Origin of the sequence: Pseudomonas sp. NPDC089422 (genome assembly GCF_044749405.1) — a bacterium.
Lineage (GTDB): Bacteria > Pseudomonadota > Gammaproteobacteria > Pseudomonadales > Pseudomonadaceae > Aquipseudomonas.
Window position 1 is genome coordinate 1 of record NZ_JBIVHW010000005.1, and the last position, 230686, is coordinate 230686.

Below are 230686 nucleotides of genomic sequence, written 5' to 3' on the forward strand. Positions count from 1 at the left end.
CTTCAAACACTTGACTCGCTGCGATCACTCGCTAGCGGGAGGCGAATAATACAGCGTTTAAAACCGCTGTCAACCTTCATCTCAACCGCTATCGACCTTTCGATCGAAGCGCCTCCAACCTCACCCTAACTACCTAACTCATTGAATTTCAAGGAGTTTGTCGTTCCGATGTCGCTGGAAGTGGGGCGCATTATAAGGGGATTCGAAAGCGCGTCAACCTTTAATTTCAAGAAACTGAAACATTCGGTGAAAAGCCCATTGCTATAAAAGGAACCTTGCACCTCGCACCGCCAATTGCGCACTATATTGCACAACCCCGCACACCTCCCAAGGATAGCCGCGCAGAAATGAACACCCAGCCCCGCAGCCTGGCCGCCACTCTCTTCCCGATCGGCCTGCTGCTCATTGCCATGGCTTCGATCCAGTCCGGCGCCTCATTGGCCAAAAGCATGTTCCCCATCATCGGCGCTCAGGGCACCACCACCCTGCGCCTGATCTTCGCCAGCATCATCATGCTACTGATCCTGCGACCGTGGCGGGTGCGCATGACCGCCAGCACCCTGCGCAACGTCGTCATCTACGGCATGTCTCTGGGCGGCATGAATTTCCTCTTCTATATGTCCCTGCAGACCACACCGCTGGGCATCGCCGTCGCCCTGGAGTTCACCGGCCCGCTGGCCGTGGCGCTGTTCGCTTCACGCCGTGCACTGGACTTCGTGTGGATTGCTCTGGCAGTCGCCGGCCTGTTGCTGCTGTTACCGGTCGGGCACGGTGGCCAGCCGCTTGATCTGCTGGGCGCAGCCTATGCGCTTGGCGCAGGTGTGTGCTGGGCACTGTACATTCTCTTCGGCCAGCGCGCCGGTGCCGAGCACGGCATCCAGAGCGCCGCTCTCGGAGTGGTGGTCGCAGCCTTGTTCGTCGCGCCCATCGGCATCGTGCATGCCGGCAGTGCATTGCTCACCCCCGCCGTCATCCCGCTGGCACTGGGCGTCGCCGTGCTTTCGACCGCCCTGCCCTATAGCCTGGAAATGGTCGCCCTGACCCGCATGCCAGCCCGCACTTTCGGCACGCTGATGAGCATCGAACCGGCAATTGGCGCACTGTCAGGCCTGCTGTTCCTCGGCGAAGTACTGAGCACTACCCAGTGGCTGGCAATTCTTGCCATCATCGCAGCCTCGGTCGGCGCCACATTGTCCATGCGCCGCGAGGCCAATCCTGCACTCGCCGCAGACTGATTTGAGAAATATTGTCATTTGAGACGAGATTAATCATTGTCCCCAATCGCCTCGCTGATTAAGCTGTCACAAAATCATAATCTTTACGCTATCTACTTGTGCGGACACGGAAGCCGAGGAACATTCAGGACGAACCGATGCGATAACGACGGGGCCAGACAGCTGATCAGCCCTGCATTTAAGGACAGGAATGAAACGTATTTTGCTCATCCTGGCCGTCTTGGCCATTGCCGGATGCGCCGCAACGGCCAAGACTGAGGTCAAAAAGGGGAAAAAGGGCCTGCATATCAATTGCTCAGGGCTGTCCTCCTCGTGGGACAAGTGCTACAGCAAGGCAGCCAGTTCCTGCAGCTCGCGCGGTTACAAGGTAATCGCCCGCTCCGGAGACACCGACGAGGAGCCCGGGGATTACCTGTTCGGCATCAACCCCGCCGGCTACACCAGCCGGAGCATGATCGTCATCTGCAAATAGGAAAGGGCAGCCCACGGGCTGCCCTTCTTTCATCTACGCAACGCCAACGCGATCACAGCAGCGCTGTACGCGCCTCCAGCCAAGCCAGTGCGGCCCCTTGCAGCAATGGCGCTAGTCGTTCACGCACCGTTGCGTGATAGCGATTGAGCCATTCCTTCTCATCCCTGGTCAGTCGATCCGCAAGCAAGCAGCGCGTATCGATAGGGCACAGCGTCAAGGTCTCGAAACACAGGAACTCACCGAACGCACTCTTGCCCGCTTCGCGGTTCGCCACCAGGTTCTCGATACGTACGCCCCAGGCGCCTGGCCGGTAGGTACCTGGCTCGATCGAGCTGATCATGCCCACCTGCATTGCCGTCTGTGGCGTGGTTGCCGCCTGATAGGCAATCACCTGCGGCCCCTCGTGCACGTTCATGAAGTAGCCAACGCCATGCCCGGTACCATGGCCGTAGTCGACCTGGTCTGCCCAGATCGGCGCCCGTGCGATGGCATCGAGCAACGGTGACAGGATGCCGCGCGGGAAGCTGGCACGCGACAAGGCGATCATGCCCTTGAGAACGCGCGTACAGTCCTGCTTCTGCTCCAGGCTCGGCGTGCCCACCGGAACCATCCGCGTGATATCGGTGGTGCCGCCCAGATACTGCCCTCCGGAATCGATCAACAGCAGGCCATCACCTTCGATGACTGCATGGGACGCTTCGGTAGCGCGGTAATGCGGCATTGCGCCGTTGCCATTGAACGCCGCAATGGTCGAAAAGCTCAGCGAGACGAAGCCCGGCCTGCGGGCACGCGCAGCACTCAACTGCTCATCGACCGTCAATTCGGTGATGGTCTCCCGGCCCTGGTTCTCCTCAAACCAGGCGAAGAATTCGCACAAGGCCGCGCCATCCTGCTCCATCGCCTGACGTATGTGCACCAGCTCCTCTTCACCCTTGCGGGATTTGCTCAGCGTGGTCGGGTTCAGCCCTTCGACCAGTTGAACCTTGGCATCGAGGTGCTTCAGCAAACCACAGGTCACACGAGCCGGGTCGACCAGCAGCCGGCTATCCGCCGCCAGCTCCGCCAAAGCCTGCTGAACTGCGGTGTAATCGCGCACTTCGATGCCGTCGGCCGCCAGTACATGGCACAAGTGCTGATCAAGCTTTCCGGCACCGACAAACAGGATCGCCTGGTCCTTGCCGATCAGTGCAAAGGCAACGAAAACCGGGTTATAGGACACATCGCTACCGCGCAGGTTGAACAGCCAGGCAATGTCGTCCAGGGTCGCGATGAAGTGCCAATCGGCCCCCTTGTCCTCCAACGTGGCCCGCAGCTGGCCAAGCTTTTCGGCCCGGCTGACCGTGGCGTGGGGCGGCAGGTGCTGATAGATCGGGTTGCCAGGCAACGCCGGGCGGCCCTCCCATACCTCGGCGAGCACGTCGCGATCGGTTACCAGACGCGCCTCGCGGGCCTGGAGCCGCTCTTCGAGCTGGCGCGCCGAGGCCAGCGCCATGACCGCCCCATCCACGGCCACGGTGCCTTTCAGCGGAACATTGTCACCCAGCCATTCCAGCGCTCCCGGCTTGCCTGGCAACAGCTTCATCAAGCCGATACCGCTACCGGCCAGCTCCTTCTCGGCCTGCTCCCAGTAGCGGCTGTCGACCCACACACCGGCAAAGTTCGCGGTGACCACCAGCGTGCCTACCGAACCATCGAAACCCGACAGCCACCGACGCCCCTGCCAGTAGCCCGGCAGGTACTCGGAAAGGTGCGGGTCGGCCGACGGCACCAGCAAGGCATCGAGCCCCTCACGGGCCATGACTGCGCGCACGCGCGCCAGGCGCTCCGGCACACTTTGCTGAATCGTGGTCTGAACGTTCATGCGCACTCCTGCGGACACATCGTGGTTATTCCAGGTTGAGAATAATGGAACAGCTGCCACGGTGCCGCAATCGTGGCGACCGACTCACGGCATGCTATGCCCATCCCGCCACCTGCAAACAAGACGTTTCCTACAACCGGGCCGGGACCATCAGTCACTTCCAGCTGAACTTACCGCTGTCATGGGCTTCACAAACTGTACATTCATTGCACAGAGGCAGATGCCCATGCCCAGTGCCAGCGATCGGAAGACTGCCGTGGTATTGCTCGACACCCGCGAGCACACCCCGGAACATGAACATGCCGTGCACTTGAAACTGGCTGACCGCCTGGCCCGGCTGCTGGGTTGTCAGGCGGTACTGCCCGAAGCGCCAGCCAAGGAGGACCCACACTACTATTACTTGCCGACCGAAACCCTGGTCGGCCTTGAGCGTTATGCCGCCATGGGCATTCGCAGCGAGCAGGACCTGTTCGGTGGGCTGGTCAGCTACCCCTACATGGCCACCAAGGCCATTTCCCACCCACTGCCGGCCGAGGCCGAATTCCCACCAGGCTGGACCGATGCCTTCGTCCGCCAGGCCAGTGACGCCCTGCTCTGCGGTTACACCGTATTCAGCAAGGTCGATGCCCGGCGCGCCGCCCTGCTGCTGCTGCGTGATGGCCCCTTGCGGATCAAGCCGGTGCTGGCCTGCGCCGGCCGCGGCCAGCAAGTCATCGCCCATGCCGATGAACTGGAACCGCTGCTGGCCAACATCGATGACGGGGACCTGGCCCTGTGGGGCCTGGTGCTGGAAGAAGACCTGGGCAATGTCGAGACCTTCAGCGTCGGCCAAGTCCGCGTCGCTGGCATGACCTGTAGCTATCACGGCACCCAGCAGCTGACGCGAGACCACCAGGGCAGCGAAGTCTATGGCGGCTCCGAGCTCGTCATCGTCCGTGGCGACTACCAGGCCCTGCTGCAACTTCCCCTGGAAGATCACCAACGCCTTTCGATCAACCAGGCCATGGCCTACGAACAAGCCGCCGAGCAGCACTTCCCGGGCTTCATCGCATCGCGGCGCAACTACGACATCGCCCGCGGCACCACGGCCCAAGGCCATCTGCGCAGCGGAGTACTCGAACAATCCTGGCGTCTCGGGGGAGCCAGCAGCGCAGAGCTCCTGGCACTGCAAGCATTCGCCGACGACCCGGCACTGCAGCAAGTATGCGCCTCCACCCATGAAGTTTTCGGCACCCCCGACTTGCCCACTGACGCCACGCTCTTCTATCAAGGAAACGACAGTGAACTCGGACAACTCAGCAAATACGCGCGGATTCGCCAGCATGAGCATTCAGAGTGAAACCGTGCAACTGCAGGTCGAGGATGACAACATCGTCGGCACCCTGGTCAGCCCTGGCAGCAAGATGCCCGGCATTCTTTTCGTTCACGGCTGGGGCGGTAGCCAGCAGCGTGACCTGGCGCGCGCCCGGCACATCACCGGGCTGGGCTGCGTGTGCATGACCTTCGACCTGCGCGGCCACGAGAAAACCGAAAGCCAGCGCCTGACCGTCACCCGTGAGCAGAACCTCAATGACCTGCTGGCGGCCTACGACCGGCTGATCAGCCACCCGGCGGTGGACAGCAACGCCATCGCCATCATCGGCAGCAGCTACGGGGGCTACCTGGCTACCCTGCTGACCTTGCAACGGCCGGTGAAGTGGCTGGCCTTGCGCGTGCCAGCGATGTATTGGGACGACGAATGGAACATGCCCAAGCAAGCCCTTGACCGTCAGCGCCTGAACGATTACCGGTTGCGCCTGCTCGGCCCTTCCGACAACCGCGCACTGGCCGCCTGTGCCGAGTTTGCCGGCGATGTGTTGCTGGTCGAATCGGAGCAGGATGACTATGTGCCACACGCCACACTGATGAGCTACCGCTCGGCATTCTTCAGCGCTCATTCGCTGACCCATCGAATGGTCGATGGCGCCGATCACGCGCTATCCAGCGAGGAAAGCCAGAAGGCCTACAGCGCTATCCTGGCCGCCTGGATCAGCGAAATGGTGGTCGGCGCACGCCTGGACCGCTACCCACACTACGCCCCCTGGTATGCCTGAGGGTCACCGACCTGGCAGTGCAGTCCACCCTCAGCCCCACGTACCAGGCTGCGCAGCGTCTGGTACGCGGCAAAGTTGACACCACGTGCCTGATGGCGGCTGAGCAGGTCGAAGAATGGCTCTTCGGCAAAACATTCCGCAGCTTCCACCCAAGCCAGGCGCGACTGCCATTGCAGGTACTGCAAGACCCGGCTGCCATCGTCGCTGGCCTGGATGCTGACACTCTGCAAACCTTGGCAACGCACAGCCAACTCCTCACTGCGCGTGACCAAGGCCTCTGCCAGCGCAGCCTGGCGCGAAGCGGGTACTTCATATTCAATCATCTGGGTAAACCACAGGGAATGCGGGCTGGCCGTCATGGCGAGTCTCCTTGCTGCGAACGCTTGCTTCGGAATGGACAGCAGGGTAAAACCTCCAGTTAACTTAAGGTCAAGCGTTTTTTCCCATGCCCAATAAAGCACCTGCAGCCACGGAAAAGCTGCTCAGTGTCGGTCAGCTGGCTGCTCGCAGCGGCGTGGCAGTGACCGCGCTGCATTTCTATGAAACCAAGGGCCTGATCCAGAGCACCCGCAATGCGGGTAATCAGAGGCGTTATCCGAGGGCAATGCTGCGCCGGGTCGCGGTGATCAAGATGGCCCAGCGCCTGGGCATTCCGCTGGCCGAGATTGCCTGCGCCCTGGCCGCCCTGCCCAACGACCACACCCCGACCGCCGAAGACTGGCAGCGTCTCTCCGCGCGCTGGCGCGAGGACCTGAACCACCGAATCGACGAGATGGTCAGGCTGCGCGACCAACTCGACGGCTGCATCGGTTGCGGCTGCATGTCGCTGAAGGAATGCCCGCTGCGCAACCGCCAGGATCACCTGGCCGATGAGGGGCCAGGGCCGCACCTACCCTGAGCAGGGCAAGGTGAAGCGCTGCCGGTACTCGCTGGGTGTCAGGCCGGTGATGCGTTGAAACACCTTGCGAAACGCCCCCGGGTCCTGATACCCGACTCCCCAGGCAATCTGCTCGACCGTGCGCCGGGTGAACTCCAGCATCCGGCAGGCGCGCCCCACCCTTACCTGCTGGCAATACTCGGTGGGCTTCAGGCCGGTGGCCGCACGAAAGCGCCTGAGGAATGTACGCGCCTCCAGCCCGGCGCAGGTTGCCATGCCGGCGAGGTCGGCATCTTGCGCACCGGCGGCCTGCAACCAGTGCTGAACCCTCAGCACCGCCTCGTCACCGTGATCCAGGCGCGGATTGAACAGCGCCCCCGGCAAAGGCCTGGTAACCGGCTCGACGGACATGTAGCGCGCCGTCTCCCAGGCCACCGAGGCGCCAAGATAGCGCTCCAGCAGGCGCAGCCCCAGTTCGGTCCAGGCCATCAACCCGGCAGAGGTCATGATGTCACCGTCATCCAGCAGCGGCTGGTTGGCCTCCACATGGACCTTGGGGTAACGCTCGGCAAGAGATTGCGCGTAATTCCAGTGGGTACTGGCTGCGCGGCCATCGAGCAGGCCACTGGCGGCGATGAAGAACACGCCGATGCACACCGACGCCAGCACCGTGCCCTGGCCATGCCACTGGCACAAGGGCTGCCGGTGCCGTTCGAGCAGGTCTGGTGGCGGGGTCGACTCCAGGCTCGGTGGAATGATCAACACGCGCAGCGGCTGGCTCGGTGCGCCCAGGCTATCCTCGATGAACTGCAACTGACCCGCCTCATCGACCTGCCAGTGGCTGACCCGGATCTGCGGCAACCCGGCAGCGCCCAGCTCGGCAGCCACGCGATTGGCCACGCTGAACAGATCGCTCAGACCATGCAACGCCGCGCGCTGCGCGCCCGGATAGTGCAGCAGACCGATTTCCAGGCTGCCGGGGCTGTCAGTTTTTGCCGTCATTGTGTCGATCGCGCCAATCCTCAAGTCGATGCCCACAGCCTATAACTATCGTCATCCAACGACTACTGCCACAGGAGGCAGCATGAGCAAGCAGGCGCTGATCATCATCGACATCCAGAACGACTACTTCCCCGGCGGCAAATGGACCCTCGACGGTGCCGACAAGGCGGCGGACAACGCCGCACGCCTGCTCGCTGCGGCACGCAACAAGGGAGACCTGGTGGTTCACGTCAGGCATGAGTTCGAGAGCGCCGATGCCCCCTTCTTCGCGCCCGGCTCACCGGGCGCAGCCATCCACGCCAAGGTGGCCCCTGCGGCGGGCGAACCCGTAGTGCTCAAGCACAAGGTCAACGCGTTCCTCGGTACCAACCTGAAGCAGACGCTGGACCAGCATCAGATCAAGGCCGTGACCATCGTCGGCAGCATGAGCCACATGTGCATCGATGCCGCTTCTCGCGCCGCCGCCGACTTCGGCTTCGACGTCACCGTGGCACACGATGCCTGCGCCACCTTGCCGCTGGAGTTCGATGGCAAGCAGGTACCGGCCGCCCATGTGCACGACTCGGCCATGGCCGCACTGGCGTTTGCCTATGCCAAGGTGGTGAAGACCGACGCGTTGCTCAAGGGCTGACCGGCAAGCTGGTCAGATCACCACGTTACGCACGAAGCGCACGGGCACTGCTCCGTCATTGCGGTAGGCATAGCGGCAGTTGCTGGGGAACACATGGAACTGCCCGACCTGCAGGCAGTGCTCGGCGCCTTCGATGATCAGCGTCAATTGGCCTTCGGCCACGTAGATCTGCTCACTCCAGCCCTCGGCATCGGCTTCACTGGTGTAGCACTCGCCAGGGGCGAGCGTCCATTCCCAGATTTCCACTTCGCGCCGGGCCGTGCTGCTGGCCAACAGCACGGCCTTGCTTTGCGGGTGCTCGCCGGTCCAGGCAAGCTCGTCGATACGGCTGGGGTCGCGCTGATCCGGGGCCTGGATAAGGGTGCTGAACGCCACCCCGAGGGCTTCGGCAATCAGGTCGAGGGTGGTCAGGCTGACATTCTTCTCGCCCGCCTCGATCGCCACCAGCATCCGCCGGCTGACCCCGGAACGTTCGGCCAGGGCGCTCTGGCTCATCCCGGCCGCGTTGCGCAGGCTGCGGACATTAAGGCTGACATGCTGCAGCACCGATGCACGGTGCGCGGAATCTTTGTGCACTATATTGCTCACTTGTAAGAATTGCGCAGTATACTGCCCACTTTGCGGCGATTGTGCGCCGCCCCCTCCGAGTGCGCAAGACCATGAGCCAACCGACCAGCAGCCCACAGACCGCGGTATCTTTTCGCCTGAGCAAGGCGGAAATGGTGCTGGTGTTCATCACCATGCTGTGGGGCGGTACCTTCCTGCTGGTACACAACGTCATGACCGTGAGCGGCCCGATGTTCTTCGTCGGCCTGCGCTTCGCCGCAGCGGCGCTGTTCGTCGGCCTGGCCTCGGCGCGTGCATTGTCCGGCCTGACCTTCACCGAACTGAAGGCCGGCGTGCTGATTGGCGTGTCCATCATGCTGGGCTACGGCCTGCAGACCATGGGCCTGCAAACCATCAGCAGCAGTCAGTCGGCATTCATCACCGCACTCTATGTCCCGTTCGTGCCATTGCTGCAGTGGCTGGTGCTGGGCCGCCGCCCAGGGCTGATGCCGAGCATCGGCATCTGCCTGGCGTTCGTCGGGCTCATGCTGCTGGCCGGCCCCGAAGGCGGTGCGTTGCATTTCAGCGAGGGTGAAGTGGTGACCCTGGTGAGCGCCGTGGCCATCGCCGCCGAGATTATCCTGATCAGTCGCTTCGCCGGCCAGGTCGATGTGCGCCGGGTTACCGTGGTGCAGTTGGCGACCGCTTCGCTGCTGGCGTTCCTGATGATCGTGCCGACCCAGGAGCGCCTCCCCGACTTTTCCTGGTTGCTGTTACTCAGCGCGCTGGGCCTGGGTGCCATGAGCGCGGTGATCCAGGTAGCGATGAACTGGGCACAGAAGTCGGTTCCACCCACCCGCGCCACGCTGATCTACGCGGGCGAGCCGGTATGGGCCGGCATCGTCGGGCGCATTGCCGGCGAACGCCTGCCAAGCATCGCGTTGATCGGCGGGTTGCTGATCGTCATCGCCGTGGTGGTCAGCGAGCTGAAGATCCGGCGCAACCGTGAAGCCAGCGAAACCCTCGAAGTACCCTCCCCCCGCGAAACTGAAGTCGGGCTGTAAAGCGCCCGGCAGCGTCTATGCTCTGTAAAAAACTGTTATAAAAAAACAGCTTGTCACAGCGCTTTTGTAGGATTCTGCGACAGCTTGCGTGTTGGTGATCAACGTCCCGGCACGTATGATCCTTGCAAACCTTTCCAGAATAGAACGCTATGTCATTGATAGTGCTACTGCTTCTGCCGTTCGTGGGCAGTTGCCTGGCAGCTGCGCTGCCACACAACGCACGTAACGCCGAGTCCGTCCTTGCCGGGCTCGTGGCCCTGGTCGGCACCGTCCAGGTAGCACTGCTGTATCCTCAGATTGCCGATGGCGGCGTGATCCGCGAAGAACTGCTGTGGCTGCCCAGCCTGGGCCTGAACCTGGTCCTGCGCATGGACGGTTTCGCCTGGCTGTTCTCGTTGCTGGTACTGGGCATCGGCACCCTGGTCTCGCTGTATGCCCGCTACTACATGTCGCCGCAGGACCCGGTGCCACGCTTCTTTGCCTTCTTCCTGGCATTCATGGGCGCCATGCTCGGCCTGGTGATCTCCGGCAACCTGATCCAGCTGGTGTTCTTCTGGGAACTGACCAGCCTGTTCTCGTTCCTGCTGATCGGTTACTGGCATCACCGTGCCGACGCCCGCCGCGGTGCCTACATGGCCTTGATGGTCACGGGGGCCGGTGGCCTATGCCTGCTGGTTGGGGCCCTGCTGCTCGGCCATGTGGTCGGCAGCTACGACCTGGACAAGGTCCTGGCTGCCGGCGAAACCATCCGCCAGCACGCACTGTATCCGGTGCTGCTGCCACTTATCCTGATCGGCGCACTGAGCAAGAGTGCGCAATTCCCCTTCCAGTTCTGGCTGCCCCATGCCATGGCAGCACCCACTCCAGTTTCCGCCTACCTGCACTCGGCGACCATGGTCAAGGCCGGTGTGTTCCTGCTGGCGCGCCTGTGGCCAGTGCTGTCGGGCAGTGAAGAGTGGTTCTGGATCGTGAGTGGCGCGGGTGCCATCACCCTGTTGCTGGGCGCCTTCGCCGCGATGTTCCAGAACGACCTCAAGGGCCTGCTGGCCTATTCGACCATCAGCCACCTGGGCCTGATCACCCTGCTGCTGGGCCTCAACAGCCCGCTGGCAGCGGTCGCCGCGGTATTCCACATTCTCAACCACGCCACCTTCAAGGCTTCGCTGTTCATGGCCGCCGGCATCATCGACCATGAAAGCGGCACCCGAGACATCCGCCGCCTGAGCGGTCTGATCCGCCTGGTGCCCTACACCGCGACCCTGGCCATGGTGGCCAGTGCTTCGATGGCCGGCGTGCCGTTGATGAACGGTTTCCTTTCGAAGGAAATGTTCTTTGCCGAAACCGTGTTCATCAGTTCAACCGCCTGGGTCGAAGCGACCCTGCCGGTGATCGCCACCCTCGCCGGTACCTTCAGCGTCGCCTACGCCCTGCGCTTCACCGTCGACGTGTTCTTCGGGCCGACGGCAGAAGACCTGCCGCACACACCACACGAACCGCCCCGCTGGATGCGTGCACCAGTGGAACTGCTGGTACTCACCTGCCTGGTAGTCGGTATCTTCCCGGCCCAGTCGGTCGGCCCGCTGCTCGCCGCCGCCGCCCTGCCGGTAGTGGGTGGCACGCTGCCGGAATACAGCCTGGCCATCTGGCACGGCTGGAACGCCCCGCTGATCATGAGCCTGGTGGCCATGAGCGGCGGTATCGTCCTCTACCTGCTGTTGCGCAACCAGCTTCGCCTTGGGCGCTTTCCTTATCCGCCGCTGATCGAGCGTTTCAATGGCAAGCGCCTGTTCGAACACGGTCAGGTCCGGCTGATGCTGCTGGCGCGACGCATCGAGCGATTGCTGACCAGCCGCCGCCTGCAATCGCAATTGTTCATGCTGGTGCTGGCAGCCTTTCTCGCCGGCCTCACGCCGATGCTGTACAGCGGCCTGAGCTGGGGCGACCGGCCGAAGATCCCGGGCTCCGGCGTGTTCGTCGCGTTGTGGCTGATCGCTATCGCCTGCGCCATCGGTGCGGCCTACCAGGCCAAGTACCACCGCCTGGCGGCGCTGATCATGGTCGGCGTGTGCGGCCTGATGACCTGCATCACCTTCGTCTGGTTCTCTGCCCCGGACCTGGCCCTCACCCAACTGGTGGTCGAGGTGGTCACCACAGTACTGATCCTGCTCGGCCTGCGCTGGCTGCCACGGCGTATCGAAGGTGTGTCGCCGCTGCCCGGCAGCCTCGAGCGTGCCCGTGCCCGACGCCTGCGCGACCTGCTGCTGGCGGTACTGGTCGGCGGCGGCATGGCGGCGCTGTCGTACGCCATGCTGACCCGGCCAACGCCCAACGATATCTCGTCGTTCTACCTCAGCCGCGCCCTGCCGCAAGGCGGCGGCACCAACGTGGTCAACGTGATGCTGGTGGACTTCCGCGGTTTCGATACCCTCGGCGAAATCACCGTGCTGGTGGCCGTGGCGCTCACCGTGTTCGCCCTGCTGCGGCGCTTCCGCCCGCCGAAGGAGAGCATGCAGTTGCCGGCCCAGCAGCGCCAACTGGCACCCGACGTGGTCACCGACCTGATCAACCCGCGGCATGCCACCGACACCGCACTTGGCTTCATGATGGTGCCGGCAGTACTGGTGCGCCTGCTGCTGCCAATCGCCCTGCTGGTGTCGATGTACCTGTTCATGCGCGGCCATAACCAGCCAGGCGGCGGTTTCGTTGCCGGCCTGGTGATGTCGGTGGCATTCATCCTCCAGTACATGGTGGCCGGCACCCAGTGGGTCGAGGCACAGATGAGCCTGCGACCGCTGCGCTGGATGGGCACCGGGCTGCTCTGCGCGACCTTGACCGGGGTCGGCGCCATGCTGCTCGGCTACCCGTTCCTCACCACCCATACCGCCCACCTGCACCTGCCGCTGCTCGGCGACGTGCACGTGGCCAGCGCGCTGTTCTTCGACATCGGCGTGTTCACCGTGGTGGTCGGCTCGACGCTGCTGATCCTCACCGCCCTGGCGCACCAGTCGGTGCGCGCCTACCGCCCAGGCAGCCCGTCGAAATCCAGCCAAGCAGGAGCCGCCTGATGGAAGAAGTCATTGCAGTCGCCATCGGTGTGCTGGCCGCCTCGGGGGTGTGGTTGATCCTGCGCCCGCGCACCTACCAGGTGATCATGGGCCTGTGCCTGCTGTCGTATGGGGTCAACCTGTTCATCTTCAGCATGGGCAGCCTGTTCATCGGCAAGGAGCCGATCATCAAGGACGGCGTGACCCAGGACCTGCTGCACTACACCGACCCGCTGCCACAGGCGCTGGTGCTCACCGCCATTGTCATCAGCTTTGCCATGACCGCGCTGTTCCTGGTGGTGCTGCTGGCATCGCGTGGCCTGACCGGTACCGACCATGTGGACGGCCGGGAGCGTGACGAATGAGTGGCATGAGTCAACTGATCGTCGCCCCCATCCTGCTGCCGTTGCTGACGGCGGCAGTGATGCTGTTGCTGGGCGAGAAGCATCGCCAGATCAAGGCGCGCCTGAATCTGCTGTCAACCTTTGCCGGGCTGGCCATTGCAGTCAGCCTGCTGCTGTGGGTGCGTACCCAAGGGCAGGCAGAATCGATCGGCGTCTACCTGCCCGGCAACTGGCCCGCGCCGTTTGGCATCGTGCTGGTGCTGGATCATCTTGCAGCCCTGCTGCTGACCCTGACCGGCGTGATCGGCATCAGCGCCCTGCTGTTCGCTCGCGCCCGCTGGGATGGTGCCGGCGCCAGCTTCCATGCGTTGTTCCAGATCCAGCTGATGGGCCTGTATGGCGCTTTCCTCACCGCTGACCTGTTCAACCTGTTCGTGTTCTTCGAGGTATTGCTGGCCGCCTCCTACGGCTTGCTGCTGCATGGCTCGGGCCGTGCGCGGGTGCGTGCCGGGCTGCATTACATCGCCATCAACCTGTTTGCCTCATCGCTGTTCCTGGTTGGCGCGGCGATGCTGTATGGCGTGACCGGCACCCTCAACATGGCCGACCTGGCCCTGAAGGTGCCACTGGTGCCGGAAGCCGATCGTGGCCTGCTGCATGCGGGCGCGGCGATCCTGGCCATCGCTTTCCTGGCCAAGGCCGGCATCTGGCCGCTGAATTTCTGGCTGGTGCCCGCCTACGCCTCGGCCAGTGCGCCCGTCGCCGCGCTGTTCGCCATCATGACCAAGGTCGGCCTGTATGCCGTACTGCGCCTGTGGACCTTGCTGTTCTCCGGGCAGGCCGGTGCTTCGGCGCATTTCGGCGGGCAATGGCTGATCTACGGAGGCCTGGTCACCCTGGCCGTGGCGGCAGTGTCGATACTGGCCGCGCAGCGCCTGGAGCGCATGGCCGCACTGAGCATCCTGGTTTCTGCCGGCACCTTGCTTGGCGCGGTCGGTTTCGCCCAACCGGCGCTCACTGGCGCAGCGCTGTTCTACCTGGTCAACTCGACCCTGGCACTGTGCGCGCTGTTCCTGCTGGCCGAACTGATCGAGCGCTCGCGCTCGGCCAACGAAGCGCCGCTGGATGACGAGGAAGACGCCATGCCTTCACCGCTCGAGTCGCTGCACCCTCCCAAGGGCATCAACCTCGACGACGAGCAGAAGGTGGTCATCGGCCAGATCATTCCCTGGACCATGGCGTTCCTCGGCCTGAGCTTCATCGCCTGCGCCCTGCTGATCATCGGCATGCCACCGCTATCCGGGTTCGTCAGCAAGCTCAACCTGATCAGCGCGCTGTTCAATCCACAGGGGCTGGGCATGCCAGCCGAACACCCCCTGTCGGCGGCGGGCTGGGTGCTGGTGGCCTTGCTCATTCTCTCCGGCATGGCCTCGCTGATTGCCTTTGGCCGGGTCGGCATCCAGCGTTTCTGGAAGCCCGAAGAGCGCCCCTCGCCGCTGCTGCGACGCTACGAGTGCCTGCCGATCGTGATTCTGCTTGGCCTGTGCATCATTCTCAGCTTCAGGGCAGAACCGCTGCTGCGCTACACCCAGGACACCGCTGCCAGCCTGCAGGCACCAGACACCTATATCGAAGCCGTGATGGCTGCCCGCCCTGTCCCCGGCCCGACCACACTCGACGTACAGGTGCAGCCATGAGCCGACTGTTCCCCGCGCCGCTGCTGTCCGCTGCACTGTTCGTGCTCTGGCTGCTGTTGAACCTGTCGGTCAGCCCCGGCAACCTGTTGCTGGCCGCAGCACTTGGCGTGCTGGCCCCGCTGCTGATGGCACCGTTGCGCCCGCAACACGCGCATGTACGTAAACCCTGGGTGGTGGCAAGACTGATTGGCCAGGTCGGCATTGATGTCATCCGTTCCAATCTGTCGGTAGCCATCGGCGTACTGCGTGCCGGGCAACACCCGCCACGCTCGGCCTTCGTGCACATCCCGCTGGACCTGCGCGACGCCCACGGCCTCGCGGCACTGTCGATGATCACCACGGTGGTGCCCGGCACCGTGTGGTCGGAGCTGGCCCTGGACCGCAGCGTACTCCTGCTGCATGTGTTCGAACTGGATGACGAAGCGGCCTTCATCGAGCACTTCAAGCTCACCTACGAACGCCCGTTGATGGAGATCTTCGAATGACAGGCCTGCTCGCCAATTCAGTCCTCGCCAGCCTGTTCATCTTCGCCCTGGCCATGGGCCTGGCGTTGATCCGACTGTTTCGTGGCCCTTCCGCCCAGGACCGGGTGCTGGCGCTGGACTACCTGTACATCCTGGGCATGCTGACGATGCTGGTGCTGGGGATCCGCTATGCCAGTGACACCTACTTCGAGGGTGCCCTGCTGATTGCCTTGTTCGGCTTTGTCGGCTCGTTCGCCCTGGCCAAGTTCCTGTTGCGTGGTGAGGTGATCGAATGACCGAAACCCTTGAACTGCCGTTCTGGCTGGAGCTGGTCACTGCCACCCTGCTGCTGATCGGCAGCCTCTTCGCGCTGATCGGCGCCATTGGTCTGCTGAGGCTGAAAGACTACTTCCAGCGCATGCACCCGCCAGCACTGGCATCGACCATCGGCGCCTGGTGCGTGGCGCTGGCATCGATCATCTACTTTTCCTGGCTCAAGGATGGCCCGGTGCTGCACGCCTGGCTGATTCCGATCCTGCTGTCGATCACGGTGCCGGTCACCACCCTGCTGCTGGCCAGGGCGGCGCTGTTCCGCAAGCGCATGTCGAAAGAAGCCGTACCTGAAGAAGTGAGCAGCGGCCGCGATCGCGGCAACTGAAACGGCTGGGCTCAGCCTTGGTCAAGGCGCTGCAGTTCACGCCGCACCATGGCGGCATAGGGAGGCGGGCTCAGCTGATAGAGCTGGGCTGCCACCCAATTCAACCAGCTCGAACCCATTGCCTCACGTTGCGCCAGCAGGCGCTGGGCCGCGGCCATGGCTTGCGCCTGGTGCTGCCGATGAAACGCGGCACGCGTACCGGGCGCTTCGTCATGCTCGCTCATTCACTGGCCTTGAAGGTGGTCAGCTCACCCTTGCGCCACTTGGCGACCTTGCCAGTCACCGCCTTGAGCAATTTGCCCAGGCCTTCCTGAACCTGCTGCTGGGCGGCGAACACCAGCATCACACCCTGCCCTTCGCGGAACACGATGCCCTCGCCTTCAGGAACGGAAACAAATGCGTAGTCGCCCACACCGTAGACATTCAGCTTGATTTCGCGAAAGCGCATTTCCAGCTTGCCGCCTTCTCGGCTGGGCAAGACGGCGGCGCGAAAATGATCGCCGACCTTCAGTTCCAGGCGCTGTTTGTCATCGACCACCAGGGCGCTTTCGGTGTCGATCTCGGCCATGTACAGGCCTTCGGGGCTCTGCTCGGTGACATAGATGAAGCGACCCTGAAACAGCTTGGCCAACTTGCCGCGCAAATCGCCCAGGGCAAACAAGGCGTGGGTATCCAGTGTACTGACTGCCAATGAAGTAATCCTCAAACCGGTGACATCCGCCCTCACTCGGAGTCGGTGAGACGCGGCCATTTCAATTCGATAGGCGAAAAGAATAATAAATTGATGCACGAAACGTCTGTGCCTGCTGACGATACAGCACGCAGGAAACTTTACTCTGGCTTGCCAGATCTGGCCTCAAAACAGGCTTTCGGCATATTCCCTATCAGGGAAGCGTAATGTCTGACAACAAACCCGCCAGAAAAGATGCGATAGATAACTGCAGGCCCCTCGGCAGAACGGGCTCAGGCATCCATCAGCGCATTACCTGGGAATGAATATGCACGAAAACACTGAAATCCGTCGAGAGGTAAAGAACATTTCTTACCTCGCATGCGTCAGCAACAAACCTCGTTACATCGTCATACCCGCAGGTATCGACTTCTTTCACGTGACCGAAAGCGCCACTGGCAGGGTCAAGGGCTTTCGCCGACGGCACCACGACGCCTGCGCACTGGCCCGCAGCCTGGAAGCCTGAAACTGATCAGGCGGCGTGGCCATCTTGCATAAGCTGCAACCAGGCAGCCTGGCATTCCATGGCCTCACCACGAGTGGCGAACGCAGTGCCACGGCGCTCGCCGTTGACCAGAACCACCCAACAAACCCTTTTGCCCAATGCCTGCAGGCTCGCTGGCACACCTGAACCGATCATCACCGCTACATCGACCCGGCAGTTCATCATTCCCTCCGGCACTTAGATAGCACCCTAACGATAAGGTCATGATACGCCCAGTGACTGCCGTGTAACAGCGCATCCTGGTACAGCAGTGTTACGCCTTGAGCAACAAATAGCGCGAGGCCTTTCCCGCAAGAAACGCAAAAAGCCCCAGGGATCGCTCCATGGGGCTTGGCGCACTACGTCCGGTCAGACCTGACGCTGGTGGCGGTCGAGCTGCTCGTGGCGCTCCTGGGCTTCGATGCAGTACTTGGTGGTCGGGCTGATCAGCAAACGCTTCAGGCCAATCGGCTCACCACTGTCATCGCACCAGCCGAAGCTCTCGTCGGAGATACGGTCCAGGGCCATTTCCAGCTGCGGCAGCAAGCGCTGGTCGCGGTCGATGGCATTCACCAGCCAGCTGCGCTCTTCCTCGACCGAGGCCACGTCGGCAGGGTCCGACGGGGTGTCCAGGCCTTCGATGGTGGCGCGGCTCAGCTCGATGCGTTCATGGGTTTCGACTTTCATCGCCTGCAGCAGGCCAGCAAAGAAAGCCAGCTGGTCAGCGTTCATGTAGTCATCGGCCGACATGGCCAGCAACTGTTCCTTGGTCATCGATTTCTCTATGAAAAAATGTGCATTTGGGCGATTCAGGTGCCGCCGACGCCTTGGCATCGACAGCGGAATTCTTCAAGCGCCAACCGGCACTCTTTTACAGGGGGCGGCAGTCTAAGGCGCCACGCCGCCTTGAGCAACAGCAATCGGGTGCGAATTTGCTTCTGCTACATAGAATCCGCTGGTCGGTGCCTGGGAGGTCGGGTTAGGGCTGCCAGGTGTTCGCCACAATAATTGCAGCGTCTATCAGATCGAGCGCCGCCCGCGCGGCGCATCGCAGGCAAGCCTGCTCCTACATCTGTTTCGGGCCAGTGAGTTCTGAGCCATTGGCGCGCGGCCCCTTGGCGCATGACTCGATATCGTGTCGTACAAACAAGGGGCCGCGCGCAAATGGCACAGGCATGACTGGCCCGAAACAGATGTAGGAGCAGGCTTGCCTGCGATGCGCCGCGCGGGCGGCGCTCGATCTCAATGGCGGCGAACCCCTCAAGGCATGCACCCGGGCCCGGCGCCAGGATCAACGATCCTTGAATTGGGCTTCGCGCTTGGCAATGAAAGCCGCCATGCCCTCTTTCTGGTCTTCGGTGGCGAACGCGGCGTGGAACACCCGGCGCTCGAAGCGCACACCTTCGCTGAGGGTCACCTCGAACGCACGGTTGACGCTTTCCTTGACCATCATGCTCACCGGGATCGACTTGCTGGCGATGGTGGTGGCGACCTTCAGCGCTTCTTCCAGCAGTTCTGCCTGCGGCACGATGCGCGCCACCAGGCCGGCACGTTCGGCTTCCTCGGCCCCCATCAAGCGGCCGGTCAGGCACAGTTCCATGGCCTTGGCCTTGCCCACCGCACGGGTCAGGCGCTGGGTGCCACCCATGCCCGGCAGCACGCCGAGGTTGATTTCCGGCTGGCCGAACTTGGCATTGTCGGCAGCGAGGATGAAGTCGCACATCATCGCCAGTTCACAGCCACCGCCCAGGGCGAAACCGGAGACTGCGGCGATGATCGGCTTGCGTCGGTTGGCAATACGATCGGAATCGCTGAACAAGTCTTCAACGTAGATCTGTGGGTATTGCAGCTCGGCCATTTCCTTGATGTCGGCACCGGCGGCAAACGCCTTGGCAGAGCCGGTGAGCACCACGCAGCCGATGTTCGGGTCACGCTCGAGCTGGTCCAGGGCCTGGTTGATCTCGCCGACGATCTGCGCATTCAGCGCGTTCAGCGCCTGCGGGCGATTGAGGGTGATCAGGCCGACCTTGCCGTGGATGTCCAACAGGATGGTTTCGAATGCCATGCAGTCTGCTCCTTCAAAGATTGCGCGCAATGACCATGCGCTGAATGTCGCTGGTGCCTTCGTAGATCTGGCAGACCCGAACGTCGCGGTAGATCCGCTCCAGCGGGAAGTCGCTCAGATAGCCATAACCGCCCAAGGTCTGCAAGGCATCCGAGCAGACCTTTTCAGCCATTTCCGAGGCAAACAGCTTGGCCATCGAAGCTTCCACCAGTGCCGGACGCCCGGCATCACGCAGCGCGGCCGCATGCAGCACCATCTGCCGGGCAACGGCAATCTTCGTGGCCATGTCAGCCAGGCGGAAGGCCACGGCCTGGTGTTCGATCAGTGGCTTGCCGAAGCTCTGCCGCTCGTTGGCGTAGTCGCGGGCCACTTCGAAGGCCGCGCGGGCCATGCCCACCGCCTGCGAGGCAATGCCGATGCGGCCACCTTCGAGGTTGGCCAGGGCGATCTTGTAGCCCTCGCCTTCCGCGCCCAGGCGGTTGGCCACCGGCACACGCACATTGTCGAAGACAATCTGGCAGGTATCCGAGGCATGCTGGCCCAGCTTGTCCTCGACCCTCGCCACCTGGTAGCCCGGGGAGTCGGTGGGCACGATGAACGCGCTGATGCCACGCTTGCCTGCATCCGGATCGGTCACGGCAAAGACGATCACCACGCCGGCATTCTGCCCGGACGTGATGAACTGCTTGCTGCCGTTGAGTACATAGTGGTCACCCTCCAGCCTTGCACGGGCCTTGAGGCTGCTGGCGTCGGAACCGGCCTGCGGCTCGGTCAGGGCGAAGGCACCCAGCATCGAACCCATGGCCAACGGGGTCAGGAACTGCGCCTTCTGCTGCTCGTTGCCGAACCGCAGGATTGGTACGCAACCCACCGAGTTGTGCACGCTCATGATGGTCGAACAGGCACCGTCACCGGCAGCGATCTCCTCCAGCGCCATGGCGTAGGCCACGTAGCCGGTGTCACTACCGCCCCACTGCTCCGGCACCAGCATGCCGAACAGGCCAAGCTCGGCCATTTCCTCGATGGCCTCCTTCGGGAAGCGATGCGCCTTGTCCCATTGCTCGGCAAACGGCTTGAGGCGCTCCTGGGCAAAGGCGCGTACCGCGTCGGCGATCTGTTGTTGCTCGTCAGTTACCAGCATGGTTCACCTCAATACAGGCATTCGACCGCCATAGCCGTGGCCTCGCCACCGCCGATGCAGATGGCAGCCACGCCGCGACGCAGGTTGTTCTGGCGCAGGGCCGACAGCAGGGTCACCAGGATACGTGCGCCCGAGGCGCCGATCGGGTGGCCCAGGGCGCAGGCGCCACCGTGGATATTGACCTTGTCGTGCGGCAGGTCGAGGTGCTTCATCGCCGCCAGGGTGACCACGGCAAACGCTTCGTTGATCTCGAACAGGTCGACTTCGCCCAGGCTCCAGCCGGTTCGTTTCAGCAGTTTGTCGATGGCACCGATCGGCGCAGTGGGGAACAGCGCCGGGGTGTCGGCGAACGCGGCGTGGCCGTGGATCACCGCCAGCGGCTTGAGGCTACGCTTGTCGGCTTCGGAGCGGCGCATCAGCACCAGCGCCGCAGCACCGTCGGAGATCGAACTGGAGTTGGCGGCGGTCACCGTGCCCCCGTCGCGGAAGGCCGGCTTGAGCAGCGGGATCTTGTCCAGGCGCGCCTTGGGCGGTTGCTCGTCGTCCTTGACGACGCGCTTCTCCTTGCCCTCGGCGACCTCTACCGGCACGATCTCGGCGGCAAAGCGGCCGCTCTTGATAGCGTCCTGGGCGCGGGTCAGCGAGGCGATGGCGAACTGGTCCTGGGCTTCGCGGCTGAAGGCATTGGCCTGGGCGCAGTCTTCGGCAAAGGTGCCCATCAGGCGGCCTTTGTCGTAGGCATCTTCCAGGCCGTCCATGAACATGTGGTCGATGATCCTGCCGTGGCCCATGCGGTAGCCGCCACGGGCCTTGTCCAGCAGGTACGGTGCGTTGGTCATGCTTTCCATGCCGCCGGCCACCACCACATCGGCGGTACCGGCCAGCAGCAGGTCATGGGCCATGATCGCCGCCTGCATGCCCGAGCCACACATCTTGTTCAGGGTGGTGCAGGTGGTGTGCTTGTCCAGCCCGGCACCGAGCGCCGCCTGACGGGCGGGGGCCTGGCCCTGGCCGGCAGGCAGCACGCAGCCGAACAGCACCTGTTCGACGCTGGCGGCATCGATGCCGGCGCGCTCCACGGCACCGCGGATGGCGGCGCTGCCCAACTGTGGCGCGGTCAGGCTCTTGAGGTCGCCCTGCAGGCCGCCCATGGGCGTGCGCACGGCACTGACGATAACGATCGGGTCATTGGCGAGGGTCATGTGCGTTCTCCTTACTTGGCAGCCATGCGCAGCGCGCCGTCGAGGCGGATCACCTCGCCGTTTAGCATGCTGTTCTCGATGATGTGGCGGGCCAGCGCGGCATATTCCTGAGGGCGGCCCAGGCGCGGCGGGAACGGCACGCCAGCCGCCAGCGAGGAACGTACCTCGTCGCTCATGCCGGCCATCATCGGTGTTTCGAAGATGCCCGGAGCGATGGTCATCACGCGGATGCCGAAGCGCGCCAGCTCGCGGGCAGTCGGCAGGGTCAGGCTGGCGATGGCGCCTTTGGAGGCAGCATAGGCGGCCTGGCCGATCTGGCCATCATAGGCGGCGATTGAGGCAGTGTTGATGATCACCCCGCGCTCGCCGTTGTCATCTGCCTGGCCTTCGGCCATGGCCGCTGCGGCCAGGCGCAGCATGTTGAAGCTGCCGATCAGGTTGACGTTGATGACCTTGGTGAAGCTGGCCAGACCGTGTGGGCCTTGCTTGCCCAACACCTTTTCGGCACCGACGATGCCGGCGCAGTTGATCAGCCCGTGAAGGCTGCCGAAGGCGCTCACAGCCGCATCGACCGCCGCCTGGGCGGCCTGCTCGTCGCTGATGTCGGCCACCGCAAAGCGGGCATTGTCACCCAGCTCGCGGGCCTTGGCCTCGACGGCCTGGGCATTGAGGTCGACCAGCATGACCTTTGCGCCAGCCTCTGCCAGCATCTGCGCGGTGGCTGCGCCCAGCCCGGACGCGGCGCCGCTGACGATGAAGTGTTTGTTGGCTATCTGCATGATCTCGTTCCTTTTCAGGCGCTGGCAGGGGTGGCCTGTTGCGCTTGTTGTTTGGCGACTTCCTGGTTACGCAGGATGAAGCGTTGCAGCTTGCCGCTCGGGGTCTTGGGCAGCTCGCTGACGAATTCGATTTCCCTGGGGTATGCGTGAGCGTAAAGCCGCTGACGCACGTGCTGGCGCAGGGCGTCTTCCAGCTCGGTACTGGCCTGGTAACCGCTGGCCAGCACCACGAACGCCTTGATCAGCTCGGTACGCTCGGGGTCCGGCTTGCCGATCACCGCCGCCTCGATCACCGAAGGGTGCTCGATCAGCGCACTTTCCACGTCGAACGGGCCGACGCGGTAGCCGGAGGTGGTGATGACGTCGTCACTGCGGCCGACGAAGCTGATGCTGCCGTCCTGGTTAAGCTCGACGGTGTCACCGCTGAGGTAGTAGTGGCCGACAAAGGCCTTGGTTGGCAGGCCGTGATAGCCACCGAACCAGCACAGTGGTGACTGCTCGCGGTCCACGGCAAGAATGCCTGGCTGACCGGCCGGCAGTTCGTTGCCCTGCTCGTCCAGCACCACGATGCGGTGCCCCGGGATGGCAAAGCCGGCCGAACCCAGATGCACCGGGTGCGCCAGGCCATGGTGGTTGCACAAGACCATGCCCAGCTCGGTCTGGCCATAGTGGTCGTGGATGGTCACGCCCAGCTCGTCGGCGAACCAGCGGATCACTTCCGGGTTCAGTGGCTCGCCAGCGCTGCTGACCACCCGCAGACGGCCGTTGATCGGGGCCGAGAAGTCATTGCCGGCAGCAATCAGCAACCGATACGCCGTAGGCGAACCGGCCAGGTTGGTAATGCCCAGCTTGGCGATCACCCGGGCGCAGCTGTCGACACTGAACGGGCCATCGTAGAAGGTGGTGGCATGGCCAAGCGACAGCGGGCCGGTAACGGCGTAATACAAGCCATAGGCCCAGCCTGGGTCGGCCAGGTTCCAGAAGTTGTCTTCGGGGCGCAGGTCGATGGCATCGCGCATGTAGCCCTGGAAGGCGACGATGGCGCGCAGCGGCACTTCGAGCGGTTTGGCCGGGCCAGTGGTACCCGAGGTGAACATGAGCAGGAACGGGTCGTTGCCCGAACGCATCACCGGCTCGCAAACGTCTGCTGCACTGTCCAGGCATTGCTGGAAGTCCAGTTCGCCGTCGCGGGCATTGACCGTAATGATCGCCGGGCAAGCGTGCACATCATCCAGCTTGGCGCGGTTGTGGCTATCGGTGACCACGACACGGGCGTGCGACTGTTCCAGTCGATGCTCGATCGCCTTGGGGCCGAACGCGGTGAACAGTGGCTGGTACACCGCCCCGAGGCGCCAGGTGGCAAGGATGGTGATCAGCAGTTCAGGCGTACGCGGCATCAGGCCGGCAACCCGGTCTCCGGGCTCTACGCCCTGCGCCTTGAGGACATTGGCAAAACGGGCGGCTTGCGCCTGAAGGTGATCGAAGCTGTACCGCACGCCATTGCCATCGCGGTCCTCGTAGATCAGCGCCAGCTTGCCGTCGCCAGCATGGCGGTCACAGCATTCGACACAGGCATTGAGGGCAGTGAGGTCGCCATGCAACGCCGCAGCAGCGGCCTGGGCATGGTCGAACGCACGAGCTGCCTCGGCGTAATCGCGCATCGTCGGACTCCTGGTTTCTTGTTTTTGGAGTTGAACCATCGGTCCGACGATGTTCGCGCCGCTTGGCTAACGCGGCAATGGCCAAAGCTGTCAATCTGGATGACCGGTTTGGCCGCCGCTACTCAACCTTCGCCGCGCTCGCCAGCGCGCAAGTAGGACTGGGTGAGGCCGCTGACCAGACGCTCGACATCGTCGACCTCCTGCTGTCGCAGGTGGCTGAGCCGCTCATCGTACTGTTCTGCAGACAAGCCGGGCCGCTCGGCCTGCAACTGGATCGAGCGCTGGTTGTAGTGCGTGCTGATCGCTTCGAACATCAGAACGTGTTGTTGACGCAAGTAGCGGCGCCAGAACTCTCGCTGGCTCAGGCTATCGGTGAGGGCTTCCAGCGTTTGCGCTTGCTCAACCCGCCGGAATGCCTCCTCGGCCTGCGTCGCTGTCAGCTCGGCGGCGTCGGGATAGCGCATGGCATAAGGCTGGAAGGGCAAATTCAAGCGACTGCGAAGCTGCACCTTGTAGGCCAACCCGAGTGCCAACTGATCGAAATGCTCACCGGCGACCTGGCGCTGCCGACAATCCCGATAGGCGACCCCTTCGAGCTGCTCCAGGCGGAAAAGCTGGCGGCCGAGTTCCAGCAGCACGCTTCTGTTTTCAGGGTTCAAGGCTTCGCTTTCGGCCCGGGCCTGCCTTACCAGAACCTGAAGTGCGCTGAAGCGGCTGGCCACGGCATCCAGGCAAGACAGCGGCTGGCTGGCTCGCTCCAGAACCCGCCCGCAGAGCACCGGATCTGCATCGAGCGCCTCCAGCAACGTCCACACACCTTCGGTCAGCGCAGTTCGCCCTTCCCCCGCCTGCTCGTAGTCCGCAGTGAACGTCAGGCGGGCCACAAGCCTGAACAGTCCCGCACTCCCGGCTTGATCCAGCAGACGCTGCCACAATGCCTCGCGCCCTGCCTGTACTGCGGAATCCGCATGCGCCACCCAGAGCGTGCGGGCCCGTGTCAAATCCACCGGCCCGGAAACCTCAGGCAGGTGCCCATGCTCTTCAATGACATCAAGCGCGTACAACCTCTGCAGTTGCATGACCGACAGCGGATTGCGTTGCACCAGCATTGCACGGCGGAATGCATAGGGCATTTGCTGGATCTCGAACGGCACTGTGCGGATATTGTTGTCACGTAGATCAGCACGCTCGAGCAGGCCGCAAAGCTCCAGGCGCTCAGGCCACCCCCCCAGCCGACAATGGCGCAGGTTGAGAATAGTCAGCTGGGAAAGGTGGTGGAATCGCAGGTCCAGTCCTTCCAGCCGGTTGTAACTCAAGTCAAGATGGACCAGGTTGGGCAGGCTTTGAAGTATTTCGACTGCCTGTGCGTCGAGCCGGATCTGATTGTGTGCCAGGCGCAGCACCCGGACTTGCGGGAGATGTGCGATGCCCGTTGGCATGCGCAGCAATTGGTTGCTGCTGAAGTTCAGGTCCGTCACGGCGGTGAACGGACGCAGGAAGTCAGTCGGAACATCGCTGACCTGCGAATCGCTCACGCTCAGCATGGTGATGCGATGAAAGTCGATCTGCGGCGGTAGCTGCGGTAGCGTGCGCAGATGACTACCCCTGAGCGACAAGCGTTGCCCCTGTGCTTGCCCCGTACTTGCCGGAACGATTTCACCCTGCAGCCGCCATGCCCGCAGGATGCTGTCTGCCGTCAACCGGCGCGCGCTCTGGCGACCTTCCTGCAGCTCGGCGCCGACCCAGCGGTTCAGGTGTTGCACGAGCTGATCATGATCGTCCTGTAACTCCACCAGGCGCTCAAGTACCGGGCGCCCGCCTTGCTGCAGGCGTGCCAGTTCATCCTCGATCGCTTGCTCATTCAGACCGGGATAAAGGGCGCGCAGCTGATCGCGAATGATCGCCTGTTCATCCTTGGGGCCAACGGAAGGATGACCACTGAGCGGGTAGCCTACGCGTCCATCATCCAGGCGACGCCCCGGGTTGAACCAGGGGCGTTGCTCCGGCCTGCGCAGCATGCGATTGATGCCCCAATGCGAAGCGGGTAATAGCGCCAGCAGCTGCTCGCGCAACTGCCCAGTTGAGACGATGGCGGCCTGCTGCTCGGGTGAAAGCGCTGCATAGATTGCCTCGAAGATGCAACCAGGGTCAGCTGGCTTGAACACTTGCTGCTCGCCTAGCCCGCTGTAAATTTGAAAGCGGCCGTTACCGCGCACCAGCACCCTGTCCTCCTCACCTTGCCCGCCATTGCCGACAAGCTTGATCGAGCGCCCATCCACCGTGCCTTCGCGCAAATCGATGCTGACCCCTTCAAGCTCCAGGCCATCCAGCAAGGCAAGCACCAGCTCCCCCGTATCATCGCAGTAGCCAGTACTCAGGTAGAGGCCGGCCAGCGCCCGGTTCAGCCGTGCCAGGCGCAACAGCGAATGCGCATTGTCAGCACACGAAACTGGCAAGCGGCCCTCGACCTTAACCATGTCGCGCTCAAGTTCAGTGGCCTGGCTTAGCACTTCGCTTACGTACGACGAAGGCAGGCCCGGAAAGTCCCGTGCGACCAACACGCTGAGTGGGTCTTGTGGAAACGGTTGTTGCGTCAGGTAAGCGAACAACTGCGGTCGCAATTCAACCTCATGCGCCAAAACCCGTTCCAAGCCATTACCGACCCCCGCGCGGCTCTCACTCCAGTCCAGCAGTTCGCTGTCGGTTGGCATCAACGCCCGCAGGCGAATTCGCCTGAAGAACGTTTCAATTCGCGCATGTGCCTGGAAAGCACGCAGGGCGTACCGGAGGTTGACCGGGGCTGGCCGGTTCTCCACCAGAACGCCGCGTAATTCGTCCTCATCGACGCCTGCCACCTGCAGGATGCGCTTCACCTGTAACCGGTCGACTGGCGGATGCTGCGGCCAAAGCGCATCGAGCATGCGTGCTGGCTCCTCCCATGCCAGCGGTTGCTCGCGCATCAGACGCCATCCGCGCTCGCCGTTATGCTGCACAACCGGTCCATAGCTGCCATCACCCGCAACGTGCCGTAAGCGATAAGGGCCGCCGGGGACGGGCTGATGCACTTCCTGGTAACGCCCGTCGACATGGATCCAGCGACGTTCACCGGTGCCATAACGCCCGTCTTCGAGCAAATCGATATCGCCTGGGGATGACCGATAGTGCTCGGTGTCAAAGCACCACAACCGACCGCGGCCCTTCCCCAGGCTTATCGGTTCAAGGCTAGCGACAAAGGCGCTATGCAGGTAACTGACACCCGCCGCAGTGGCCGCAGTGGCGGCCAAGGTTTCGGCAACCCCGAGCAGATGCCCCAGCGCTTCGTGCTGACGGCCCCTCGACCAATCTCTTACCCCCTCGAATACTTCCGAGCACGTCTGAGCGACCAACTGACCCAGCAACAGCCCCCCCACCACTGGAATGAAGAACCCTGCCAAGTTCACCAGGTCCAGGCCTGCAGCTGCCCATTTCGCGTGCCTGGTTCGCACTGCCGCGCTATCGGCATCGGCGCTGGTTACCAGCAACACCCGCGCGTCATCCTTGACCCGCTGAATTTGCAGGGCAGCCAGTTGCGAGAAGATATTATCGGGCTGTTTGCGAGCTTCGAACTCCACGTCAGGCCGAGCATCCTTGAGGCGTGTGTCCAGCAGCGTGACAAAATCTGCACGGTGCTCGAGGCTGATCAACTGCGTGAAGTACTGACGGTAATCGGCCTTTTGCAGCAGGTTCGCCAAGGCACTGTCAAGGGACACTCGATTGTCGAAATGTCGCAGCGCTTGCTGTGGGTCACTGGGAAGGTAGAGCACGATGCCCCTGTCAGCACCCGCACTGTCGCGCAATGGAATCAGCAAGCCATCGGCCACCGGCTGCCCCAGTGCTGCCAGGAGACTGGGGTCACCTGTCAGTCCCTCCTGCCGATGGGCCTGTCCATCATCTGCGATCTCACGCAAGGCAATTTGCACATCGGCACTGATCTGCCCTTTCAACGCGGCCAACTCGATCGCAAGCTTGAGCCCTGAACGTTTATCCTCGACCAGTATTGCCTGCGTTCTGGGATTAAAGATCTGCTCCAGTTTCTCCTGATAACGCGTGCCGATATCCAGCTCGCGGCATTTCTTGATAAATGCATCGAGCGGCCCATTCAAGGGTTGATCGCGCCCCGGCAACACCAGCCCGGTACCGTCGTAGTAAGTGGTACCTGCAGCGAAGTTGCGCATGAGCCGCAACAACCCGTTCTCACGTTTCTGGCTATATTCGTAAGTCTGCTGCAAGGAGCCTGGCAAGTGGCCGAAGCGTGGCGCCACCAGTAGCCATTCAAGCTGGTCGAACGACTGGCCGTCGGGCAAAGGCTTATCGAGCAGTGCCGCCAGGTGCTGCTCGGCGAACTGAGGAATTGGCAGTAGCTCAAGCGTGAGGCCACGCAACCGCGCTTGGCTGGCGTGATGTGCGTCGAGGCTGGTCCGCAGGGTGTTGATCTGCCCTCTTGAGGCGCGCTTGAGCCAGTCAGGCAATTTGCCCTCGATGAATTGATCGATCTTGGTCACAGGGTTCGACATGATTGGCTCCTTCGCACTCGGATGAAGCCAATCATGTTGTCCAATGCTCAGATCAGGATGCAGGAGGAAGCGGTTCGTTGCTACCCGACGCCCGGGAACTGCCTGGCAAGGGCATGTTCAGTTCATCCTGGGTGAGCTTCAAGGCAAGTGCATCCAAAGCTTGCTCTCGTTCATCCCGAAGCTTTTCGCAACGTTGCGCATAGGTGCCACTGCCGAGCGCTTCCTTCTCATCGTCCAGCGCATCCATCTTGCTGTCGAAGCGTTCGGCGATCTGCGCAAAGGCCTCGGGATATCTGGTGCGAAGGTAGGATGTCCAGAAGTCGCGCTGGCTGATGTAGCGGATCCGCTCAGTGCCCGTTTCGGCCGCCAGAACTGCTCGGTATGCCCGTTCAAGATGATCTGGCGTGACATCGGCAATACGTTGGAACTCCATGGTCCGCGGTTGCCCCAAAAGGTTCAGGCGCTCCGCCAGGCCCATCCTGTAAGCCAGGCTGACCTCGATCTCATCCACGCGACGCCCCTCGGCAAGTCGGCCCTGAAAATCACTGCGGGCGAACGACTCCACCTGATCAAGACGGAACATGCGTTGAGCCAACAGCAAGCGGGCATCCCTCGTCGCCAGCGGTTCGCCCCCGAACGTCACCTGTAGCACCCGCATGCGCACTTCCAGCTGGCTGAAGCAGTGCGCCACACTGTCGACGCAGGTACGCGGGTCAGCCGCTCGTTCGAACAACTCCGTCCTTATGCGCGTATCTTCATGTGCGAGCTGGATCATGGCCCAGGCCCTTCGTGAAAGGTCGTCGCGTGCCAGACGAAAATCAGACGTGCCAGTCAACTCTGCCAACAACTCGATGAATTGAGCGCTGCCTGTTTCCCCCTGCAGGGCATCCCACTGCTCAGCCCTGGACACCTGCTCGGATGCGGCCAATGTTTCAAGCCAGGCGCTCCTGGCGCCGAGGATGAAAGCCGCTTCCGCCTGCGAGCTGTCCCCGATCGGTAGCAGATCCGCAGGTGCCGGCGTGGGTGCATACAACCGCTCACGGTCCTCCACCGACAGCGGGTTACGCTCCAAACGGACCACTTGCCGCAGGGCCAACGGGGCATCGATCAATGCCTGAGGCAAGCTGGAAATCTGGTTATCGCGCAAATCGGCATACTCCAGCAGACCACACCACTCAAGGCCGCTCGGCACACCCACCAACCCAGCTCGATGCAAATGGAGTTCGCGTAAGCGGGACAATTGGTTGAAGCGCAGGCTGACCGGGCCCAACCTGTTCAGATTGAGGTTCAGCGTACGCAGGCGGCCCAGAGCGGCCAGCGCATTCACCTGCCCCTCGCTCATGCGAATCTGATTGCCGGCCAGGCGCAGATGGCGCAGCGCAGTCAACCAATGAAGATCATCCGGGATCGCACTCAAGGCATTGTTGCTCAGATCAAGACGTCGTAGTTCCGGAAAGTGCCTCAGGAACGCGGCTGGCAGAGCCTCCAGTCGCATCCCCACGAGGGCCATGTCGGTGATGTGACCGAAGTCCGTACCGACAGGAATCGGAGGCAGGCTGCGTGCCGGTATGCCCAGCACGCTGATCCGTAAGCCAGCAGGCTCGCCGTTACGGTAGATAGCCTCTTCACCCTCCAGCCGCCAGGCCCGCAGGAATACATCGGCAACTGCGCTCCTGTGTCCCCGTTCAGGGGCGCTGACTGCGTTTCTCCAGTGCTGCAGGCTTTCATCAAGCTCGCGATACTCCTGCTCCTGGCGCAGCAGAATGGCATAGGCCGACCCTGACTGCTCGAGCAGCAATTGCAGGAATCGTTCGACTGCTGCCTCATCGAACGACGGGTACAAACCGCGAATCCGTTGCCGCAGAATCCGCCCCTCAGTCTCCGTCGAGGCACCTCGGCCGCTGAGCGGATAACCCACGCGGCCATCGCGCAGTCGGTGCAAGGAAGATCCGACAGGCCTGGCTTCGCGCCAGCCAAGCAGGCTGATCAACGCCTGGCGATCCCGTGGCAACGCTCGCTGCATGGCCGAACGGATGCGCTCTGCAGCGTCTTCGCCGGCCCACCCTCGACGTTGCATGAATGCAGGTGGCAGACAGGCAGCCAGCACTTCGAACACCCCCTGTGGCTCCGCGACTTCGATCTCGCTGGCACGCCCCGCCTCATCGAAGAGTGCGAAGCCGCCGCTGGTCCTGACCATGACCGTGGGCGGCTGCGCACCGCCCGTTTCGGGGAACAGCCGCTCCAACACCGGTCCGCTACTGGAGCGCTCCCGCAACACCAGGTTCATCTCGCCGGGCAGCAAGCCCTGACGCCGCAGCAAGGAGAACACCAGGGTGACGACATCGGCATGGTAACTGCTGCGCAGGTAGAGTGCTTCGCGCGCCCGGGTCAAGCGGGCCTCCTGGAGCATCCCGCGCACCTGTTCCGCCAGCGCCAGTGGCACGCGGGTTTCGCTGGCCAGTCGTTGCCGTACCTCGACACTGGCGCTCTTCAGCAAATCCAGGGCGTAGGCATCCGCGAGCCCCGGGAAGGCCGCTTTCAAAGTAGCCAGCAGCGGCTCATCGGTCAGGTAAGCCCTGGCGAAATGCTCCAGCATCGGACTGCGTAGCACTTCGGTGGATGCCTGGATCGCCTCAATCTGCCCTGCCAGGCTTTGGTCTTGCAAACCCAGCCTGTCGATACACCATTGCAAGGCCTCGGCATCGTTGCTTCCAGCCCCGACTTGAGCGAAAAAAACATGGATTCTTGCGTCGACGGCAAAGCGCTCCAGGGTATCGCGGAGCCTGGCCGGCAGAGGCCGCCCCTCCACCAACAGACCACGCAGATGGGCTTCATCGACATCCGCGACGGTCAAGATCTGGCTGATCCGTTCGGTGCTCAGTTTGGTTGCATCCGGCCACAGGCGCTGGAGCAGCAGGTCCGTCCCTTGCCACTCCAATGGCCGCTCGTAGACCGTCCGCCAGGCGCGCTCGCCATTATTTTCCAAGACAGGGCCAAACACGCCCGCTCCTTCACGGTGCAACAATCGCCAGACACCTGCGCCACTGCGCCTTACCCGGTAAAGCACACCACTACAGCGCCACCAATGGGCCTCGCCATCACTGAGCAGCCCGTTATCCAGCTCCATCAAAGGGGGCAATGACGCCCGCTCCTCGTAGGGCTGCAGATCGTGCTGCCACAGGCGTTGCTCGCCCGCCTCGGTCACTACAGGCTCCAGTCGTTCGACGAAGGCGCTGCGCACCACCTGCGCGCCACCTGCAATGGCTGCCCCTGCGGCCACCGTCGAGGCAACCTGGAGCAGGTGCTCCAGTGCTTCGTGCTGGTGATCCTGCGCCCAGTCGCTGACGCCCTCGTACACTTGGCTCAGCACCTGGCGGGCCAGATCAGCCAGCAGCAATACAGCAACACCCGGCACGAACAAACCCGCCAAATTCATCAGCACCAGCCCCGCCGCCTCCAGCTGGCGCAGGCGCTCGGCAGCGGCGCTGGCATCCGCCTGCGCCGTCGGTACGGCCAGGAATGCAGCGTCGGCCTTGATACGCTGTACATGCCCTGCCGCCAGAGCTGCGAAAACCTCACCGTGCTCGGCAATACGCCTGGGCTGCAGATCCGGCTTGGGGTCCTGCAGACGCTTGTCGAGGATCATCCTAAAGCCAGGCTGCCCGGCAAGTGGGATGCGACGGGCAATGCCCTCAAGGAACCGGCGCTCGCGCATCGCCGCAACCAAGGCAAGGTTTGCCGAGGCCCAGTCATCGAAACGGCGCAATGGCTGCTGTGAGTCGTTCGGCAGGTACAGCAGCACCCCCACCAGCTGCCGGGTGTTGAAGATCAACCCTGGCAGACCGGTGAGTGTCCCAGTCAGTTCGAATGCGATTGCCCCATCCACACGTTGTCCCAGCAACTGCAGGCCGCCCATGGACAGTTCAAAGTCCAGAGGCAACTCTGCAGGTTTTCCCTGGGCAACCCGGCGCAGACTCTGCTGGTCGCTGTACGTCAACTGCCCCTTGATGGCTGCGATTTCGACCGCCACGGCCAGTTCCTGACGCTTGTCTGTGGCCAGCTGACGTTTGAAGGCGCTCGACAACACCTGATTCAAATGTTCCTGATAAGCCTTGCCGACATCAACGCGCCGACAAAGCCTGACGATATCGTCGATACGCCGCGAGACCACACGCTCCGGCTCACCGGGCGCAGCCGTTGCATCGGTCAGCGCTGTCTGCGCATAGAACGTTTCACCCTCATGGAAGTTCTGCAGCAGCTTCTGCAACGCAGGCACCGTCACAAAGTAGGTGTCGTCCTCAGGCAAGTAGCCCGGCGCCACCGAGAAGTGTCGGCGCTGCTCATGCCAGTTGACCGTGAACAGGTCAATGTCCAGCGCCAACTGTTGTTTGATGGCCAGCTCAAGCTTTTGCGCAGCAAACCGGTCAAGCGGCAGCAGTTGCTGCGAGGCCGCAGCCATGTGCTTCTGGCTTTGCGAGTGCGCGTTCATGCAGATGCGCAATGATCGGAGTTGTTCTGGCGTGGCGTCTTTCAGCCAGCCGGGCAACTGCTCAGCGATAAAGTCCTGCGCCGGCCGTTGCAGTTTCGGGTGTACCTTCGTTTTGGACATGGTCGAATCCTCAGGGCTATTCGACCTGCCACCCTGCGTCCATATGCTGGAGCCAGGCATACGGAACTATTCGCCCATCACCCTCCCGGACCGCGTGCCTGGATCAGCGCGCGGTAGTGCCCTGGATTGCAGCCGAACCATTTGCGGAACGCCTTGTAGAACGAGCTGCTGTCGGCAAAACCCAGGCGCGCAGCGATATCGCCCAGCGCCGCGTCTTGCTGGCTCAGCCAGGCAATTGCCAGCTCACGCCGCACACTGTCCTTCAACCCTTGGTAGTTCTGCCCCTCTTCAGCCAGGCGCCGGCGCAGGGTGGAGGGCGACAGGCACAACTGCCGCGCCAGGCTGTCGCCGTCGGGCCAGTGGCCTGGGTCCTGGCGCAGCAGATCGGTGCGAATGCGCCGCCCGAGGCTGGCCGGGTCTCGGTACTTGACCAGGATGTTGCCCGGCGCCTCGGCCAGGAAGCGCTGCAGTTCCTCCTCGCTGCGGCGCAGCGGCAGCTCGAGGCATTCGGCGGCGATGATCATGCGAGTCCGCGGGCGCTCGAACTGCAGGTTTTCCGAAAACATCACCCGGTAGTCATCACAGAACGGCGGCTCGTCACAGCGCAGATCAATGGCCAGGATCGGGATGCGCCGCCCGGCCAGCCAGCAGGCTACACCGTGCACGATCATCCAGAAGGTGAAATAGGTGAAGGCGCGACGCGGCAGGTCACGTGGTTCGTTGATGACGATTTCGGCCAGGCTCGCCTGGCGCACCAGGCTTGGCTGCAAGTCTTCGAGCATCAGCGAGAGAAACGCCAGCACGGTTTCCAGGCCGGCGCCCAAGGTCGGCTGGCCCATGCCCGCACGGCACATGAACGCCAGACTGCCGCTGCGCAGACCGCGCGGGTCCATGGCGAAGAACTCATCGTTGCAGCGCCGCGCAAGCAAGCGCCAGAGCCGGGCATAGGATTCGGCACTGACCCGCGCCTCGGGCAGATGCAGGTGTTCGACAGCGATGCCTGCGCGCGCCAGCAAGCCGGTATCTGGCTCGCCGGCGGGGCAGGTCTGCAGCAGCGCCTCACGCACCAGCTGCATGGAAATGGTGTCTTTTTCGCTCATCGACGATCCTGTCGGCTCAATGCCCGCCATCTTAGGCCTCGCAGACGGAAACAGCCATTACAAGCCGGAAGCCAGGCCGAGGAAGGCCTGAATCAGGCGCAGTTCGCGCCGCCTTTCCAGGCAACCGACCATGTGCTGGTTCAGCAGGCCCTGGCCAGCCAGGGGGCGTGCCACCACCCGTGGATCGTTGGCCACTTCGGTCGACGACACCACGCCGATACCCAACTGCGCGGCCACCGCCTCGGTCACCGCCTCGCGGCTGTCCAGCTCCAGCAGCACCCGGGGCTGCACCCCGGCGGTGCTGCACGCCTTGTCGAACGTACGCCGGGTGGTCGAACTCGGCTCGCGCAGCACCATGATCTGCTGGTGCAATTCGGCCAGCGGCAGGTCATCTCCGGCCCGCGCCCAGGCATGCGCGGCCGGCAGCAAGGCACACAGGCGAGATTCGCAGAGACTCTGCAAGTACAAGCCCTTGCGCGGTTCGATCTCGGTCAGCACTGCGACGTCAGCGTGCTCGCTGAGCAGCGCTGCCAGGGTTTCCTGAGCATTGCCCAGGCGCAGATTGACGGTGATGCCTGGAAAGCGCTCGCGCAGCAGCGCCAGCATCGGCATGACCCGGTGCGGGCCGTCAGCGGCCACCTCCAGGCGCCCGGTCAGCAACTGACGATTGGCTTCCAGCATCGCCTGCGCCTCCTCGGCGAGGCCGAACATGGCGCGGGTGATCGCCGCCAGGCGAGTGCCTTCTTCGGTCAACTCCACCCGTCGCGCGGTCCGCCGCAGCAAGGTGATCTGATAGTGCTCCTCCAACGCCTTCACATGCCCGGTCACCGCCGGCTGGCTGATAAACAGCCGCGAGGCGGCGCGGGTGAAGCTGCCCTCTCGGGCGACAGCATCGAAGGCACGCAGCTGGAACAGATTCATATCTATCGGCCTGACTTATAGCTCGGATAACGACAAACAATTTGATTGATGATGCCCGCAATTGCAACCTAGGTTCCGTAGTTTCAGCCCACCGCTTGTGAGGAATAACGGAATGAGCAACGCCCCGATCCTGCTGACCCCTGGCCCACTGACCACCTCGTCCCGCACCCGCCAAGCCATGCTGGTGGACTGGGGCTCCTGGGACCGCGACTTCAACCAACTGACCGCCAGCGTCTGCGAACAGCTGCTGGCGATCATCGACGGCAGCGCCAGCCACCACTGCGTGCCCCTGCAAGGCAGCGGCACGTTCGCCGTTGAAGCCGCCATCGGCACCCTGGTGCCGCGTGACGGCAAAGTCCTGGTGCTGATCAACGGTGCCTACGGCCAGCGCCTGGCGAAGATCTGCAAAGTGCTGGGCCGCAGCTACAGCACCTTCGAAACCGCCGAAGACCAACCGACCACCGCCGCTGACGTCGACCGCCTGCTCGCCGCCGATGCCGCCATCACCCATGTGGCGCTGATCCACTGCGAAACCAGCACCGGCATCCTCAACCCGCTGCCGGAGATCGCCCAGGTGATCAAGCACCACGGCAAGCGCCTGATCATCGACGCCATGAGTTCGTTCGGCGCGCTGCCGATCGATGCCCGCGAAATCCCCTTCGAGGCGTTGATCGCCGCTTCCGGCAAGTGCCTGGAAGGTGTGCCGGGAATGGGCTTCGTGTTCGCCGAGAAAACCGCCCTGGCCGCCGCCGAAGGCAATGCCCACTCGCTGGCCATGGACCTGCACGACCAGCACGCCTACATGGCCAAGACCGGCCAGTGGCGCTTCACCCCGCCGACTCACGTGGTCGCCGCCCTGCACGAAGCCCTGCAACAGTACAACGAGGAAGGTGGCCTGCCTGCGCGCCATCAGCGTTACGCCGACAACTGCAAGACCCTGCTCGACGGCATGGCCGCCATCGGCCTGCGCAGCTTCCTGCCGGCCGCGATCCAGGCGCCGATCATCGTCACCTTCCACGCGCCGAATGACGCCCGCTACCAGTTCAAGGACTTCTACGAGCGGGTCAAGGCCAAGGGTTTCATCCTCTATCCGGGCAAGCTGACCCAGGTCGAGACCTTCCGCGTCGGCTGCATCGGCGTGGTCGGAGCCGATGGCATGCAAGCTGCCGTGAATGCCGTGGCCGAAGTGCTGCGGGAAATGGAAGTGCTGGATATCTAACCCCTTTGCCCACCCGATTTCAGGAAAAAGCGCACATGAACTACAGCAATCCTACCCAGCTGCAAGCCGCCATCCTCGACTGGGCCGGCACCGTGGTCGACTTCGGCTCCTTCGCCCCGACCCAGATCTTCGTCGAAGCCTTCGCCGAGTTCGACGTGCGAGTCTCCATCGAGGAGGCCCGGGGTCCCATGGGCATGGGCAAGTGGGACCACATCCGCACCCTGTGCGACGTGCCGGAGATTGCCGAGCGCTACCGCAAAGTGTTCGGCCGCACCCCGAGCGACGATGACGTCACGGCCATCTACAACCGCTTCATGCCGCTGCAGATCGAGAAGATCGCCGTACACTCGGCGCTGATCCCGGGCGCCCTGGACACCCTCACCGGGCTGCGTCAGGACGGCCTGAAGATCGGCTCGTGCTCAGGCTACCCGAAAGTGGTGATGGACAAGGTGGTGGAGCTGGCGGCGCAGAACGGCTACGTCGCCGACCATGTGGTGGCCACCGACGAAACCCCGAATGGCCGCCCATGGCCGGCCCAGGCGCTGGCCAACGTGATCGCCCTGGGGATCGACGATGTCGCGGCGTGCGTGAAGGTCGACGACACCGTGCCGGGCATCCTCGAAGGCCGCCGCGCCGGGATGTGGACCGTGGCCCTGGTGTGCTCGGGCAATGCCCTGGGGCTTACCTGGGAAGGTTACCAGGCGCTGAGCGCGGAGAAGCTGGAGAGCGAGCGCAAGCGCATTCACCAGCTGTTTGCCGGGTCGCGGCCGCATTACCTGATCGACACCATCAATGACTTGCCAGAGGTGATTGCCGACATCAACCGCCGCCTGGCCAAGGGTGAAATGCCCCAGGCCTTCTGACAGATCGGGGTCGTGTTCACTTGCAGGAGCGGCCTTGTGTCGCGAAAGGGGTGCGAAGCGCCCCCGCGGTTTCAGCTTCGCCGCATGAATTGCCGGGGCCGCTCTGCGGCCCTCTCGCGACACAAGGCCGCTCCTACATAGACAACATCAGCACAGGGTGCAGCAACTCATACAGCCCGGTTCAACTTCACCCAGGAAGCAAACTTGTCGATAAAGCTCTGCAGGAACGGCCGGGTCTTGTCACTGAGCTTGCCGCCTTCATCGAACAGGCTGGCCGCCCCACCGATGTACGCCTCGGGCATCTGCATGCATGGCATGTCGAGAAACACCAGCGACTGGCGCAGCGCATGATTGGCACCAAAGCCACCGATTGCACCCGGCGACACACTCGCCACCGCCGCCGGTTTGCCGCTCCAGGCACTCTGCCCGTAAGGTCGCGAACCCACGTCGATAGCGTTCTTCAGGCCACCGGGTACCGAACGGTTGTACTCCGGGGTGACGAACAGCACCGCATCGCTGCGGCGGATCTCATCGCGAAAACGCTTCCACGCCTCAGGCACACCTTCGGCCTCGACATCCTCGTTGTACAGCGGCAGGTCGCCGATCTCGACAATTTTCAAGGCAAGGCTGGACGGCGCCAGCTCCGAAAGTGCGCGGGCCAACTTGCGGTTGTAGGAGTCCTTGCGCAAGCTGCCGACGACAACCGCTACCGAATACACCTGGCTCATGGCGTGATCCATCCTTTGCTGGGAAAAGGGTCGTCTGTAGTTATAGATGACCGTTCCTCGGCGGCCTGGATTTTTTTCCACCGCCCGAAAACTTCCAGGTATCTTTCACGGTCTATGTCTGCAGACATTTCCTACGTAATTCAGAGGTTTCTCCCCAAATGGCAGCAGTAATGGTCGGCCAATTCCACGCCCGTGACGCCGAAGGCCGTATCTACCCCGTCCACGAGTTCCAGGAGTCCACCCTGCAGGCGGACGGCAGCGCACTGGGTGCCCCGATCACCACCTACCGCCTGGCCATCGGTGACCGCGTCAACCACCTGGGTGAAAACCGCTTCGAGCTGGCACAGACCGGCGTCGAGATCATTCGCATTCCTTGATGCAGTCGACCGTGTACTGGCCGCTTTCATTCTGCAGGCCATGCACATCGGCGACAAAGCCCGGGAAGCCACTGTTGAAGGCCCGGGCGAACGCCAGGTAATCGAGGATCGAGCGGGTCGCTTCGGTGAACCGCTCGCCCGGCATGATCAGCGGAATCCCCGGCGGGTACGGCACCAGCATCACCGCCGCGACCCGGCCCAGCAATGCTTCGATCGGCACCGCTTCCACTTCCCCCCGCACCATCTGGTCATAGGCCCGCGCCGGGCTCACGGCCACTTCCGGTAGACGCGTGAACAAGCGCTTGAGCTGCTTGGCCGTGGCATTGGCACGGTAGCAGTCATGCAACTGATCGCACAGGTCGCGCAGCCCAAGGCCCTGGTAACGCACGGCATCGACCGCGACGACACTCGGCAGGCAGGCACTCAGCGCCGTGTTGCCGTCGTAGTGGCGCTTGAACTCCAGCAATTCGGTGAGCAACGTGCTCCACTTGCCCTTGGTGATGCCCATCGAGAACAACACCAGGAAGCTGTAAAGACCGGTCTTTTCCACCACCAGCCCACGCTCCCAGAGAAACTTGCTGACCACCGCCGCCGGAATGCCGCGCTCGCCCAGTACGCCACCGGCACTGAGCCCAGGCATCACCAAGGTCACCTTGAGCGGGTCGAGCAGCACATAGTCGTCGGCCACTTCGCCAAAGCCATGCCACTCAGCCCCCGGCTGCAGCAGCCAGTCCTGCGCGGCCAGGCGATGGATGCCCTCCGCCGCTGGCGGCTGCCAGATGCTGAACCACCAGTCATCAGCGGCGATGTGCTCGCGCAGGTTTGCCAGGGCGCGGCGGAAACTCAGGGCTTCGTCGAACATCTCCTGCAGCAGCGAGCGCCCGGCCGGGCCTTCCATCATGGCCGAGGCCACGTCCAGCGAGGCGAGGATGCTGTATTGCGGCGAGGTGGAAATATGCATCATGAACGCTTCGTTGAAGCGGTCGCGGTCCAGCTGGCGCTGGGCGCCGTCCTGCACGTGGATCATCGAGGCCTGGCTGAAGGCAGCCAGCAGCTTGTGGGTGGAGTGGGTACTGAACACCAGCGGGCTGCTCTCGCTGCACGCGGTGCCCATGGCGTAGCGGCCCTCGAAAAACTCATGGAACGCCGCATAGGCGAACCAGGCCTCGTCGAAGTGCAGCACCTCGACGCTGCTGCCCAGCGCCTGCTTGATCAGCCCGGCGTTGTAGCACAGCCCGTCGTAGGTGGAATTGGTCACCACCGCCAGCTTGATCCGCGGCTCCCGCCCCGCTGCCAGAGGGTTGGCCTGAACCTTGGCCTGGATCGATTCAGGGCTGAATTCGCTGAGCGGAATCGGCCCGATGATGCCTAGCTCGTTGCGCTCCGGGCACAGGTAGATGGGGATCGCGCCAGTCATGATGATGGCGTGGACCACCGACTTGTGGCAGTTGCGGTCGACCAGCACCAGGTCATCGCGGCCCACCATGGCATGCCAGACGATCTTGTTGGCGGTGGAGGTGCCATTGATGACGAAAAAGGTGTGATCGGCGCCGAAGTTGCGTGCTGCACGGGCCTCGGCTTCGGCCAGGGGGCCGGTGTGATCGAGCAGCGAGCCCAGCTCCGGCACCGAAACTGACAAGTCCGAACGCAGCGTATTCTCGCCGAAGAACTGGTGGAATGCCTGGCCCACCGGGCTCTTGCGGTAGGCCACGCCACCGCCGTGGCCGGGTGTGTGCCACGAGTAGTTGGACTGAGCGGTGTGCTGCACCAGGGCCTTGAAGAACGGCGGCAGCAGCCCGTCGAGGTAGTTGTGTGCGGCGCGCGCCACCTGGCGGGCGAGAAATGGCACGGTGTCTTCGAACAGGTAGAGGATGCCACGCAGCTGGTTGAGCTCGCTCATGGCCTCGGCCGGGGCGTTTTCCAGGGTGACCTGTTCGCCCAGGGCGAAAATCGGCAGGTCAGGTGCACGCAAGCGGGCCAGGCGGATCAGCTCGGCCATATTCTGCAGCAGGTGGGTGTTGTCGCCGACGCCTTCGGCGGCGATCAGCATGCAGGCCAGGCCGTGGTGGGTGGTGGCGACCAGGCGCGCCTCGGTGTGATCGGCAGCCTTGATGATGGCAAAGCCGTCCTGGCTCAGTTCCTCGGCGATGCCGCGGATGCGCTCGCCGGCAACGCTGTCGGCCTTGATCGCACGGTGGACGATGAGGATGGGGAACTTGAGGTCCTTGTACATCCGGCTGCTACCCTCGCAGGACTTGTTGTCCTGTTAAGGGTAGTTGGCCTTGTGCTGCCTGTACCGGCCTCTTCGCGGGCAAGCCCACAGAAGTTATGCGATCCCTGTAGGAGCGGGCTTGCCCGCGAAGAGGCCGGTACAGGCTTACGGATCAGCCAGCCGGTGTCTCGGTCAGGGCCTGCCACATCGATGGCCCGCCCGCCGACTTGGCCACCGCTGCCAGCCGCTCGGCATGTGCCTCCAGCTCCTCGGCAGAGGCCATGATCACCCGCCCTGGCGCGCGCCCGACGATGCGACGGATCTCGCTGCCCGTCGCCCCCTGCCCGTCACCGTCAGCGTCGGCCCCGTGCCCAGCCAGCGACAGGCTGGTCTGGCCACCGGTCATCGCCAGGTAGACGTCCGCCAGCAACTCGGAGTCGAGCAACGCGCCGTGCAGCTCACGGCCAGAGTTGTCGATGTCGTAGCGTTTGCACAGCGCATCGAGGCTGTTGCGCTGCCCCGGGTGGCGGGCACGGGCCAGCAGCAGGGTATCGAGGATGGTGCAGTGGTTGGCGATGTCGGCGCGGTCGCTCTGCCCCAGCAAAGCGAACTCGTTGTTGATGAAGCCGACGTCGAACGCCGCGTTGTGGATGACCAGGGTGGCGCCCTGGATGAATTCGAAGAATTCTTCGGCCACATCGGCGAAGCGCGGCTTGCCGACCAGGAACGCATCGGTAATGCCGTGGACGTTGATCGCGCCTTCGTCACTTTCGCGGTCGGGTTGCAGGTAGACGTGGAAGTGCCGCCCGGTCAGGCGCCGCCCCATGACCTCGACACAGCCGATCTCGATGATCCGGTGGCCTTCGCTGACCGGCATACCGGTGGTTTCGGTATCGAGAATGACCAGGCGTTTATCTTGCTGCTGCTCCACGCGGGGCGCTCCAACTTGCATCAGTTACAAAGGCGGCGATTGTACCGCAGCTCAACGCTTGGCGCGCACTTCCTCGACGCCGCGGTTGGCCAGCTGGTCGGCGCGTTCGTTGCCGGGGTGGCCGATGTGCCCGCGCACCCACTTCCAGGTGACCTTGTGGCGGTTGACCTGCTCGTCGAGCAATTGCCACAGGTCGGCGTTCTTCACCGGTTCCTTGGCCGCGGTCTTCCAGCCGCGCTTCTTCCAGTTGGCCATCCACTCGTTGATGCCCTTCATCACGTACTGCGAGTCGGTGGTCAGCACCACCTCGCACTCACGCTTGAGCGCCATCAGCCCCTGGATCGCCGCCATCAGTTCCATGCGGTTGTTGGTGGTTTCGCGCTCGCCGCCCCACAGTTCCTTCTCGACGCCCTTGAAGACCAGCAGGACGCCCCAGCCGCCCGGGCCGGGGTTGCCCTTGCAGGCGCCATCGGTATACATCTCGACGCTATCGCTCATGTACCACTCATGTTCAGTGCTTTTCGGTATCCGGGTTGGCGGCGCTGCGGTTGACCTTGGCCAACGGCAGCGGCAGCAGCTTGCCCATCGGCTCGCGGCGCACCTGGCGCAACGGCCGCAGGCCGACCACCATCTTGCGCGCCACCAGCAGGTAGACCCCGCCGCCGGCACTCTGCCAGCCGCCCGCCATCCGTTCCCAGCCTGCCAGGCGTTGCTGCCAGGCCGGCGAAGTGAGCGGCGGACGATAGCACCCGAAGCGGCGTTTCTCCAGCGCGAAGCCCAGCAGATTGAGCCAGTCGCCAACCCGCGATGGCGAGATGCAGCGCGCCTTGCGCAAGGCGCCATGGCTGAAGAAGTGGCGCATGCCCCAAGCGCTCCATGGATTGATGCCGACGATCAGCAGGTGCCCACCGGGGCGCACCGCACTGGCGGCTTCGCGCAGCAGGCCATGGGGCGACAGGCTGAAGTCCAGTCCGTGCTGCAGCACCACCACGTCGGCGGCGTGCTCGCTCAGTGGCCAGGCCTGTTCCTCGCAGACGATTTCCACCCCCGGCAGCGGTGCGCCAAGGCGCACGTTGCGCTGCACCTGGGGCGCGCTGGGCGGCGCCTCGGCGCAGGGGCCATAGTGCACGAGGTAGCCACCGAAGAAGCGCCCGAGCTCCTCTTCCAGCAGTTTTTCTTCTTCCTTCAACATCAGCTGGCCGAGTGGGCCGTTGAACCACTCACGGGCCAGGCTGATCAGTTCGACCCATTCCGGGTCGGCCTGAGCAAAGGCTTGGTCGGTCATTGCGCTCTCCCTCGAAGGTTCTCGCACCGCGCCATCGCGGCTAAGATGCCCTCATGTGCCACGCCAGGCGATACGGATCCGCACCATGATACAGATCGACGCTCTTCCCGCTTTCTCCGACAACTACATCTGGTTGTTACAGGATACTGCCAAACGCCGTTGCGCGGTGGTCGACCCCGGCGATGCCGGCCCGGTGGAGGCCTGGCTGGCCACCAACCCCGGCTGGGCGCTGGACACCATCATGGTGACCCACCACCACCATGACCATGTCGGCGGTGTCGAACGCCTCAAGCAAAAGACCGGTGCCCGCGTCTGCGGCCCCGCCCGCGAGCAGATCCCGGGTCGCGACCTGGCGCTGGATGAGGGCGACCAGATCAGCGTGCTGGGCATGAACTTCCAGGTGCTGGCCGTGCCGGGCCACACCCTCGGGCATATCGCCTACTTCAGCGACCAGCCGGCAACACCGCTGCTGTTCTGCGGCGACACCTTGTTCGCCGCCGGCTGCGGGCGCATGTTCGAAGGCACGCCGGAGCAGATGCAGCCTGCCCTCGCCCGCCTGGCAGCGCTGCCGGCGCAGACCGAAGTCTACTGCACCCACGAATACACCTTGAGCAACCTGCGCTTCGCCAAGGCCGTGGAGCCCACCAACCCGCACGTTCTGCAGCGGTTCGAAGACGTTACCCGGTTGCGCGCCGAAAATCGCATCACCTTGCCATCAACGATCGGTCTTGAGCGCCTGACCAACCCCTTCCTGCGTACCGCTGAAACATTAGTTAAACAAAAAGCAGACGAATGGAAGGGACATTCAAACGACTCGCAGGTCACTGTTTTTGCTGCTTTGAGGTCTTGGAAGGACACCTTCTGATAACCTCAAGATATATCGCAGAGGGTTCACAACGGTTGACCCAGGCGGGAGCGGTTTCTAGAATCGCCGAAATTTTTCGCCCGGAAACCTGTGTCAGCCGATGTCTTCCCGTAGCCGCAGAACCGCTCATTCAGTCGCCCTGACGCGCCTGGCCCAAATCAGTGCGCTGGCGCTGGCCGCCACCCTGGTGGGCTGCCAGAGCACCCGTCAGCTCGACGAAGCCGACAGCGTTCGCGCGCACAACTACCAGGCACGGATCAAGCACAAGCCCTCGCCGCTGGCGGTCAAGCCTGCCGAACCGCCGCAGGATGTGTGGGAGCGCATGCGCCAGGGCTTCGCCCTGCAGGACAACATCGATGTCAACCCGCGCATCGAGCAACAGCGCCTGTGGTTCGCCAGCAACCCGACGTTCCTCGAGAGCGCCGGCGAGCGCGGCAGCCTCTACCTGCACTACATCGTCGAGCGCCTTGAAGAACGCGACATGCCACTGGAGCTCGCGCTGCTGCCGGCGATCGAAAGTGCCTACAACCCAATGGCCTACTCGCGCGCCAGCGCAGCGGGCATGTGGCAGTTCATGCCGGCCACCGGTCGCCATTTCAACCTGCGCCAGACCAACTTCTACGATGGCCGTCGCGACATCACCGCGTCGACCAACGCCGCGCTGGACTACCTGACCCGCCTGCACGACATGTTCAACGGCGACTGGTTGCTGGCCCTGGCGGCCTACAACGCGGGCGAAGGCACCGTCAGCCGTGCCATCGAGCGCAACGAGAAGCTCGGCCTGCCCACCGATTACTGGAACCTGCCGCTGCCGCAGGAAACCCGTGACTACGTGCCCAAACTGCTGGCACTGTCGCAGGTGGTCTCCACGCCCGAAGCCTATGGTGTGAACCTTACGCCGATCGCCAACGAGCCCTACTTCGAAGCGGTGGCCATCAACGACCGCCTCGACCTGTCGCGGGTTGCCGCCTTCGCCAACATCGACGAAGACGAACTGATCCAGCTCAACCCGGCCTTCAAGAAACGCATGACCGTGGATGGCCCCAAGCAGCTGCTGGTGCCGACCGCCAAGGCGCAACTGCTCAGCGACAGCCTGTCCAACCTCAAGCCCGAGCAACTGGTCAGCCTGCAGCCGAACAAGGCCGTGTTCGCCGCTGCCGTGGCCGAAGCCAAAGGGCCTGCGGCGCGCAGCTACCGGGTCAAGCGTGGCGACAGCCTGAACAGCATCGCCAAGGCCAACCGCGTTGCAGTCAAGGACATCCAGCGCTGGAACAAACTGCCGGGCAATCGCGTCAAGGCTGGCCAGGTCCTGGCCCTGCGCGGCGGCAGCGCGCCGAGCGCCGCAGGCAACCGCGTGGCCGCCTCCGGGCAGCGTTCCACCCAGTACAAGGTGCGCAAGGGTGATTCGCTTTATCTTGTAGCCAAACGTTTCAATGTCGAGATGCAGCACCTCAAGCGCTGGAACCCGCGCAGCGGGCATGCACTCAAGCCGGGCCAGACCCTGACCGTCTACCTGTCGCACTGATTGTAGGGGCGGCCTTTCGCGACGCGAGGCCGCTCCTGCAAGCGCGAGCATCCGATAGCCTGCGGCCTCTCTCTTTTTCCATACCCGGCAAGCTGTTACTGTACCCCGACCAAAGCCCAACGCCTCTGGATCGGATGCCGACTTGATACGTCCCCTCCTGCTGTCACTCAGCCTGGCCTTGAGCTTCCCCGCCGTCGCGATGGTGAGCGAAAGCCACGGATACGCGCAGTTCGGCACGCTCAAGTACCCAGCCACATTCACCCACTTCGACTGGGTCAACCCGCAAGCGCCCAAGGGCGGTACCTTGCGGGCCATGGCATTCGGCACCTTCGATACGCTAAACCCTTACACCTTCAAGGGCACCAGCCCGGTCACCACGCCGAACTTCCTGCAGTATGGCGTCAGCGAGCTCAACGAAACGCTGATGATCGGCACCGGCCAGTACGACCCGTCCGGTGACGAGCCCACCTCCAGCTATGGCCTGATCGCCCGCTCGGTGGAGTACAGCGAGGACCGCAGCTGGGTAGTGTTCAACCTGCGCCCGGAAGCGCGCTGGCATGACGGCACGCCGATCACCGCCGCCGACGTGGCGTTCTCGTACCGTACCCTGCTCAAGCAAGGGCACCCGATCTACCGCACCAACCTGCAGGAAGTGCAGCGCGTCGACATCCTCGGCCCGCTGCGCATCCGCTTCGTCTTCAAGCGCGCCGGCAACCCGCTGCTGATCCTGCGCCTGGGCGAAATGCCGGTATTACCCAAGCACTACTGGCAAAAGCGCGACTTCGAGGCCACCACCTTCGAACCGCCGCTGGGCAGCGGGCCGTACCGCATCACTCAGGTGGAACCTGGCAGGCGCCTGGTGTTCGAGCGAGTGAAGAACTACTGGGGCAAGGACCTGGCGGTAAACCGCGGCAAGTACAACTTCAACCGCGTCGAGTACGAGTTCTACCGCGATGCCACCGTGGCCTTCGAAGCGTTCAAGGCCGGTGAGTTCGACATCTATATCGAGCACCAGGCGAAAAACTGGGCCAACGGATACAACTTCCCGGCCGTGCGCCGTGGCGAAGTGATCAAGGCGCAGATCCCGCACCGCATCCCCACCCAGACCCAGGGCCTGTTCATGAACAGCCGCCGGGCTACCTTCAGCGACCCCAGGGTGCGCCAGGCACTGGGCCTGATGCTCGATTTCGAGTGGACCAACCGTGCGCTGTTCAGCAGCGCCTACCGGCGTGCCAGCAGCTACTACCCCAACAGCGAGTTCGCCGCCAGCGGCGTACCCACTGGCAAGGAATGGCTGCTGCTGGCGCCGTTCCGCGACCAGCTGCCCGACAAGCTGTTCACCCAGCCCTACCAGGTGAGCCACACCGACGGGCGCGGCATCGGCCGCCAGACCCTGCGCCAGGCCCTGGGCCTGCTCAACCAGGCCGGCTGGAAGCTCGACGGCCAGCGCCTGGTCAACGCCAAGGGCCAACCGTTCAGCCTGGAGCTGCTGCTGGTGAACCCGAGCCTCGAACGCATCCTGCAACCCTATGTCGAAAACCTGGCCAGCATCGGTATCGATGCGCGCTTGCGCACCGTGGACCGAGCCCAGTACAAACAACGCCTGGACCTGTTCGACTTCGACATGATCCTGATGACCCTGAACCAGACCTTGAGCCCGGGCCTCGAACAGTGGCTGTACTTCCATTCCAGCCAGGCCTCGACCAAGGGCAGCAAGAACTATGCTGGGATCAAGGACCCGGTGGTCGACCACCTGCTCGACACCCTGCTGGCCGCGCGCACCCGCGACGACCAGGTCGCCGCCGCCCGCGCCCTGGACCGCGTGCTCTCATGGCAGTACTACATGATCCCCAACTGGTACCTCGACAATCACCGCCTGGCCTACCGCAACCGGTTCGCCTTCGTCACCACGCCGCCCTACACCCTCGGGCTGAATACCTGGTGGATAAAGCCTTCGGAGAAAGCCCAATGAAGCCGACGCATCGCCTGGCCTGCAGCCTGCTGTTCGCCTGCCTGAGCCTGCCCGCGCTGGCCGCGCCGCAACACGCGCTGACCTTGTACGACGAGCCGCCGAAATACCCGGCCGACTTCAAGCACTTCGACTACGTCAACCCCGATGCGCCCAAGGGCGGCACCTTCCGCCAGTCCAGCTTCGGTGGCTTCGACAGCCTCAACCCGTTCATCAGCAAGGGCGTGTCGGCCGATAACGTCAGCATCATCTACGACACCCTGATGCGCCAGAGCCAGGATGAGCCGTTCACCGAGTACGGCCTGGTGGCTGGCAAGATCGAGAAGGCCCCGGACAACAGCTGGGTGCGCTTCTACCTGCGCCCCGAGGCACGCTTCCACGATGGCCATCCGATGCGCGCCGAGGACGTGGTGTTCACCTTCAACACCCTGATCAAGGACGGCGCACCGCTGTACCGCCAGTACTACGGCGACGTCGCCGAGGTGCTCGCCGAAGACCCGCTGCGGGTGCTGTTCAAGTTCAAGCACAATAACAACCGCGAGCTGCCATTGATCCTCGGCCAACTGCCGGTGCTGCCCAAGCACTGGTACGAAAACCGCGAGTTCAACCGCGGCAACCTGGAAATCCCCCTGGGCAGCGGCCCGTACAAGGTTGCCGAGGTCAAGGCCGGCCGGACCATCCGCTACGAGCGGGTCAAGGACTACTGGGCCAAGGACCTGCCGATCAACCGCGGCTTCTACAACTTCGACGCCATGACCTTCGATTCCTACCGCGACACTGCCGTCGCCCTGGAAGCCCTGAAGGCCGGTGCCTTCGACTACGCGCTGGAAATCAGCGCGAAGAACTGGGCCACCGCCTACAACGTGCCGGCCGTTCGCGAAGGCCGCCTGATCAAGGAAGAACTGCCCAACGGCAACCCGACCGGGATGCAGGGCTTCGTCTTCAACATCCGTCGCCCGCTGTTCCAGGACGTGCGCGTGCGCGAGGCGCTGAGCCAGTTGCTGGACTACGAATGGACCAACAAGCAGCTGTTCAACGGCGCCTACACCCGCACCGGCAGCTACTTCGAGAACTCGGAAATGGCCGCCCGCGGCCTGCCCAGCGCCACTGAGCTGAAGATCCTCGAGCCGCTGCGCGGCAAGGTGCCCGACCAGGCGTTCACCGAGGCCTTCCACAACCCGGTCAGCGATGGCAGCGGCATGATCCGCGAGCAACAGCGCAAGGCCTACAAGCTGCTGCAGGAAGCCGGCTGGAAGATCGTCGACGACAAGATGGTCGACGCCCAGGGCAAGCCGGTGGTGATCGAGTTCCTGCTCGCACAGACCGAGTTCGAGCGCATCCTGCTGCCATTCAAGCGCAACCTCGCCGACCTGGGCATCGACCTGAACATCCGCCGCGTCGATGTCTCGCAGTACATCACCCGCCTGCGCTCGCGCGACTACGACATGATCGTCGGCGGCTTCTCCCAGTCCAACTCGCCCGGCAACGAGCAGCGCGAATACTGGAGCAGCGTCTCGGCCGACAACCCCGGCAGCCGCAACTTCATCGGCCTGCGCGACCCGGCCATCGACCAGTTGGTGGAAGCGCTGATCAACGCCGACTCGCGCCAGAGCCTGATCGACCATTGCCGTGCGCTGGACCGCGTGCTGCTGTGGGGCTACTACGTGATCCCCAACTGGCACATCAAGACCTGGCGCGTGGCCTACTGGAACCACATCGGCCACCCCAAGGTATCACCGAAGTACGACGTCGGCATCGACACCTGGTGGATCAAGCCCAACGTGACCCCAGCGGTCAAAACCCCTGCAGTCGAGGCCAACTGACATGCTGGCCTATATCCTGCGCCGCCTGCTGCTGATCATCCCGACCCTGTTCGGCATCCTGATCATCAACTTCATCATCGTCCAGGCCGCCCCTGGCGGCCCGGTGGAACAGATGATCGCCAAGCTCGAAGGCTTCGAAGGCGCCACCAGCCGTATCGCTGGCGGCGGCGCCGAAGTTTCCGTAGCCGGTTCCAGCTACCGCGGCGCCCAGGGCCTGGACCCGGCGCTGATCGCCGAGATCGAGCACATGTACGGCTTCGACAAGTCGGCACCCGAACGCCTGTGGATCATGGTCAAGAACTACGCCACGCTGGACTTCGGCAACAGCTTCTTCCGTGACGCCAAGGTCATCGACCTGATCGCCGAGAAGATGCCGGTGTCGATCTCGCTGGGGCTGTGGAGCACGCTGATCATGTACCTGGTGTCGATCCCGCTGGGCATCGCCAAAGCGGTGCGCCATGGCAGCCACTTCGACGTCTGGACCAGTTCGGCGATCATCGTCGGCTACGCCATCCCGGCGTTCCTGTTCGCCATCCTGCTGATCGTGCTGTTCGCCGGCGGTAGCTACTTCGACTGGTTCCCGCTGCGCGGCCTGACCTCGAACAACTTCGACGAACTGTCCACCACCGGCAAGGTGCTCGACTACTTCTGGCACCTGGTGCTGCCGATCACCGCACTGGTGATCGGCAACTTCGCCACCATGACACTGCTGACCAAGAACAGCTTCCTCGACGAGATCAACAAGCAGTACGTGGTCACTGCCAAGGCCAAGGGCCTGAGCCGGCCGCGCGTGCTTTACGGGCATGTCTTCCGCAACGCCATGCTGCTGGTGATTGCCGGTTTCCCGTCGGCGTTCATCGGCATCTTCTTCACCGGTTCCCTACTGATCGAGGTGATCTTCAGCCTCGACGGCCTGGGCCTGATGAGTTTCGAGGCGGCGATCAACCGCGACTACCCGGTGGTCTTCGGCACCCTGTTCATCTTCACCCTGCTCGGGCTGGTGGTGAAACTGATCGGCGACCTGACCTATACCCTGGTCGATCCACGCATCGACTTCTCCAGCCGGGAGCACTGACATGGCCCTCTCCCCCCTCAACCGCCGGCGCTTCGAGCGCTTCAAGGCCAACCGACGAGGCTGGTGGTCGCTGTGGCTGTTCCTGATCCTGTTCGGCCTGAGCCTGGGCGCCGAACTGATCGCCAACGACAAGCCGATTGCCGTGCGCTACGAAGGCTCATGGTACTTCCCGGCATTCAAGCGCTACCCGGAAACCACCTTCGGCGGCGAATTCCCGCTGGAGGCCAACTACAAGAGCCCGTATATCCGCGACCTGCTGCAGAAGAAAGACAGCTTCGTGGTCTGGGCGCCGATCCCGTTCAGCTACCAGAGCATCAACTACGACCTGCGCGTTCCGGCCCCGGCGCCGCCCTCTGCAGATAACTGGCTGGGTACCGACGACCAGGGCCGCGATGTGCTGGCGCGGGTGATCTACGGCTTCCGTGTGTCGGTGCTGTTCGCCATCACCCTGACGGTATTGAGCTCCATCGTCGGCGTCATCGCCGGCGCCTTGCAGGGCTTCTACGGTGGCTGGGTGGACCTGGCCGGGCAGCGCTTCCTGGAAATCTGGTCCGGCCTGCCGGTGCTGTACCTGCTGATCATCCTCGCCAGCTTCGTGCAGCCCAACTTCTGGTGGCTGCTGGGCATCATGCTGCTGTTCTCATGGATGAGCCTGGTGGATGTGGTGCGCGCCGAGTTCCTGCGCGGCCGCAACCTCGAATATGTGCGCGCGGCCCGCGCCCTGGGGATGCGCAACGGCGCGATCATGTACCGGCACATCCTGCCCAATGCCATGATCTCGACCATGACGTTCATGCCGTTCATCCTCACCGGAGCCATCGGCACCCTGACCGCGCTGGACTTCCTCGGCTTCGGCCTGCCCCCCGGCGCGCCATCGCTGGGCGAACTGGTGGCGCAGGGCAAGTCCAACCTGCAAGCCCCGTGGCTGGGCATCAGCGCCTTCGCCGTGCTGGCGATCATGCTGAGCCTGCTGGTGTTCATCGGCGAATCCGCCCGCGATGCCTTCGACCCGAGGAAGTGAAATGAGCGAACAGAACCTGATCGAAGTGCGCGACCTGGCGGTGGAGTTTGTCACCGGCGAGCAGGTCAACCGGGTGGTCGATGGCATCAGCTTCGATATCCGCAAGGGCGAAACCTTGGCCCTGGTCGGCGAAAGCGGCTCGGGCAAATCCGTCACTGCGCACTCGATCCTGCGCCTGCTGCCCTACCCGCTGGCCCGCCACCCCAGCGGCAGCATCCGCTATGAAGGCAAGGACCTGCTGCAGCAGAACGAAAAGACCCTGCAGCGGATTCGCGGCAACCGCATCGCAATGATCTTCCAGGAGCCGATGACCTCGCTGAACCCGCTGCACTGCATCGAGAAGCAGATCAACGAGATCCTCCTGCTGCACAAGGGCCTGACCGGCAAGGAAGCCACAGCGCGAACGCTGGAACTGCTGGAAATGGTCGGCATCCCCGAACCGCGCAAGCGCCTGAAGGCGCTGCCCCACGAGCTGTCCGGTGGCCAGCGCCAACGGGTGATGATCGCCATGGCCCTGGCCAACGAGCCGGAGCTGTTGATTGCCGACGAGCCGACCACGGCACTGGATGTGACCGTGCAGTTGAAGATTCTCGACCTGCTGAAAAAGCTGCAGGCGAAGTTAGGCATGGCCCTGCTGCTGATCAGTCACGACCTCAACCTGGTGCGCCGCATCGCCCACCGCGTGTGCGTGATGCAGCGCGGGCAGATCGTCGAGCAGGCCGAGTGCGCCACGCTGTTCAGTGCGCCGCAGCATCACTACACACAAATGCTGATCAATGCCGAGCCCAGCGGCTTGCCGGCGCATAACCCAGTGGGTGCGCCGTTGCTGGAGGTGAATGACCTGAAGGTCTGGTTCCCGATCAAGAAGGGGCTGCTGCGCAAGACGGTTGACCACGTGAAGGCGGTGGACGGCATCAACTTCAGCCTGCCCCAGGGGCAGACGCTGGGGATTGTTGGCGAATCCGGGTCGGGCAAGTCGACACTGGGGCTGGCGATTCTGCGGTTGATCTCCAGCCAGGGCGGGATTCGCTTTCATGGCCAGCAGCTCGAAGGGATGAACCAGAAGGCAGTGCGGCCGCTGCGGCGGGAAATGCAGGTGGTGTTCCAGGACCCCTTTGGCAGCCTGAGCCCGCGCATGTGTGTGGCGGATATCGTTGGCGAGGGGCTGCGGATTCACAAGATCGGTACGCCTGAAGAGCAGGAAGCCGCAATCGTTGCGGCGCTGGAGGAAGTGGGGCTGGACCCCCGCACCCGCCATCGCTACCCCCATGAATTTTCCGGTGGCCAGCGCCAGCGCATCGCCATTGCCCGGGCACTGGTGTTGAAGCCGGCGCTGATCCTGCTGGATGAACCGACCTCGGCGCTGGACCGCACGGTGCAGCGGCAGGTGGTGGAGTTGCTGCGCAATCTGCAGGCCAAGTACAACCTGACTTACCTGTTCATCAGCCATGACCTGGCGGTGGTGAAAGCGCTTAGCCACCAGTTGATGGTGATCAAGCATGGGCATGTGGTGGAGCAAGGGGATGCGCGGGAGATCTTCCATGCGCCGCAACATGTTTATACGAAACAATTGTTGGAAGCGGCGTTTTTGGGGGATGTCTGAAGTATTTAGAATCAGATTTAACCGCTAGCTTGCAGTCCATTTCCCAAAGATACTCCGGGCGCTCTTTTTCCGTTGCGGCTGCGCTGATGGATGACGCCGAGCTGGGCATGAGGCATTGATGGGCCAGGCCTGATAACGCATTACGGCTACCAGGTGTTCGCCGACAGATGTGCAGCGCCTATCAGATCGAGCGCCGCCCGCGCGGCGCATCGCAGGCAAGCCTGCTCCTACATCTGTTTCGGGCCAATTATTTCTGAGGCATTGGTGCGCGGCCCCTTGTTTGGGCGACGCGACATCGAGCCATGCACCAAGAGATACGCGCGCGTCTGCCATAGGACTCATTGGCCCGAAACAGATGTAGGAGCAGGCTTGCCTGCGATGCGCCGCGCGGGCGGCGCTCGATCTGATAGGCGCTGCAAATCCCCCGGCAAGCACCTGTCAGCCCTGCTGCGATCCCAAGACAGGCATCCGCCCGCTCGACCATTAATCAATAATTCTGATCACGATCGTCTTTCATCATCAGCCAGATAGGGAATAGATTCTCTCCAGTCAACTCCCAGCAACAACGGTAGAGCCCATGTCCAGCCAACAACAAACGTCCGCCTCCCCTGCCCTCGACACGCTGATCCAGCGTTCCGGCCTGCCCAGCCCTTCGCTCAGCGAAGCCCAGGCGCATGCGCTGCTGCAGGCGCACTACGGCCTGGATGGCGACCTGACTGCGCTGGGCAGCCAGCAGGACCTGAATTTCCGCTTGGACGCCGCGCATGGGCGCTACGTGCTCAAGGCCTGCCACGGCAGCTACGCCGAGGTCGAACTGCAGGCGCAGCACGCCGCACTGGCCTACCTGCGCGAGCAGGGCTTGCCGGTGCCCGCCGTGCAAGCTGCGCAGGATGGCGAAAGCTTGCTGGCAGTGGACATCGACGGGCAACCCCTGCGCGTGCGCCTGCTCGACTACATCGACGGCCAGCCTCTGACCCGCCTCAAGCACATGCCGCCGCGCCTGATGGCTGAGCTGGGCAGCTTGTGCGCACGGCTCGACAATGTCCTGGCCGATTTCGACCACCCTGGCCTTGCGCGCACCCTGCAATGGGACCCGCAACATGCCCAGATGCTGATCGAGCACCTGCTGCCGGTGCTGCAGGACGCCGCACAACGCACCCGCATCGAGCAGGCCACGGGTTTGGCCTGCGAGCGCCTGGCCCCCTTGGCGCCGCGCCTGCCGACCCAGGCCGTGCACCTGGACGTTACCGACGACAACACCGTGTGGGCCCGGGACGACCAGCGTCAATGGCAACTGCAGGGCGTGATCGACTTCGGCGACCTGTCGCGCACCTGGCGCATCGCCGACCTGTCGGTGACCTGCGCAGCGCTGCTGCACCATGCCGAAGGCGACCCGCTGCGCATTCTGCCGGCAGTCAGCGCCTACCAGGCCCTCAACCCGCTGACCGAGGCCGAGCTGCGTGCCCTGTGGCCTTTGGTGCTGAACCGTGCGGCGGTGCTGGTGCTGAGCAGCGCGCAGCAGTTGGCCGTGGACCCGGACAACCAGTACACCCGCGACAATGTCGCCCATGAATGGGAAATCTTCGATACCGCCACGGCCGTGCCGTTCGCCTTGATGGAGGCGGCCATTCTTCAGGCGGCCGGCCTGCAAGCCGACGCAGCCGACTTGACTGACTGTGCGCCGCTGCTCCCCGAGTTGGTGGGGCAGCCGGTCAAGCGAGTCGACCTTGGCGTGCTCAGCGCGCACTGCGAAGCCGGCAACTGGGAACAAGCGGGCTTCGATCAGCACCTGCTGAGCGCGCAACCTGCTCCGGCCTGCAGCCTGCACGGCCAGTATCGCCTGTCACAAACCCATATCGATCGCCCCGAAGAGCCCGCGACCTGCGCGCTTGGCGTAGAGCTGCATGTGCCCAATGGCAGCCCGGTTCAGGCGCCCGAAGCGGGCACCTGGCAACGTCACGGCGACGGCCGCGGCTGCCTGCGCACGCCCCATTGGGCCTTGTGGTTGCAAGGCCTGGAGGATGCCCCGGCGGATGGCCAGGGCGTGGCAAAAGGGCAATCCCTGGGCAGCAGCTGCGGCTTCCTCAGTGTCCAGTTGTGCCTCGACACCCACATCCAGCCGCCGTTCTTCGCCACCCCGTCGCAAGCTGACGCCTGGCTGGCCCTGTGCCCGTCGCCGGCCGCGCTGCTGGGCTTCGATTGCGACGCCGAACCGTTGCCCGACCCGCAGGCCTTGCTGGCCCGTCGCGACGCCAGCTTCGCCCGCTCGCAGAAGCACTACTACGCGCAGCCGCCGCAGATCGAACGCGGCTGGCGCAACTACCTGATCGACCTGCAGGGTCGCTCGTACCTGGACATGCTCAACAACGTCGCCGTACTGGGCCACGGCCACCCACGCATGGTCGCCGAATCGGCGCGTCAGTGGTCGCTGCTCAACACCAACTCGCGCTTCCACTACGCCGCCATCACCGAGTTCTCCGAGCGCCTGCTCGACCTCGCGCCGGAGGGCTTCGACCGGGTATTCATGGTCAACAGCGGCACCGAGGCCAACGACCTGGCGATCCGCCTGGCCTGGGCCTACAGCGGTGGCCGCGACCTGCTCAGCGTGCTGGAGGCCTACCACGGCTGGTCGGTGGCCACCGATGCCATTTCCACCTCGATCGCCGACAACCCCCAGGCCCTGGAAACCCGCCCCGACTGGGTGCACCCGGTTGAAGCGCCGAACACCTTCCGCGGCCGCTTCCGGGGTGCCGACACGGCGGCCGACTACCTGCGCGACGTCGACACCAAGCTGGCCGACCTCGATGCCCGTGGACGCCAGCTGGCCGGCATCATCTGCGAGCCGGTGTACGGCAATGCCGGGGGCATTTCGCTGCCGGCCGGTTACCTGCGCGACGCGTATGCCAAGGTCCGGGCCCGGGGTGGCGTGTGCATAGCCGACGAGGTGCAGGTCGGTTATGGCCGCCTGGGCGAGTACTTCTGGGGCTTCGAGGAACAAGGCGTGGTGCCCGACATCATCACCATGGCCAAGGGCATGGGCAACGGCCAGCCGCTGGGCGTGGTGATCACCCGCCGCGAGATCGCCGAAGCACTGGAGGCCGAGGGCTACTTCTTCTCCTCGGCCGGCGGCAGCCCGGTCAGCTGCCGCATCGGCATGGCGGTACTGGACGTGATGCAGAAGGAAGGCCTGTGGGACAACGCCCGCGATACCGGGCGCTATTTCAAGGCGCGCCTGCAGGCGCTGGTCGACAAGCACCCGCTGGCTGGCGCGGCGCATGGTTCGGGCTTCTACCTGGGGCTGGAGCTGGTGCGCAACCGTGAAACCCTGGAGCCGGCGACCGAGGAAACCATGCTGCTATGCGACCGCCTGCGCGAACTGGGGATCTTCATGCAGCCGACCGGCGACTACCTGAACATCCTCAAGATCAAGCCGCCGATGTGCACCAGCCGGGCGAGCGTCGACTACTTCGTCGACAGCATCGACCGGGTGCTTGGCGAAGGTCTGTAGAGAGCAGGTGGGGGTTGGAGGCGCTGGGCTTGAGAAGTTCAGCGCCTGTGAGATCGAGCGCCGCCCGCGCGGCGCATCGCAGGCAAGCCTGCTCCTACATCTGTTTCGGGCCAGTGAGTTCTGAGCCATTGGCGCGCGGCCCGTTGGCGCATGACTCGATATCGTGTCGTACAAACAAGGGGCCGCGCGCAAATGGCACAGGCGTGACTGGCCCGAAACAGATGTAGGAGCAGGCTTGCCTGCGATGCGCCGCGCGGGCGGCGCTCGATCTCACAGGCGCCAAACATCTCAAGGCCAACCATCAACAGGCCACACACATCCCTGAACTCAATCCATTACTCTTCATCACCCACCTCGACAACAGGTTCACCAACATGGCCTTCAGCAGCGACTCCCTGGCAATTTTCCTCGCGGTGCTGGAGGCCGGCTCGTTCTCTGCCGCCGCGCGCAAACTGGGGCGTGTGCCGTCGGCCGTGAGCATGGCCATCGCGCAACTGGAAGCCGAGCTGGACCTGGCCCTGTTCGACCGCGCCACACGCAAGGCCTTGCCCACCAGCGCCGCCCTGGCCCTGGAGCCCCAGGCGCGGCAGGTGATCTGCCAGCTCAACCTGCTCGACGCCCAGGCCCTGCAACTGCACCAGGGGCTGGAAAAGCGCCTGACCATCGCCATGGCCCCGGAGCTGCAAACCGGCCGCTGGAGCCAGCCGCTGGAAACCCTGGCGAAGGAGTTTCCCAGCCTGGAGATCGAAGTGCGCTCGGCGACCCAGACCGAAGCCGTGCGCTTGCTGCATGAAGGCAGCGTGCAGCTGGCGCTGGTGTTCGAGCGGCCGGGGATCGATGAGCGCGAGTCTTTTCTCGAAGCCGGCAGCCAGCTGCTGGTGGCTGTCGCTTCACCGCGTCATCCCGCTGGCAGCAACAGTGGCACGCCGCTGCCTGAGGAAGCGTTTGCCGAACAACGGCAGATCATCGTGGCCTCGGGCAAGGCCACCGGGTCGGATCCGCGCATGGTGCTGTCGCGGCGAATATGGTTGACCGACAGCTATCTGGCGACGCTCGATCTGGTGCAGTCCGGCCTGGGCTGGGCCTACTTGCCGCAGCCGTTGGTGGAGCCGTTGATTGCCTCGGGTGCGCTGGCCGAGGTGCGCTTTGACAACATGGCCAGTCGCTTGCGGCTATGGGTGGACATCATCTGGCTGAAGCCACGGCCGTTGGGCCTGGGTGCCAGGCGCTACCTGGAAGTCATGCGTCAGCTGTTCGAGAAAGAACCCCCCAGGGCCTGAATGACGCGGTCAGGTTGAAGCGGGGGCTACTAGCCGATATCCCACCCCAGCCTCGGTAATGATGAACCGCGGCGCCGTCGGGTCATCGCCAAGCTTCTGCCGCAAATGCCCCACCACGATCCGCAGGTAGTGGGTGTCGTCGACATGGGTCGGCCCCCAGATATCCTTGAGCAACTGCTGCTGGGTAATCACCCGCCCCGGGTGCCCCGCCAGTTGTGCCAGCAGCGCGTATTCCTTGCGCGTCAGTGCGATCTCCAGACCATCCAGCGTCACTTTGCGAAAGGCGAAATCCACCACCAGCGGCCCGAAGCTCGCCGTCACTTCGCTGCCGCCGGACTGCGGCACCTGACGCAGCAACGCGCGCACCCGGGCAAGAAACTCCTGGATACCAAAGGGCTTGGTCACATAGTCATTGGCGCCGCCATCCAGCGCGTCGACCTTCTGCACCTCGCTGGCCCGCACCGACAACACCAGCACCGGCACTGCGCTCCACTCGCGCAACTCACGCAGCACCTGCTGGCCGTCCATGTCGGGCAGGCCGAGGTCGAGCACCACCAGGTCGGGCTTGGCCAGCGCGGCCTGGGCCAGGCCTTCGCTGCCGGTGGCGGCTTCGATCACCTTGTAGCCCTGGGAGCTGAGGCTGATGCGCAGAAACTTGCGGATCTGTGGTTCGTCGTCGATGACCAACAGGGTGGCGGACTGGCTCATGGGGTTTCGCTTTCGGCTTCGGGTTGCTGGGGCAGCGGCAAGCATAGAGTGATGCAGGTGCCGTGGCCATCGATGCCTTCACCGACCAGGATCTGCCCGCCGTGAGCACCGATCATGCCCTGGCAGATCGCCAGGCCCAGGCCGGTGCCCTGGCCGCCGCGATCGCCACGGGCAGCGGTGTAGAACATGTCGAAAATCTTCTCGCGTTCGGCCACCGGGATGCCGGGCCCCTGGTCGCTTACGGCAAAGTGCAGTTGCTGGTCGTGCACCGAAACCTGCAGCTCCAGGCGGCCTTGCGCGGGCGAGAAGCGTGCGGCGTTTTCCAGCACATTGATCAGCGCCTGCTCGATCAACGCGGCGTGCACGAACAGCAGCGGCAGCTCGGCGGGCACGTCGGTGTGCACGCGCAACGGCGCCAGTACTGCGCGCAGCCGGTTGAGGGCACTGCCGACGATGTCGGCGGGAGCCACCCAGTCGCGGGCAAGCTTGAGACCGCCGTGGCCGAGGCGGGTCATGTCGAGCAGGTTCTGGATGTAGCGGTCCAGGCGTTCGGCTTCGTTGCGCGTGCCTTCGAGCAGCTCGCGGCGGTCTTCGACAGGGATCGCCTCGCCCAGCGCCAGCAAGCTGTCGATGCTGCCGCGCATGGCCGTCAGCGGCGTGCGCAGGTCGTGGGACACCGAGGCGAGCAAGGCACTGCGCAGCTGCTCGGTTTCGCCGTGCAGGCGCGCGGCTTCGAGCTGTTCGGCCAGCCGGGCACGGGCCAGCGCCTGGGCCAGGGGTTGGCCGAGGGCCATCAGCAGGCGCCGACGTTGGGCGCTCAACGGCTCGCCGGAACGCGGACGCACACCGAGCAGGGCCAGGGGCTGATCGTCGACCGCCAGCGGCCACCACCACCAGCGGCCATTGGGCAAGGTATCGCTGCCATGACCGGCGGCCTGGCCGTGCTGCCAGGCCCAATCGGCGGCGGCTCGCTCGTTGTCGCTCAAGGCCTGGGCTTCGCCACTCGCCAGCTGCAGCAGGCCCTCGCTGTTGCGCTCCAGCAGGCACACCTGCACGTCTTTCCAGCCATTGAGGTGACGACCGGCGGCGTTGAATACCGCCTGGCGGTCAGTGGCCACGGTCAGACGACGCGACAGGTCGAGCAACTGGTTGGTCTGCGCCTGGGTTTCGCGCAGGGCCTGCAACTGGCTGCGCTGGCGGGCCGCGAGGTTGCCGGTAAGGGCCGCCATGAGCAGGAAGAACACCAGCGTCAGCACGTCTTCCTCGCGCTGGATGCTGAACGAGAAATTCGGCGGAATGAACAGGAAGTCATAGGTCAGGAACGATAGCGCGGCGCAGGCCAGCGCCGGCCCCAGGCTGCTGCGCACGGCCACCAGCAGCACGGCGGCGAGGAACACCAGCGAGATGTTGGGCAGCGCCAGCACGCTCGACACGCCCCAGGCCAGGCCGGCTGCCAGCACCGTGGCCACCAGCGCCAGCAGGTAGTGGCGCCACACCCACACCCGGCTGACCGCCGCACGCGCCGGCCGTGCCTGGCTGTCGCGGTCGAGCACGTTGATCTCCAGGCCGTGGCTTTCGCGCAGCAGCCGGGTGGCGACGCCAGCGCCGAACAGGCGCCGGCGCAGCCGGTCACGGGATTGGCCGACCAGCACCAGGCTGGCGCGACGCTCGGCGGCATGCTGGATCAAGGTCCGCGCCACTTCGCCGGCACGCAGCAACACCACCTCGCCCCCCAGGCGCTCGGCCAGTTGCTGGGCCGCCTGCAGGCGCTGGCGGGCGGCTTCGTCACGCAGCCGGCCGTTGTCGACATGCACCAGGCTCCACGGCAGGTGGCGGCGCTGGGCAACGCGGCTGGCGTGGCGCACCAGGCGCTCGGCCTGCTCATCGCCATCCACGCCCACCAGCAGGCGCCCACGCAAGGCAGGCGCCGCCTCGCCACGCAAGCGGTAACCGTGGGCCAGGTCGGCGTCGACCTGGGCGGCGGCCGTCTGCATCGCCAGCTCGCGCAGGGCGGTGAGGTTGGTTTGCGAGAAGTACGCATCGATGGCGGCCCGTGCCTGCTCCGGCACGTACACCTTGCCTTCGCGCAGGCGTTCGAGCAGCTCGCGCGGTGGCAGGTCGATCAGCACCAGCTCGAAGGCTTCCTGCAGCACCCAGTCCGGCAGGGTTTCGCGCACCTGCACGCCGGTAATGCCGCGCACCTTGTCGTTGAGGCTTTCCAGGTGCTGGACGTTGACCGTGGTGTACACGTCAATGCCGGCGGCGAGCAGCTCCTGCACGTCCTGCCAGCGCTTGGCGTGGCGGCTGCCGGGGGCGTTGGTGTGAGCCAGTTCGTCGACCAGGGCCAAGGTCGGGGCAGCCTTGAGCAGGCCGTCGAGGTCCATCTCCTCGAGGGTGACGCCACGGTATTCGCTGCGCAGCAAGGGCTGCTGGAGCAGGCCGCCGAGCAGCGCTTCAGTTTCGCTGCGGCCGTGGGTTTCGACCACCCCGGCCAGCACTTGCACGCCCTGGCGTTGCTGGGCGTGGGCGGCCTGGAGCATGGCGAAGGTCTTGCCGACGCCGGGGGCGGCGCCGAGGAAGACCTTGAGCCGGCCGCGACCGCTGCGTGGGAGGGTTGCCAACAGCGCGTCTGCGCGGGTGGAGTCACTCATGTTTCATCCTTCTGGAGGCATTTCATGCCTTGTAGGAGCGGCCTTGTGTCGCGAAAGGGCCGCAAAGCGGCCCCAGGCATTCAGCATCATTGCTGAGAGTGCTGGGGCTGCTCTGCAGCCCTTTCGCGACACAAGGCCGCTCCTACAGGGATCAAGGGCAGCTTTGAATCAGCGGCTTAGCTGTTCAAGCGCCTGGTTCAGAGCCAGCACATTGACCACCGGTGGCCCGATCAATGGGTGGAGGGTGGCCTCTTCCAGCAAGGCTTGCAAGCGCTCCACTGGCACCTGCCGCGCCGCCGCTACCCGAGGGATCTGGTAGGCCAACGCCTGCGGTGGCAAGTGCGGGTCAAGGCCGCTGCCCGAGGTGGTCAGCAAGGCCTGCGGCACCGGCCCAAGCTGTGCCTGGTAAAGCGCCGCAGCATCGCCCTTGACCCGCTCGGCCAGCGCCGGGTTGCTCGGTGCCAGGTTGCTCGCGCTACTGGCCACGGTGGCAAAAGCGCCCGCCGAGGGCCGCGAGTGGAACCAGCCATCGCCCTGGAAATCCTGGGCGATCAAGGCCGACCCCCGCACCTGCCCGCGCTCATCGCGCACCAGGCTGCCATTGGCCTGCTCAGGAAACGCCAGCTGGGCAACCCCGGTCACCGCCAGCGGGTACAGCGCGCCAGTGACGACCGTCATCAGCAGGATCAGGCTCATCGCCGGGCGTACGTAACTGTTCATGGTGGCCTCCTCAGACCAGGTGCAAGGCATTGAGCAGCAGGTCGATCAGCTTGATCCCGGCAAACGGCACGATGATGCCGCCCAGCCCGTAGATCAGCAGGTTGCGCCGCAGCAGATGCGCCGCGCTCGCCGCCTGCACGCGCACGCCGCGCAGTGCTAGCGGGATCAGCACGATGATGATCAGCGCGTTGAAGACGATGGCCGAGAGGATTGCGCTCTGCGGGCTGGCCAGGTGCATCAGGTTGAGCACACCCAGCTGCGGGTAGATGGCGGCGAACAGCGCCGGCAGGATGGCGAAGTACTTGGCCACGTCGTTGGCGATGGAAAACGTGGTCAGCGCCCCGCGGGTCACCAGCAGTTCCTTGCCCACCTGCACCACGTCCAGCAGCTTGGTCGGGTCGCTGTCCAGGTCGACCATATTGGCCGCCTCACGCGCCGCCTGGGTGCCATCGTTCATGGCCATGCCGACGTCCGCCTGGGCCAGCGCCGGGGCATCGTTGGCGCCGTCGCCGCACATGGCCACCAAGCGGCCGTCGTTCTGCTCCTGGCGGATGCGTGCCAGTTTCTTCTCCGGCGTGGCTTCGGCGAGCACATCGTCAACGCCGGCCTCGGCGGCAATGGCCGCAGCGGTCAGCGGGTTGTCACCGGTCACCATCACGGTGCGGATGCCCAGCTTGCGCAGCTCGGCAAAACGCTCGCGGATGCCCGGCTTGACCACGTCCTTGAGGTGGATCACGCCGAGCAGGCGTTTGTCCACACATACCAGCAGCGGGGTGCCACCGCTCTGGGCGATGCGCTCCACTTCACGGGCCAAGGCGGTGGGCAGGTCGAGGCGCTGCATGCCGACGAAGGCCAGCACCGCGTCAACGGCGCCCTTGCGGTAGCGGTGCTGCTGGAAATCGATACCCGACAGGCGCGTCTCGGCGCTGAAGGCGATCGCCTGGTACTGCCCGGACGACGGCTCGATGAAGTCATGCAACTGACGCAGGTACTCGACGATCGACTTGCCCTCGGCGGTGTCATCGGCCAGCGAAGCAAGCAAGGCGCCCTCCCCCAGCTCCTTGGCAGTCACACCCTGGGCCGCATGCAGGGCGCTGCAGCGGCGGTTGCCGAAGGTGATGGTGCCGGTCTTGTCGAGCATCAACGTATGCACATCGCCAGCCGCCTCCACCGCGCGGCCAGAGCGGGCGATCACGTTCAGGCGCACCAGGCGGTCCATGCCGGCAATGCCGATGGCCGAAAGCAGGCCGCCGATGGTGGTCGGGATCAACGTCACCAGCAGCGCTGCAAGGAAGATCAGCGGCAGGCTACCGCCGGCAAAATGGGCGAACGGTTGCAGGGTCACCACCACGATCAGGAAGATCAGGGTCAGGCCGATCAGCAGGATGTCGAGGGCGATTTCGTTGGGGGTCTTCTGCCGCTTGGCGCCTTCGACCAGGGCGATCATGCGGTCCAGGGTCGACTCGCCGGGGTTGCTGGTGATGCGGATCAGCAGCCAGTCGGAGACCAGCCGGGTGTTGCCGGTAACGGCCGAGCGGTCGCCGCCGGATTCGCGAATCACCGGCGCGGACTCGCCGGTGATGGCCGCTTCGTTGACCGCCGCGATGCCTTCGAGCACCTCGCCGTCACCGGGGATCATCTCGCCAGCCACCACGCGAACCACATCGTCCTTGCGCAGCGCCGTGGCCGCGACGCTTTCGAAACTGCCATCGCGTTTGCGGCGCTGCGCCATCAGCCCCTGGCTACCGGCCTTCAGGCTATCGGCACGGGCCTTGCCACGGCCTTCGGCGAGGGCCTCGGCGAAGTTGGCGAACAGCACGGTGAACCACAGCCACAAGGCGATTTGCGCGGCGACGCCGGTGCTGACGCCATTGCCGGGGGCAAAACACAGCGCGGTGGTGAGGACCGCCGTCAGGGCGACCACCAGCATCACCGGCGCCCGTTTGAGCTGGCGCGGGTCGAGCTTGACGAAGGCCTGCACCAGCGCCGGCCGCCACAGGGCCGCAAAGCGGGTCTGGTCCTTGGCGCTGCGTGAGGCTTTCACTTCAGGAATGGGCATGTTCATGGATGACTCCTCAGAAACCCAGGCTCAGTTGTTCGGCAATCGGCCCGAGGGCCAGGGTCGGCAGGAAGGTCAGGCCACCGACCAGCAGGATGGTCACCAGCAACAGGCAGGCGAACAGCGGGCCGTGGGTGGGGAAGCTGTTGGTGCCCTGGGGCGCGCTCTTCTTCGCTGCCAGGCTGCCGGCCAGGGCCAGGATCGGCAGGATGTAGCCGAAGCGGCCGATCAGCATGGCCAGGCCGATCATCACGTTGTGAAATACCGTGTTGGCGCCAAATCCGGCGAACGCCGAGCCATTGTTGGCGGTGCCCGAGGTATAGGCATACAGCAGCTGGCTGAAACCATGGGCACCCGGGTTGCTCACCGCGCCAGCGGGCCCAGGGAGGCTTGCGGCGATGGCCGCGAGCACCAGCACGCCGACCGGCATCACCAGCAAGGTGGCCACCAGCAGTTGGACTTCACGCGCCTGTAGCTTCTTGCCCAGGTATTCCGGCGTGCGACCGATCATCAAACCGGCCAGGAAAACCGCGATCAACACGAACAGCAGCATGCCGTAGAGCCCGGCGCCGACGCCGCCGAAGATCACTTCGCCTACCATCATGTTGACCATCGCGACCATGCCGGTCAGCGGGTTGAGGCTGTCGTGCATGGCGTTGACCGAGCCGTTTGACGCCGAGGTGGTCGTCACTGTCCACAGCACCGAACCAGTAGTGCCGAAGCGGCTCTCCTTGCCCTCCATGGGCGCACTCTGCTGCACCTGGGCGCTTTCCAGCGCTGGGTTCGGCTGGTACTCCGACCACAGTGCCGTGGCGCCGCCAAGCAGGAACAGGCCAAGCATGCAGGCGATGATGGCACGGCTCTGGCGCAGGTCCTTGACGTAGTGCCCGAAGGTGAACACCAGCGCCACCGGGATCAGGATGATCGAGGCCACCTCGAACAGGTTGCTCCAGGCCGTGGGGTTTTCGAACGGGTGCGCCGAGTTGACGCCGAAGAAGCCACCACCGTTGGTGCCCAGCTGCTTGATGGCGATCTGGCTGGCGGCCGGGCCCAGCGGGATGGTCTGGTCGGCGCCTTGCAGGGTCACAGCGTGGGCGTAGTCGGCGAAGGTCTGCGGCACGCCCTGCCACACCAGCAGCAGCGCCAGCAGCAGGCACAGCGGCAGCAGGCCGTAGAGGGTGGCGCGGGTCATGTCGACCCAGAAGTTGCCCAGGCTGGTGGTGGAACGGCGGGCGATGCCGCGGCACAGCGCAACCAGCACGGCCAGGCCAGTGGCGGCGCTGACGAAGTTCTGCACGGTCATCCCGAGCATCTGGCTCAGGTAGCTGACCGACGCCTCACCGCTGTAGGCCTGCCAGTTGGTGTTGGTGACGAAGCTCACCGCCGTGTTGAAGGCCAGCGACCATTCCTGGCCAGGCAGGTGCTGCGGGTTCAGAGGCAGGTAGCCTTGCAGCAGGAGCACGCTGAACAGCAGCAGGAAGCCGGCCAGGTTGAAGGCCAGCAGCGCCAGCGTGTACTGCTTCCAGTTCTGCTCCTGGTCGGCGCGCACGCCGGCCAGGCGATAGCAGCCCTGCTCCACTGGGCCCAGAACGGGCGTCAGCCAGGTGCGCTGCCCTTCCATGACCTTGTAGTAGAAACGCCCAAGCCAGGGTGCCGGTAACAGCACGATGGCGAAAAAAGCCACTAGCAACGTGTAATCGTAACTGTGCATGGCCGCTCCCTAGCTGCGATCGGCGCGCAGCAGCGCTACCAGCAGGTAAACCGCCAATGCCACTGCCAGTAGCAGTGACAACCCGTCGAGCATGTACATGAGTGCAACTCCCCCGTGGTGCGGCATGGGCCGCTTTGGGGGAATTGTCTGAGGGAGGGGCGTAAAGGGACGAGACCGGAGGCTGGGACTGGCTATAAAGAATGCGTAAAAACAGGCTTACCGAGGGGTTTGCGCCGAGTTCCGGCTCCAGTCCAGCAGCAGGCTGTAACCGACCGCCAGCAAGGTCGGCCCGATGAACAGTCCGATGAAGCCAAAGGCAAGCAAACCACCGAACACGCCGAGCAGCACAATGACCAGCGGCAGGTTGCCGCCGCGGCTGATCAGGTAAGGCTTGAGCACGTTATCCACGCCACTGATGACGAAGGTGCCCCAGATACCGAGGAATACCGCCATGCCGTATTCGCCCTTCCACACCAGCCAGCCCGTCGCCGGGATCCAGGCCAGCGGCGGGCCCATCGGGATCAGGCTGAGCATGAAGGTCACCAGGCCGAGCACGATCGCCCCCGGCACGCCGGCAATCAGGAAACCGATCAGTGCCAGCAGCGCCTGGGCTGCCGCCGTGCCGATCACACCGTTCACCACCCGCTGGACGGTCCCGGCCACCAGTTCCAGGTAGTAATCGGCCCGTTCGCCCACCAACCGGTTCAGCAGGCGCAGCACGAAAGCCGACAGACGCGGCCCGTCACGGTAGAAGAAGAACACGAACACCAGGCTCAGGGTCAGCTCCAGCACACCACTGCCGATCTGCGCACTGCGCGCCAGCAACCAGTTGCCGACCTGCCCCAGGTAGGGCTTCATCGACGCCAGCAAGGCCGCACCTTGCTGATCGAGGGATTGCCACCAACTGACCAGGCGCTCGCCGACGAAGGGAATGCCGCCCAGCCAGTCAGGTGCATCGGGCAGGCCATCGACCTGCACGTCACGCACAAAGGCAGTGGCGTCGCGGATGTGGTCGGCCAGGTTGAAGCCCAGCCACACCAACGGCAAGGCAACGATCAGGATCCAGGCCGTGGTCAGCAGGCTGGCGGCCAGGGTTTCACGCCCACCCAGCACACGCGTCAGCAGGCGCATCAGCGGCCAGCTGGCGAACGCCAGGATAGCCCCCCAAAGCAACGCGGATATGAACGGTGCCATGACCCAGAGGGCGGCACCCAGCAGCGCCAACAGCAGAATCTGGATCAGCAGGCGATCATTATTGGCCATGGTGGCGCTCACTCAACGAATCAGTTCCAGGTGCAGGCCATCGGTGGGTGCATTGCCGACTTCGAGCCGGCCATCACGCACCCCCGCCTTGACCAGTTGCTCGCGCCAGGCCTCAGCCTGGGCGCCGCTGAGGCTTGCGCGCAAGGTGCTGTCGAGGTTCAGGCTGCGCGCCAGCAAGGTCACCCAGCTTTCCTGTGGCGCAGCCAGGTCGGGGTAGTCGAGCTTGCCGGTGTCGCGCATTTCGCGCAGCACCGTGGCGGCGGTGGGCAGTATCTCCCCAAGCGGGCTGCTGGCGACGAATTCTTCCACATGCAGATAGGCGCGGCGGTTGCCACGGGTGACGCTGTACAGCGCAACCAGGGTGTCGGCCTCTTCGGCCGAGCGACGCAGCAGGATGAACGCCTGCTGCTCGTCACCGCCGTTCAAGCGGGCATTGGCAAATACGTCGTTGGCCCACAGGCTGCCTTCGCCGCAATCGCGGCCCTGGCACCAGAACAGCGGGTAACCGCCGTCCTGCTGCAGCGCTTCGCGGGCGCTGGTGAAGGCTTCGCGGGCGCTACGCTCGACCGGTAGCTCGTAGGTAACCGAGCTGACCTGGCCACGGCTTTCGATCTTGTCTTCGACACGCAGCCGGCCGCTGATCTTGCGCAGCGGGCCCATGGGGTAGACGCGTTCCTGCTCCACGGCCGGGCGCTGGTCGACGACCTTGGCGTCTACCGGCACGGGCAGGCTGCCGGCCCACAGCCACGGGCTGGCCAGCACGAGGCAGGTGGCGATGGCAGTACGAATGGAAACGGGCGCGCTCATCGGCGAGCCATGCGGCGCGGCGCGCCGGGTTGAAGCTCCAGGATGTCTGGCAGTTGCATGGTTGTCTCCCTGTTCAACCCGCCAAGCCTCGACACTTGCCCGGTGCAAGTCAAGCAAAGCCAAAGAAGCGATTGAAACAGTCTGCGACAAGGGTCGCGCCCGGTTCGTCGTTCAGGTGCAGGTGATGCCCGCCAGGCAGCACCGTCTGCTCAAAGGGTAGCTGCTCCAGCAGTTCGGTGTGGCGCACCAGCATGCCGTCGGCCGCCACCACCAGGCTGGCGGGGCAGCTCACTCGCCGCACATAGGCCATGGCCTGGGCCTGGCTCAGGCGCACCGGCGAGGGCAGCGTCAAGCGGCTGTCGCTGCGCCAGCTGTAGCCCCCGGGCACCGGCATCAGGCCACGCTGCGCCAGCCGCTCGGCAGCTTCGCGGCTGACCGCGACCATGCCCTTCATGCGCGCCTGTACGCCCTCCTCCAGGGTCGGGTAGACGGACTTGCGCTTGCCGTCGAGGCGCAGCTGGGCCTGCAGGGCCATGCCCAGGCGCTCACCGGCATCCTGCTCGGCGCCGGTCGGGGGAATGACACCGTCGATCAGGGCCAGATGGCTGACCCGGTCTGGCAAGGCACCGGCCAGCTGCACCGAAATGATCGCGCCCAACGAATGCCCGAGCAGGGCAAAACGCTGCCAGCCCAGCTGCTCGGCCACCCGCAGCACATCGTGGGCGTAATCGGCCAAGGCATAACCCGCGCCCAATGGGCGGTGCTCGGAATAGCCGTGCCCGGCCAGATCAAGGGCGACGATACGTAAGCCTTTCAACAGCGGGGCCAGGCGGGAGAAGCTGTTGGCGTTGTCCAGCCAGCCGTGCAGGGCGATCACTGGCAGGCCATCCGCGGCGCCGAACAGGTGCGCGGCCAGCTCGATATGGCCCAGGCTCAGGCGAACCTCCTCGACCTGCGCGCTCATGCCTGGCTCCAGCGGTCGAACAGGCCCTTGATCAGGCTGGCCGTGTCGGTCGGCCGTTCCAGCGGGAACATGTGCCCACCCGGCACGCTGTGGTATTCGCCCCGCGGCATGCCGCGCACCGCCAAGGTATGGTGACGGCGGATGACGTTGCTGCGCTCGCCACGCACCATCGCCAAGGGCACCTGCAACTGCCGTGCTGGCGCCGGGCTGGCGTGCGGAATGCTGCGGTAAATGCTGATCTCGGTGGCCGGGTCGAAGCGCAGCCGCAAGCCCTGCTCGGCCGCCTGCAGGCCATGCTCGAGGTAGGCTTCCAGGCAGTCCGGGTCGAAGTGGCGGAACAGCGATTTGCTGGCGAAGTAGTCACGTGCGCTGTCACGGTCGGCAAAGGCTTCACGCCGCCCGAGGGTACGGCCGGCCGGGGTGATGCGGTCGATGAAGCCAAAACGCTTGGCGGTGCGCAGCAGCCATTGGTCAGCACGGGTCAGTACCGGCGAGTCGAGCATCACCACGCCGCGGTACAGTTCGGGCCGGCGCAAGGCGGCATGCAGGTGCAGCACGCCGCCCAGCGAATGGCCGACACCCCACACCGGCGCCACCTGCTGCGCCAGGTGATGCAGCAGTTCGTCGACCAGGTTCTGCCAGTTGTCGTCAACCGGAAAGCGCGGGTCATGGGCATGCTGGGCCAGGTGACTGACCTGGTAATCCGGCGCCAGGGCGGCGAACAGCTTGCCGTAGGTGGCAGAGGGGAAACCGTTGGCATGGGCGAAAAAGATCTGCTGCGACATGGCGCCAGGTCCGGACGGGGATGATGGCCCATTGTCTGCATCGCGCCGGCACTCGGCAACGTCTGTAAATGTCATCGCCAAGGGCAATCAGGTCATGCCGACTGGTCGAAGCTGGCCAGCGAGCGGCGCAGGCAGGCTTGCATGTAGGCGATCTGACTCTCCAGCGCATCACGTGCCAGGCTCTGGTCCTGAAGGTCCAGCTGCAGGCGGCGCAAGGCCAGGCAGCTGGTTTGCAGCAGATGAGACATGCGTATGCAGGACTGCTGCAGTTCGTGCAAGTCCTGCTCGACCAGCAGGTTGTCCAGCGGCTGCTGCTCGACCTTCTGGCGGATTCTGCCCATCAGGTGATTGAGCTTGGCGTCGGCGGCCTCGCGCAGCAGGGAGTACTGGGCGAAATCCAGACGGTTGTTGCGTTGCACGGCTTCAATCGTGGGCTGCAGATCCAGAGAGCGCAAAAGCTCGTGCATCAACCCGCTCATTCAACGCTCCCTGCCCTTTCATCTGCTGGTCATCCTGGCGCCAAGCATCCGTTGGATCCAAAACACAGGCAACTGGCAAAAATGCCAGTTGCCTTGGTTCAGTCAGGCGCATTAAGCGCGCGCAATGTCATCAGCCCTGCCAGCGGCCAGTCGCCCTCCAGCTGCGCCAGGCTGGCAGTGCTCATGGGGGCCGGCTGCTGCACATGGCCATGCTCGAGCATGCCGACCAGCGCACCCACTAGTGGCTGGTGGCTGACCAGCAACACATGCTCCAGGCCCAGTTGCTCGATCTCGCCGATCACCTGCCGCACGTCACTGTCAGGTGTCAGCCACGGCACGGTGCGCACGGGGTCGGCGAAGCCCAGGGTGTCATGCACCAGCGCCGCCGTCTGTTGCGCCCGTACGTACGGGCTGGCGATGATCGCCTGCAACGGCTGGCCAAGCAGCCGGGCCGCACTGCGCAGCACCTGCTCGCGGCCATGGTCGGTCAGGCGCCGCTCAGCGTCGGTATTGGCGCGCGGCTCCGCCTCGCCGTGGCGCAGCACCCACAGCTTCACAGCTTGGGCTCCTCGTCGCGCACCGGGTGCGGAGCCGGGGCCACGGCGTGGGGCGCCTCGCCTTCCGGGGCACGCGCTGCCGGCCAGTCGGCGAACGGCCAGGGCTTCTGGTCGGTGTGGAAGGTACCGAAACGGCCGATCTGCGCCAGGTACTGGCTCAGGCTGTCACCGAAGTTCATCAGGCTGGCGCTCGGTGCACCATAGATCAGGCGGTAGATCAGCTGCACCAGCACCAGGCCGCCAAGCAACAGCTCGGCCAGTTGCCAGACCACCAGGAACACCAGCATCCACAGCACCCGCAGGATGATCGACTCGCGCTGGGCGCGCTCGGGTGTATCGTTCATGTGCTGCTCCTTGGCTCAATTGAAACCACTGATGGAAATGAAATCGACGTCGGTCTTGGGCTCGGCACGCATCAGGTGCTCGATCACCTGGTTCAGCGTGCGGCCTTCGAACAGGATGGCGTGCAGGCCAGCCACCAGCGGCATGTAGACCTGCACTTCCTGGGCCTTGGCCTTGAGCACCTTGAGCGTATTGACCCCTTCGGCCACTTCGCCCAGGCGGCTGACTGCCTGCTCCAGGCTCAGGCCCTGGCCCAGGGCGTGGCCGACCTGGTAATTGCGGCTCTTGGGCGACGAGCAGGTGACGATCAGGTCACCGACACCGGCCAGGCCGAGAAATGTCATGGGGTTGGCCCCCTGGCTGACGGCAAAGCGGGTCATCTCGGCCAGCGCACGGGTGATCAGCATGCTCTTGGTGTTCTCGCCCATGCCCAGGGCTACAGCCATGCCGGCGATGATGGCGTAGACGTTCTTCAGCGCGCCGCCCAGTTCAACGCCGAAGCGGTCGCTGCTGGCGTAGACCCGGAACGTGCGCCCGTGCAGCACGGCCTGCACCCGCTGGCACAGTTGTTCGTCTTCACTGGCGACCACGGTGGCGGTCAGTGCGTGCTCGGCGATCTCGCGGGCCAGGTTGGGGCCGGAGAGCACGCCGATGCGGGCTTCGGGCGCGATTTCCTCGAGGATCTGGCTCATCAGCTTGAAGCTCTGCGCTTCGATGCCCTTGGTCAGGCTGACCAGGTACTTGCCGCGCAGCAGCTCGGCATGGGGCGCCAGCACACTGCGCAGGGCACTCGAAGGCAGCGCGACGAAAATCAGGTCGCTGGCTTGCAAGGTGGCCAGCAGGTCGTTGACTGGCTCGACTCCGTCCTGCAGGCGGATGCCCTTGAGGTACCGCGGGTTCTCGCGATTGACCCGCATCGCTTCGGCCTGCTCGGGGTCGCGCATCCATTGACGTACCGGCACGCCATTCTCGGCCAGCAGGTTCGCCACGGCGGTGCCGAAGCTGCCGCCTCCCAGAACTGCAACAGGTTGCTGTTCAGTCATATTCAATCCGTTAAAGCCATTAAGTTAAGTGGCGACCTGAACATTATACGGGTCGCCTGCTACAGAACCAGTGGTGGGCTCTTGGGTTCGACGGGGGATTGTCGGCGCCTGTGAGATCGAGCGCCGCCCGCGCGGCGCATCGCAGGCAAGCCTGCTCCTACATTTGTTTCGGGCCAATATCTCCTGCGTCCATTGGCGCGCGTACCCTTGGTGCATGGCTCGATATCGCGTCGTACAAACAAGGGCCCGCGCGGCAATACCTCAGGAATAATTGGCCCGAAACAAATGTAGGAGCAGGCTTGCCTGCGATGCGCCGCGCGGGCGGCGCTCGATTTGTGCCCCACTGCAAATCCCAAGGCAGGCCCCCAACCCAATCCACCCTTCCAAGCCCGCAAAACCAACGCAGATCACTGGCAAAACCTCCAAGGTCAGTTACCATGCCTGTTTCAACTCTGAGACAAGGCTGTCCTGTGTTCCCTGGCCCGCCCCCTTACCCTCGCCTGCTGCTGCTGACTGCCCTGCTGGGCGGCTCGGCCATGGCCGACGACTTGTTCATCGACAACACCGACCTGCCGCAGGTTCTGACCGCCACGCGCCTGAAACAATCACCGGCAGCGGTGCCGGGCAGCATGACCGTGCTCGACAACGAACTGATCCGCGCCAGCGGTGCGCGCGACATCCCCGAACTGCTGCGCCTGGTACCGGGCATGATGATCGGCTACGGCGCCGGCAACCAGCCGACCGTGAACTACCACGGCAGCAACGTCAACGATGCACGGCGCATGCAGGTGCTGATCGACGGCCGCTCGGTGTACCGTGCCGGCCTGGCCACGGTGGACTGGAGCGATATCCCGGTCGCCATCGAGGACATCGAGCGCATCGAGGTGTTCCGCGGCCCCAACACTGTCAGCTACGGCGCCAACGCGTTGATGGCGGTGGTCAACATCCTCACCCGCAACCCGGCCGACAGCCACGGCACGCGGATGAAACTGACCCGAGGCCAGGATGGCATCAACGACTATTACCTCAGCCACGGCTTCGGCTGGGACGGTGGCGACATGCGCCTGTCGGTGTCCGGCCAGCAGGACGATGGCTTCGACGAGAACCAGTTCGGCCAGGACTACCGTGACAGCCGTCGCCTGAACCGCTTCAACCTCAGTGTCAGCCACGTCCTGGCACCGGATCAGACCCTGGAATGGCAACTGGCGGCCAAGGAAGGCAGCAACCAGCGGCCGTATACCTATCAGCCGGTGTTCGGCAACTACCAGGCAGGTAACAATGCAGACGTCAATGCTAAGGATTACGCCGGTTCAATGCGCTGGACCAAGGACTTCAGCGCAGATCACAGTCTCTACATTCAAGGATCGGCACAATACTTTGATCGCCAGCAAGTCTGGCGCGCCTGTGACGCGCTCGAATCGTTCAGTCCCGAGTTGACTCGGCTGTGGCAGATCAATCCTGATTTTGCCGAAAAGGTCGCGCGCGGTATTGCACTGGGTCAAACCCCGTCCACCAACGACCCCGTCCTTGGCAAACTCACGCGACAGGTAGAAGCTCAGTGGAATGCCGGTGGAAAGGACCCCGTCTGCGGCGACGTTGACCAAAGCACTCGGGAAACCCGATACGACCTGGAGATCCAGGACACCCTGAGCCTGACCGACAGCCTGCGCCTGCTCAGCGGCATGAACTACCGCTATGATCGCGCCGATTCGCAGACCTATTTCAACGGCAGTATCGACGACCAGACCTGGCGCTTGTTCGGCCAACTGGAATGGCGCGCCGACGAGCACTGGATTCTCCAGGGCGGCGCGATGTTCGAGGATTCGCGCCTGTCCGGCAGCTCCCTCACCCCACGCGTGGCGGTCAACTACTTGATCACCCCGCGCCACGGACTGCGTGCGGTGTACTCCGAGGCGGTGCGCTCGCCTGACATGTTCGAGAACAATGTTAACTGGAGCTACACGGTCAAGAACCTGACTCCCAATAAATTCGGATTGCAGGACGGCGAATACTTCGTCAAGACCCGCGGCCCTGGCGACCTCGAACAGGAACGCATGCGCTCGCGCGAGCTGGGCTATAACGGCTACTTCAGCGACTTCGACCTGAACATGGATGTGAAGCTGTTCTACGACGAGATCACCGGAATGATCAGCGAGCCTCTAAGGAACAACCAGTACATCGCCAGCAACGCCAACAAGGCCCGCTTCAGCGGCAGCGAGGCGCAATTCGACTGGCGCCTGGCACCACGCGACCGACTGCGCCTGACCTATGCCTATGTCGATGCCTGGGCCAGCAACCCCGCCGACCGTCGCCTCAGCGCACGCAACAGTGGCTCGGCCGGCTGGATGCGCGAATGGGGCGAGGGTTGGTCGAGCGCGCTGTTCTACTACGGCGACGACGCCCTCAACCAGTACCGCTACGAACGCGTCGACCTGCGCGTGGCCAAGCGCTTCCGTATCCAGGGCAGCACCCTGGAACTGGCCGGGCTGTGGCAGCAACGCCTGGATGACCAGCCCACCACGGTGGAGCAGAACCGTTATGACAGCCGCCACCGCCTGAGCGTCAGCGCGGAGCTGGAGTTCTGATGGCCCTGCTGCTGCGCCTGCTGCTGCTCTGCCTGTGGCCACTGGGTACGCTGTCCGCCAGCGAAGTCCTGCTGGTCGGCGGCGACGACCAGCCTGGCTTTCGCAGCTTTGTCGACGCCCTGCAAGGCCGCCGCAGCCATGACCATGTCCGTTTCCAGAGCATCGCCGAGTTGCCCCGCCCCGCCCAGCTCAAGGCTGACGTGCGCCTGGTGCTGCTCGACAACAGCGCACTGGAGTGGCGCCTGAGCGACAACAGCGGGCCACCTGCGCTGGCCATGCGCATCAGCCGGGTACAGGCTGATCAACGCCTGGGAAAGTCGCGCCCTGCTTACCTGACCCTGCTGTGGAGCGACCCGCCGCTGGCGCGGCAACTGCGTCTGGCCCGCTACCTGTTGCCACAGGCCCAACGCATCGGCGTGCTGTACGGTGAGCACAGTCACTTCCTGCTCGACGAGCTGCGCCAGGCGGCACGCCCACTGGGCCTGGAGATCGTCGCCCAGGACTGGCCGGACCAACGCGACAGCCGGCCCCTGCAACATCTGCTGGCCAACAGCGACGTGCTGCTAGGCCTCGATGACCCCGACCTGTACAACTCCAAGACAGCGAAGAACTTGCTGCTCAGCAGCTACGGCCGACAGATGGCGCTGATCGGCCCGAACGCCGGCTTCGTGCGCGCCGGCGCACTGGCCAGCACCTACAGCGACCAGGACGACTGGCTGGCAGTGCTCGACCAATTGCTCGACCAGCCTCCGACGCACTGGCCACGCAGCCTGTACCCGGCGCGCTATGGCGTCAGCGGCAACCAGCAGGTAGCACGCGCCCTGGGCCTTGAGCCGATCGATCCGAACGCCACTGCCAAGGCCTTGGCCGAAGGAGAACCCACCCCATGAGCAAACGCCTGAGCTGGGACATCCACACCCGCACCCAGATCATCAGCCTGGGCCCGGCATTGTTGCTGACCTTGCTGTTGATCAGCTTTTTCACCTTCGTGCGGATCCAGGATTTGCGTCAGGAGCTGAACCACACCGGGCAGCTGATTGCCAACCAGCTGGCACCGGCATCCGAGTACGGCGTCATCTCCGGTAACAATGAAGTCCTCGAAGGCCTGATGCGCGCCACCCTGAGCATCCCTCACGTGCGCTTCCTCGAAGTGCAGGACAGCCGCAACCACATTCTGGTGTACGTCGAGCAGCAGGACGAGAGCAACAACCGGGCGCAGCAGGTGGAAGTGTTCCAGGCGCCGATCCGCCTGCAGCAGATCCGCCTGGACAGCGACTTCCTGCAACAGGGCAAGACGCCGACACCGTCCATCGGTGACGACTACCTGGGCCGGGTGATCGTCGGCATGTCGGACGATGCCTTCAGCCAGCGTCAGCAGGAGATCGTGATCAAGGCCGGCATCCTGGCGCTGTTCGCCCTGCTGTTCACCTTCCTCCTTGCCCGCCGCCTGGCCATGAGCCTGGCCAAGCCCATCAGCGACATGGGCCACGCGGTCAAGGCCATCCAGCAGGGTGAATACAACGCGCCGCTGCCGGTGGTCGACGACAGCGAACTCGGCCACCTGGCGCGGCATATCAACAACCTCGCCAGCGCCCTGGACCAGGCCAGCGCCGAACAGAAGCAGGCCATCGCCCAGCTGATCCAGGCGCGCGAGGAAGCCGAACAGGCCAACGGCGCCAAGTCGGAGTTCCTGGCAATGATGAGCCACGAATTGCGCACCCCCATGAACGGCGTGCTGGGCATGCTGCAACTGCTGGAAACCACCCAGCTGACCAGCGAACAGGCGGATTACACGGCGGTGGCCAGCGAGTCCACCGGGCATTTGCTGAAGGTCATCAATGACATCCTCGACTTCTCGCGGATCGAACGCACCACGCTGCAGCTCGAGCACATCGACTTCAACCTGTGCGAGCTGATCGCCAGCAGCGTGCAGTCGTTCCAGCACAGCGCCCAGCAGCGTGGCCTGGAGCTGCACCTGCAACTGCCGGCAGAGGGCGCGCAGCCACAGGTGGTCGGCGACCCGACGCGCATCCGCCAGATCCTCCTCAACCTGATCGGCAACGCCCTGAAGTTCACCGAGCGCGGCCAGGTCCAGGTCGAGGCGCGCTGGCAGTTGCTCGACCGGCAATTGCTGTGGTTCACCTGCAGCGTCCGTGACACCGGTATCGGCATCGACAGTGAACGCCTGGAAATGATGTTCGTCGCCTTCCAGCAGGCCGACAGCTCGATTTCGCGACGCTATGGCGGTACTGGCCTGGGCCTGTCGATCGCGCGCACCCTGGCCGAACGCATGGGCGGCAAGCTGCGCGGTGAAAGCCGCGAAGGGCTGGGCTCGACCTTTACCCTGGAAATGCCGCTGCCCCTGGCCAGTACCGCACCGGCAACACTCCCCGGAAGCTCGGGGGCCAGTGCGCCACTTGAGGTCGGCAAACGCATCCTGCTGGTGGAGGACAATCCGGTCAATCAGAGCGTCATCGAAGCCATGTTGCGCAGCCTGGGGATGGAGGTCAGCGTGGCCCACGACGGGCTACAGGCGGTGGAGCAGGTCAGCCAGCAGCCGTTCGCCGCCGTGCTGATGGATTGCCGCCTGCCGCAGATGGATGGCTACGAGGCGACCCGGCGCATCCGCCTGCTGCCGGCCTGCAGCCAGCTGCCGATCATCGCCTTGACCGCCAATGCCCTGCAGGGTGACCGCGAGCGTTGCATGGCCGCCGGCATGAATGATTACCTGAGCAAACCGTTCCGCCGCACCGAGTTGCAGCGGGTATTGCAGCGCTGGTTACCTGGACGCACAGCAGCGACTGGCGATAAATGCTAAAGTGCGGCAGTCTTAAGTACTGGACAGGACCTTGTTCGGACCTGAAAATAGACGTTTCAGTGCACACCTGTACTTCTTTCGCCAGGTGCGCTGTGACTTTCACCACAACGCAATAGTCTACCTGTAGGCTGCCGTCCCAGAAGCAAGAAGGGTCGGCCGGGAAGATTCATCCCCTGCCACAGGGGGTTATTGAGGAGCTCGCATGACCAAACAACACGCCTTTACTCGGGAAGACCTGCTGCGCTGCAGTCGCGGTGAGCTGTTCGGCCCAGGTAATGCGCAACTGCCCGCGCCGAACATGCTGATGGTCGATCGCATCACCCATATCAGCGAAGAAGGCGGCAAGTACGGCAAAGGTGAATTGGTCGCCGAGCTGGATATCACCCCGGACCTGTGGTTCTTCGCCTGCCACTTCGAAGGCGACCCGGTGATGCCGGGCTGCCTGGGCCTCGACGCCATGTGGCAGCTGGTCGGCTTCTTCCTCGGCTGGCAAGGCCTGCCGGGCCGTGGCCGTGCACTGGGTTCGGGCGAAGTGAAATTCTTCGGCCAGGTACTGCCGACCGCCAAGAAAGTCACCTACAACATTCACATCAAGCGCGTCCTGAAGGGCAAGCTGAACATGGCCATCGCCGATGGTTCGGTCAGCGTCGATGGCCGCGAGATCTACACTGCCGAAGGCCTGCGCGTCGGCGTGTTCACCTCCACTGACAATTTCTAAGGGTTATTCGCATGCGCCGCGTCGTTATCACTGGTCTGGGCATCGTATCGTGCCTGGGCAATGACAAAGCTACCGTCACCGAAAACCTGCGCAACAGCCGTCCGGGTATCCGTTACAACCCGGAATACAAGGAAATGGGGCTGCGTAGCCAGGTTTCCGGGTCCATCGACCTCAACCTCGAAGAACTGATCGACCGCAAGGTCTACCGCTTCGTCGGCCACGCCGCTGCCTACGCCTACCTGGCGATGCAGGACGCGATCAAGGACTCCGGCCTGACCGAAGAGCAGGTTTCCAACCCGCGTACCGGCCTGGTTGCCGGCTCGGGCGGCGCCTCGACCCTGAACCAGATGGAAGCGCTGGATACCCTGCGCGAAAAAGGCGTCAAGCGCGTGGGCCCATACCGCGTCACCCGCACCATGGGCAGCACCGTTTCGGCGTGCCTGGCCACCCCGTTCAAGATCAAGGGCATCAACTACTCGATCTCGTCGGCCTGCGCCACTTCCGCACACTGCATCGGCACCGCCCTGGAGCAGATCCAGTGGGGCAAGCAGGACATCGTCTTCGCCGGTGGTGGCGAAGAAGAGCACTGGAGCCAGTCGTTCCTGTTCGACGCCATGGGCGCCCTGTCGACCAAGCGCAACGAAACCCCTGAACTGGCTTCGCGCGCCTACGACGCCGACCGTGACGGCTTCGTCATCGCTGGCGGCGGCGGCATGGTGGTGGTCGAGGAGCTGGAGCACGCTCTGGCCCGTGGCGCCAAGATCTACGCCGAAATCGTCGGCTACGGTGCAACGTCCGACGGCTACGACATGGTCGCGCCGAGCGGCGAAGGCGCCATCCGCTGCATGCAGCAGGCGCTGTCCACCGTCGACACCCCGATCGACTACCTGAACACCCACGGCACCTCGACCCCGGTCGGTGACGTTGCGGAAATGAAGGGCGTTCGCGAAGTGTTCGGCGCCAACGCACCGAAGATCAGCTCGACCAAGAGCCTGTCGGGCCACTCGCTGGGTGCTGCCGGTGTGCACGAGGCAATCTACTGCCTGCTGATGATGGAAAACAACTTCATTGCCGGCTCCGCCAACATCGACGAGCTGGACCCTGAGGTTGCCGACCTGCCGGTACTGCGCAAAACCGAAGAAAACGCCAAGATCGACACGGTCATGAGCAACAGCTTCGGCTTCGGCGGCACCAATGCCACCCTGGTGCTCAAGCGCTGGACTGGCAAGTAAGACGCTGCTGCAGCAAATGAAACGCCCCGACTGGTTCGGGGCGTTTTCATTTGTGTTGCCTGGGTAGAACCGCCAGGAAATTACCTTGCGCTAGCTTGTTGGCCACGTCTTCAGGCAACGCATCCAGGAACGGCGCGAAGCCGCGCACCTGCTCGCCAAGGCTGCCAAACCGGCCCACCACATCCGAGCCAAGCATGAACCGGTCCGGATACCGCTCGACCAGCGCCAGCCACTCCTTGCGCGGTACGCCCTGCTCGTCCAGCAGATAGGGCCCCAGCACACTCCACGACAAATCCACATACAGATTCGGATAGTCCGCCAGCAAGCGCGTCAACACAGGCAACAGAAAGTCCATCCGCGTCTGGTGCCGGTGAATCTCCGCACTGCTCCCCGCATGCGCCCAGATGAACCGGGTGTGCGGATGATTGCGCAGCGGCTCTTCGATCTCGGCGAGGTACAGCGGATTGCGCTCGCGCTTGGAAGTGATGTTCGAATGCAGCAACACCGGCATGTCGCGCTCTGCCGCCAGGTGATAGATGCGGGTCATCGCCTCGTTGTTGGCCCTCGGCGTATCGCCACTGGTCAGCGCGGTCAGGTCGTCATGCCGGGTGAACACCTCACCGATCCCCTGCCACAACCCTGGGTTCAGTTCGAGCATGCGCTCGATATGGTTGACGGCATTCTTGTCCACCGGATTGAAACCGGTCAGAAACGGATGGAAACGCTTTCGCTGCTCGATCGGCAGTTTTTCCAACGCGGCAGCGACATAGGTATCGGTCGCGCTGTACCAGTAGGCATCGGCGTCGTCGCCCGCGTAATAGCGCGGGCGCTTTGGCTCGTCTTCGTGCCATTTCTTTGCCACCGGAATCCCGGAAATCATCGAATGCTCGACACCGGCATCGTCCATGGCCTTGATCAGCGTCGGCATGCCCTCGGTCTCCTGGAAGAAGTCCACGTAGTGCAGGTGAGCGTCGCTGAAGCGATAGTCACGGGCCAGGGCCGCCTGGCACAACCAGCCAGACAACAGCAGCCAGGCTAGCGCTCTGGCAATCATGGGCAACCTCCTTATCTGGGCATCAGCAGGGTAGACCGGGCAGCCAGCACAACGGTTCAGCATTGCTCGGCAAACCGCTATGCTTGGGGCATTTCCACCTCGCCTGGAGCCCACCATGAGCAGCCCCGTGATCATCCGCCCACGCGCCGAATCGGTCGAGGGCCAGCCGATCCTGCGCCCGCTGCCCTCGGCCCAGTGCCGCAGCGTCGGCCCGTTCGTGTTCTTCGACCACATGCTCGAGACCGACTATGCACCGGGCCATGGCATGGATATCCGCCAGCATCCGCATATTGGCTTGTCCACACTGACCTACCTGTTCGAGGGGGCGATCCTGCACAAGGACAGCCTCGGCTCGGAGCAGCGCGTGCTACCTGGGGATGTGAGCTGGATGACCGCCGGCAGAGGTGTGGCGCATGTCGAGCGCACGCCTGCGGACGCCCTGGCCCATGGTTCACGCTTGCACGGGCTGCAGGTATGGCTGGCCTCGCCACAGGCGCTCGAACAGGGTGAGCCGAGCTATAGCCACCATCCGGCGGCAAGCTTGCCGGTCAGCGATAACCTGGGCGTGCGCATCTGCATGATTGCCGGCAGCGGGTTCTGCCTGGAATCACCCGTGCCGGTGCTCTCCCCTACCCTCTATGCACATGTGCTGATGCAACCGGCTACCACGTTGGTGGTGCCTGACGAACATGTGCAACGGGCGCTGTATCTGCTCGATGGTGAGCTGTTCATGGACGGTGAACAGGTCGAGGCCTGCAGCCTGGTGGTGCTGCCGGAGGGCGAAGAGGTCACGCTGTATGCCGAGGAAGAATGCCAGCTGGTGATGATCGGCGGGGCCCCGCTGGACGGGCCGCGGCGGATGAACTGGAATTTTGTGGCAAGTGATGTGGAGCTGATCGAGCAGGCCAGGGCCAAGTGGGCTGCCGGGGATTGGCCGGTGGTGCCTGGGGAAACGTCAAGAATCGAGTTGCCGTGATAGTCTGGGGCTGCTTTGCAGCCCCCTGCGGTATCAGCGCTGGAACACTTCGATGAGCAGGTTGTGCATCGAGCGGAACGCCCGCTCCGAGGTACGGCGGTCGTACTGCATCTTGCCCGGCACATTGGCATTCGGGTCAGTGAACGAATGCACCGCGCCGCCGTAGCTCAGCAGCTGCCAGTCCACCTTGGCCGCGTTCATTTCGTCTTCGAACGCCGGCAATTGCTCCTTCGGCACCAGCGGGTCGGAAGCACCGTGCAGCACCAGCACCGAGCCCTTGATGCGCTTGGCATCTTCCGGGTTCGGGGTGTCCAGAGTGCCGTGGAACGACACCGCCGCCTTCAGGTCGGCCCCGGTACGGGCTAGTTCCAGGGCACAGCAGCCACCGAAGCAGAAGCCGAAGGTGGCCACCTTGCCCGGCTCCAGCAGGGCCCTGGATTGGCCCAGCAGTTGCGCCAGGGCTTCCTGCATGCGCTTGCGCAGCTCGCCACGGTCATTCTTCAGCGGCATCATCGCCGCCCCTGCCTCATCGGCATTGGACGGCCGTACCGACTGCCCATACAGGTCGGCAATCAGTACCACATAACCCTTCTCGGCCACTTCCTTGGCGATACGCTCGGCACCTTCGCCGATGCCCATCCAGTTCGGCGCCATCACCAGGCCTGGACGGCCCAGCGCACCTGGCTCGTAGACCAGGCGGCTTTCATAGGCCTTGCCGGACAGGTGATAGACCAGCGATTCGACGATTACCTTGCTCATCAAGCACTCCTTAGGCACTCACTATAAAAAAGCCCGCCGAAGCGGGCTTTCCTGTGCATCAACTCAAGCAGACAGCTCGACCAGTAGCTTGTTCAGGCGACGAACGTAAGCCGCCGGGTCCTTCAGGCTGTCACCGGCCGCCAGCGCGGCCTGATCGAAGAGAATGTGCGACAGCTCGGCGAAGCGGTCTTCGCTCTGCTCGTTGTCGAGCTTCTCGATCAGCGGGTGGGTCGGGTTGAACTCGAAGATCGGCTTCGAGTCCGGCACCTTCTGGCCGCTGGCTTCGAGGATCTGGCGCATCTGCAGGCCCAGGTCCTGTTCGCCGATGGCGAGGATCGCCGGTGAGTCGGTCAGGCGGTGCGACACGCGCACTTCGGCGACGCTGTCACCCAACGCGCCTTTCAGGCGCTCGACCAGGCCTTCCTTGTCCTTGGCCACTTCTTCCTGGGCCTTTTTGTCCTCTTCCGAGTCCAGCTTGCCGAGGTCCAGGTCGCCACGGGCAACGTCGACGAATGCCTTGCCATCGAATTCGTTGAGGTAGCTCATCAGCCACTCGTCGATACGGTCGGTCAGCAGCAGCACCTCGATGCCTTTCTTGCGGAAGACTTCCAGGTGCGGGCTGTTCTTGACCTGCGCGTAGGACTCACCGGTGAGGTAGTAGATCTTGTCCTGGCCTTCCTTGGCGCGCGCCAGGTAGTCAGCCAAGGCAACGCTCTGCTCGCCGCTGTCGTCCTGGGTGGAGGCGAAGCGCAGCAGGCCGGCGATCTTTTCCTTGTTGGCGAAATCTTCAGCCGGGCCTTCCTTCAGCACCTGGCCGAAGTTTTTCCAGAAGCCTTTGTACTGCTCAGGTTCGTTCTTCGCCAGCTTCTCCAGCATGTCCAGCACACGCTTGGTCAGCGCGGTCTTCATCGAGTCGATGATCGGGTCTTTCTGCAGGATCTCGCGGGACACGTTCAGCGACAGGTCGTTGGAGTCGACCACACCCTTGATGAAACGCAGGTACAGCGGCAGGAACGACTCGGCCTGGTCCATGATGAACACGCGCTGCACATACAGCTTCAGGCCGCGTGGCGCTTCGCGCTGGTACAGGTCGAACGGTGCACGGGCCGGCACGTAGAGCAGCGAGTTGTATTCGAGCTTGCCTTCGACCTTGTTATGGCTCCAGGCCAGCGGGCTCTCGAAGTCATGGCCGATGTGCTTGTAGAACTCCTGGTATTCCTCGTCCTTCACCTCGGAGCGCGAACGGGTCCACAGGGCGCTGGCGCGGTTGACGGTTTCCCATTCCTGCGCCGGCTTTTCTTCGCCTTCGGCGGCTTCGGCCTGCTCCTTGGGCAGCTCGATCGGCAGGGCAATGTGGTCGGAGTATTTCTTGACCACGTTGCGCAGGCGCCAGCCATCGGCGAACTCCTGCTCGTCCTTCTTCAGGTGCAGGACGATGCGGGTGCCGCGCTGCGGCTTGTCGATAGTGGCGACTTCGAATTCACCCTCGCCCTTCGACGACCAGTGCACGCCTTCGGCAGCTGGCTGGCCGGCACGGCGGCTGTACACATCGACCTTGTCGGCGACGATGAAGGCCGAGTAGAAGCCCACACCGAACTGACCGATCAGGTGCGAGTCCTTCTTCTGGTCACCGGTGAGGTTCTTCATGAAGTCGGCAGTGCCGGACTTGGCGATGGTGCCCAGGTGGGCGATGACATCTTCGCGGCTCATGCCGATGCCGTTGTCCTCGAGGGTCACGGTACCGGCGTCCTTGTCGAAGCTCAGGCGGATCTTCAGGTCGGCGTCGTTCTCGAGCAGATCCGGCTTGGCCAGGGCCTCGAAGCGCAGCTTGTCGGCGGCGTCGGAGGCGTTGGAGATCAGCTCACGCAGGAAGATCTCCTTGTTCGAGTACAGGGAATGAATCATGAGGTGCAGCAGCTGCTTTACCTCGGTCTGGAAGCCCAGCGTTTCTTTTTGAGTCTCCACACTCATGGTCTTCAAAACTCCGATCTGATGGCAGTGGCGCCTGGCAGCCGATGTGGCCTGCGTTAACGGCGGATGTCATGCAGATGGGGGCTGCCCGGACGATTTCAAGGGCTTTTCCGGCTCGATCTTGAAATGCGCGCGGGCGGTGGCGATCGGCGACTGCCGATCAGCCTGCCAGGCGGTGATGGCGACGTTGGTCACCCGCCGCCCCTGACGCCATAGCTGGCACTGGGCGTAGGTGTCGCGAAAATGCCCCGCGCGCAGGTAGTCGATGGAGAAATCGATGATTTTCGGAATGCTCGCACTCTCGCTGTAGATCAGCAGGTACAGGGCCGCGGAAAGCTCCATGAAGCCCGCGATGACGCCGCCATGGATGGCCGGCAGCAACGGGTTGCCGATGTTGTCCTGACTGGCCGGCAGGCGGAACAACAGATCGTCACCCTCGCGCTGGCACTCGATGCCGATCAGCCCGGCGTAAGGGATCAAGGCCAGCAAGGGGCCGTAGTCGCCGACCGCGTGAGCCGCGTTCAATTGCTGGCGAACGTCGTCAGGGATCATGCCCCGCCCTCCTTCAGGCTGTTGCCGAAACGGATGCCACCCTTGATCTCCTGGCCCAGGCGCATGAAAGTGCCGACCACCTGGCAGATCGGCTGCTCTGGGTCGTCCTGGTAGGCAGTGCCACGGGTGAAGATGACGTCACGGGTCACACGATAGCAATGCGCATGGCCGTAGATCGGCTTGCCGGGTGCGGACGGGTGCATGTAGTCGATGCGCAGATCGAGCGTCGGGCACACCTCGAAGCGCGGCAGTACGCACAAGGTGGCCATGCCACAGGTGGTATCCATCAACGTGGTCAGGGCGCCACCGTGCACCGCGCCGGTCTGCGGGTTGCCGACGATTGCTGGCGACCAGGGCAAGACCAGGGTCATGCCGTCGCTGTCAGCATGGGCAACGCGCATCTGCAACCGTTGGCAATGGTTCAATGCCGAGAGAAAACGCTCAGCCATGGCCAACAAGCTTTGATCATTCATAGGCGAGTTCCGTAAGCACTGCCGCAGCGGCATAAAATCAATAAAAAGTCTATATAGAACGGGGCGTTATATATCTGTAACCTCTGCGGAACTTATTCCGCGTGATTGAACTCGAAGGAACAAGTCAATTATTCCACCAAGGAGAAACACCCCCATGCGTAAACCTTTTGCTTTTGCTCTGATGCTGGCTGCTGCCATGGGCCTGGCTGCTTGCGATAAAGCGAGCGAAGACAAAGCCCAAGACGCACAGCAACATGCCGAGCAAGCCCAGGAAAAGATGGGCGAAGCTCAGGAAAAGATGGGCGAAGCTCAGGATAAAATGAACGAAGCCGCCAAGGAAAACGCCGAAGCCGCCAAAGATCAGGCCGAAGCCGAGAAGAAGGCCGCCGAAGAGGCCGCCCCAGCTACTCCGGCCCCGGAAACCGCGCCTGCCGAACCTGCCAAGCAGTAATCGAGCAGATCAAAAAAACCCGACATTGTCGGGTTTTTTTGTGCCTGCCATTAGAAGATTAAACGTTTCAGTTAATGCTATTGGAACTTTCCCTGGGCAGGTCTGTCAGCGCACTTTCGGTTGGCGTGAATACCATGACGTCCAATACATCGGAATGGAACTCGCGGCGATACAGAATCAGCACTACACCGACGCTCACGACCATGAACAGCCAGGGGCTGATGAACCAGGTCAGCATGGCCATGCCGAAGTAATAAGAGCGCAGGCCAAAGTTGAACTGGTTGGCGGCCAGCGACAGCACCCGCGCGGCACGTGAAGCAAAGGCCTTGCGCTCCAGCTCGTTGACCTGGCGCTCGCCGATCATCGGTGCAGACCCCACCAGCACGGCGGCAAAGTTGTACTGACGCATGCACCAGCTGAAGGTGAAGAACGCATAGACGAAGACCATCGCCAGGCACAGCAGCTTGATCTCCGACATGCCCTGGGACGCCTGCTGCACCAGCGGCAGGTCCGCAAGCAGCGACAAGGCACGATCCGAAGCGCCCAGCACGGTGAGAATGCCGGCAAGGATGATCAGGGTACTGGAGGCGAAGAACGACGCATTGCGCTCCAGGTTGCCGATCACGCTGGCGTCGGCGATGCGGTTGTCGCGCAGCAGCATGCGGCGCATCCAGTCTTCCCGGTACAGGTGCAGCACGCTGGCCAGGCACGCGGTGTCGCGGCCCTTCCAGATGGCATAGCGGGTATAGCCGCCCCAGCAGAGGGCAAACCAGCAGACGGCCAGGAGGTTGTGGAGATTGCTTTGGATGAAGTTCATGCAGGATTCCCGAGGGCCAGGTGCATAAAGAATAGTGACCCGGGTTCGACGCCTACAAGCGGCAAAAGGCACAGACTGAAACGAAAAAGCCCCGCATCCTTTCAGATGCGGGGCTTTCGAGTCTCCACCTTTGGCAAGCACCCTACGGCTTGTGGCCGGTGCCGCCCTCAGGCTTCAACGTCTCAGGCCAGCGCTTCGCGCGGCTTGCCGAGCATGCGGTCGCAGGCCACGGCGCCAATCAGCGTCACCACCGACGGCACCAGCCAGGCCAGGCCTTGATCGCTCAGCGGCAGGTGCGCCAGAACGTCCGGCAATACATGGGCAATATCGCTACCCTTGATCGCGTCGACCATCCCGAACACCAGCGACACCAGCATCACCGGGGCCAGGATGCGGGTCGGCGAATGCCACAGGTCCTTCACGAAGCTCAAGCCCACTACCACGATGCATGGCGGATAGATGGCGGTCAGTACCGGGATCGAGAACATGATCAGCTTGGTCAGGCCCAGGTTGGAGATCAGCAGCGAGAAGCCTGCGAGGATCACCACCAGTGCACGGTACGACAGCGGCAGGATCTGGCTGAAGTACTCGGCGCAGGCGCAGGTCAGGCCCACCGCCGTCACCAGGCACGCCAAGGCGATCAGCACCGCGAGGAAGCCGCTGCCCAGGGAGCCGAAGGTGTGCTGCACGTAGGCGTGCAGAACGGCGGCACCGTTGGTGGCATCGGCGGCGATGTCGTGGCTGGTGGCCCCCAGGCGGAACAGGCTGATGTACACCAGGGCCAGGCCGACACCGGCGATCAGGCCGGCGATGATGGCATAGCGGGTGATCAGCTTCGGCGACTCGACACCGCGCGAACGGATGGCGTTGACGATGACGATACCGAACACCAGGGCACCGAGGGTGTCCATGGTCAGGTAGCCATCGGAGAAGCCCTTGGAGAAGGCGGCAGCGGCATAGGCCGGCTGCGCTTCACCAATGGTCCCGGCCGGCAGGGCGAAGGCAGCGATGCCCAGCGCCGCCAGGGCGATGATCTTCAGCGGCGCGAGGAAGCGGCCGACGGTGTCGAGCAGCTTGCCCGGGTACATGGACACCGCCAGTACCACGGCGAAGTACACCAGGCTGTAGATGAACAGGGCTGTCGGGCTTTCGCCTGTCAGCGGTGCCACGCCCACTTCGAACGATACGGTCGCAGTACGCGGCGTCGCGAACAGCGGGCCGACCGACAGGTAGCACACGGCCGCCAGCAGGCCACCGAAGAACTTGCCGATCGGGCTGCTCAAGGCGTCCATGCCGCCACCGACCTTGGCCAGGGCGACCACGGTGATGACCGGCAGGCCCACGGCGGTGACCAGGAAGCCCAGGGCCGCCATCCATACGTGCGGGCCAGACTGCAGACCGACGATAGGCGGGAAGATGATGTTGCCAGCGCCTACGAAAAGCGCAAACGTCATAAAGCCAAGCGCCAGGATGTCCTGGCCTTTGAGAACTTTCATTTAAGGTAGTACCACACTGCTGAAATCGGGATTCGAGAGGGGATTTCCCTTTGGATGAGGGGAAATGCTGCCCGGCTTGATAGGCCAGACCCGTTTAGCGTGTCGTTCCCTTTTGGGGTACGGGCACAGAGTGAACGCGTAGATTAACCGTTTTACCCGGCAAACGCACTGATACAGTGCTGCTTGTCCGATGTGCGTACATGTTTGTCGTCTGTGTGACCGGAGACAGTAGGAATTATCACCGTATTGAAACTTTCGTCTGCGCGAAAATTCCTATCAAACCCATCAAAAAATTGATGTTGCCCGCGAAGAGGCCAGCACAGGAAAAACCGACACCCACGAACGACAAAGGCCACCCGAAGGTGGCCTCTGTGCGCGTGGGGGGTGTCGCTAAATTACTTCTTGGCTTCCCAGCCAGTCAGCTCGGCCAAGGCCTTGCCGATGTCAGCCAGGGAACGCACGGTCTTCACACCAGCGTCCTGCAGCGCGGCGAACTTCTCGTCCGCAGTGCCCTTGCCGCCGGAGATGATGGCGCCAGCGTGGCCCATGCGCTTGCCCGCAGGTGCGGTAACACCAGCGATGTAGGAAACCACAGGCTTGGTGACGTTGGCCTTGATGTAGGCAGCCGCCTCTTCTTCGGCCGAACCGCCGATCTCACCGATCATGACGATCGCTTCGGTCTTCGGGTCTTCCTGGAACAGCTTCAGGATGTCGATGAAGTTGGAGCCTGGGATCGGGTCGCCGCCGATGCCCACGCAGGTCGACTGGCCGAAGCCGGCGTCGGTGGTCTGCTTGACCGCTTCGTAGGTCAGGGTGCCGGAACGCGAAACGATACCGACCTTGCCTGGCAGGTGGATGTGACCTGGCATGATGCCGATCTTGCACTCGCCCGGAGTGATGACGCCTGGGCAGTTAGGGCCGATCAGGGTCACGCCCAGCTCGTCGCACTTGACCTTGGCATCCAGCATGTCCAGGGTAGGAATGCCTTCGGTGATGCAGACGATCAGCTTGATGCCGCCGAAGGCTGCTTCCAGGATCGAGTCCTTGCAGAAAGGAGCCGGAACGTAGATGACCGAAGCGTCAGCGCCGGTAGCTTCCACAGCTTCCTTGACGGTGTTGAACACTGGCAGACCCAGGTGGGTGGTGCCACCCTTGCCTGGAGTAACGCCGCCGACCATCTTGGTGCCGTAGGCGATGGCTTGTTCGGAGTGGAAAGTACCCTGCGAGCCGGTGAAGCCCTGGCAGATGACTTTGGTATCTTTATTGATCAGGACGCTCATTACTTGCCCTCCGCAGCTTTGACAACTTGTTGAGCAGCGTCGGTCAGGCTGGTGGCCGCAATGATGTTCAAACCGCTTTCTGCCAGTACTTTAGCGCCCAGTTCGGCGTTGTTGCCTTCAAGGCGAACGACAACCGGAACTTTAACGCCGACTTCTTTCACTGCACCGATGATGCCTTCGGCAATCATGTCGCAGCGAACGATGCCGCCGAAGATGTTGACCAGAACGGCCGCGACATTGCTGTCGGACAGAATGATCTTGAACGCTTCGGTAACGCGCTCTTTGGTAGCGCCGCCGCCCACGTCGAGGAAGTTGGCTGGCTTGCCGCCATGCAGGTTGACGATGTCCATGGTACCCATGGCCAGGCCGGCACCGTTGACCATGCAGCCGATGTTGCCTTCGAGGGCAACGTAGTTCAGTTCGAACTTGGCAGCGTGGGCTTCACGGGCGTCGTCCTGCGACGGGTCGTGGAAGGTCTTCAGCTTGGGCTGACGGTACATGGCGTTGGCGTCGATGTTGATCTTGGCATCGAGGCAGTGCAGGTCGCCGTCGGCCTTGATCACCAGCGGGTTCACTTCCAGCAGGGCCAGATCGTGATCCTTGAACAGCTTGGCCAGGCCAACGAAGATCTTGGCGAACTGTTGAACTTGCTTGCCTTCCAGACCCAGCTGGAACGCCAGCTCACGACCCTGGAACGGCTGAGCGCCAACCAGTGGGTCGATGGTAGCCTTGAGGATCTTCTCAGGAGTTTCGTGAGCAACTTTCTCGATGTCCACGCCACCTTCGGTGGAAGCCATGAACACGATACGGCGGCTCGAACGATCCACTACAGCGCCCAGGTACAGCTCTTTGGCGATGTCAGTGCAGGACTCGACCAGGATCTTGGAGACTGGTTGACCGTTGGCGTCAGTCTGGTAGGTCACCAGATTCTTGCCCAACCACTGCGCAGCGAACGCCTTGGCGTCTTCCTTGCTGCGAACCAGCTTGACGCCGCCCGCTTTACCGCGACCACCGGCGTGGACCTGAGCCTTAACGACCCACTCCGAACCGCCGATCTTGTCGCAGGCTTCAGCCGCTTGCTCAGGGGTATCGACAGCGAAACCCTTGGAAACTGGCAGGCCGTATTCAGCGAACAGCTGCTTACCCTGATACTCGTGAAGATTCATGCTTTTTACCGTCTTCGTTAGGTACTGCGCTTCGGCGCTGCGCCATTGCTGGCGCCGCACCACCTGTGACCATTGACCCCGGGTTTTCCCGTGTAGTCCGGTCCGGCGGACGTTCCGCGGTGAGTCATGCACGCAAGACTCACGACGGGCAGCCCGCCGTGGTTTCTTATAATTAACGCTTCTTACGGTTGGCCACGTGAATGGCGCCGCCATTCACTGCCAGCGCTGCTTCATGCAGCGCTTCGGACAGGGTTGGATGGCTGAAGACCATCATGCCCAGATCCTCGGCACTGGTGCCGAATTCCATTGCGATTGCGCCCTGCTGTACCAGTTCGGCAGCCGATGGGCCAATCACGTGAACACCCAGGACGCGGTCGGTCTTGGCGTCGGCGATGACCTTGACGAAACCACCGGTATCGTTGGCTGCCATCGCACGGCCGCTGGCCGCGAACGGGAAGGTGCCTACGTTAACCTCAACACCCTCGGCCTTCAAGGCTTGTTCGGTCTTGCCGACCCACGCGATTTCCGGGTGGGTGTAGATGACCGACGGGATCAGGTCGTAGCTCATCTGAGCCTTGTGGCCCTTGATGCGCTCGACGACCATGATGCCCTCTTCCGAGGCCTTGTGTGCCAGCATCATGCCACGCACCACGTCACCGATGGCGTATACGCCTGGAACGCTGGTAGCGCAGTAGTCATCGACGAAGATGTAGCCACGCTCGTCGATGGTCACACCGCTGTCGGCAGCCAGCAGATCGGTGGTCACCGGACGACGGCCAACCGCGACGATCAGCTTGTCGAAGGTGATCTTCTGCTCGCCTTCGGCGTTGGTGTAGGTCACTTCGACTTCGTTGCCGTTGACTTTCGAGCCGGTGACGCGAGCGCCCAGCTTGATGTCCAGGCCTTGCTTGGTCAGGGTCTTCTGGGCTTCTTTCGACACGGCGGTGTCGGCAGCCATCAGGAAGGTGTCCAGGGCTTCCAGGACGGTGACTTCAGCACCCAGGCGAGCCCATACCGAGCCCAGTTCCAGGCCGATCACGCCAGCACCGATCACGCCCAGGCGCTTCGGTACGGCCTGGAATTCCAGGGCGCCGGTGGAGTCGACGATGACGTTCTGGTCGACCGGAGCCGGCGGAATGTCGATCGGGCGCGAGCCGGAAGCGAGGATCACGTTCTCGGCTTCGATGACTTCGGTGGTGCCGTCAGCCTTGGTGACTTCGACCTTCTTGCCCGCCAGCAGCTTGCCGTGGCCCTGGATCGAGGTAACGCCGTTGGCCTTGAACAGGGTGGCAACGCCACCGGTCAGGTTCTTCACGATGCCAGCCTTGCGGCCAACCATCGTGGCGACGTCCATCTTCACTTCGCCAGTGGAGATACCGTGGACGTTGAAGCTCTCTTTGGCTTCCTTGTACTTCCAGGAGCTGTCCAGCAGCGCCTTGGACGGGATGCAACCTACGTTCAGGCAGGTGCCGCCCAGGGCCAGCTTGCCCTCGGCGTCGGTGTACTTCTCGATACAGGCAGTCTTCAGACCAAGTTGTGCGGCCTTGATGGCAGCCACATAGCCGCCAGGACCTGCACCGATTACCACTACGTCGAATTTCTGGGTCATAAAAGATTCCTTATCAGCTACAAGCTACAGGCCGCGAACCGCGCGGCATGGCTTCTCGCGAAGCCAGGGCCGGCACGGTACGCAGCCAGAGGGTTAGATGTCCAGCAGCAGGCGAGACGGATCTTCCAGCAGGTTCTTGATGGTGACCAGGAAGGTTACCGCTTCCTTGCCATCGATCAGGCGGTGATCGTACGACAGCGCCAGGTACATCATCGGGCGGATCACGACCTGGCCGTTGATGGCCATCGGACGCTGGATGATGTTGTGCATGCCAAGGATGGCGGCCTGCGGCGGGTTGACGATCGGGGTCGACATCATCGAACCGAAGGTACCACCGTTGGTGATGGTGAAGGTGCCGCCAGTCATTTCTTCGATGGCCAGCTTGCCGTCACGGGCCTTCTTGCCGAAGGTGGCAATGCCGTTTTCGATTTCAGCCAGGCTCATCGACTCGGCGTTACGCAGTACCGGTACCACCAGGCCGCGGTCGCTCGACACGGCAACACCGACGTCGGCGAAGCCGTGGTAGACGATGTCGTTGCCGTCGATCGAGGCGTTGACAGCCGGGAAACGCTTCAGGGCTTCGGTAGCGGCCTTGACGAAGAACGACATGAAGCCCAGGCGTACGCCGTTGTGGGTCTTCTCGAACAGGTCCTTGTACTTCGAACGCAGGGCCATGACTTCGGTCATGTCGACTTCGTTGAAGGTGGTCAGCATGGCCATGTTCGACTGGGCTTCGACCAGACGCTCGGCGATCTTGGCGCGCAGACGGGTCATCGGCACGCGCTTCTCGGTACGGTCGCCAGCGGCAACGACAACCGGGGCAGCAGCAGCAGCAGCGGCAGCGGCAGGCTTGGCAGCCGGGGCCGGAGCCGACTTCTTGTTGGCGACGGCGGCGACGACGTCTTCCTTGGTGATGCGACCACCTTTGCCAGTGCCGGCAACGGTAGCCAGGTCGATACCGCTCTCTTCAGCCAGCTTGCGCGCGGCTGGAGCGGCGATCGGGTCGTCTTCGCCAGCATCGGCGGCTGCATCGGCAGCTGGAGCAGCAGCGGCCGGGGCAGCAGCTGGAGCAGCGGCGGCAGCACCACCTTCAACGATCGAACCCAGCACTTCGTCGGACAGGACGGTGTCGCCCTCGCCCTTGACGATGGCGCCCAGCACGCCGTCGGCGGTGGCCAGCACTTCCAGGACGACCTTGTCGGTCTCGATGTCGACGATCAGCTCGTCACGCTTGACGGCATCGCCCGGCTGCTTGTGCCAGGTGGCAACGGTGCCATCGGCAACCGATTCCGGGAAGGTTGGGGCTTTGATCTCGATAGCCATTATCTGTGTTTCCTTAAATTCGGTTTCAGGTGCGCGAAGGCATTAAACAGTGAAGGCGTCTTGCAGCAGTTTTTCCTGCTGCTCGGCGTGCTTCGATGCGTAACCACAGGCTGGCGCGGCGGAAGCGTCGCGGCCGGCGTATTCCAGGACCAGCGCCTTGTTGTGGCGGCCCAGGATACGGCGCATGTGGTGCTGACTGCTGTACCAGGCGCCCTGGTTCATCGGTTCTTCCTGACACCAGACCGCATGCTTGAGGTTGGTGTACTGCGCCAGGATTTCGACCAGGTCGTCCTCAGGGAACGGATACAGCTGTTCCAGACGCAGGATCGCGATGTCTTCGCGGCCTTCGGCACGGCGTTTTTCCAGCAGGTCGTAGTAGACCTTGCCGCTGCACAGGACCAGGCGTTCGACCTTGGCCGGATCGAGGCTGTCGATTTCCGGGATCACGGTCTGGAACGAACCTTCTGCCAGGTCTTCCAGGGTCGAGATGGCCAGCTTGTGGCGCAGCAGCGACTTCGGCGTCAGGACCACCAGCGGCTTGCGCAGCGGGCGAATGACCTGGCGACGCAGCAGGTGGTAGATCTGTGCCGGGGTGGTCGGTACGCAGACCTGGATGTTGTGCTCGGCGCACAGCTGCAGGTAACGTTCCAGGCGCGCGGAGGAGTGCTCCGGGCCCTGCCCTTCATAACCGTGTGGCAGCAGCATGGTCAGACCGCACAGGCGGCCCCACTTGTGCTCGCCGCTGGTGATGAACTGGTCGATCACCACCTGGGCACCGTTGGCGAAGTCGCCGAACTGGGCTTCCCAGATCACCAGCGCGTTCGGCGTGGTGGTGGAGTAGCCGTATTCGAAGGCCAGTACTGCCTCTTCCGACAGGAAGGAGTCGTACAGGTCGAAACGCGGCTGGCCCGGGAACAGGTTCTTCAGCGGTACGTAGGTGCTGGCGTCCTTCTGGTTGTGCAGCACCGCGTGACGGTGCGAGAAGGTGCCACGGCCGATGTCCTGGCCGGTCATGCGGATCGGGTGACCTTCGAACTGCAGGGTGGCGTAGGCCATGGTCTCTGCATAACCCCAGTTGATCGGCAAGCCACCGGCCTGCATCTTCTGGCGATCTTCGTAGATCTTCGCGACCTGACGCTGCACGACGAAGCCTTCCGGCAGTTCCAGCAGCTTGGCCGACAGGTCCTGCAGGGTCTTGAGGTCGAAACGGGTGTCGTGACGCGCGGTCCAGGCATGGCCCAGGTATGGACGCCAGTCGACGAACAGCTCGCGGTTCGGCTCCTTGACCAGGCTCTTCACCACGTGCAGGCCGTTGTCCAGGGCATTGCGGTATTCGTCGATCTTGGCCTGAGCGCGCTCAGCATCGATGCGACCGGCCTGGATCAGCGCCTCAGCGTACAACTCACGAGTCGTGCGCTGCTTGGTGATCTGCTGGTACATCAAAGGCTGGGTGCCGTTCGGCTCATCGGCCTCGTTGTGGCCGCGGCGACGGTAGCAGACCAGGTCGATGACCACGTCGCGCTTGAACTGCATGCGGTAATCGATGGCCAGCTGGGTCACGAACAGCACCGCTTCCGGATCGTCACCGTTGACGTGCAGGATCGGCGCCTGAATCATCTTGGCAACGTCGGTGGCGTACTCGGTGGAGCGTGCGTCCAGCGGGTTGCTGATGGTGAAACCAACCTGGTTGTTGATCACGATGTGCACGGTACCGCCGGTCTTGAAACCGCGGGTCTGCGACATCTGGAAGGTTTCCATGACCACGCCCTGGCCGGCGAACGCAGCGTCGCCGTGGATCGAGATCGGCAGAACCTTGTCACCCACGGTGTCGTTGCGACGGTCCTGACGGGCGCGCACCGAACCTTCCACCACTGGCGAGACGATTTCCAGGTGGGACGGGTTGAACGCCATGGCCAGGTGAACTTCGCCACCCGGGGTCATCACGTTGGAGGAGAAGCCCTGGTGGTACTTCACGTCACCGGAGCCCAGCTCGTTCATCTTCTTGCCTTCGAACTCGTCGAACAGCTCGCGCGGGTTCTTGCCGAAGGTGTTGACCAGCACGTTCAGACGGCCGCGGTGGGCCATGCCGATCACGACTTCCTTGGTGCCGTAGGAGCCGGAACGCTGGATCATTTCGTCCAGCATCGGGATCAGGCTTTCGCCGCCCTCGAGGCCGAAACGCTTGGTGCCTGGGTACTTGGTGCCCAGGTACTTCTCGAGGCCTTCACCGGCGGTCACGCGCTCGAGCAGGTGCGTCTGCACGTCGACCGAGAATTCCGGACGGCCGCGCACGCTTTCCAGGCGCTGCTGGAACCAGCTGCGTTGCTCGGAATCGACAATGTGGGTGAACTCGGCGCCAATGGTGCGACAATATGTCTTCTGGAGTGCCTCGAAGATGTCGCGTAGGCTCGCCTCCTCTTTGCCGATGAACAGGTCGCCGGCACGGAAGGTCGTATCAAGATCGGCATTGGTCAAGCCGTAGTGATTGATCGACAGGTCTACAGGCGCAGGTCGCTGCCACAACCCCAACGGGTCGAGCTTGGCAGCCTGATGGCCGCGCATACGATAGGCCTGGATCAGTCGCAGAACTTCAACCTGCTTCTTCTCGTGTTCTGTGCTCACGCTCCCGGCGGAAACCGGTTGGGCGCGGCGCTGGTTCTTTGCCAGCAGTACGAAATGGTCGCGGATCGTCGAGTGCGATACATCGGTAGCGGTGCTGCCGTCGGCTGGCAACTTCTGGAAGTAAGTGCGCCACTCTTCTGGCACAGCGTTAGGGTCGTGCAGGTAGAGCTCGTAGAGCTCTTCCACATATGCAGCGTTACCACCTGAAAGGTGGGCGCTATCCCACATGCGCTGCATCACGCTTTCTTGCATGCTTGGTCACCCTCGGTTAGGGGACTGATCGGCGAGAGCCACAGCAAACCTGGAAAAGTCCGAATAAAGCGACTGAACCACGCCACTTGGATCCTGCTGATTTTCCGGGTACCAGCCCGGAAAGCCCCTGCTGGTCTCATATCTTCATAGGTATCGAGCGCGGGCTTTGTGGGCCCTTGCTCAGGTTTTACCTCAGTGCGGGCTCACCACCCGCACCTCGGCTTACTGCAGTTACAACGTTTTGTATCAGGTGCCGCTTTGCAGCAGCATGTTACGTACGTGACCGATTGCCTTGGTCGGGTTCAGACCCTTCGGGCAAACGTTGACGCAGTTCATGATCCCGCGGCAGCGGAATACGCTGAACGGGTCATCCAGGGACGCCAGGCGCTCCTGGGTCTTGGTGTCACGGCTGTCGGCCAGGAAGCGGTAGGCCTGCAGCAACGCGGCCGGGCCCAGGAACTTGTCCGGGTTCCACCAGAACGACGGGCAGGAGGTCGAGCAGCAGGCGCACAGGATGCACTCGTACAGACCGTCCAGCTTGTCGCGGTCTTCCGGCGACTGCAGACGCTCGATGGCCGGAGCTGGCGTGTCGTTCTGCAGGAATGGCTTCACCTTCTCGTACTGCTTGTAGAAGATGCTCATGTCGACCACCAGGTCACGAATGACCGGCAGGCCTGGCAGCGGACGCAGAACCAGCTTGTTGCCCTTGACCACGCCCGACAGCGGGGTGATGCAGGCCAGGCCGTTCTTGCCGTTCATGTTCATGCCATCGGAACCGCAAACGCCTTCACGGCAGGAGCGACGGTACGAGAAGCCCTCGTCCTTCTCCTTGATCAGCGCCAGCACGTCCAGCACCATCAGGTCCTTGCCGCCGGTATCGACGTCGAACGACTCCATCTTGGGCGCCGAGTCGGTGTCCGGGTTGTAACGATAAACTTCGACTTTCAACATAGCAGCCACCCTTAGTAAGTCCGGACTTTTGGTTCGAAGGCTGGAACAGTCTTCGGCGCAAAGTTGACGCCACGCTTGGCGACGCGCTTCTCACCCGGGTAGTACAGGGTGTGGCACAGCCAGTTTTCGTCGTCACGGTCTTCGAAGTCTTCACGGGCGTGAGCGCCGCGGGACTCTTTACGGGCTTCGGCCGCAATGGCGGTAGCTTCGGCAACTTCCAGCAGGTTCTGCAGCTCCAGCGCTTCGATGCGCGCGGTGTTGAAGGCCTGGGACTTGTCGTTGATCTTGACGTTGGCGATGCGCTCACGCAGGCCGGCCAGCTGCTCGATACCCTTCTGCATGTATTCGCCAGTACGGAATACACCGAAGTAGTTCTGCATGCAGCTCTGCAGCTCGCGCTTCAGGGTCGCAACATCTTCACCGGAAGTACGCTCGTTGAGCTTGTTCAGGCGGTTCAGGGCAACATCGATGTCGGTGTCGCTGGCGTCGAGATGCTCGATACCATCGCTCAGCGCCTTTTCCAGGTGCAGGCCGGCAGCACGGCCGAACACCACCAGGTCGAGCAGCGAGTTGCCGCCCAGGCGGTTGGCACCGTGTACCGATACGCACGCCACTTCACCTACGGCGAACAGGCCAGGGATGATGTGATCCTTGCCTTCTTCGTCCATGGTGATGGCCTGGCCATGGATGTTGGTGGCAACGCCACCCATCATGTAGTGGCAGGTCGGAACGACCGGCACCGGCGCGACGACCGGGTCGACGTGGGCGAAGGTCTTGGACAGTTCGCAGATGCCTGGCAGGCGGCTGTGCAGCACTTCCTCGCCCAGGTGGTCCAGCTTCAGCAGCACGTGGTCCTTGTTCGGGCCCACGCCGTTGCCGGCAATGATTTCCTTGACCATGGAACGGGCAACCACGTCGCGGCCGGCCAGGTCTTTCGCGTTCGGCGCGTAACGCTCCATGAAGCGCTCGCCGTGGGCGTTGATCAGGTAGCCACCCTCACCGCGGCAACCTTCGGTGACCAGTACACCGGCGCCGGCGATGCCGGTCGGGTGGAACTGCCACATCTCGATGTCCTGTACCGGTACGCCTGCACGCAGGGCCATGCCGATACCGTCACCGGTGTTGATCAGGGCGTTGGTGGTGGACGCGTAGATACGGCCCGCACCGCCAGTGGCCAGAACGGTGGCCTTGGACTTGATGTACATGGTTTCGCCGGTTTCGATGCAGATCGCGATCACACCGACGAAGGCGCCTTCCTGGTTTTTCACCAGGTCAACGGCGTAGTACTCGTTGAGGAAGGTGGTACCGGCTTTCAGGTTGCCCTGGTACAGGGTGTGCAGCAGCGCGTGACCGGTACGGTCGGAAGCGGCACAGGTACGGGCGGCCTGGCCACCTTTACCGAAGTCCTTGGACTGACCACCGAACGGACGCTGGTAGATACGGCCGGTTTCGGTACGCGAGAACGGCAGGCCCATGTGGTCCAGCTCGAAGACCGCAGCCGGGCCTTCCTGACACATGTATTCGATAGCGTCCTGGTCACCGATGTAGTCGGAACCCTTGACGGTATCGTACATGTGCCAGCGCCAGTCGTCGTTCGGGTCGGCCGAAGCGATGGCGCAGGTGATGCCGCCCTGGGCGGATACAGTGTGCGAACGGGTCGGGAAGACCTTGGTGACTACGGCAGTCTTGTGACCGCCCTGGGCCAGCTGCAGCGCTGCGCGCATGCCGGCGCCGCCGCCACCGATGATGATGGCGTCGAAGGAAATGGTTGGAATGCTAGCCATGGATCAGATACCCCAGAGAATCTGCACACCCCAGACGAAGTAAGCGAACATCGCAACGCCGCATACCGCCTGGAACAGGAAACGAATCGCAGTCGCCGACTTGCCGAACGACATCGGCGTCAGGTAGTCGGTGGCGATGGTCCACATGCCGACCCAGGCGTGAGCGCCCAGGGCAACGAGGGCCAGCAGACTGAAGATCCGCATCGCGTTGTTGGAGAACAGACCATGCCACTGGGTGTAGTCGATGCCTGGATGGCAGACCACGTAGCCGATCAGGAAGATGAAGTAAGCCGCGAGAACGACCGCCGATACGCGCTGCGCCATCCAGTCATAGAGGCCCGAACGCGACAGGTTCGTGACATTGGTTACCATACCCAAACTCCCACCAGAACGATCAGCACCACGGAGATGACGATCACGATTTTCGAGCCCAGCTTGCCGCCTTCCAGCGTCTCACCGATACCCATGTCCATGATCAGGTGGCGTACACCTGCCACGAGGTGATAAAGCAGGGCGGACAGCAGGCCCCAGGTCACGAACTTGGCCAGCGGGCTGGTCAGACACGCCTTCACCTCACCGAAGCCTTCCTCGGAACCCAGCGACTTGCCCAGTGCATAAAGCATGATGGCAAGGCCGAGGAACAGGATGACGCCGGAGATACGGTGCAGAATGGACGTGTACGCAGTGACAGGAAGCTTGATGGTCCTTAGGTCTAGGTTTACAGGTCGTTGGCTTTTCACGGCTTTTTTCACACTGAAGAGCCCCTAGCGAATCAGGGCAAAGTTGTTGGTAAGTGTACTGGTCAGGTACCCACCACCCAGGGAACGGCGACCCCCAGCAGTTCGGGCTTGCAAGCCCCTGGGAGTCGGGTGCCGAGTATAGACAGTTAGGCTGCTTATGACAACGTGACGGGGTAGCCCAAATAGCGCATTGCCTTTAGCGAGCAAAAGGCGTAAATGGGCGAGAAATTCGTGAAAAATCAGGCCTCGAAGGCCGTTTCAACCAGCCTTTAGGCAAATTGACATTCGAATTTACTTCTCTATAGTGGTGCGGGCCCTGCGTGGGGGGCTGTCTGATGATTTCAAGCATTAATAGGAGGCCACATGGCTGACAAAAAAGCGCAGTTGGTCATCGAGGGCGCTGCCCCCGTCGAGCTGCCCATTTTAACCGGCACCGTTGGTCCTGATGTAATCGACGTCCGCGGGTTGGGGGCCACTGGTCACTTCACCTTCGACCCTGGTTTCATGGCGACTGCCTCGTGCGAGTCGAAGATCACCTACATCGACGGCGACAAGGGCGTGCTGCTGCACCGCGGCTACCCGATCGAACAGCTCGCCGAGAAATCGGATTACCTGGAAACCTGCTACCTGCTGCTCAACGGCGAACTGCCGAATGCCGAGCAGAAGGCCCAGTTCGTCAGCACCGTGAAGAACCACACCATGGTTCACGAGCAGCTGAAGTCCTTCTTCAACGGTTTCCGCCGCGACGCTCACCCGATGGCGGTGATGTGCGGCGTGGTCGGCGCCCTGTCGGCGTTCTACCACGACTCCCTGGACATCAATAACCCGCAACACCGCGAAATCTCCGCGGTGCGCCTGGTCGCCAAGATGCCGACCCTGGCCGCGATGGTTTACAAGTACTCCATGGGCCAGCCGATGATGTACCCGCGCAACGACCTGTCGTACGCGGAAAACTTCCTGCACATGATGTTCAACACCCCGTGCGAGATCAAACAGATCAGCCCGGTGCTGGCCAAGGCAATGGACCGGATCTTCATCCTCCACGCCGACCACGAGCAGAACGCCTCCACCTCCACCGTGCGCCTGGCCGGCTCCTCGGGTGCCAACCCGTTCGCCTGTATCGCTGCCGGTATCGCCGCACTGTGGGGCCCGGCCCACGGCGGTGCGAACGAAGCTGTCCTGACCATGCTGGATGAGATTGGCGATGTCTCGAACATCGACAAGTACATCGCCAAGGCCAAGGACAAGAACGACCCGTTCAAACTGATGGGCTTCGGTCACCGTGTCTACAAGAACCGCGACCCACGCGCCACCGTGATGAAGAAGACCTGCGACGAAGTCCTGGGCGAGCTGGGCATCAAGAACGATCCTCAGCTGGAACTGGCCATGCGCCTGGAAGAGATCGCCCTGACCGATCCGTACTTCATCGAGCGCTCGCTGTACCCGAACGTCGACTTCTACTCGGGCATCATCCTGAAGGCGATCGGTATTCCGACCAGCATGTTCACCGTGATCTTCGCCCTGGCACGTACTGTCGGCTGGATCTCGCACTGGAAAGAAATGCTCTCCAGCCCGTACAAGATCGGCCGCCCTCGCCAGCTGTACACCGGCGAACTGCAGCGCGACATCGTCGAGCTGAAGGACCGCAAGTAAGCGCTACGCGCCGAACGCAAAAAGGCTGCCCTCGGGCAGCCTTTTTTATTGACATTGCGCGATCCCCGCGGGATCGCGCCCTAACTCAGTTTTTTTGGGCCAGTTCACGCAACCCTTTGAGGGTATTGAACGGCGAATCGACGACGAACTTGTTGGCCACCATCGCAGGCACGCTACCCCCCGGCTCCGTGTGCACCTGATAGGTCACCTCGGTGTTGTCGCCCTTGGGCACCAGCTTCCAGAAGCCCTGCACCTTCGCCACCCGGACAAAGCCTTTTTCTTCCGGGACGTAGGTCGGCTCTTCGACCAGGTTGCGGGTCAGGCTGCCGTCAGCGCCCTTGACCGTGGTGACATGCAACACGGAATCGCGTGGCGTCACCGGCCATGGCGTATTGAACTGGGTGTAGGTCCAGGTCTGGTCGCCTTCGCGCTTGAGCAGTTTCTGCGACTTGCACTCGTGAATCCACTTGCAAGCCCCGACCACGTCTTCCTGCAGCGCCTGGACCTTGGCCAGCGGCGCCTTGATCAGGGTCACACCCTGGTAGGCCTTGTACTTGGAGCCCGGCACCTCGCTGAGCGAGACCTTGATCCCATCCTCGTCCTTGGCCACCTGCCAGTTTTCAGCCCAGGCAGCTGGCGCCAGCAGGACACCCACGCCACACAGCAGTGCAATACGCTTGAACGATCTCATCATGTTTATCCTTGTTGTCGAAGATCCAGCCTCTCACGCCGCCGTTATTTGCTCCCACCAGCCAAGAATCCTGATTGCCTCGTCGCGATCATTCCCGCACACCTCGATATCCGCCTTGAACCCGCCGCACACCGCCGGCCGTTCAGGCTTGCCGAACAGGTCGCAGAGGTTTTCCGCTGTCAGGTGCAGGCAGCGCTCGCCGGCCGGCTTGCCCTGGGGCATGCGCGGCATCGCCGAGCTGATGGACGGGGCGATGCAGCAGGCACCACAACCCTCACGACAATTCATGGCTGAATCAAGACTCCCTGGAACAAAACGGGACGATCGTCCCTGGATAGTAACCGCTCAAACATACGTTTGAAATTGCTGGCCCGATGAAATCTGCCGTGACCCGACAGTCAGTTGTCGCGGCTCAGTTGCGGAACTGGAAATCGATTGCTGCGCCTTCCACCTCATGGCGACTGTCATTGCGCAACTGCAGCTGCATTTCGTTGCTGATCAGGCGACCGTTGAGCTGGAATGGACTGTCGCTGGTTTCCGGCTTTTCCGTGAACATGGCAGGCAGCAAAGGTTTGCGCCGTGTCGAAGGATCACCCACTTCAGGCTCGAGATCCTTGACCATCTCGGTCGGCAAGCTCAGGTCCAGCTTGGCTTTGGGCAACGGCTGCGTGGCCACCTTGCTGACCGGCTTGGGCTTGGGCTTGGCTTTGGCCTTGCTGGCCGCCGGCTTGGTTTTTGCCACAGGCTTGGCCGCCTTGTCATGCCCCGCTTGCACTTGGGCAGCAGGCTGCGCAGCCTGCACCCCGCCAAAAGGCAGGCAGAACGGCGCAATACAGATCATCAGGGCGACACGACGCAACAGATTCATGGACATCGACAGGCAGGCGGAATTGTAAAAGTGCGTATGCTCCCTGTTCCGCCCGCTGCTGGCAAGCCTACAAAAGCGAGGGCTGCGACTCTCTGCATAATTGCTGGGCCAAAAGCCCAAGCGTGATGACCGCCCGTTCGGCCTCCTTGTTCCACGGAATGCCACAGTTGAGCCGGATGCAGTGGTTGAACTGCTCGGTGTTACTGAAGATCAGCCCGGGCGCGATACTGATACCCTGCTCCAGCGCACGCACATGCAACTCCTGGGTATTGACCCGCCCCGGCAGGCTGACCCAGAGGATGAAACCGCCGGTTGGCCGGGTCATCTGGGTACCTTCCGGGAAGTGTTGCTGAACCGCCAACTGGTAGGCACTGAGGTTCTTGCGATACTCCTGGCGGATATAGCGCAGATGCCGGTCGTAGCCACCGTTTTCCAGGTACGCCGCCACACCCATCTGCGTCACGCTGCACGCCGAGTGGGTGGTGAAGGTCTGCAGGCGCTGGATTTCATCCTGATAACGCCCCGCCACCATCCAGCCGACGCGCACTCCGGGCGAAAGGGTCTTGGAAAAGCTCGAGCAGTAGATGACCCGGTCCAGCCGGTCGAAGGCCTTGAGCGCCTTGGTCTTGCCCTGCTCGAACATCAGTTCGCCGTAGATATCGTCTTCGACGATCTGGATATCGAAGTCCGACGCCAGGCGCAGCAATTGCTTCTGCCGCTCCTCAGGTACCGTGCCACCCAACGGATTGCTCAGGCGCGTGGTCAACACCAGGGCCTTGATCGACCACTGATTGGCGGCCAGCTGCAACGCTTCAAGGCTGATGCCGGTGGATGGGTCACTGGGGATCTCGATCACCTTCAACCCCAGCAGGTCCGCCAACTGCAGAAGCCCGTAATAAGTCGGCGACTCGGCCGCAATCAGGTCACCCGGGCGGGTCAGCACCCGCAGCGACATCTGCAAGGCATCGACACAGCCATGGGTGACGATCACCTCACGCGGGTCGACCAACACGCCAGCATCGCGCATGCGAATCGCGATCTGCCGACGCAGCGGCTCGAAGCCTGGGCTGAACATGTAGCTGAAGGCACGCGGGCTGTGAAAGCGGGTGACCTTGGCAATCTGCTGGTGCAGGGCGCGTACCGGCAGGTAGTCGACGTGCGGCACGGCGGCGCCGAACGGGAACACGCCATCACGGCGCGCCTCGGTCAGTACCTGCTGGATGATACTGGCACGCGTGACCAGGCCAGGGCGCTCGACCCGGGCGATGTCCGGCGTCTGCGCGGTCAGGGCGGGCGTCTGATGCACGTAGTAGCCCGACTGCGGCCGGGCACGGATCAGCCCCTGATCCTCGAGGTTGGCGTAAGCCTGCAACACCGTGGCATGGCTGACGTTGAGCTGGGCGCTCATCTTGCGCACGGACGGTACACGCTCGCCCGGCTGGTAGACACCGCGACGGATGTCATCGGCCAGTTGCTGGGCGATACGCTGGTACAGCAGCAGGTTGGTCATGGCGGTATCTCGACGCGCAGGCGGCTCGTTATTCTTGTACGACTCACTGACGGTAGAGCATACCGTAACAGTTGGAAAGTGTACTGGGACAGATGGCTAAGTAGTCAACAATACCGTTGCGTGACACCTGTCAAAACGACTGATCCATGCGATGCCGATGAAAACTGGGGCTGCTTTGCAGCCCCTTTTCAACGACTTCAGCGCGCCGGCGCGAGTCGACCCTTGTCATCAGAGAAGACGATTTCCACCCGGCGGTTCTGCGCCCTGCCCCGCTCCGACGCATTGGCCTCGATCGGATACTGGTCGCCATAGCCTTCGACCTGCAGGCGTTTCTCATCGATCCCCAGGTCGACCAGCATGTCAGCCACCGACTGGGCACGATCGCGCGACAGCTTGAGGTTGTCTTCTGGCGTACCGGTGCTGTCGGTATAGCCCTCGATCCGCACCACGCGACGCGGATTGAGCTGAAGGAACTGCACCAGCTTGAGCACGGTGCGGCTGGCCGAGTTCTTCAGGTCGGCACTGCCGGTGTCGAACAACACGTCACTCAAGGTCATCACCAGACCTCGGTCGGCCTGCTCCGAGGCCAACGCGGCAATCTGGTTCTCCACCCATTTGCCCTGCTGCTGCACACTGGCCAGCTTGGCCTCACGTAGGGCCAACTGCAGACGCTGGCGTTCGAGGTCGAGCTTGGCCCGACGCTCCTCGCTCAGCGCCAGCTTGGCGTGCTCGCTGGCAATCTCGCTGTAGCGCTGGCTCAGGTAGGCATAATGGCGCACGTCGCTGCCGGTACCGATGTAACCGGAAAGGCGCTCGGCGCGGGACAGCGACTCACCGGCACGGATCACGTCACGCGGGGCGCTGCGCAGCACGTCGGCATCGTCCTTGACCTTCTGGAAGGCCACGGTCGCCTCATCCAGCGCCGCCGAACTGCGCTGGCTGGCACAACCCTGCAAGCCGGCCGTCAGCACCAGCAGTGCCAGCGCGGTTTTCGCATTCAGGCGCATCATGGCTGCACCTCCAGTTGCTTGCGCAGGCGCTTGACCCGCGTTTGCAGCAGTTGAAGCTGCTCTTCGCTCTTCTGGTTCAGCACCTGCGCCTCGGCCAGGCGAGCGTCCAGCTCGGCCTGTTCGGCACGCATGCGTGCGTCACGGTAGTCCTCGGTCAGCATGTTGGTCTTGGCCCGGGCGAACTTGTCTTCGGCCAGCTTCAGTGCCTCGACCTGGTCGGTGGCACCGACCGCCTTGGCCTGCTCCAGCGCCTGCTCGGAAATTCGCATCTGCTCATTGGGCGCCGGGTCATTGGCACAGCCGGCCAGGCCGAGCACGGCCACGGCTAGGATCAGGGATTGGGTTCTCACGCACTCTTCCTAATGTTTTGGGGCGTCCGCCTGCACTTGCATCTGCGCTTTCCAACGCTCGACATTACGTTGCAGCACGGCTTCGGACGCACCGGAGATCGGCAATTCTGTCAGCTTTTTCGCCAATTGCCCACGCAACCACGCGTCATTGCAGGCCGAATTGTGCGACACGGCCAAGTACAGGCCAGGGCGGTCCACTGGCAAGCCGCGCGCGATGAGGTTGTTGCTCATGCCCAGGCTCTGGGTCATGGCCATGCCCGAGTAGCGCCCGGCCAATACATAATCCACCTGGCCCAGCACCAGTTTCTGGAAGGCCTGCGTGAGGTTCTGCGCCGGCACCAGTTTCAGCTGGGCCTTGGCGAAGGCGGTGAACGCCGGGGTCAGGCGCGCACGCTCGGACAGGCTGCCCTGGTATTTGGCCAGGTCGGCCGGGCCTTCGAACTCCAGCGTGCCGTCATGGCGCGTCCAGACCAGGTATTCATTGAGCTGCAAGGGCGGGTGGATGTAGTCCAGCGCAGTCAGCTGCTCCACTTGCATGGGGGTATCGAGCAGCAGGTCCATGCGCCCGCTGCGCACTTCCTCCAGCGCTTGATCGCGGCGACCGGCGCTGAGCACCTCGACTTTCACCCCCAGCTCGCCAAGCACCTGGCGCAGCAGGTCGACGTTGGCACCGATCAGGTGTTTCAGGTCGCTCGGATCTTGCCAGGAATACGGCGGTGCGTCCGGGCTGCCGGTTGCCACCAGCCGCTCGCACTTGCCTGCCGCCATTACCACCGGCGACAGCAGCGCCATCATGCATGCCAGCACCCTGCCCGCTTCGCGCAATACCATCCTTCACTCCTTGCCCGGCAACAAAAAAGCCCGGCCCTCTGTGCTAGGGCCGGGCTTCTTTATAAGTGAAGCAGGCGGATCAGACCAGCTTTTCCAGCTCCGGAACGGCTTCGAACAGGTCAGCGACCAGGCCGTAATCGGCCACCTGGAAGATCGGCGCTTCTTCATCCTTGTTGATCGCGACGATCACCTTGGAGTCCTTCATGCCGGCCAGGTGCTGGATCGCGCCGGAGATACCGACGGCGATGTACAGCTGCGGCGCGACGATCTTGCCGGTCTGGCCGACCTGCATGTCGTTCGGCACGAAGCCGGCGTCGACCGCGGCGCGCGAGGCACCGACGGCAGCGCCGAGCTTGTCGGCCAGGCTGTACAGGTGCTTGAAGTTGTCACCGTTGCCCATGCCACGGCCGCCGGAAACGACGATCTTGGCAGCGGTCAGCTCTGGGCGGTCGGACTTGGCCAGCTCTTCGCCCACGAAGGCAGAGATGCCAGCGTTGTGCGCAGCACCAACCGCTTCAACCGCAGCCGAGCCACCTTCGGCGGCCACGGCGTCGAAGCCGGTGGTACGCACGGTGATGACCTTGATGGCCGCGCTCGATTGCACGGTGGCAATGGCGTTACCGGCGTAGATCGGGCGCTTGAAGGTGTCGGCCGATTCAACCGAGATAATCTCGGAGATCTGGTCGACGTCCAGCAGCGCGGCAACACGCGGCAGGATGTTCTTGCCATTGGTGGTGGCCGGGGCCAGCACGTGGCTGTAGCCCTTGGCCAGCTCGACGATCAGCGGCGCGACATTTTCCGGCAATGCGTGGGCGTAGGCAGCGTTATCGGCAACCAGCACCTTGGCCACGCCAGCGATCTTGGCAGCGGCTTCGGCAACGCCACCGACGTTTGCGCCTGCGACCAGCACGTGCACATCACCACCGATCTTGGCGGCAGCGGCGACAGTGTTCAGGGTGGCCGGGGCTACGGCACCTTTTTCGTGTTCAGCGACAACCAGGATAGTCATTTAGATTACCTTCGCTTCGTTCTTCAGCTTCTCGACCAGTTCGGCCACCGATTTGACCTTGATGCCAGCACTGCGGGCAGCCGGGGCTTCGACTTTCAGGGTCTTGTTGGTGGAGGCGAGGGAAACGCCCAGCGCATCTGGAGTGACGGTCTCCAGCGGCTTCTTCTTGGCCTTCATGATGTTCGGCAGCGACGCGTAGCGTGGCTCGTTCAGGCGCAGGTCGGTGGTGACGATGGCAGGCAGATTCAGCGAAACCGTCTGCAGGCCGCCATCGATTTCACGGGTGACGTTCAGCTTGTCGCCAGCGACTTCGACCTTGGAGGCGAAGGTGCCCTGGGCAAAGCCAGTCAGCGCGGCCAGCATCTGGCCGGTCTGGTTGTTGTCACTGTCGATGGCCTGCTTGCCGAGGATCACCAGCTGCGGCTGCTCCTTGTCGACAACGGCTTTCAGTGCCTTGGCCACAGCCAGGGAGTTCAGCTCGTCAGCGGCTTCAACCAGGATGGCGCGGTCGGCACCCAGGGCCAGGGCAGTACGCAGCTGCTCCTGAGCGGTGGTCGGGCCGACGGAGACGACAACGATCTCGGTCGCAACGCCCTTTTCCTTCAGGCGTACGGCTTCTTCCACGGCGATTTCGCAGAAGGGGTTCATGGACATCTTGACGTTAGCAAGGTCGACGCCGGAGTTGTCCGCCTTGACGCGAACCTTGACGTTGTAGTCGACCACTCGTTTGACAGCTACAAGAACCTTCATGGATTCCTCGTTACTCTCCGGTGAATAGATAGTCGCCAGGGGCAGAGCCCGGCGATGCGCGTGGGTACAAGGGCACCTCTGAAAACGTACCGGCAGGGGCAAACTTCATGGTGACCGAACAGTCTTGTCGCGACTGTTGCGGCAAATACCCACGGGTCATTTTCTGTGGTGGCGTGTAAACTCCACTACAAACCGGCCAAAGGCCGCAAAACCCTGCTCCACACCTGGTCTTTAGAGGTGTACCTGCGCCCGGCTGCAAGCCTACGGCGAACGTAAAACCGCTCGTATCTTGACCGCAACACCCAATCCGGTCAATACGGCAAATCGGTCACCTTCCAGCCGCGTTCCAGTGATTTTACTGGGCTCCGGCAAATTCAAACAAACGTTTGTATTGGACCCGCCAAGTGGTGTAGATATAATGCGCGCCAAGACAAAACGGTGTAGTCCGTCCATTGCGTAGCTACAGTTTCGCGCCAGTGAAGCGCCGCTGCACGCAAGCACCCATAAGACAAAGCAACAGCACGAGCCTTGATGAGTAGGAGAGAACCTGTGGAACGCGAATACATGGAATTCGACGTGGTCATCGTCGGCGCAGGCCCTGCGGGCCTGTCCGCCGCCTGCCGCCTGAAGCAGAAGGCCGCCGAAGCCGGTAGCGAGATCAGCGTCTGCGTGGTGGAAAAAGGCTCCGAAGTAGGTGCTCATATTCTCTCCGGCGCAGTGTTCGAACCCCGCGCCCTGAACGAGCTGTTCCCCGACTGGAAAGAACTCGGCGCACCGCTCAACACCGAAGTGAAGCGCGACGATATCTACGTGCTCAAGGACGCGGGCAGCTCGACCAAGGTCCCGGACCTGTTCGTGCCCAAGACCATGCACAACCACGGCAACTACATCATCTCCCTGGGCAACCTGTGCCGCTGGCTGGCCCAGCAGGCCGAAAACCTGGGCGTGGAAATCTACCCGGGCTTTGCTGCCCAGGAAGCGCTGTTCGACGAAAACGGCGTGGTCCGCGGCATCGTCACCGGTGACCTGGGTGTCGACCGCGAAGGCAATCCAAAGGAAGGCCTGTACACCCCGGGCATGGAACTGCGTGCCAAGTACACCCTGTTCGCCGAAGGCTGCCGCGGCCATATCGGCAAGCAGCTGATCAAGCGCTTCAACCTCGACAGCGAAGCCGACGTCCAGCACTACGGCATCGGCCTGAAGGAAATCTGGGAAATCGACCCGGCCAGGCACGAGCAGGGCCTGGTGGTGCACACCGCTGGCTGGCCGCTGGACGTGACCAGCAAGGACAACACCGGCGGCTCGTTCCTCTACCACCTGGAAAACAACCAGGTGGTGGTCGGCCTGATCGTCGACCTCTCCTACGCCAACCCGTACCTGTCGCCGTTCGACGAATTCCAGCGCCTCAAGCACCACCCGGTGATGAGCCAGTACCTCGAAGGCGGCAAGCGCATCAGCTACGGTGCCCGCGCCATCTGCAAAGGCGGCCTGAACTCGCTGCCGAAAATGGTCTTCAACGGCGGCGCGCTGATCGGTTGCGACCTCGGCACCCTGAACTTCTCGAAGATCAAGGGCAGCCACACCGCCATGAAATCCGGCATGCTCGCCGCCGAGGCCGTAGCCGACGCACTGGCTGCCGGCCGCGAGGGTGGCGATCTGCTCGACGGCTACGTCAGCGCGTTCAAGGCCAGCTGGCTGTACGAAGAACTGTTCGCCAGCCGTAACTTCGGCCCGGCACTGCACAAGTTCGGCCCGCTGTTCGGTGGTGCGTTCAACTATGTCGACCAGAACTGGTTCAACGGCAAGCTGCCGTTCACCCTGCACGACACCAAGCCGGACTACGCCTGCCTCAAGCTTGCCGCCGAGTCGAAGAAGATCGACTACCCGAAACCGGACGGCAAGCTCAGCTTCGACAAGCTCAGCTCGGTATTCCTCTCCAGCACCAACCACGAAGAGGAACAACCTTGCCACCTGAAGCTGACCGACCCGAACGTGCCGATCGCCAGCAACCTGCCGCTGTACGACGAACCGGCCCAGCGCTACTGCCCGGCGGGTGTGTACGAAGTGGTCAGCCAGGAAGACGGCAGCAAGCGTTTCCAGATCAACGCGCAGAACTGCGTGCACTGCAAGACCTGCGACATCAAGGACCCGGCCCAGAACATCACCTGGGTCACCCCTGAAGGCGCTGGCGGGCCGAACTACCCGAACATGTAAGGCCACTGCCCTTGCAGCAACAAAAAGCCCCCGGTTCGTGAGGACCGGGGGCTTTTTCATATCGGCTACTGCTACTTGTCAGCACACATGATCGGCATCGGCTCGGCGGCAAACGCCAATGGCTCACGACGCCCGAAATACAGGGCGGTCAGCAGCCCGACGGTGCCCATGATCAGACAGAAGCCGACGCACACCCACGGGCTCCACGGCATCAGTGCGATCAACGCCAGCGGCGTGATACTGGCCCACAGCGCGTAAGCCACGTTGTACGTGAAGGAAATCCCCGAAACGCGGATCTCGGCCGGGAACAGCCCGACCATCACCGACGGCACCACCCCCACCACACCGCAGGCCAGCCCAGCCAGCGCATAGGCCAGCCAGGTCATGCCCCACTGCCCCACCAGGCTGGCGTACAGCGCACCGATGCCCAGCGGCAGCAGCAGGCTGTAGATCATCAGTGCGCGCCAGGCGCCCAGGCGGTCGACCAGCAACCCGGCCAGCACACAGCCGATATTGAGGAAGACGATGCCCACGCTGCTCAGGGCGAAAGTATGCCCCGCCGTCATACCGAAGCGTTGCTGCATCACCGTCGGGGTAATCACCACCAGTACCACCACTGCGGAAGTCAGTACGCAGGTCAGCAGTGCCGCCGGGATCAACGCCGAGCGGTGCTCGCCCAGCACCCGCCGTAGCGGAAACCTGACCGGTTGCGCCTGGCGCTCACGCAAGGCCAGGAACACCGGAGTCTCGCTGAGCCAGCGGCGCAGCCACACACCGATCACGCCAAACACCCCACCGAGCAGGAACGGGTAACGCCAGGCGTAATCGAGAATTTCCTGCGGCGTGAACAGCTGCGCCAGCAGTGTGGCCGTCAGCGCACCCAGCAGGTAACCGAAGGTCAGCCCCGCCTGCAGAAAGCCCAGGGCATAGCCACGACGCCCGTTTGGCGCATGTTCGGCGACGAAGGTCCACGCACTTGGCACCTCGCCGCCCACTGCGGCGCCTTGCAGGATGCGCAGCGCCAACAGGATCAACGGGGCCGCATAGCCAATGTCGGCATAGGTCGGCATCACCCCGATCAGCAGGCACGGCAAGGCCATCATCAGAATGCTCAGGCTGAACACCCGTTTGCGCCCGAGGTGGTCGGCGAAATGGGCCATCAGGATGCCGCCCAGCGGCCGCGCCAGGTAACCCGTGACAAAGATGCCGAAGCTCTGCAGCAGGCGCAGCCACTCGGGCATTTCCGGCGGAAAGAACAGCTGGCTGAGGATCAGGGCAAAGAACACGAAGATGATGAAATCGTAGATTTCCAGCGCGCCGCCCAGTGCCGCCAGGCCCAGGGTCCGGTGGTCGCCGCGGCTGAACCGGGGCGGGCGAGCGGTATCGATGGCAGTCATGGCAGGGGTCCGCAGATCGGCAAAGGGCAAGAGGATAGCAAATGCCCGCCGCCTTGCCCCAGCAACGCCACTAACGGCTGAAGACGGTGTGGCCGAAGTTTCTCGGCTTGCGCGCATGGACCGCGCCACCCGCCAGCCCGGAAGGCACGGCAATCTTGCCGACCAGTACAGGGCTGTCGATGATCGCCATGAAGGATTGCAGCGCGTCGTTGTCCGGCGCCTGCGGCAGGCTCACGCTGACGGCCTGGCGCTCGGTCTGCGGCACGATAGGCACTTTCAAGTGTTGCGAATGGTAAAGCAGGGCATGCTGGATCTGCGTGCTGACCCGGCAGAAACGTGCCAGGTCGACGCCAGCATGGCTGGCCAGCTCGATGTTGCCCAGCAGCAGGTTGAACGGCTGCAAGGCGCACTGCACCAGGCGCTGCAACTCTTCGAAGGATTCGACCGGGGCAATCCGGTAATAGCCAAGGCCATTGAGCAGTTTTTCCAGCTGCAGGCGCTGGTGCGGGTGCTCGTCGGCAATCAGGATGCGCAGGGTCTTGTTTGTCATTGTCGGACCTGGGCCGTCAGGTGAAAAGGGACAGCTCCCTGACCAAACTGCGCCAGAAACAGGCAACCACCAGGGCTGTACCTGGAGGGGTCAATCTAGATAGTTGTCGGGAAACAGGGAGAAATCAAGTGGCCATCACGCAGAATTTTCACCTGCCCTTCACCTCGCGTTCAGGACTCCCACTGCCGCATGCGCACACGGCAATGCTTCATGGCGTTGACGATGTGCTTTTCCACCAGGCTGCGGGAGATTCCCAGGCGCTCTGCAATCTGCTGATGTGAAAGGCCATCGAGCTTGCGCAACAGAAAGCAGTCCCGGCACACCTGGCTCAGTTCATCCAGAGCCTTCTGCATCAAGGCCAGGCGCTGATCAAGCTGCATGTCGTGCTGCAATTCGGCACTGAGAAAACGCCCATCGGCATCCAGCGCATCCAGGGATTCGGCCTGGCGCACCTGGTGGCGCCGGTGCCGGTCGATCACCAGGTTGAGTGCCGTACGGTAGAGAAACGCTCGCGGATGCTCGATCTGCCCGCTATCGGCCCGCTCCAGCACCCGCAGATAGGCATCATGGGCAACGTCCTCCGCAGCCTGGCGGTTGCCCAGGCGCGCACTCAGGAAGCTCACCAGTTCGCGATAGTAATGTTCCACAACAGCACCTGAAATCGTCCTTGCAACCCACGTGCGGGACTGAGTGATACCGGGCTGTGATAGTACAAATTATAACTATTCTCAGCAACACGCCCTCCGCCCTCGCGTTCAGGCTAAATCCGCCTGGCCAGCCTTCGTTTATCTGGGACTTCGATGCGCACCTCGATTGGCAGCGCGTGACCACTACCCAGGCTGGAAGTCCGCATGAGCCGTTTAACCTCCCCCCGTCGCCCGTTCACCCTTGCCGGCGTGGGTTTGCTGAGCCTGGGCTGCCTGCTGGCCTGGCAAGCCCTGCCCTTCGGCGCGCAACCGCTTGGCACCGTCACGGTCACGCGGGCAGATATCGAAAGCAGCGTGACCGCCCTGGGCACCTTGCAGCCTCGGCGTTACGTGGATGTGGGCGCCCAGGCTTCGGGGCAGATCCGCACGCTGCACGTGGAAGCGGGCGACCCGGTGCGCAAGGGCCAACTGCTGGTCGAGATCGACCCCTCCACCCAACAGGCACGGCTGGATGCCGGGCGCTTCTCGATCGACAACCTCAAGGCCCAGCTCGCCGAACAGCGTGCGCAGTTCGAGCTGGCCAGCCAGCAGCTCAAGCGCCAGCGCGAGCTTGCCGCCGCGGGCGCCACCCGTGATGAGGACGTTCAGGCCGCTGCTGCCCAGCTCAAGGTCACCCAGGCGCGTATCGACATGTTTCAGGCGCAGATTCGCCAGGCCCAGGCCAGCCTGCGCAGCGACGAGGCGGAGCTGGGCTACACGCGCATCTATGCGCCGATGGACGGCACGGTGGTGGCCGTCGATGCCCGTGAAGGCCAGACCCTCAATGCCCAGCAACGCACCCCGCTGATCCTGCGCATCGCCAAGCTGTCACCGATGACCGTGTGGGCCCAGGTGTCCGAAGCCGACATCGGCAAGGTCAAGCCAGGCATGACCGCCTATTTCACCACATTGGCCGGCGGCAAGCGCCGCTGGAGCAGCACGGTGCGGCAGATTCTGCCGATCCCGCCCAAGCCGCTGGAACAAGCCAGCCAGGGCGGTGGCAGCCCGGCCAGCGCCGGCAGCACCAGCAATCAGGTGGTGCAGTACACCGTGCTGCTGGATGTCGACAACCCGGATGGCGCACTGATGGCCGACATGACCACCCAGGTGTTCTTCGTCGCTGGCCAGGCCAGCCAGGTCCTGACCGTGCCACTCGCCGCACTGGACGAAAACGGCGGCCTGTTCATGGCACGGGTGCTCGACCCGCACGGCAAGGTGGTGCAGCGCCAGGTACGCACCGGCCTCAGCGACCGTCTGCGCGTCCAGGTGCTGGACGGGCTCAGCGAGGGTGAGCAACTGTTGATGGGCGCCCCCAGCGCCAGCGGAGGCTGAATGAGCGCGCCGCTGATCGAGCTGGTCGATATCCGCAAATCCTACGGTGGCCACGACAGCCCCAAGGTCGATGTATTGCGCGGCATCAGCCTGAGCATCCACCCCGGCGAGTTCGTCGCCATCGTCGGGGCGTCCGGCTCGGGCAAATCGACTTTGATGAACATACTCGGCTGCCTCGACCGCCCCACTTCAGGCAGCTACCGCTTTGCCGGCAAGAACGTGGCCGAACTGGCCAACGACGAACTGGCCTGGCTGCGCCGCGAGGCGTTCGGCTTCGTGTTCCAGGGTTACCACCTGATCCCATCGGGCTCGGCCCAGGAAAACGTCGAGATGCCCGCCATCTATGCCGGCACGCCTGCCAGCGATCGACATGCCCGCGCCGCCGCCCTGCTCGCCCGCCTGGGCCTGGCCAGCCGCAGCGCCAACCGCCCGCACCAGCTCTCGGGTGGCCAGCAGCAACGGGTGTCGATCGCCCGGGCGCTGATGAACGGTGGCCATATCATCCTCGCCGACGAACCCACGGGGGCGCTCGACAGCCACAGCGGCACCGAAGTCATGGCACTGCTCGACGAACTGGCCAGCCAGGGCCACGTGATCATCCTGATCACCCACGACCACAAGGTGGCGGCGCGGGCACAGCGGGTGATCGAGATCCGCGACGGCCAGATGATCAGCGATACCGTAACCGAGCAAGCGACCCGTGCTGCACCTCAGGGGCTGCAGGCCGATGACCTGCGCCAGCGCCTGGACCGTGGCGCGACCCTGCGCGGGGCCTGGAAAGGCGAGCTGCTCGAAGCCCTGCAAGCCGCCTGGCGGGTCATGTGGGTGAACCGCTTTCGCACTGCCCTGACCCTGCTCGGCATCATCATCGGGGTCGCCTCGGTGGTGGTCATGCTGGCCGTCGGCGAAGGCAGCAAGCGCCAGGTGATGGCGCAGATGGCCGCCTTCGGCTCGAACATCCTCTACCTCAACGGCAAGCCCGCCACACTGGGCGAGCCCGCTGGCATCATTACCCTCGACGATGTCGCCGCGATCGGCCAACTGCCGCAGGTCCGGCAGATCATGCCGGTGCTGGGCGAAAAGGTGATGGTGCGCCATGGCAACCACAGCCAGCGCTTCTATGTGGGCGGCAACAACAACCAGTTCCCGCTGATCTTCAACTGGCCGGCGATCGAAGGGGCGTTCTTCACCGACGCCGACGAAGCCAGTGGCGCAGCAGTGGCCGTGATCGGCCAGAAAGTCCGGGAAAAGATGCTCGCACCTGACCGCGACCCGCTTGGCCAGTACCTGCTGATCGGCAATGTGCCCTTCCAGGTCATTGGCATACTCGCCGGCAAAGGCGCGAGTTCCGGCGACCAGGATGCCGACGGGCGCATCGTGGTGCCCTACTCGGCGGCGGCGATCCGCCTGTTCGGCCTGCGCGACCCCGACTACATCACCGTCGCCGCCGTCGACGCGGCACGGGTCGATGAAACCGAAGCCGCCGTCGACCGCCTGCTGCGCCAGCGCCACCAGGGCCGTCACGACTTCGAACTGACCAACTCGGCCGCGCTGATCCAGGCCGAGGCACGCACCCAGAACAGCCTGTCGCTGATGCTCGGGGCGATTGCCGCTATCTCGCTGCTGGTCGGTGGCATCGGGGTGATGAACATCATGCTCATGACCGTGCGCGAGCGTACCCGCGAAATCGGCATCCGCATGGCCACCGGCGCGCGCCAGCACGACATCCTGCGCCAGTTCCTCAGCGAAGCGGTGATGCTGTCGATGGTCGGCGGCATGGCTGGCATCGGCCTGGCCCTGCTGATCGGCGGCGCATTGATGCTGGGCCAGGTTGCAGTGGCGTTCACCCTGCCCGCCATGCTCGGTGCGTTCTCCTGCGCCGTTCTCACCGGCATCGTGTTCGGCTTCATGCCGGCCCGCAAAGCCGCCCGACTCGACCCGGTCAAAGCCCTCACCAGCGAATAGCCCATGACCCTGCCAAGCCGCATCAGCCTGTTGTCCCTGTGCCTGGGCCTCGCCGCCTGCAGCCTGCCGCCCGCGCCACCCAGCGGCATCACTGCACCCTTGGCCTGGCAAGGCGAAACCTTCCAGCCCTCTGCCAGCCGGCCATCGGCGCAGTGGTGGCAGGCCTTTGACAGCGCCGAGCTGGACCGCCTGGTCGAACACGCCCGGTCCAATGCCCACGACCTTGCCGCCGCCACGGCGCGCGTGCGCCAGGCCCAGGCCAGAGCGGTGATCGCCGGAGCGCCGCTGCTGCCGGAGCTCAGGTTCGAGCTCGACGGCAGCCGCCAGCGCCTGCTGCACGGCGAGGGCTATGACCAGCTCGATGTCAGCCAATACGAACGGACTAGCACGTCGTTCGGCATGCAGCTGGTCGCCAGCTACGAGATCGACTTTTGGGGTGGCCTGCGCGCTGCGCGTTCGAGCGCCCTGCACAGCCTCGACGCCAGCCACTTCGATCGCCAGACGGTCGAACTGACGCTGGTCAGCAGCGTGGCCAGCAGTTACCTGCAGGGCTTGGCCCTGGAAGAGCAACTGCGCATTGCCCGCCTCAACCTGCGTAACGCCCGCGATGTTCTGGCCCTGGTCGAGACACGTCAGCGCGCCGGCTCGGCGACGCGCCTGGAACTGGCCCAGCAGCGCAGCCTGGTGGCCGCACAGGAGCGGCAGGTGCCGCTGCTCGAACAGCAGTGGCAAGATAACCGCGTTACCTTGGCCACACTGCTGGGCGACCCGGTCCAGGCACTGCCCAGCACAGGTGAAGCGCTGGCGACCGTGAACTGGCCGCGCATTGGCAGTGGCGTACCCAGCGAACTGCTCGCCCGCCGCCCGGACATCGCCGCCGCCGAAGCACGCCTGGCCGCCGCCCACGCCAATGTGCAGGTGGCCAGGGCCGCCCTGCTGCCCAAAGTGACCCTGGGCGCCAACCTCGGCACCGGCGCAAGCACCCTCGCCGAGGTCTTCGACAGTTCCTACTACACCCTGACCGCCGGCCTGGTCGCGCCAATCTTCAACAATGGCCGGCTACGCGCGGCACAGCAGTTGGCTGAAGCCGAGCAGGACGAGCTGCTGGAAAGCTACCGCAGCAGCATCCTGGCGGGCTTTGCCGATGTCGAGAAGGCCCTCAATGCCATCCACGGCGTTGAACAGCAGCGTCACTGGCAGGACCAGGAGGTCGAACAGGCGCGCCTGGCCTTCGACCTGGCCCAACGGCGCTACGCGGCCGGCGCCGAAACCCTGCTGAGCGTGCTGGAAACCCAGCGCACGCTCTATCTCGCCCAGGACCAGCAGGCACAGTTGCGCCTGGCCCGCCTGCAGGGCAGCGTGGCGCTGTACAAGGCGCTGGGGGGTGGTTGGCAGCTAGCGAGCGCCGACAACGGTTAATTCGCCGTACCTGCAACTCGTTCATAGGGAAAGCCGCTTGCAAGAGGATTTCCCCATGACCCGCTCCGCCAGCATGCTCCAGGCCTGGCAACAAGGCCTGCGTCGCCTGATCCAGGGCCAATCGCCAGGCGCCCGGCCCTACCGCGCGTTCGACCTGGTACTCGCCCGGCGCATCAGCCTCAGCCCATCGTTCGCCCGCCTGGTGTTCACCGGCCCGGATGTCGAGTTCATGCACACCCTGGCGCCCGACCAGCGCGTCAAGCTGCTGCTCCCCGCCCCTGACGGTTCATTGCCAACCCTGCCCCACGACGTGCACTGGAAGACCGCGCACAACGCGCTGCCGCCCGAACAGCGCCCACCCATGCGCACCTACACCATCCGTGCCTTGCGCCCGGATGCCCTGGAAGTCGACGTGGACTTTGTGCTGCACGGCGTCAACGGGCCAGCTTCGGCCTGGGCAACCGATGCCCGGGAGGGCGACCGGCTGCTGATGGTGGCGCCGAACCTGGCCCATGCCGGCGACCCTGGCGGCTATGAGTGGAAGCCGCCACAAGGTACCCGCCACGTGCTGCTGATCGGCGACGAAACGGCCCTGCCCGCCATCGCCGGCATTCTCGAAGCTTTGGCAGAGCAACAACCCGAAGTGGTCGTGGAAGCCTTCATCGAGGTCCCGCAGGAGGCTGATTGCCTGCCCCTGCGCCACAGCGCCAACACGCGCCTGCACTGGCTGCCCCGGGAAGTGCTGCGCTGCGCGCATGGCCAGGCCATGCAGCATGCCGTGCGCGAACTGGCCAGCCTGCCGCTGGAAAGCGCGTTCTATGCGTGGGTGGCCGGGGAGTCGGCGACGGTGCTGGAGATTCGCCGTTACCTGACAAAACAGCGTGGGCTGCAGCGCGACAGCCTGATGACGATGGGGTATTGGCGCCTGGGTGAGAACAGCGACTGATCAGCCTGAACGAGAGGGCCGCGCCGCGGCCCTCCCGGGCTCAAATGGCGGCGGCAACCGCCTCGGCAAAGCGTTGCGCCACCTCGTCGACCTGCTGCGCGCTGATGATCAGCGGCGGCAGGAAGCGCACCACGGCGCCATGGCGACCACCCAGCTCGAGGATCAGGCCGCGCTTGAGGCATTCGCGCTGGACCTTCGGTGCCAGCAGCCGATTGGCAGGCGGGTGGCCAAGCGCATCTGGCTGACCTTGCGGATCAACCAGCTCCACCCCCAGCATCAGGCCACGGCCACGGATATCACCCAGTTGCGGATAGTCCCGTTGCAGCCGCTGCAGATGCTCACGCAAACGCAGGCCCATGGCTTCGGCATGCTCGGCCAGGCGGTGCTCGACCAGGTAGTTGATCACCGCCGAACCGGCCGCCATGGCCATCTGATTGCCGCGGAAGGTGCCGGCATGGGCGCCTGGCTTCCAGGTATCCAGCCAGTCGCGGTACACCACCACCGCCAGCGGCAGGCTGCCACCAATGGCCTTGGACAGCGTGACCACATCCGGCACGATGCCGGCATGCTCGAAAGCGAACATCCGCCCGGTACGGGCAAAGCCGCTCTGGATCTCGTCGACGATCAGCGCCACGCCAACCTGCTCGGTGATACGCCGCACACCCTTGAGCCACTCGATGTCGGCCGGGATGACACCGCCCTCTCCTTGCACCACTTCAAGGATCACCGCCGCCGGCAGCGGCACGCCGCTTTCCGGGTCAAGCAGCAGGTTTTCCAGGTAGTGCAGGTTGGCCTTGACCCCGGCTTCACCCCCCAGGCCGAACGGGCAACGGTAGTCGTAGGGGTACGGCATGAACTGCACGCCATTGCTCAGCAGCGCGCCCAGCGGCTGCTTGGGGCCGTGGCTGCCCATCAGGCTCAGCGCGCCTTGGCTCATGCCGTGGTAGGCGCCGTGAAAGGCCAGCACGGTGCTGCGCCCGGTGGCACCGCGCACCAGCTTGAGCGCCGCTTCCACCGCATCGGTGCCGGTCGGCCCGCAGAACTGCACCTTGGCCTCGCGGCGCAGGGCTTCAGGCAGGATGCCGAACAGGTCCTGGACGAAGCGGTCCTTGACCGGCGTGGTCAGGTCCAGGGTGTGCAGCGGCAGTTCATCGGCCAGCACGCGCTGGATCGCCTCGATCACCACCGGGTGGTTGTGGCCCAGGGCCAGGGTGCCTGCGCCGGCCAGGCAGTCGATGAACTGGCGGCCTTCGACGTCTTCGACGTGGATGCCACGGGCGCGCTTGAGCGCCAGCGGGATACGCCGGGGGTAGCTGCGGGCGTTGGATTCCTGTTGCTGCTGGCGTTGCAGCAGCGGCGAGTCACTGAATGCGTACAAAGGATGCGGCGCGCTGGCCGGCGGGACCTGGGCAAGGCTGGAAGCGGTGGACATGGGTGAATCCTCGCAAGCAAGCGAATGGGCAGTTATCGCTTGGAAAACGCTTGAGTGCGGGGAGGATTTAGCGGTTGTTGCGGGATTTTACTTTGCCTGTGCCGCGAAAAGGGCCGGCACAGGCAATGAAGATCAGCTGGCCGAGCGCGCCGGCACCTGCAGCAAAACCCGCAAGCCATCATGGCGACTGTCGAACCTGAGGCTGCCAGCACAGCGCTGCACGATCGCCTGAACGATCGCCAACCCCAGCCCACACCCCCCACTCTGCCCGTTGCGCCAGAAGCGCTCGGTCAGGTGCTGCAGATCGCCATCGGCAATACCCGGCCCATGGTCGCGCACCATGAACCCCACTTGCCCATCGGCCATCTGCACTTCCAGCTCCACCTCGGAATCGCCGCCATGGCGCAGGGCGTTGTCCAGCAGGTTGCGCAAGGCCGCCACTGCCAGCGGCGCAGGCATGCCCAGGTAGATCTGCGTAGCCTCCTGCGGCAGGTGCAATACGATGCGTCGATTGTCACCGCCACCCGCATCCTGCATCGCCTGGCGGGCGACCTGCTCGGCGCTGCACTGCACCCCGTCCTCGAACGACAGGCTGCCCTCGACCCGCGCCAGCATCAGCAGCTGCTCCAGGGTCCGGTGCATGCGGTCGGCGCCTTGCTCGGCATGCTCCAGGGCCTGCTCGCGCACCGCACCGTCGGTCATGCGCGCCACCTGCAGGTGGGTCTTGATCGCCGTCAGCGGACTGCGCAGTTCGTGGGCGGCATCGTCGGTCAGGCGCCGTTCGCGCTCGAGGGTCTGGGCGATGCGCAGGAACAGCTGGTTCTGGGTGTCGAGCAAGGGTTGCAGCTCGCTGGGCAAGCCGGCCACCTGCAACGGCTCGACACTGTCGGCACGCCGTCGGCGCAGGGCGTCGCGCATGCGATTGAGCGGCTCCAGGCCTTTGCCCAGGCCGATCCACAGCAGCCCGAGGCTGCCGAGCAAGGCCATCAGCACCGGCGCCGAGGCGGCCAGCAGAATGGACTGGTTCAGTGCCTCGCGCTCCATGTGCCGGTCGGCGGTGGTGATGCGCACGTCGCCATGGTTGTAGGTGAAGGTGCGCCACAACGCACCGTCGATGGTCTGATCACGGAAGCCGCTGCGCTGGTCGTCCATGGCGCCGTCATGCTTGTGGTTGCTGGCGAGGATCTCGCCGCGCAGGGAACTCACCTGGCAGGCCATGCCGTCGGGCACGCTCAACTGGTCGGCGGAAAAATGCGCGTCCTCGCCCTTGGCCGCCAACGGTTGCGGCAACTGGTCGACGAGCCCGGCGACCATGCGCGCCGAGGCCACCAGGCGCTGGTCGAGGGAGAACATCATCTGCTGGCGCAGGTCGCGCAGCATCCACGCTGCAGCCAGCGCCCAGATGATGATGAAGGCGGTGCCGAGGATCAGGCTGAGGCGTACCCGCAGGCTCATGAGGTGCTTCTCTCGGAGGTTTGCTCCGGCGCCTGTGCCGGCCCCAGGCGATAACCCAGGCCACGCACGGTCTCGACGATGCTGTTGCCGAGCTTGCGCCGCAGGTGATGGATATGCACGTTCAGCGCGTTGCTCTCGACCTCATCGCTGAAGCCATACACGCAGTCCTTGAGTTGCTCGCTGGACAGCACCCGGCCGGGGTTCTGCATCAACGCCTGGAGCAGCGCCTGCTCGCGCCGCGACAGGTCTACAGGTAGGCCGGCCAAGGTCGCTTCGCAGCTGCTCGGGTCGTAGCGCAGCGGGCCATGCTCGATCACATTCACCGCCCGCCCCGCCACCCGCCGCAACAGGGTATGCAGGCGCGCAGCCAGTTCGCGCAGGTCGAAGGGTTTGAGCAGGTAGTCGTCGGCACCGGCCTGCAGGCCATCGACCCGGTCGGTGACCGCATCGCGTGCGGTGAGCACCAGCACGGGCAGGTCCACACCCTGCTGGCGCAAACGGCGCAGCAGCTTGAGGCCATCTTCGTCGGGCAGGCCGAGGTCGAGGATCATCACATCGAACTGCGCCGCTTGCAGCAGGGCCCGGGCGCTGGCGGCATTGGCCACGCGGTCGACGGTCAGGCCCTGGGCGGTGAGGCCGGCGCAGATGCCGCTGGCGATCAGGTCGTCGTCCTCGCAGAGCAGAACGTGCATGGTGGGGCTCCCGGAGTGGTGTGGCTGGCATTGCACTATGGGGGGATTAAGGGGGGATTATGGACCTTTTTGTATTCGCCTTGATGATTTCAGCGCCTGTGAGATCGAGCGCCGCGCGGGCGGCGCTCGATCTCACAGGCAACAAATCCTTCCAGCCCTACCCATCGCAAAAACACCTCAATCCCGCCCCTTCTACCCCCACCAACAACGAAATAGACTTTTCCTACGACCGACCCAGGAACGTCCTACACCCACTCCATGATGTGATTTCCCCTGCACAAAACTGGCAGGGAGACGCCTCATGCTGCTCTGGCACATCGTGCCCACCTGGCACGATATCGAGACACGCATCACCGATGAAATGGGCTATCAAGGAGGTGCCCATTTCCGTACTTACCTCAACGAAGCAGTGCCATCACTGGCCCTCAATCTGCGCCGCGTGGACAGCGTGCGGCGCGCGTTCTACAAGGCCGAATCGGTAGCCGGCCAGCTGCTGCGCCAGCGCTTCGCCGACCTCGACATCAAAAGCATCCTCAACGACCTGCTCGGCGTCGCCGAACAGATGGCGATGATCGTCGCCGGCACCGCCCTCACCGGCGGCCTGCTCGGTGCCGGCATCGGTGCTTTCGCGGGAGGTGCCGGAGCCATTCCTGGTGGCGTCGCCGGCACCGCCATCGGCTTCAAGGTCAGCGGCTGGATCCTCGGCGTTCTCGGCATCGCTTCTCTCGCCGAGTTCTTCGTCGACGGCCTGCCGCGTATCGGCGAGTACTACCTGGATGGCATCGGCATCGCCTGGGAAGGCACACGTGGTGAAGAAGGGCTGAACGCGTTCAGCCAGGACAACCCGTTTGCCATCGACCAGGCAGCGCATTTCATCGCCACCGGGCATGTGGAAGTGGTGATGCTGCTGTTGGGCGCCATGGTGTCCTACCTCACCCGTGGGCGTGGCAATGCCGGTGTGCTTGCCCAGGAGATGGCCGCCAGCCAGAAAGGCGCGCGGATTGGGCAGTGGATGCTCAAGCACGAGGAGGCCCTGAAGAAACGGCCGGACCTGCAGGTGCCGGAGCGGCGCAAGGGGGCGGTGGGTGAGCCCCAGCCTGTGCAGCCGAACCGGCCGGCGGGGAAAGACAAGGAGCCATCCAAGGGCAAGCCCGGTAGCATGCCGCTGCATACGGTGGCGTGTTTCAAGGCGGATAAGTTGCCCGCATCGAAGCATGGCGAGTTTGAGCGGCAGTTAAAAGGACAGCAAGATGGTCTCAATCGGCTGACGGTTGATGAATTTCTGGAAAATGTGGCCAATCCGGTCAAACGTGATCCCACACTTGCTAAAAAGGCACGTAAGGACCTTTATATAAGTCTGAGAGATAGGATTCAGGAGGACTTATCCAAAACGATGGGACAGCGAGAAGCGAGAAAACTTTCGGAAATGCAAGCTAAGGAGACGATGTCAACACTCGCAGCCCTGCATAATCCTGACCTTAGTGCAGGTGGACGAGACGTTATTGCTGATTTTGGCGATAGACAGGTTAATTCAAGTATTGGTCCTCAGTGGAAAAGCAGAGTAGGAGGGCTCCGACAGGCTGCCGAAGAAATGGCCGAAATGGGAGGCAGGACCGGGCTTTTAAACGTGAAATTACACAAATGCTAACAGACTGGAGGTCATCAAATGGATGAAGCGTTTTCTGTTTTTATTGAACAGGTCGGTGAGCCTACGTACAGGCAGGAGGTACCCACATCAACCATAGAGCATTACAAGGGGAAACTACCGGATAAACTTCTGCAGTATTGGATGGAGCATGGATGGTGTGGATACGGCGATGGAATGTTTTGGACCGTAAACCCTCAAGAGTACGAGGGCGTAGTCGCCTCTATGCTCGAGAGTGCAAGTCTGGAAACGTACGACAAATTCCATCTCATCGCCCGCGGAGCCTTTGGTGACCTTTATTTATTTGGTGAAAAAACCGGATTCTCACTGAAAATCGCACCACATATAGGCAAATACGTTGGCAGGAAACGTGAAGTCACGCCAGCCGACATGGATAGGCTAGTGCAGAGCTTCTTCGCCTGCAGAGATTTGGATTCAAATGATTTTGATGACATGTTTGAACCTGCTAAAAAGAGCCTCGGCATACTTGGCCCGGACGAGATGTACGGTTTTGTTCCGGCCTTGGTGTTCGGCGGTCCCGCTCGACTCGATAATCTTGAAAAGCTGAAAGCAATTGAGCACTTGGTACTGCTGTCTCAGCTTTGCACAATCGAACCCTATAGCTTTTCCGACTTTTGAAGCCCTTACCCGACAGCAATAAAAGGATCTAAAAATGAACGTACTCTTCTCCATCTTCCTCGAAACCTTCAACGACCCCATCGGCCACCAGCCCGTCCCGCCTGCCTCCCTGAACCACTACCAAGGCAAACTCCCCAACCAACTCCTGACCTACTGGAAAGACCACGGCTGGTGCGGCTACGGTGGCGGTCTGTTCTGGATGGTCAACCCGCAGGAATACGAAGACGTCGTGGCGTACTGGCTGGCAGGCACTGACTTCGAATCCCGCGACACCTACCACCTCATCGCCCGCAGCGCTTTCGGCGAGTTGTACCTCTGGGGTGAAGAAACCGGCTCAGTTCTGACCATTACTGCCTACGCGTCCCAATACCTCGATGGCGCCTACAGCACGACCGACGAAGAGCGAGACGCGAAGATCCAGGGGCTGCTCATGTGGGTCATGACTGAAGGAATCGACCTGGGCCTGTTCGAATCAGCCAGGGAAACCCTGGGGACGTTGGCGCCAGACGAAATGTATGGCTTCGTCCCGGCGTTGATGCTGGGTGGGTCTGCCAGCCTGGCCAATCTCCAGCGGCTCAAGGCCGACGTGCACCTGATTCTGCTTTCCCAGCTTGGCGAACTGCAACCTTGTGCATTCGATGATGAAGAAGATGAGTAGAACCGACGCTCATTGGCGCAGTGCATCGGGCGTATCGACATCCCGCAGCACGCCGGCATCCTTGACTGCCAGCCTGACGCAACGGTCCGGATGGGCCCTCACGACCGAACGCGCCCCTTCATCGCCCGTCAATCGTGCAAGTGCAGGCCAGAAATCACGCCCAAACACTACCGGATGGCCCTGCTGCCCGGCATGACAAGGCAGAACAATCGTCGACCCACCGGCCTCGCGTGCAAGCAAGCCCAGGGTCGCGGGCTCCACCCAGGGCATGTCACCCAACAGGATCGCCACCGCCTGCGCCTCGCTGTCGACCAGCGAAGCGGCGCCAGCTGCCAGACTATGGCCTAAGCCCTGCGTGAAATCGGCACTGCCGATGATCCGGCACGCCGATGGCAACCCCAGCTCCTCTCCCCGCTCGCCGTCACGCAACACTACCCGCACGTCATCGAACACCGTACAGGCACGTTCGACACTGTGCACCAGCAAGCTGCGACCATCCGCCATCAGCGCGCGGCGCTTGTCAGCACCGAAACGCACGCTGCTGCCCGCTGCCAACACCAACGCCACCACACTCACAGCGCCGCCCGCCCGATGCCGTTGCGCAGGCGCAGGATATCGGCGAGCACCGCCAGGGCGATCTCGGCCGGGGTCTTGCTGCCCAGGTTGAGGCCGATCGGCGCGTGGATCCGCGCCAGCTCGTCGTCGCCCAGGCCGCCGATGCGCTGCAAGCGTTCGCGGCGCTTGTCGGAGGTGGCCTTCGAGCCCATCACGCCGATGTAGAACGCTTCGGTACGCACCGCTTCAAGCATGGCCAGGTCATCGATTTTCGGATCATGGGTCAATGCAACCACCGCCGTGTCGGCATGGCAACCGCCATTGGCGATGAACTCCGACGGCAGCTCACGGCGCACCTCGACGCCGTCCAGCACCACGCCCTCGAGCACCTCGTCACGCGGGTCGCAGAGGATGACTTCAAAGCCCATTCCCTTACCGAACTCGGCACAGAAATGCGCGACGCTGGAGTAACCAGCCAACAAGAGGCGTTGGGCAGCACCGACACGCAAGCGCACGCGGCCGCTTTCGCGTTCCACACGCGGCCCCTGGCTGTGGTCGTCGACAACAATGCGCTCACCTTGCGGCAGGCTCACCTCGCGCAACAACCGTCGCTGGCCGCGAAGCGCGCCTTGCAGCTCACGCAGGTGGGCCTGCACGTCACAGTCGGCCGGCAGGTTTTCCACCAGCACTTCGAGCACGCCGCCGCAAGGCAGGCGAATGCTCGAACGCGGGTCGCTGCCATCGCCATAGCGCACGATGGCAATTGGCTCGGGGAATTCGCCCCGTGCCACGCGTTCGAGGAAGTCATCTTCGACACAACCGCCCGACAGCGACCCCAGCCACTGGCCGCTGGCATTGACCGCCAGCAGCGAGCCCGGCGCACGCGGCGCCGAGCCGTAGGTGGCGAGCACCGTGCACAACCACACCCGCTGGCCATTGCACGACCACTGCAGCGCCTGGCTGATCACCTGGAGATCGAGATGCTGCACGGTTTACTCCGCCTTCAGCTCGGCGAGCTGCTGGACGCTCAGGTCACCGGGCAATCCCCCCCAGGCCTGGCGCAGGTAGTTGACCATGTCCGTCACTTGCTGGTCGTCGAGCTTGTCGGCGAAGCCCGGCATCGGCTGCATGCGCTCAAAGCCGGTGAACTGCTGCTCACGGATACCGTCGCGGATGGCCTTGACCAGGTTGCGCGAGTCGCCCTGGCGCAGCACCGTGTTGCCGCGCATGGCCACAGCAATGTGTGGCTTGCCCTCGCCGTCGACACCATGGCAGCCGGCGCAGACGTTGAGGTACTGCTGCTGGCCGCGCTTGGCACTGTCGCTCATCTGCTCCAGGGCCACGGCCTGGATCGCCTTGGCCGGCGGCGGCTGGTCGCCGAGCAGGTAGGTGGCCATGGCCGCCAGGTCAGCGTCTTCCAGGTGCTGGGTACTGTGGTGCACCACCGGGAACATCTCGTTGAACATGCTGCCCTGGGCACTGATGCCGTGCTTGAGGAAGGTGGTCAGGTCCGGCTGGGTCCAGCCACGGTCGGCCAGGTCCTGGGCCAGCAGGCTCGGCGCCAGGTAGCCACCGAGCAGGCCGCCACTGAAGCGCTGGTCCTGTTGCAGCGCACCGATCGCGTTGCGTGGCGTGTGGCATTCACCGCAATGCCCCATCACCTCAACCATGTACTGCCCGCGTTGCCAGGCCGGGCTTTTGCCTTCGGTCGGCTGCAGTTGCACGCTCTTGCCATAGAGCATGTTCCAGCCGGTCAGCCCCAGGCGCACGTTGAACGGGAAGCTCAACGCCGTCTGCGGCGCCGGGCGGTTGATCGGCGGCACGGTCATCAGGTAGGCGAGAATCGCATCGGAGTCCTCGCGCTTGATCAGGTGGTACGAGGTGTACGGCATCGCCGGGTAGAGGTTGGCGCCATCCTTGCGCTTGCCTTCGGTGACTGCGGCGAAGAATTCGTCGGCCGTATAGTTGCCGATACCGTACTGCTTGTCCGGGGTGATGTTGCTGCCGTAGATGGTGCCGAACGGCGAATGGATCGGCAGGCCACCGGCGAACGGGGCGCCGCCTTCGGCCGTGTGGCAGGCCATGCAGTCGGCCGCACGGGCCAGGTATTCACCCCGCTTGACCTGCACCTCATCGGCCGCCTGGGCAAGTGAAACGACGGCAAGGCCCAAGGCCAGCGCGAGCGTGCTACGAACGAAGCCCATGCTCAACCCTCCTTGACCAGGCCGAGGTCATTGAGCACCGTGCGGGTGGCGTCGTAGTAACGCACGTACCCGGTGCAGCGGCAGATGTGGTGGCCGAGGCTGGCTTCGATGCGGTCTTCCACTTCGCTCTTCTTCAGCGGCTGGCGCTGGGCGGTTTCCACCAGCACCGTGGCGGCATTGACGAAGCCCGGCGCGCAATAGCTGCACTGGAAGGCGAACAGGTCGACGAACTTCTGCTGGATCGGGTTCAGCGTCAGGTTGCCGGCCTCGTCCTGCTTGGCATGGCCTTCGATGGTGCGGACCTTCTTGCCCTCGAAGTAATGCGCGCCGGTGATGCAGGTGCGCACTTCCTCGCTGGTGCCGTCGGGGTTGTCGACGATCACCACGCAGGCATGGCAGATGCCCTGGCCGCAGCCCAGGCGGGAACCTGTGAGGTTCTGGTGTTCGTGCAGGTAGTCGATCATCGCCAGGTCATCAGGGACCTCGACCGGGCCGACCGGTTGACCGTTGAGGGTCAGTTGCAGTGGACGGTTAGCCATTGAGGGCCTCCTTGATACGGGCTGGGGTGATGGGGAGATCGCGCACGCGCTTGCCAATGGCATGCGCCACGGCGTTGCCGATGGCACCGACGACCGGGATCATCACCACTTCGGCGATGCCCTTGGACGGGTCGGTCGGTGACAGCGGCGGGAGGATTTCGCTGGTCTGCTTCCACACCGCCACATCCCGCGCATGGGGCAGGCGGTAGCGGTTGAAGTTCCAGTCGCCCTCCCCCGGCCCACCCTCGTACAACGGCATTTCTTCGGTCAGTGCATGGCCGATCCCCATGGCGATACCGCCTTCGAGCTGGCCCTTGACCAGTTCCGGCACCAGCACACGGCCGCACTCGACCCAGCTGTGGTGGTTGAGCACCTGAACCTCGTGGGTACCCTTGTTGACCTTGACCTCGACAATGGTTGCCACCGGGCTGTAGTAGGTGACCATGGCGTTGTTCAGCTGGGTATCCGGGTAGGCGGCGTTCTGCCGGTCGAGCAGGTGGTAGCCGTGGCTGCTCATCTGCGCTTTCTTGGCACTCACCGCGCCGTCGCCGTACTTCACCGCCACGGCATCGAGCGGGAAGCGCTCGCGCACGCCGTCGATGACGAAGTCGGCCTCGGCCCAGCTCCAGCGGTTGAAACCGTGCACGCTGACGCCAGTGACCAGCCCCATCTCATGGGCCTTCTGTGCCAGCTGAGCGAACGGGATCGGCGACAGGCCATTGCCTGTGAGCTCGCCGTTGACCCACACCGCGTTCTCGCGGCGCACCACCAGCGGGTTGGCCTGGCCGCCGTACGGGCCCTGGCTCCAGATGGCCATGGCCGCTGGCCACAGGCCGTGGTTGAACAGCACGCGGGCCGCTTCACGGGTGGCGTGGCTGAAGTAGAACGCCGAGTTGGTTGCTGACGACGGCGAGGCCAGCTTGCCGACCCAGCGCGGGTTGCGCAGTGCGGCGTCCTGTTCGGGCTGGCTGATCAGGTATGGGTTGCCGCTGGTGGTCAGCTGCAATTCCGGCCATTCGGTGACCGCAGTCTTCACCTCGTCGGCCGAGCGGCCGAGGAAATCACTGACCACCAGCGCCTGGGAAGTGGACATGCCAGTGCCCAGCTCGGTGCCGATGTGGCGCAGGCTGATGCGGCCATCAGCGGTGAACTCGACGCTGGCCATCGGCGCCTCGGAGCCGGTGCCGAAGTCCTTCTGGCAGATGGCGAAGCCAACGCCGTACCAGTGGTCCGGGTCCTTGGCGTCCATCTGCTGCTTGCGGGCGTCGCGATTGCGCCACCAATCGTGCACAGCGGCCTTGTCGAGGATCTCGTACAAACGCAGGGCGCCGGCCGGGACCGCACCCTGGGTGTTCTTCATACCCGACTTCAGTGCGTTGGCACGGCGCAGGTCGATGGCATCGACGCCCAGGCGACCGGCAATTTCATCCACCATCATCTCGGTGGCGGCCATGCTCTGCAACGTGCCATAACCGCGCATGGAGCCAGCCTCGACACCGCGGGAGAAGTAGGCAGTCACCGACAGGTCGTTCTGTGGCATGTAGTAGATCGACTGCGCCGCCGTGGCGCCCACCGCGGCCACCGACGGGCTGTAGTTGATGCGCCCGCCGCCGTCGCAGCTCATGTCGGCGCGGAAGATCTTGAAGCGGTTGTCCTTCTTGTCCACGGCCAGCTGGTAGCGGATGTCGAAGGCATGGCGCTTGATGCCGCTCTGGAACTGCTCGTAGCGGTCGTTGGCCAGGCGGATCGGCACGCCGGCGCCATACAGTGCGGCCACGGCGGCGTAGAAGACGAAGATGTTGTTGTCTTTGGAGCCGTAGCCCACGGTGTAGCCCGGGTGCATGTTCAGCGTGTTCAGGGCGAAGCGCGACGGCTTGATCATGTGCACGCATTCCTGCGCCACTTCGAACGGGCACTGGGTCGCGACCACGAAATGCAGCGTGCCGGTGGCCGGGTCGTACCAGCCGTTGCCGTTGTCCGGTTCCAGTGCGGCGGGCTCGATCGACGGCGTCTTGTAGCGCTCGTCGAACACCAGCCAGTCTTCAGGCGGGTTGTCCAGCTGCTCACCCATGCGCTTGGCGTAGAACAGGCCCTGCTCGGTCAGGTCGCCGTGCTGGTTGGGCTGCTTCGACCACACCGGTTTGCGGTTGAGGATGGTCGGGAACAGCATGGAATTCTTCAGGCTGGAGAATTCATCGTCGTCGAACGGCGTGGCGCCGCCCACACGCACGAAGCGGAAGCTGCCATAGGGGTCACGCTGGTACAGCGGGGCCTGGGCGCCGTATTGAATCGCCTTGTCGTTGAACTGCAGCTTGCGCTTGGCCTGACGGAAGCGCTCGAAGTCATGCCAGATCAGGATCGCCACCGGATGGCCGATGAACATCGGCACCTGGCCGGGCGGCAGCAACGGGTCGGGCGAATGGGCCTCGGGCCAGGCGATGCCATCCTTCGCCAGGTCGGCGGCGGTTACCACACGGTCCGGCTGCAGGTCGGCGCCGAGCAGGCTGAGGTCATGACCGGTGTAGATGCGGTCGACCTTGGTTGCCTTGAGCAACAGCGCGTGGCCTTGCTGGGCCGGCCAGCCAGGCATGTCCTTGGCGCGGATGTCGCGGGCGAAGACCTTGTTGCCACAGACCTTGGACAGCGCGTCGTTGCGAAAACGCGCCTTGCCATCATGGTTCATCCACTTTTGCGGCGAGGTGGTGACGCGCTCTTCCATCAGGGCGGCGAATGCCTGGCTGCCGAGTGGCGCCATGGTCACGCCGACACCAGCGATCAGGCCGCCTTGCAGGAAGGCGCGCCGGGAAATATCACGGTTGGACATGCTTGATCCTCTGGGCAGAAGAATTTCTGCCCATCTTTTCTTGATTCTTGTGCGGGGGACTCGGACGGGTGAGAACCTTATCACGCGGGCCAGAAAAAACTGACTTGTGCGTCAACTTTACAACAGGAGGATGGGCATAAGCAAAGTCAAGCCGACAATATGTCGCGGCGTGTTGAAGAGCGACATGCGGCACCGTAGCAGCAGCTTCGGCAGGAACGGTTAACCTTGGGTTAATCAATCCCAGCCAGCATGGCCATCATTCCGTACAGCCAAGGCGAAGACATGCGCATCCTCCTGCTCTTCCTGACGTTCCTCCTGGCTGGCCCGTTGCAGGCCAACCCGTTCGACGCCAAACCCGACTTCCTGCCGGTCAACCAGGCGTTCGTGCTGTCCCACGACCGCCAGGCCGACGGCCAGATGCGCCTGTACTTCCAGATCAAGCAGGGTTACTACCTGTACCAGAAGCGCCTGAAATTCGACGGCCTGACTGCCGAGCAACAGCCGCAACTGCCGCCGGCCCTGAACCACCACGACGAATTCTTCGGTGACAGCGCGGTGTACCGCGACCAACTCGAACTGCTGGTCCCGGCCAATGCCCAGGGCCAGTTGCGCCTGGGCTGGCAGGGCTGTGCCGATGCCGGCCTGTGCTACCCGCCGCAGACCACCGCCATCGACCTGGGCGGCAGCCTGACGCCGACCAGCGAGCAAGCCAGCGACCAGGCACTGGCCAGCGGCCTGCAAAGCACCAGCCTGGCCTGGAGCCTGCTGGCTTTCTTCGGCCTTGGCCTGCTGCTGGCCTTCACCCCCTGCTCGCTGCCGATGCTGCCGATTCTCGCCGGCCTGGTCCTGGGTAACGGTGCCAGCGCCCGGCGTGGCTGGCTGCTGGCCGGGGTGTATGTGCTGAGCATGGCGCTGGTGTATGCAGCCCTGGGAGTGGTTGCGGCATTGCTGGGCGCCAGCCTGCAGGCGTGGCTGCAGCAACCTTGGCTGCTGGGCAGCCTGGCCGGCTTGTTCATCCTCCTCGCCCTGCCCATGTTCGGCGCCTTCGAGCTGCAATTGCCGGCCGCCTTGCGCGATCGCCTCGACCGCGCCGGGCAAGGCACCCGCGGCGGCAACCTGTACGGCGCGGCGCTGCTGGGCGCCCTGTCCGGCCTGCTGCTCGGCCCCTGCATGACCGCGCCACTGGCCGGTGCGCTGCTGTACATCGCGCAAAGCGGCGATGTGCTGCAAGGCGCGCTGGTGCTGTTCAGCCTTGGCCTCGGCATGGGCGTACCGCTGCTGTTGCTGGTGACCTTGGGCAACCGCTACCTGCCGCGCCCGGGGGCATGGATGAATCGGGTCAAGGGCGTGTTCGGCTTCGTGTTCCTGGCCATGGCCCTGTACACCGTGCGCAGCCTGCTCGCCGCCCCCGTGTTGCTGGCCCTGAGCGGCGCCTGGCTGATTGCCCTGGGCTGGGCCATGTGGCCGGCCCTGCAGCGCTTGCCGGCTCTGCGTGCCGTACCGCTGCTGAGCGCCTTGTGGGGTGGTTTGCTGCTGGTCGGCGCTGCCGCAGGTGGCGACGACCTGTGGCAACCTTTGCGGCCGTTCGCCGGCGGCAGCACAGCCGCCACCGTGCAAAAGGCCGACGAGCACTTCGTCACGGTCAGCAGCCCTGAGGCCCTGCAACGCGAGCTGGACGCCGCAAAGGCCCGCGGCCAGTGGGTCATGGTCGACTACTATGCCGACTGGTGCGTGTCGTGCAAGGTCATGGAAAAGCAGGTGTTCAGCCGCCCTGACGTGCAAGCCAGCCTGGCCGGCGTGCACCTGCTGCGCCTGGACGTAACTGCCGACTCTGCCGCCAGTCGTGCCCTGCTGCAACACTACCGGGTACCTGGCCCGCCCAGCATCATCTGGCTCGGCCCGGAAGGCGAAGAGCGCCGCGCCCGGCGCATCACCGGTGAGGTCGATGCCGCCGCGTTCCTGCAACACTGGACCCAGACCCGGAGCCAAGGCTGATGCTGACGGTAACCCTCGGGCCATTGACCATGGCCCTCAACCACCTGCTGATGCTCGCGGCCCTCGGCGTCACCTGCCTGGTTGGCTGGTGGGTTGCCCGACGGGGTGGCGAAAGCCCGGAGTCGGCGCTGTTCAACCTGTTCCTGGTCGGCCTGCTGTGTGCCCGCCTGGGTTTCGTGCTGGCCTACTGGCCGATGTACCGCGACGACCTGGTGCAAGTCATCGACATCCGTGACGGCGGCTTCCTGCTCTGGTCGGGCCTGGTCGGCATCGTCATCGCGACGCTCTGGCAGGGCTGGCGCCAGCCTGGGCTGCGGCGCCCGCTGGGCTGGGCGCTGTTCAGCGGTGCTCTGTTCTGGGGCTTGACCAGCCTTGGCAGCCACCTGTACAGCAAGGGCACCGCACTGCCCGAACTGAGCCTGCGCAATGCCACTGGCCAGTCCGTGGCCCTGCACAGCTACCGTGGCAAACCGCTGGTGATCAATATCTGGGCCACCTGGTGCCCGCCATGCCGCCGGGAAATGCCGGTGCTGCAGCAAGCCCAGGGCGAATACCCCCATGTGACCTTCCTCTTCGTCAACCAGGGCGAGACGCCGGAGAACGTCACGACCTTCCTCGCTACTACCGGGCTGAGCCTGACCCATGTGCTGTTCGACGGCACCGGCGTGCTGGCCCAGCGGGTCGGCTCGATGGCGCTGCCCACCACCCTGTTCTACGACGCCGACGGCCGCCTGATCGGCAGCCACCTCGGTGAGCTGTCGCGGGCCAGCCTGCGCCATGCCTTGGAACCTTTCGAGCGGGCCAAGGCGCCCGCCCCTGCCGCACAAGGAAACTGACATGCGATTGACTGCCCTGCTGCCCCTGTCCCTGGCCTTGCTGGCCGCCCCACTGGTGCAGGCCGAAGACCTGCCCAAGGCAATCCAGCAACTGCAAGCCAAAGGCGCCGAGATCAAGGGCAGCTTCGATGCGCCCAACGGCCTGCGCGGCTATGCCGCCGAGTACCAGAACAATGCCCTGGCGCTGTACCTCACCCCCGACGGCAAGCACGTGCTGGTCGGCAGCCTGTTCGACGAGCAGGGCAAGGACCTCAGCGCCGAGCCGCTGCAGAAGCTGGTGTACGCGCCGATGAGCAAGGCCATCTGGGCGAAGATGGAGAAAACCGCCTGGATCGCCGACGGCAAGGACAGTGCGCCGCGCAAGGTGTACCTGTTCAGCGACCCCAACTGCCCGTACTGCAACATGTTCTGGGAACAGGCGCGGCCTTGGGTGGACTCGGGCAAGGTGCAATTGCGCCATATCATGGTCGGTATCATCCGTGAGGACAGCCCGGGCAAGTCGGCAGCACTGCTGGCCGCCAAGGACCCGGCCAAGGCACTGCATGAGCACGAGAAAGCGGGCAAGGCGAGTACCTTGAAGCCGCTGGACAAAGTGCCGGATGCCGTGCAGCAGAAGCTCGCGGCGAACATGGCGCTGATGGAGGAGATGGGGTTGCAGGCGACGCCGGCGATCTTCTATCAGGATGAGCAGGGCAACCTTAAGAGCCAGCAAGGTGCACCGCGGCCCGAATTGCTCGGGAAGATTCTCGGCAAGCGCTGAAAACTCGATCGCCTGCTCCGGCCCATTCGCGGGGCAAGCCCGCTCCTACAAGCCCACCACAAAATTCAAGCCTTGCGGAGTACCTGTAGGAGCGGGCTTGTCCCGCGAATGGGGCGCAAAGCGCCCCCAGCTATCTAGAGCCCTTCGAGCTCAGCCATCAGGTCACTGAGCCGATCAGCCTTGGCCTCATCCACCTCGCTGCCCTGCAACCCGCGCACATACTCGGCCAACGCCTCCACCGTGCTGCACTCGAACATCGCCCGCAGCGGCACGTTCAGCTGCAACTGCTTCTGCACCCGCGAGGCGATCTGCGTGGCCAGCAGCGAATGCCCGCCCAGCTCGAAGAAGTTGTCATGCACCCCGACCCGCTCGGCCTTGAGCACGTCGGCCCAGATACCGGCCAGCACCGTTTCCAGTTCATCTCGCGGCGCAAGGTAGGCCTGGCGGTGCTGCCCACCGATCTCGATGGCCGGCAGCGCCTTGCGGTCCAGCTTGCCGTTGGCGTTGTGCGGCAGGCTGGCGAACCAGCCCCAGTGCAGCGGCACCATGTACTCCGGAAGCTCCGCACGCAGGCGCTGCTTGACCTGCTCCAGCAACGCGGCATCGGCAAGCACACCCTGATGTGCCACCAGGTAGCCAACCAGATGCTTGCCATTGGCACCTTCCTGCACCCCTACCGCCGCATCGCGAAGCTCGGCCTGCTCATGCAGACGCGCCTCGATCTCGCCCAGCTCGATACGGTAGCCACGGATCTTCACCTGGTGGTCGATACGGCCGACATACTCCAGCACCCCGTCCAGGCGCTGTCGCGCCAGGTCACCGGTACGGTACAAGCGCTCACCCGGCGCCCCGTGCGGGTGCGGGATGAAGGCCAGTGCCGTGCGCACCGGGTCGCCGACATAGCCACGGCCGACGCCGGTGCCTGCCACGCACAACTCGCCCACCGCCCCCAGCGGGACCAGGGTCTGGTCCTCGCCGTACAGGTACAGCCGGTTGTTATCGGTCGGCGTGCCGATCGGCAGGTAGCTACACCGGGTCGAAGCCATGTCGACGCGGAAGAAGGCCACGTCATCCGAGCACTCCGCCGGCCCGTAGGCATTGACCAGGCCGATCTGCGGATAACGCTGCAGCCATTGCGCAGCGAGTTCCGGCGGCATCGCCTCGCCGGTCGGCAACATCCAGCGCAGGCCATCAAGCGCCTGGTGATCGTTGGCCAGCATGCCCTGGATCAGCGATGGCACGCTTTCCAGCACCGTGATGCCGGTGGCCTGCACATGCGCCAGCAAGCCCTGCGGGTCATGGGCGATGGCGTTTGGCACGATCTCCACCCGGGCGCCGAACAACGGCGCGGCGAGGAACTGCCAGACCGAAATGTCGAAGCTTTGCGAGGCGGTCTGGGCGATCACGTCATGCTCGCTCAAGGCCAGGTACGGCACCTTGCTCAGCTGGTTGTTGAGCATCCCGCGCTGCTCGACCATCACGCCCTTGGGCAGCCCGGTGGAGCCCGAGGTGTAGATCACGTAGGCCAGGTTGTCCGCCCCGCTGTAGATGCCCGGGTTGTGGCTGGCGACGCTGCTGCTCTGCAGCGCTTCCCACACCAGAAGCTGCGGCCGCGTCACACCCTGAAGTTGATCCAGCAACTGACGCGCTTGCTCGGCACAGGCCGCGCTGCACACCAGCACCGGCGTGCGGCTCAGCTCGACGATACGCTGCAGGCGCGCCGACGGCAGGCCCGGGTCCAGTGGCAGGTAGCCGGCGCCGGCCTTGAAGCTGCCGACGATCATGCCCAGCAGCGGCAAGCCACGTTCGGCCAGCAGCGCAACCGGCTGGTCCATGGCCACCCCCGCTGCAACCAGGGCATGGCCCAGGCGGTTGGCCGCGAGGTTCAGCCCGGCGTAGTCATAAGACGCTTCGAGGCAGCGGGCAACTGTACGCTCTGGGTGAGCAGCCACCTGCGCTTCGAACAGTGCCACATAGCTCTGCTCCAGCGGGTAGGCGTGTTCGGTGCGGTTGCAGTCGTCGAGCAGGAAGCGCTGTTCGTCCTCGCCCAGCAACGGCAGCTCGCTCACCTCGCCTTCAAAGCCTTGCACCAGCGCCAGCAGCAGGCGCTTGAACTCGGCCAGCAGGCGTTCGACGGTCGGGTAGTCGAAGTAGCGTTGGTCAAATGACAGGTGCAGGCCCAGGTCATCCCCCGGGTAGCACACCGCCGTCAGCGGGAAGTTGGTGTGGGTGCGGCCCGAATCGGAGCTGGCGTTGAGGTGCTGGGCGTGGTCGAGCACTGCGGTTTCCACCGGGGCGTTCTCGAACACGAACAGGCTGTTGAACAGCGGCTGGCCCTTGGGCAGTTCGCTGCAGTCCTGGATCGCCACCAGCGGCAGGTACTCGTACTCGCGCAGCTCCATGTTGCGTTCCAGCACGCCCAGCAGCCATTGGCGCACGCTGCGGCGCTGGCCCGGTTCGGGCAGTTGCACGCGCAGGGCAATACTGTTGATGAACAGGCCCACCGTGCGCTGCATCTGCGGCAGGCTCACCGGGCGCCCGGCCACGGTCACGCCGAAGGCCACGTCGCGGTCACCGCTGTAGCGCGCCAGCACCAGCGCCCAGGCCGCCTGGGCGAAGGTGTTGATGGTCAGCTGATGGGCCTGGGCCAGTTCACGCAGGCGCACACCGTCGCTCACCTCCAGGCGGGTGTAGCAGTCGCCCACCACCATGCCGTCTCCGGCGTGATCGTTGCGCAGCGGACGGTCGCTGGGGAGGGCCGTGGCGCGCTCGAAACCGGCCAGGTTGGCCTGCCACCAGCTGCGCGCTTCGTCCATGTCCTGGCGTTGCAGCCAGCCGATGTAGTCGCGGTAGCGCGGCGGCACCGGCAACTGCGCCTGGCGGCCTTCGCCGAGGGCCTGGTAGAGCGCGAAGAAATCGTTCATCAACAACGAACGGCACCAGGCATCGATGAGGATGTGGTGGTTGCTCATCATGAACCAGTAACGCTCGTCATCAACCCGCACCAGGCGTAGGTGGTACGGCGCCTCCTGCAGCAAGGCAAAACCCGCTTCCCGCTCCTGCTTGTGCAAGGCTTGCAGGCGCGCTTCCTGGGCCGCTTCGTCAAGGCCGCGCCAGTCCTGATAGTCAACCGGCGTGCTGCCCGGCTTGTGGATGATCTGCAGCATCGTCTCGCCAGCATTCCAGCTGAAAGAGGCGCGCAGGGCTTCGTGACGCGCTACCACGGCCTGCCAGGCCTGGGCGAAGCGTTGCGGGTCGAGGGCGCTGTTGATGCGGTAGCGGTCCTGCATGTAGTACAGGCCCGTGCCCGGCTCCAGCAGGGTGTGCAACAGCATGCCCTCCTGCATCGGCGTCAGCGGGTAGACATCTTCGATCTGCGCGGCAGGGACCGGCAGCGCATCGATCTGCTGCTGGCTCAGGTGCGCCAGCGGGAAGTCCGAGGGCGTGAAGCTGCCGTTGCCATCGGCCAGGCAGTGGCTGACCAGCGCCAGCAGCTCCTGGCGATAGGCCGCGGCCAACTGCGCGATGGTGCGCTCGTCATAGCGCTCGCGGCTGTAGGTCCAGCGCAGTTGCAGGGCACCGCCATAGACCTGGCCGTCAATGCTGAGCCAGTTCGGCAGCGGCGCATCCAGATCGTGAGCCAGGCCTGCCGGCGCATCCAGCGGCTGGAACAAGGTGGCATCGTCGAACTGCTGGTCGAACTGGCCCAGATAGTTGAAGGTGATGCGCGCCTGCGGCAAGGCCGCCATGCTTTCGCGGCTGACAGTATCGCCCAGATAGCGCAGCACGCCGTAGCCCAGCCCCTTGTGCGGCACCTGACGCAGCTGTTCCTTGATGCGTTTGATCGAAGTGGCACGTGCAGCTTCGTCGTCGCCGGCCTGCGGGTTCAGGCGCAGCGGGTAGGCGTTGGTGAACCAGCCGACGCTGCGGGTCAGGTCCATGTCCTCGAACAGGCCGTCGCGGCCGTGGCCTTCAAGCTGCACCAGTACGTCCTGGTCTCCGCTCCAGCGGCACAGGGTACGGGCCAGCGCGGTCAGCAGCAGGTCGTTGACCTGGGTGTGGTAGGCCGCCGGTGCCTGTTGCAGCAACTGCCGGGTTTGCTCCGCGTCCAGGGCGATGGCCAGGGTGTCGGCATGCCGATGCAGGTTGCCACCTTGCGGGTGATCGCACGGCAGCTCATGGCGCATGCTGCCGAGCTGGCCGTGCCACCAGCCCTGTTCGTCGCGCAGCGAATCGCTGCCGGCGTAGCTGGCCAGGCGCGCAGCCCAGTCGGCCATGGCGTGGGTCTTGGCCGCCAGTGGCTGGCCGCGATACAGCGCCTGCAGGTCTTCGAGCAGCACGCGCCAGGACACGCCATCGACCACCAGGTGGTGGATCGCCAGCAGCAGGCGCTGGTCCCCTTGCCCGTCACTGACCAGCAGGGCGCGCAACAGCGGGCCCCGCTCCAAGTCGAGGCTGCGTTGCACGTCGGTATACAGCGCCTGACAGTCGGCGAAGTCGGCGACCGTGGCAGCCCAGAGCAGCTGCTCGGCAGACACCGCAGCGAAGGCCGCCTGCCCCTGGGTGAAGCGCAGGCGCAGGCTGTCGTGGTGCGCTACCAACGCAGCCAGGGCCTGCTCCAGAGTGGCGCGGTCCAAGGGTTGGCGTGCCTCCAGCAGCACCGCTTGGTTCCAGTGCTGCGGCTGGGCCACGTCACTGTCGAAGAACCAATGCTGGATCGGCGTAAGGCCGCTGCGCCCCTCGCGCGGGCCTTGTTCGATGCTGCTCGGTGCTGCGCTGCGGCTGACCACGGCAGCCAGGGTCTGGATGGTCTGGTGCTGGAACAGGTCACGCGGGGTGAACTGCAGGCCTAGCTGGCGTGCACGGCTGACCACCTGAATCGACAGGATCGAGTCGCCACCCAGCTCGAAGAAGTTGTCCTGCACACCCACGCGGGACGTGTTGAGCACTTCGCGCCAGACTTGCGCCAGTTGCTCCTCCAGCTCATTGGCCGGCGCCTGGTAATGCTGACGCGCCTGTTCCAGGTCCGGTGCCGGCAGTGCACGACGGTCGAGCTTGCCGTTGCCCATCAGCGGCAGGCGCTCGAGCAGCACCAGGTGCGCAGGTACCATGTAGTCCGGCAAGTGCTGGCGGGCAGCGGCCTTGACCGCTTCGCGCAATGCAGACTGCGCTTCGCTGTCGGCACAGGCCTGCTGGCACACCAGGTAACCGACCAGTTGCCTGCCACCCGGAAGGTCGAGGGCCAGGACTACGGCCTCGTCGACATCGGCATGTTCCTGCAGGCGGCTTTCGATTTCGCCCAACTCGATGCGGAAGCCGCGGATCTTCACCTGCTGGTCGGCACGGCCAACGTATTCCACCAGGCCATCGGCACGCAGGCGCACCAGGTCGCCGGTGCGGTACAGGCGCCCGCCGTCACGGCTGAACGGGTCGGCGACAAAGCGCTCGGCGCTCAGGCCCGGGCGGTCGTGGTAACCCTGGGCCAGGCCGGCACCGCCGACGTAGAGTTCGCCGATCCCGCCTTGCGGCAACAGGGCCAGGTCCTCGTCGAGGATGTAGGCGGTGCGGGCACCGATCACCCGGCCGATCGGCACGCTGCCAGCGTCGCCAGGCATCACCTCCGGCGCCAGGCAGGCCAGGGGCATGACCACGGTTTCGGTGGGGCCGTAGGCGTTGAAGAACTGCTGCGGGGCAAAGGCCTGGCGAATGCGCTGCAGGTGCTCGCCAGTCAGCGCTTCGCCGCCGGTGATCACCAGCCGCACCGGCAGTTGCTCGCCCTGCCCGGCCAGGTACTGGGCCAGCTGGCTGCCATAGCTCGGGGTGAAACCGAGCACGCTCACCTGCTGCTCGCGCACCAACTGGCAGATGTCCTCGGCGCCCCATTGGCCCTGGGCACGCAGCACCACGCGGGCGCCACACAGCAGCGGTACCAGCAAGCGTTCGCTGGCGGCATCGAAGTTGATCGAGTAGAAGTGCAGCTCGCAGTCGTCGCTGCGCATGCCGAAGGCGTCGATCACTGCCTGGCAGTGCATGGCGATTTCGCCGTGGCTGACAACCACGCCCTTGGGCTTGCCGGTGGAACCGGAGGTGTAGATCAGGTAGGCCGGATGCTGCGGCAGATTGAGGTTGTCCAGCGGCGCATCGCTGTAGGCACACAGGCTCGCGGCGTCGTCTTCCAGGCTCCAGCGTGCCACGCCTTCAGGCAGTTCACCGAGGGTTTCGAGCAGTGCACGCTGGCTCAACAACAGGCCGATGCGGCTGTCCTCGATCATGTAGCGCAGGCGGTCGAGCGGGTATTCCGGGTCGAGCGGCACATAGGCGCCACCGGCCTTGAGAATGGCCAGCAGGCCGACCACCATCTCCAGCGAACGCTCCAGCGCCAGGCCCACCCGCACCTGCGGGCCGACACCACGTTCACGCAGGGCACGGGCCAGGCGGTTGGCCTGCTGGTCGAGCTCGGCGTAGGTCATGTGCTGGCCGGCGAAAGTCAGCGCACCCGCCTTTGGCGTACGCGCAGCCTGGGCGGCGAACAGGCCGTGAAGCGTCTGGTCGAGGACGAAGTCCTGCTCGCCCTGCAACTGGCTGATCAGCACTTGCTGCTCGGCATCGGCCAGCATCGGCAGTTCGCACAAGCGCAGCTGCGGGTTGTCGAGCAGGCCGACCAGCAGCTGCTGCCAGTGCTCGGCCATGCGCGCGATGCGCGGCTCGTCGAACAGGTCGCGGCTGTAGGTCAGGCAGCAGCCCAGGCGGCCGTCGAGGTCTGTGACCTCCAGGTACAGGTCGAACTTGGTGGCGCTGGCGTCGTTGACCAGGTAATCCACCTGCATGCCGGCCAGTGTGCGGCTCTGCTGGAAGGCCCAGCGCTGCACGTTGCACATCACCTGGAACAGCGGGTTGTAGGCGCTGCTGCGCGGCGGTTGCAGGGCCTCGACCAGTTGGTCGAATGGCAGGTCCTGGTGCGACTGGCCCTCGATGGCGGCCTGGCGCACCTGGTCGAGCAAGGCAGCGACGGTCATTTGCCCGTCCAGCTCGCAGCGCAGCACCTGGGTGTTGAGGAAAGCGCCGATCAGGCCTTCGCTTTCCGGGCGGATACGGTTGGCCACCGGCGCACCGATGCGCAGGTCGCGCTGGCCGCTGTAGCGGTGCAGCATGGCGGCCAGCGTGGCGGTCATGGTCATGAACAGGGTCAGCCCACGCTGGTGGTTGAAGGCATGCACGCGGGCGACCAGTGCCGGGTCGAGGTCGAAGCGGAACAGCTCGCCGCGGTGGCTCTGCACGGCCGGGCGCGGGCGATCGGCGGGCAGCGCCAGCACCGGGTGCTCATCGCCGAGGCGGGCTTTCCAGTAGGCCAGCTGCCGTGCGCCCTCGCCGCTTTCCAGCCATTGCCGTTGCCACACGCTGTAGTCCAGGTACTGCACCGGCAGTGGCGCCAGTGGCGACTCGCGGTCATCGACGAAGGCTTCGTAAAGCTCGCCCAGTTCGCGGGCGAAGATGTCCATGGCCCAGCCTTCGGTGACAATGTGATGCAGGGTCAGCACGAAGTAGTGTTCACGGTCCTCGGTCTTGGCCAGGCAGGCACGCAGCAGCGGGCCGCGTTCCAGGTCGAATGGCTGGTGAGCCTGATCGTCAGCCAGCTGCTGCAGGCGCTGCTGACGGGTATCGGCCGGCAGCGCCGTGAAGTCCTGCCAGTCCAGTTGCAGCCCGCCGTCGTCGGCCACGCACTGATACGGCACACCCTCGATGCTCGGGAAGGTGGTCCGCAGGGTCTCATGACGCACGATCAGCGCCTGCAGGGCACGTTCGAAGGCATCCACATGCAGCACCCCGCGCAAGCGTGCCATGCCGCCGACGTTGTAGGCCGGGCTGTCCGGCTCCATCTGCCAAAGGAACCACATACGCTGCTGCGAGTACGACAGCGGCACCGCCTGGCGGCGGTCGACCAGGGCGATCTCACCCTGCTGGTTGCACTCACCGGCCGCGCGGATACGGGCGATTTCCTCACAGAACGCAGCCAGCTCGCTGGCCTCGAACAGCGCCTTGAGCGGCAGCTCGACATCACAGGCAAGACGAGTACGCGAGACGATCTGGGTGGCCAGCAACGAGTGGCCGCCGAGGGCAAAGAAGTCGTCGTGCAGGCCGACCTGCGGCAGGTTCAGCACCTCGCGCCAGATGCCCGCCACCTGCTGCTGCAGCGCCGTCTGTGGCTCGACATGGGCACGCTGCTGCCAGACCGGCGCGGGCAGCGCCTTGCGGTCGACCTTGCCGCTCGGGCCCAGCGGCATGTGCTCCAGGCCGATCAGCTGGGACGGCACCATGTACGCCGGCAATTTCTCGGCCAGGGTGGCCAGCAAGACATCGTACAGCGCGGTGCCGCTGTAGTAACCGACCAGCTGTGCACCGACCGCGTCCTGATGAATCAGCACCAGTGCCTGTTCGACACCTGGCTGAGCCAGCAGGCAGGCCTGCACTTCTTCCGGCTCGACGCGGAAGCCACGCACCTTGACCTGCTGATCGAGACGACCGAGGTATTCCAGGGCTTCACTTTGCACCTGCCAACGGGCGCGGTCGCCACTGCGGTACAGGCGCGCGCCATTGCCATCGGCCTGGGGCACGAAACGTTCGGCTGTCAGGCCCGGGCGGCCCAGGTAACCCCGGGCCAGGCCGGCACCGCCAAGGTACAGCTCACCCGGCACGCCAGGCGCAGCCAGTTCAAGCTCATCGTCCAGCACCCGGCAAAGCACATTGCCCAGCGGCCGACCGATCGGCGAACGTTCGCCGTCTTGTGCCTGGCAGTGCCAGTGGGTGACGTTGATGGCGGTCTCGGTCGGCCCGTAGCGGTTGTGCAACTGCACCTGTGGCAGCAGCTGCAGCACACGGTCACGCAGGCTCGCCGATAACGCTTCGCCACCGGAGAACAGCCGACGCAGGCTGCTGCAGCCAGCGGCCAGCGGCTCCTGCACGAACACCTGCAGCAGCGGCGGCACGAAGTGCAGCGTCGTCACGCCATGTTGCTGCACCAAGGTGGCGATGCGCTGCGGGTCGCGGTGCTCGCCAGGGCCGGCCAGCACCAGCTTGCAGCCGGTGACCAGGGGCCAGAAGCATTCCCACACCGACACGTCGAAGCTGATCGGCGCCTTCTGCATCAGCACGTCGCTGGCGTCCAGCGCATAGCGGCCCTGCATCCACTGCAGGCGCTCGGCCAGGGCGGCATGGGTGTTGCCCACGCCCTTGGGCTGGCCGGTGGAGCCGGAGGTGTAGATCACGTAGGCCAGGTTGTCGCCATGCAGGTGCAGGCCCGGCGCCTGGCTTGGCCAGCTGTCCAGGTGCAGCTGGTCGAGGGCGATGGCGCTGACGCCGTCGACCTGCGGCAGCGTGCCCAGCAGGCTGCTGTGGCTGAGCAAAAGGCGGGCCTGGCAATCACCGAGCATGTAGGCCAGGCGCTCGACCGGGTAGTCGACGTCCAGCGGCACATAGGCACCGCCCGCCTTGAGGATGGCCAGCAGGCCGACCAGCAGCTGCGGCGAACGCTCGACCGCGATGGCCACGCAGGTGTCGGGGCCGACGCCTTTGTCGCGCAGGTAGTGCGCCAGGCGGTTGGCCTGCTGGTGCAGCTCGGCGTAGTCGAGGCTACCGCCTTCCCAGACCAGGGCGGTGCGCGCCGGGGTCAGCCGGGCCTGTTCGTTGAGCTGCTCGACCAGCAGCCGTTGCGGGGCGGGCGCAGGTGCCTTACCCCATGCCTGCAGTTGCTCACGACCCTGTTCATCCAGCAACTGTACGTCGCCCAACGGCAGTTGTGGCTGGCCGCAGACTTGCTCGAGCAGTGCCAGCAGGTGTCGGGCCAGACGCTTGACGGTGCTGGCTTCGAACAGCTCGGCGGCGTAGTCGAACGCCAGGCTCAGGCGGCCCTGGTGGTCTTCCTCACTGTGCAGCTGCAGGTCGAACTTGGCCTCGCGGCTGTGCCACGGCAGTTCTTCGGCGAGCAGGCCCGGCAGGCGGCGCAACGCTGAAAGGTCACGCTGCTGGTGGTTGAACATGACCTGGAACAGGCCCTGCTCGCGCGCTTCGGGCAAGGCTTCGAGCAGTTGCTCGAACGGCAGGTCCTGGTTGGCCTGGGCGTCGAGGGTCGCCTCGCGTACCTGGGCCAGCAGCTGGGCGAACGGCAGGCGGCCATCCAGTTGCGCGCGCAGCACCTGGGTGTTGATGAAGAAGCCGACCATGCCCTGGGTTTCCTGGCGCGGGCGGTTGGCATTGGGTACGCCGACGCGGATGTCGCCCTGGCCGGTGTAGCGGTGCAGCAGGCCTTGCCAGGCGGCCAGCAGGACCATGAACAGGCTGGCCTGCTGTTCGCGGGCCAGGCCCTTGAGGGCGTCGCCCAGCTTGGCCGGCACTTTCACACTCAGGCGGGCGGCGCGGTTTTCATGCAGGCTGGAGCGCGGCTGGTCCGGGTACAGATCGAGCACGGGCAAGGCATCGCCCAATGCGGCTTTCCAGTACGCCAGCTGGCGGGCGCTTTCGCCCTCGGCCAGCCACTGGCGCTGCCAGGTACCGTAGTCGGCGTAACCCAGTGTCAGCGCTGGCAGCTTGGCGTCCAGGCCCTGGCAACGGGCGGCATACAGCTTGGCGAACTCGTCGAGCAGGATGTTCAGCGACCAGCCATCGGCGACGATGTGGTGCAAGGTCACCCACAGCTGATGGTCTTCGTCATCCAGGCGCACCAGGGTCACGCGCAGCAGCGGGCCCTGGGCCAGGTCGAAGGGTTGCCGGGCTTCGTCCTCGCGGCGCGCCGCTACCTGCTCAGGGGCAAGCCCTTCGAGGTTCAGGCGCCGAAGGTTGAACGGCTGCTCAGGCAGCACACGCTGCAACGCCTGCCCATCCTCCTCGCCGAACACCGTGCGCAGCGATTCGTGGCGCGCGACCAGCGCCTGGAATGCGCCTTCCAGCGCGGCCTCGTCCAGCTCGCCACGCAGGTGCAGGCCCGCAGGAATGTTGTAGGCCGCAGCCTGGGGCTGCAGCTGCCAGGTCAGCCACAGGCGGTTCTGGGCCAGGGACTGCGGCAAGGCCTGGCCACGGTTCAGGGCCAAGATAGCGGTGCTGTCACCCACGCCCTCGGCCAGGATGGCTGCTACACCCGCGTGGTACTCGGCCAAGGTCGGCGCCTCGAACAAGGTCCGCAGGCTCAGCGGGATACCCAGCTCATCCGCCAGGCGGGCAGTGACCTGGGTGGCCGCGATGGAGTTGCCACCCAGCAGCAGGAAATGATCGTCCGCGGCAACCGCCTCGACCTTGAGGACCTCGCGCCAGACTCCGGCGATGCGTGCCTGCAGGTCATCGCCCATTGCTGTGTCTGCAGCCGGCCCGGCCGCCAAGGGGAAGCGCGCATAGCAATCCAGGCTGCCATCACCCATGCGCTGGCGGCAGGCCGAACGCTGCAGCTTGCCACTGGAGGTCTTCGGCAATCCGCCCGGGTTGAGCAGCAGGACCACGGCCGGCGCCTGGCGGCAGGCCTCGGCGATCACCTGGCGCAGGGTTTTGATCAGGTCCCCGGGTTTTACCGCCTTTTGCACGTTGCGGCTGATTTCCACCGCCACGCCGATGCCCTCCTCGCCCTGGTCGTCGACGGCGAACACGGCCACCCTGCCCTTGCGCAGGACTTCGACTTCACGCTCCAGGGTCTTTTCCAGGTCCTGTGGGTAAAGGTTCTGGCCGCGGACGATCAGCATGTCCTTCAGGCGCCCGGTGACGAACACTTCGCCATCGCGCATGAAACCGAGGTCACCGGTACGCAGCCAGGTCTGGCCGTCCATTTCGACGAAGGTGCGCGCCGTGGCTTCAGGGTTGCGCCAGTAACCCAGGGCGATGCTTGGGCCACCGGCCCAGATCTCGCCAACCCGGTTGTCGCCCAGCAACTCACGTTGCTGTGGCTCGACGATGCGCACCGCGTGGCCAGGCTGCGGGAAGCCGCAGCTCATCAGCACACTGCCCTTGCCGGCCTCGGCGCGGTTGGCGGCGAACGCCTCGGCGTCCAGTTCCAGCGCGCCGATGCCCTGGCCACGGCGGCTGCCACTGACGAACAAGGTGGCTTCGGCCAGGCCATAGCTGGCAAAGAAGCTGCTGGGGTGGAAACCGCTGGCAGCGAACTTGTCGGCAAAAGTGGCGAGGCTGTCCTGGCGGATCGGCTCGGAACCGGAATAGGCCACGCGCCAGCGGCTCAGGTCGAGGCCGGCCAGGGCCGCTTCGCTGACCCGTTCGCTGCACAGCCGGTAGGCGAAGTCCGGCCCGCCACTGATGGTGCCGCCGTACTCGCTGATCGCCTGCAACCAGCGCTGCGGCCGGGCGAGGAAGTAGCCCGGCGACATCAGCACGCACGGCACGCCACTGAAGATCGGCTGCAGCAGCCCGCCGATCAGGCCCATGTCGTGGTACAACGGCAGCCAGCTGACAATCACATCGTCGGGGTTGAGGTCGATGCCGAAGCCTGCGCGAATCAGCTGCTCGTTGGCCACCAGGTTGCCGTGGCTGACCTGCACGCCCTTGGGCAGCGCGGTGGAGCCGGAGGTGTATTGCAGGAAGGCGATGTCGTGCACATTCAGCGCCGGCTCGCGCCAGTGATCGGCCAGTGCCGGATCAAGCGCATCCACCGCGAGCAGTTCGGGCGCGCTGTCGCCGCTCAGGGCGTCAAGATCCTGCAGGCTGTCGAGCAGTGCACCGACGGTCAGCAGCAGGCGCGGTTCGGCGTCGTCGATGATCGACTGCAGGCGCTCCTGATGGTGGCGGCGTGACGACTCCGGTGGATAGGCCGGCACGGCAATGACCCCGGCGTACAGGCAACCGAAGAACGCCGCCACGTAGTCCGGGCCGCTGGGGAACAGCAGCACGGCCCGCTCGCCAAACCCGGCGCGGGCCTGCAATGCCGCAGCGATGGTGCGCGCGCGCACATCCAGGTCGCGATAGCTGAGCACGGCCTGCTCGCCGGGAGCATCGGCCAGAAAGCGCAGGGCGATGCGGTCCGGGGTCTGCGCGGCGCGTTGCGCCAGGGCCTGGACCAGCGAGAGCGGGAGTTCGAAGGCGTCCGTCATGGGGAGTTCCTGCCAGTGTCTGGTTAAGTCGGGCTGGCTACCCCGCACAAGGTCGGCGGGCAGCGGCAGCGGCCGGATGTACACAGGGGAACGGATGGGCGCGGCGGGAAATTAGCGGTGTGAGCGGGCGCGCAAGGTGAACTGCATCACGCCGCTCAGCTTAGAACCGAAACTAATAGAAACTCATTAACTTTCGTATTTGACAATCATTATCATTCTGAATAGTTTGTCGCACGTCGTAGGAAGCTTCCCCCAATGGGGTGCTCCCTTTCCCCTTCGAGACAAGGTGATTTCCATGGCGGAACAACTATCCACAAGTAAGTGCGATTCACCATTACTCCAGGCGTTCGTCGACAATCGCAGCATTCTGGTCAAGATCGCGGCCCGCATCACCGGCTGCCGCTCACGCGCCGAGGATGTGGTGCAGGATGCCTTCTTCCGGCTCAGCGCCGCCCCGCAGATCACCTCCTCGTTCAAGGCGCAGCTCAGCTACCTGTTCCAGATCGTGCGCAACCTGGCCATCGACCATTACCGCAAGCAGGCGATGGAGCTGAAGTATTCCGGCAGCGAAGAGGAAGGCCTGAACGTGGTCATCCCGAACGCTTCGCCCGAGGCCACGCACATCAACCTGGCCGCGCTCGAGCACATTGCCGAGGCGCTCAACGAACTGCCTCAGCGCACCCGCTATGCCTTCGAGATGTACCGCCTGCATGGCGTGCCGCAGAAGGACATCGCCAAGGAACTGGGCGTGTCGCCGACCCTGGTCAACTTCATGATTCGCGATGCCCTGGTGCATTGCCGCAAAACGGCTAACCGGCAGGCCTGAGTACTGTTTGGGATTGCCCGGGGCGCTTCGCACCCCTTTCCGACCGGTCCGGCGCCCCGGCAATCTCAGACCAATTTGCAACGGTCGAAAAACCGCTCCCGCCCCAGAATCATCAACGCCGCCCGCTTGTGCGGGAAGTCGAATTCCTTGTCGCAATGGAAACACTGATCGTGCATGTAGCCGATCATCTTGCCGTTGTCGGCACGGGGCTCAGCCACCACCCGCTGGGTGCGCGGGTCGTCCAGGAACAGGTAGTGCACCAGTGCCGAAAGCCAGCTGGCGACCTTGTGCGGGCCACGGTGCGCCTCTTCCCCCACCAGCATGTGGACACCACGGTCGTAATCGTCGGCCGGATAGAACGGCGCAATGCGATCTTCCTTGGCCCAGTACGCTTCGAAGTAGGCGAACGGCTGGTCATCGAAACAGCCGATCAGGGTCAGGGTATGCGGGTCAGCCTCAAGCTTGGCCAGGTACTCGCGGTGCTGCTCCAGCGTGCCCGCTTCCTGCCAGAACTTTTCTACCCGCGGGTTGTTCTGCCAGCGATTGAAACGTTCGAGGTCCTGGTCGACTTCCAGGGTGCGCAACGACACCCAGGCACCCAGCCGCGCATCGAAGCGGCGATACACCTCGCCACGCGGCTTGGGTGCGCGGCGCGGGTGGCGCTTGCCGTTGCTGAATTGCATCTGCTGCGGGTAGACACCGCTGTTCGAAACACCCAGCCACGGCTGCGGCAACTGCCAGAACAGCGCGCGCTCACACCAGTAGACCCCGGCGACTTCGCCGGTCAGCAACAAGCCACTGGCCAATGCTTGCGGCACACCAGTGGGCAGATGCACGGCCAGGCGCTGGCGAGCCGGATCGCGGGACAGCAGCCAATAGCAGGCAGCCCATAACGCCTGCTGCGGGCGCTCCGAACACAGGTTCTGGACGTGCACCTGCAGCGTATCGCCCGGCTCCAGACGCACCTGGATCAATGGCCGCCCTTCCAGGGTCAGGCTCAACCGACGGTCATCCTCTTCGGCATCCAGACTGCGCCAGCGTGGTAAAGACAGGGGCTGCGAAGCGGCATCGAACGGCATGGACTTGGCTCACGAAAGAATGAAAGAAAGGCTCACTTCTGATGACGTGCCCATACCCGGGGAATTTAGTCGTTCGGCGCGGCGACGGTGATCCGGTAGGGCTGGAAGATGCGCGTCAGCTCGCCGGTATCGCGCAAGTAGCGCAGCAGCTCGGCAAACTTCTGATCCGTGATCGGGGCACCGGGACGCAGCAGGGCATAGTGGTGGTAGACCTGATCGATGCGCTGTGAGGCGATCAGCTGGTTGAGGCTGTCGGGGTTGCGGGCCAGGAAATCGCTCAGGTACGAACGCGTCACCAGGGCAATGTCGGCACGGCCAGCCTGAACCATCAGCAGGTTGCTGTCGTGGGAGTAGGTCAGCGTCGCGTTGTAGGTCTTGCGCAGGTAGTTGGGGTCAGGGTTGAAGTTGGCGAAGGCATAGTGATAGCCGTTGAACAGTGCCAGGCGCTTGCCACCCAGGTTGTCGAAGTAATGCTGGTCACGGCCATTGAGCTTCCTGGCGACGAACACTTCGGCATCTTCCAGCCCCATGTCCACCGTCTGGTGGGGGATCTTCTGCCAGCCCCATTGAGGGTTCTCGAAGATCGCCATGTCGGTGCGACCTTGCTGAAAATCACCAAAGCGCCGCTGAATGGAGGTGGGCACCAGGACGAAACGGTAGTCCGGCTGCAAGCGGTTCAACGCCTCGACCAGCTGAGGCAGCAAACCGGTGTCGGCGCCCTGCTCCGGGCGCACGGTATAAGGCGGGAAATGCGCGGCGCCGATCTTCACGTCGATGGCGTCGGTGGCCCACGCTGGCACCGCCAGCCAGGCCGCAGCCAGCATCATCAGGGTGGAGACTACCTTCAGGCCGGGCGCTGGAATCAAAGCGGACGCTCATCACGGTTCATACCTGGATGCGCCTAAGCTAGGCGTTTTCCCGGCATGGCACAACTGCTGGTTACGCCAAAGTGAGGGCATTTTGCCAGGGGATGCCGTGTGGCCAGACATTGGCTACGCTGCTTTGGCATGTATGGCGAGGGAGCCTGGTATGGGCCACTGGTTGGTGATCGACCTGGAAGCCACCACCGATGACGGTGGCTGGCCGGTCACGGAGATGGAAATCATTGAAATCGGCGCCAGCCTGGTGACTCGCGAAGGCCGTGAAGTGGACCACTTCCAGCGCTTCGTGCGGCCCCGGCGGCGGCCGCAGCTGACACCGTTCTGCCGCGAGCTGACGCACATCAGCCAGGCCAGCGTCGACAGCGCTGCGGCCTTCCCCGAAGTGTGGGCGCGTTTCGAACGCTGGCTGGGGCACCATCGCGGGCAGTTGCAGGCCTGGGTCAGCTGGGGTGACTACGACCGCCAGCAGCTGTTGCAGGAGTGGCGCCAGCATGAGGTCGACAGCCTGCTGCGCGAGCTGCCGCACATCAACCTCAAGCAGCGCTTCGCCAAAGCTCGCCACCTGCAGCGCCCGGCCGGGCTCAATGGCGCGCTGCAACTGGCAGGCATGCACTTCTGCGGGCAGCAGCACCGGGCCCTGGAGGATGCGCGCAACACCGCACGCCTGCTGCCCTTGAGCCTGCCCGCGAACGGCACTTGAAAGCAGATGACGGGGCGAATGGGCTTGGGCATACTGGCCAGCCCTTTTTCACCCCCCTTTCTTTCAGGAGTCGCCCATGTTCCAGGTCAACGAGTACTTCAACGGCACCGTCAAGTCGATCGCCTTCGCTGGCGCAGAAGGCCCTGCCACCGTGGGCGTGATGGCCCCGGGCGAATACGAGTTCGGCACCGCCAAGCGCGAGATCATGCACGTGGTGTCCGGCGCCCTGACCGTGAAGCTGCCGGGCAGCGACAACTGGGAAACCTTCAACGCTGGCGACAAGTTCAACGTGCCGGCCGACAGCAAGTTCCAGCTGCAGGTTAAAGTGGACACCGCCTACCTGTGCGAGTACCGCGACTAAGCGCCAGCCTGTACCGGCTTCTTCGCGGGTGAACCCGCGAAGAAGCCAGCACTAATCCTTCAGGAAACTCGCTACCTTCTCAGCCGCCGCCTGCAAGTGCTGCTCATGGCTGAACCCCGAAGCCTTCAGCGGCTTCAGGTCATGATCCCCCGCCACCAGCCAGCTCACCTCGATCGCCGGTGACAGCGTGTACCCCTCCACCGCCTCCCGATTGCCCAGCGCATCGCGCTCGCCCTGCACGATCAACGTGCGCGTCTTCAGTTCGGCCAGGTGCTCGACCCGGGGTTTCTCCGGCTTGCCCACCGCATAGAACGGATACCCCAGGCACACCAGCGCATCCGCCCGCAGTTCATCGGCCAGCAGGCTGGCCATGCGCCCACCCATCGACTTGCCGCCAATGGCCAGCTTGCCCGTGACCAAAGGTCGCACCTGCCGGTACACCTCGCGCCAGCATTCCAGCAGCACCTTCTGCGGATTGGGCGGCCGTTTGCCGCCGCCGCTGCGCCGCTCGGCCATGTAGGGGAACTCGAAGCGAACCACCCCGACCCCAAGCGCCGCCAGCCTTTGCGCCATCTCAATCATGAACGCGCTGTCCATCGGCGCACCTGCGCCATGGGCCAGGATCAGGCACGCGCACGCACTGCCCTCGCCGCCCATTCGCGGAGGATCGCAGCGCAAGCCTGGGACATTTGCGACTTGCGCCCATTGATCCCCGTCAATACCGGCACTCTGCCCATTACTCATGCTTGCCTCGCTGTAAAGCCTGCCAAAATAACCGTGGATGGGAACCCATACATGAACACAACCAGCAGTACCGCCTATAACTACAAGGTGGTCCGCCAATTCGCCATCATGACGGTGGTGTGGGGAATCGTCGGGATGGGGCTCGGCGTCTTCATCGCCGCCCAGCTTGCCTGGCCTTCCCTCAACTTCGACCTCCCCTGGACCAGTTTCGGCCGCCTGCGACCCCTGCATACCAATGCGGTGATCTTTGCCTTCGGCGGCTGCGCCCTGTTCGCCACCTCCTATTATTCGGTGCAACGCACCTGCCAGACCACCCTGTTCGCACCGGGCCTGGCCGCGTTCACCTTCTGGGGCTGGCAACTGGTGATCCTGCTGGCAGCCATCACCCTGCCGCTGGGCTACACCAGCTCCAAGGAATACGCCGAGCTGGAATGGCCGATCGACATCCTGATCACCATCGTCTGGGTCTGCTACGCCATCGTGTTCTTCGGCACGCTGATGAAACGCACCACCAAGCACATCTACGTGGGTAACTGGTTCTTCGGCGCCTTCATCCTCACCGTGGCACTGCTGCACATCGTCAACAACCTGGAGCTGCCGGTCAGCCTGACCAAATCGTACTCGGTCTACGCCGGCGCCACCGACGCCATGGTGCAATGGTGGTACGGCCACAACGCGGTGGGCTTCTTCCTCACCGCGGGCTTCCTCGGGATGATGTACTACTACGTGCCCAAGCAGGCCGAACGCCCGGTGTATTCCTATCGCCTGTCGATCGTCCACTTCTGGGCGCTGATCACCCTGTACATCTGGGCCGGCCCGCACCACTTGCACTACACCGCCCTGCCCGACTGGGCGCAGTCGCTGGGCATGGTGATGTCACTGATCCTGCTGGCACCGAGCTGGGGCGGCATGATCAACGGCATGATGACCCTCTCGGGGGCCTGGCACAAACTGCGCAGCGACCCGATCCTGCGCTTCCTGGTGGTGTCGCTGGCGTTCTACGGCATGTCCACCTTCGAAGGCCCGATGATGGCCATCAAGACGGTCAACGCCCTGTCCCACTACACCGACTGGACCATCGGCCACGTGCACGCCGGCGCCCTCGGCTGGGTGGCGATGATCTCGATCGGCGCGCTGTACCACACCATCCCGAAAGTGTTCGGCAAGCAGCAGATGCACAGCCTCGGCCTGATCAACGCGCACTTCTGGCTGGCAACCATCGGCACCGTGCTGTACATCGCCTCGATGTGGGTCAACGGCATCGCCCAAGGCCTGATGTGGCGCGCGGTCAACAGCGACGGCACGCTCACCTACTCGTTCGTGGAAACCCTGGTGGCCAGCCACCCAGGCTTCATCGTGCGCTTCGTCGGCGGCGCGATCTTCCTCAGCGGCATGTTCCTGATGGCCTGGAACACCTGGCGCACCGTGCGTTCGCCGGCGCTCGACGCCGCCCCTGCGAACGCCCAGCTGGCTTGAGGAGACCTGCCTGATGAAACATGAAGTCATCGAGAAAAACGTCGGTCTGCTGGCCCTGCTGATGGTGTTTGCCGTGAGCATCGGCGGCCTGACCCAGATCGTCCCGCTGTTCTTCCAGGACGTCACCAACAAGCCGGTCGAAGGCATGAAGCCCTACACCGCGCTGCAACTGGAAGGCCGCGATATCTACATCCGCGAAGGCTGCGTCGGCTGCCACTCGCAGATGATCCGCCCGTTCCGCGCCGAAACCGAACGCTACGGCCACTACTCGGTCGCCGGCGAGAGCGTCTGGGACCACCCGTTCCTGTGGGGTTCCAAGCGCACCGGCCCGGACCTGGCCCGCGTCGGTGGCCGCTACTCCGATGACTGGCACCGCGCGCATCTGTACAACCCGCGCAACGTGGTACCGGAATCGAAGATGCCGTCCTACCCGTGGCTGGTCGCCGAAAAGGTCGACAACAGCCACACCGACACCAAGATGCGCACCCTGCGCACCCTGGGCGTGCCGTACACCGACGAGGACATTGCCGGCGCCCGTGACGCGGTCAAGGGCAAGACCGAAATGGACGCCCTGGTCGCCTACCTGCAGGTGCTCGGCACCGCGATCAAGAACAAGAGGTAACCACGATGGAAATGGACATCGGCATGATCCGTGGCCTGGGCACCCTGGTAGTGATGATCGCCTTCATCGGCCTCTCGCTGTGGGTGTTCAACCGTCGCCGCGACCATGATTTCGCCGAAGCGCGCCTGCTGCCCTTCGTCGACGACCGCCTGCCCCCCGCCGGGCAGGAACCTGCTGCCATGACTGCGGCTGTGAGGAGCAAAGCGCAATGACCACCTTCTGGAGTACCTACATCAGCGTACTGACCCTCGGCAGCCTGATCGGCCTGGCGTGGCTGTTGCTGTCGACCCGCAAGGGCCAGAGCAACAGCACCACCGACCAGACCATGGGGCACAGCTTCGATGGCATCGAGGAGTACGACAACCCGCTGCCCAAGTGGTGGTTCTGGCTGTTCGTCGGCACCTTGGTGTTCGGTGCCGGTTACCTGGTGCTGTACCCGGGCCTGGGCAACTGGAAAGGCATCCTGCCTGGCTACGAGAATGGCTGGACCGGCGCCAACGAGTGGCAGAAGGAGATGGAAAAGGCCGACGCCAAATTCGGCCCGATCTTCGCCAGGTACGCCGCCATGCCGGTCGAGGAAGTGGCCAAGGACCCACAGGCGCTGAAAATGGGCAGCCGCCTGTTCGCCTCCAACTGCTCGGTGTGCCACGGCTCGGATGCCAAGGGCGCCTACGGCTTCCCCAACCTGACCGACAAGGACTGGCGCTGGGGCGGCGAGCCGGAGACCATCAAGGCCTCCATCATGAATGGCCGCCACGGCGTGATGCCAGCGTGGGCCGAGGTGATCGGGGAACAGGGTGTGGCGGATGTCGCCGCCTTTGTGCTGACCAACCTTGATGGCCGCAGCCTGCCGCAAGGGGTCAAGGCCGACCCGGTCAAGGGCAAGGAGATCTTTGCGGCGAACTGCGTGGCCTGTCATGGGGTTGAAGGCCAAGGCACGCCGGCCATGGGCGCGCCGAACCTGAACCATCCGCAGGCGTTCATCTATGGGTCGAGCTTTGCCCAGTTGCAGCAGACCATTCGCTATGGTCGCCAGGGGCAGATGCCGGCCCAGGCGGACATCCAGGGCAATGACAAGGTGCACCTGCTGGCAGCCTATGTGTACAGCCTGTCGCAGGATGGCGCCGCTGAAGCGGTGACGGCCAAGTGAGTTCGCCGAGAGAGAATCGGCGCCTGTGAGATCGAGCGCCGCCCGCGCGGCGCATCGCGGATAAATCCGCTCCTACATTTGTTGCAACGTGGCCATGCCTGTGAGGCCATGGTTGTCAGCCGGTTTGCACGGCTCAAGTCATGCGCCAGGGCTGGCAACCATGGCGTAACAGGTTCGGCACGTTGTAACAAATGTAGGAGCGGATTTATCCGCGATGCGCCGCGCGGGCGGCGCTCGATCTCCGCCCCACCACAACACTCCAGCCTTACCCCCGCCACACCCCCTCCCTTGCACCCCCTCCGAACAGAACTAAGCTTGTTCCCTCAGTGGGCTTCGCTGCGCAAGGAGCGAAGCAGACGCGGCGCATAGCCTGATGCCGCCCCAAAAAAGCCTGACCGATCGATCAGAAAAAGATGAAAAACGGTACACATTACAAATATTTATTTGTGTACAATCGCCCCGACCCTATCGCCGCGGGACACCGGCGAAAGGGCCCGGACACGGGTCGGCGCAAGCATCCTTGCGTTGCCAAAACCCAAGTGGTTATCGATACTGGCGCCGATTTTTCGACCAACAAGAACACCAAAACCGTGGAACCTTAGAATGAGCACAGCAATCAGTCCGACTGCTTATAACTATAAGGTCGTCCGCCAGTTCGCCATCATGACGGTGGTCTGGGGGATCCTTGGCATGGGCCTGGGCGTCTTCATCGCCTCGCAGCTGGTGTGGCCGCAACTGAACCTGGACCTGCCCTGGACCAGCTTCGGCCGCCTGCGCCCGCTGCACACCAACCTGGTCATCTTCGCCTTCGGTGGCTGTGCGCTGTTCGGCACCAGCTACTACGTGGTGCAGCGGACCTGCCAGACCCGGCTGATCTCCGATAGCATGGCCGCCTTCACCTTCTGGGGTTGGCAGGCGGTGATCGTCGGCGCGCTGATCACCCTGCCGATGGGCTTCACCACCACCAAGGAATACGCCGAGCTCGAGTGGCCGCTGGCGATCCTCCTGGCCATCGTCTGGGTGACCTACGGGTTGGTGTTCTTCGGCACCATCGTCAAGCGCAAGACCAAGCACATCTATGTCGGCAACTGGTTCTACGGCGCCTTCATCGTGGTCACCGCGATGCTGCACATCGTCAACCACATCTCGCTGCCGGTGAGCCTGTTCAAGTCGTACTCGGCCTACGCCGGCGCCACCGACGCGATGATACAGTGGTGGTACGGCCACAACGCGGTTGGCTTCTTCCTCACCACCGGCTTCCTGGGGATGATGTACTACTTCGTGCCCAAGCAGGCCGAGCGGCCGATCTACTCCTATCGCCTGTCGATCGTGCACTTCTGGGCGCTGATCACCCTGTACATCTGGGCCGGCCCGCACCACCTGCACTACACCGCCCTGCCGGACTGGGCGCAGTCGCTGGGCATGGTGATGTCGATCATCCTCCTGGCACCGAGCTGGGGCGGCATGATCAACGGCATGATGACCCTGTCGGGCGCCTGGCACAAACTGCGCACCGACCCGATCCTGCGCTTCCTGGTGGTGTCGCTGGCGTTCTACGGCATGTCCACCTTCGAAGGCCCGATGATGGCCATCAAGACCGTGAACTCGCTGTCGCACTACACCGACTGGACCATCGGCCACGTTCACGCCGGCGCCCTTGGCTGGGTGGCGATGATCTCGATCGGTGCGGTGTACCACATGATCCCGAAACTCTACGGCCGCGAGCAGATGCACAGCGTCGGCCTGATCAACGCGCACTTCTGGCTGGCGACCATCGGTACCGTGCTGTACATCGCCTCGATGTGGGTCAACGGCATCACCCAGGGCCTGATGTGGCGCGCCATCAACGATGACGGCACGCTCACCTACTCCTTCGTCGAAGCCCTGCAGGCCAGCCACCCTGGCTATATCGTCCGCGCCCTGGGCGGTGCGTTCTTCGCCACCGGCATGCTGCTGATGGCCTACAACGTGTTCCGTACCGTACGTGCCGCCAACCCGGCACAGGCCGAGGAAGCCGCCAAGATCGTCGTCGTGGGAGCGCACTGATGAAGCATGAAGCCGTCGAGAAGAACATAGGCCTGCTGGCCTTCTTCATGGTCATCGCCGTGAGCGTCGGTGGCCTGACCCAGATCGTCCCGCTGTTTTTCCAGGACGTCACCAACAAGCCGGTCGAAGGCATGAAGCCGCGCACCGCGCTGGAAGTCGAAGGCCGCGACATCTACATCCGCGAAGGCTGCGTCGGCTGCCACTCGCAGATGATCCGCCCGTTCCGCGCCGAAACCGAACGCTACGGCCACTATTCGGTCGCTGGCGAAAGCGTCTGGGATCACCCGTTCCTGTGGGGCTCCAAGCGCACCGGCCCGGACCTGGCCCGCGTCGGTGGCCGCTACTCCGATGACTGGCACCGCGCGCACCTGTACAACCCGCGCAACGTGGTACCGGAGTCGAAGATGCCGGCCTACCCGTGGCTGGTCGAGAACAAGCTCGACGGCAAGGACACCGCGAAGAAGCTGGAAGTGCTGCGCACCCTCGGCACGCCGTACAGCGACGCCGACATCGCCGGTGCCCGCGACGCGGTCAAGGGCAAGACCGAAATGGACGCACTGGTCGCGTACCTGCAGGGTCTTGGCACCATCATCAAAAGCAAACGGTGACGCTGATGGATATCGGGATGATTCGCGGCCTGGGCACCGTCGTGGTGATGGTGGCCTTCGTGGGCCTGGCGCTGTGGGTGTTCAACCCACGGCGCAAGAAGGACTTCGACGAAGCAACCCAGCTGCCCTTCGCGGATGATCCCGAGGCCAGCAAGCACGTCGAGCAAGCAAAAGCTTCTGGGAGCAAACAACAATGACAACCTTCTGGAGTCTGTACGTTACCGTCCTGACCCTGGGCACCATCTTCTCGCTGACCTGGCTGCTGCTGTCGACCCGCAAGGGCCAGCGCGAAGAGGTCACCGACGAAACCGTCGGGCATGCCTTCGATGGCATCGAGGAATACGACAACCCACTGCCGAAATGGTGGTTCTGGCTGTTCGTCGGCACCATCATCTTTGCCCTCGGCTACCTGGTGCTGTACCCGGGCCTGGGCAACTGGAAGGGCATCCTGCCGGGCTACTCGTACCTGGATAACGACAAGCAGACCGAGTTCTCCAACGGCCAGCCGGGCTGGACCGGCGTGCACGAGTGGGAAAAGGAAATGGCCAAGGCCGACGCCCGTTTCGGGCCGATCTTCGCCAAGTTCGCGGCGATGCCGATCGTCGAGGTGGCCAAGGACCCGCAAGCGCTGAAGATGGGCGCACGCCTGTTCGCTTCGAACTGCTCGGTGTGCCATGGTTCCGACGCCAAGGGCGCCTACGGTTTCCCCAACCTGACCGACCAGGACTGGCGTTGGGGCGGCGAGCCGGACACCATCAAGACCACCATCATGGGCGGCCGCCACGGCGTGATGCCGGCCTGGGGTGAAGTGCTGGGCGAACAGGGCGTGGCCGATGTCGCCGCGTTCGTCACCAGCAAGCTCGATGGCCGCAGCCTGCCGGAAGGCGCCAAGGCCGACGCCGAGAACGGCCAGAAGCTGTTCGCCGCCAACTGCGTGGCCTGCCACGGGCCTGAGGGCAAAGGCACCCCGGCCATGGGGGCGCCGAACCTGACCCACCCGCAGGCGTTCATCTACGGCTCGAGCTTTGCCCAGTTGCAGCAGACCATTCGCTATGGTCGCCAGGGCCAGATGCCGGCGCAGGAACAGCTGCAGGGTAATGACAAGGTGCACTTGCTGGCGGCTTATGTGTACAGCCTGTCGCACCAGCCGGAGGCGGCCCAACAGGCCGAGTAAGGCAGGCCTGGCCTCATCGCGGATAAATCCGCTCCTACACAAGGGTAGCGCGGTCCCTGTAGGAGCGGATTAATCCGCGAAGAGGCCGGCAAATGCAGCACAAGATGACCTGAATCAATTGACACTCGCCATAACACGATTCACACCACGAACCCAACGCGACTAAAGGTCGCAGCGCGATCCCATATCGTCACCAGCGGCGTATCATTGATCGCAGCGCTAGCAGAATGCGCAAGACCACGGCCGGCACGCACTGGCCGCGGCGTTTCTCCACTGCCGTGGGACTTGATGATGAGCAAGCAAATTCCGGTACATGACGTCACCCCGCCTGCCAACAAAGGGAAGGATTCCGTCGACCTCTACGCCTCTCGCGAGAAAATCTACACCCGCGCCTTCACCGGCATCTTCCGCAGGCTGCGGATGGTCGGCGGGGCCGTGCTGTTCCTGCTCTACTTCGGCACCGTGTGGCTGAACTGGGGCGGCCACCAGGCCGTGTGGTGGAACCTGCCGGAGCGCAAGTTCTACATCTTCGGCGCCACCATCTGGCCCCAGGACTTCATCCTGCTTTCGGGCATTCTCATCGTCGCCGCCTTCGGCCTGTTCTTCATCACCGTGTTCGCCGGCCGCGTATGGTGCGGCTATACCTGCCCGCAAAGCGTGTGGACGTGGATCTTCATGTGGTGCGAAAAAGTCACCGAGGGTGATCGCAACCAGCGCATGAAGCTGGACCGCTCGCCCATGAGCGGCAACAAGTTCCTGCGCAAGTTCGCCAAGCACAGCCTGTGGCTGCTGATCGGCTTCGTCACCGGCATGACCTTCGTCGGCTACTTCTCGCCGATCCGCGAACTGCTCACTGAATTCTTTACAGGCCAAGCCGATGGCTGGGCCTACTTCTGGGTCGGCTTCTTCACCCTGGCCACCTACGGCAACGCCGGCTGGCTGCGCGAGCAGGTGTGCGTGTACATGTGCCCCTACGCGCGCTTCCAGAGCGTGATGTTCGACAAGGACACCCTGATCGTCTCCTACGACCCGCGCCGTGGCGAAACCCGCGGCCCGCGCAAGAAGGACATCGACTACAAGGCCAAGGGCCTGGGCGACTGCATCGACTGCACCATGTGCGTGCAGGTCTGCCCCACCGGCATCGACATCCGCGACGGCCTGCAGATCGAATGCATCGGCTGCGCGGCGTGCATCGACGCCTGCGACAGCATCATGGACAAGATGAACTACCCCAAGGGGCTGATCAGCTACACCACCGAGCACAACCTCTCGGGGCAGAAGACCCACATGCTGCGCCCGCGCCTGATCGGCTATGCCGTGGTGCTGCTGGTGATGATCATCGCCCTGGGCACCGCCTTCGCCACCCGCTCGCTGGTGGGCTTCGACGTCAGCAAGGACCGCGTGCTGTACCGCGAGAACGCCCAGGGCCGGATCGAGAACGTGTACAGCCTCAAGGTCATGAACAAGGACCAGCGCGACCACGTCTACGTGCTCGACGCTGCCGGCCTGCCCGACCTGCGCCTGGAAGGCCAGCGCGAAATCCGCGTGGCCGCCGGCGATATCGTCAGCCTGCCGGTACAACTGTCGATCGCGCCCGAGAAGCTGCCCTCGACCACCAACGAAATCACCTTCATCCTCAAGAGCGCCGACGACAGCGCTGCCAAGGTTGAAGCCAAGAGCCGCTTCATCGGCCCACAGATCCGCTGACAGAGAGAACATCGACAATGCCTGCCGCCACTGCCGCCAGCCCCTGGTACAAGCACCTCTGGCCCTGGATCATCATCGGCATCCTGACCACCTCGGTGTGCCTGAGCCTGACCATGGTCAGCATTGCCGTGCACAACCCGGACAACCTGGTCAACGACAACTACTACGAGGCCGGCAAAGGCATCAACCGCTCACTGGACCGTGAACTGCTGGCCCAGACCCTCAACCTCAAGGCCAGCGTGCACCTGGATGAGCTGACCGGCGAGGTGGATGTGCGCCTGAATGGCAACAGCGACCCGCAGAACCTGGAACTGAACCTGATCTCGCCGACCCAGCCGGACAAAGACCGCAAGGTATTGCTCAGCCGGGTCGAGACCGGGCGCTATGTCGGCCAGCTGGACGACAAGGTCGAAGGGCGGCGGTTCGTCGAATTGCTGGGCAACCAGGATGAGCATGTGTGGCGGTTGTTCGAGGAAGAGAAGGTCGAGCATGGGGTCACTTTGCAACTGGGTGACGAAGCCATCCAGGGCGCCGAGCACCTGCAATGAATGGGGGCGCGTTGCGAAAGGGCTGCAAAGCAGCCCCGGCAATCTCAAGACATAAGACCGTTCGAAAATGACCCAACCCACCCCCTGCTACCACTGCGCCCTGCCCGTCCCCGCCGGCAGCCGCTTCACCGCCGTGGTCCTCGGCGAGCCCCGGCAGTTCTGCTGCCCCGGCTGCCAGGCGGTGGCCGAGTCCATTGTCGCCGGCGGCCTGGAGCACTACTACCAGCACCGCAGCGACAGCAGCGCCAACCCCGAGGCACTGCCGAAACAACTGCAAGACGAACTGGCCCTTTACGACCGTAGCGACGTGCAGCAGCGCTTCGTCCGCCATACCGGCGAGCTGGCCGAAACCACCCTGCTGGTCGAGGGCATCAGTTGCGCCGCCTGCGGCTGGCTCATCGAAAAGCACCTGCGCAACCTGCCCGGCGTCGCCGAAGCCCGCCTGAATCTGTCCAACCACCGCCTGCTGCTCAACTGGGATGACCAGCAGCTACCGTTGTCCCGACTGCTCGCCGAACTGCGCCAGATCGGCTACGCCGCCCACCCGTACCAGCCCGACCAGGCCGCCGAGCAGCTCGCCAGGGAGAACCGCAGCGCCCTGCGCCGCCTGGGCGTGGCCGGGCTGCTGTGGTTCCAGGCGATGATGGCGACCATGGCCACCTGGCCGGAATTCAACATCGACCTGTCGCCGGAGATGCACACCATCCTGCGCTGGGTCGCGCTGTTCCTGACCATTCCCATCGTGTTCTACAGCTGCGCGCCGTTCTTCAAGGGCGCCGCACGCGACCTGCGCACCCGCCACCTGACCATGGATGTGTCGGTGTCGCTGGCCATTGGCCTGGCCTTCGGCGCCGGCATCTGGACGGCGGTAACCGGCAGCGGCGAGCTGTACTTCGATACCGTCGGCATGTTTGCCTTGTTCCTGCTCACTGGCCGCTACCTCGAGCGCCGCGCCCGCGAACGCACGGCGGCTGCCACCGCGCAGTTGGTCAACCTGCTACCGGCCTCGTGCCTGCGCCTGGACGGCTATGGACGGGCCGAACGCATCCTGCTCGGCGAACTGCAGCGGGGCGACACCGTGCAGGTGCTGCCTGGCGCGGTGATTCCGGCCGACGGGCGCATCGTCGAAGGGCGCTCCAGCGTCGACGAGTCGCTGCTGACGGGCGAGTACCTGCCGCAACCACGGCGGGCCGGCGAGCGCGTCACCGGCGGCACGCTGAACGTCGAGAGCACACTCAACGTGGAAGTCGAAGCCCTCGGCCATGACTCGCGCCTGTCGGCCATTGTCCGCCTGCTGGAGCGCGCGCAAACAGAGAAACCCCGGCTGGCGGAAATCGCCGACCGCGCCTCGCAGTTTTTCCTGCTGTTCTCGCTGCTGGCCGCCGTGGCCATCGGCGTGTGGTGGTGGTACCTGGACCCGGCGCGAGCATTCTGGATCGTCCTCGCCATGCTGGTGGCGACCTGCCCGTGCGCCCTGTCCCTGGCCACCCCGACCGCGCTCACGGCCGCCACCGGCACCCTGCACAAGCTCGGCCTGCTGGTGACCCGAGGCCATGTCCTTGAAGGCCTGAACCAGATCGACACGGTGATTTTCGACAAGACCGGCACCCTCACCGAAGGCCGCCTGACCTTGCGCAGCATCCGCCCACTGACGGCGCTGCCAGCCGACCGCTGCCTGGCCCTCGCCGCCGCCCTCGAGAACCGCTCCGAGCACCCGATTGCACGCGCCTTTGGCCGCACCGCAACCCCCGCCGACGAGGTGCAGACAGTCCCGGGGCTCGGCCTTGAAGGCAGGGTCGACGGCCAGCCGCTGCGCATCGGCCAGGCCACGTTCGTCTGCGCGCTGAGTGGCGCCGAAATCCCCACCGTGCCGGAACCTCGCGGCCAGTGGCTGCTGCTGGGCGACCGCCAGGGCCCGCTGGCCTGGTTCGGCCTGGATGATCGCTTGCGCGAGGATGCCCCGGCGCTGCTCGCGGCCTGCCAGGCGCGCGGCTGGCGCACCTTGTTGCTGTCCGGCGACAGTTCGCCGATGGTCGCCGAGGTGGCCGCGCAACTGGGCATCGATCAGGCCATCGGTGGCCTGCGCCCGGACGACAAGCTGGACCGGCTCAAGGCACTGCAGGCGTCCGGCCGCAAGGTGCTGATGCTCGGCGACGGGGTCAATGACGTGCCCGTGCTGGCCGCCGCCGACATCAGCATCGCCATGGGCAGCGCCACCGACCTGGCCAAGACCAGCGCCGATGCGGTGCTGCTGTCCAACCGCCTGCAGGCCCTGGTACAGGCCTTCGACCTGGCCCGCCGCACCCGCCGCAACATCCTCGAGAACCTGCTCTGGGCGACCCTGTATAATGGCCTCATGTTGCCGTTCGCCGCGCTTGGCTGGATCACCCCGGTATGGGCGGCCATCGGCATGTCGGTCAGCTCGCTGATCGTGGTGCTCAATGCCCTTCGCCTGACCCGCCTGCCGGCAGGATCGGCGGTGCGGCGATGCGACTTGCCCGCGATGGACGCAGCGCAACACCCAAGGAGAACGCCATGCCCGCCCTCTATGTGATGATCCCTGCCGCCCTGCTGCTGGTTGGCGTGGCCGTCTATATCTTCTTCTGGGCAGTGGACAGCGGCCAGTACGACGACCTCGAAAGCCCGGCCCACAGCATCCTGTTCGATGATCAGGACCCGCGTCACCAGGCGGCCGTCAAACCCGAAGAAAGCACAGCGCCAGACGACAAGGAAACACCACCCCGTGCCTGACCTGTTTCCCCTGCTCGGCTCGGCACTGGTCCTCGGCCTGCTCGGCGGCGGGCACTGCCTGGGCATGTGCGGCGGCCTGATGGGCGCGCTGACCCTGGCCATCCCCCCCGAGCAACGCGGCCGGCGCCTGCGCCTGCTGATGGCCTACAACCTGGGACGCATCCTCAGCTATGCCTGCGCCGGCCTGCTGCTGGGCCTGGCGGGCTGGGCGCTGGCCAGCAGCCCGGCGGCCATGGCCTTGCGCGTGGTGGCCGCGTTACTGCTGATCGCCATGGGCCTGTACCTGGCCGGCTGGTGGGGCGGGCTGACCCGCATCGAAGCACTGGGCCGAGGGCTGTGGCGGCATATCCAGCCGGTGGCATCGCGCCTGATGCCGGTATCCAGCGTGCCCCGTGCCCTGCTGCTGGGGGCGCTGTGGGGCTGGCTGCCATGTGGCCTGGTGTACAGCACCTTGCTATGGGCGGCCAGCCAGGGCAACGCCGGCTACAGCGCGGCGTTGATGCTGGCATTCGGGCTGGGCACCTGGCCGATCCTGTTGGCCACCGGCCTGGCGGCGGAGCGGGTAAACGCCGTGTTGAGGCGGCGCAGCGTGCGCATGGCGGGCGGGGTGCTGGTGATCCTGTTTGGTATCTGGACCCTGCCCGGCCCGCACCAGCACTGGCTCATGGGCCACTGACGGGCGCTTGATACAAATCAACACAGTTTCCTACAGACGGCCATAGACTCCGGACACTGCTGCATCATCCGGGGACCGCCCACATGCTCGCCGACCTACGTTGGGATGCCGACCTGATCCGCCGCTACGATCTCGCCGGCCCACGCTACACCTCCTACCCGACCGCGGTGCAACTGCACAGCGAGGTAGGCTCGTTCGACCTGCTCCACGCCCTGCGCGAGAGCCGCCGGGCCGTGCGCCCGCTGTCGCTGTACGTGCACGTGCCGTTCTGCGCCAACATCTGCTACTACTGCGCCTGCAACAAGGTCATCACCAAGGACCGCGGCCGCGCCGCACCGTACCTGCAGCGCCTGGAGCAGGAGATCCAGCTGATCGCCTGCCACCTGGACCCTAAACAACGTGTTGAACAGCTGCATTTTGGCGGCGGCACGCCGACCTTCCTCAGCCACGTGGAACTGCGTCAGCTGATGGCCACCCTGCGCCAGCACTTCAACCTGCTGGATGACGACTCCGGCGACTACGGCATCGAGATCGACCCGCGCGAAGCCGACTGGTCGACCATGGGCCTGCTCCGCGAACTGGGCTTCAACCGTGTCAGCCTCGGCGTGCAGGACCTGGACCCGGCCGTGCAGCGCGCGGTCAACCGCCTGCAGAGCCTGGAGCAGACCCGCACCCTGATCGAGGCAGCCCGCACCCTGCAGTTCCGCTCGATCAACCTCGACCTGATCTACGGTTTGCCCAAACAGACCGTGGAAGGCTTCGCCCGCACCGTCGACGAAGTGATCCGCCTGCAACCCGACCGCCTCTCGGTGTTCAACTACGCCCACCTGCCCGAGCGCTTCATGCCGCAGCGGCGTATCGACAGCAACGACCTGCCGGCCCCGGCAGAGAAGCTCGAGATGCTGCACAACACCATCGAACAGCTGACCGCCGCCGGCTACCGCTACATCGGCATGGACCACTTCGCCCTGCCCGACGACGAACTGGCGATCGCCCAGGAGGAAGGCACCCTGCAGCGCAACTTCCAGGGCTACACCACCCACGGCCATTGCGACCTGATCGGCCTGGGGGTCTCGGCGATCAGCCAGATCGGCGACCTCTACTGCCAGAACAGCAGCGACCTCAACACCTATCAGGACACCTTGTCCAACGCCCAGCTGGCAACCCAGCGCGGGCTGGTCTGCAACCATGACGACCGCCTGCGGCGGGCCGTGATCCAGCAACTGATCTGCCATTTCGAGCTGGACTTCGAGCCGATCGAGGAGGCCTTCACCATCGATTTTCGTGGGTATTTCAACGACCTCTGGCCAGAACTGCAGAGCATGCAGCGCGACGGCCTGATCAGCCTCGACGCCAAGGGCATCCGTATCCTGCCGGCCGGGCGACTGCTGGCGCGCTCGGTGTGCATGGTGTTCGACGCCTACCTGGCGATGCACAACCGTCAGCGCTTTTCCAGGGTGATCTGATACGCGAGTCGATCAACCGCATGGACAACCCTGCCTGCCAGGCACACTATGGGCGCACAAGGACTCCCGGCACCGACCTGCCGGGGTTTCGCCGGTCCGCACTACCCCAGCGGACTGGCCTACACCCTATGCCGTAGGTTACCCTTACGTCTTATGTGTGATTTCCCACAAGGATCGATTCAAATGTCCGAGCCAGTCAAACTGCGCGCACACAACCAGGCCCATTGCAAGGATTGCAGCCTGGCCCCTCTGTGCCTGCCTCTTTCGCTCAACCTGGAAGACATGGATGCACTGGATGAAATCGTCAAACGCGGACGCCCGCTGAAGAAAGGCGAATTCCTGTTCCGCCAGGGTGACAATTTCGGCTCGGTTTACGCCGTACGTTCCGGCGCCCTCAAGACGTTCAGCCTGAGCGACAGCGGCGAAGAACAGATCACCGGCTTCCACCTTCCCAGCGAACTGGTCGGCCTGTCCGGCATGGACACCGAGGCCTACCCGGTGTCGGCCCAGGCCCAGGAAACCACCTCGGTCTGTGAAATCCCCTTCGAGCGCCTCGATGAGCTCTCCGTGCAACTGCCACAGCTGCGTCGCCAGCTGATGCGGGTGATGAGCCGCGAAATCCGCGACGACCAGCAGATGATGCTGCTGCTGTCGAAAAAAACCGCCGACGAACGCATCGCCACCTTCCTGGTCAACCTGTCCGCCCGCTTCCGCGCCCGCGGCTACTCGGCCAACCAGTTCCGCCTGAGCATGTCGCGCAACGAGATCGGCAACTACCTGGGCCTGGCGGTGGAAACCGTGTCGCGGGTGTTCACCCGCTTCCAGCAGAACGGCCTGATCCGCGCCGAAGGCAAGGAAGTGCACATCCTCGACCCGATCCAGCTGTGCGCGCTGGCCGGTGGTGCAATCGAGGCCTGAGGCCGGCGTTTAGCGGGTATACTTGGGCATTCGTTTTCCCAGGATACCCGCAACAATGCACAGCGACGCCTTCGACCTCAAAGCCCTGATCCGCCCGGTAGTGGACTTCCCCAAGCCCGGCGTGATCTTCCGCGACATCACCCCGCTGTTCCAGTCGCCGCGCGGGCTGCGCTACGTGGCCGACCAGTTCATCGAGCGTTACGTCGAGGCTGAGTTCAGCCACATCGGCGCCATGGATGCGCGTGGCTTCCTGATCGGCTCGATCATCGCCCACCAGCTGAACAAGCCGCTGATCCTGTTCCGCAAGCAGGGCAAGCTGCCGGCTGACGTCCTGAGCGAGGGCTACCAGACCGAATACGGCGAAGCCTTCCTGGAAGTGCATGCCGACAGCCTGTGCGAAGGCGATTCGGTGCTGATTTTCGATGACCTGATTGCCACCGGTGGCACCCTGCTGGCTGCCGCCAACCTGGTGCGTCGCACCGGGGCACAGGTATTTGAAGCGGCGGCGATCATCGACCTGCCAGAGCTGGATGGTTCGCGCCGGCTGCAGGCGGCCGGGGTACCGACCTTCTGCCTGACCGAGTTTTCCCTGAGCGAGTACTGATTGCAGCTGGGGGCTGCTTTGCAGCCCCAGTATTCAGAGAGAGATCGGCTTGCGCCCGGCAAAGGCATGGGCCAGGGTGCCGCCATCAACCAGCTCCAACTCCCCGCCCAGCGGCACACCATGGGCGATCCGCGACGCCACCAACCCTTTCTCGTTCAGCAACTGGGCGATGTAGTGCGCCGTCGCCTCACCTTCCACGGTCGGGTTGGTCGCCAGAATCACCTCGGTGAAGGTGCCCTGCTCCGCGATCCGCGCCATCAGCTGCGGCACACCAATCGCCTCAGGCCCCAGACCATCGAGCGGCGACAAATGCCCCTTGAGCACAAAGTAACGCCCGCGATAGCCGGTCTGCTCCACCGCATACACATCCATCGGCCCTTCCACCACGCACAGCTGCGTGTCGTCACGGCGCGGGTCGCTGCACTGCGGGCACAGCTCCTGCTCGGTCAGGGTCCGGCACTGGCGGCAATGCCCGACCCCTTCCATGGCCTGGCTCAACGCCTGGGCCAGGCGCAGGCCGCCGCTGCGGTCACGCTCAAGCAGCTGCAGGGCCATGCGCTGGGCGGTTTTCTGGCCGACGCCCGGGAGGGTGCGCAGGGCGTCGATCAGTTGGCGGATCAGGGGGCTGAAGCTCATGGGAAATGCCTGATAAATCAATGAGAGGCGGTTTATACCCAGCGCAGGCATGGGCGTCAAATCAGTAGACCCCGTGAGCGGGCCATTTGCACAGGCAAAAAAAAACCGCCACTGTTAGCCAGCGGCGGCTCTGTGCAACGCAATGCCTCAGAACGGCATCTTGAAGCCCGGCGGCAATTGCATGCCAGCGGTCATGTTGCCCATCTTGTCCTGGCTGTTCTGCTCGATCTTGCGCACGGCGTCGTTCAGCGCAGCGGCGATCAGGTCTTCCAGCACTTCCTTGTCGTCTTCATCGGTCGACATCAGGCTCTGGTCGATGCTGACACGCTTGACGTCGTGACGACCGGTCATCACCACGCTTACCAGGCCGCCACCGGACTGGCCGGTGACTTCGGCGTTGGCCAGCTCTTCCTGCATCTTCTGCATCTTTTCCTGCATCTGCTGGGCCTGCTTCATCAGGCCGGCCATGCCACCTTTCATCATGGGGGTATACCTCGATTGGGTCATGTGATGCGGCCCGGCGAGGGGCCGGCCGCATGGTTATCGATTACTGGCCCTGGCTGACCAGGGCTTCTACAGGCTCAATAGTATCCTGTCGCACCGTGGCACCGAACTGCTTGATCATCTGCTGGATCAACGGATCCTGCTCGATCGACAGCACAGCGTCCTGCTGGCGCTCGGCACGCTTGCGCGACGCTGCCTGGGCCGGGGTTTCCTGCTCGGGGCGAATCAGCTCGATCCGCAGGTTCAAGGTGCGCCCCAGGTGCTGGTTGAGCGCCTCGTTCAGCCGGCGTTGCTGGGTGGTGTTGAACAGCGCACCCTGGCCTGGGTCCAGGTGCAACAGCCAGTCGTCACCGTCGGCGGCCATCAGCGTACAGTTTGCAGCGATGTTGCCTGTCATGCCGGACACAGGCAACTGTGGGAATAATTCCAGCCATTGCAGGGCCAGGCCGGTCGCTGGCTGAGCGGCCGGCAGAGGCTCGGCGGCGGCGGCAGGTGCTTCCTCCTGAACGTGTTCGGCCAGTTCGTCGAGGTAGCTGAAGCCTACCGGGTCGCTTTCGCCACCGTAGTAGTCCTCATCCATGGGCGGCTCGTCGTCGCGATCCATGCCAGCCGAAGCGTAGGCGGACGGGTCGAAGGGGGGCTCGTCGTAGACGGGCTGGGCGTTCTGCGAGGCAGCAACCGGAGCCGGGGCCGGAGCGGGTACGGGCTCGGGCGCAGGCGCCGCGGCAGGCTCCTCCCAGGGCAGGTCGATGACCTCCTCCACCACCGACTCAGGCGCGGCTACTTCGGGCTCTGGCTCAGGTTCTGGCTGAGGAGCCGGCGCCTCAACCGGTGCGGCCTCGGCCTGCGGGGCCGGCGCCACTGGCGCAGGCTGAGGCGGCTCAACGGCAGGCGCCGCGACAGCCACGGCTGGCGCTGCCACCGGGGTTGCCGGATCAGCTGTGGCCTGGCTGATCCCCACTGGCTTTAGCACCGGTTTCGGCGCATCGTCGGTATCTGCCGGGCGGAACGCCAGCATGCGCAGCAGGACCATTTCAAAACCGCCCCGCGGGTCCGGCGCCAACGGCAGGTCGCGACGCCCGATCAGGCCCATCTGGTAATAGAACTGCACATCTTCGGCCGGCAACGCCGAAGCCAGCGCCAGCACCCGCTCGCGATCACCCTGGCCGTTGTCCACCGCCTCGGGCAGCGCCTGGGCAATGGCCACGCGGTGCAGCACATTGAGCATTTCGGCCAGCACGCCGCTCCAGTCCGGCCCCTGCTCGGCCAGGTTGCGCACGGCTTCGAGCAGCGCCCGCGCATCACCTTCGAGCAGCGCCTGCAACACGCCATAGACCTGGCCGTGATCGAGGCTGCCGAGCATGGCGCGCACATCAGCGGCCAGCACCTTGCCCTCGCCGAAGGCGATGGCCTGGTCGGTCAGGCTCATGGCGTCCCGCATCGAACCGTCGGCAGCACGGCCGAGCAGCCACAGGGCATCCGGCTCGAACGGCACGTTCTCGGCCTGCAGCACGTGGCTCAGGTGCTCGACCACCCGCTCCGGGCTCATGTTCTTCAGCGAGAACTGCAGGCAGCGCGACAGGATGGTGGCCGGCAGCTTCTGCGGGTCGGTGGTGGCAAGGATGAACTTGACGTAGGGCGGCGGCTCTTCCAGCGTCTTGAGCAAGGCGTTGAACGAGTGGGTGGAGAGCATGTGCACTTCGTCGATCAGGTAGACCTTGAAGCGCCCACGGCTGGGCGCGTACTGCACGTTTTCGAGCAGTTCGCGGGTGTCTTCGACCTTGGTGCGGCTGGCGGCGTCGATCTCGATCAGGTCGACGAAGCGGCCTTCGTCGATCTCCCGGCACACCGAGCAGGTGCCACAGGGCGTGGAGGTAATGCCGGTCTCGCAGTTGAGGCATTTGGCGATGATGCGCGCAATGGTAGTCTTGCCCACACCCCGGGTACCTGTGAACAGGTAGGCATGGTGCAGGCGCTGGTTGTCCAAGGCATTGATCAAGGCCTTGAGCACATGGGTCTGGCCGACCATTTCGCGGAACGAGCGCGGACGCCATTTACGTGCAAGAACCTGATAACTCATCGAAAAACCATCGCAGCCTGATCGAGCGGAAGATCGCTAATGCTAGCGGAGCGGGGGCAAAATTGCACCCTGCGCGGCTCGTCTAAGCTAAGCAACTGGCGCGCTGTTCAAGGAGGATGTGCATTGCGACGTTTGCTGGCCCTGCTATTGCTCTGGACCACCCACAGCCTGGCGGACCTGCCGGTGCTGCGCTTTTCCGTGGCCGAGAGCTGGAGCATGCCGCTGGTGCGGGTGGAAGACGGCCAGCCGGTGGAGGGCCTGCTGTTCGATCTTATCCAGGCACTGGCCCGGGAGGCCGGCGTACGGCCGGAGTACCATGTGATGGCCCGCCTGCGCCTGCAACAGGCGATGGATGCGGGCGATATCGATGTGCGCTGCTATGTGAGCAGCCAGTGGTTCAATGATCGGCCGGGGAATTTCGTCTGGAGCATTCCGTTGATCCAGCAGCGCGACGTGCTGGTCGGGCGACCGGGCGACGCCACCCCTGCCCGCCCCGAACAACTGCCACCCCAGGCGATCGGCACGGTGCTGGGGTATGCCTACGGCACGCTGGAGCCGCTGTTTGCCCAGGGGCGCCTGCTGCGGGAGGACAGCCGCAGCCAGCAACTGGCGCTGCAGAAGTTGCAGATCGGGCGGTTTCAGCATGCGGTGAGCAATGAGCTGTCACTGCAGTGGTTCAACCAAGGGTTGCCAGCCGAACAGCGGCTGCCGATACAGGCCGTGCTGGAGAAACAGGCGTTGGGGTGCATGGTGAGAAATGACCCGGCGATACCGACCCAGGGGATTTTGCGCGCTCTGGTGCGGATGAGGCAGTCGGGGGAGATCGAACGGATAGTGCGGCGGTATGGGGCGACGGGGTATTCGGAGGAAATTTCGGTCAGCCAGCCTTGAGCCGGAATGGAAAACAACCCGCTGATAGCCGCTCCCGCAAGTGCCAGCAACGAGTTGATATCAATGAGCCATTACTCAGTGTAGAGTTACGCGCCCCGACGCCCACCGTCGGGCAAGCACCGTACACACACTAAGGAAAGTTGCATGTCCACCGTTCGAAATCTGACCGCTGCCGCATTGATAGCGCTGACCACTGGCTGTGCCACCGGCCTCAATTCGGTCCAAGAGTCGGAACTCGCTGGCTACCGCGCCAGAAACCTCTCGGTAGAAGAGAAAAAGCCCGGGCTTGCCGCTGGCCTCGGCCTGCTTCCAGGTGGCGGATCGTTCTACGGTCGCGCTTACGGCTTTGGCGTGGTGAACCTGCTGTGCTGGCCCCTCTCCATCCTCTGGGACCCGGTGAGCGGGCATGACGCTGCAGAGATGATCAACTACCAAGCCACCAAAGCTCATGTCGCAACGCTGAAAAAGCGCGAGATGGACGAACTGGATGCCCAGCTGGAAACTGAAGCCATCGACATCAAGCGCTACGCGCTCGACAAACGCAGGATCGATGAGAAATACAGCCTTTGAAGGCATCAGCCAGACAGCGCCGTACAGGCGGCGCTTGATCTCACTACGCAAAGGATCATGCGACAGCTGTAATCAGTGATCAAAAGGTGGAAGAGGAGATGCGCAGGGCCGAATGCGACTTTCCGACCCCGGAAATGGAGGCGGCCCCACCAGCCACACCCCGGCACTCGATGTTCCCGCTATGGCTGCTCCCTTCCGGGCCTGACCAGATCGCATGCAAGCATGCTTGGGAATCAATGCGGGCCTTATGGGGCAAGGGTATCAGGCTGATGAGGTAGCTAGCCATCTACCCGTGCAGACACTCAGCACGGTCGCTCAAAACTTGGGTGTAGCCAGCACTGTCACACTTTGCTGTAACACTTTGGTGTCACACCCATGGCCTATCTGATCCGACGCAAAGCCGTCTACTACCTGAATCTCAAGCTGCCCAAGCACCTCTTTCCGAAGTGTCACACTTTGCGTTTGAGCCTGAACATCAGGCACCGGCAGAGCGCCTTGTTCGTTGCCACATCTCTGGTTCAGCGGCTGCATTCTCACCTCAGCGAGCACCCTCTAGCAGACCTACAGGCGCTTCGAGCGTTGTGTTCACAGTGGCGGGATTCAACACCTACACCCGCTTTCCAAACCGCTCCAAAGACTGCTACGGCGATTACAGCGAAACGAAATTGCGACAGCCTTACCCTCGCTGCACTCTCGAAGCGGTACATCGAAGAAGGGAAACGCGGTGGCACATGGCGACAAGTCAGTACCGAGGAAGTCGAGCGAGCTTTATCCGACATGTTCGAGCTGATGGGTGACATGCCCGCCAAAGCCTTCGATGCGCACCAAGCACGCCTGCTTAAGGACCGGCTCAGCCTATGCCCGCAGTACTTCGGTTTACGCCCCGAATTCAAGGGCAAGACGTTGAGGCAAGTGGTAGAGTCAGGCAGTACATACAAGACCATCACTGCCGTGACGGTGAACAATCGCCTACGCAAGCTCACAGCCTTCATGAATTGGTGCAAGGCGAATGGGTACGTAACTGACAACCCACTAGCGGGCATGAAAGTCATGACAGGATCAGCGAAGGACGCTCGACTGTCCTTTGAACGACATGACCTAGCTGCTCTGTTGAATCATGAGGGACTGCGAAAGGAGGCCCGCAAGCATCCGTGGCGCTATTGGTTGCCGCTCCTTGGGCGAGCCACTGGAGCACGATTGGAAGAGCTGTGCCAACTGCGTCTTGATGACTTCATTGAGCAACAGGGTATCCCATGCATTCGCATTGACGACAGCCGTGAAGGTCAGAACCTGAAGAACGCCAGCAGCCGTCGTGTTCTTCCGCTGCATCCTTCCCTGATCGAACAGGGATTGTTGCAACACGCTGAGTCAATCAGGGTTAATGGGGCTGATCGACTGTTCCCCGAGCTGGAGGCCGTGCGAGGAAAGCTGGGCCACGCACCATCCAAATGGTTTGGACGCTACAAGGCGAAACTGGGTATCACCGATCCACGCAAAACTTTCCACAGTTTCCGACATACCTTCATTGATGATCTGCGGGATGCAGGAGTGCAAGACTCACTGATCAAGCGGATGGTGGGACATGAAGACAGCTCCATCACCTTTGGCATCTACGGCAGCAGGACCCCAATCAAGGCGATGACTGAGGCATTGATGCATATCGAATAACCTCGAATAACCCACCACAATGCCCGGAAAACGTTGCTTGGAATCGGCTATATCCAAGCTGCTCTGCCAGTCCGTCCCAGTGTTTTCGGGGGTTTGAGGACCTTAATGCTAAGCAAAACGCCTTCCCCGCCATGAAAACCAGTTTCTGAAGAAATCAGCCACGTCAACTACCAACTTGACCGATCGTCGAAATTGTGTATAATCGGCGGCCTACCTAGTAGGTAGACATACAGTTTAGAAGCCTCCACCGCGACCACCGAAATGGTGCCTTGCAAGGGGGCTTTTTAACGCCTGCGTTTTACCAAACCAACCGGCACAACCCGAGAGGAATGCCTATCGAAAATGAACTAGAGGAGATCACGAATGCAGCATCCATCCGTTTTGAATTTGCCTACCTGCTCGGCCAATGACGAGCACGCTCAAGCGCCAGCCCCCATCAGACAAGCACCCACCTTGGCCACCCCCACACCAGAAGAGTTGGCGGTACAGCTGCGTCGCGAGGGAAAGTCTTACGCTGCAATCATGGCAGCCACTGGGCTTCCTGAGCGTAAGGTAAAACTGCTTGTGAAAGATGTACCGAAGGAAATCTCCACCCCGTTTAGCAAGTCGGTGAATCGTGTATACGAACTCGCGATTCGTGCACAAGGAGTCAAAGACTATGAGCTCCGGGGTATTCTGCACGAAGAATACGGCTGTGATTGGAACGCTTTGGAAGGGCGCTATGAGAGCTCTTTCGACTCCAGCGTAATCAAGCGCGTCAAGGGGAAGGTACGTGAGCGCTCGGACTCAGACGGCACCCAGCCTGTATTCGTTATGGATTGGGTCGATGACCAAGCACCTACTGCAAGTCGCTTGCTCCTTGAACAGTCTGCATTGAGCCTGATGGCTCGCGTGGAAGACGCAGTCAACGAGTTCATGGAGCTCCACGCCATTGGCGCTACAGAAGACAGTGAAATTGCTGACTTGGCACAACGCAAGCAAGCGTACGCTGCTCGGCAGCACCTCTTGAAGCTCGTCAGCGGTCTCGGTACAGAACCAACGGCAAAGCTCCTTGAACGCACGACCAGGGTAACCAACATCCTTCAAGGCACTCCAGACGCTGAAGCACCATCGGTTCTGGGCACGGAGGAGAAGCGCGTAATCCCAAAGCCCAGTGGCACTGATCATTTCCTCGATTTCGTCGAGTCTCAGGGATGGCTGGCAGCACCCAACTAGCTCTTGCCACATGCGTGTCCGACCCGCGCCCACCATAAGTATAGGGCCGGACATCGGACGGCACGCACTGCGACCGTGAGGTCAGTGGTTCACACCTCCAAGTGATAGGAGGGGATACGTATTGATGATAATCAATCCCCTCCAAATGAAATGGATCACATTGTGCCAGCATGACACGGTGCTATCCCTTCAACTCCGTTGATCATCTGCACGGTACAGACAAGAGCGATAAGCTCATGTGGTTGGGTTTCTATTGTTTGTTGTTGATCTGGGTATCCACCTGTACTGCCGTACAGCATGCATCACTAACACACGTCACTTTGATCTTGATGTGCAAACTATGCGTAGCATGACGAGTTTCCGAGTAAGCGGTGCTTACAGGGTGCCTCAACCAGAAAGGAAGGGGATGAATGATATACGATATCATCCCCGAAGGCTGAAGGCTGACCGCCTTGGTGTGCAACCAGCCAAGCGACGCTTGCACGAAATACCATTGCTAGCTGACGCTAACCCTCGTGCACCAATAACCAAGATCAAAAGCAAGAGCTTGGTTTGTGATGATTTGTTATTGGGACGCAATCGACCGTCAGGTCAGTGGAGATCAGTCAGTACGGTGCGATCTACTGAAAGCTTGCCGCTTTCGGTGCGAATGCTCCTGCCTGACCGGATCAGAAGACGACTCAGGGCTTGCCACCTGAAATTACATCCAACCAGCCCGGAGTCTTTTCCTCAGGTGTAGGGTTTGGTGCTTTTTGTACAGAAGAATCATGACCACTGGCTGCATCTGCAATGATCGTGAGCTTATCGTGCATAGACACCAACAGGAACCAAATGCCCGAACCAAAGCAGCCAACCAGAAACCCCAGTATTGCACCAACAACTCCGTGGCCTGCTTCAGAACCGATGATGGCCCCGCCAATGACACTGAAGACAATTCCAACCCATGCGAAAAAGCTCACAACCTTGATGACAAGATGCTTCATTCTAACCCCCTTGCCTACCGACGATTCAATATCAGACTGCCGCATGATAACCCAGTCACTTACTCAGGCTTTCGTGAGCAACCCATACGGTGAGCCCATTGTCGATCACCTTCACCTTGGTAGCACTGAACAGGTTTAGATCCAAGATGATCACTTTGTAGTCCTTGTTGGTTGCTCCACAGCCATCAACAAACTCTTGGACATCATTAGCGAGATACTTCATCTGCTCGTCGAATGCCTCTTCCGACGCACAGAACAGTGAACCACCTTCAAGAATCTTGGGGGCAGCCTGAGCACTGGTAGCAACGAGAAACCCCAAACCTACTGCAATAACAGCTTTCTTGATCATCATAGTCCTTGATGCGTTGTTGATGGCTTAAGGCCACCATTTTACCACACAGTCCAATGCCGTAAAGATAAGCGTGTCAGCACCAACAAGTCACCCTCCCCATTAGTGCGATTAAGACTCAATACCGCAGACCTTGACCGCATAAGCTTCTGACAGTCTGGGCTCTGGGCATGTCTCTCTCTAGACAGCCACAAGGCCTGCGACAATCAGCAAGCAGCGTGCCCTCAACTCGTCCCGGGCAATACCGAAATGAGCTTGACGATGGACATCCGCTGTTAAGGCTATAACGTTCTCAACCGTATCAGGCCCACCCTCTGCAAGTGGAATGATGTGATGTGTTTCCAGATAGACACCGCCATTGGCCATTGGGAAACCGGGCATCCCGGTTAGTTCACAGCAGCCCTTCGAGCGCTCCAATACCCGACGACGAACGCTTGGATCACGATATCGCTGCTCGCCATTGTAGGTATACGTGTCGGGTCTTTCATCAGTAACAAACTGATCTGCTAGGGCTGTATCACTAGCCATACTAGGCCCAGCCTCGGCAGGGGTGATATTAGAATCAGCCATTATCACGCTACTCGCTTGATTTCCACCTCGAACCAATACGAATGCTCCAGTGTCATCATCAAAGGACTCCACGAACCAATGATGCTCGTCCAACTGACGCCCAATAGCTCGATCATTCTCTGATCCTTCGCTCTCTTTCTCACGAACGGGCCCTGAAACTATAACCACCCGCACAGGGGTCGTGTTCATGTATGCAAGCTGGACAGTCGTGCTGAAATGCTGTGCGCGATTTATACGCGGGTCTTTGATTGTACGATTTCGGTTCTTGGGGTCTTTCTCGAGCTGTTGGATCAGCGTATCGGCATAAAGCCTCAGATTCTCAGAAAAGCAGACCCGGCCTTGAGCATCGAGATGCAACCCCTCCCACCATACGCACAAAAGGAGCGTTCTTCTGTCGTCGCTTCGGAAAGACCATTCGTAACAGTAAGCCCCATTAGATTGCGGCAGGGCTACGGGTTGGCCATCCGTTTTCCTGAAACTCCAATCCGTGACATCGATCCCGGCACTCTGAACGCAATCTATAATCATCCACTTCCCGGTTGGTCGAAGCGCTTCCAGAGCGGTGCCCATTTCCTATCCCCTGCAGATTAAATGCCCGATGAGTTGCGATGATAGCAGGACAATATCAGCTCACCTTCCAGCACCGCTTCGCCTACACAGACGAATTGGGTATAGGTCAACGAGCACAGCCAGACGGGATCATCAGGGTGTACCGAATAAACCATTAGACAACCCTAACGAGCACACTTATAGTCGATACATCCAAAACGGTACAAGGCTTCAGCCATCATGTTCATCCGCGCTTACCTCCGAGCTTCGACCGACTCCCAAGACGCCAGCCGTGCCAAAGGCGCTCTCGTTCAGTTCGCTGCTGACAACGGTCACAAGATCGCCGCCTTTTACACAGAAAACGAATCAGGGACCAAGCTCCATCGCCCAGAACTGTTTCGTTTGCTGGACGACAGTCATGATGGTGATGTGCTGCTGATTGAGCAGGTAGACAGGCTGTCCCGCCTTTCTCCTGATGACTGGGCAAGCCTAAAAGCCATCATCGCAGCGAAGAAGCTCACAGTGGTGTCGCTCGACTTAGCTACCAGTCATGCCGCATTGAAACCCTCCCAAGGTCAAGACGACTTCACCAAAGGCATGATCAACGCTGTGAACGGGATGTTGCTCGATATGCTCGCTGTGGTTGCACGCAAGGACTATGAAGATCGCCGCCGCCGTCAGGCTGAGGGTATTGAGAATGCCAAGGCCAGAGATGTTTACAAGGGCAGACAGGTCGATCAGGCACTTCATAACCGCATCAAAGAATGCCTTGATGCAGGCAAGAGCATCCGCAAAACTGCTGAGATTGTGGGTTGTGCAGTATCTACGGTGCAACGAGTGAAGGCAGCGTAACAACTCTGGCGCCAGCCACGCCTCTGCCACTTAGATCAGGAGGTGACACCTCACCATCCCTACTTATTTTAAAAACAAGAACGATTCCTATTGGGTTATTCGCTCCTGCTTAGCACCTCGGAAAAAACCACCAGATTATATTTCTAGCTCAAGAGCCCAACCAGTACTGAATTCCAGAGGAGTTTTTGACGGCTGGGGCATAGGTTCCGTTTGGAAACAGCTACCCAACCCGGTTTTTCTTGTCATAAGGAGCGGAGCCCCAATCCAACTGATCAAGCTGATGCTTGGTGTTGATGTACTGCTGACCTACCACTTCATCAATCCAACCGTACTGCTGAACCACTCGCGGATTTACCCACCCATTGTACGCCAGCGACAGAATCTGGCTTCGCCAGCCTTGCAGGTAAGCCGGAACGTCAAACCTCCTGCAACCCCTGATGGCATCCTCACTCCCCAGCAGAGACCACGGGCGGTCATAAGCCCTGTCAAAGACAAAATTGACACTTTTCCTCTGCCAGTAGCTGTTACGTATGTCTCGCTGGCAGTCTTCAAAATCAAAGCGTCCGCCATGCTCTAGATCCCCCAAGGCTCGCTTAATGTGAGCCTTGGCCAGCTTTCGTGCTTTATAGCGAATGATTTCATTGAAAATGGTAGACATCTGACATCCCTTTGTCAGTTAGGAAGTGGGGGATTAGCAGTGCAACATAAGCATGAATCCACTCCACCAAAGGTTGCCTTCCATTATTATCCCGAGCCAAAACCTTGGGCCAAGCTAAGGTGCATGGTCCTCGCGGGGGGGATTTCGGCAGGGAAAAAGGGCAAGACACCGCTAAAAGTAGAGTCATTGCCCTTGCTTTGCCCTAGTTACTTCTTGTCAGAAATTGCGTTGACAGGACGAACCTGAAACTTCTTGCTGTAAAGCGGTGATTTGAAGTACCGCCCAACCCGCTCGGCGGTTTCAATCAGTCGATCCATAGCCTCCTCCAACCCTTCTTCCTTAAAGGCAATCGACTCTTCATTCGAGTGTATGCCTACATCGTCGTTGATGGTTTTGCACGGAACGAAAGGGTGGGCAATCTCTTCAAGGTACTGGTAGAAAGCACTCTTCGCGATCACCAACCCGAAACGGCGCCATGCATACTTACGACCCCAGTAATAACCGTCTTTCGCTCGGTGCCTCACACGGGCGTCATTCTTGCCCTTATTCTCAGCCAGCTTGTCTATCGAGAAATGTTTTGCAGCCGAGTAGCTCAGCAGCTTGTTAGCAGTGTCGGCCTTTCCTAGAGCAGACGGCTCAATGATGTTCCTCCCCGCCTTGTCTGTAACGAACCCGATGTTGTAGCGGTCTCCATCCACCAATTCCGCATTGCTGCTGTTGGTCTCGAACTGGTACAGGGTATCGGTAGTGAGGGGGTTGAACTGGTGCAGAAACTTACCCGACGGTAGCGCCGTGACCGTGTAGTTTCTGATGATCACATCATGGATTGTGTACAGGTTTCTAGATTTCACAGCGCCGTCCTTGAGGCATCAATAGGCCGTACAAAATAGTGTCAATTAGCCTTCATGGCAATCAGGAGCTACACACCCATGACACCGCCCGCTAGCCCGAAGAGCTAAACGGTTACCTCTGACGACTGTCAAATCATCCTTGCGATTGCTGAACGCCGCATTTTTTAACAATGCACACGCTCACCCCACAACCAGCATTGATGCACAGGGCTGCACGACATGCCTGAGGGGATGACAGAACAATGATTGGGAGAAGCGGGATAATCGGATAGGATACTCAGCACAGTGCACCACTCAGGTGTACCTAAACGCTGTCACACTTCGAGATTTTCGAGCAAGAAATCCTTGAGAATTCAAGGACTTGTGTAATGGAGGCGGCCCCACCAGCCACACCCCGGCACTCGATGTTCCCGCTATGGCTGCTCCCTTCCGGGCCTGACCAGGTTAACGGGTAATCAATGCGGGGGGACCGATGGGGCCACCACTACGCGGCTCGCCAAGCAGCGAGCCGCGCCATTGTACCGGTCTGGGGCGAAGATACAACCTCTGTGCGAGAAAAAGTCATCATTTCTCAATGACTTGACTGGGTTGAGGTTGACGCAGGGCTGACACACGACTCGTGCAGGAGCGGCCTTGCGTCGCGAAAGGGGTGCGAAGCGGCCCCCTATTGGTGCCATGACTCGATATTGCTGGGGCTGCTGTGCAGCCCTTTCGCGACACAAGGCCGCTCCTACAGCGACCACAGAACGTCAGACGGTGATGCCCTGCTCCGCCAGGAAGGAAACGAAGGCTTCCTCATCCAGCACCTTCACGCCCAGCTCACTGGCCTTGGCCAGCTTGGACCCGGCGCCAGGGCCAGCCACCACGCAGTGGGTCTTGCCAGAGACCGAGCCAGCCACCTTGGCACCCAGACCCTCCAGCTTCTCCTTGGCGATGTCGCGACTGAAGCGCTCCAGGGAGCCTGTCAGCACCCACGTCTGGCCGGCCAGCGGCAGGCCTTCGGCCACCTTCTTCTCGTTGCTCCAGTGCATGCCAAAGGCCAACAGCTGGGCCTCGATATCGCGGGCCAGCTTCTGGTTGGCCTCATCCTTGAAGAACTCGCGCACCGCTTCGGCCTGTTTCGCCGCCAAGGCCTGGCGCAGGTCAATGCCGTCAGCGGCGATGATCTTGTCCAGGCTATCGAGCTTGGCTACCAGCTTCTCGGCTCCCGTCGGGCCAACCGAGGCGATGTCCAGCTTGGCGATCATGCCGGCAAGGGTCGTGCTGGCGGCGAATTCGGCGGCCAGCTCGCCTTCATCCTGCAGCTGCATGCCGCAGGCCAGCAACTGCTCGATGACCTTGCGGTTGTGCTCGTCCTCGAAGAAGTTGTGGATCTCGTAGGCGACTTCCAGGCCGATGTCCGGCAGGTAGGTCAGCACCTGTGGCAGCGCCTGTTGCACGCGAGCCAGGCTGCCCAGCGAGCGGGCCAGGACCTTGGCGGTCTCCTCGCCGACATCCGGAATGCCCAAGGCATAGATGAAGCGCGCCAGGCTCGGGCGCTTGCTGGCTTCGATGGCGTCCAGCAGCTTCTTGCTGGAGACCTCGGCAAAGCCCTCCAGGCCGACGATCTGATCGAACTCCAGCGTGTACAGGTCCGCCGGCGAGCTGATCAGGCCTTCATCCACCAGCTGTTCGACGCTTTTCTCACCCAGGCCATCGATGTCCATGGCGCGGCGCGATACGTAGTGAATGATCGCCTGCTTGAGCTGGGCGGCGCAGGCCAGGCGGCCAACGCAGCGGTACACCGCACCTTCACTGGTGGTTTCCTTGCCCTTGCTGCGCTTGACCAGCTGGGTTCGCTCGACCTGCGAGCCACAGACCGGGCATTCGCTCGGCACCTGTACCGGGCGCGCATCTTCGGGACGACGCTCGAGCACCACCTGCATGACCTGCGGGATCACGTCACCGGCACGGCGGATGATCACCGTATCACCGATGCGCAGCCCCAGCCGGGCGATTTCGTCCATGTTGTGCAGGGTGGCGTTGGACACCGTCACACCGGCCACCTTGACCGGCTTCAGGCGCGCCACGGGCGTGACCGCGCCGGTACGGCCGACCTGGAACTCCACATCCAGCACTTCGGTGAGCTCTTCCATGGCCGGGAACTTGTGGGCGATGGCCCAGCGCGGCTCACGCGCACGGAAGCCCAGCTCGCGCTGGGCAGCCAGGCTGTTGACCTTGAATACCACGCCGTCGATTTCATACGGCAGGCTGTTGCGTCGCTCGCCGATGTCGCGGTAGTAGGCCAGGCACTCTTCGATACCGGCCGCATGCCTGAGCTCGCGGCTGATCGGCAGCCCCCACTGCTTGAGCTGCTCGAGAATGCCGATGTGGCTTTCGCCGATGCTCTCGGAGACCTGGCCGACGCCGTAGCAGCAGAATTCCAGCGGGCGGCTGGCGGTGATCTTCGAATCCAGCTGACGCAGGCTGCCGGCAGCGGCGTTACGTGGGTTGGCAAAGGTCTTGCCGCCCGCTTCAGCCTGGGCGGCGTTGAGGCGGTCGAAGCCAGCCTTGCTCATGTACACCTCGCCGCGCACTTCGAGCACGGCGGGCCAGCCTTCGCCCTGCAGCTTAAGCGGGATGTTGCGCACGGTACGCACGTTGGCGCTGATGTCCTCGCCGGTGGTGCCGTCACCACGGGTAGCACCCTGCACCAACAGGCCATCACGGTAGAGCAGGCTCACCGCCAGGCCATCGAGCTTCGGCTCGCAACTGAAATCCACCGCGCCAGGCTGGTCGAGCCCGTCGACCACACGGCGGCCGAACTCGCGCAGGTCAGCCTCCTCGAAGGCGTTGCCCAGGCTGAGCATCGGCACTTCATGACGTACCTGACTGAAGGCTGCCAGGGCAGCGCCGCCAACACGCTGGGTGGGCGAGTCGGGGGTAACCAGGTGCGGGTGCTCGGCTTCCAGCGCCTTGAGTTCGTTGAACAGGCGATCGTATTCGGCATCGGGCACGCTCGGCTCGTCGAGCACGTAGTAGCGGTAGTTGTGCTGGTCGAGTTCGGCGCGCAGTTGGTGGATTCGGGTTTCGGCGGTCATTTTTCAGGTTCTCTTGCAAAGCAAAAGAGCAGCCCAGGGCTGCTCTTGCGCTTGAAACAGGGTGGGCAAGACCGAGGCCAGGTCCGCCCACTTGGGCACATCAGCGCTTCTGGGTCAGCGCACGGCGCTCGAACTCGACGATGCGCTGACGGTAGTGCTCGATGGTCTGGGCGGTCAGCACGCTGCGCTGGTCGTCCTTCAGTTCGCCATTGAGCTCGTGGGCCAGCTTGCGCGCTGCCGCCACCATCACGTCGAAGGCTTGCTTCGGATGACGCGGGCCCGGCAGGCCGAGGAAGAAGCTCACGGCACGGGTGCTGAAGTGGTCGATGTCGTCCAGGTCGAAGATGCCAGGCTTGACCGCGTTGGCCATGGAGAACAGCACTTCACCGTGACCGGCCATGCTTTCGTGGCGGTGGAAGATGTCCATCTCGCCGAAACGCAGGCCGCTTTCGAGGATGTTCTGCAGCAGCGCCGGGCCCTTGAAACCGCCTTCGTCGCGGGAAATCACGCTGATCACCAGCACTTCCTCGACCGGTGGCAGCTCCTTGGCTGCGTTGCCGGTGGCAGCAAAGCCACTGTTGCGGGTGTTGTCGGCGGAGAAATCTTCGTCGGCGTCGGCGAACAGGTCAGGCTCGCGCGGTTCGGCGGCCAGGTTCAGGTCGCCCTGCGGCTGCGCTTCGGCTGCACGCTTGCCGCGCTTGCCGGCCTTGGCCGGCTTCGGCTCGCGCTCACGTTCGCGCTCACGTGCCGGTGCACTGAGCGACGGCAGGTCGGCCTCGTCCAGTTCAGGCTCCTTCTGGGTATCCAGCACCCGCGACGGGCCGAGCACTTCAGCGCTGCCCTCCTCGTCCGGCAGGTTGGAATAACTGCGATCCAGACGGAATTTCAGCTTGCCTTTTCCGCCGCGCATGCGGCGCCAGCCGTCGAAAAGAATACCGGCGATGACAATGACGCCGATGACGATCAGCCACTCGCGCAGACCGATTTCCATGTAATCCCGTGCCTCTATAAAAATATGCTTGAAAACAAAGGGTTCAAAGCCCTTTAACACGTGGCGCCAACTCTATGTTCTGACAGGCGTTTTACCCACGCAAAAAACGAGTGACATTAAGCTAGCACGACCAAAGACAACTTTACACCGTCTGTCGCACATGACGGGGGCATTTGCCTACAGTTTTCGCCCTATCTTCGCTCATCAGGCGTCCACCATTGCCAGGGCCTCCTCCACATCAACTGCAACAAGACGTGAGCAACCGGGCTCGTGCATGGTCACCCCCATCAATTGATCCGCCATCTCCATGGCAATCTTGTTATGGGTGATGTAGATGAACTGCACGCTTTCACTCATTTCCTTGACCAGCCGGGCATACCGACCGACGTTGGCATCGTCCAGCGGCGCATCGACCTCGTCGAGCATGCAGAACGGTGCGGGGTTCAACTTGAAGATGGCAAACACCAGCGCCAATGCAGTCAGTGCCTTCTCGCCGCCGGACAGCAGATGGATGGTGCTGTTCTTCTTGCCCGGCGGACGCGCCATGATCGTCACCCCTGTATCGAGTAGATCTTCGCCCGTCAGTTCCAGGTAAGCGCTGCCGCCACCGAAAACTTTTGGAAAAAGTGCCTGTAATCCGGCATTTATCTGATCAAAGGTATCCTTGAAGCGGTTGCGGGTTTCCTTGTCGATCTTGCGGATGACGTTTTCCAGGGTCTCCAGGGCTTCGACCAGGTCGGCGTCCTGGGCGTCCAGGTAACGCTTGCGCTCGGACTGCTGCTCGTACTCCTCGATGGCCGCCAGGTTGATCGCACCCAGGCGCTGGATGCGGCCTTCGACCTGCTCCAGTTCCTGCTCGGTGCCCTGCTCGCTGGCATCGGCCTCGACGGTGGCGAGCACGCCCTGCAAATCGTAGCCGTCGGCCAGCAATTGCTCCTGCAAGGTCTTGCGGCGGATGTCCAGGCCCTGGTTTTCCAGGCGCATCTGCTCCAGCTGGCCGCGCAGCAACTGGGCTTGCTGCTCGGCCTGGGTGCGGCGCTTTTCGGCGTCGCGCAGCGCGCGGTCGGCCTCATCCATGTGCAGGCGCGCCAGGCGCATTTCTTCATCGACGCTCATGCGCCGCTCCAGCAGCTCTTCGAGCTTAAGGCGCAGTTCTTCGAGCGGCGCCTCGCCTTCTTCGAGGTTCAGGCTCAATTGCTCCTGGCGCTCGCTCAGGCGTGCCGCCTGCTGCTCCAGGCGCTCCAGGGCCTGGCGGGTGGAGTCGTGCTGCGCACGCAGCGAACCCAGGCGCACGGCCAGCTGGTGGGCGTGGTCCTTGTGCTGGCGGGCTTCCTGACGGATGCGATCAAGGCCTTCGCGCAGGGTGTCGCGGCGCGCCATCAGCTGTTCGCGCTGCTCGGTGTCCTGGGCCATCAGGTCCAGAGCCTCCTGCAGCACCAGGCGCGCCTCACCCAGCTGTTCCTGCTCCAGGGCACGCTGCTCCTGAAGCTCGGTCAGTTCTTCCTGCAAGCGACGGCGACGCAGCTCCACCTGCTCGGCGCGGGCGCGGCCAGCGGAGAGGCTGGCCTTGAGTTCACCGTGCTGGCGGTTTTCATCCTGCGTGCGGCGGCGCAGCTGCTCGCGCTGCTCCTCCAGCTCAAGCTGCTGCTCGCGGGTTGCCTGAAGCTGCTGGTCCACCTGTTCCAGCGCTGCTTCAAGCTCCAACTGTTCCTGGCCCAGGCGTTCGATTTCCTGGCCACGGGCCAGCACGCCGCCCTGGGCCTCGCCACCCCGGCTGACGCGCAGGAAATGGCGGCCAACCCAGTAGCCATCTCGGCTGACCAGGCTCTGACCTTCACCCAATGCTGCGCGCCGCGCCAGGGCCTCGGCAAGGTCTTCGACCGGCTGCACTCGGCCCAGCCACGGGGCCAGATCGATGTGTCCTTCGACCTTGTCGAGCAGGCTGCCGGGCTGACGCTCGCCGCCTCCGGTCGCCAACAACAGGCGCAACTCGCCCTGCTCCAGGCCGTTGAAATCCAGCCCGGCGAAATCGTCGAGCAGCACGGCCTGCAGATCGGCGCCAAGCACGGTTTCCACCGCCAGCTCCCAACCCGACTCCACGCGCAGCCCCTCAGCCAGACGCGGGCGCTGCTCCAGGCCTTGCTCGCGCAACCAGTCGGCGGCACCGACGCCCGGCTCCAGCGCAGCCTGCTGCAGCGCCTCCAGCGAGGCCAGGCGGCCGCCGAGGCGCTGCAGGTCACCCTGCTGCTGTTGTTGGGCTTGGGTAGCTTGCTGCAGTTGCTCGCGTACGCTTTCCAGGCGCTCGACCACCTGCCCCTCCGACAGCTGCAACTCCTCGAGCAGCATCTCGCTGCTGGCCAGCTGCTCGGAGAGATCGAGCAGAGCGGCATCCTGTGGCTCCACACCGAGTTGCTCGCCTTCCTCGACCAGCTTGCGCTGTCGCTCAGCCAGGCGCTCCAGGCTGGCTTCCAGCTGCTGCAGGCGCGCTTGCTGCACTTCGGCCTGGCGCCGTGGCTCGGCAGAGCGGGTATTGAAAGCGTCCCATTGCTCCTGCCAGCCGTGCATGCCCAGCTCGGCCTCTTCGAGGGTGGCGGCAGCCTCTTCGGCGGCGGCCAGGGTCAACGCCTGCTCCGGCTCGAGCATGGCCAGCTCTTCACCCAGGGTGGCCAGCAGGGTGCGATCATGGCCCAGGTGCGATTCGGTTTCCTGGCGGGTGCGCTCGGCTTCCTTGAGGTCGTCCTGCAACTGGCGCAGGCGCTGCTGGCCGTGCTGAATGCTCTGCTCTACCCGGGCGATATCACCGGCCACCGAATAGAAGCGCCCCTGCACCTGGTTGAAGCGCTCGGACAATTCATGGTGGCCGTCACGCAGGCGCTCGATGCTGGCATCGGCATTGCGCTGCTCGGCAACCAGCGCCTCATGGGCGATGTCCTGATCGCCGATCGCCGTCTCGCGCTGGCGCACGCGCTCGTCCAGGTCGCGCCAGCGCAAAGCCGACAGGCGCGCCTTGAGCTGGCGCTCCTGGGCCTTGTATTCGCGATACTTCTCGGCGGCCTGGGCCTGGCGGTGCAGGCGTTCGAGCTGGCGCTCCAGCTCTTCGCGCAGGTCGGTCAGCCGCGCCAGGTTCTCCTGGGTACGGCGGATGCGGCTTTCGGTCTCGCGGCGGCGCTCCTTGTACTTGGAGATGCCGGCTGCCTCTTCGATGAAGTTGCGCAACTCTTCGGGCTTGGCCTCGATCAGCTTGGAGATCATGCCCTGTTCGATGATCGAGTAGCTGCGCGGGCCAAGGCCGGTGCCGAGGAAGATGTCGGTGATGTCCCGACGGCGGCATTTGGTGCCGTTCAGGTAGTAGCTGTTCTGCCCATCGCGGGTGACCTTGCGGCGGATGGAAATCTCGGCATAAGCGGCGTATTCGCCCAGCAAGGTGGTTTCGCTGTTGTCGAACACCAGCTCGATGCTGGCCTGGCTCACCGGCTTGCGGCTGGTGGAGCCGTTGAAGATGACGTCGGTCATCGACTCGCCGCGCAGGTTCTTCGCCGAACTCTCGCCCATCACCCAGCGCACCGCGTCGATGATGTTGGACTTGCCGCAGCCGTTGGGGCCGACCACGGCCGCCATGTTGCTGGGGAAGTTGACCGTGGTCGGGTCGACGAACGACTTGAACCCGGCCAGGCGAATGCACTTCAGGCGCATCGGTCAGCCCCGGGCCAGCGCCGCCAGCACCAGTTCGCAGCTGCGCTGGCCATAGGCGGTGAGCACCTCGCGAATGCGCGGCAGGTCGCGGGCAACTACCGCTTCGAGCAGGCGGGCGAACAGGTCGAGGTAGTCGTCCATGTTGGCCTGGCGCTGGTCCAGGGCCAGGTAGTAGGCGCGACTCATGGCCGGCTGCAGGTTTTCCACGGTTTCCTGCAGATAAGGGTTGTCGGCGAAGGGGTAGGCAGCACGCATCACTGCGAAGCTCTCGGCGACGAATACCTTGATGTCCTGGCGATCGCGCGCTTGCTGCAGGCGCTGCTGGATGTCCAGGAACGGGCGCAGGTCGGTTTCCAGGCGCCATTTCTGGGCAACGGCGTTACCGAGCAGGATGTAGAACTCGCCCATCAGGGTGCACAGGCTGCGCACGCTGCGCTCGTCCAGTTCGGTGACATGGGCGCCACGTCGCGGCAGGATCGCGATCAGATGGCGACGTTCGAGGATCAACAACGCTTCGCGCACCGAGCCACGGCTGACGCTGAGGGCCTGGGTGACCTTCTGCTCCTGGATCCGCTCACCGGGCGCAAGCTCGCCGCGAATGATGCGTTCGGCCAGGTAGTCGGCAATCTGCTCGGAGAGGCTGTCCGGCGCCTTGAACGTCATGGTTTTCCTTCAAAATCATTGAACTGGGCACAAGGGAGCGATTGTAGCGCACTTGCCCAGCGCACGCGCAGAGGGGCGCGGCGCTTTATTTGACCTGCCAGGCAGCCAGCCACACGGCGCGATCTATGCTTGTGATAGGGCACTGCGTTCGGCTGGGCGTCGATATACGCATTTTCCTGACCTTTGAGTCAGAAAAATATTGACCACTGCGACAGGTCTGCTTATTGTCCGCCCAACAACAATAAAACCATTGCGAGGCCATCCCCGTGATCCAGTTTCTCGTCAACCAGGAGCTGCGTAGTGAGCATGCCCTGGACCCGAACATGACGGTGCTGCAGTACCTGCGTGAGCACCTGGGCAAACCCGGCACCAAGGAAGGCTGCGCCAGTGGCGACTGCGGCGCCTGCACCGTGGTGGTCGGCGAGCTTGTCCAGGATGAACAGGGCGAGGACAGCCTGCGCTACCGCAGCCTGAACTCTTGCCTGACCTTCGTTTCCTCCTTGCACGGCAAGCAACTGATCAGCGTCGAAGGCCTCAAGCACAAAGGCCAACTGCACAGCGTGCAGCAGGCCATGGCCGATTGCCATGGCTCGCAATGCGGCTTCTGCACCCCCGGTTTCGTCATGTCGCTGTTCGCCCTGCAGAAGAACAGCCAGGGCGCCGACCTGCATCAGGCCCAGGAAGCCCTGGCCGGCAACCTGTGCCGCTGCACCGGTTACCGCCCGATCCTCGACGCTGCCGAGCAAAGCTGCCGCCAGCCCTGCCGCGACCAGTTCGACGCCCAGCAGGGGCAGACCATCGCCCGCCTCAAGGCCATCGCCCCGACCCAGACCGGTGAACTCAACAGCGGCGACAAGCGCTGCCTGGTGCCGCTGACCGTGGCCGACCTGGCCGACCTGTACAGCTCGCACCCTGAAGCCCGCCTGCTGGCCGGCGGTACCGACCTGGCGCTGGAGGTCACCCAGTTCCACAAGACCCTGCCGGTGATGATCTACGTCGGTCACGTCGCCGAACTCAAGCGCATCGACAAGACCGCCAGCCACCTGGAAATCGGCGCCGCCACCCCGCTCACCGACTGCTACGGCGCACTCAACGAGGAATACCCGGACTTCGGCGACCTGCTGCACCGTTTTGCCTCGCTGCAGATTCGCAACCAGGGCACCCTGGGCGGCAACATCGGCAATGCCTCGCCGATCGGCGACTCGCCGCCCCTGCTGATCGCCCTGGATGCGCAGGTGGTCCTGCGCCAAGGCGAGCGCCAGCGGGTGATGCCGCTGGAAGACTATTTCATCGACTACCGCATCACGGCCCGCCAGGACAGCGAGTTCATCGAGAAGATCATCGTGCCACGCGCCAGCAACGACTGGGCCTTCCGTGCCTATAAAGTGTCCAAACGCCTGGACGACGATATCTCCGCCGTGTGCGGTGCCTTCAACCTGAGCATCGAAGATGGCGTGGTCAGCGGCGTGCGCATCGCCTTCGGCGGCATGGCGGCCATTCCCAAGCGCGCCCGGGCCTGCGAAGCGGCCTTGCGCGGCAAACCGTGGAACCAGGCCAGCGTCGAACGCGCCTGCCAGGCCCTGGCCGAAGACTTCACCCCGCTCAGCGACTTCCGCGCCAGCAAGGAATACCGCCTGCTGACCGCGCAGAACCTGCTGCGCAAGTACTTCATCGAACAGCAAACGCCCTACATCGAGACCCGGGTGACCGACTATGTCTAACCATCACGTAGCCAAGAGCCAGGCCGAGATGGCCGAACTGTTCAGCCAGGACCTGACCACCGGGGTCGGCCGCAGCGTCAAGCACGACAGCGCCGACAAGCATGTGTCGGGCGAAGCGCTGTACATCGACGACCGCCTGGAATTCCCCAACCAGCTGCATGTCTATGCGCGCACCGCAGACCGTGCCCATGCACGCATCCTGCGCATCGACACCACGCCCTGCTATGCCTTCGAAGGCGTGCGCATCGCCATCACCCACGAAGACATCCCGGGCCTGAAGGACATCGGCCCGGTGGTCGCCGGCGACCCGCTACTGGCCATCGACAAGGTCGAGTTCTTCGGCCAGCCGGTGCTCGCCGTGGCAGCCCGCGACCTGGATACCGCGCGCCGTGCGGCCATGGCCGCCATCGTCGAGTACGAAGACCTGGAGCCGGTGCTGGACGTGGTCGATGCCCTGCGCAAGAAGCACTTCGTGCTCGACAGCCACACCCACCAGCGCGGCGATTCGGCCGCCGCCCTGGCCAGCGCCCCGCACCGCCTTCAAGGCACCCTGCACATCGGCGGCCAGGAGCACTTCTACCTGGAAACCCAGATCTCTTCGGTGATGCCCACCGAGGATGGCGGCATGATCGTCTACTGCTCCACGCAGAACCCCACCGAAGTGCAGAAGCTGGTCGCCGAAGTGCTCGACGTGCCGATGAACAAGGTGGTGCTGGACATGCGCCGCATGGGCGGCGGCTTCGGCGGCAAGGAAACCCAGGCGGCAAGCCCTGCCTGCCTGTGCGCGGTGATCGCGCGCCTGACCGGCCAGCCGACCAAGATGCGCCTGCCGCGAGTCGAAGACATGACCATGACCGGCAAGCGCCACCCGTTCTATGTGGAGTACGACGTCGGCTTCGACGACGACGGCCGCCTGCACGGCATCAACCTTGAACTGGCGGGCAACTGCGGCTACTCGCCCGACCTGTCCGGCTCGATCGTCGACCGCGCCATGTTCCACTCCGACAACGCCTACTACCTGGGCGATGCCACCGTGCACGGCCACCGCTGCAAGACCAACACCGCCTCCAACACCGCCTACCGCGGCTTCGGCGGCCCGCAGGGGATGGTCGCCATCGAGCAGGTGATGGACCACATCGCCCGCCACCTGGGCCGCGACCCGCTGGCCGTGCGCAAGGCCAACTACTACGGCAAGACCGAGCGCAACGTCACCCACTACTACCAGACCGTCGAGCACAACATGCTCGAAGAGATGACCGCCGAACTGGAAGCCAGCAGCGACTACGCCGAGCGCCGCGAGTCGATCCGCCGCTTCAACGCCAACAGCCCGGTCCTGAAGAAGGGCCTGGCGCTGACCCCGGTCAAGTTCGGCATCTCGTTCACCGCCACCTTCCTCAATCAGGCCGGCGCGCTGATCCACATCTACACCGACGGCAGCATTCACCTGAACCATGGCGGCACCGAGATGGGCCAGGGCCTGAACACCAAGGTGGCACAGGTGGTGGCGCAGGTGTTCCAGGTCGACTTCAGCCGCATCCAGATCACTGCCACCAATACCGACAAGGTGCCCAACACCTCGCCGACCGCGGCTTCGAGTGGCGCCGACCTGAACGGCAAGGCCGCCCAGAACGCCGCCGAGATCCTCAAGAAGCGCCTCACCGAGTTTGCCGCACGGCACTACCAGGTGACCGAGGAAGACGTCGAGTTCCGCAACGGCCATGTGCGCGTGCGCGACCAGATCGTCAGCTTCGAGCAACTGGTGCAGCAGGCCTACTTCGCCCAGGTGTCGCTGTCGACCACCGGCTTCTACCGCACGCCGAAGATCTACTACGACCGCAGCCAGGCGCGCGGCCGGCCGTTCTATTACTACGCCTTCGGTGCTGCCTGCGTGGAAGTGATCGTCGACACCCTGACCGGCGAGTACAAGATGCTGCGCGCCGACATCCTGCATGACGTGGGCGACTCGCTGAACCCGGCCATCGACATCGGCCAGGTCGAAGGCGGCTTCATCCAGGGCATGGGCTGGCTGACCACCGAAGAGCTGGTGTGGAACGCCAAGGGCAAGCTGATGACCAACGGCCCGGCCAGCTACAAGATCCCGGCGGTGGCCGACATGCCGCTGGACCTGCGGGTGAAGCTGGTGGAAAACCGCAAGAACCCGGAAGACACCGTGTTCCATTCCAAGGCCGTGGGCGAGCCGCCGTTCATGCTCGGCATCGCCGCCTGGTGCGCGCTCAAGGACGCCGTGGCCAGCATCGCCGACTACCGCGTGCAGCCACAGGTGGATGCGCCGGCGACGCCGGAGCGGGTGTTGTGGGGGTGCGAGCAGATGCGCAAGGCGGTGGCCGATGCACAACCTGCCGAAGCCGAACTGGAAATCGTCACCCACTGACAATGCAAGGCCCTGCAGGAGCGGCCTTGTGTCGCGAAAGGGTCGCGAAGCGGCCCCAGGATCTATGCAGTAAAGAAGATTGCTGGGGCCGCTACGCAGCCCTTTCGCGACACAAGGCCGCTCCTACAGGGACCGTGCCGCTCTTGAGAGAGGTTGCATCATGCACCAATGGATCAACGCCCTCGCCGACCACCAGTCCCGCGGCGAAGCCTGCGTGCTGGTGACCATCATCGAGGAACGCGGCTCGACCCCGCGCAATGCCGGCTCGAAGATGGTCGTCAGCGCCACCGGCCTGTTCGACACCATCGGCGGCGGCCACCTGGAATACAAGGCCCTGCACATCGCTCGGCAGATGCTCGAGGAACACCGCAACACCCCGCACCTGGAGCGCTTCAGCCTCGGCGCCAGCCTCGGCCAGTGCTGTGGCGGCGCCACCGTGCTGCTGTTCGAGCCGATGGCCGCGGTGCAGGCACAGATCGCCGTGTTCGGCGCGGGCCATGTCGGCCGTGCTCTGGTACCCTTGCTCGCCGCGCTGCCCTGCCGGGTGCGCTGGATCGACTCGCGCGAACAGGAATTCCCCGAACTCATCCCCAACGGGGTGAGCAAGGTCGTCAGTGAAGAACCGGTCGACGAAGTCGCGGACCTGCCGCCAGGCAGCTACTGCATCGTCATGACCCACAATCACCAGCTCGACCTGGAACTGACCGCCGCCATTCTCAAGCGCAACGATTTCACCTGGTTCGGCCTGATCGGCTCGAAGACCAAGCGGGTCAAGTTCGAGCACCGCCTGCGCGAGCGCGGTTACGACGATGCCGTGCTGGCGCGCATGCGCTGCCCGATGGGCCTGCCTGAGGTCAAGGGCAAGCTGCCGATCGAGATTGCCGTGTCCATCGCCGGCGAAATCATTGCCACCTACAACGCCTGCTTCGGCCAGCACGACGCTGCCGCCAACGCCGGCCCCATTGCCCAGTTGCTGCCGCCCTCCCGGCGCAGCCAAGCCATTTGACGAGTGTGTTATGACCGTTACCCGCAAAGCCTACCGTGCCGCCATCCTGCATAGCATCGCCGACCCGGCCGAGGTAGGCCTGGACGCTTCCCATGAGTACTTCGAGGACGGCCTGCTGGTGATCGACGATGGCCGCATCAGCGCCGTCGGCCCTGCCAGCGAGCTGCTGCCGAACCTGGCGGCCGACATCGAGGTGGTGCATTACCAGGACGCGCTGATCACCCCGGGGTTCATCGATACCCATATCCACTTCCCGCAGACCGGCATGATCGGTTCCTACGGCGAACAACTGCTGGACTGGCTCAATACCTACACCTTCCCTTGCGAGAAGCAGTTTGCCGACAAGGGTCACGCCGACAAGGTAGCGAAGATCTTCCTCAAGGAACTGCTGCGCAACGGCACCACCACCGCCCTGGTGTTCGGCAGCGTGCACCCGCAGTCGGTCAACGCCCTGTTCGAAGAAGCCGAGCGCCTGGACCTGCGGATGATTGCCGGCAAGGTGATGATGGACCGCAACGCCCCGGACTACCTGACCGACACTGCCGAGTCCGGTTACACCGAGAGCAAGCAGTTGATCGAGCGCTGGCACGGCAAGGGCCGCCTGCACTACGCGGTGACCCCACGCTTCGCCCCGACCAGCACGCCGGAACAACTGGCCCTGGCCGGTCAGCTGCTGAAGGAATACCCGGGCCTGTACATGCACACCCACCTGTCCGAGAACCTCAAGGAAATCGACTGGGTGAAGGAGCTGTTCCCCGAGCAGAAAGGCTACCTGGACGTCTACGACCACTTCGAGCTGCTCAGCGAGCGCTCGGTGTTCGCCCACGGCGTGCACCTGTGCGACAGCGAATGCCAGCGCCTGGCGGAAACCGGCTCGGCCGTGGCCTTCTGCCCGACCTCCAACCTGTTCCTCGGCAGCGGCCTGTTCAACCTGCCCCAGGCCGAGCGCTTCAAGGTCAACGTGGGCCTGGGCACCGACGTCGGCGCCGGCACCAGCTTCTCGCTGCTCAACACCCTGAACGAGGCCTACAAGGTGATGCAGCTGCAAGGCGCGCGCCTGCACCCGTACAAGTCGCTGTACCTGGCCACCCTCGGCGGCGCTCGCGCCTTGCGCCTGGACGACCGTATCGGCAGCCTGCGCCCGGGCAACGACGCCGACTTCGTGGTGCTCGACTACAAGGCCACGCCGCTGCTGGACTACCGCATTCAGCAGTCCGGCAGCATCGAAGAAACCCTGTTCGTGCTGACCACCCTGGGTGACGACCGCACCGTGCGTGAAACCTACGCCGCCGGGCGTTGCGTGCACCAGCGCTAAGGCGCTTTCGCCAGGCCCCGGTACAGCGCGCCGCCGATCGCAGCCCCGATCAGCGGCGCCACCCAGAACAGCCATAGCTGCTGCAGGGCCCAGCCACCGACGAACAAGGCTGGCCCCGTGCTACGCGCGGGGTTGACCGAGGTATTGGTCACCGGGATCGAAATCAGGTGGATCAGGGTCAGGGCCAGACCAATGGCAATCGGCGCGAAGCCTGCCGGGGCACGGGCGTCGGTGGCACCCATGATCACCACCAGGAACATGGCGGTCATCACCACTTCACTGACAAAGCCCGCGCCCAGCGTGTAGCCGCCGGGCGAGTGGTCGGCGTAGCCGTTGGATGCCAGGCCCGAAGACAGTTCGAAACCGGCTTTGCCGCTGGCGATGAGATAGATCACGCCAGCGGCCAGGATGGCGCCGATCACCTGGGCGATCACATAAGGCAACAGCTCTTTGGCCGGGAAGCGTCCACCCACCACCAGCCCGAACGACACGGCAGGGTTGAGATGACAACCGGAGATATGACCAATGGCGAAGGCCATGGTCAGCACGGTAAGACCGAAGGCGAAGGCGACACCGAGCACACCGATGCCGACGGGAGAACTGGCTGCGAGTACGGCACTGCCACAACCACCAAGAACCAACCAGAAGGTGCCGACCAGCTCGGCCCCCATCCGTGTACCCAGAGACATGGTCATCGACCTTTCCTCAAGTAGTGGAACGCAATGGATGCGCAAGCCCAACTGCTTGATGAAGGTTTGCTCACAAGAATTTAGCAGACGTTTGGTTAATGGCCAGAAATGGCCGGGGCCGCTTCGCGCCCCTTTCGCGACGCGGCCCCAAAATCAAGCAGGCAAACGATCAACCCTTGGCGGACGCCTTGGGCTTTTTCAGCAAGTGGGAGAACACCGCATGCAGATCGTCCGAAGCGCTTTCCTCGTCCAGGTTCAGCTTGCTGTCGATATGGTCCATGTGATGCATCATCAGGCTCACCGCCTGTTCGGCATCACGCGCCTCGATGGCATCGATCAGTTGCATGTGCTCGTCGTATGAGCAGTGTGAGCGCGTGCCGGTCTCATACTGGGCGATGATCAGCGAAGTCTGCGACACCAGGCTGCGCTGGAAGCTGACCAGCGGGGCGTTGCCTGCCGCTTCGGCCAGCTTGAGGTGAAACTCGCCGGATAGGCGGATACCGGCACCACGGTCGCCACGGGAGAAGCTGTCGCGCTCCTCGCGCACCATCTGGCGCAGCTCGTTGAGCTGCTCCAGGGTGGCATGCTGCACGGCCAGTTCGGTAATGGCACGTTCGACCATGCGCCGCGAGAAGAACACCTGACGGGCCTCTTCCACCGTCGGGCTGGCCACCACGGCACCGCGGTTCGGCCGCAGCAGCACCACGCTTTCGTGGGCCAGGCGCGACAGGGCGCGGCGGATGATGGTGCGGCTGACGCCAAAGATCTCGCCCAGCGCTTCCTCGCTCAACTTGGTGCCCGGCGCCAATCGCTGCTCGAGAATCGCCTCGAAGATATGCGCGTAGACGATGTCGTCCTGGGTACCACTGCGGCCGGCCTTGCCAACGCGCGCAGGTTTTTTCAGAGGTTGCAGCTGTTCGTTCATGGGCTCTCGAGGCACGAAGAGAAAGTATGGCGCCATTGTACACAGGCTGAGGCGATTCCGCAGGGGGCGTTTTACCTATATAGCCGTTATACGACGCATTGGGCATACAAAAGATAAAACATTATTTGCATTCTTTGTACACAAAAGCATAATCCACCGAGCAACATCTTGACCCGTGAGTCAACAAAACGCGTCAGACGTCTGCCTTCCCTCGCGGAGCCACCAAGTGCATTGCTCAGGACCCTGGCTCCCACAACAACAAGAAAGACTTGAGGAGTACTCGCTGTGGAAAGCCGCAAATCCGAAGCCCCTACGCTGGATCTCGCGCCACCGCTCGAAACGAGTTGGCTGGAACGGATTTTCAAACTCAAGCAACACGGCAGCACTGTCAGAACCGAACTGATCGCCGGGGTGACCACCTTCATCACCATGGCCTACATCATCTTCGTCAACCCCAACATCATGGCCGACGCCGGCATCGACCATGGTGCCGCCTTCGTCGCCACCTGCATCGCCGCCGCGCTGGGCTGCCTGTTGATGGGCCTGTACGCCAACTGGCCGGTGGGCCTGGCGCCGGGCATGGGGCTGAATGCCTTCTTTACCTACACCGTGGTCGGCACCATGGGCTACAACTGGGAAACGGCACTGGGAGCAGTGTTCGTCTCCGGCGTGCTGTTCATGTTCCTGACCCTGTCAAAAGTGCGCGAGTGGCTGCTCAACAGCATCCCGGTGAGCCTGCGCCATGCCATGGGGGCCGGCGTCGGATTGTTCCTCGGGCTGATCGGCCTGAAGACCGCCGGCATCATCGTCGACAGCCCGGCCACCCTGATCAAGCTGGGTTCGCTGCATGAGCCGGGGCCACTGCTGGCGGCGCTGTGCTTTCTGCTGATCGCCATCCTCAGCTACAAACGCGTGTTTGGTGCGATCCTGATCAGCATCATCGGTGTCACCCTGGCCGGCTGGGGTCTGGGCCTGGTCAAGTTCTCCGGGGTGATGTCGATGCCGCCGAGCCTTGCACCGACCTGGATGGCCATGGACGTGGCGGGCGTGTTCAACGTCAGCATGATCAGTGTGGTGCTGGCGTTCCTGTTCGTGCACATGTTCGACACCGCCGGCACGCTGATGGGCGTCGCCCAGCGGGCCAACCTGGTGGCGCCTGATGGCCGCATCGAAAACCTGTCCCGGGCCTTGAAGGCCGACAGCGCTTCGAGCGTGTTCGGCGCCGTGGTCGGTGTACCACCGGTAACCAGTTATGTGGAAAGTGCTGCCGGCGTAGCTGCCGGCGGCCGGACTGGCCTGACTGCAGTGGTGGTGGGCGTTCTGTTCGTCGCGGCGATGTTCTTCGCACCGCTGGCTGGAATGATCCCGGCTTACGCAACTGCAGGCGCACTGATTTATGTGGCGATGCTGATGATGGGCAGCATGGCGCACATTCATTGGGACGAAGCCACCGACAGCATTCCGGCGATCGTCACGGTGATCATGATGCCGCTGACCTTCTCCGTCGCCGATGGCATCGCCCTGGGCTTCATCAGCTATGTAGCGCTGAAGGCGGGTACCGGCAAGTACAAGGAAATCTCCGCCAGCCTGTGGGTGCTGTGCGCGATCTTCATTGCCAAGTTCGTGTTCCTCTGAACCCAGTTGCACCAACCAAGGGCGCCTAGGCGCCCTTTCTTTATTGCTAAAACCTGTTCCGAACCGCCGCGAAAGGGCCGGCACAGACGATACAAAAACAGCAGACGAAAAAAAGCCCGCCAGTGTGGGAGCGGGCCAAAGGACCTACGAAGATTCTTCTAGCGACCAACTAGCTTCCGCGATAGGTCGAATAGCTGTACGGCGAGATCAGCAGCGGCACGTGGTAGTGCTCCTGCTTTTCATCGATGCCGAAACGCAGCACGACAACATCCAAAAACGCCGTATCCGGCAGCTGCACGCCGCGGGCACGGTAATAGGCGCCAGCACTGAACTGCAGCTGGTAGACGCCGGTACGGTAATTGTCACCCTGCAGCAGCGGCGCATCGACGCGGCCATCGCTGTTGGTCAGAGCAGTGTTCACCAGCTCCAGCTGCTGGCCTTCGACGCGGTACAGCTCGACCTTGATCGAGCTGCCTGGGCAGCCATGCGCGGCATCCAGTACGTGTGTGGTCAAACGTCCCATCTGCTTGTCGCCTCTTGTTCAATCTATGGGCAAAAAATACACAGCCAACGCCCCAGGATAGGGCCTGCGATGTGCGGGAATGACGCCATTAAGACATTTCACCGCCAGATTGTACACAATTTTTTAATCCCTTCCGTCGCAACCCCGCCAAACGGCCCTTCAGTCGCAAATACAGGCGGCGTATGGACGTCAATGTCATTAACTGACCAATCAGGCAGGTTTCTTGCAACATGTTCTCATGCGACAAAAGGGAAGAAATGCGGAAAAACAGGCTTACAAAAGATTTCAGAAGTTGTATACAATCACCCCATCCGGTGGTGCGACATCCCGACGCGGCCCGCCCATCCCGCACCAACACACAAGAAGGAAGACTGCAGTGAGCGCTGACTACCCTCGCGACCTGATCGGTTACGGCAACAACCCTCCTCACCCGCAATGGCCGGGCAACGCTCGCATCGCGCTGTCTTTCGTCCTCAACTACGAAGAAGGCGGCGAACGCAACATCCTGCACGGTGACAAAGAGTCCGAAGCCTTCCTGTCCGAGATGGTTGCTGCCCAGCCGCTGCAGGGCCAGCGCAACATGAGCATGGAATCGCTGTACGAGTACGGCAGCCGCGCCGGCGTCTGGCGCCTGCTCAAGCTGTTCAAGGACAGCGGCGTCCCCCTGACCATCTTCGCCGTGGCCATGGCCGCCCAGCGCCACCCTGACGTGATTCGCGCCATGGCCGAAGCCGGCCACGAGATCTGCAGCCACGGCTACCGCTGGATCGACTACCAGAACATGGACGAGGCCCAGGAGCGCGAGCACATGCTCGAAGCCATCCGCATCCTCACCGAACTCACTGGCGAACGCCCGCTGGGCTGGTACACCGGCCGCACCGGCCCGAACACCCGCCGCCTGGTGATGGAGGAAGGTGGCTTCCTCTATGACAGCGACACCTATGACGACGACCTGCCCTACTGGGAACCGAACAACCCGACCGGCAAGCCGCACCTGGTGATCCCCTACACCCTGGACACCAACGACATGCGCTTCACCCAGGTGCAGGGCTTCAACTGCGGCGAGCAGTTCTTCCAGTACTTGAAAGACGCCTTCGACGTGCTCTACGCCGAAGGTGCCGAAGCGCCGAAGATGCTTTCCATCGGCCTGCACTGCCGCTTGGTCGGCCGCCCGGCACGCCTGGCCGCGCTCAAGCGCTTCGTCGACTACGCCAAGAGCCACGACCAGGTCTGGTTCGCCCGTCGCGTGGACATCGCCCGCCACTGGCACGCCACCCACCCGTACAAGAAAGAGAACGCCTGATGACCGCCTTCAAGACCCTCAAGCCATCCGCCCTGGACCGTGACGCCTTCGTCAAGGTGTTCGCCGACATCTACGAGCACTCGCCGTGGGTCGCCGAAAAAGCCTACGACCTGGGCCAGCTGGGCGAACTGGACGAGATCGAGGCGCTGCACCAGCGCATGAGCGACATCCTGCTCAGCGCCAATCACACCGACCAGCTGGCACTGATCAACGCTCACCCGGACCTGGCCGGCAAGGCCGCCATCCAGGGAGAGCTGACCGAATCGAGCACCAACGAGCAGGCCGGCGCCGGTATCCATGAGTGCACCGCCGAAGAGTTCGCCCGCTTCACCGAACTGAACGACGCCTACAAGGCCAAGTTCCAGTTCCCGTTCATCATGGCGGTCAAGGGCAGCAACCGGCACCAGATCCTCGCCGCCTTCGAAAAACGCATCCACAACGATACCGATGCCGAATTCAAGGAAGCCCTGGCGCAGATCAACCTGATCGCCCTGTTCCGCCTGCTGCAGCTGTAAGCAACAGCCGAACCTCATTCAGAAAATCGAACAATAGAAGAGATAACCGCATGCGCACCCTGATGATCGAGCCCCTGACCAAAGAAGCCTTCGCCGAATTCGGAGACGTGATCGAAACCGATAGCAGCGACCACTTCATGATCAACAACGGCTCGACCATGCGTTTTCACAAGCTCGCCACGGTCGAGACCGCCGAGCCTGAAGACAAGGCGATCATCAGCATCTTCCGCGCCGACGCGCAGGACATGCCGCTGACCGTGCGCATGCTGGAGCGCCATCCGCTGGGCAGCCAGGCTTTCATCCCGCTGCTCGGCAACCCCTTTCTGATCGTGGTCGCGCCGGTTGGCGATGCACCTGTATCAGGCTTGGTCCGTGCCTTCCGTAGTAACGGCAGGCAGGGCGTTAATTACCATCGCGGCGTCTGGCACCACCCGGTGCTGACGATCGAAAAGCGGGATGACTTCCTGGTGGTTGATCGCAGCGGTTCTGGCAACAACTGCGATGAGCATTACTTCACCGAGGAACAGATGCTGATCCTCAATCCCCACCAATAAGAAAAGGTCGGTCATCGTTCACGGTGATCGGCAGAGGTACATACTGTGGAAGCACACCTTCACGAATGGCTGAACCTGAGCATTCGCTGGGTTCACATGATCACCGGTGTCGCCTGGATCGGTGCATCGTTCTACTTCGTCTGGCTGGAGAACCACCTGAATCGAAGCAACCCGCGCGATGGGTTGTCGGGTGATCTCTGGGCGATTCACGGCGGTGGTATCTACCACCTGGAGAAATACAAGCTCGCACCCCCGAAAATGCCCGAGAACCTGCACTGGTTCAAATGGGAAGCCTACTTCACCTGGATGTCCGGTATCGCCCTGCTGTGCGTGGTGTTCTACTGGAACCCGAGCCTGTACCTGCTGGCACCCGGCAGCACCCTGAGCGGTGCCGAAGGCGTGGCCATCGGTATCGGTTCGCTGGTCGCCGGCTGGTTCATCTACGACTTCCTGTGCGACTCGCCACTGGGCAAGCACCCTGCCCTGCTCGGCGCCGTGCTGTTCGTCCTGATCATTGCTGCCTGCTTCGGCTTCAGCCTGGTGTTCAGCGGCCGCGGTGCGTACCTGCACACCGGCGCGATCATCGGCACCATCATGGTCGGTAACGTGTTCCGCATCATCATGCCGGCCCAGCGCCAGCTGGTGGCGGCGATCGAGAACAACCAGACCCCGGACCCGGTACTGCCGGCCAAGGGCCTGCTGCGCTCGCGTCACAACAACTACTTCACCCTGCCGGTGCTGTTCATCATGATCAGCAACCATTTCCCGAGCACCTACGGTAGCCAGTACAACTGGCTGATCCTGGCTGGCATCGCAGTAGCAGCGGTTCTGATCCGCCACTACTTCAACACCCGCCACGACAGCAACAAGTACGCCTGGACCCTGCCGGTCGGCGCCCTGGCGATGATCTGCCTGGCCTACGTCACCGGCCCCAAGCCGATGGCCGTCAGCCCTGAGCAGGCCGCAGCGAAGGTCGAGTACCAGCCGCTGCCAGCCACCGCCGTCGGTGGCAAGACCGCTGCCGAGCTGCGCGCCGAGGAAGCCGCCAAGGCCGCCGAAGCCCCAGCCGCACCCGCCGAGGTTCCGGCACAGGCGACCGCACAGGCCGCCGGTGGCGACTTCGAGAAGATCCACAAAGTCATCCAGGAACGCTGCAGCGTGTGCCACTCGTCGAAACCGACCAGCCCACTGTTCAGCGCAGCCCCTGCCGGCGTGATGTTCGACACCCCGCAGCAGATCCAGGCCCAGGCCGCGCGCATTCAGGCGCAAGCGGTCGCCAGCCAGATCATGCCGCTGGGCAACATCACCCAGATGACCGCCGAAGAGCGCAAGCTCGTCGGTGACTGGATCGCCAAAGGCGCTCAGGTCAACTGATCCACCCTCTCCTGCCTGAGCGTCCGCGCGCCCAGGCAGGGGCGGCCTTGCGCCGCGAAGAGGCCGGCACCCCCGGCCTCGCCCTTATAGATTCATGCAACAAGCAAGCATCGAGCGTTCGACTGCGTGCGGGAACCCCAGGCTGCCTCCACCGGGCCTGCCGTATGCGACTGGCGCTTGGATCCGAGAATAAAAACAAAACTCGAGGTGCTGCATGTCCGAGTCACGCAAGGCGTACATTCCAGTTGCGCCGCCGCGACAGCCTCTGCCCCTGTTCCAACTGTTCCTGGTTGGCCTGCAACATGTGCTGCTGATGTACGGGGGTGCGATCGCCGTCCCTCTGATCATCGGCCAGGCCGCTGGTTTGTCCCGTGAAGAAGTCGCTTTCCTGATCAACGCCGACCTGCTGGTCGCCGGTGTCGCCACCATCATCCAGTCGTTCGGTATCGGCCCGGTCGGGATCCGCATGCCAGTGATGATGGGGGCCAGCTTCGCTGCCGTCGGCAGCATGGTGGCCATGGCCGGCATGCCGGGCGTAGGCCTGCAGGGGATCTTTGGCGCGACCATCGCTGCCGGGTTCTTCGGCATGCTGATCGCACCGTTCATGTCCAAGGTCGTACGCTTCTTCCCGCCCCTGGTCACCGGCACGGTGATCACCTCGATTGGCCTGTCGCTGTTCCCGGTGGCAGTCAACTGGGCCGGTGGCGGCCAGGACGCCGCGACCTTCGGTTCGCCGATCTACCTGCTGGTGGCTGGCCTGGTGCTGGCCGTCATCCTGTTGATCAACCGCTTCATGCGCGGCTTCTGGGTCAACGTGTCGGTCCTGGTGGGCATGGGCCTGGGCTACATCCTGGCCGGCTCCATCGGCATGGTCGACCTGTCGGGCCTGAGCGACACGCCGTGGCTGCAAGTGGTAACCCCACTGCACTTCGGCATGCCGACCTTCAGCCTGGCGCCGATCCTGTCGATGTGCCTGGTGGTGGTGATCATCTTCGTCGAGTCCACGGGCATGTTCCTCGCCCTGGGCAAGGTGACAGACCGTGAAGTGACACCCGGGATGCTGCGTCGCGGCCTGCTGTGCGATGCCGGTGCGTCGTTCATCGCCGGTTTCTTCAACACCTTCACCCACTCCTCGTTCGCCCAGAACATCGGCCTGGTGCAGATGACTGGCGTGCGTTGCCGCTACGTCACGATCACGGCAGGTGCATTGCTGATCGTGCTCAGCCTGCTGCCCAAGGCGGCCTTCCTGATCGCCTCGATCCCGCCTGCGGTACTGGGCGGCGCGTCCATCGCCATGTTCGGCATGGTCACTGCCACCGGGATCAAGATCCTCCAGGAAGCCGACATTGGCGACCGCCGCAATCAGCTGCTGGTGGCGGTGAGCGTCGGCTTCGGCCTGATCCCTGTGGTCAAGCCGGAGTTCTTCGCGCAGATGCCGCAGTGGATGGAACCCATCACCCACAGCGGGATCGCCATGGCCACGGTCAGTGCCCTGGTGCTCAACGTGCTGTTCAACATCCTCGGTGGTGCCGAGCGCGCCGTGCACAACGACGCCTGCCACCAACATTGAGCCCTGAGCGGGGCGGCGCAGTGTGCCGCCCCTGCTCATTTTCCGCAGTAACCGCTTCACCGTCGGCCCGCCGGAATGGGCCGCTCGGGGCGCCTGCGCGCCGAAAAAACCGCCAACAAAAACAATAAGTCCGGGAATCACAACATGAAGCGCATCGCATCAAGCCTGCTGCTGGGCAGCAGCCTGCTGGCCACCCTCCCCGCCCATGCAGGCGATTGGCTGCTGTGGCACGGCGAAAGCCTGACGTACTTGTACGGCAAGGACTTCAAGATCAACCCCGATATCCAGCAGACCATCACCTTCGAACACGCCAACAAATGGAAGTACGGCGATACGTTCTTCTTCGTCGACAAGATCTTCTACAACGGCAAGGCTGACCCCGGCAAAGGCGAGGACACCTACTACGGTGAGTTCAGCCCGCGCCTGTCGTTCGGCAAGATCTTCGACCAGAAACTCGCCTTCGGCCCGATCAAGGACGTGCTGCTGGCGATGACCTACGAACGTGGCGAAGGCGACAACGAGGCCTACCTGATCGGCCCCGGCTTCGACCTGGACATTCCCGGCTTCAACTATTTCACCCTGAACTTCTATGTGCGCAACACCGAGGGTGACCGCCCCGGTGACAACGTCTGGCAGATCACCCCCGGCTGGTCTTACACCATCCCCGTGGGCAGGTCCGACATTCTGATCGACGGCTACATGGACTGGGTCCCGGACAACGACCAGAACAACCGTGGCACCTACCACGCCAACCTGCACTTCAACCCGCAGGTCAAGTACGACCTGGGCAAGGCCCTGAACATCGGTGCCAAGCAGCTTTATGTCGGCTTCGAGTACAGCTACTGGAAAGACAAGTACGGCATCGACAGCCGCGGCAACCTGGACAGCAATCAGAGTGTCGCCAGCGCGCTGATCAAGGTACATTTCTGAAAACCTGATCAATCGCCCAGGTTTGAATCACGGTGCTCCAGGACGGAGCACTTGAGGCGCGGCGCGCAAGCCAGTAATCTGCGCGCCCCCTCGATCAGGGCAGGATGGATTCTGCCTGCGTTTACTGACCGCTCAGTCAATGAATTCGGGCGGTTGGCCAACGTGTTGCCAGCCTGAAAGACCCTTTTCATCCGTTCAGAACGAAGTCGAGCAGGAAGGTTTTGCCAACCCAGGAAAGTTGGCTCGACCCTTGCCAAACAGCTGTGGCCTATCGAAAAAAGCTGACTCAAAAGACAAAAAAGCGCCATCGAGCGCTGACAACAGATCAATCAAGGGAGCGACACTCGCAATGCGTACCATCAATAGCCTGATTCTTGCGGGCGGCCTGCTGGCCTGCAGCACCACCTTCGCCGGCGACCTGCTGCAGTGGCAGAACAACAGCCTGACCTACCTGTGGGGCAAGAACTTCAAGGTCAACCCCGACACCCAGCAAACCTTCACCTTCGAGCACGCCGACGGGTGGAAGTACGGCGACAACTTCTTCTTCGTCGACAAGATCTTCTACCAGGGCAAGAAGGACGCCAGCAACGGCCCCAACACCTACTACGGCGAGTTCAGCCCGCGCCTGTCGTTCGGCAAGATCTTCGACCAGAAGCTCGAGTTCGGCCCGGTCAAGGATGTGCTGCTGGCAATGACCTATGAGTTCGGCGAGGGTGACACCGAGTCGTACCTGATCGGCCCGGGCTTCGACCTGAATATCCCCGGCTTCGACTACTTCCAGCTGAACTTCTACAACCGTACTACCGACGGCAGCCGCGCAGGCGACAACGTCTGGCAGATCACCCCAGTCTGGTCCTACACCATTCCGGTCGGTGATTCTGACGTGCTGATCGACGGCTTCATGGACTGGGTCGTCGACAACGACGAGAACCGTCACGGTACCTACCACGCCAACCTGCACTTCAACCCACAGATCAAGTACGACCTGGGCAAGGCCCTGCACCTGGGCGAGAAGCAGTTGTATGTGGGTGTCGAGTACGACTACTGGAAGGACAAGTACGGGATCAAGGACAGCGATGGCTTCACCACCGACCAGAACACCATGAGTTTGCTGGTGAAAGTGCACTTCTGATCATCTGAAACGTGAAAGCGCCGCCATCTGGCGGCGATTTCACAATCACGACTTGTAAGTTAAAGCTTACAACTTTTTCAGCCTTATCTTACTTAGAACAAAAGCTGCCTTATAAGTCAAAAATATGGCCGACGGCAGTGCCATGCCAAAACCCAGCAATATCAACTCCACTTCGTGGTGCGGGATGACCCGGAAGATATCCAACACCAGCACTGTTGCATTAATCGCCAAGGCCAGGCCGAACATCGCACAGCACTTGTAAAGGGCCTGACTGTCGGCACTGCGCAGCAGGAAGCCAAAGCCCAGAGCCCCCCACGCCAGCGCCGTGAGCAGGTAGAGCGCCAAGTGGTAGGCGTCGTACGTCAGTACACCGAACATGTGGGCGCTTCCTCTCGAGCAAGTCTGAAATGGCAAGTTACGACTATAAAGCCATTGCCTTCGCCTGCACTGCGAATTTTTGACAATATTTTTGCAATTTTTCGACTAGACTCGTTGCCCTCGCACAACCAAGAAAGAAAACAGGCCAACTTGATGCGTACTCCCCTCGCCGCGCCATGGCGCTATCTGCTGCTACTCTGCTCAACCTGGTTCGGCATCTTCCTGCTGACACGTTTGATATTGCTGGTGACTCATCTGGGTGAGGTCAGCGGCAATTATTTCTCGATCTTCTTCGACGGTGCCCTCTACGACCTGAGCTTCCTCATCTACACGGCCCTGCCATTGGGTGTGTACTTGATGCTGTGCCCGAACAGGTTGTGGCGCTCGCGTGCCAACCACTGGCTGCTCGGCGGTTTGCTTGTGGTCAGCCTGTTCGTGATGCTGTTCGTCGCCGTGGCCGAGTGGCTGTTCTGGGACGAATTCGGCGTACGCTTCAACTTCATCGCTGTCGACTACCTGGTCTATTCCAAGGAAGTACTGGACAACATCCGCGAATCCTACCCACTGCCGACGCTGCTCAGCGGCATTGCGGTGGCCGCAGTCCTGCTCGCACTGGTGCTGCGCAAGCCACTGGCCCGGGCCCTTACCGGCCCCGGCGCCCCCCTGCGCCAGCGCCTGTCCGGGCTGGCCATGCTGGCTGTACTGGTCGGCCTGAACATCGTGGTGATCGACCAGCAGTTCCCGCGCGGCCAGGGTGGCAACGCCTACCAGCGCGAGCTGGCCAGCAACGGCCCGTACCAGTTCTTCGCCGCCTTCCGTAACAACGAACTGGACTACACCCAGTTCTACGCCAGCCTTGGCGCCGGCGAAGTCGGCGCGCAGATGCACCAGGAGCTGGCCGAACCCAACGCTCGCTTCCAGGGCCAGGAACCTCAGGACATTCGCCGCCACATCAGTGCCAACGGTGAGCAGCGCACCCCGAACATCATCCTGGTGACCATCGAGAGTTTCAGCGCCAAGTACATGGGCAGCAACGGCGACGCGCGCAACCTCACGCCAAACCTCGACGCCCTGCGCCGCGAGAGCCTGTATTTCAACAACTTCTACGCCACCGGCACCCGTACCGACCGCGGCCTGGAAGCCATCACCCTGTCGATCCCGCCCACCCCGGGCCGCTCGATCGTCAAGCGCATCGGCCGCGAAAGCGGCTACGCCAGCCTTGGCCAGCAACTGACCGCCAAAGGCTATGACGCCGTCTTCGTCTACGGCGGGCGCGGCTACTTCGATAACATGAACGCGTTCTTCAGCGGCAATGGCTACCGCATCGTCGACCAGAGCAGCGTCGATGAGAGCGAAATCAGCTTCAAGAATGCCTGGGGCATGGCTGACGAGGACCTGTACCGGCAGACGCTGAAGCTGGCCGATGCTGATTACGCCCAGCAGAAGCCGTTCTTCCTGCAACTGATGACCACCTCGAACCACCGCCCCTACACCTACCCGGACGGCCGCATCGACATCCCGTCAGGCGACGGCCGCGAAGGCGCGGTGAAGTACACCGACCATGCCATCGCCCAGTTCCTCAAGGAAGCCAAGGGCAAGCCGTGGTTCGACAACACCCTGTTCATCTTCGTCGCCGACCACACGGCCGGCAGCGCCGGGGTCGAAGACCTGCCGGTGAACAACTACCAGATCCCGTTGTGGATCTACGCACCGAAAATGATCGAGCCCCGCGAAGACAGCAAGCTGGCCAGCCAGATCGACCTGGCACCGACCCTGCTGGGCCTGCTCAACTTCGACTACACCTCGACCTTCTTCGGCCGCGACCTGCTCAAGGAAGACGACCTGCCACCACGCGTGCTGATCGGCAACTACCAGCACCTGGGGCTGTTCGACGGCAACAACCTGGCCATTCTCAGCCCGCGCGGCGGCATGCGAGTGCATGAGGACGCCCTGGGCAAGAGCCATGAAACCACGGTCGCCAGCGACAACCCGCTGGTCCGTCGGGCGATTGCCTACTACCAGAGCGCGGCCTACGGTTTCAGCCAGGGCCTGCTGGCCTGGAAGCCCGAGGAGCAAGGCGTCGCAGCCGGCAAGTGACAGGCCTGCAACGGTCTACTGTGGGAGCCGCGCTTGCCGGCTCCCACAGGATCGCACCGGCTTCTGAAAAATGAGCACGACAGTTGCTCATGCATCGCACTTCAGGCTGCGGGCCGCAGCGCCCGCCACAGTTTCCCCGCCACCGCCACCCCCGCCAGTACCACGGCCCCGGCCAGCACACCGGCCACGCCATTGAGCAGGCCGCTGGTCAGCGCCCCTCCGCGCCCTTCGCTGAACGCCTCAATCGCGTGATGCAGGGGTGCCACCCCATGTACCAGGATCCCGCCTCCGACCAGGAACATCGCGGCGGTGCCGATCACCGACAGGCTCTTCATCATGTAGGGCGCGGCCCGCAGGATGCCGTTGCCGATCGAACGGGCCAGCGCGGAAGACTTCTGGGTCATCCACAGCCCCAGGTCGTCAAGTTTGACGATACCGCCCACCAGCCCATACACACCGATGGTCATGACCACTGCGATGCCCGACAGCACGATGATCTGCTGCGTCAGCGGCGAATCGGCGACGATGCCCAAGGTAATGGCGATGATTTCCGCAGAGAGGATGAAGTCGGTACGCACCGCGCCCTTGATCTTGGCTTTCTCGAACGCCACCAGGTCGACACTGGCATCGGCCACGGCCTCCTTGCGCGCCTCGTGCTGCTGTTCGTCTTCTTCCTTGCTGTGCAGGAACTTGTGCGCCAGCTTCTCGAAGCCCTCGAAGCACAGATAGGCGCCGCCGAGCATCAGCAGCGGCGTCACCGCCCAGGGGATGAACGCGCTGATCAACAGCGCCGCTGGCACCAGGATCGCCTTGTTCACCAACGACCCCTTGGCCACCGCCCACACCACCGGGATCTCGCGCTCGGCGCGCACGCCGGTGACCTGCTGGGCATTGAGCGCCAGGTCGTCACCCAGCACGCCTGCGGTCTTCTTCGCCGCGACCTTGGTCATCACCGAAACATCGTCGAGCACCGTGGCAATGTCATCGATCAGTACCAGCAGACTGCTTGCGGCCATGGAAAGCGCTTCCTTACGGTTCAAAAGCCGCAGCATACCCCGCGCCGTTCAAGGTGCCCAGCCACCAGGTCAGCTGGCCCAGCAGCAACGGCCTCCCAGGCCCATCAGAAGTCCGTGCGGCTACCCGCGAACGAACTACAGATCAAAACGAACAGGACCACACCTCAGGACAATTGCGCCTAATCACTTCCTTGGCCGGCAACTACAGAATCACTCGAACACGCGTTACCCCAACCACAATTCAGGCGGAACCATTCAGTGAACATAAGCATTATCGGTTGCGGCCATGGCGGCCAGGCACTGGCCGCGCACCTCACCTTGCTCGGCCACTCGATCACACTCTATGCAGATGAACAACATCCCGGCGACCTGCATGGCATCGATGCCAACACCATCACACTCACCGGCAGGCTAAAGGCGACAACCACACTTGCAGCCATGACCACCAATATCGAAATGGCCGTGCGAAATGCAGACATCATCTATCTGTCCCTGCCAACCCACGCGCACTTGCCGCAGTTTCGCAAGATGTTGCCATTTCTGGTCGACAACCAGATCGTCGTCTCGCTGGCCGGCAACTTCAGCGCACTGTATCTATACAGGGAACTCACGCAACAGCCGCACGCACCGGCCATCCATCTAGCAGATACCGCTTCACTGCCGTATGCCTGCCGAGCGCATCGCCCCGGCCATGTCGAGATCATCGAAATCAAGCGGTCGATGCAACTGGCGGCAATGCCGGCCCGAAGCACGTCTTTCATCATGGCCAGGCTGTCGGCAAGCTTCCCGTGCAGGTTGAGCGCCAGCACATCAGTCCTGGAACTTGGCCTGAATATCACCAGTGCAATCAGCCACCCCACGGTAATGATCACCAATGCCGGGCGAATTGGCGAAGGCCAGGCAGCGTTCTACTTTTACAAAGAGGGTATCGGCGCCAGTACGGCAAGGCTGATCCAGGCCCTGGACAACGACAGAATCAACATTGGCCAGCGCTACGGTCTGCAACTACCGAGCTATCTGGACAACATGAACAGCTTTTACGGATATGACTTCAGCACCATCCACGACTTCTTCACGCAATCCCCGGCACACAATGCACTGAAGCTCTGCCCTGCCTCGCTGAACAGCCGATACCTCACTCAGGATATCCCCTACGTCATGCTGCCATGGTACAGCCTGGGCCTGCATGCCCACTATGACTCCGCCGTCATGAAATCACTCATCACCCTGTCGTCTCTACTCAACGACACCTGCTATTTCTCCCAGGGCAGGGCCATCGCCAACGACCTTTTCAATGGCATGAGCATGAATGATATCCAGCAGTACATGCAGCATGGGGCCTGACTTCCATCATGAATGATTTCCGCAAGGCAAGCCTGTACATGGTGGTGGCCTATGCCAGCATCGTGATCATGAGCAGCATGGTCAAAGAGGCCTCGAACCATGATGTTCCGCCCACCGAGACACTGTTCTTTCGCTTTCTTGTCGGCCTGCTGTTCACGGTGCCGCTGATCATCAGGGAGCGGACATTCAGCTGGCGCATCCTTGACTTCAGGTCCAGCATGGTGCGCAACGGAGCCGGCCTGTTGAGCATGCTTTTCATGTTTTACAGCCTCAAATACCTGCCGCTCTCGACCGCCATAATCCTGTCAAATACGTCAGCATTCTTTGCGCCGCTGTTCATCCTGATTTTCTACAAGAAGAAGACCTCACTGGCCACGTTGGCTTGTACCGTCGGAGGGTTCGCCGGCGTCTGCATCCTGCTGTATCAACCTGGCCTGAGCGAAAGCCGCGTGCCCTACCTGCTGACCGCGCTGCTGGGGGCGGTATTCGCCGCACTCGCCTACATGGGCGTCAAATCCCTGAGTCGTCAGCACTCGGCGCTGAACATCATCTTCTATTTCTTCCTGAGCGGGACGGTGATTCTGCCGTTTACCTACACCTCGGACTGGGTTGTGCCTTCAGCGCACGAAGCACTGCTTCTTGGCCTCGTCGGTGTGTTCGGACTGGGCTTCCAACTGTTCGCCACCAAAGCCTTCGCCTTGGCAGATGTCAGTGAAATCACCCCATTTATTTTCATCAATGTCATCCTGTCGGCGATAGCGGACTGGATACTCTGGAGTACGCTCCCCGATACCAGGTTCTGGATCGGGACTGCCGTCATCCTGATCAGCCTGCACACACTGAGCGTATGCAACAGGCAACAGGCAAGCACTGCGCGTAAATCTGCCTGACTGGCATTACCTCAAGCGGTTCCTCGCATGGGTGCTCTGTCCAGCGGTTCTTGATAACATCCCCGCTCGCAGCGTCAAAGGACCGTCCCACCATGAGCACCATTCGCGAGCGCAACAAGGAGCTGATCCTGCGCGCAGCCAGTGAAGAATTCGCCGACAAGGGCTTCGCTGCCACCAAGACCAGCGACATCGCTGCCAAGGCCGGCCTGCCCAAGCCGAACGTGTATTACTACTTCAAGTCCAAGGACAACCTCTACCGCGAGGTCCTGGAGAGCATCATCGCGCCGATCATGCAGGCATCGACGCCGTTCAATGCCGACGGTGACCCGAAAGAGGTGCTGAGTGCGTACATCCGCTCGAAGATCCGCATTTCGCGTGACCTGCCCCATGCCTCGAAGGTGTTCGCCAGCGAAATCATGCATGGCGCACCGCACCTGTCGCCGAACCAGGTGGAGCAGTTGAACGAGCAGGCCCGGCATAACATCGAGTGCATCCAGCGCTGGATCGACCGCGGGCAGATCGCCCATGTCGATGCCCACCACCTGATGTTCAGCATCTGGGCCGCGACCCAGACCTATGCCGATTTCGACTGGCAGATTTCGGCAGTGACCGGCAAGGCAAAGCTGGCCGACAGCGATTACGACGCCGCAGCCGACACCATCATCCGCATGGTGCTCAAGGGCTGTGAGCCAGAGGCAGCCTGAAGCTCGGCGCTGGCTTCTTCGCGGATAAATCCGCTCCTACAAGGATCACCACAGGCCTGTAGGAGCGGATTTATCCGCGATGGCGCCGGATCAGGCAGTAGAGAATTAAGCCGCTACACCCGCATCAGCCTTCAACCCCACCTCTTCGATCGCACTGATCGCGCACTGCTCGTCGATATCCGACGTATCGCCGCTGATCCCCACCGCTCCCAGCACCTTGCCGTCCTGATCACGAATCAGCACTCCACCCGGCGCCGGCACCACCGGCCGCTCGCCCAAGCCGTTCAACGCGGCGAAAAACGCCGGCCGCTGCTGCGCATCCAGCGCCAGCAGGCGCGAGCCCTTGCCCAGGGCAATCGCCCCCCAGGCCTTGCCGGTGGCCACTTGCGGACGAATCAGGCTGGCGCCGTCCTCGCGCTGCAAGGCCAGCAGGTGCCCACCGGCATCGAGCACGGCCACGGTCAGCGGCGCTGCATTGATCTTGCGACCCGCCGCCAGCGCGGCGTTCACCAGGCTGACAGCGACTTTCAGGTTCAAAGCGTTCATGGAAAGGTCCTCTTCTTGTTGTGAGAAGCCCTGAGGGCAGGTGAAAAACCGATGAGCCAATAGAACACAACTGAATCTATTTTTGTATACAATAAATTGAAATGATCGTATGCGAGATCGCAAACCGCCGTTTTCACGGGCGCTCGAACGAAAGCGACCTCGTCCGACGAAAACCCGTTGACCTGAGCGGCCAGCCGTGAATACACTCTGGCACAAAGCAAGTTGTATACAATTACAAAATCGATGAGGCACAAACCATGAGCAAAATGAGAGCAATCGATGCAGCCGTTCTGGTCATGCGCCGTGAAGGTGTAGATACCGCGTTCGGCATCCCGGGGGCTGCCATCAACCCGTTGTACTCGGCCCTGAAGAAAGTCGGTGGCATCGATCACGTCCTCGCTCGTCACGTCGAAGGCGCCTCGCACATGGCCGAGGGCTACACCCGTGCCAACCCAGGCAACATCGGCGTGTGCATCGGTACCTCGGGCCCTGCCGGCACCGACATGGTCACCGGCCTGTACAGCGCCTCGGCCGACTCCATCCCGATCCTCTGCATCACCGGCCAGGCACCCCGTGCCCGCCTGCACAAGGAAGACTTCCAGGCTGTCGACATCACCAACATCGTCAAGCCGGTCACCAAGTGGGCCACCACCGTTCTGGAGCCAGGCCAGGTGCCTTACGCCTTCCAGAAGGCCTTCTATGAAATGCGCACAGGCCGCCCAGGCCCTGTGCTGATCGACCTGCCGTTCGACGTGCAGATGGCCGAAATCGAATTCGACATCGACGCCTACGAGCCACTGGCAATCAACAAGCCGTCCGCCACCCGGGTACAGGCCGAGAAAGCCCTGGCCCTGCTCAATGACGCCGAGCGCCCACTGCTGGTAGCCGGTGGCGGCATCATCAACGCCGACGCCAGCGACAAGCTGGTCGAGTTCGCCGAACTGACCGGCGTACCGGTGATCCCGACCCTGATGGGCTGGGGCACCATCCCGGACGACCACGCACAGATGGTCGGCATGGTCGGCCTGCAGACCTCGCACCGCTACGGCAATGCCACCCTGCTGAAATCCGACCTGGTGTTCGGTATCGGCAACCGCTGGGCCAACCGCCACACCGGTTCCGTCGATGTCTACACCGAAGGCCGCAAGTTCGTGCACGTGGACATCGAACCGACCCAGATCGGCCGCGTGTTCACCCCGGACCTGGGTATCGTTTCCGACGCCGGCAAGGCACTGGACGTGTTCCTCGAAGTGGCCCGCGAGTGGAAGGCCGCTGGCAAGCTGAAGTGCCGCAAGGCCTGGCTGGAAGACTGCCAGCAGCGCAAGGCGAGCCTGCAGCGCAAGACCCACTTCGACAACGTGCCGGTCAAGCCGCAGCGCGTGTACGAAGAGATGAACCAGGTCTTCGGCAAGGACACCTGCTACGTCAGCACCATCGGCCTGTCGCAGATCGCTGGCGCGCAGTTCCTGCACGTGTACAAGCCACGCCACTGGATCAACTGCGGCCAGGCCGGCCCGCTGGGCTGGACCATCCCTGCCGCGCTGGGCGTTGTCAAAGCCGATCCGAAGCGCAAGGTGGTCGCGCTGTCGGGTGACTACGACTTCCAGTTCATGATCGAAGAACTGGCCGTCGGCGCGCAGTTCAACCTGCCGTATGTCCACGTGCTGGTGAACAACGCCTACCTGGGCCTGATCCGTCAGGCACAGCGTGGCTTCGACATGGATTACTGTGTACAACTGGCGTTCGAGAACATCAACTCGACCGACGCTGCCACCTACGGTGTCGACCACGTCGCCGTGGTCGAGGGCCTGGGCTGCAAGGCCATCCGCGTGTTCGAACCGGCAGAAATCGCCCCTGCCCTGCTCAAGGCACAGAAGATGGCCGAGGAGTTCCGCGTACCGGTCGTGGTCGAGGTGATCCTCGAGCGTGTGACCAACATTTCCATGGGCACCGAGATCAACGCGGTCAACGAGTTCGAAGACCTGGCCCTGGTCGGCAACGACGCGCCAACCGCCATCTCGCTGCTGGACTGATCGCCTGACGCCCCCAGGCTTGCCCTGGGGGCCTTCATCGCAAGGAGACAACCCATGCCTCGCTTCGCTGCCAACCTGTCCATGCTGTTCACCGAACAGGACTTCCTGGCCCGCTTCAAGGCTGCCGCTGACGCTGGCTTCAGCGGCGTCGAATACCTCTTCCCTTACGACTTCAGCGCTGCCGAAATCAAGCAGCAGCTTGACGCCCACGGCCTGACCCAGGTGCTGTTCAACCTGCCGGCGGGCGATTGGGCCAAGGGTGAGCGCGGTATCACCTGCCACCCTGACCGCGTCGAAGAGTTCCGCGCTGGCGTCGACAAGGCCATCGAGTACGCCAAGGTGCTGGGCAACACCCAGGTCAACGCCCTGGCCGGCATCCGTCCACAAGGCCTGCAGTGCGCCGACGTGCGCAAGACCTTCGTGGAAAACCTGCGCTACGCCGCCGACAAGCTCAAGGCCGCCGGGATCCGCCTGGTCATGGAAATGATCAACACCCGCGACATCCCTGGCTTCTACCTGAACACCACCAAACAGGCGCTGGAAATCCAGGCCGAAGTCGGCAGCGACAACCTGTTCCTGCAGTACGACATCTACCACATGCAGATCATGGAAGGTGACCTGGCTCGCACCATGGAAGCCAACCTGAAACTGATCAACCACATCCAGCTGGCCGACAACCCGGGCCGCAACGAACCAGGCACTGGCGAGATCAACTACCGCTTCCTGTTCGAACACCTGGACCGCATCGGCTACCAGGGCTGGGTGGGCGCGGAATACAAGCCGCTGACCACCACCGAAGCGGGCCTGGGCTGGCTGAAGACGCATAACGCAATCTAAGGAACAACTCGGAGCCTGCTCCCACAGGGGGCCAAGGCTTGCTTGAGATATCACAATTACAAAGAGGTAGTTTCTCATGGCTAAAATCGGTTTCCTCGGCACCGGCATCATGGGCAAGCCCATGGCGCAGAACCTGCAGAAAGCAGGCCACAGCATCTTCGTTTCCACCCACCACGACGCTGCCCCGGCCGACCTGATCGCCGCTGGCGCAGTGGCCCTGGCCAACCCGAAAGAAGTGGCCCAGGAAGCTGAATTCATCATCGTCATGGTGCCGGACACCCCTCAGGTCGAAAGCGTCCTGTTCGGTGAAAACGGCGTCGCCGAAGGCGTGGGCCCGAACAAGGTAGTGATCGACATGAGCTCGATCTCCCCTACCGCCACCAAAGCCTTCGCCGAGAAGATCAAGGCCACTGGCGCCGCCTACCTGGACGCCCCGGTGTCCGGCGGTGAAGTCGGTGCCAAGGCCGCGACCCTGAGCATCATGGTCGGTGGCTGCCCGAAAGCCTTCGAGCGCGCCCAGCCGCTGTTCGAAGCCATGGGCAAGAACATCACCCGCGTCGGTGGCAACGGCGATGGCCAGACCGCCAAGGTGGCCAACCAGATCATCGTTGCCCTGAACATCCAGGCCGTGGCCGAAGCGCTGCTGTTCGCCGCCAAGAACGGCGCGGACCCAGCCAAGGTGCGTGAAGCGCTGATGGGCGGCTTCGCTTCTTCGAAGATCCTCGAAGTGCACGCCGAGCGCATGATCAAAGGCACCTTCGACCCAGGCTTCCGCATCAACCTGCACCAGAAGGACCTCAACCTGGCCCTGCAAGGCGCCAAGGAACTGGGCATCAACCTGCCCAACACCTCCAATGCCCAGCAAGTGTTCAACACCTGCCAGGCCCTGGGTGGCGGCAACTGGGACCACTCGGCGCTGATCAAAGGCCTGGAGCACATGGCCAACTTCTCGATCCGCGACGAGAAATAAGACGTCTGCACCCTTGAGCCTGCGACCACAGGCTCGAGCGTGACCCCGAGCAACACCCGCCCCTGGTTCGGCCTGCACGGAGGCAGTTCCAGGGGCGTTTTTGATTCTGCAGAACAACAATAAATGGGAGCCTGCCATGTCGGTCGATCCGCAAAAACTTCTCCGCGACCTGTTCGACACAGCCATCGCCGCCGCCCACCCGCGTCAAGTGCTCGAACCCTACCTGCCCGCCGACCGTAGCGGCCGGGTCATCGTCATCGGCGCCGGCAAGGCCGCCGCCGCCATGGCCGAAGTGGTCGAAAAGAGCTGGCAGGGCGAAGTCTCCGGGCTGGTCGTGACCCGCTACGGTCACGGCGCCAACTGCCAGAAGATCGAGGTGGTCGAAGCCGCTCACCCGGTCCCCGACGCCGCCGGCCTGGCCGTGGCCAAACGCGTGCTGGAACTGGTCAGCAACCTCAACGAAGAAGACCGCGTCATCTTCCTGCTGTCTGGCGGTGGGTCCGCCCTGCTGGCACTGCCAGCCGAAGGCCTGACCCTGGCGGACAAGCAACAGATCAACAAGGCGCTGCTCAAATCCGGCGCCACCATCGGCGAGATGAACTGCGTGCGCAAGCACCTCTCGGCGATCAAGGGCGGCCGGCTGGCCAAGGCCTGCTGGCCGGCCACCGTCTACACCTATGCAATTTCCGACGTGCCTGGCGACCTGGCCACCGTCATCGCCTCCGGCCCGACCGTGGCCGACCCGAGCACTTCGGCCGATGCCCTGGCGATCCTCAAGCGCTACAACATCGAAGCGCCGAAAGCCGTTATCGACTGGCTCAACAACCCCGCTTCGGAAACCGTCAAGGCTGATGATCCAGCCCTGGCCCGCAGCCACTTCCAGTTGATCGCCAAACCCCAGCAGTCGCTCGAAGCCGCCGCGGTAAAAGCCCGCCAGGCCGGCTTCAGCCCGTTGATCCTCGGCGACCTGGAAGGCGAATCGCGGGAAGTGGCCAAGGTGCACGCGGGCATCGCCCGGCAGATCGTGCTGCACGGCCAGCCGCTGAAGGCGCCCTGCGTGATCCTTTCCGGCGGTGAAACCACCGTCACCGTGCGCGGCAACGGCCGTGGCGGGCGCAACGCCGAGTTCCTGCTCAGCCTCACTGAAAGCCTCAAGGGCCTGCCGGGCGTGTATGCCCTGGCCGGTGACACCGACGGCATCGACGGTTCGGAAGAAAACGCCGGCGCCTTCATGACCCCGGGCAGCTATGCCCGCGCCGAAGCCCTGGGCCTGTCGGCCAGCGACGAGCTGGACAACAACAACGGCTATGGCTACTTCGCCGCGCTCGATGCACTGATCGTCACCGAGCCGACCCGTACCAACGTCAACGACTTCCGCGCCATCCTGATCCTCGAGACTGCCCAATCATGACGCCTGATAAAAAAGTAAAGATCCTCGCCACCCTCGGCCCTGCGATCAAAGGCATCGACGACATCCGCCAACTGGTCGAAGCCGGGGTGAACATCTTCCGCCTCAACTTCAGCCACGGCGAGCACGCCGACCACGCCCTGCGCTACCAGTGGATCCGCGAAGTCGAGCAGCAGCTGAACTACCCGCTGGGCATCCTCATGGACCTGCAAGGGCCGAAGCTGCGCGTCGGCCGCTTCGCCGAAGGCAAGGTCCAGCTGCAGCGCGGCCAGGCCCTGCGCCTGGACCTGGACAAGACCCCGGGCGACAGCCGCCGGGTCAACCTGCCACACCCGGAGATCATCGCGGCACTGGAGCCGGGCATGGACCTGCTGCTCGACGACGGCAAGCTGCGCCTGCGCGTAACCGCCAAGCACGATGACGCCATCGACACCGAAGTGCTGAACGGTGGCGAGCTGTCCGACCGCAAGGGTGTCAACGTGCCGCAAGCGGTGCTCGACCTCTCCCCGCTCACCGAGAAAGACCGCCGCGACCTGGCCTTCGGCCTGGAACTGGGCGTGGACTGGGTAGCCCTGTCGTTCGTGCAGCGCCCGGAAGACATCGTCGAAGCGCGCCAGCTGGTCGGTGACCGCGCTTACCTGATGGCCAAGATCGAGAAGCCGTCGGCAGTCGAACAACTACAAGCCATCGCTGAACTGGCGGATGCGATCATGGTTGCCCGTGGCGACCTGGGCGTCGAAGTGCCGGCCGAAAGCGTGCCGCAGATCCAGAAGCGCATCATCGGCACCTGCCGCCAGCTGGGCAAACCGGTCGTTGTGGCCACGCAGATGCTCGAATCGATGCGCTTCTCGCCGGCACCGACCCGCGCCGAAGTCACCGACGTGGCCAACGCCGTGGCCGAAGGCGCCGACGCGGTGATGCTGTCGGCCGAGACCGCCTCGGGCGACTACCCGCTGGAAGCCGTGCAGATGATGAGCAAGATCATTCGCCAGGTAGAGAACGGCCCGGACTACCAGGCCCAGCTCGACGTCGGCCGGCCCAAAGCCGAGGCCACCGTGTCGGATGCCATCAGCTGCGCGATCCGCCGTATCAGCGGCATCCTGCCGGTGGCGGTACTGGTCAACTACAGCGAGTCGGGCGCTTCGACCCTGCGTGCCGCCCGCGAGCGGCCACGGGCACCGATCCTCAACCTGACGCCGAACCTGGCCACCGCCCGCCGCCTGAGCGTGGCCTGGGGTGTGCACTCAGTGGTCAACGACCGCCTGCGCCAGGTCGACGAGGTGGTGTCCACCGCCCTGGAGATCGCCCAGGCACAAGGCATGGCCAGCCGTGGCGACACGCTGCTGATCACCGCCGGTGTGCCTTTCGGCAAGCCGGGTTCGACTAATACCTTGCGGATCGAGACCCTGGTCTGAGATCGCCGGGGGCGCTTTGCGCCCCTTTCCTCCTACAGGAGACCGCGATCCCTTGTAGGAGCGGCCTTGTGTCGCGAAAGGAGGGCAAAGCCCTCCCTATACACCGAACCTGCGGAAAACCGAGGCCCAAAGAGGCCCACCGCTCCCCCTCAACCTTGCTGACTGCCCCATGTACACCAAGAATTTCGTCAACCCGTGCCCCGACTGGGCCACGGCGCTGCTCAACGGCTTCAGCCAGGTACTGCTGCTGCGCAACCCCCTGTGCGGCCTGTGCTGCCTGCTGGCCATCCTGCTGACCGCCCCCGATCTGGTCGGCGGCGCCCTGCTCGGTGCGCTGTCTGGCCTGCTCACTGCCCAGCGCCGCGGCTACGACCGCGCCGACCGCCAGGCCGGGCTGTACTGCTACAACGGCGTGCTGATCGGCATCCTGATCAGCGCCGTGCTGCCCTGGTCGGTCATCCTGCCGCCGCTGATCATCGCCGCCGGCGGCCTGTCGAGCATCATCACCCACCAATGGCGCAAGCGCGGCGGCAAGCTGCTGGTCGCCTACACCGCACCCTTCGTGCTGCTCGGCTGGGTTGCCCTGCTGTTTGCCAGCCCCGCGCCCAGCGGCTTTGTCGAGGCGGAACCTGCGTATGCCCTAGCGCGTGGCGTGGGTCAGATATTCCTGCTCGACCAGCCGTTGGCCGGGTTGCTGATTATCATCGGGATGCTCATTGCCAACCCCTATGCGGCGATGTGGGCCGTGCTCGGTTCAGCCATTGGCGGCGGTGTGGCACTGCTCGCCGACCAGGCGCAAGCTGCTTGGCTGGGCTTGTTCGGCTTCAATGCCGCGCTGGCAGCGCTGGCGTTCAGCAGGCAAGGTGAAAAACCTTGGGTGACATTGCTGGCTATCACCCTGGCGCTACTGTTGCAATCGCTGTTCAAGCAGCTGCCAGTGCCCGGCCTGACAGCACCTTTCGTCGCCGCCTGCTGGCTGATTCATGTGGCTAGTCATTTAGGCCGCAGGAAACAGAAAATCAGCCCCCATCAATTCCGGAGCTGACTGTTCGATGCTTACACCGGCTGCTGCCGTAAGTGAGTTCGAGCGCGTGCTACACGATCAGTTCTTGGTGGAAGCGGAGGTGGAGGTGGAGGACTAGAATCCGGAGCTGGCGAAAACATGTCAGCCCCCATGACCTCACCGCCTGAAAGAAGATTGCGGTGTACCAGGGGGTGACTCGTTTTGAAAAGATCCATCTCACTTGTGATGCTGATGCTCTTCAATTGCTGTTCAATCACCAGCTTCAATTTCACATTCTCTGGATCGGGTTGTGCAATGGCAGAGAACCGTCCCTTATTGTTCCTAAATACCATAAAAATTCTGTCATCCGAATTGATGAATCTTTGCGTCTGAACGTGCGTTTCACTGTCAGGGATTGCCATGCCCTTCAGCGCTTGCTTGGCGTATTTTTTGTCTAGACTGTGCTTAGCAATCAATGCTGACAGCCCAGTACCTTTGCGCCCTGAAGGGTCAATTTTGTTTATCGGGTCGCCCGAGCAATAAGCATAACAATTGAACCCGCCGTCTCCGAACGGGCTGAGGGCATCTGGACTATGGAAACGAAATAGTCGAGGTTGGTAGAGTCGATGCCCGTTGCCTAAAAGATATCCCTGGCTCATCGGTTCAAGGCACTGGCCATTGAACCTCAGCAGGGTCTGCGCCTGATTTGCCGTCTGGTAACCATAAGGCCCATAGCAGAAATGACCGCGTTGGCCTTGCACACCAAAGGCTCTAGCCATTAATTCATTCTGCAGGCGACTTTTACGAGCTCCATTAAGGTTAAGCATTGCAGCTGTCCTACACCCGTCAAATAGAGTATTACATTGACAAGTCCACGAGCAGGTTAAAACTGGTAGTTTTATCAGGGCGGTTACTCACTCACGCTGTAGTTTTCAAGACAAAACCGCCCGCCTTCATGCTTTGGGAATCAAATTCAATGCCTTTTCCACCCTCCCTGCGCGAAAGCCTCTACATCATCGTCTTCCAGACCGACACCGTAGCCGGCCGGCGCTTCGACAAGATCCTCCTGCTGATCATCCTGGCCAGCCTGGTCACGGTGATCCTCGACAGCATCGACGAGGTCCACCAGGGCTACGCCGGCCTGCTGGCCACCATCGAATGGGGCTTCACCGCGATCTTCCTGGCCGAATTCCTCACCCGCCTGTACTGCTCGCCCAAGCCCTTGCGCTATGCCTTCAGCTTCTACGGTCTGGTCGACCTGCTGGCGATCGTGCCGGGGATCATCGCCCTGTACTACAGCGACGCCCAGTACCTGCTGATCATCCGAGTGATCCGGATGCTGCGGATCTTCCGCGTGCTCAAGCTCAGCCCCTACCTGAAGCAGGCGCACTACCTGATGGAGGCGCTGCGCGGCAGCAAGCAAAAGATCATCGTATTTCTGGTCACGGTTTCGACCTTGGTCACAGTGTTCGGCACGCTGATGTATGTGATCGAGGGGCCGGAGCATGGCTTTACCAGCATCCCCAAGGGCATCTACTGGGCCATCGTTACCCTGACGACTGTGGGCTTTGGCGATATCGTGCCAAAGACTCCACTGGGGCAGGTGCTGTCGTCACTGGTGATGATCACCGGTTACTCGATCATCGCAGTTCCAACCGGCATCTTCACCGCCGAACTGGCCAATGCCATGCGCGGCGAACAGCTGCAACATGACTGCCCGACCTGCCACAAGAAGACCCATGAACATGGCGCGGCGTTCTGCTCGCGCTGCGGCAATGCGCTGTTTCCGAAAACCGAATAAGGAAAGCGCCATTCGGTCTTTAAACGCCACAGAACCAACCGTTATAGTCGCCGGCACATTGCCAAACATTTGAACCAGAACAAGGACGCAACGTGAAAAAACTCTTCACCGCCTCGCTGCTCGCCGCCGGCCTGGCCTTGGGCAACCTGGCCCAGGCTGCCCCGACCCTGCTGAACGTTTCCTATGACGTGATGCGCGATTTCTACAAGGACTACAACCCGGCCTTCCAGAAGCACTGGGAGGCCGAGCACAACGAGAAGGTCAATGTGCAGATGTCCTTCGGCGGCTCGAGCAAGCAGGCGCGTGCGGTGATCGATGGCCTGCCGGCCGATGTCATCACCATGAACATGGCCACCGACATCAACGCCCTGGCCGACAACGGCAAGCTGGTGCCGGACAACTGGGTGACCCGCCTGCCGAACAACAGCGCGCCGTTCACCTCGGCCACTGTGTTCATCGTGCGCAAGGGCAACCCCAAGGCGCTGAAAGACTGGCCGGACCTGCTCAAGGATGGCGTGCAGGTGATCGTGCCCAACCCCAAGACTTCGGGTAACGGCCGCTATACCTATCTGTCGGCCTGGGGCTATGTGCTCAAACAGGGCGGCGATGAAACCAAGGCCCGCGAATTCGTCGGCAAGCTGTTCAAGCAGGCGCCAGTGCTCGACACCGGTGGCCGTGCCGCCACCACCACCTTCATGACCAACCAGATCGGCGACGTGCTGGTGACCTTCGAGAACGAAGCCGAGATGATCGCCCGCGAGTTTGGCCGCGATCAGTTCGAAGTGGTCTACCCAAGTGTGTCAGCCGAGGCCGAGCCGCCGGTGAGCGTGGTCGACAAGGTGGTGGCCAAGAAAGGCACCCAGGCCGTGGCCGAGGAATACCTGAAGTACCTGTGGTCGCCAGCAGCCCAGGAAATTGCCGCGCAGAACTACCTGCGCCCGCGTGATGCGACGGTACTGGCCAAGTACACCGACCGCTTCCCGAAAGTCGACTTCCTGTCGGTGGAGAAGACCTTTGGGGACTGGCGTACCGTGCAGAAAACCCACTTCAACGACGGTGGCGTGTTTGACCAGATCTACACCAATCAGTAATTGATGTAGCCAGGACCGGCCTCTCGCGGATAAATCCGCTCCTACAACCGCGAAGAGGCCGGCACAGGCAACATCAAACCTGGCGGAATACCAGGGCCTTCAGCCCGCCCGCCGGGTCCACATCCGGAAACTCCGGCGGATTCTCCAGCCGCTCGACGAAGGCCAGCGAAGGCGCCTGCTCGGCCATCCCCTCGATCAGAAACTCCGGCCCGATCCCCGGGTCGTTGACACAGGCCAGCACCGTCCCACCTTCACTCAGCAACTCCGGCAGTCGCCGCAGGATCTTGGCGTAATCCTGGGTCAGCACGAAGCTGCCACGCTGGAAGGTCGGTGGGTCGATGATGATCAGGTCGTAAGGCCCGTACTTGCGCACCTTGCCCCACGACTTGAACAGCTCATGCCCCAGGTAGGCGACCCGTGACGCATCGTGCCCGTTCAGGCGATGGTTATCGCGCCCCCGGGACAGCGCCGACTTGGCCATGTCCAGATTCACCACCTGCTCGGCGCCACCCGCAATCGCCGCCACCGAGAAACCGCAGGTGTAGGCGAACAGGTTGAGCACGCGCTTGCCCGCCGCCTGCTCACGCACCCAGCGCCGGCCGTAGCGCATGTCGAGGAACAGGCCATTGTTCTGCCGCACGCCCAGGTCGAGCAGATAGGTCAGGCCGTCCTCGACCACCTCGCGCTGCTGGCAGGGCTCGCCCAGCAGCCACTGGCCCGGGCTGTCGGGCAGGTAACGGTGCTGAATGAGAATCGCCTGACCGGTCCATTGTGGGCGTTCGGCCAAGGTGCGCAGCATGGCTTCCAGCTCGCCCAACTGGCCCTCTGGCGGTTCGCGGAACAGCGCCACCGACAGCACCCCTTGCAGCCAGTCCACCGTGACCTGCTCCAGGCCCTCCCAGCAACGGCCGCGGCCATGGAACAGGCGGCGGGTTTCGGTGGGGGCAGGATCAAGGGCAGCGAGCAGGTGCTGTTCGAGGGTGTGGATCGGCGAAGTCATGGCGGGTCGCAAGCAAGTGAAAAGGCCGCCATTCTACCCCTTGGCCGGCACTTGTGCAGAACGGAACCACCAACCCTGCTGCATGCCCGCTGCCGCCAGCAGGATCAACGCCACCCCCAGCCACTGCAACGGCGCCAGGCGGTGCCCGAAGGCCACCCAGTCGACCAGGATCGCGGCAATCGGGTAGATGAACGACAAGGCACCGGTCAACGCCGTCGGCAGGCGCTGGATGGCGCTGTACAACAGCACATACATCAACCCGGTGTGCACCATGCCCAAGGTCACCAGGCTGGCCAGGGCCGACGGCTCACCAGGCAGCCCGCCGAGCTTCACCCACGGCGCCAGCAGCAGCACCCCGGTGGCAACCTGGATCAACGCGATCAGGTGGGGTGGCGTGCCTTTCAGGCGTTTGATGATCAACGCGGCAATCGCATAGAGGAACGCCGCGCCCAGCGCCAGGGCTATGCCTTGCAGGTAGTCCTCACCACTGGCCTGCCCCGCGCCATGGGCGCTGACAATCGCCAGCATGCCAAGGAATGCCACGCTCAGCCAGGTAACCTTGGCGGCGGTGATCTTCTCGCCCAGAAACAGCGCCGCCAGCCCCACCAGCATGAACGGCTGGACGTTGTACACCGCCGTGCCGATGGCAATCGACGCCCGCGAGTAGGAGGCGAACAGCAGCACCCAGTTGCCGACGATGGCCACGCCACTGGCGATGGCCAGCAGAAATGCCGTCCGGGTTATCACGCCAGGCTTGAGAAAGCCGAATGCCGCGCAGATCGCCAGCAAGGTGCCGGTTCCGAACACGCAGCGCCAGAACACCACCTCCAGCACCGGCTGACCGGACACCAGCACGAACCAGCCAATGGTCCCGGAAATCAGCATGGCGGCAACCATTTCCAGCGAGCCACGGCGCACAGAACTGTCCATCTCACACCTCCCTTGGATGATGGACATAGTATGCGGAGGGTCGCCGTGCACCTTCCAGCTAATATCCAAGGCAGATCAGCCAGATCACCTTTACTATCAAGGTAAATTCACTGATTTGCCTGATGAGGTAAGCATGACCGACGCCATCGACCAACTGCTGATCAATGCCTTGATGGAAGACTCACGCCGCTCGCTCAAGGCGCTGGCGCAGATCAGCGGCCTTTCTGCACCCAGTGTCAGCGAACGCCTGCGGCGCCTGGAGGAACGCGGTGTGTTGCGTGGTTACACCGTGAATGTCGACCCACGCAGCTTCGGCTACCAGTTGCAGGCCATCGTGCGCATACGCCCGCTACCAGGGCAGTTGCAGGAAGTGGAGCGGCAGATCATCGCCATTCCCGAGTTCACCGAGTGCGACAAGGTGACCGGCGAGGACTGCTTCATCGCGCGGCTGCATGTGCGCTCGATGGAGCAGCTCGACACCCTGCTCGACCGCATCAATGTGCTGGCCGAAACCAACACCGCGATCATCAAGAAGAGCCCTGTGAAGCGCCGCTTGCCGCCGATGGATTGAGTGTATCCATTCAACAGGCAAACTGACTATTTTTTGTACGCAAAAATGTCACCATAGGTGCCATTTTTGTGTGCACTTTTCCAGGTAATGCCCCAATACGTTACACATTCCTTGCAACTAATTTTGACCAAATGATCAACTAATCAGCCAACTAAAAAATTAAACCTGTTCATTTGGTCAACTTATATTTCCTTTATTTCATAAACTTAATTTTCAGCTGCTTAGATTCAAATTAGTGGCTACCTGAGACTCGCTTTTTCTCTGGCATGGAACTCGCTTTTGTGTGTTCGTGTTTTGTATACAAATCAGTCAAAACATAAATACACAAGAACTCGCGACGCCGGCCCAACCCCGACCGCCGCGCCCAGAACCCAGTGATGCCAAGCTGCACCGACGAGATGGCGAGCCCGTGCGCATGCCCGCTCATCGCAGTCCACGTGCATCAGGAGCCTGCCGGAATGAGTACCAGCCTCGACCTTGCCCCTGAACTATCCGTCGCCAGCACCAGCCCCGCTTCCACCCTTGCAGGCGATATGCCGCCACTCGGCCTGAGCCCGCGCCTGCATAACCGCGACCTCGCGCCTACCCGTATCGAAGGCCGCCGCTGGGGCCGCTACAGCATCTTTGCGCTGTGGACCAACGATGTGCACAACATTGCCAACTACTCCTTCGCCATGGGTTTGTTCGCCCTTGGCCTAGGCGGCTGGCAGATCCTGCTGTCGCTGGCGATCGGCGCGGCACTGGTGTACTTCTTCATGAACCTGTCCGGCTACATGGGGCAGAAGACCGGGGTACCGTTCCCGGTGATCAGCCGCATCGCCTTCGGCATCCATGGCGCACAGATCCCGGCGCTGATCCGTGCGGTGATCGCCATCGCCTGGTTCGGCATCCAGACCTACCTGGCCTCGGTGGTGCTGCGCGTACTGCTCACGGCCGTGTGGCCGCAGGTCGCCGCCTATGACCACGACAGCATCCTCGGCCTGTCGAGCCTGGGCTGGGTGTGCTTCGTGGCGATCTGGCTGGTGCAGCTGGTGATCCTCGCCTACGGCATGGAGATGGTGCGCCGCTACGAGGCCTTCGCCGGCCCGGTGATCCTGCTGACCGTGGCCAGCCTGGCGGTGTTCATGTACTTCAGGGCCGATGCGCGCATCGCCTGGTCGGTGGCCGAGCCGCTGACCGGCTATGAGATGTGGCGCAACATCTTCGCCGGTGGCGCCCTGTGGCTGGCGATCTACGGGACCCTGGTGCTGAACTTCTGCGACTTCGCCCGCTCCTCGCCGTGCCGCAAGACCATCCGCGTCGGCAACTTCTGGGGCCTGCCGGTGAACATCCTGGTGTTCGCCATGATCACCGTGGTGCTGTGCGGCGCGCAGTTCCGGATCAACGGCCAGATCATCGACAGCCCGACCCAGATCGTCGCCAGCATCCCCAGCACCCCGTTCCTGGTGCTCGGCTGCCTGGCCTTCCTGATCGTCACCGTGGCGGTGAACATCATGGCCAACTTCGTCGCACCGGCGTTCGTGCTGAGCAACCTGGCGCCCCGCCACCTCAACTTCCGCCGCGCCGGGCTGATCAGCGCGACCCTGGCGGTGCTGATCCTGCCGTGGAACCTCTACAACAGCCCGCTGGTGATCGTGTACTTCCTGTCCGGCCTGGGCGCCCTGCTCGGCCCGCTGTACGGGGTGATCATGGCCGACTACTGGCTGCTGCGCAAAGGCCGCATCAATGTGCCGGAGCTGTACACCGAGCACCCGACGGGCGCCTACCACTACAGCAAGGGCATCAACCTGCGCGCCGTGGCCGCCTTCGTGCCAGCGGCACTGCTGGCCATCATCCTGGCGCTGGTGCCGAACTTCCACGGTATCGCGCCATTCTCCTGGCTGATCGGCGCCGGCATCGCCGCTGCGATGTACCTGCTGATCGCCCCGCGCAACCGCCAATACCACGATGTCAGCGGCGAGTGCATCGCCGTCGACCACAGCAGCCATTGATCAAGGAGGACTGCCCATGCGTATTCTGATCGCCAATGTCAACACCACCGAAGCCATCACCGACGCCATTGCCGAGCAAGCGCGCAGCGTCGCGGCGCCCGGCACGGAAATCATCGGCCTTACCCCCTGGTTCGGCGCCGAGTCGGTGGAGGGCAACTTCGAGAGCTACCTGGCCGCCATCGCCGTGATGGACCGGGTGCTGGCCTACGACGGCCCTTACGATGCCGTGATCCAGGCCGGCTATGGCGAGCATGGCCGCGAAGGCCTGCAGGAGCTGCTCAACGTGCCGGTGGTGGACATCACCGATGCCGCCGCCAGCACCGCCATGTACCTGGGCCACGCCTATTCGGTGGTGACCACCCTGGACCGCACCGTGCCGCTGATCGAAGACCGCCTGAAGCTTTCCGGCTTATATGACCGTTGTGCCTCGGTTAGGGCCAGTGGCCTGGCTGTGCTGGAACTGGAGGAAGACCCGCTACGCGCGGTGGAAGCCATCGTCGAGCAGGCCGAACGTGCCGTGCGTGACGACAAGGCCGAGGTGATCTGCCTGGGCTGTGGCGGCATGGCCGGGCTGGATGAGCAGATTCGCCAGCGTACCGGGGTGCCGGTGGTCGATGGCGTGAGCGCGGCGGTGACCATTGCCGAGTCGCTGGTGCGGATGGGGCTCAGCACGTCCAAGGTGCGTACCTATGCCACACCGCGAGCGAAGAAAGTGGTGGGCTGGCCGATGAAGTTCGGGCGGTAATACCGCTTCGCCTGCACCGGCCTATTCGCGGGTAACCCCGCGAAAGGGCCGGCACAGTCAACACAGCATCCGCGCCAACCGCTCACCACTGCCACAGGCCAAGGTAAACCCCAAGGCCCCATGCCCCAGGTTCAGCCACAGGTTGCGATAGGCGCAAGCCCCCACGATGGGCACCCCGGTCGACGTCGCCGGCCGCATCCCAGCCCACTCCACTGCCTCTGCGTAATCCGCCGCCTGCGGCAACGTCTCCAATGCCTGCCGACGCATGCTGTCGAGCCTGTGCGCATCCACCGCTTCGTCGTAGCCGACGATATCCACCATCGCCGCCACGCCAGTATTTCAGGGTGGCCTGGCTGTGCAAGGCCAATTCCAGCAGTTGGGCGGCATTGCGACGATTGACGCTGCTGCGGCAGGCCATCACGAACGCCAGCAGCCAGCGCCATTGGGTGGGGTCCAGGCGCAGCGGCGAGTCGCCGCGCAATAGCCAGCCAAGTGCCTGCCACGGTACACCGGCATCGGCCAACGGCGCCACATAGCGATAGCCGTCGCCAGGCCGACCACGCCACCACCGATTACCGTCACCCGTTGCGTCATTGCGCTTCCCTGTCGTGGCTTCCCTGCCTGGACAGTAACAGCGGATCAGGTCGGGCAGCTATGGGCACCGCCATTCAGGCCCTGGCGAACGTTGCGGCTGAGCAGGCTGGCCTTGCCGTCGTGCCAGGTCAGGGTGAGGACGTAGAGGGTATCGAAATCGTCGCCGCTCCAGTCCTTGGTGATCACCCGATCATCGCCCAACGCTTTGCCGGCCACGGCGTTGATCAGTTCTGGCAGGTAGCCATGGGACCAGGCGGTATAGACGGTGGCATTACGGTATTTCTCGCTGAGCAGTTCGTCGGCGAGCTCGTCGGTGTCGTTGGCGCCGAAGTCGATATTGACCGGCAAACCGAGGCGAATGGCGCTGGGCGTGATGGTCATCAGCGGGCGGATGTAGCTGTAGCTCTGGTCCTGACTGCCTTCCTCGACGTGCCGCGAGGGGTTGGCGGCAAATACGTAATCTGCCTTGCCGAAACGCTCCGGCAGCAAGGTGGCCAGGTCCAGCGCACGATTGAGCCCCTGGCAGTTCAGTTGCCCCAGGCCTTCTCCGGGCTTTTCGGCATGGCGCAGGAATACCAGCGTCTGGGTGCCGTCGACCGGCTGAGCACGGCTTTCGACCACTTCCAGTGCCAGCGGTACAGCTGCGGCAACGAGCGCCAGGCTTAGCAACAGGTGGCGGCGACGTCGAAGGAAAGATGGCAGCTTCATGTAGGCAGGCTCTTGTGGCAAAAGGTATCTGGATACCCGCCACATTGCCCCGCGGCCCATGCCGCGAGGCATCCGTGTTAGTGATTGCCATCCTTGGCAACGAGCAGGACTCAGAGTGCCCTCAACCCGTTTGGTTCCTCCCTGAGTGTGGATGCCGTTCCCTA

Annotated in this window: 194 protein-coding genes, 1 other RNA gene and 1 pseudogene; 96 read left to right on the forward strand and 100 right to left on the reverse strand. The window is 63.2% G+C overall.

Annotated elements, in window-relative coordinates; all coding sequences use genetic code 11:
- Window positions 1-347 precede the first annotated feature (347 nt).
- Window positions 348-1235, forward strand: coding sequence for a threonine/homoserine exporter RhtA (gene rhtA / locus ACIPZ8_RS10740; protein ID WP_400722485.1), 888 nt, complete (start codon window positions 348-350; stop codon window positions 1233-1235).
- A 190-nt stretch (window positions 1236-1425) separates the two neighbouring features.
- The gene (locus tag ACIPZ8_RS10745; RefSeq protein WP_400722488.1) at window positions 1426-1707 is read left to right on the forward strand and encodes a hypothetical protein; all 282 of its coding nucleotides are present in this window, start codon (window positions 1426-1428) and stop codon (window positions 1705-1707) included.
- 52 nt (window positions 1708-1759) lie between these two features.
- Here ACIPZ8_RS10745 and ACIPZ8_RS10750 read toward each other — a convergent pair whose 3' ends face one another.
- Window positions 1760-3568 carry an aminopeptidase P family protein gene (locus ACIPZ8_RS10750; RefSeq protein WP_400722490.1) on the reverse strand — a complete coding sequence of 603 codons (1809 nt, stop codon included), beginning with the start codon at window positions 3566-3568 and terminating at the stop codon, window positions 1760-1762.
- Window positions 3569-3788: 220 nt separating this feature from the next.
- On the opposite strand from ACIPZ8_RS10750, the gene ACIPZ8_RS10755 reads away from it, so the two are divergent.
- Entirely contained in the window at window positions 3789-4907 is a 1119-nt protein-coding gene (locus ACIPZ8_RS10755; RefSeq protein ID WP_400722492.1) for a DUF3182 family protein, read from the forward strand.
- Window positions 4891-5661 (forward strand): alpha/beta hydrolase family protein, encoded by a 771-nt coding sequence (locus ACIPZ8_RS10760; protein ID WP_400722495.1) that lies wholly within the window; start codon window positions 4891-4893, stop codon window positions 5659-5661. Before ACIPZ8_RS10755 ends, ACIPZ8_RS10760 begins: the two co-directional genes overlap by 17 nt.
- On the opposite strand, the gene ACIPZ8_RS10765 is transcribed toward ACIPZ8_RS10760, so the two are convergent.
- On the reverse strand, window positions 5640-6020 hold the full coding sequence (locus ACIPZ8_RS10765) for an antibiotic biosynthesis monooxygenase (protein ID WP_400722498.1): 381 nt from the start codon (window positions 6018-6020) through the stop codon (window positions 5640-5642). The two genes, ACIPZ8_RS10760 and ACIPZ8_RS10765, sit on opposite strands and share 22 nt — an antisense overlap.
- An 86-nt stretch (window positions 6021-6106) precedes the next feature.
- Here ACIPZ8_RS10765 and soxR point away from each other — a divergent pair, with 86 nt between their 5' ends.
- Window positions 6107-6559 (forward strand): redox-sensitive transcriptional activator SoxR, encoded by a 453-nt coding sequence (gene soxR, locus ACIPZ8_RS10770; RefSeq protein ID WP_400722501.1) that lies wholly within the window; start codon window positions 6107-6109, stop codon window positions 6557-6559.
- On the opposite strand, the gene ACIPZ8_RS10775 is transcribed toward soxR, so the two are convergent.
- The gene (locus ACIPZ8_RS10775; RefSeq protein WP_400722504.1) at window positions 6551-7540 is read right to left on the reverse strand and encodes a GlxA family transcriptional regulator; all 990 of its coding nucleotides are present in this window, start codon (window positions 7538-7540) and stop codon (window positions 6551-6553) included. The genes soxR and ACIPZ8_RS10775 overlap by 9 nt on opposite strands.
- Before the next feature lie 82 nt (window positions 7541-7622).
- Here ACIPZ8_RS10775 and ACIPZ8_RS10780 point away from each other — a divergent pair, with 82 nt between their 5' ends.
- A complete protein-coding gene (locus ACIPZ8_RS10780; RefSeq protein ID WP_400722507.1) occupies window positions 7623-8171 on the forward strand; it encodes a cysteine hydrolase family protein in 549 nt (182 codons plus the stop codon).
- A 12-nt stretch (window positions 8172-8183) separates the two neighbouring features.
- On the opposite strand, the gene ACIPZ8_RS10785 is transcribed toward ACIPZ8_RS10780, so the two are convergent.
- Window positions 8184-8747: a helix-turn-helix domain-containing protein gene (locus ACIPZ8_RS10785; protein ID WP_400722509.1), complete on the reverse strand. Its 564-nt coding sequence runs from the start codon at window positions 8745-8747 to the stop codon at window positions 8184-8186.
- An 83-nt stretch (window positions 8748-8830) separates the two neighbouring features.
- Here ACIPZ8_RS10785 and ACIPZ8_RS10790 point away from each other — a divergent pair, with 83 nt between their 5' ends.
- The 7 genes from ACIPZ8_RS10790 (at window position 8831) to ACIPZ8_RS10820 (ending at window position 15988) form a co-directional block, all read left to right on the forward strand.
- The gene (locus ACIPZ8_RS10790; protein WP_400722512.1) at window positions 8831-9781 is read left to right on the forward strand and encodes a DMT family transporter; all 951 of its coding nucleotides are present in this window, start codon (window positions 8831-8833) and stop codon (window positions 9779-9781) included.
- A 149-nt stretch (window positions 9782-9930) separates the two neighbouring features.
- Window positions 9931-12846, forward strand: a complete 2916-nt coding sequence (locus ACIPZ8_RS10795) for a monovalent cation/H+ antiporter subunit A (RefSeq protein WP_400722514.1) — start codon at window positions 9931-9933, stop codon at window positions 12844-12846.
- A complete protein-coding gene (locus tag ACIPZ8_RS10800) occupies window positions 12846-13190 on the forward strand; it encodes a Na+/H+ antiporter subunit C (protein WP_003250128.1) in 345 nt (114 codons plus the stop codon). The genes ACIPZ8_RS10795 and ACIPZ8_RS10800 overlap by 1 nt, the downstream gene beginning before the upstream one ends.
- Complete coding sequence (locus tag ACIPZ8_RS10805; protein WP_400722517.1) at window positions 13187-14866, forward strand: monovalent cation/H+ antiporter subunit D; 1680 nt, start codon at window positions 13187-13189, stop codon at window positions 14864-14866. Before ACIPZ8_RS10800 ends, ACIPZ8_RS10805 begins: the two co-directional genes overlap by 4 nt.
- Window positions 14863-15351 (forward strand): Na+/H+ antiporter subunit E, encoded by a 489-nt coding sequence (locus ACIPZ8_RS10810; protein ID WP_400722520.1) that lies wholly within the window; start codon window positions 14863-14865, stop codon window positions 15349-15351. Before ACIPZ8_RS10805 ends, ACIPZ8_RS10810 begins: the two co-directional genes overlap by 4 nt.
- A complete protein-coding gene (locus ACIPZ8_RS10815; protein ID WP_400722523.1) occupies window positions 15348-15626 on the forward strand; it encodes a K+/H+ antiporter subunit F in 279 nt (92 codons plus the stop codon). Before ACIPZ8_RS10810 ends, ACIPZ8_RS10815 begins: the two co-directional genes overlap by 4 nt.
- Window positions 15623-15988: a Na+/H+ antiporter subunit G gene (locus ACIPZ8_RS10820; protein ID WP_400722526.1), complete on the forward strand. Its 366-nt coding sequence runs from the start codon at window positions 15623-15625 to the stop codon at window positions 15986-15988. The genes ACIPZ8_RS10815 and ACIPZ8_RS10820 overlap by 4 nt, the downstream gene beginning before the upstream one ends.
- An 11-nt stretch (window positions 15989-15999) precedes the next feature.
- On the opposite strand, the gene ACIPZ8_RS10825 is transcribed toward ACIPZ8_RS10820, so the two are convergent.
- Entirely contained in the window at window positions 16000-16212 is a 213-nt protein-coding gene (locus tag ACIPZ8_RS10825) for a hypothetical protein (RefSeq protein ID WP_400722529.1), read from the reverse strand.
- Window positions 16209-16679: a hypothetical protein gene (locus tag ACIPZ8_RS10830; protein ID WP_159411344.1), complete on the reverse strand. Its 471-nt coding sequence runs from the start codon at window positions 16677-16679 to the stop codon at window positions 16209-16211. The genes ACIPZ8_RS10825 and ACIPZ8_RS10830 overlap by 4 nt, the downstream gene beginning before the upstream one ends.
- A 307-nt stretch (window positions 16680-16986) precedes the next feature.
- Between ACIPZ8_RS10830 and ACIPZ8_RS10835 the strand changes: the two genes are divergently transcribed.
- Entirely contained in the window at window positions 16987-17184 is a 198-nt protein-coding gene (locus ACIPZ8_RS10835; RefSeq protein WP_400722532.1) for a hypothetical protein, read from the forward strand.
- A 6-nt stretch (window positions 17185-17190) separates the two neighbouring features.
- Here the strand turns inward: ACIPZ8_RS10835 and ACIPZ8_RS10840 are convergent, their stop codons facing one another.
- The 11 genes from ACIPZ8_RS10840 to ACIPZ8_RS10890 form a co-directional block, all read right to left on the reverse strand.
- The gene (locus ACIPZ8_RS10840) at window positions 17191-17385 is read right to left on the reverse strand and encodes a hypothetical protein (RefSeq protein ID WP_400722534.1); all 195 of its coding nucleotides are present in this window, start codon (window positions 17383-17385) and stop codon (window positions 17191-17193) included.
- 186 nt (window positions 17386-17571) lie between these two features.
- The gene (locus ACIPZ8_RS10845; protein WP_027919101.1) at window positions 17572-17976 is read right to left on the reverse strand and encodes a TraR/DksA C4-type zinc finger protein; all 405 of its coding nucleotides are present in this window, start codon (window positions 17974-17976) and stop codon (window positions 17572-17574) included.
- 517 nt (window positions 17977-18493) lie between these two features.
- Window positions 18494-19267 (reverse strand): enoyl-CoA hydratase, encoded by a 774-nt coding sequence (locus ACIPZ8_RS10850; protein WP_103446659.1) that lies wholly within the window; start codon window positions 19265-19267, stop codon window positions 18494-18496.
- A gap of 13 nt (window positions 19268-19280) precedes the next feature.
- Window positions 19281-20408: an acyl-CoA dehydrogenase gene (locus ACIPZ8_RS10855; RefSeq protein ID WP_400722538.1), complete on the reverse strand. Its 1128-nt coding sequence runs from the start codon at window positions 20406-20408 to the stop codon at window positions 19281-19283.
- Window positions 20409-20416: 8 nt separating this feature from the next.
- Window positions 20417-21610, reverse strand: coding sequence for an acetyl-CoA C-acyltransferase (locus ACIPZ8_RS10860; protein WP_400722541.1), 1194 nt, complete (start codon window positions 21608-21610; stop codon window positions 20417-20419).
- An 11-nt stretch (window positions 21611-21621) separates the two neighbouring features.
- Window positions 21622-22389 carry an SDR family NAD(P)-dependent oxidoreductase gene (locus tag ACIPZ8_RS10865; RefSeq protein WP_400722543.1) on the reverse strand — a complete coding sequence of 256 codons (768 nt, stop codon included), beginning with the start codon at window positions 22387-22389 and terminating at the stop codon, window positions 21622-21624.
- A 14-nt stretch (window positions 22390-22403) separates the two neighbouring features.
- On the reverse strand, window positions 22404-24050 hold the full coding sequence (locus ACIPZ8_RS10870) for an acyl-CoA synthetase (RefSeq protein ID WP_400722546.1): 1647 nt from the start codon (window positions 24048-24050) through the stop codon (window positions 22404-22406).
- Window positions 24051-24172: 122 nt separating this feature from the next.
- The gene (locus tag ACIPZ8_RS10875) at window positions 24173-28603 is read right to left on the reverse strand and encodes an NEL-type E3 ubiquitin ligase domain-containing protein (protein ID WP_400722549.1); all 4431 of its coding nucleotides are present in this window, start codon (window positions 28601-28603) and stop codon (window positions 24173-24175) included.
- Between the two features lie 52 nt (window positions 28604-28655).
- Window positions 28656-33212 (reverse strand): NEL-type E3 ubiquitin ligase domain-containing protein, encoded by a 4557-nt coding sequence (locus tag ACIPZ8_RS10880; RefSeq protein WP_400722552.1) that lies wholly within the window; start codon window positions 33210-33212, stop codon window positions 28656-28658.
- A gap of 77 nt (window positions 33213-33289) precedes the next feature.
- Entirely contained in the window at window positions 33290-34312 is a 1023-nt protein-coding gene (locus ACIPZ8_RS10885; RefSeq protein ID WP_400722555.1) for an AraC family transcriptional regulator, read from the reverse strand.
- Window positions 34313-34369: 57 nt separating this feature from the next.
- Window positions 34370-35233 carry a LysR substrate-binding domain-containing protein gene (locus ACIPZ8_RS10890; protein ID WP_400722558.1) on the reverse strand — a complete coding sequence of 288 codons (864 nt, stop codon included), beginning with the start codon at window positions 35231-35233 and terminating at the stop codon, window positions 34370-34372.
- 112 nt (window positions 35234-35345) lie between these two features.
- On the opposite strand from ACIPZ8_RS10890, the gene ACIPZ8_RS10895 reads away from it, so the two are divergent.
- Both ACIPZ8_RS10895 and phnX read left to right on the forward strand, forming a co-directional pair.
- Window positions 35346-36452 (forward strand): 2-aminoethylphosphonate--pyruvate transaminase, encoded by a 1107-nt coding sequence (locus tag ACIPZ8_RS10895; protein WP_400722561.1) that lies wholly within the window; start codon window positions 35346-35348, stop codon window positions 36450-36452.
- Window positions 36453-36487: 35 nt separating this feature from the next.
- The gene (phnX, locus tag ACIPZ8_RS10900) at window positions 36488-37315 is read left to right on the forward strand and encodes a phosphonoacetaldehyde hydrolase (RefSeq protein WP_400722564.1); all 828 of its coding nucleotides are present in this window, start codon (window positions 36488-36490) and stop codon (window positions 37313-37315) included.
- Between the two features lie 167 nt (window positions 37316-37482).
- On the opposite strand, the gene ACIPZ8_RS10905 is transcribed toward phnX, so the two are convergent.
- Window positions 37483-38043 carry an NADPH-dependent FMN reductase gene (locus ACIPZ8_RS10905; protein ID WP_400722567.1) on the reverse strand — a complete coding sequence of 187 codons (561 nt, stop codon included), beginning with the start codon at window positions 38041-38043 and terminating at the stop codon, window positions 37483-37485.
- 158 nt (window positions 38044-38201) lie between these two features.
- On the opposite strand from ACIPZ8_RS10905, the gene ACIPZ8_RS10910 reads away from it, so the two are divergent.
- On the forward strand, window positions 38202-38420 hold the full coding sequence (locus ACIPZ8_RS10910) for a hypothetical protein (RefSeq protein WP_027919089.1): 219 nt from the start codon (window positions 38202-38204) through the stop codon (window positions 38418-38420).
- Here ACIPZ8_RS10910 and ACIPZ8_RS10915 read toward each other — a convergent pair.
- From ACIPZ8_RS10915 to ACIPZ8_RS10930, 4 genes are all read right to left on the reverse strand, one after another.
- Window positions 38404-40653, reverse strand: coding sequence for an Orn/Lys/Arg decarboxylase N-terminal domain-containing protein (locus ACIPZ8_RS10915; protein WP_400722570.1), 2250 nt, complete (start codon window positions 40651-40653; stop codon window positions 38404-38406). The genes ACIPZ8_RS10910 and ACIPZ8_RS10915 overlap by 17 nt on opposite strands.
- A gap of 151 nt (window positions 40654-40804) precedes the next feature.
- Window positions 40805-41563, reverse strand: coding sequence for a DNA polymerase III subunit epsilon (gene dnaQ, locus ACIPZ8_RS10920; RefSeq protein ID WP_400722573.1), 759 nt, complete (start codon window positions 41561-41563; stop codon window positions 40805-40807).
- 51 nt (window positions 41564-41614) lie between these two features.
- On the reverse strand, window positions 41615-42061 hold the full coding sequence (gene rnhA, locus ACIPZ8_RS10925; protein ID WP_054884018.1) for a ribonuclease HI: 447 nt from the start codon (window positions 42059-42061) through the stop codon (window positions 41615-41617).
- A gap of 13 nt (window positions 42062-42074) precedes the next feature.
- Entirely contained in the window at window positions 42075-42848 is a 774-nt protein-coding gene (locus ACIPZ8_RS10930) for a class I SAM-dependent methyltransferase (RefSeq protein ID WP_400722577.1), read from the reverse strand.
- Between the two features lie 85 nt (window positions 42849-42933).
- Between ACIPZ8_RS10930 and gloB the strand changes: the two genes are divergently transcribed.
- The 9 genes from gloB (at window position 42934) to ACIPZ8_RS10975 (ending at window position 57517) form a co-directional block, all read left to right on the forward strand.
- Window positions 42934-43713: a hydroxyacylglutathione hydrolase gene (gloB, locus tag ACIPZ8_RS10935; RefSeq protein ID WP_400722580.1), complete on the forward strand. Its 780-nt coding sequence runs from the start codon at window positions 42934-42936 to the stop codon at window positions 43711-43713.
- A gap of 100 nt (window positions 43714-43813) precedes the next feature.
- Window positions 43814-45238, forward strand: a complete 1425-nt coding sequence (locus ACIPZ8_RS10940; protein WP_400722583.1) for a transglycosylase SLT domain-containing protein — start codon at window positions 43814-43816, stop codon at window positions 45236-45238.
- A 145-nt stretch (window positions 45239-45383) separates the two neighbouring features.
- Complete coding sequence (locus tag ACIPZ8_RS10945) at window positions 45384-47210, forward strand: extracellular solute-binding protein (RefSeq protein WP_400723281.1); 1827 nt, start codon at window positions 45384-45386, stop codon at window positions 47208-47210.
- Window positions 47207-49030 carry an extracellular solute-binding protein gene (locus ACIPZ8_RS10950; RefSeq protein ID WP_400722586.1) on the forward strand — a complete coding sequence of 608 codons (1824 nt, stop codon included), beginning with the start codon at window positions 47207-47209 and terminating at the stop codon, window positions 49028-49030. Before ACIPZ8_RS10945 ends, ACIPZ8_RS10950 begins: the two co-directional genes overlap by 4 nt.
- Window position 49031: 1 nt before the next feature.
- Window positions 49032-50105, forward strand: coding sequence for a microcin C ABC transporter permease YejB (locus ACIPZ8_RS10955; protein ID WP_400722588.1), 1074 nt, complete (start codon window positions 49032-49034; stop codon window positions 50103-50105).
- Between the two features lies 1 nt (window position 50106).
- Window positions 50107-51126: an ABC transporter permease gene (locus ACIPZ8_RS10960; protein ID WP_400722591.1), complete on the forward strand. Its 1020-nt coding sequence runs from the start codon at window positions 50107-50109 to the stop codon at window positions 51124-51126.
- Between the two features lies 1 nt (window position 51127).
- The gene (locus ACIPZ8_RS10965) at window positions 51128-52729 is read left to right on the forward strand and encodes an ABC transporter ATP-binding protein (protein WP_400722594.1); all 1602 of its coding nucleotides are present in this window, start codon (window positions 51128-51130) and stop codon (window positions 52727-52729) included.
- A gap of 577 nt (window positions 52730-53306) precedes the next feature.
- Window positions 53307-56237: an aminotransferase gene (locus ACIPZ8_RS10970; protein WP_400722597.1), complete on the forward strand. Its 2931-nt coding sequence runs from the start codon at window positions 53307-53309 to the stop codon at window positions 56235-56237.
- A 374-nt stretch (window positions 56238-56611) separates the two neighbouring features.
- Window positions 56612-57517 carry a LysR family transcriptional regulator gene (locus tag ACIPZ8_RS10975; protein ID WP_103446634.1) on the forward strand — a complete coding sequence of 302 codons (906 nt, stop codon included), beginning with the start codon at window positions 56612-56614 and terminating at the stop codon, window positions 57515-57517.
- A 9-nt stretch (window positions 57518-57526) separates the two neighbouring features.
- Here the strand turns inward: ACIPZ8_RS10975 and ACIPZ8_RS10980 are convergent, their stop codons facing one another.
- The 14 genes from ACIPZ8_RS10980 to ACIPZ8_RS11045 all read right to left on the reverse strand — a co-directional run bounded on the left by ACIPZ8_RS10980 (window position 57527) and on the right by ACIPZ8_RS11045 (window position 71606).
- Window positions 57527-58225 (reverse strand): response regulator, encoded by a 699-nt coding sequence (locus tag ACIPZ8_RS10980; RefSeq protein ID WP_400722600.1) that lies wholly within the window; start codon window positions 58223-58225, stop codon window positions 57527-57529.
- Window positions 58222-60876, reverse strand: coding sequence for a DUF4118 domain-containing protein (locus ACIPZ8_RS10985; protein ID WP_400722603.1), 2655 nt, complete (start codon window positions 60874-60876; stop codon window positions 58222-58224). Before ACIPZ8_RS10985 ends, ACIPZ8_RS10980 begins: the two co-directional genes overlap by 4 nt.
- Before the next feature lie 168 nt (window positions 60877-61044).
- Complete coding sequence (kdpC, locus tag ACIPZ8_RS10990) at window positions 61045-61596, reverse strand: potassium-transporting ATPase subunit KdpC (RefSeq protein WP_400722606.1); 552 nt, start codon at window positions 61594-61596, stop codon at window positions 61045-61047.
- A 10-nt stretch (window positions 61597-61606) separates the two neighbouring features.
- Entirely contained in the window at window positions 61607-63661 is a 2055-nt protein-coding gene (gene kdpB, locus ACIPZ8_RS10995) for a potassium-transporting ATPase subunit KdpB (protein WP_400722609.1), read from the reverse strand.
- Window positions 63662-63671: 10 nt separating this feature from the next.
- The gene (gene kdpA / locus ACIPZ8_RS11000; RefSeq protein ID WP_400722611.1) at window positions 63672-65366 is read right to left on the reverse strand and encodes a potassium-transporting ATPase subunit KdpA; all 1695 of its coding nucleotides are present in this window, start codon (window positions 65364-65366) and stop codon (window positions 63672-63674) included.
- A 9-nt stretch (window positions 65367-65375) separates the two neighbouring features.
- A complete protein-coding gene (gene kdpF, locus ACIPZ8_RS11005) occupies window positions 65376-65465 on the reverse strand; it encodes a K(+)-transporting ATPase subunit F (RefSeq protein WP_033696222.1) in 90 nt (29 codons plus the stop codon).
- 117 nt (window positions 65466-65582) lie between these two features.
- The gene (locus ACIPZ8_RS11010; protein WP_400722614.1) at window positions 65583-66629 is read right to left on the reverse strand and encodes an AI-2E family transporter; all 1047 of its coding nucleotides are present in this window, start codon (window positions 66627-66629) and stop codon (window positions 65583-65585) included.
- A 12-nt stretch (window positions 66630-66641) separates the two neighbouring features.
- On the reverse strand, window positions 66642-67436 hold the full coding sequence (locus ACIPZ8_RS11015) for a DUF4892 domain-containing protein (protein WP_400722617.1): 795 nt from the start codon (window positions 67434-67436) through the stop codon (window positions 66642-66644).
- Window positions 67437-67545: 109 nt separating this feature from the next.
- Window positions 67546-68400 (reverse strand): alpha/beta hydrolase, encoded by an 855-nt coding sequence (locus ACIPZ8_RS11020; RefSeq protein ID WP_400722620.1) that lies wholly within the window; start codon window positions 68398-68400, stop codon window positions 67546-67548.
- Entirely contained in the window at window positions 68397-69185 is a 789-nt protein-coding gene (locus tag ACIPZ8_RS11025; protein WP_400722623.1) for an alpha/beta fold hydrolase, read from the reverse strand. The genes ACIPZ8_RS11020 and ACIPZ8_RS11025 overlap by 4 nt, the downstream gene beginning before the upstream one ends.
- A 92-nt stretch (window positions 69186-69277) precedes the next feature.
- Window positions 69278-69664 (reverse strand): hypothetical protein, encoded by a 387-nt coding sequence (locus tag ACIPZ8_RS11030; protein ID WP_400722626.1) that lies wholly within the window; start codon window positions 69662-69664, stop codon window positions 69278-69280.
- A gap of 98 nt (window positions 69665-69762) precedes the next feature.
- A complete protein-coding gene (sixA, locus tag ACIPZ8_RS11035) occupies window positions 69763-70221 on the reverse strand; it encodes a phosphohistidine phosphatase SixA (RefSeq protein WP_400722629.1) in 459 nt (152 codons plus the stop codon).
- Window positions 70218-70565 carry a DUF4389 domain-containing protein gene (locus ACIPZ8_RS11040; RefSeq protein ID WP_400722631.1) on the reverse strand — a complete coding sequence of 116 codons (348 nt, stop codon included), beginning with the start codon at window positions 70563-70565 and terminating at the stop codon, window positions 70218-70220. Before ACIPZ8_RS11040 ends, sixA begins: the two co-directional genes overlap by 4 nt.
- A gap of 15 nt (window positions 70566-70580) precedes the next feature.
- Window positions 70581-71606, reverse strand: coding sequence for an NAD(P)H-dependent glycerol-3-phosphate dehydrogenase (locus ACIPZ8_RS11045; protein WP_079228990.1), 1026 nt, complete (start codon window positions 71604-71606; stop codon window positions 70581-70583).
- A 437-nt stretch (window positions 71607-72043) separates the two neighbouring features.
- Here ACIPZ8_RS11045 and ACIPZ8_RS11050 point away from each other — a divergent pair, with 437 nt between their 5' ends.
- The 5 genes from ACIPZ8_RS11050 to fabB all read left to right on the forward strand — a co-directional run bounded on the left by ACIPZ8_RS11050 (window position 72044) and on the right by fabB (window position 78959).
- Window positions 72044-74191, forward strand: a complete 2148-nt coding sequence (locus ACIPZ8_RS11050; RefSeq protein ID WP_400722634.1) for a TonB-dependent receptor plug domain-containing protein — start codon at window positions 72044-72046, stop codon at window positions 74189-74191.
- Complete coding sequence (locus tag ACIPZ8_RS11055; protein ID WP_400722637.1) at window positions 74191-75081, forward strand: ABC transporter substrate-binding protein; 891 nt, start codon at window positions 74191-74193, stop codon at window positions 75079-75081. Before ACIPZ8_RS11050 ends, ACIPZ8_RS11055 begins: the two co-directional genes overlap by 1 nt.
- On the forward strand, window positions 75078-77009 hold the full coding sequence (locus tag ACIPZ8_RS11060; protein ID WP_400722640.1) for a response regulator: 1932 nt from the start codon (window positions 75078-75080) through the stop codon (window positions 77007-77009). The genes ACIPZ8_RS11055 and ACIPZ8_RS11060 overlap by 4 nt, the downstream gene beginning before the upstream one ends.
- 202 nt (window positions 77010-77211) lie before the next feature.
- Window positions 77212-77727, forward strand: coding sequence for a 3-hydroxyacyl-[acyl-carrier-protein] dehydratase FabA (gene fabA / locus ACIPZ8_RS11065; RefSeq protein ID WP_008089108.1), 516 nt, complete (start codon window positions 77212-77214; stop codon window positions 77725-77727).
- 11 nt (window positions 77728-77738) lie between these two features.
- Window positions 77739-78959, forward strand: a complete 1221-nt coding sequence (gene fabB / locus ACIPZ8_RS11070) for a beta-ketoacyl-ACP synthase I (protein ID WP_217839468.1) — start codon at window positions 77739-77741, stop codon at window positions 78957-78959.
- Window positions 78960-79005: 46 nt separating this feature from the next.
- Here fabB and ACIPZ8_RS11075 read toward each other — a convergent pair whose 3' ends face one another.
- Window positions 79006-80013, reverse strand: a complete 1008-nt coding sequence (locus tag ACIPZ8_RS11075) for an amidohydrolase family protein (RefSeq protein WP_400722643.1) — start codon at window positions 80011-80013, stop codon at window positions 79006-79008.
- Window positions 80014-80128: 115 nt separating this feature from the next.
- Here ACIPZ8_RS11075 and ACIPZ8_RS11080 point away from each other — a divergent pair, with 115 nt between their 5' ends.
- On the forward strand, window positions 80129-80989 hold the full coding sequence (locus ACIPZ8_RS11080; protein WP_400722645.1) for a pirin family protein: 861 nt from the start codon (window positions 80129-80131) through the stop codon (window positions 80987-80989).
- Window positions 80990-81022: 33 nt separating this feature from the next.
- Here ACIPZ8_RS11080 and ACIPZ8_RS11085 read toward each other — a convergent pair whose 3' ends face one another.
- From ACIPZ8_RS11085 to ACIPZ8_RS11100, 4 genes are all read right to left on the reverse strand, one after another.
- Window positions 81023-81748 (reverse strand): dienelactone hydrolase family protein, encoded by a 726-nt coding sequence (locus ACIPZ8_RS11085; protein ID WP_400722648.1) that lies wholly within the window; start codon window positions 81746-81748, stop codon window positions 81023-81025.
- A gap of 63 nt (window positions 81749-81811) precedes the next feature.
- The gene (htpG, locus tag ACIPZ8_RS11090) at window positions 81812-83719 is read right to left on the reverse strand and encodes a molecular chaperone HtpG (RefSeq protein WP_400722651.1); all 1908 of its coding nucleotides are present in this window, start codon (window positions 83717-83719) and stop codon (window positions 81812-81814) included.
- Window positions 83720-83788: 69 nt separating this feature from the next.
- Window positions 83789-84271, reverse strand: coding sequence for a PaaI family thioesterase (locus ACIPZ8_RS11095; RefSeq protein WP_400722653.1), 483 nt, complete (start codon window positions 84269-84271; stop codon window positions 83789-83791).
- Complete coding sequence (locus ACIPZ8_RS11100) at window positions 84268-84744, reverse strand: PaaI family thioesterase (RefSeq protein ID WP_400722656.1); 477 nt, start codon at window positions 84742-84744, stop codon at window positions 84268-84270. Before ACIPZ8_RS11100 ends, ACIPZ8_RS11095 begins: the two co-directional genes overlap by 4 nt.
- 154 nt (window positions 84745-84898) lie before the next feature.
- On the opposite strand from ACIPZ8_RS11100, the gene ACIPZ8_RS11105 reads away from it, so the two are divergent.
- A complete protein-coding gene (locus ACIPZ8_RS11105) occupies window positions 84899-85195 on the forward strand; it encodes a hypothetical protein (RefSeq protein ID WP_400722659.1) in 297 nt (98 codons plus the stop codon).
- Window positions 85196-85262: 67 nt separating this feature from the next.
- Here ACIPZ8_RS11105 and ACIPZ8_RS11110 read toward each other — a convergent pair whose 3' ends face one another.
- The 11 genes from ACIPZ8_RS11110 to sdhC form a co-directional block, all read right to left on the reverse strand.
- A complete protein-coding gene (locus tag ACIPZ8_RS11110) occupies window positions 85263-86012 on the reverse strand; it encodes a DUF599 domain-containing protein (protein WP_400722662.1) in 750 nt (249 codons plus the stop codon).
- A gap of 182 nt (window positions 86013-86194) precedes the next feature.
- Window positions 86195-87508 carry a branched-chain amino acid transport system II carrier protein gene (gene brnQ / locus ACIPZ8_RS11115; protein WP_400722664.1) on the reverse strand — a complete coding sequence of 438 codons (1314 nt, stop codon included), beginning with the start codon at window positions 87506-87508 and terminating at the stop codon, window positions 86195-86197.
- A 395-nt stretch (window positions 87509-87903) separates the two neighbouring features.
- Window positions 87904-88788: a succinate--CoA ligase subunit alpha gene (gene sucD, locus ACIPZ8_RS11120; protein WP_016393102.1), complete on the reverse strand. Its 885-nt coding sequence runs from the start codon at window positions 88786-88788 to the stop codon at window positions 87904-87906.
- Complete coding sequence (gene sucC / locus ACIPZ8_RS11125) at window positions 88788-89954, reverse strand: ADP-forming succinate--CoA ligase subunit beta (protein ID WP_011534748.1); 1167 nt, start codon at window positions 89952-89954, stop codon at window positions 88788-88790. The genes sucD and sucC overlap by 1 nt, the downstream gene beginning before the upstream one ends.
- Window positions 89955-90126: 172 nt before the next feature.
- A complete protein-coding gene (gene lpdA, locus ACIPZ8_RS11130) occupies window positions 90127-91563 on the reverse strand; it encodes a dihydrolipoyl dehydrogenase (RefSeq protein WP_400722667.1) in 1437 nt (478 codons plus the stop codon).
- Window positions 91564-91656: 93 nt separating this feature from the next.
- Entirely contained in the window at window positions 91657-92886 is a 1230-nt protein-coding gene (gene odhB, locus ACIPZ8_RS11135) for a 2-oxoglutarate dehydrogenase complex dihydrolipoyllysine-residue succinyltransferase (protein ID WP_400722669.1), read from the reverse strand.
- 42 nt (window positions 92887-92928) lie between these two features.
- Window positions 92929-95760, reverse strand: a complete 2832-nt coding sequence (locus ACIPZ8_RS11140; protein WP_103446608.1) for a 2-oxoglutarate dehydrogenase E1 component — start codon at window positions 95758-95760, stop codon at window positions 92929-92931.
- A gap of 246 nt (window positions 95761-96006) precedes the next feature.
- Complete coding sequence (locus ACIPZ8_RS11145; RefSeq protein WP_012315348.1) at window positions 96007-96711, reverse strand: succinate dehydrogenase iron-sulfur subunit; 705 nt, start codon at window positions 96709-96711, stop codon at window positions 96007-96009.
- An 11-nt stretch (window positions 96712-96722) separates the two neighbouring features.
- Window positions 96723-98495, reverse strand: coding sequence for a succinate dehydrogenase flavoprotein subunit (sdhA, locus tag ACIPZ8_RS11150; protein WP_400722673.1), 1773 nt, complete (start codon window positions 98493-98495; stop codon window positions 96723-96725).
- A gap of 3 nt (window positions 98496-98498) precedes the next feature.
- Window positions 98499-98867: a succinate dehydrogenase, hydrophobic membrane anchor protein gene (sdhD, locus tag ACIPZ8_RS11155; protein WP_027921320.1), complete on the reverse strand. Its 369-nt coding sequence runs from the start codon at window positions 98865-98867 to the stop codon at window positions 98499-98501.
- A complete protein-coding gene (gene sdhC / locus ACIPZ8_RS11160; protein ID WP_012315350.1) occupies window positions 98861-99247 on the reverse strand; it encodes a succinate dehydrogenase, cytochrome b556 subunit in 387 nt (128 codons plus the stop codon). Before sdhC ends, sdhD begins: the two co-directional genes overlap by 7 nt.
- Before the next feature lie 351 nt (window positions 99248-99598).
- On the opposite strand from sdhC, the gene gltA reads away from it, so the two are divergent.
- Window positions 99599-100888 (forward strand): citrate synthase, encoded by a 1290-nt coding sequence (gltA, locus tag ACIPZ8_RS11165; protein WP_400722675.1) that lies wholly within the window; start codon window positions 99599-99601, stop codon window positions 100886-100888.
- An 85-nt stretch (window positions 100889-100973) separates the two neighbouring features.
- Here the strand turns inward: gltA and ACIPZ8_RS11170 are convergent, their stop codons facing one another.
- The 9 genes from ACIPZ8_RS11170 to ACIPZ8_RS11210 all read right to left on the reverse strand — a co-directional run bounded on the left by ACIPZ8_RS11170 (window position 100974) and on the right by ACIPZ8_RS11210 (window position 107907).
- On the reverse strand, window positions 100974-101582 hold the full coding sequence (locus ACIPZ8_RS11170) for an START domain-containing protein (RefSeq protein ID WP_400722678.1): 609 nt from the start codon (window positions 101580-101582) through the stop codon (window positions 100974-100976).
- A 30-nt stretch (window positions 101583-101612) separates the two neighbouring features.
- A complete protein-coding gene (locus tag ACIPZ8_RS11175; protein ID WP_060512817.1) occupies window positions 101613-101867 on the reverse strand; it encodes a YkgJ family cysteine cluster protein in 255 nt (84 codons plus the stop codon).
- Between the two features lie 124 nt (window positions 101868-101991).
- Window positions 101992-102447, reverse strand: a complete 456-nt coding sequence (locus ACIPZ8_RS11180; RefSeq protein ID WP_400722681.1) for a hypothetical protein — start codon at window positions 102445-102447, stop codon at window positions 101992-101994.
- Window positions 102448-102514: 67 nt separating this feature from the next.
- A complete protein-coding gene (locus tag ACIPZ8_RS11185; RefSeq protein ID WP_027921315.1) occupies window positions 102515-103957 on the reverse strand; it encodes a PLP-dependent aminotransferase family protein in 1443 nt (480 codons plus the stop codon).
- 197 nt (window positions 103958-104154) lie between these two features.
- Complete coding sequence (locus ACIPZ8_RS11190) at window positions 104155-104964, reverse strand: OmpA family protein (RefSeq protein ID WP_400723284.1); 810 nt, start codon at window positions 104962-104964, stop codon at window positions 104155-104157.
- Window positions 104964-105317 carry a DUF4398 domain-containing protein gene (locus ACIPZ8_RS11195; protein ID WP_400722684.1) on the reverse strand — a complete coding sequence of 118 codons (354 nt, stop codon included), beginning with the start codon at window positions 105315-105317 and terminating at the stop codon, window positions 104964-104966. Before ACIPZ8_RS11195 ends, ACIPZ8_RS11190 begins: the two co-directional genes overlap by 1 nt.
- Before the next feature lie 9 nt (window positions 105318-105326).
- On the reverse strand, window positions 105327-106148 hold the full coding sequence (locus ACIPZ8_RS11200) for a substrate-binding periplasmic protein (protein ID WP_400722687.1): 822 nt from the start codon (window positions 106146-106148) through the stop codon (window positions 105327-105329).
- 79 nt (window positions 106149-106227) lie between these two features.
- On the reverse strand, window positions 106228-107157 hold the full coding sequence (locus tag ACIPZ8_RS11205) for an electron transfer flavoprotein subunit alpha/FixB family protein (RefSeq protein ID WP_400722690.1): 930 nt from the start codon (window positions 107155-107157) through the stop codon (window positions 106228-106230).
- The gene (locus tag ACIPZ8_RS11210; RefSeq protein WP_294337555.1) at window positions 107158-107907 is read right to left on the reverse strand and encodes an electron transfer flavoprotein subunit beta/FixA family protein; all 750 of its coding nucleotides are present in this window, start codon (window positions 107905-107907) and stop codon (window positions 107158-107160) included.
- Between the two features lie 531 nt (window positions 107908-108438).
- On the opposite strand from ACIPZ8_RS11210, the gene ACIPZ8_RS11215 reads away from it, so the two are divergent.
- Window positions 108439-110121 carry an electron transfer flavoprotein-ubiquinone oxidoreductase gene (locus tag ACIPZ8_RS11215; protein ID WP_400722693.1) on the forward strand — a complete coding sequence of 561 codons (1683 nt, stop codon included), beginning with the start codon at window positions 108439-108441 and terminating at the stop codon, window positions 110119-110121.
- 71 nt (window positions 110122-110192) lie between these two features.
- Here ACIPZ8_RS11215 and ACIPZ8_RS11220 read toward each other — a convergent pair whose 3' ends face one another.
- The 3 genes from ACIPZ8_RS11220 to ACIPZ8_RS11230 form a co-directional block, all read right to left on the reverse strand.
- Window positions 110193-111518, reverse strand: a complete 1326-nt coding sequence (locus ACIPZ8_RS11220) for an MFS transporter (RefSeq protein ID WP_400722696.1) — start codon at window positions 111516-111518, stop codon at window positions 110193-110195.
- Window positions 111519-111588: 70 nt separating this feature from the next.
- A complete protein-coding gene (locus ACIPZ8_RS11225) occupies window positions 111589-112068 on the reverse strand; it encodes a histidine kinase (protein ID WP_400722699.1) in 480 nt (159 codons plus the stop codon).
- A gap of 170 nt (window positions 112069-112238) precedes the next feature.
- The gene (locus ACIPZ8_RS11230; protein WP_400722701.1) at window positions 112239-112715 is read right to left on the reverse strand and encodes a sigma-70 family RNA polymerase sigma factor; all 477 of its coding nucleotides are present in this window, start codon (window positions 112713-112715) and stop codon (window positions 112239-112241) included.
- Window positions 112716-112919: 204 nt separating this feature from the next.
- On the opposite strand from ACIPZ8_RS11230, the gene ACIPZ8_RS11235 reads away from it, so the two are divergent.
- The 4 genes from ACIPZ8_RS11235 to ACIPZ8_RS11250 are packed head-to-tail and all read left to right on the forward strand — an operon-like array spanning window position 112920 to window position 118416.
- The gene (locus ACIPZ8_RS11235; RefSeq protein WP_400722704.1) at window positions 112920-114086 is read left to right on the forward strand and encodes an efflux RND transporter periplasmic adaptor subunit; all 1167 of its coding nucleotides are present in this window, start codon (window positions 112920-112922) and stop codon (window positions 114084-114086) included.
- Entirely contained in the window at window positions 114087-116051 is a 1965-nt protein-coding gene (locus ACIPZ8_RS11240; protein ID WP_400722707.1) for a MacB family efflux pump subunit, read from the forward strand.
- Between the two features lie 3 nt (window positions 116052-116054).
- Entirely contained in the window at window positions 116055-117470 is a 1416-nt protein-coding gene (locus tag ACIPZ8_RS11245; RefSeq protein WP_400722709.1) for an efflux transporter outer membrane subunit, read from the forward strand.
- 55 nt (window positions 117471-117525) lie between these two features.
- Window positions 117526-118416 carry a siderophore-interacting protein gene (locus ACIPZ8_RS11250; RefSeq protein ID WP_400722712.1) on the forward strand — a complete coding sequence of 297 codons (891 nt, stop codon included), beginning with the start codon at window positions 117526-117528 and terminating at the stop codon, window positions 118414-118416.
- A 40-nt stretch (window positions 118417-118456) separates the two neighbouring features.
- Here ACIPZ8_RS11250 and ACIPZ8_RS11255 read toward each other — a convergent pair whose 3' ends face one another.
- The 3 genes from ACIPZ8_RS11255 to ACIPZ8_RS11265 form a co-directional block, all read right to left on the reverse strand.
- Entirely contained in the window at window positions 118457-119848 is a 1392-nt protein-coding gene (locus ACIPZ8_RS11255) for an aspartate aminotransferase family protein (protein ID WP_400722715.1), read from the reverse strand.
- A 132-nt stretch (window positions 119849-119980) separates the two neighbouring features.
- Window positions 119981-121303, reverse strand: coding sequence for an ATP-binding protein (locus ACIPZ8_RS11260; protein ID WP_400722718.1), 1323 nt, complete (start codon window positions 121301-121303; stop codon window positions 119981-119983).
- Window positions 121300-121995 (reverse strand): response regulator, encoded by a 696-nt coding sequence (locus tag ACIPZ8_RS11265; protein WP_400722721.1) that lies wholly within the window; start codon window positions 121993-121995, stop codon window positions 121300-121302. Before ACIPZ8_RS11265 ends, ACIPZ8_RS11260 begins: the two co-directional genes overlap by 4 nt.
- A 301-nt stretch (window positions 121996-122296) precedes the next feature.
- On the opposite strand from ACIPZ8_RS11265, the gene ACIPZ8_RS11270 reads away from it, so the two are divergent.
- Genes ACIPZ8_RS11270 through ACIPZ8_RS11280 form a run of 3 tightly spaced genes read left to right on the forward strand, consistent with a single transcriptional unit; the run spans window position 122297 to window position 124937 of the window.
- Window positions 122297-123643: a DUF6861 domain-containing protein gene (locus tag ACIPZ8_RS11270; protein ID WP_400722724.1), complete on the forward strand. Its 1347-nt coding sequence runs from the start codon at window positions 122297-122299 to the stop codon at window positions 123641-123643.
- 18 nt (window positions 123644-123661) lie between these two features.
- Window positions 123662-124279 carry a GAD-like domain-containing protein gene (locus ACIPZ8_RS11275; RefSeq protein WP_400722727.1) on the forward strand — a complete coding sequence of 206 codons (618 nt, stop codon included), beginning with the start codon at window positions 123662-123664 and terminating at the stop codon, window positions 124277-124279.
- Window positions 124280-124313: 34 nt separating this feature from the next.
- Window positions 124314-124937, forward strand: coding sequence for a GAD-like domain-containing protein (locus ACIPZ8_RS11280; RefSeq protein WP_400722729.1), 624 nt, complete (start codon window positions 124314-124316; stop codon window positions 124935-124937).
- Between the two features lie 9 nt (window positions 124938-124946).
- On the opposite strand, the gene ACIPZ8_RS11285 is transcribed toward ACIPZ8_RS11280, so the two are convergent.
- Genes ACIPZ8_RS11285 through ACIPZ8_RS11305 form a run of 5 tightly spaced genes read right to left on the reverse strand, consistent with a single transcriptional unit; the run spans window position 124947 to window position 131059 of the window.
- Complete coding sequence (locus ACIPZ8_RS11285) at window positions 124947-125513, reverse strand: NTP transferase domain-containing protein (protein WP_400722732.1); 567 nt, start codon at window positions 125511-125513, stop codon at window positions 124947-124949.
- A complete protein-coding gene (locus ACIPZ8_RS11290) occupies window positions 125510-126481 on the reverse strand; it encodes an XdhC family protein (RefSeq protein WP_400722735.1) in 972 nt (323 codons plus the stop codon). The genes ACIPZ8_RS11285 and ACIPZ8_RS11290 overlap by 4 nt, the downstream gene beginning before the upstream one ends.
- 3 nt (window positions 126482-126484) lie before the next feature.
- Window positions 126485-127696, reverse strand: a complete 1212-nt coding sequence (locus ACIPZ8_RS11295) for a cytochrome c (RefSeq protein ID WP_400722738.1) — start codon at window positions 127694-127696, stop codon at window positions 126485-126487.
- Between the two features lie 2 nt (window positions 127697-127698).
- Complete coding sequence (locus ACIPZ8_RS11300; RefSeq protein ID WP_013973477.1) at window positions 127699-128235, reverse strand: (2Fe-2S)-binding protein; 537 nt, start codon at window positions 128233-128235, stop codon at window positions 127699-127701.
- Complete coding sequence (locus ACIPZ8_RS11305; RefSeq protein WP_400722741.1) at window positions 128228-131059, reverse strand: xanthine dehydrogenase family protein molybdopterin-binding subunit; 2832 nt, start codon at window positions 131057-131059, stop codon at window positions 128228-128230. The genes ACIPZ8_RS11300 and ACIPZ8_RS11305 overlap by 8 nt, the downstream gene beginning before the upstream one ends.
- Before the next feature lie 282 nt (window positions 131060-131341).
- Here ACIPZ8_RS11305 and dsbD point away from each other — a divergent pair, with 282 nt between their 5' ends.
- The 3 genes from dsbD to dsbG are packed head-to-tail and all read left to right on the forward strand — an operon-like array spanning window position 131342 to window position 134650.
- Window positions 131342-133054, forward strand: a complete 1713-nt coding sequence (gene dsbD / locus ACIPZ8_RS11310) for a protein-disulfide reductase DsbD (protein ID WP_400722743.1) — start codon at window positions 131342-131344, stop codon at window positions 133052-133054.
- Complete coding sequence (locus ACIPZ8_RS11315) at window positions 133054-133890, forward strand: prolipoprotein diacylglyceryl transferase family protein (RefSeq protein ID WP_400722746.1); 837 nt, start codon at window positions 133054-133056, stop codon at window positions 133888-133890. Before dsbD ends, ACIPZ8_RS11315 begins: the two co-directional genes overlap by 1 nt.
- A gap of 1 nt (window position 133891) precedes the next feature.
- On the forward strand, window positions 133892-134650 hold the full coding sequence (gene dsbG / locus ACIPZ8_RS11320) for a thiol:disulfide interchange protein DsbG (RefSeq protein ID WP_400722748.1): 759 nt from the start codon (window positions 133892-133894) through the stop codon (window positions 134648-134650).
- A 134-nt stretch (window positions 134651-134784) separates the two neighbouring features.
- Here the strand turns inward: dsbG and ACIPZ8_RS11325 are convergent, their stop codons facing one another.
- Complete coding sequence (locus ACIPZ8_RS11325; RefSeq protein WP_400722751.1) at window positions 134785-147726, reverse strand: non-ribosomal peptide synthetase; 12942 nt, start codon at window positions 147724-147726, stop codon at window positions 134785-134787.
- Window positions 147727-148021: 295 nt separating this feature from the next.
- Between ACIPZ8_RS11325 and ACIPZ8_RS11330 the strand changes: the two genes are divergently transcribed.
- On the forward strand, window positions 148022-148552 hold the full coding sequence (locus ACIPZ8_RS11330; RefSeq protein WP_079229034.1) for an RNA polymerase factor sigma-70: 531 nt from the start codon (window positions 148022-148024) through the stop codon (window positions 148550-148552).
- A 65-nt stretch (window positions 148553-148617) separates the two neighbouring features.
- On the opposite strand, the gene ACIPZ8_RS11335 is transcribed toward ACIPZ8_RS11330, so the two are convergent.
- Together ACIPZ8_RS11335 and ACIPZ8_RS11340 are read right to left on the reverse strand one after the other, a co-directional pair.
- Window positions 148618-149631 carry a GNAT family N-acetyltransferase gene (locus ACIPZ8_RS11335; protein ID WP_400722754.1) on the reverse strand — a complete coding sequence of 338 codons (1014 nt, stop codon included), beginning with the start codon at window positions 149629-149631 and terminating at the stop codon, window positions 148618-148620.
- A gap of 65 nt (window positions 149632-149696) precedes the next feature.
- A complete protein-coding gene (locus ACIPZ8_RS11340; protein ID WP_400722757.1) occupies window positions 149697-150497 on the reverse strand; it encodes a substrate-binding periplasmic protein in 801 nt (266 codons plus the stop codon).
- Between the two features lie 163 nt (window positions 150498-150660).
- Here ACIPZ8_RS11340 and ACIPZ8_RS11345 point away from each other — a divergent pair, with 163 nt between their 5' ends.
- Both ACIPZ8_RS11345 and ACIPZ8_RS11350 read left to right on the forward strand, forming a co-directional pair.
- Window positions 150661-151212: an exonuclease domain-containing protein gene (locus ACIPZ8_RS11345; RefSeq protein WP_400722760.1), complete on the forward strand. Its 552-nt coding sequence runs from the start codon at window positions 150661-150663 to the stop codon at window positions 151210-151212.
- Between the two features lie 76 nt (window positions 151213-151288).
- The gene (locus ACIPZ8_RS11350; protein WP_110636762.1) at window positions 151289-151573 is read left to right on the forward strand and encodes a pyrimidine/purine nucleoside phosphorylase; all 285 of its coding nucleotides are present in this window, start codon (window positions 151289-151291) and stop codon (window positions 151571-151573) included.
- Window positions 151574-151624: 51 nt separating this feature from the next.
- On the opposite strand, the gene ACIPZ8_RS11355 is transcribed toward ACIPZ8_RS11350, so the two are convergent.
- Entirely contained in the window at window positions 151625-152317 is a 693-nt protein-coding gene (locus ACIPZ8_RS11355; RefSeq protein ID WP_400722763.1) for an alpha/beta family hydrolase, read from the reverse strand.
- 51 nt (window positions 152318-152368) lie between these two features.
- Here ACIPZ8_RS11355 and ccoN (ACIPZ8_RS11360) point away from each other — a divergent pair, with 51 nt between their 5' ends.
- The 16 genes from ccoN (ACIPZ8_RS11360) (at window position 152369) to ACIPZ8_RS11435 (ending at window position 168063) form a co-directional block, all read left to right on the forward strand.
- Complete coding sequence (gene ccoN, locus ACIPZ8_RS11360; RefSeq protein ID WP_060508208.1) at window positions 152369-153793, forward strand: cytochrome-c oxidase, cbb3-type subunit I; 1425 nt, start codon at window positions 152369-152371, stop codon at window positions 153791-153793.
- A 13-nt stretch (window positions 153794-153806) separates the two neighbouring features.
- Window positions 153807-154415, forward strand: a complete 609-nt coding sequence (gene ccoO / locus ACIPZ8_RS11365; protein ID WP_054884101.1) for a cytochrome-c oxidase, cbb3-type subunit II — start codon at window positions 153807-153809, stop codon at window positions 154413-154415.
- A 5-nt stretch (window positions 154416-154420) separates the two neighbouring features.
- Complete coding sequence (locus ACIPZ8_RS11370) at window positions 154421-154627, forward strand: CcoQ/FixQ family Cbb3-type cytochrome c oxidase assembly chaperone (RefSeq protein ID WP_054884102.1); 207 nt, start codon at window positions 154421-154423, stop codon at window positions 154625-154627.
- Window positions 154624-155565 (forward strand): cytochrome-c oxidase, cbb3-type subunit III, encoded by a 942-nt coding sequence (gene ccoP / locus ACIPZ8_RS11375; protein ID WP_400722767.1) that lies wholly within the window; start codon window positions 154624-154626, stop codon window positions 155563-155565. The genes ACIPZ8_RS11370 and ccoP (ACIPZ8_RS11375) overlap by 4 nt, the downstream gene beginning before the upstream one ends.
- A 603-nt stretch (window positions 155566-156168) precedes the next feature.
- On the forward strand, window positions 156169-157611 hold the full coding sequence (gene ccoN / locus ACIPZ8_RS11380) for a cytochrome-c oxidase, cbb3-type subunit I (protein WP_085677877.1): 1443 nt from the start codon (window positions 156169-156171) through the stop codon (window positions 157609-157611).
- The gene (gene ccoO / locus ACIPZ8_RS11385; protein WP_054884105.1) at window positions 157611-158219 is read left to right on the forward strand and encodes a cytochrome-c oxidase, cbb3-type subunit II; all 609 of its coding nucleotides are present in this window, start codon (window positions 157611-157613) and stop codon (window positions 158217-158219) included. Before ccoN (ACIPZ8_RS11380) ends, ccoO (ACIPZ8_RS11385) begins: the two co-directional genes overlap by 1 nt.
- A 5-nt stretch (window positions 158220-158224) precedes the next feature.
- The gene (locus ACIPZ8_RS11390) at window positions 158225-158416 is read left to right on the forward strand and encodes a CcoQ/FixQ family Cbb3-type cytochrome c oxidase assembly chaperone (protein ID WP_051101055.1); all 192 of its coding nucleotides are present in this window, start codon (window positions 158225-158227) and stop codon (window positions 158414-158416) included.
- Window positions 158413-159393 carry a cytochrome-c oxidase, cbb3-type subunit III gene (ccoP, locus tag ACIPZ8_RS11395; protein WP_400722772.1) on the forward strand — a complete coding sequence of 327 codons (981 nt, stop codon included), beginning with the start codon at window positions 158413-158415 and terminating at the stop codon, window positions 159391-159393. Before ACIPZ8_RS11390 ends, ccoP (ACIPZ8_RS11395) begins: the two co-directional genes overlap by 4 nt.
- A gap of 291 nt (window positions 159394-159684) precedes the next feature.
- Entirely contained in the window at window positions 159685-161100 is a 1416-nt protein-coding gene (gene ccoG / locus ACIPZ8_RS11400) for a cytochrome c oxidase accessory protein CcoG (protein WP_110636747.1), read from the forward strand.
- A gap of 17 nt (window positions 161101-161117) precedes the next feature.
- The gene (locus tag ACIPZ8_RS11405) at window positions 161118-161648 is read left to right on the forward strand and encodes a FixH family protein (protein WP_400722775.1); all 531 of its coding nucleotides are present in this window, start codon (window positions 161118-161120) and stop codon (window positions 161646-161648) included.
- A gap of 67 nt (window positions 161649-161715) precedes the next feature.
- Window positions 161716-164202: a heavy metal translocating P-type ATPase gene (locus ACIPZ8_RS11410; protein WP_400722778.1), complete on the forward strand. Its 2487-nt coding sequence runs from the start codon at window positions 161716-161718 to the stop codon at window positions 164200-164202.
- Window positions 164184-164399 carry a cbb3-type cytochrome oxidase assembly protein CcoS gene (gene ccoS, locus ACIPZ8_RS11415; protein ID WP_400722781.1) on the forward strand — a complete coding sequence of 72 codons (216 nt, stop codon included), beginning with the start codon at window positions 164184-164186 and terminating at the stop codon, window positions 164397-164399. The genes ACIPZ8_RS11410 and ccoS overlap by 19 nt, the downstream gene beginning before the upstream one ends.
- Window positions 164392-165075, forward strand: coding sequence for a sulfite exporter TauE/SafE family protein (locus tag ACIPZ8_RS11420; protein WP_400722784.1), 684 nt, complete (start codon window positions 164392-164394; stop codon window positions 165073-165075). The genes ccoS and ACIPZ8_RS11420 overlap by 8 nt, the downstream gene beginning before the upstream one ends.
- An 83-nt stretch (window positions 165076-165158) precedes the next feature.
- Window positions 165159-166541, forward strand: a complete 1383-nt coding sequence (hemN, locus tag ACIPZ8_RS11425) for an oxygen-independent coproporphyrinogen III oxidase (protein WP_400722787.1) — start codon at window positions 165159-165161, stop codon at window positions 166539-166541.
- Between the two features lie 183 nt (window positions 166542-166724).
- Window positions 166725-167459 (forward strand): Crp/Fnr family transcriptional regulator FnrA, encoded by a 735-nt coding sequence (gene fnrA, locus ACIPZ8_RS11430; protein ID WP_060508220.1) that lies wholly within the window; start codon window positions 166725-166727, stop codon window positions 167457-167459.
- 55 nt (window positions 167460-167514) lie between these two features.
- Complete coding sequence (locus ACIPZ8_RS11435) at window positions 167515-168063, forward strand: adenine phosphoribosyltransferase (RefSeq protein ID WP_009683910.1); 549 nt, start codon at window positions 167515-167517, stop codon at window positions 168061-168063.
- A gap of 33 nt (window positions 168064-168096) precedes the next feature.
- Here ACIPZ8_RS11435 and recR read toward each other — a convergent pair whose 3' ends face one another.
- The 3 genes from recR to dnaX all read right to left on the reverse strand — a co-directional run bounded on the left by recR (window position 168097) and on the right by dnaX (window position 171283).
- Entirely contained in the window at window positions 168097-168699 is a 603-nt protein-coding gene (gene recR, locus ACIPZ8_RS11440; protein ID WP_400722790.1) for a recombination mediator RecR, read from the reverse strand.
- Between the two features lie 147 nt (window positions 168700-168846).
- Complete coding sequence (locus tag ACIPZ8_RS11445) at window positions 168847-169182, reverse strand: YbaB/EbfC family nucleoid-associated protein (protein WP_027921266.1); 336 nt, start codon at window positions 169180-169182, stop codon at window positions 168847-168849.
- A 64-nt stretch (window positions 169183-169246) separates the two neighbouring features.
- Window positions 169247-171283 carry a DNA polymerase III subunit gamma/tau gene (gene dnaX / locus ACIPZ8_RS11450; protein WP_400722793.1) on the reverse strand — a complete coding sequence of 679 codons (2037 nt, stop codon included), beginning with the start codon at window positions 171281-171283 and terminating at the stop codon, window positions 169247-169249.
- 123 nt (window positions 171284-171406) lie between these two features.
- On the opposite strand from dnaX, the gene ACIPZ8_RS11455 reads away from it, so the two are divergent.
- From ACIPZ8_RS11455 to ACIPZ8_RS11470, 4 genes are all read left to right on the forward strand, one after another.
- Window positions 171407-172174, forward strand: a complete 768-nt coding sequence (locus tag ACIPZ8_RS11455) for a substrate-binding periplasmic protein (protein ID WP_400722796.1) — start codon at window positions 171407-171409, stop codon at window positions 172172-172174.
- A 144-nt stretch (window positions 172175-172318) separates the two neighbouring features.
- Complete coding sequence (locus tag ACIPZ8_RS11460; protein ID WP_400722799.1) at window positions 172319-172744, forward strand: hypothetical protein; 426 nt, start codon at window positions 172319-172321, stop codon at window positions 172742-172744.
- A gap of 375 nt (window positions 172745-173119) precedes the next feature.
- The gene (locus tag ACIPZ8_RS11465) at window positions 173120-174412 is read left to right on the forward strand and encodes a site-specific integrase (protein WP_400722802.1); all 1293 of its coding nucleotides are present in this window, start codon (window positions 173120-173122) and stop codon (window positions 174410-174412) included.
- 363 nt (window positions 174413-174775) lie between these two features.
- Window positions 174776-175627 (forward strand): hypothetical protein, encoded by an 852-nt coding sequence (locus tag ACIPZ8_RS11470; RefSeq protein ID WP_400722804.1) that lies wholly within the window; start codon window positions 174776-174778, stop codon window positions 175625-175627.
- 680 nt (window positions 175628-176307) lie between these two features.
- Here the strand turns inward: ACIPZ8_RS11470 and ACIPZ8_RS11475 are convergent.
- The 3 genes from ACIPZ8_RS11475 to ACIPZ8_RS11485 form a co-directional block, all read right to left on the reverse strand.
- Window positions 176308-176610 carry a hypothetical protein gene (locus ACIPZ8_RS11475; protein WP_400722807.1) on the reverse strand — a complete coding sequence of 101 codons (303 nt, stop codon included), beginning with the start codon at window positions 176608-176610 and terminating at the stop codon, window positions 176308-176310.
- 55 nt (window positions 176611-176665) lie between these two features.
- Window positions 176666-176959 (reverse strand): hypothetical protein, encoded by a 294-nt coding sequence (locus ACIPZ8_RS11480; RefSeq protein WP_400722810.1) that lies wholly within the window; start codon window positions 176957-176959, stop codon window positions 176666-176668.
- A 180-nt stretch (window positions 176960-177139) separates the two neighbouring features.
- Window positions 177140-178099, reverse strand: coding sequence for an HNH endonuclease (locus ACIPZ8_RS11485; protein WP_400722813.1), 960 nt, complete (start codon window positions 178097-178099; stop codon window positions 177140-177142).
- A gap of 219 nt (window positions 178100-178318) precedes the next feature.
- Between ACIPZ8_RS11485 and ACIPZ8_RS11490 the strand changes: the two genes are divergently transcribed.
- Entirely contained in the window at window positions 178319-178930 is a 612-nt protein-coding gene (locus ACIPZ8_RS11490) for a recombinase family protein (protein ID WP_400722816.1), read from the forward strand.
- A gap of 220 nt (window positions 178931-179150) precedes the next feature.
- Here the strand turns inward: ACIPZ8_RS11490 and ACIPZ8_RS11495 are convergent, their stop codons facing one another.
- The 7 genes from ACIPZ8_RS11495 to ACIPZ8_RS11525 all read right to left on the reverse strand — a co-directional run bounded on the left by ACIPZ8_RS11495 (window position 179151) and on the right by ACIPZ8_RS11525 (window position 188866).
- The gene (locus ACIPZ8_RS11495) at window positions 179151-179588 is read right to left on the reverse strand and encodes a hypothetical protein (protein WP_400722818.1); all 438 of its coding nucleotides are present in this window, start codon (window positions 179586-179588) and stop codon (window positions 179151-179153) included.
- Window positions 179589-179794: 206 nt separating this feature from the next.
- A complete protein-coding gene (locus ACIPZ8_RS11500; protein ID WP_400722821.1) occupies window positions 179795-180439 on the reverse strand; it encodes a hypothetical protein in 645 nt (214 codons plus the stop codon).
- A gap of 378 nt (window positions 180440-180817) precedes the next feature.
- Window positions 180818-180914: signal recognition particle sRNA small type (gene ffs / locus ACIPZ8_RS11505), an RNA gene on the reverse strand.
- Between the two features lie 274 nt (window positions 180915-181188).
- Entirely contained in the window at window positions 181189-183519 is a 2331-nt protein-coding gene (gene ligA, locus ACIPZ8_RS11510) for an NAD-dependent DNA ligase LigA (RefSeq protein WP_400722824.1), read from the reverse strand.
- Between the two features lie 100 nt (window positions 183520-183619).
- On the reverse strand, window positions 183620-184510 hold the full coding sequence (gene zipA / locus ACIPZ8_RS11515; RefSeq protein WP_400722826.1) for a cell division protein ZipA: 891 nt from the start codon (window positions 184508-184510) through the stop codon (window positions 183620-183622).
- Between the two features lie 204 nt (window positions 184511-184714).
- Window positions 184715-188203, reverse strand: a complete 3489-nt coding sequence (smc, locus tag ACIPZ8_RS11520; RefSeq protein WP_400722829.1) for a chromosome segregation protein SMC — start codon at window positions 188201-188203, stop codon at window positions 184715-184717.
- A 3-nt stretch (window positions 188204-188206) separates the two neighbouring features.
- On the reverse strand, window positions 188207-188866 hold the full coding sequence (locus ACIPZ8_RS11525) for a GntR family transcriptional regulator (protein ID WP_400722832.1): 660 nt from the start codon (window positions 188864-188866) through the stop codon (window positions 188207-188209).
- Between the two features lie 266 nt (window positions 188867-189132).
- Here ACIPZ8_RS11525 and xdhA point away from each other — a divergent pair, with 266 nt between their 5' ends.
- From xdhA to guaD, 4 genes are all read left to right on the forward strand, one after another.
- Window positions 189133-190587, forward strand: a complete 1455-nt coding sequence (gene xdhA, locus ACIPZ8_RS11530) for a xanthine dehydrogenase small subunit (RefSeq protein ID WP_400722835.1) — start codon at window positions 189133-189135, stop codon at window positions 190585-190587.
- Window positions 190580-192979 carry a xanthine dehydrogenase molybdopterin binding subunit gene (xdhB, locus tag ACIPZ8_RS11535; RefSeq protein WP_400722838.1) on the forward strand — a complete coding sequence of 800 codons (2400 nt, stop codon included), beginning with the start codon at window positions 190580-190582 and terminating at the stop codon, window positions 192977-192979. The genes xdhA and xdhB overlap by 8 nt, the downstream gene beginning before the upstream one ends.
- A gap of 160 nt (window positions 192980-193139) precedes the next feature.
- A complete protein-coding gene (gene xdhC / locus ACIPZ8_RS11540) occupies window positions 193140-193985 on the forward strand; it encodes a xanthine dehydrogenase accessory protein XdhC (protein ID WP_400722841.1) in 846 nt (281 codons plus the stop codon).
- A 10-nt stretch (window positions 193986-193995) separates the two neighbouring features.
- Window positions 193996-195300 (forward strand): guanine deaminase, encoded by a 1305-nt coding sequence (gene guaD / locus ACIPZ8_RS11545; protein ID WP_400722844.1) that lies wholly within the window; start codon window positions 193996-193998, stop codon window positions 195298-195300.
- On the opposite strand, the gene aqpZ is transcribed toward guaD, so the two are convergent.
- Together aqpZ and ACIPZ8_RS11555 are read right to left on the reverse strand one after the other, a co-directional pair.
- Window positions 195297-195995, reverse strand: coding sequence for an aquaporin Z (gene aqpZ, locus ACIPZ8_RS11550; protein WP_400722847.1), 699 nt, complete (start codon window positions 195993-195995; stop codon window positions 195297-195299). The two genes, guaD and aqpZ, sit on opposite strands and share 4 nt — an antisense overlap.
- A 163-nt stretch (window positions 195996-196158) precedes the next feature.
- Entirely contained in the window at window positions 196159-196914 is a 756-nt protein-coding gene (locus ACIPZ8_RS11555) for a GntR family transcriptional regulator (RefSeq protein ID WP_400722850.1), read from the reverse strand.
- A gap of 285 nt (window positions 196915-197199) precedes the next feature.
- On the opposite strand from ACIPZ8_RS11555, the gene ACIPZ8_RS11560 reads away from it, so the two are divergent.
- Window positions 197200-198549, forward strand: a complete 1350-nt coding sequence (locus ACIPZ8_RS11560; protein ID WP_400722852.1) for an NCS2 family permease — start codon at window positions 197200-197202, stop codon at window positions 198547-198549.
- A gap of 169 nt (window positions 198550-198718) precedes the next feature.
- Here ACIPZ8_RS11560 and uraH read toward each other — a convergent pair whose 3' ends face one another.
- A complete protein-coding gene (gene uraH / locus ACIPZ8_RS11565) occupies window positions 198719-199072 on the reverse strand; it encodes a hydroxyisourate hydrolase (RefSeq protein WP_400722855.1) in 354 nt (117 codons plus the stop codon).
- A gap of 376 nt (window positions 199073-199448) precedes the next feature.
- On the opposite strand from uraH, the gene puuE reads away from it, so the two are divergent.
- From puuE to ACIPZ8_RS11600, 7 genes are all read left to right on the forward strand, one after another.
- The gene (gene puuE / locus ACIPZ8_RS11570) at window positions 199449-200375 is read left to right on the forward strand and encodes an allantoinase PuuE (RefSeq protein WP_400722858.1); all 927 of its coding nucleotides are present in this window, start codon (window positions 199449-199451) and stop codon (window positions 200373-200375) included.
- Window positions 200375-200890 carry a 2-oxo-4-hydroxy-4-carboxy-5-ureidoimidazoline decarboxylase gene (gene uraD / locus ACIPZ8_RS11575; RefSeq protein WP_400722861.1) on the forward strand — a complete coding sequence of 172 codons (516 nt, stop codon included), beginning with the start codon at window positions 200375-200377 and terminating at the stop codon, window positions 200888-200890. Before puuE ends, uraD begins: the two co-directional genes overlap by 1 nt.
- A 50-nt stretch (window positions 200891-200940) precedes the next feature.
- The gene (locus ACIPZ8_RS11580; RefSeq protein WP_400722864.1) at window positions 200941-201444 is read left to right on the forward strand and encodes an ureidoglycolate lyase; all 504 of its coding nucleotides are present in this window, start codon (window positions 200941-200943) and stop codon (window positions 201442-201444) included.
- 45 nt (window positions 201445-201489) lie between these two features.
- A complete protein-coding gene (locus tag ACIPZ8_RS11585) occupies window positions 201490-202818 on the forward strand; it encodes a urate hydroxylase PuuD (protein ID WP_400722867.1) in 1329 nt (442 codons plus the stop codon).
- Window positions 202819-203032: 214 nt separating this feature from the next.
- Window positions 203033-204388, forward strand: a complete 1356-nt coding sequence (locus ACIPZ8_RS11590) for a nucleobase:cation symporter-2 family protein (RefSeq protein ID WP_400722870.1) — start codon at window positions 203033-203035, stop codon at window positions 204386-204388.
- Window positions 204389-204532: 144 nt separating this feature from the next.
- Window positions 204533-205318, forward strand: a complete 786-nt coding sequence (locus tag ACIPZ8_RS11595; protein WP_400722873.1) for an outer membrane protein OmpK — start codon at window positions 204533-204535, stop codon at window positions 205316-205318.
- A gap of 349 nt (window positions 205319-205667) precedes the next feature.
- A complete protein-coding gene (locus ACIPZ8_RS11600) occupies window positions 205668-206450 on the forward strand; it encodes an outer membrane protein OmpK (protein ID WP_400722876.1) in 783 nt (260 codons plus the stop codon).
- 66 nt (window positions 206451-206516) lie between these two features.
- Here the strand turns inward: ACIPZ8_RS11600 and ACIPZ8_RS11605 are convergent, their stop codons facing one another.
- Entirely contained in the window at window positions 206517-206828 is a 312-nt protein-coding gene (locus ACIPZ8_RS11605) for a hypothetical protein (RefSeq protein ID WP_400722879.1), read from the reverse strand.
- Between the two features lie 153 nt (window positions 206829-206981).
- On the opposite strand from ACIPZ8_RS11605, the gene ACIPZ8_RS11610 reads away from it, so the two are divergent.
- The gene (locus tag ACIPZ8_RS11610; RefSeq protein WP_400722882.1) at window positions 206982-208925 is read left to right on the forward strand and encodes an LTA synthase family protein; all 1944 of its coding nucleotides are present in this window, start codon (window positions 206982-206984) and stop codon (window positions 208923-208925) included.
- Between the two features lie 101 nt (window positions 208926-209026).
- On the opposite strand, the gene ACIPZ8_RS11615 is transcribed toward ACIPZ8_RS11610, so the two are convergent.
- The gene (locus ACIPZ8_RS11615; protein WP_400722885.1) at window positions 209027-209941 is read right to left on the reverse strand and encodes a DUF808 domain-containing protein; all 915 of its coding nucleotides are present in this window, start codon (window positions 209939-209941) and stop codon (window positions 209027-209029) included.
- Between the two features lie 258 nt (window positions 209942-210199).
- On the opposite strand from ACIPZ8_RS11615, the gene ACIPZ8_RS11620 reads away from it, so the two are divergent.
- The 3 genes from ACIPZ8_RS11620 (at window position 210200) to ACIPZ8_RS11630 (ending at window position 212879) form a co-directional block, all read left to right on the forward strand.
- A complete protein-coding gene (locus tag ACIPZ8_RS11620) occupies window positions 210200-211285 on the forward strand; it encodes an NAD/NADP octopine/nopaline dehydrogenase family protein (RefSeq protein WP_400722887.1) in 1086 nt (361 codons plus the stop codon).
- Window positions 211286-211293: 8 nt separating this feature from the next.
- Entirely contained in the window at window positions 211294-212175 is an 882-nt protein-coding gene (locus tag ACIPZ8_RS11625; protein WP_400722890.1) for a DMT family transporter, read from the forward strand.
- 92 nt (window positions 212176-212267) lie between these two features.
- A complete protein-coding gene (locus tag ACIPZ8_RS11630; protein WP_110636668.1) occupies window positions 212268-212879 on the forward strand; it encodes a TetR/AcrR family transcriptional regulator in 612 nt (203 codons plus the stop codon).
- Between the two features lie 105 nt (window positions 212880-212984).
- On the opposite strand, the gene ACIPZ8_RS11635 is transcribed toward ACIPZ8_RS11630, so the two are convergent.
- Window positions 212985-213425, reverse strand: a complete 441-nt coding sequence (locus ACIPZ8_RS11635; protein ID WP_261943262.1) for a heme-binding protein — start codon at window positions 213423-213425, stop codon at window positions 212985-212987.
- A 257-nt stretch (window positions 213426-213682) separates the two neighbouring features.
- Between ACIPZ8_RS11635 and gcl the strand changes: the two genes are divergently transcribed.
- From gcl to ACIPZ8_RS11665, 6 genes are all read left to right on the forward strand, one after another.
- Window positions 213683-215458, forward strand: coding sequence for a glyoxylate carboligase (gene gcl / locus ACIPZ8_RS11640; protein WP_054884142.1), 1776 nt, complete (start codon window positions 213683-213685; stop codon window positions 215456-215458).
- 54 nt (window positions 215459-215512) lie between these two features.
- On the forward strand, window positions 215513-216295 hold the full coding sequence (gene hyi, locus ACIPZ8_RS11645) for a hydroxypyruvate isomerase (protein WP_400722894.1): 783 nt from the start codon (window positions 215513-215515) through the stop codon (window positions 216293-216295).
- A 76-nt stretch (window positions 216296-216371) separates the two neighbouring features.
- Window positions 216372-217265, forward strand: coding sequence for a 2-hydroxy-3-oxopropionate reductase (locus ACIPZ8_RS11650; protein ID WP_400722897.1), 894 nt, complete (start codon window positions 216372-216374; stop codon window positions 217263-217265).
- Between the two features lie 136 nt (window positions 217266-217401).
- A complete protein-coding gene (locus ACIPZ8_RS11655) occupies window positions 217402-218676 on the forward strand; it encodes a glycerate kinase (protein ID WP_400722900.1) in 1275 nt (424 codons plus the stop codon).
- The gene (gene pyk, locus ACIPZ8_RS11660; RefSeq protein WP_400722903.1) at window positions 218673-220088 is read left to right on the forward strand and encodes a pyruvate kinase; all 1416 of its coding nucleotides are present in this window, start codon (window positions 218673-218675) and stop codon (window positions 220086-220088) included. Before ACIPZ8_RS11655 ends, pyk begins: the two co-directional genes overlap by 4 nt.
- 169 nt (window positions 220089-220257) lie before the next feature.
- Window positions 220258-221133 (forward strand): urea transporter, encoded by an 876-nt coding sequence (locus ACIPZ8_RS11665; RefSeq protein ID WP_400722906.1) that lies wholly within the window; start codon window positions 220258-220260, stop codon window positions 221131-221133.
- Window positions 221134-221144: 11 nt separating this feature from the next.
- Here ACIPZ8_RS11665 and ACIPZ8_RS11670 read toward each other — a convergent pair whose 3' ends face one another.
- The gene (locus tag ACIPZ8_RS11670; RefSeq protein WP_400722908.1) at window positions 221145-221918 is read right to left on the reverse strand and encodes an RHS repeat-associated core domain-containing protein; all 774 of its coding nucleotides are present in this window, start codon (window positions 221916-221918) and stop codon (window positions 221145-221147) included.
- Window positions 221919-222067: 149 nt separating this feature from the next.
- Between ACIPZ8_RS11670 and ACIPZ8_RS11675 the strand changes: the two genes are divergently transcribed.
- Window positions 222068-222892 (forward strand): ion transporter, encoded by an 825-nt coding sequence (locus ACIPZ8_RS11675; RefSeq protein ID WP_400722911.1) that lies wholly within the window; start codon window positions 222068-222070, stop codon window positions 222890-222892.
- 92 nt (window positions 222893-222984) lie between these two features.
- Window positions 222985-223983: a sulfate ABC transporter substrate-binding protein gene (locus ACIPZ8_RS11680; RefSeq protein WP_313202104.1), complete on the forward strand. Its 999-nt coding sequence runs from the start codon at window positions 222985-222987 to the stop codon at window positions 223981-223983.
- A gap of 73 nt (window positions 223984-224056) precedes the next feature.
- Here ACIPZ8_RS11680 and ACIPZ8_RS11685 read toward each other — a convergent pair whose 3' ends face one another.
- A complete protein-coding gene (locus ACIPZ8_RS11685) occupies window positions 224057-224983 on the reverse strand; it encodes a class I SAM-dependent methyltransferase (protein WP_400722914.1) in 927 nt (308 codons plus the stop codon).
- Between the two features lie 33 nt (window positions 224984-225016).
- Complete coding sequence (locus ACIPZ8_RS11690; RefSeq protein WP_400722917.1) at window positions 225017-225913, reverse strand: DMT family transporter; 897 nt, start codon at window positions 225911-225913, stop codon at window positions 225017-225019.
- Window positions 225914-226046: 133 nt separating this feature from the next.
- Between ACIPZ8_RS11690 and ACIPZ8_RS11695 the strand changes: the two genes are divergently transcribed.
- The 3 genes from ACIPZ8_RS11695 to ACIPZ8_RS11705 all read left to right on the forward strand — a co-directional run bounded on the left by ACIPZ8_RS11695 (window position 226047) and on the right by ACIPZ8_RS11705 (window position 229220).
- On the forward strand, window positions 226047-226484 hold the full coding sequence (locus ACIPZ8_RS11695; protein ID WP_400722920.1) for an Lrp/AsnC family transcriptional regulator: 438 nt from the start codon (window positions 226047-226049) through the stop codon (window positions 226482-226484).
- 458 nt (window positions 226485-226942) lie between these two features.
- Window positions 226943-228475 (forward strand): NCS1 family nucleobase:cation symporter-1, encoded by a 1533-nt coding sequence (locus ACIPZ8_RS11700; protein WP_400722923.1) that lies wholly within the window; start codon window positions 226943-226945, stop codon window positions 228473-228475.
- 16 nt (window positions 228476-228491) lie between these two features.
- Window positions 228492-229220, forward strand: coding sequence for an aspartate/glutamate racemase family protein (locus tag ACIPZ8_RS11705; RefSeq protein ID WP_400722926.1), 729 nt, complete (start codon window positions 228492-228494; stop codon window positions 229218-229220).
- 57 nt (window positions 229221-229277) lie between these two features.
- Here ACIPZ8_RS11705 and ACIPZ8_RS11710 read toward each other — a convergent pair.
- Both ACIPZ8_RS11710 and ACIPZ8_RS11715 read right to left on the reverse strand, forming a co-directional pair.
- A pseudogene (locus ACIPZ8_RS11710) lies at window positions 229278-229814 on the reverse strand (FAD-dependent oxidoreductase).
- Between the two features lie 45 nt (window positions 229815-229859).
- Complete coding sequence (locus tag ACIPZ8_RS11715) at window positions 229860-230522, reverse strand: histidine phosphatase family protein (RefSeq protein ID WP_400722928.1); 663 nt, start codon at window positions 230520-230522, stop codon at window positions 229860-229862.
- Between the last annotated feature and the right edge of the window lie 164 nt (window positions 230523-230686).

Coding starts and splice junctions, on each gene's coding strand:
- rhtA (WP_400722485.1), top strand. CDS start 348: ATGAACACCCAGCCCCGCAGCCTGGCCGCCACTCTCTTCCCGATCGGC.
- ACIPZ8_RS10745 (WP_400722488.1), top strand. CDS start 1,426: ATGAAACGTATTTTGCTCATCCTGGCCGTCTTGGCCATTGCCGGATGC.
- ACIPZ8_RS10750 (WP_400722490.1), bottom strand. CDS start 3,568: ATGAACGTTCAGACCACGATTCAGCAAAGTGTGCCGGAGCGCCTGGCG.
- ACIPZ8_RS10755 (WP_400722492.1), top strand. CDS start 3,789: ATGCCCATGCCCAGTGCCAGCGATCGGAAGACTGCCGTGGTATTGCTC.
- ACIPZ8_RS10760 (WP_400722495.1), top strand. CDS start 4,891: ATGAGCATTCAGAGTGAAACCGTGCAACTGCAGGTCGAGGATGACAAC.
- ACIPZ8_RS10765 (WP_400722498.1), bottom strand. CDS start 6,020: ATGACGGCCAGCCCGCATTCCCTGTGGTTTACCCAGATGATTGAATAT.
- soxR (WP_400722501.1), top strand. CDS start 6,107: ATGCCCAATAAAGCACCTGCAGCCACGGAAAAGCTGCTCAGTGTCGGT.
- ACIPZ8_RS10775 (WP_400722504.1), bottom strand. CDS start 7,540: ATGACGGCAAAAACTGACAGCCCCGGCAGCCTGGAAATCGGTCTGCTG.
- ACIPZ8_RS10780 (WP_400722507.1), top strand. CDS start 7,623: ATGAGCAAGCAGGCGCTGATCATCATCGACATCCAGAACGACTACTTC.
- ACIPZ8_RS10790 (WP_400722512.1), top strand. CDS start 8,831: ATGAGCCAACCGACCAGCAGCCCACAGACCGCGGTATCTTTTCGCCTG.
- ACIPZ8_RS10795 (WP_400722514.1), top strand. CDS start 9,931: ATGTCATTGATAGTGCTACTGCTTCTGCCGTTCGTGGGCAGTTGCCTG.
- ACIPZ8_RS10800 (WP_003250128.1), top strand. CDS start 12,846: ATGGAAGAAGTCATTGCAGTCGCCATCGGTGTGCTGGCCGCCTCGGGG.
- ACIPZ8_RS10805 (WP_400722517.1), top strand. CDS start 13,187: ATGAGTGGCATGAGTCAACTGATCGTCGCCCCCATCCTGCTGCCGTTG.
- ACIPZ8_RS10810 (WP_400722520.1), top strand. CDS start 14,863: ATGAGCCGACTGTTCCCCGCGCCGCTGCTGTCCGCTGCACTGTTCGTG.
- ACIPZ8_RS10815 (WP_400722523.1), top strand. CDS start 15,348: ATGACAGGCCTGCTCGCCAATTCAGTCCTCGCCAGCCTGTTCATCTTC.
- ACIPZ8_RS10820 (WP_400722526.1), top strand. CDS start 15,623: ATGACCGAAACCCTTGAACTGCCGTTCTGGCTGGAGCTGGTCACTGCC.
- ACIPZ8_RS10825 (WP_400722529.1), bottom strand. CDS start 16,212: ATGAGCGAGCATGACGAAGCGCCCGGTACGCGTGCCGCGTTTCATCGG.
- ACIPZ8_RS10835 (WP_400722532.1), top strand. CDS start 16,987: ATGCACGAAAACACTGAAATCCGTCGAGAGGTAAAGAACATTTCTTAC.
- ACIPZ8_RS10840 (WP_400722534.1), bottom strand. CDS start 17,385: ATGAACTGCCGGGTCGATGTAGCGGTGATGATCGGTTCAGGTGTGCCA.
- ACIPZ8_RS10845 (WP_027919101.1), bottom strand. CDS start 17,976: ATGACCAAGGAACAGTTGCTGGCCATGTCGGCCGATGACTACATGAAC.
- ACIPZ8_RS10850 (WP_103446659.1), bottom strand. CDS start 19,267: ATGGCATTCGAAACCATCCTGTTGGACATCCACGGCAAGGTCGGCCTG.
- ACIPZ8_RS10855 (WP_400722538.1), bottom strand. CDS start 20,408: ATGCTGGTAACTGACGAGCAACAACAGATCGCCGACGCGGTACGCGCC.
- ACIPZ8_RS10860 (WP_400722541.1), bottom strand. CDS start 21,610: ATGACCCTCGCCAATGACCCGATCGTTATCGTCAGTGCCGTGCGCACG.
- ACIPZ8_RS10865 (WP_400722543.1), bottom strand. CDS start 22,389: ATGCAGATAGCCAACAAACACTTCATCGTCAGCGGCGCCGCGTCCGGG.
- ACIPZ8_RS10870 (WP_400722546.1), bottom strand. CDS start 24,050: ATGCGCGATTACGCCGAGGCAGCTCGTGCGTTCGACCATGCCCAGGCC.
- ACIPZ8_RS10875 (WP_400722549.1), bottom strand. CDS start 28,603: ATGTCGAACCCTGTGACCAAGATCGATCAATTCATCGAGGGCAAATTG.
- ACIPZ8_RS10880 (WP_400722552.1), bottom strand. CDS start 33,212: ATGTCCAAAACGAAGGTACACCCGAAACTGCAACGGCCGGCGCAGGAC.
- ACIPZ8_RS10885 (WP_400722555.1), bottom strand. CDS start 34,312: ATGAGCGAAAAAGACACCATTTCCATGCAGCTGGTGCGTGAGGCGCTG.
- ACIPZ8_RS10890 (WP_400722558.1), bottom strand. CDS start 35,233: ATGAATCTGTTCCAGCTGCGTGCCTTCGATGCTGTCGCCCGAGAGGGC.
- ACIPZ8_RS10895 (WP_400722561.1), top strand. CDS start 35,346: ATGAGCAACGCCCCGATCCTGCTGACCCCTGGCCCACTGACCACCTCG.
- phnX (WP_400722564.1), top strand. CDS start 36,488: ATGAACTACAGCAATCCTACCCAGCTGCAAGCCGCCATCCTCGACTGG.
- ACIPZ8_RS10905 (WP_400722567.1), bottom strand. CDS start 38,043: ATGAGCCAGGTGTATTCGGTAGCGGTTGTCGTCGGCAGCTTGCGCAAG.
- ACIPZ8_RS10910 (WP_027919089.1), top strand. CDS start 38,202: ATGGCAGCAGTAATGGTCGGCCAATTCCACGCCCGTGACGCCGAAGGC.
- ACIPZ8_RS10915 (WP_400722570.1), bottom strand. CDS start 40,653: ATGTACAAGGACCTCAAGTTCCCCATCCTCATCGTCCACCGTGCGATC.
- rnhA (WP_054884018.1), bottom strand. CDS start 42,061: ATGAGCGATAGCGTCGAGATGTATACCGATGGCGCCTGCAAGGGCAAC.
- ACIPZ8_RS10930 (WP_400722577.1), bottom strand. CDS start 42,848: ATGACCGACCAAGCCTTTGCTCAGGCCGACCCGGAATGGGTCGAACTG.
- gloB (WP_400722580.1), top strand. CDS start 42,934: ATGATACAGATCGACGCTCTTCCCGCTTTCTCCGACAACTACATCTGG.
- ACIPZ8_RS10940 (WP_400722583.1), top strand. CDS start 43,814: ATGTCTTCCCGTAGCCGCAGAACCGCTCATTCAGTCGCCCTGACGCGC.
- ACIPZ8_RS10950 (WP_400722586.1), top strand. CDS start 47,207: ATGAAGCCGACGCATCGCCTGGCCTGCAGCCTGCTGTTCGCCTGCCTG.
- ACIPZ8_RS10955 (WP_400722588.1), top strand. CDS start 49,032: ATGCTGGCCTATATCCTGCGCCGCCTGCTGCTGATCATCCCGACCCTG.
- ACIPZ8_RS10960 (WP_400722591.1), top strand. CDS start 50,107: ATGGCCCTCTCCCCCCTCAACCGCCGGCGCTTCGAGCGCTTCAAGGCC.
- ACIPZ8_RS10965 (WP_400722594.1), top strand. CDS start 51,128: ATGAGCGAACAGAACCTGATCGAAGTGCGCGACCTGGCGGTGGAGTTT.
- ACIPZ8_RS10970 (WP_400722597.1), top strand. CDS start 53,307: ATGTCCAGCCAACAACAAACGTCCGCCTCCCCTGCCCTCGACACGCTG.
- ACIPZ8_RS10975 (WP_103446634.1), top strand. CDS start 56,612: ATGGCCTTCAGCAGCGACTCCCTGGCAATTTTCCTCGCGGTGCTGGAG.
- ACIPZ8_RS10980 (WP_400722600.1), bottom strand. CDS start 58,225: ATGAGCCAGTCCGCCACCCTGTTGGTCATCGACGACGAACCACAGATC.
- ACIPZ8_RS10985 (WP_400722603.1), bottom strand. CDS start 60,876: ATGAGTGACTCCACCCGCGCAGACGCGCTGTTGGCAACCCTCCCACGC.
- kdpC (WP_400722606.1), bottom strand. CDS start 61,596: ATGAACAGTTACGTACGCCCGGCGATGAGCCTGATCCTGCTGATGACG.
- kdpB (WP_400722609.1), bottom strand. CDS start 63,661: ATGAACATGCCCATTCCTGAAGTGAAAGCCTCACGCAGCGCCAAGGAC.
- kdpA (WP_400722611.1), bottom strand. CDS start 65,366: ATGCACAGTTACGATTACACGTTGCTAGTGGCTTTTTTCGCCATCGTG.
- kdpF (WP_033696222.1), bottom strand. CDS start 65,465: ATGTACATGCTCGACGGGTTGTCACTGCTACTGGCAGTGGCATTGGCG.
- ACIPZ8_RS11010 (WP_400722614.1), bottom strand. CDS start 66,629: ATGGCCAATAATGATCGCCTGCTGATCCAGATTCTGCTGTTGGCGCTG.
- ACIPZ8_RS11015 (WP_400722617.1), bottom strand. CDS start 67,436: ATGAGCGCGCCCGTTTCCATTCGTACTGCCATCGCCACCTGCCTCGTG.
- ACIPZ8_RS11020 (WP_400722620.1), bottom strand. CDS start 68,400: ATGAGCGCGCAGGTCGAGGAGGTTCGCCTGAGCCTGGGCCATATCGAG.
- ACIPZ8_RS11025 (WP_400722623.1), bottom strand. CDS start 69,185: ATGTCGCAGCAGATCTTTTTCGCCCATGCCAACGGTTTCCCCTCTGCC.
- ACIPZ8_RS11030 (WP_400722626.1), bottom strand. CDS start 69,664: ATGAGCGGGTTGATGCACGAGCTTTTGCGCTCTCTGGATCTGCAGCCC.
- ACIPZ8_RS11040 (WP_400722631.1), bottom strand. CDS start 70,565: ATGAACGATACACCCGAGCGCGCCCAGCGCGAGTCGATCATCCTGCGG.
- ACIPZ8_RS11045 (WP_079228990.1), bottom strand. CDS start 71,606: ATGACTGAACAGCAACCTGTTGCAGTTCTGGGAGGCGGCAGCTTCGGC.
- ACIPZ8_RS11050 (WP_400722634.1), top strand. CDS start 72,044: ATGCCTGTTTCAACTCTGAGACAAGGCTGTCCTGTGTTCCCTGGCCCG.
- ACIPZ8_RS11055 (WP_400722637.1), top strand. CDS start 74,191: ATGGCCCTGCTGCTGCGCCTGCTGCTGCTCTGCCTGTGGCCACTGGGT.
- ACIPZ8_RS11060 (WP_400722640.1), top strand. CDS start 75,078: ATGAGCAAACGCCTGAGCTGGGACATCCACACCCGCACCCAGATCATC.
- fabA (WP_008089108.1), top strand. CDS start 77,212: ATGACCAAACAACACGCCTTTACTCGGGAAGACCTGCTGCGCTGCAGT.
- fabB (WP_217839468.1), top strand. CDS start 77,739: ATGCGCCGCGTCGTTATCACTGGTCTGGGCATCGTATCGTGCCTGGGC.
- ACIPZ8_RS11075 (WP_400722643.1), bottom strand. CDS start 80,013: ATGATTGCCAGAGCGCTAGCCTGGCTGCTGTTGTCTGGCTGGTTGTGC.
- ACIPZ8_RS11080 (WP_400722645.1), top strand. CDS start 80,129: ATGAGCAGCCCCGTGATCATCCGCCCACGCGCCGAATCGGTCGAGGGC.
- ACIPZ8_RS11085 (WP_400722648.1), bottom strand. CDS start 81,748: ATGAGCAAGGTAATCGTCGAATCGCTGGTCTATCACCTGTCCGGCAAG.
- htpG (WP_400722651.1), bottom strand. CDS start 83,719: ATGAGTGTGGAGACTCAAAAAGAAACGCTGGGCTTCCAGACCGAGGTA.
- ACIPZ8_RS11095 (WP_400722653.1), bottom strand. CDS start 84,271: ATGATCCCTGACGACGTTCGCCAGCAATTGAACGCGGCTCACGCGGTC.
- ACIPZ8_RS11100 (WP_400722656.1), bottom strand. CDS start 84,744: ATGAATGATCAAAGCTTGTTGGCCATGGCTGAGCGTTTTCTCTCGGCA.
- ACIPZ8_RS11105 (WP_400722659.1), top strand. CDS start 84,899: ATGCGTAAACCTTTTGCTTTTGCTCTGATGCTGGCTGCTGCCATGGGC.
- ACIPZ8_RS11110 (WP_400722662.1), bottom strand. CDS start 86,012: ATGAACTTCATCCAAAGCAATCTCCACAACCTCCTGGCCGTCTGCTGG.
- brnQ (WP_400722664.1), bottom strand. CDS start 87,508: ATGAAAGTTCTCAAAGGCCAGGACATCCTGGCGCTTGGCTTTATGACG.
- sucD (WP_016393102.1), bottom strand. CDS start 88,788: ATGAGCGTCCTGATCAATAAAGATACCAAAGTCATCTGCCAGGGCTTC.
- sucC (WP_011534748.1), bottom strand. CDS start 89,954: ATGAATCTTCACGAGTATCAGGGTAAGCAGCTGTTCGCTGAATACGGC.
- lpdA (WP_400722667.1), bottom strand. CDS start 91,563: ATGACCCAGAAATTCGACGTAGTGGTAATCGGTGCAGGTCCTGGCGGC.
- odhB (WP_400722669.1), bottom strand. CDS start 92,886: ATGGCTATCGAGATCAAAGCCCCAACCTTCCCGGAATCGGTTGCCGAT.
- ACIPZ8_RS11140 (WP_103446608.1), bottom strand. CDS start 95,760: ATGCAAGAAAGCGTGATGCAGCGCATGTGGGATAGCGCCCACCTTTCA.
- ACIPZ8_RS11145 (WP_012315348.1), bottom strand. CDS start 96,711: ATGTTGAAAGTCGAAGTTTATCGTTACAACCCGGACACCGACTCGGCG.
- sdhA (WP_400722673.1), bottom strand. CDS start 98,495: ATGGCTAGCATTCCAACCATTTCCTTCGACGCCATCATCATCGGTGGC.
- sdhD (WP_027921320.1), bottom strand. CDS start 98,867: ATGGTAACCAATGTCACGAACCTGTCGCGTTCGGGCCTCTATGACTGG.
- gltA (WP_400722675.1), top strand. CDS start 99,599: ATGGCTGACAAAAAAGCGCAGTTGGTCATCGAGGGCGCTGCCCCCGTC.
- ACIPZ8_RS11170 (WP_400722678.1), bottom strand. CDS start 101,582: ATGATGAGATCGTTCAAGCGTATTGCACTGCTGTGTGGCGTGGGTGTC.
- ACIPZ8_RS11175 (WP_060512817.1), bottom strand. CDS start 101,867: ATGAATTGTCGTGAGGGTTGTGGTGCCTGCTGCATCGCCCCGTCCATC.
- ACIPZ8_RS11180 (WP_400722681.1), bottom strand. CDS start 102,447: ATGAATCTGTTGCGTCGTGTCGCCCTGATGATCTGTATTGCGCCGTTC.
- ACIPZ8_RS11185 (WP_027921315.1), bottom strand. CDS start 103,957: ATGACCAACCTGCTGCTGTACCAGCGTATCGCCCAGCAACTGGCCGAT.
- ACIPZ8_RS11190 (WP_400723284.1), bottom strand. CDS start 104,964: ATGCGCCTGAATGCGAAAACCGCGCTGGCACTGCTGGTGCTGACGGCC.
- ACIPZ8_RS11200 (WP_400722687.1), bottom strand. CDS start 106,148: ATGGTATTGCGCGAAGCGGGCAGGGTGCTGGCATGCATGATGGCGCTG.
- ACIPZ8_RS11205 (WP_400722690.1), bottom strand. CDS start 107,157: ATGACTATCCTGGTTGTCGCTGAACACGAAAAAGGTGCCGTAGCCCCG.
- ACIPZ8_RS11210 (WP_294337555.1), bottom strand. CDS start 107,907: ATGAAGGTTCTTGTAGCTGTCAAACGAGTGGTCGACTACAACGTCAAG.
- ACIPZ8_RS11215 (WP_400722693.1), top strand. CDS start 108,439: ATGAGTAGGAGAGAACCTGTGGAACGCGAATACATGGAATTCGACGTG.
- ACIPZ8_RS11220 (WP_400722696.1), bottom strand. CDS start 111,518: ATGACTGCCATCGATACCGCTCGCCCGCCCCGGTTCAGCCGCGGCGAC.
- ACIPZ8_RS11225 (WP_400722699.1), bottom strand. CDS start 112,068: ATGACAAACAAGACCCTGCGCATCCTGATTGCCGACGAGCACCCGCAC.
- ACIPZ8_RS11235 (WP_400722704.1), top strand. CDS start 112,920: ATGAGCCGTTTAACCTCCCCCCGTCGCCCGTTCACCCTTGCCGGCGTG.
- ACIPZ8_RS11240 (WP_400722707.1), top strand. CDS start 114,087: ATGAGCGCGCCGCTGATCGAGCTGGTCGATATCCGCAAATCCTACGGT.
- ACIPZ8_RS11245 (WP_400722709.1), top strand. CDS start 116,055: ATGACCCTGCCAAGCCGCATCAGCCTGTTGTCCCTGTGCCTGGGCCTC.
- ACIPZ8_RS11250 (WP_400722712.1), top strand. CDS start 117,526: ATGACCCGCTCCGCCAGCATGCTCCAGGCCTGGCAACAAGGCCTGCGT.
- ACIPZ8_RS11255 (WP_400722715.1), bottom strand. CDS start 119,848: ATGTCCACCGCTTCCAGCCTTGCCCAGGTCCCGCCGGCCAGCGCGCCG.
- ACIPZ8_RS11260 (WP_400722718.1), bottom strand. CDS start 121,303: ATGAGCCTGCGGGTACGCCTCAGCCTGATCCTCGGCACCGCCTTCATC.
- ACIPZ8_RS11265 (WP_400722721.1), bottom strand. CDS start 121,995: ATGCACGTTCTGCTCTGCGAGGACGACGACCTGATCGCCAGCGGCATC.
- ACIPZ8_RS11270 (WP_400722724.1), top strand. CDS start 122,297: ATGCTGCTCTGGCACATCGTGCCCACCTGGCACGATATCGAGACACGC.
- ACIPZ8_RS11275 (WP_400722727.1), top strand. CDS start 123,662: ATGGATGAAGCGTTTTCTGTTTTTATTGAACAGGTCGGTGAGCCTACG.
- ACIPZ8_RS11280 (WP_400722729.1), top strand. CDS start 124,314: ATGAACGTACTCTTCTCCATCTTCCTCGAAACCTTCAACGACCCCATC.
- ACIPZ8_RS11295 (WP_400722738.1), bottom strand. CDS start 127,696: ATGGGCTTCGTTCGTAGCACGCTCGCGCTGGCCTTGGGCCTTGCCGTC.
- ACIPZ8_RS11300 (WP_013973477.1), bottom strand. CDS start 128,235: ATGGCTAACCGTCCACTGCAACTGACCCTCAACGGTCAACCGGTCGGC.
- ACIPZ8_RS11305 (WP_400722741.1), bottom strand. CDS start 131,059: ATGTCCAACCGTGATATTTCCCGGCGCGCCTTCCTGCAAGGCGGCCTG.
- dsbD (WP_400722743.1), top strand. CDS start 131,342: ATGCGCATCCTCCTGCTCTTCCTGACGTTCCTCCTGGCTGGCCCGTTG.
- ACIPZ8_RS11315 (WP_400722746.1), top strand. CDS start 133,054: ATGCTGACGGTAACCCTCGGGCCATTGACCATGGCCCTCAACCACCTG.
- dsbG (WP_400722748.1), top strand. CDS start 133,892: ATGCGATTGACTGCCCTGCTGCCCCTGTCCCTGGCCTTGCTGGCCGCC.
- ACIPZ8_RS11325 (WP_400722751.1), bottom strand. CDS start 147,726: ATGACGGACGCCTTCGAACTCCCGCTCTCGCTGGTCCAGGCCCTGGCG.
- ACIPZ8_RS11330 (WP_079229034.1), top strand. CDS start 148,022: ATGGCGGAACAACTATCCACAAGTAAGTGCGATTCACCATTACTCCAG.
- ACIPZ8_RS11335 (WP_400722754.1), bottom strand. CDS start 149,631: ATGCCGTTCGATGCCGCTTCGCAGCCCCTGTCTTTACCACGCTGGCGC.
- ACIPZ8_RS11345 (WP_400722760.1), top strand. CDS start 150,661: ATGGGCCACTGGTTGGTGATCGACCTGGAAGCCACCACCGATGACGGT.
- ACIPZ8_RS11350 (WP_110636762.1), top strand. CDS start 151,289: ATGTTCCAGGTCAACGAGTACTTCAACGGCACCGTCAAGTCGATCGCC.
- ACIPZ8_RS11355 (WP_400722763.1), bottom strand. CDS start 152,317: ATGAGTAATGGGCAGAGTGCCGGTATTGACGGGGATCAATGGGCGCAA.
- ccoN (WP_060508208.1), top strand. CDS start 152,369: ATGAACACAACCAGCAGTACCGCCTATAACTACAAGGTGGTCCGCCAA.
- ccoO (WP_054884101.1), top strand. CDS start 153,807: ATGAAACATGAAGTCATCGAGAAAAACGTCGGTCTGCTGGCCCTGCTG.
- ACIPZ8_RS11370 (WP_054884102.1), top strand. CDS start 154,421: ATGGAAATGGACATCGGCATGATCCGTGGCCTGGGCACCCTGGTAGTG.
- ccoP (WP_400722767.1), top strand. CDS start 154,624: ATGACCACCTTCTGGAGTACCTACATCAGCGTACTGACCCTCGGCAGC.
- ccoN (WP_085677877.1), top strand. CDS start 156,169: ATGAGCACAGCAATCAGTCCGACTGCTTATAACTATAAGGTCGTCCGC.
- ccoO (WP_054884105.1), top strand. CDS start 157,611: ATGAAGCATGAAGCCGTCGAGAAGAACATAGGCCTGCTGGCCTTCTTC.
- ACIPZ8_RS11390 (WP_051101055.1), top strand. CDS start 158,225: ATGGATATCGGGATGATTCGCGGCCTGGGCACCGTCGTGGTGATGGTG.
- ccoP (WP_400722772.1), top strand. CDS start 158,413: ATGACAACCTTCTGGAGTCTGTACGTTACCGTCCTGACCCTGGGCACC.
- ccoG (WP_110636747.1), top strand. CDS start 159,685: ATGAGCAAGCAAATTCCGGTACATGACGTCACCCCGCCTGCCAACAAA.
- ACIPZ8_RS11405 (WP_400722775.1), top strand. CDS start 161,118: ATGCCTGCCGCCACTGCCGCCAGCCCCTGGTACAAGCACCTCTGGCCC.
- ACIPZ8_RS11410 (WP_400722778.1), top strand. CDS start 161,716: ATGACCCAACCCACCCCCTGCTACCACTGCGCCCTGCCCGTCCCCGCC.
- ccoS (WP_400722781.1), top strand. CDS start 164,184: ATGCCCGCCCTCTATGTGATGATCCCTGCCGCCCTGCTGCTGGTTGGC.
- hemN (WP_400722787.1), top strand. CDS start 165,159: ATGCTCGCCGACCTACGTTGGGATGCCGACCTGATCCGCCGCTACGAT.
- fnrA (WP_060508220.1), top strand. CDS start 166,725: ATGTCCGAGCCAGTCAAACTGCGCGCACACAACCAGGCCCATTGCAAG.
- ACIPZ8_RS11435 (WP_009683910.1), top strand. CDS start 167,515: ATGCACAGCGACGCCTTCGACCTCAAAGCCCTGATCCGCCCGGTAGTG.
- recR (WP_400722790.1), bottom strand. CDS start 168,699: ATGAGCTTCAGCCCCCTGATCCGCCAACTGATCGACGCCCTGCGCACC.
- ACIPZ8_RS11445 (WP_027921266.1), bottom strand. CDS start 169,182: ATGATGAAAGGTGGCATGGCCGGCCTGATGAAGCAGGCCCAGCAGATG.
- dnaX (WP_400722793.1), bottom strand. CDS start 171,283: ATGAGTTATCAGGTTCTTGCACGTAAATGGCGTCCGCGCTCGTTCCGC.
- ACIPZ8_RS11460 (WP_400722799.1), top strand. CDS start 172,319: ATGTCCACCGTTCGAAATCTGACCGCTGCCGCATTGATAGCGCTGACC.
- ACIPZ8_RS11465 (WP_400722802.1), top strand. CDS start 173,120: ATGGCCTATCTGATCCGACGCAAAGCCGTCTACTACCTGAATCTCAAG.
- ACIPZ8_RS11470 (WP_400722804.1), top strand. CDS start 174,776: ATGCAGCATCCATCCGTTTTGAATTTGCCTACCTGCTCGGCCAATGAC.
- ACIPZ8_RS11475 (WP_400722807.1), bottom strand. CDS start 176,610: ATGAAGCATCTTGTCATCAAGGTTGTGAGCTTTTTCGCATGGGTTGGA.
- ACIPZ8_RS11480 (WP_400722810.1), bottom strand. CDS start 176,959: ATGATCAAGAAAGCTGTTATTGCAGTAGGTTTGGGGTTTCTCGTTGCT.
- ACIPZ8_RS11485 (WP_400722813.1), bottom strand. CDS start 178,099: ATGGGCACCGCTCTGGAAGCGCTTCGACCAACCGGGAAGTGGATGATT.
- ACIPZ8_RS11490 (WP_400722816.1), top strand. CDS start 178,319: ATGTTCATCCGCGCTTACCTCCGAGCTTCGACCGACTCCCAAGACGCC.
- ACIPZ8_RS11495 (WP_400722818.1), bottom strand. CDS start 179,588: ATGTCTACCATTTTCAATGAAATCATTCGCTATAAAGCACGAAAGCTG.
- ligA (WP_400722824.1), bottom strand. CDS start 183,519: ATGACCGCCGAAACCCGAATCCACCAACTGCGCGCCGAACTCGACCAG.
- zipA (WP_400722826.1), bottom strand. CDS start 184,510: ATGGAAATCGGTCTGCGCGAGTGGCTGATCGTCATCGGCGTCATTGTC.
- smc (WP_400722829.1), bottom strand. CDS start 188,203: ATGCGCCTGAAGTGCATTCGCCTGGCCGGGTTCAAGTCGTTCGTCGAC.
- ACIPZ8_RS11525 (WP_400722832.1), bottom strand. CDS start 188,866: ATGACGTTCAAGGCGCCGGACAGCCTCTCCGAGCAGATTGCCGACTAC.
- xdhB (WP_400722838.1), top strand. CDS start 190,580: ATGTCTAACCATCACGTAGCCAAGAGCCAGGCCGAGATGGCCGAACTG.
- xdhC (WP_400722841.1), top strand. CDS start 193,140: ATGCACCAATGGATCAACGCCCTCGCCGACCACCAGTCCCGCGGCGAA.
- guaD (WP_400722844.1), top strand. CDS start 193,996: ATGACCGTTACCCGCAAAGCCTACCGTGCCGCCATCCTGCATAGCATC.
- aqpZ (WP_400722847.1), bottom strand. CDS start 195,995: ATGACCATGTCTCTGGGTACACGGATGGGGGCCGAGCTGGTCGGCACC.
- ACIPZ8_RS11555 (WP_400722850.1), bottom strand. CDS start 196,914: ATGAACGAACAGCTGCAACCTCTGAAAAAACCTGCGCGCGTTGGCAAG.
- uraH (WP_400722855.1), bottom strand. CDS start 199,072: ATGGGACGTTTGACCACACACGTACTGGATGCCGCGCATGGCTGCCCA.
- uraD (WP_400722861.1), top strand. CDS start 200,375: ATGACCGCCTTCAAGACCCTCAAGCCATCCGCCCTGGACCGTGACGCC.
- ACIPZ8_RS11580 (WP_400722864.1), top strand. CDS start 200,941: ATGCGCACCCTGATGATCGAGCCCCTGACCAAAGAAGCCTTCGCCGAA.
- ACIPZ8_RS11590 (WP_400722870.1), top strand. CDS start 203,033: ATGTCCGAGTCACGCAAGGCGTACATTCCAGTTGCGCCGCCGCGACAG.
- ACIPZ8_RS11595 (WP_400722873.1), top strand. CDS start 204,533: ATGAAGCGCATCGCATCAAGCCTGCTGCTGGGCAGCAGCCTGCTGGCC.
- ACIPZ8_RS11600 (WP_400722876.1), top strand. CDS start 205,668: ATGCGTACCATCAATAGCCTGATTCTTGCGGGCGGCCTGCTGGCCTGC.
- ACIPZ8_RS11605 (WP_400722879.1), bottom strand. CDS start 206,828: ATGTTCGGTGTACTGACGTACGACGCCTACCACTTGGCGCTCTACCTG.
- ACIPZ8_RS11610 (WP_400722882.1), top strand. CDS start 206,982: ATGCGTACTCCCCTCGCCGCGCCATGGCGCTATCTGCTGCTACTCTGC.
- ACIPZ8_RS11615 (WP_400722885.1), bottom strand. CDS start 209,941: ATGGCCGCAAGCAGTCTGCTGGTACTGATCGATGACATTGCCACGGTG.
- ACIPZ8_RS11625 (WP_400722890.1), top strand. CDS start 211,294: ATGAATGATTTCCGCAAGGCAAGCCTGTACATGGTGGTGGCCTATGCC.
- ACIPZ8_RS11630 (WP_110636668.1), top strand. CDS start 212,268: ATGAGCACCATTCGCGAGCGCAACAAGGAGCTGATCCTGCGCGCAGCC.
- ACIPZ8_RS11635 (WP_261943262.1), bottom strand. CDS start 213,425: ATGAACGCTTTGAACCTGAAAGTCGCTGTCAGCCTGGTGAACGCCGCG.
- gcl (WP_054884142.1), top strand. CDS start 213,683: ATGAGCAAAATGAGAGCAATCGATGCAGCCGTTCTGGTCATGCGCCGT.
- hyi (WP_400722894.1), top strand. CDS start 215,513: ATGCCTCGCTTCGCTGCCAACCTGTCCATGCTGTTCACCGAACAGGAC.
- ACIPZ8_RS11650 (WP_400722897.1), top strand. CDS start 216,372: ATGGCTAAAATCGGTTTCCTCGGCACCGGCATCATGGGCAAGCCCATG.
- ACIPZ8_RS11655 (WP_400722900.1), top strand. CDS start 217,402: ATGTCGGTCGATCCGCAAAAACTTCTCCGCGACCTGTTCGACACAGCC.
- pyk (WP_400722903.1), top strand. CDS start 218,673: ATGACGCCTGATAAAAAAGTAAAGATCCTCGCCACCCTCGGCCCTGCG.
- ACIPZ8_RS11665 (WP_400722906.1), top strand. CDS start 220,258: ATGTACACCAAGAATTTCGTCAACCCGTGCCCCGACTGGGCCACGGCG.
- ACIPZ8_RS11670 (WP_400722908.1), bottom strand. CDS start 221,918: ATGCTTAACCTTAATGGAGCTCGTAAAAGTCGCCTGCAGAATGAATTA.
- ACIPZ8_RS11675 (WP_400722911.1), top strand. CDS start 222,068: ATGCCTTTTCCACCCTCCCTGCGCGAAAGCCTCTACATCATCGTCTTC.
- ACIPZ8_RS11685 (WP_400722914.1), bottom strand. CDS start 224,983: ATGACTTCGCCGATCCACACCCTCGAACAGCACCTGCTCGCTGCCCTT.
- ACIPZ8_RS11690 (WP_400722917.1), bottom strand. CDS start 225,913: ATGGACAGTTCTGTGCGCCGTGGCTCGCTGGAAATGGTTGCCGCCATG.
- ACIPZ8_RS11695 (WP_400722920.1), top strand. CDS start 226,047: ATGACCGACGCCATCGACCAACTGCTGATCAATGCCTTGATGGAAGAC.
- ACIPZ8_RS11700 (WP_400722923.1), top strand. CDS start 226,943: ATGAGTACCAGCCTCGACCTTGCCCCTGAACTATCCGTCGCCAGCACC.
- ACIPZ8_RS11705 (WP_400722926.1), top strand. CDS start 228,492: ATGCGTATTCTGATCGCCAATGTCAACACCACCGAAGCCATCACCGAC.
- ACIPZ8_RS11715 (WP_400722928.1), bottom strand. CDS start 230,522: ATGAAGCTGCCATCTTTCCTTCGACGTCGCCGCCACCTGTTGCTAAGC.